172 protein-coding genes and 1 CRISPR repeat array (2 of these 173 cut by a window edge) are annotated in these 230,686 nt (G+C 35.6%); of the genes, 71 read left to right on the top strand and 101 right to left on the bottom strand.

Features of this window, described 5'->3' with window-relative positions:
* On the bottom strand, positions 1-640 hold the start of the coding sequence (locus LNP23_RS22170) for a GAF domain-containing protein (RefSeq protein WP_230002922.1). It extends 1,730 nt beyond the left edge of the window; the window shows 640 of its 2,370 coding nt (coding positions 1-640); it begins with the start codon at positions 638-640; the stop codon falls past the left edge of the window.
* Positions 641-868: 228 nt separating this feature from the next.
* Here LNP23_RS22170 and LNP23_RS22165 point away from each other — a divergent pair, with 228 nt between their 5' ends.
* Together LNP23_RS22165 and LNP23_RS22160 are read left to right on the top strand one after the other, a co-directional pair.
* Positions 869-1,621 carry an SDR family oxidoreductase gene (locus LNP23_RS22165; protein ID WP_230002921.1) on the top strand — a complete coding sequence of 251 codons (753 nt, stop codon included), beginning with the start codon at positions 869-871 and terminating at the stop codon, positions 1,619-1,621.
* A 73-nt stretch (positions 1,622-1,694) separates the two neighbouring features.
* On the top strand, positions 1,695-2,276 hold the full coding sequence (locus tag LNP23_RS22160) for a TetR/AcrR family transcriptional regulator (RefSeq protein ID WP_230002920.1): 582 nt from the start codon (positions 1,695-1,697) through the stop codon (positions 2,274-2,276).
* An 89-nt stretch (positions 2,277-2,365) separates the two neighbouring features.
* Here LNP23_RS22160 and LNP23_RS22155 read toward each other — a convergent pair whose 3' ends face one another.
* The 9 genes from LNP23_RS22155 to LNP23_RS22115 all read right to left on the bottom strand — a co-directional run bounded on the left by LNP23_RS22155 (position 2,366) and on the right by LNP23_RS22115 (position 9,722).
* Entirely contained in the window at positions 2,366-3,424 is a 1,059-nt protein-coding gene (locus tag LNP23_RS22155) for a nucleoid-associated protein (protein ID WP_047778609.1), read from the bottom strand.
* Between the two features lie 43 nt (positions 3,425-3,467).
* A complete protein-coding gene (locus tag LNP23_RS22150) occupies positions 3,468-3,827 on the bottom strand; it encodes a four helix bundle protein (RefSeq protein ID WP_047778610.1) in 360 nt (119 codons plus the stop codon).
* A gap of 75 nt (positions 3,828-3,902) precedes the next feature.
* Complete coding sequence (locus LNP23_RS22145) at positions 3,903-4,442, bottom strand: IS1096 element passenger TnpR family protein (protein ID WP_047778611.1); 540 nt, start codon at positions 4,440-4,442, stop codon at positions 3,903-3,905.
* A gap of 372 nt (positions 4,443-4,814) precedes the next feature.
* Positions 4,815-5,414, bottom strand: coding sequence for an HPP family protein (locus tag LNP23_RS22140; RefSeq protein WP_230002919.1), 600 nt, complete (start codon positions 5,412-5,414; stop codon positions 4,815-4,817).
* Positions 5,415-5,418: 4 nt separating this feature from the next.
* A complete protein-coding gene (locus tag LNP23_RS22135) occupies positions 5,419-6,699 on the bottom strand; it encodes a chloride channel protein (RefSeq protein WP_230002918.1) in 1,281 nt (426 codons plus the stop codon).
* Positions 6,700-7,287: 588 nt separating this feature from the next.
* Positions 7,288-7,677 carry an SMU1112c/YaeR family gloxylase I-like metalloprotein gene (gene gloA2, locus LNP23_RS22130; RefSeq protein WP_230002917.1) on the bottom strand — a complete coding sequence of 130 codons (390 nt, stop codon included), beginning with the start codon at positions 7,675-7,677 and terminating at the stop codon, positions 7,288-7,290.
* A complete protein-coding gene (locus tag LNP23_RS22125; RefSeq protein WP_230002916.1) occupies positions 7,677-8,252 on the bottom strand; it encodes a sugar O-acetyltransferase in 576 nt (191 codons plus the stop codon). Before LNP23_RS22125 ends, gloA2 begins: the two co-directional genes overlap by 1 nt.
* An 8-nt stretch (positions 8,253-8,260) precedes the next feature.
* On the bottom strand, positions 8,261-8,719 hold the full coding sequence (locus LNP23_RS22120; RefSeq protein ID WP_230002915.1) for a YciI family protein: 459 nt from the start codon (positions 8,717-8,719) through the stop codon (positions 8,261-8,263).
* Positions 8,720-9,263: 544 nt separating this feature from the next.
* On the bottom strand, positions 9,264-9,722 hold the full coding sequence (locus tag LNP23_RS22115) for a DinB family protein (RefSeq protein ID WP_230002914.1): 459 nt from the start codon (positions 9,720-9,722) through the stop codon (positions 9,264-9,266).
* A gap of 138 nt (positions 9,723-9,860) precedes the next feature.
* On the opposite strand from LNP23_RS22115, the gene LNP23_RS22110 reads away from it, so the two are divergent.
* The 8 genes from LNP23_RS22110 to LNP23_RS22075 all read left to right on the top strand — a co-directional run bounded on the left by LNP23_RS22110 (position 9,861) and on the right by LNP23_RS22075 (position 16,425).
* The gene (locus LNP23_RS22110; protein WP_230002913.1) at positions 9,861-12,026 is read left to right on the top strand and encodes a TonB-dependent receptor; all 2,166 of its coding nucleotides are present in this window, start codon (positions 9,861-9,863) and stop codon (positions 12,024-12,026) included.
* A gap of 250 nt (positions 12,027-12,276) precedes the next feature.
* Entirely contained in the window at positions 12,277-12,900 is a 624-nt protein-coding gene (locus LNP23_RS22105) for a hypothetical protein (RefSeq protein ID WP_047778619.1), read from the top strand.
* Positions 12,901-12,918: 18 nt separating this feature from the next.
* Entirely contained in the window at positions 12,919-14,277 is a 1,359-nt protein-coding gene (locus tag LNP23_RS22100) for a histidine kinase (protein ID WP_230002912.1), read from the top strand.
* Between the two features lie 2 nt (positions 14,278-14,279).
* Positions 14,280-14,585 (top strand): 2TM domain-containing protein, encoded by a 306-nt coding sequence (locus LNP23_RS22095; protein ID WP_230002911.1) that lies wholly within the window; start codon positions 14,280-14,282, stop codon positions 14,583-14,585.
* Positions 14,586-14,587: 2 nt separating this feature from the next.
* On the top strand, positions 14,588-14,917 hold the full coding sequence (locus LNP23_RS22090) for a 2TM domain-containing protein (RefSeq protein WP_047778622.1): 330 nt from the start codon (positions 14,588-14,590) through the stop codon (positions 14,915-14,917).
* 2 nt (positions 14,918-14,919) lie between these two features.
* Positions 14,920-15,228 (top strand): 2TM domain-containing protein, encoded by a 309-nt coding sequence (locus LNP23_RS22085; RefSeq protein WP_230002910.1) that lies wholly within the window; start codon positions 14,920-14,922, stop codon positions 15,226-15,228.
* 16 nt (positions 15,229-15,244) lie between these two features.
* On the top strand, positions 15,245-15,613 hold the full coding sequence (locus LNP23_RS22080; protein ID WP_047778624.1) for a 2TM domain-containing protein: 369 nt from the start codon (positions 15,245-15,247) through the stop codon (positions 15,611-15,613).
* A gap of 44 nt (positions 15,614-15,657) precedes the next feature.
* Positions 15,658-16,425 carry a LytR/AlgR family response regulator transcription factor gene (locus LNP23_RS22075; RefSeq protein ID WP_047778625.1) on the top strand — a complete coding sequence of 256 codons (768 nt, stop codon included), beginning with the start codon at positions 15,658-15,660 and terminating at the stop codon, positions 16,423-16,425.
* Here the strand turns inward: LNP23_RS22075 and LNP23_RS22070 are convergent.
* Positions 16,406-17,431: a COX15/CtaA family protein gene (locus LNP23_RS22070; protein WP_230002909.1), complete on the bottom strand. Its 1,026-nt coding sequence runs from the start codon at positions 17,429-17,431 to the stop codon at positions 16,406-16,408. The genes LNP23_RS22075 and LNP23_RS22070 overlap by 20 nt on opposite strands.
* Before the next feature lie 165 nt (positions 17,432-17,596).
* Positions 17,597-19,030, bottom strand: a complete 1,434-nt coding sequence (locus tag LNP23_RS22065; RefSeq protein WP_230002908.1) for a CCA tRNA nucleotidyltransferase — start codon at positions 19,028-19,030, stop codon at positions 17,597-17,599.
* Positions 19,031-19,592: 562 nt separating this feature from the next.
* Between LNP23_RS22065 and yaaA the strand changes: the two genes are divergently transcribed.
* Positions 19,593-20,351: a peroxide stress protein YaaA gene (gene yaaA / locus LNP23_RS22060; RefSeq protein WP_230002907.1), complete on the top strand. Its 759-nt coding sequence runs from the start codon at positions 19,593-19,595 to the stop codon at positions 20,349-20,351.
* 211 nt (positions 20,352-20,562) lie between these two features.
* On the opposite strand, the gene LNP23_RS22055 is transcribed toward yaaA, so the two are convergent.
* The 22 genes from LNP23_RS22055 to LNP23_RS21950 all read right to left on the bottom strand — a co-directional run bounded on the left by LNP23_RS22055 (position 20,563) and on the right by LNP23_RS21950 (position 41,377).
* Complete coding sequence (locus LNP23_RS22055) at positions 20,563-22,152, bottom strand: MDR family MFS transporter (protein ID WP_047778629.1); 1,590 nt, start codon at positions 22,150-22,152, stop codon at positions 20,563-20,565.
* 3 nt (positions 22,153-22,155) lie between these two features.
* Complete coding sequence (locus tag LNP23_RS22050; protein WP_047778630.1) at positions 22,156-23,235, bottom strand: HlyD family secretion protein; 1,080 nt, start codon at positions 23,233-23,235, stop codon at positions 22,156-22,158.
* Between the two features lie 12 nt (positions 23,236-23,247).
* A complete protein-coding gene (locus LNP23_RS22045) occupies positions 23,248-24,570 on the bottom strand; it encodes a TolC family protein (protein ID WP_230002906.1) in 1,323 nt (440 codons plus the stop codon).
* On the bottom strand, positions 24,560-25,189 hold the full coding sequence (locus tag LNP23_RS22040; protein WP_047778632.1) for a TetR/AcrR family transcriptional regulator: 630 nt from the start codon (positions 25,187-25,189) through the stop codon (positions 24,560-24,562). The genes LNP23_RS22045 and LNP23_RS22040 overlap by 11 nt, the downstream gene beginning before the upstream one ends.
* A gap of 390 nt (positions 25,190-25,579) precedes the next feature.
* Positions 25,580-26,341, bottom strand: a complete 762-nt coding sequence (gene trpA / locus LNP23_RS22035; protein ID WP_230002905.1) for a tryptophan synthase subunit alpha — start codon at positions 26,339-26,341, stop codon at positions 25,580-25,582.
* Positions 26,342-26,402: 61 nt separating this feature from the next.
* On the bottom strand, positions 26,403-27,140 hold the full coding sequence (locus LNP23_RS22030) for a carbon-nitrogen hydrolase family protein (protein WP_230002904.1): 738 nt from the start codon (positions 27,138-27,140) through the stop codon (positions 26,403-26,405).
* A gap of 98 nt (positions 27,141-27,238) precedes the next feature.
* Positions 27,239-27,556 (bottom strand): gamma-glutamylcyclotransferase family protein, encoded by a 318-nt coding sequence (locus tag LNP23_RS22025; RefSeq protein ID WP_047778635.1) that lies wholly within the window; start codon positions 27,554-27,556, stop codon positions 27,239-27,241.
* A gap of 147 nt (positions 27,557-27,703) precedes the next feature.
* Positions 27,704-28,885 carry a tryptophan synthase subunit beta gene (gene trpB / locus LNP23_RS22020; protein WP_047778636.1) on the bottom strand — a complete coding sequence of 394 codons (1,182 nt, stop codon included), beginning with the start codon at positions 28,883-28,885 and terminating at the stop codon, positions 27,704-27,706.
* Positions 28,875-29,537 carry a phosphoribosylanthranilate isomerase gene (locus LNP23_RS22015; RefSeq protein WP_230002903.1) on the bottom strand — a complete coding sequence of 221 codons (663 nt, stop codon included), beginning with the start codon at positions 29,535-29,537 and terminating at the stop codon, positions 28,875-28,877. The genes trpB and LNP23_RS22015 overlap by 11 nt, the downstream gene beginning before the upstream one ends.
* 186 nt (positions 29,538-29,723) lie before the next feature.
* A complete protein-coding gene (gene trpC / locus LNP23_RS22010) occupies positions 29,724-30,503 on the bottom strand; it encodes an indole-3-glycerol phosphate synthase TrpC (RefSeq protein WP_230002902.1) in 780 nt (259 codons plus the stop codon).
* Positions 30,504-30,611: 108 nt separating this feature from the next.
* Positions 30,612-31,604 carry an anthranilate phosphoribosyltransferase gene (gene trpD, locus LNP23_RS22005; RefSeq protein ID WP_230002901.1) on the bottom strand — a complete coding sequence of 331 codons (993 nt, stop codon included), beginning with the start codon at positions 31,602-31,604 and terminating at the stop codon, positions 30,612-30,614.
* A gap of 117 nt (positions 31,605-31,721) precedes the next feature.
* Positions 31,722-32,129 carry a GNAT family N-acetyltransferase gene (locus LNP23_RS22000; protein ID WP_230002900.1) on the bottom strand — a complete coding sequence of 136 codons (408 nt, stop codon included), beginning with the start codon at positions 32,127-32,129 and terminating at the stop codon, positions 31,722-31,724.
* Between the two features lie 109 nt (positions 32,130-32,238).
* Positions 32,239-32,805, bottom strand: a complete 567-nt coding sequence (locus LNP23_RS21995) for an anthranilate synthase component II (RefSeq protein ID WP_230002899.1) — start codon at positions 32,803-32,805, stop codon at positions 32,239-32,241.
* 236 nt (positions 32,806-33,041) lie between these two features.
* Positions 33,042-33,485 carry a hypothetical protein gene (locus LNP23_RS21990; protein WP_230002898.1) on the bottom strand — a complete coding sequence of 148 codons (444 nt, stop codon included), beginning with the start codon at positions 33,483-33,485 and terminating at the stop codon, positions 33,042-33,044.
* 107 nt (positions 33,486-33,592) lie between these two features.
* Positions 33,593-34,993: an anthranilate synthase component I family protein gene (locus LNP23_RS21985; RefSeq protein ID WP_230002897.1), complete on the bottom strand. Its 1,401-nt coding sequence runs from the start codon at positions 34,991-34,993 to the stop codon at positions 33,593-33,595.
* Positions 34,994-35,294: 301 nt separating this feature from the next.
* Positions 35,295-36,575 carry a hypothetical protein gene (locus LNP23_RS21980; protein ID WP_230002896.1) on the bottom strand — a complete coding sequence of 427 codons (1,281 nt, stop codon included), beginning with the start codon at positions 36,573-36,575 and terminating at the stop codon, positions 35,295-35,297.
* 202 nt (positions 36,576-36,777) lie between these two features.
* Complete coding sequence (locus LNP23_RS21975; RefSeq protein ID WP_047778643.1) at positions 36,778-37,344, bottom strand: YceI family protein; 567 nt, start codon at positions 37,342-37,344, stop codon at positions 36,778-36,780.
* Between the two features lie 32 nt (positions 37,345-37,376).
* Positions 37,377-38,009 (bottom strand): NAD(P)H-dependent oxidoreductase, encoded by a 633-nt coding sequence (locus LNP23_RS21970; protein ID WP_230002895.1) that lies wholly within the window; start codon positions 38,007-38,009, stop codon positions 37,377-37,379.
* Positions 38,010-38,013: 4 nt separating this feature from the next.
* Positions 38,014-38,475: a MarR family winged helix-turn-helix transcriptional regulator gene (locus LNP23_RS21965; protein WP_047778645.1), complete on the bottom strand. Its 462-nt coding sequence runs from the start codon at positions 38,473-38,475 to the stop codon at positions 38,014-38,016.
* 320 nt (positions 38,476-38,795) lie between these two features.
* Complete coding sequence (locus LNP23_RS21960) at positions 38,796-39,281, bottom strand: DUF6691 family protein (protein ID WP_230002894.1); 486 nt, start codon at positions 39,279-39,281, stop codon at positions 38,796-38,798.
* A 10-nt stretch (positions 39,282-39,291) separates the two neighbouring features.
* On the bottom strand, positions 39,292-39,855 hold the full coding sequence (locus LNP23_RS21955; RefSeq protein WP_047778647.1) for a YeeE/YedE family protein: 564 nt from the start codon (positions 39,853-39,855) through the stop codon (positions 39,292-39,294).
* Between the two features lie 109 nt (positions 39,856-39,964).
* Positions 39,965-41,377 (bottom strand): MBL fold metallo-hydrolase, encoded by a 1,413-nt coding sequence (locus LNP23_RS21950; protein ID WP_230002893.1) that lies wholly within the window; start codon positions 41,375-41,377, stop codon positions 39,965-39,967.
* A gap of 195 nt (positions 41,378-41,572) precedes the next feature.
* Here LNP23_RS21950 and LNP23_RS21945 point away from each other — a divergent pair, with 195 nt between their 5' ends.
* From LNP23_RS21945 to cydB, 3 genes are all read left to right on the top strand, one after another.
* Positions 41,573-42,166, top strand: a complete 594-nt coding sequence (locus LNP23_RS21945) for an HD domain-containing protein (RefSeq protein ID WP_047778732.1) — start codon at positions 41,573-41,575, stop codon at positions 42,164-42,166.
* A 585-nt stretch (positions 42,167-42,751) separates the two neighbouring features.
* A complete protein-coding gene (locus LNP23_RS21940) occupies positions 42,752-44,095 on the top strand; it encodes a cytochrome ubiquinol oxidase subunit I (RefSeq protein ID WP_230002892.1) in 1,344 nt (447 codons plus the stop codon).
* A 2-nt stretch (positions 44,096-44,097) separates the two neighbouring features.
* Complete coding sequence (gene cydB, locus LNP23_RS21935) at positions 44,098-45,174, top strand: cytochrome d ubiquinol oxidase subunit II (protein WP_047778650.1); 1,077 nt, start codon at positions 44,098-44,100, stop codon at positions 45,172-45,174.
* A gap of 281 nt (positions 45,175-45,455) precedes the next feature.
* On the opposite strand, the gene LNP23_RS21930 is transcribed toward cydB, so the two are convergent.
* A complete protein-coding gene (locus tag LNP23_RS21930) occupies positions 45,456-46,241 on the bottom strand; it encodes a sulfite exporter TauE/SafE family protein (RefSeq protein WP_230002891.1) in 786 nt (261 codons plus the stop codon).
* A 406-nt stretch (positions 46,242-46,647) separates the two neighbouring features.
* Positions 46,648-47,274, bottom strand: coding sequence for a Crp/Fnr family transcriptional regulator (locus LNP23_RS21925; protein WP_047778652.1), 627 nt, complete (start codon positions 47,272-47,274; stop codon positions 46,648-46,650).
* A 443-nt stretch (positions 47,275-47,717) separates the two neighbouring features.
* On the opposite strand from LNP23_RS21925, the gene LNP23_RS21920 reads away from it, so the two are divergent.
* From LNP23_RS21920 to LNP23_RS21895, 6 genes are all read left to right on the top strand, one after another.
* Entirely contained in the window at positions 47,718-48,026 is a 309-nt protein-coding gene (locus tag LNP23_RS21920; RefSeq protein WP_047778653.1) for a rhodanese-like domain-containing protein, read from the top strand.
* A 76-nt stretch (positions 48,027-48,102) separates the two neighbouring features.
* Positions 48,103-49,683 (top strand): NADP-dependent glyceraldehyde-3-phosphate dehydrogenase, encoded by a 1,581-nt coding sequence (locus tag LNP23_RS21915; protein WP_230002890.1) that lies wholly within the window; start codon positions 48,103-48,105, stop codon positions 49,681-49,683.
* A gap of 208 nt (positions 49,684-49,891) precedes the next feature.
* Entirely contained in the window at positions 49,892-51,760 is a 1,869-nt protein-coding gene (locus LNP23_RS21910; RefSeq protein ID WP_230002889.1) for a M1 family metallopeptidase, read from the top strand.
* Positions 51,761-52,200: 440 nt separating this feature from the next.
* Positions 52,201-52,815, top strand: coding sequence for a hypothetical protein (locus LNP23_RS21905; RefSeq protein WP_230002888.1), 615 nt, complete (start codon positions 52,201-52,203; stop codon positions 52,813-52,815).
* 59 nt (positions 52,816-52,874) lie between these two features.
* Positions 52,875-54,149 carry an alpha/beta hydrolase-fold protein gene (locus LNP23_RS21900; RefSeq protein WP_230002887.1) on the top strand — a complete coding sequence of 425 codons (1,275 nt, stop codon included), beginning with the start codon at positions 52,875-52,877 and terminating at the stop codon, positions 54,147-54,149.
* Between the two features lie 32 nt (positions 54,150-54,181).
* Positions 54,182-54,580, top strand: coding sequence for an ACT domain-containing protein (locus LNP23_RS21895; RefSeq protein ID WP_047778655.1), 399 nt, complete (start codon positions 54,182-54,184; stop codon positions 54,578-54,580).
* Here LNP23_RS21895 and LNP23_RS21890 read toward each other — a convergent pair.
* The gene (locus tag LNP23_RS21890) at positions 54,575-55,138 is read right to left on the bottom strand and encodes a porin family protein (protein WP_230002886.1); all 564 of its coding nucleotides are present in this window, start codon (positions 55,136-55,138) and stop codon (positions 54,575-54,577) included. The two genes, LNP23_RS21895 and LNP23_RS21890, sit on opposite strands and share 6 nt — an antisense overlap.
* Before the next feature lie 181 nt (positions 55,139-55,319).
* Here LNP23_RS21890 and LNP23_RS21885 point away from each other — a divergent pair, with 181 nt between their 5' ends.
* The 6 genes from LNP23_RS21885 (at position 55,320) to LNP23_RS21860 (ending at position 64,325) form a co-directional block, all read left to right on the top strand.
* On the top strand, positions 55,320-55,724 hold the full coding sequence (locus tag LNP23_RS21885; protein WP_230002885.1) for a GNAT family N-acetyltransferase: 405 nt from the start codon (positions 55,320-55,322) through the stop codon (positions 55,722-55,724).
* Between the two features lie 361 nt (positions 55,725-56,085).
* Positions 56,086-56,466 (top strand): hypothetical protein, encoded by a 381-nt coding sequence (locus tag LNP23_RS21880; RefSeq protein WP_230002884.1) that lies wholly within the window; start codon positions 56,086-56,088, stop codon positions 56,464-56,466.
* A 173-nt stretch (positions 56,467-56,639) separates the two neighbouring features.
* Complete coding sequence (locus LNP23_RS21875; RefSeq protein WP_230002883.1) at positions 56,640-57,722, top strand: efflux RND transporter periplasmic adaptor subunit; 1,083 nt, start codon at positions 56,640-56,642, stop codon at positions 57,720-57,722.
* A 34-nt stretch (positions 57,723-57,756) separates the two neighbouring features.
* Complete coding sequence (locus LNP23_RS21870) at positions 57,757-60,924, top strand: efflux RND transporter permease subunit (RefSeq protein WP_230002882.1); 3,168 nt, start codon at positions 57,757-57,759, stop codon at positions 60,922-60,924.
* On the top strand, positions 60,917-62,350 hold the full coding sequence (locus LNP23_RS21865; protein WP_230002881.1) for a TolC family protein: 1,434 nt from the start codon (positions 60,917-60,919) through the stop codon (positions 62,348-62,350). Before LNP23_RS21870 ends, LNP23_RS21865 begins: the two co-directional genes overlap by 8 nt.
* Before the next feature lie 421 nt (positions 62,351-62,771).
* Entirely contained in the window at positions 62,772-64,325 is a 1,554-nt protein-coding gene (locus LNP23_RS21860) for an arylsulfatase (RefSeq protein WP_230002880.1), read from the top strand.
* 74 nt (positions 64,326-64,399) lie between these two features.
* On the opposite strand, the gene LNP23_RS21855 is transcribed toward LNP23_RS21860, so the two are convergent.
* Positions 64,400-65,149, bottom strand: a complete 750-nt coding sequence (locus tag LNP23_RS21855; RefSeq protein ID WP_230002879.1) for a DeoR/GlpR family DNA-binding transcription regulator — start codon at positions 65,147-65,149, stop codon at positions 64,400-64,402.
* 92 nt (positions 65,150-65,241) lie between these two features.
* Between LNP23_RS21855 and LNP23_RS21850 the strand changes: the two genes are divergently transcribed.
* A complete protein-coding gene (locus LNP23_RS21850) occupies positions 65,242-65,775 on the top strand; it encodes a 5' nucleotidase, NT5C type (protein ID WP_230002878.1) in 534 nt (177 codons plus the stop codon).
* A 390-nt stretch (positions 65,776-66,165) separates the two neighbouring features.
* On the opposite strand, the gene LNP23_RS21845 is transcribed toward LNP23_RS21850, so the two are convergent.
* Together LNP23_RS21845 and LNP23_RS21840 are read right to left on the bottom strand one after the other, a co-directional pair.
* Positions 66,166-67,017: an AraC family transcriptional regulator gene (locus LNP23_RS21845; RefSeq protein WP_047778664.1), complete on the bottom strand. Its 852-nt coding sequence runs from the start codon at positions 67,015-67,017 to the stop codon at positions 66,166-66,168.
* Between the two features lie 418 nt (positions 67,018-67,435).
* On the bottom strand, positions 67,436-68,797 hold the full coding sequence (locus tag LNP23_RS21840) for a GH1 family beta-glucosidase (protein WP_230002877.1): 1,362 nt from the start codon (positions 68,795-68,797) through the stop codon (positions 67,436-67,438).
* 434 nt (positions 68,798-69,231) lie between these two features.
* Between LNP23_RS21840 and LNP23_RS21835 the strand changes: the two genes are divergently transcribed.
* Together LNP23_RS21835 and LNP23_RS21830 are read left to right on the top strand one after the other, a co-directional pair.
* Positions 69,232-69,594, top strand: a complete 363-nt coding sequence (locus LNP23_RS21835; protein ID WP_230002876.1) for a hypothetical protein — start codon at positions 69,232-69,234, stop codon at positions 69,592-69,594.
* A gap of 310 nt (positions 69,595-69,904) precedes the next feature.
* Positions 69,905-70,912 (top strand): isoaspartyl peptidase/L-asparaginase family protein, encoded by a 1,008-nt coding sequence (locus LNP23_RS21830; protein ID WP_230002875.1) that lies wholly within the window; start codon positions 69,905-69,907, stop codon positions 70,910-70,912.
* A gap of 579 nt (positions 70,913-71,491) precedes the next feature.
* On the opposite strand, the gene LNP23_RS21825 is transcribed toward LNP23_RS21830, so the two are convergent.
* Positions 71,492-72,331, bottom strand: coding sequence for an alpha/beta fold hydrolase (locus LNP23_RS21825; RefSeq protein WP_230002874.1), 840 nt, complete (start codon positions 72,329-72,331; stop codon positions 71,492-71,494).
* A gap of 573 nt (positions 72,332-72,904) precedes the next feature.
* Here LNP23_RS21825 and LNP23_RS21820 point away from each other — a divergent pair.
* Both LNP23_RS21820 and LNP23_RS21815 read left to right on the top strand, forming a co-directional pair.
* Complete coding sequence (locus LNP23_RS21820) at positions 72,905-73,741, top strand: helix-turn-helix domain-containing protein (RefSeq protein WP_230002873.1); 837 nt, start codon at positions 72,905-72,907, stop codon at positions 73,739-73,741.
* 88 nt (positions 73,742-73,829) lie between these two features.
* Entirely contained in the window at positions 73,830-74,378 is a 549-nt protein-coding gene (locus LNP23_RS21815) for a YbhB/YbcL family Raf kinase inhibitor-like protein (RefSeq protein ID WP_230002872.1), read from the top strand.
* A gap of 154 nt (positions 74,379-74,532) precedes the next feature.
* Here LNP23_RS21815 and LNP23_RS21810 read toward each other — a convergent pair whose 3' ends face one another.
* The gene (locus LNP23_RS21810; protein WP_230002871.1) at positions 74,533-74,730 is read right to left on the bottom strand and encodes a hypothetical protein; all 198 of its coding nucleotides are present in this window, start codon (positions 74,728-74,730) and stop codon (positions 74,533-74,535) included.
* Between the two features lie 785 nt (positions 74,731-75,515).
* Between LNP23_RS21810 and LNP23_RS21805 the strand changes: the two genes are divergently transcribed.
* From LNP23_RS21805 to LNP23_RS21775, 7 genes are all read left to right on the top strand, one after another.
* Positions 75,516-77,888: an arylsulfatase gene (locus LNP23_RS21805; RefSeq protein ID WP_230002870.1), complete on the top strand. Its 2,373-nt coding sequence runs from the start codon at positions 75,516-75,518 to the stop codon at positions 77,886-77,888.
* Between the two features lie 42 nt (positions 77,889-77,930).
* Positions 77,931-80,309, top strand: a complete 2,379-nt coding sequence (locus LNP23_RS21800; protein ID WP_230002869.1) for an arylsulfatase — start codon at positions 77,931-77,933, stop codon at positions 80,307-80,309.
* 4 nt (positions 80,310-80,313) lie between these two features.
* Entirely contained in the window at positions 80,314-81,285 is a 972-nt protein-coding gene (locus LNP23_RS21795; protein ID WP_230002868.1) for a transporter, read from the top strand.
* A 60-nt stretch (positions 81,286-81,345) separates the two neighbouring features.
* Entirely contained in the window at positions 81,346-81,771 is a 426-nt protein-coding gene (locus LNP23_RS21790) for a DUF2541 family protein (RefSeq protein ID WP_053004322.1), read from the top strand.
* Positions 81,772-81,967: 196 nt separating this feature from the next.
* The gene (locus tag LNP23_RS21785; RefSeq protein ID WP_230002867.1) at positions 81,968-96,025 is read left to right on the top strand and encodes a PKD domain-containing protein; all 14,058 of its coding nucleotides are present in this window, start codon (positions 81,968-81,970) and stop codon (positions 96,023-96,025) included.
* 43 nt (positions 96,026-96,068) lie between these two features.
* Positions 96,069-96,986 (top strand): PorP/SprF family type IX secretion system membrane protein, encoded by a 918-nt coding sequence (locus LNP23_RS21780; RefSeq protein WP_230002866.1) that lies wholly within the window; start codon positions 96,069-96,071, stop codon positions 96,984-96,986.
* A gap of 11 nt (positions 96,987-96,997) precedes the next feature.
* Positions 96,998-98,929, top strand: coding sequence for an OmpA family protein (locus LNP23_RS21775; RefSeq protein WP_230002865.1), 1,932 nt, complete (start codon positions 96,998-97,000; stop codon positions 98,927-98,929).
* Positions 98,930-99,590: 661 nt separating this feature from the next.
* On the opposite strand, the gene LNP23_RS21770 is transcribed toward LNP23_RS21775, so the two are convergent.
* Entirely contained in the window at positions 99,591-100,223 is a 633-nt protein-coding gene (locus LNP23_RS21770) for an NAD(P)H-dependent oxidoreductase (protein ID WP_047778675.1), read from the bottom strand.
* A 109-nt stretch (positions 100,224-100,332) separates the two neighbouring features.
* Here LNP23_RS21770 and LNP23_RS21765 point away from each other — a divergent pair, with 109 nt between their 5' ends.
* Complete coding sequence (locus tag LNP23_RS21765; protein WP_047778676.1) at positions 100,333-100,695, top strand: winged helix-turn-helix transcriptional regulator; 363 nt, start codon at positions 100,333-100,335, stop codon at positions 100,693-100,695.
* On the opposite strand, the gene LNP23_RS21760 is transcribed toward LNP23_RS21765, so the two are convergent.
* The 3 genes from LNP23_RS21760 to LNP23_RS21750 all read right to left on the bottom strand — a co-directional run bounded on the left by LNP23_RS21760 (position 100,692) and on the right by LNP23_RS21750 (position 103,075).
* Positions 100,692-101,165, bottom strand: coding sequence for a MarR family winged helix-turn-helix transcriptional regulator (locus LNP23_RS21760; protein ID WP_230002864.1), 474 nt, complete (start codon positions 101,163-101,165; stop codon positions 100,692-100,694). The genes LNP23_RS21765 and LNP23_RS21760 overlap by 4 nt on opposite strands.
* Complete coding sequence (locus tag LNP23_RS21755; protein WP_205625367.1) at positions 101,162-101,653, bottom strand: GNAT family N-acetyltransferase; 492 nt, start codon at positions 101,651-101,653, stop codon at positions 101,162-101,164. Before LNP23_RS21755 ends, LNP23_RS21760 begins: the two co-directional genes overlap by 4 nt.
* Before the next feature lie 156 nt (positions 101,654-101,809).
* Complete coding sequence (locus LNP23_RS21750; protein ID WP_230002863.1) at positions 101,810-103,075, bottom strand: PQQ-dependent sugar dehydrogenase; 1,266 nt, start codon at positions 103,073-103,075, stop codon at positions 101,810-101,812.
* 379 nt (positions 103,076-103,454) lie between these two features.
* Between LNP23_RS21750 and xylA the strand changes: the two genes are divergently transcribed.
* Positions 103,455-104,780 carry a xylose isomerase gene (gene xylA, locus LNP23_RS21745; RefSeq protein WP_047778744.1) on the top strand — a complete coding sequence of 442 codons (1,326 nt, stop codon included), beginning with the start codon at positions 103,455-103,457 and terminating at the stop codon, positions 104,778-104,780.
* A gap of 327 nt (positions 104,781-105,107) precedes the next feature.
* Here the strand turns inward: xylA and LNP23_RS21740 are convergent, their stop codons facing one another.
* From LNP23_RS21740 to LNP23_RS21710, 7 genes are all read right to left on the bottom strand, one after another.
* Complete coding sequence (locus LNP23_RS21740) at positions 105,108-105,695, bottom strand: hypothetical protein (RefSeq protein WP_230002862.1); 588 nt, start codon at positions 105,693-105,695, stop codon at positions 105,108-105,110.
* A gap of 481 nt (positions 105,696-106,176) precedes the next feature.
* Entirely contained in the window at positions 106,177-107,718 is a 1,542-nt protein-coding gene (locus LNP23_RS21735; RefSeq protein ID WP_230002861.1) for a hypothetical protein, read from the bottom strand.
* Between the two features lie 96 nt (positions 107,719-107,814).
* Positions 107,815-109,923: a hypothetical protein gene (locus LNP23_RS21730; protein ID WP_230002860.1), complete on the bottom strand. Its 2,109-nt coding sequence runs from the start codon at positions 109,921-109,923 to the stop codon at positions 107,815-107,817.
* Positions 109,924-110,313: 390 nt separating this feature from the next.
* Positions 110,314-111,171 carry a thiopeptide-type bacteriocin biosynthesis protein gene (locus LNP23_RS21725; protein ID WP_230002859.1) on the bottom strand — a complete coding sequence of 286 codons (858 nt, stop codon included), beginning with the start codon at positions 111,169-111,171 and terminating at the stop codon, positions 110,314-110,316.
* A 3-nt stretch (positions 111,172-111,174) separates the two neighbouring features.
* Positions 111,175-113,379, bottom strand: a complete 2,205-nt coding sequence (locus tag LNP23_RS21720) for a lantibiotic dehydratase family protein (protein WP_230002858.1) — start codon at positions 113,377-113,379, stop codon at positions 111,175-111,177.
* 287 nt (positions 113,380-113,666) lie between these two features.
* Positions 113,667-113,909, bottom strand: coding sequence for a hypothetical protein (locus LNP23_RS21715; protein ID WP_047778682.1), 243 nt, complete (start codon positions 113,907-113,909; stop codon positions 113,667-113,669).
* A 37-nt stretch (positions 113,910-113,946) separates the two neighbouring features.
* Positions 113,947-115,551: a helix-turn-helix domain-containing protein gene (locus tag LNP23_RS21710; RefSeq protein WP_230002857.1), complete on the bottom strand. Its 1,605-nt coding sequence runs from the start codon at positions 115,549-115,551 to the stop codon at positions 113,947-113,949.
* A gap of 599 nt (positions 115,552-116,150) precedes the next feature.
* Here LNP23_RS21710 and LNP23_RS22865 point away from each other — a divergent pair.
* The 5 genes from LNP23_RS22865 (at position 116,151) to LNP23_RS21690 (ending at position 122,243) form a co-directional block, all read left to right on the top strand.
* On the top strand, positions 116,151-116,276 hold the full coding sequence (locus LNP23_RS22865; RefSeq protein WP_255663417.1) for a hypothetical protein: 126 nt from the start codon (positions 116,151-116,153) through the stop codon (positions 116,274-116,276).
* A gap of 143 nt (positions 116,277-116,419) precedes the next feature.
* Positions 116,420-117,547 carry a hypothetical protein gene (locus LNP23_RS21705; protein ID WP_047778684.1) on the top strand — a complete coding sequence of 376 codons (1,128 nt, stop codon included), beginning with the start codon at positions 116,420-116,422 and terminating at the stop codon, positions 117,545-117,547.
* Positions 117,548-117,573: 26 nt separating this feature from the next.
* Entirely contained in the window at positions 117,574-118,761 is a 1,188-nt protein-coding gene (locus LNP23_RS21700; RefSeq protein ID WP_230002856.1) for a hypothetical protein, read from the top strand.
* A 1-nt stretch (position 118,762) separates the two neighbouring features.
* Complete coding sequence (locus tag LNP23_RS21695; RefSeq protein ID WP_230002855.1) at positions 118,763-120,955, top strand: peptidase domain-containing ABC transporter; 2,193 nt, start codon at positions 118,763-118,765, stop codon at positions 120,953-120,955.
* Between the two features lies 1 nt (position 120,956).
* Positions 120,957-122,243 carry an HlyD family secretion protein gene (locus LNP23_RS21690; RefSeq protein ID WP_230002854.1) on the top strand — a complete coding sequence of 429 codons (1,287 nt, stop codon included), beginning with the start codon at positions 120,957-120,959 and terminating at the stop codon, positions 122,241-122,243.
* Positions 122,244-122,657: 414 nt separating this feature from the next.
* Here LNP23_RS21690 and LNP23_RS21685 read toward each other — a convergent pair whose 3' ends face one another.
* From LNP23_RS21685 to LNP23_RS21605, 17 genes are all read right to left on the bottom strand, one after another.
* Positions 122,658-123,059 (bottom strand): hypothetical protein, encoded by a 402-nt coding sequence (locus tag LNP23_RS21685; RefSeq protein ID WP_230002853.1) that lies wholly within the window; start codon positions 123,057-123,059, stop codon positions 122,658-122,660.
* 255 nt (positions 123,060-123,314) lie between these two features.
* The gene (locus LNP23_RS21680; protein WP_047778689.1) at positions 123,315-123,785 is read right to left on the bottom strand and encodes a phage holin family protein; all 471 of its coding nucleotides are present in this window, start codon (positions 123,783-123,785) and stop codon (positions 123,315-123,317) included.
* A gap of 16 nt (positions 123,786-123,801) precedes the next feature.
* Positions 123,802-124,266 (bottom strand): hypothetical protein, encoded by a 465-nt coding sequence (locus tag LNP23_RS21675; RefSeq protein WP_230002852.1) that lies wholly within the window; start codon positions 124,264-124,266, stop codon positions 123,802-123,804.
* Between the two features lie 203 nt (positions 124,267-124,469).
* Complete coding sequence (locus LNP23_RS21670) at positions 124,470-126,344, bottom strand: fibronectin type III domain-containing protein (protein WP_230002851.1); 1,875 nt, start codon at positions 126,342-126,344, stop codon at positions 124,470-124,472.
* A 76-nt stretch (positions 126,345-126,420) separates the two neighbouring features.
* A complete protein-coding gene (locus LNP23_RS21665; RefSeq protein ID WP_047778692.1) occupies positions 126,421-127,080 on the bottom strand; it encodes a hypothetical protein in 660 nt (219 codons plus the stop codon).
* A 13-nt stretch (positions 127,081-127,093) separates the two neighbouring features.
* Positions 127,094-128,164, bottom strand: coding sequence for a hypothetical protein (locus tag LNP23_RS21660; protein ID WP_230002850.1), 1,071 nt, complete (start codon positions 128,162-128,164; stop codon positions 127,094-127,096).
* A 203-nt stretch (positions 128,165-128,367) separates the two neighbouring features.
* Positions 128,368-128,670: a hypothetical protein gene (locus LNP23_RS21655; RefSeq protein ID WP_047778694.1), complete on the bottom strand. Its 303-nt coding sequence runs from the start codon at positions 128,668-128,670 to the stop codon at positions 128,368-128,370.
* Positions 128,657-128,944, bottom strand: a complete 288-nt coding sequence (locus LNP23_RS21650) for a hypothetical protein (RefSeq protein WP_047778695.1) — start codon at positions 128,942-128,944, stop codon at positions 128,657-128,659. Before LNP23_RS21650 ends, LNP23_RS21655 begins: the two co-directional genes overlap by 14 nt.
* A gap of 256 nt (positions 128,945-129,200) precedes the next feature.
* Positions 129,201-129,533: a hypothetical protein gene (locus LNP23_RS21645; RefSeq protein ID WP_230002849.1), complete on the bottom strand. Its 333-nt coding sequence runs from the start codon at positions 129,531-129,533 to the stop codon at positions 129,201-129,203.
* A gap of 5 nt (positions 129,534-129,538) precedes the next feature.
* A complete protein-coding gene (locus LNP23_RS21640) occupies positions 129,539-130,003 on the bottom strand; it encodes a hypothetical protein (protein WP_230002848.1) in 465 nt (154 codons plus the stop codon).
* A gap of 4 nt (positions 130,004-130,007) precedes the next feature.
* Positions 130,008-130,490 (bottom strand): M15 family metallopeptidase, encoded by a 483-nt coding sequence (locus LNP23_RS21635; protein WP_230002847.1) that lies wholly within the window; start codon positions 130,488-130,490, stop codon positions 130,008-130,010.
* Between the two features lie 423 nt (positions 130,491-130,913).
* Positions 130,914-131,858 carry a hypothetical protein gene (locus LNP23_RS21630; protein WP_230002846.1) on the bottom strand — a complete coding sequence of 315 codons (945 nt, stop codon included), beginning with the start codon at positions 131,856-131,858 and terminating at the stop codon, positions 130,914-130,916.
* Between the two features lie 41 nt (positions 131,859-131,899).
* On the bottom strand, positions 131,900-132,244 hold the full coding sequence (locus tag LNP23_RS21625; protein ID WP_047778700.1) for a hypothetical protein: 345 nt from the start codon (positions 132,242-132,244) through the stop codon (positions 131,900-131,902).
* Between the two features lie 476 nt (positions 132,245-132,720).
* The gene (locus tag LNP23_RS21620) at positions 132,721-133,146 is read right to left on the bottom strand and encodes a hypothetical protein (protein WP_035684757.1); all 426 of its coding nucleotides are present in this window, start codon (positions 133,144-133,146) and stop codon (positions 132,721-132,723) included.
* Between the two features lie 141 nt (positions 133,147-133,287).
* Positions 133,288-134,607 (bottom strand): DUF2586 domain-containing protein, encoded by a 1,320-nt coding sequence (locus tag LNP23_RS21615; RefSeq protein ID WP_230002845.1) that lies wholly within the window; start codon positions 134,605-134,607, stop codon positions 133,288-133,290.
* A gap of 292 nt (positions 134,608-134,899) precedes the next feature.
* Entirely contained in the window at positions 134,900-135,079 is a 180-nt protein-coding gene (locus LNP23_RS21610) for a hypothetical protein (protein WP_131701558.1), read from the bottom strand.
* An 89-nt stretch (positions 135,080-135,168) separates the two neighbouring features.
* Complete coding sequence (locus LNP23_RS21605) at positions 135,169-135,744, bottom strand: hypothetical protein (RefSeq protein ID WP_230002844.1); 576 nt, start codon at positions 135,742-135,744, stop codon at positions 135,169-135,171.
* A 465-nt stretch (positions 135,745-136,209) separates the two neighbouring features.
* On the opposite strand from LNP23_RS21605, the gene LNP23_RS21600 reads away from it, so the two are divergent.
* Entirely contained in the window at positions 136,210-137,013 is an 804-nt protein-coding gene (locus tag LNP23_RS21600) for an XRE family transcriptional regulator (RefSeq protein ID WP_230002843.1), read from the top strand.
* 344 nt (positions 137,014-137,357) lie between these two features.
* Here LNP23_RS21600 and LNP23_RS21595 read toward each other — a convergent pair whose 3' ends face one another.
* From LNP23_RS21595 to LNP23_RS21545, 11 genes are all read right to left on the bottom strand, one after another.
* The gene (locus tag LNP23_RS21595; RefSeq protein ID WP_230002842.1) at positions 137,358-139,448 is read right to left on the bottom strand and encodes a DUF4280 domain-containing protein; all 2,091 of its coding nucleotides are present in this window, start codon (positions 139,446-139,448) and stop codon (positions 137,358-137,360) included.
* A 3-nt stretch (positions 139,449-139,451) separates the two neighbouring features.
* Positions 139,452-140,459 (bottom strand): hypothetical protein, encoded by a 1,008-nt coding sequence (locus LNP23_RS21590; RefSeq protein WP_230002841.1) that lies wholly within the window; start codon positions 140,457-140,459, stop codon positions 139,452-139,454.
* Positions 140,460-140,469: 10 nt separating this feature from the next.
* Positions 140,470-141,771, bottom strand: coding sequence for a hypothetical protein (locus LNP23_RS21585; RefSeq protein WP_230002840.1), 1,302 nt, complete (start codon positions 141,769-141,771; stop codon positions 140,470-140,472).
* Positions 141,764-142,321 carry a DUF6046 domain-containing protein gene (locus LNP23_RS21580; RefSeq protein WP_230002839.1) on the bottom strand — a complete coding sequence of 186 codons (558 nt, stop codon included), beginning with the start codon at positions 142,319-142,321 and terminating at the stop codon, positions 141,764-141,766. The genes LNP23_RS21585 and LNP23_RS21580 overlap by 8 nt, the downstream gene beginning before the upstream one ends.
* 20 nt (positions 142,322-142,341) lie before the next feature.
* Positions 142,342-142,812 carry a hypothetical protein gene (locus tag LNP23_RS21575; RefSeq protein WP_230002838.1) on the bottom strand — a complete coding sequence of 157 codons (471 nt, stop codon included), beginning with the start codon at positions 142,810-142,812 and terminating at the stop codon, positions 142,342-142,344.
* A gap of 76 nt (positions 142,813-142,888) precedes the next feature.
* A complete protein-coding gene (locus LNP23_RS21570) occupies positions 142,889-143,083 on the bottom strand; it encodes a hypothetical protein (RefSeq protein ID WP_230002837.1) in 195 nt (64 codons plus the stop codon).
* A gap of 396 nt (positions 143,084-143,479) precedes the next feature.
* Positions 143,480-145,807: a hypothetical protein gene (locus tag LNP23_RS21565; RefSeq protein WP_230002836.1), complete on the bottom strand. Its 2,328-nt coding sequence runs from the start codon at positions 145,805-145,807 to the stop codon at positions 143,480-143,482.
* Between the two features lie 364 nt (positions 145,808-146,171).
* Positions 146,172-148,172, bottom strand: coding sequence for an autotransporter outer membrane beta-barrel domain-containing protein (locus LNP23_RS21560; RefSeq protein ID WP_230002835.1), 2,001 nt, complete (start codon positions 148,170-148,172; stop codon positions 146,172-146,174).
* A gap of 365 nt (positions 148,173-148,537) precedes the next feature.
* Entirely contained in the window at positions 148,538-149,680 is a 1,143-nt protein-coding gene (locus LNP23_RS21555) for a hypothetical protein (RefSeq protein WP_230002834.1), read from the bottom strand.
* A 31-nt stretch (positions 149,681-149,711) separates the two neighbouring features.
* Complete coding sequence (locus LNP23_RS21550) at positions 149,712-150,404, bottom strand: hypothetical protein (RefSeq protein WP_230002833.1); 693 nt, start codon at positions 150,402-150,404, stop codon at positions 149,712-149,714.
* A gap of 191 nt (positions 150,405-150,595) precedes the next feature.
* Positions 150,596-150,775: a hypothetical protein gene (locus LNP23_RS21545; protein WP_047778710.1), complete on the bottom strand. Its 180-nt coding sequence runs from the start codon at positions 150,773-150,775 to the stop codon at positions 150,596-150,598.
* A gap of 434 nt (positions 150,776-151,209) precedes the next feature.
* On the opposite strand from LNP23_RS21545, the gene LNP23_RS21540 reads away from it, so the two are divergent.
* The 3 genes from LNP23_RS21540 to LNP23_RS21530 all read left to right on the top strand — a co-directional run bounded on the left by LNP23_RS21540 (position 151,210) and on the right by LNP23_RS21530 (position 158,228).
* Positions 151,210-155,457 (top strand): hypothetical protein, encoded by a 4,248-nt coding sequence (locus tag LNP23_RS21540; protein ID WP_230002832.1) that lies wholly within the window; start codon positions 151,210-151,212, stop codon positions 155,455-155,457.
* Between the two features lie 321 nt (positions 155,458-155,778).
* Positions 155,779-156,141, top strand: a complete 363-nt coding sequence (locus tag LNP23_RS21535; RefSeq protein ID WP_047778711.1) for a BlaI/MecI/CopY family transcriptional regulator — start codon at positions 155,779-155,781, stop codon at positions 156,139-156,141.
* Positions 156,138-158,228 (top strand): M56 family metallopeptidase, encoded by a 2,091-nt coding sequence (locus LNP23_RS21530; protein WP_230002831.1) that lies wholly within the window; start codon positions 156,138-156,140, stop codon positions 158,226-158,228. The genes LNP23_RS21535 and LNP23_RS21530 overlap by 4 nt, the downstream gene beginning before the upstream one ends.
* 206 nt (positions 158,229-158,434) lie before the next feature.
* Here the strand turns inward: LNP23_RS21530 and LNP23_RS21525 are convergent, their stop codons facing one another.
* From LNP23_RS21525 to LNP23_RS21465, 13 genes are all read right to left on the bottom strand, one after another.
* Entirely contained in the window at positions 158,435-158,944 is a 510-nt protein-coding gene (locus LNP23_RS21525; protein ID WP_230002830.1) for a hypothetical protein, read from the bottom strand.
* 1 nt (position 158,945) lies between these two features.
* Complete coding sequence (locus LNP23_RS21520) at positions 158,946-159,899, bottom strand: hypothetical protein (RefSeq protein WP_047778714.1); 954 nt, start codon at positions 159,897-159,899, stop codon at positions 158,946-158,948.
* The gene (locus LNP23_RS21515) at positions 159,883-160,407 is read right to left on the bottom strand and encodes a hypothetical protein (protein ID WP_230002829.1); all 525 of its coding nucleotides are present in this window, start codon (positions 160,405-160,407) and stop codon (positions 159,883-159,885) included. The genes LNP23_RS21520 and LNP23_RS21515 overlap by 17 nt, the downstream gene beginning before the upstream one ends.
* Positions 160,400-161,587: a hypothetical protein gene (locus LNP23_RS21510; RefSeq protein ID WP_230002828.1), complete on the bottom strand. Its 1,188-nt coding sequence runs from the start codon at positions 161,585-161,587 to the stop codon at positions 160,400-160,402. The genes LNP23_RS21515 and LNP23_RS21510 overlap by 8 nt, the downstream gene beginning before the upstream one ends.
* Positions 161,587-163,491 (bottom strand): type II secretion system protein GspD, encoded by a 1,905-nt coding sequence (locus tag LNP23_RS21505; protein WP_230002827.1) that lies wholly within the window; start codon positions 163,489-163,491, stop codon positions 161,587-161,589. Before LNP23_RS21505 ends, LNP23_RS21510 begins: the two co-directional genes overlap by 1 nt.
* A gap of 4 nt (positions 163,492-163,495) precedes the next feature.
* Entirely contained in the window at positions 163,496-164,902 is a 1,407-nt protein-coding gene (locus tag LNP23_RS21500) for a GspE/PulE family protein (RefSeq protein WP_230002826.1), read from the bottom strand.
* A complete protein-coding gene (locus LNP23_RS21495) occupies positions 164,902-165,384 on the bottom strand; it encodes a prepilin peptidase (RefSeq protein ID WP_047778719.1) in 483 nt (160 codons plus the stop codon). The genes LNP23_RS21500 and LNP23_RS21495 overlap by 1 nt, the downstream gene beginning before the upstream one ends.
* 1 nt (position 165,385) lies before the next feature.
* Complete coding sequence (locus LNP23_RS21490) at positions 165,386-165,820, bottom strand: type IV pilin protein (protein ID WP_047778720.1); 435 nt, start codon at positions 165,818-165,820, stop codon at positions 165,386-165,388.
* Between the two features lie 73 nt (positions 165,821-165,893).
* Positions 165,894-167,015, bottom strand: coding sequence for a type II secretion system F family protein (locus tag LNP23_RS21485; protein ID WP_230002825.1), 1,122 nt, complete (start codon positions 167,013-167,015; stop codon positions 165,894-165,896).
* Positions 167,015-167,512, bottom strand: a complete 498-nt coding sequence (locus LNP23_RS21480; protein WP_047778722.1) for a PulJ/GspJ family protein — start codon at positions 167,510-167,512, stop codon at positions 167,015-167,017. Before LNP23_RS21480 ends, LNP23_RS21485 begins: the two co-directional genes overlap by 1 nt.
* Positions 167,496-167,837: a hypothetical protein gene (locus LNP23_RS21475; RefSeq protein ID WP_047778723.1), complete on the bottom strand. Its 342-nt coding sequence runs from the start codon at positions 167,835-167,837 to the stop codon at positions 167,496-167,498. Before LNP23_RS21475 ends, LNP23_RS21480 begins: the two co-directional genes overlap by 17 nt.
* Entirely contained in the window at positions 167,812-169,023 is a 1,212-nt protein-coding gene (locus LNP23_RS21470; RefSeq protein WP_047778724.1) for a hypothetical protein, read from the bottom strand. The genes LNP23_RS21475 and LNP23_RS21470 overlap by 26 nt, the downstream gene beginning before the upstream one ends.
* A complete protein-coding gene (locus tag LNP23_RS21465) occupies positions 169,023-169,853 on the bottom strand; it encodes a toxin-antitoxin system YwqK family antitoxin (protein ID WP_047778725.1) in 831 nt (276 codons plus the stop codon). The genes LNP23_RS21470 and LNP23_RS21465 overlap by 1 nt, the downstream gene beginning before the upstream one ends.
* Positions 169,854-170,414: 561 nt before the next feature.
* Here LNP23_RS21465 and LNP23_RS21460 point away from each other — a divergent pair.
* From LNP23_RS21460 to LNP23_RS21420, 9 genes are all read left to right on the top strand, one after another.
* Entirely contained in the window at positions 170,415-170,924 is a 510-nt protein-coding gene (locus tag LNP23_RS21460) for an OmpH/Skp family outer membrane protein (RefSeq protein WP_230002824.1), read from the top strand.
* Positions 170,908-171,513 carry a hypothetical protein gene (locus tag LNP23_RS21455; protein WP_230002823.1) on the top strand — a complete coding sequence of 202 codons (606 nt, stop codon included), beginning with the start codon at positions 170,908-170,910 and terminating at the stop codon, positions 171,511-171,513. Before LNP23_RS21460 ends, LNP23_RS21455 begins: the two co-directional genes overlap by 17 nt.
* A complete protein-coding gene (locus tag LNP23_RS21450) occupies positions 171,510-177,179 on the top strand; it encodes a hypothetical protein (protein WP_230002822.1) in 5,670 nt (1,889 codons plus the stop codon). The genes LNP23_RS21455 and LNP23_RS21450 overlap by 4 nt, the downstream gene beginning before the upstream one ends.
* Before the next feature lie 314 nt (positions 177,180-177,493).
* The gene (locus tag LNP23_RS21445) at positions 177,494-183,466 is read left to right on the top strand and encodes a DUF5977 domain-containing protein (RefSeq protein WP_230002821.1); all 5,973 of its coding nucleotides are present in this window, start codon (positions 177,494-177,496) and stop codon (positions 183,464-183,466) included.
* Positions 183,467-183,498: 32 nt separating this feature from the next.
* Positions 183,499-185,607 carry a PKD domain-containing protein gene (locus tag LNP23_RS21440; RefSeq protein ID WP_230002820.1) on the top strand — a complete coding sequence of 703 codons (2,109 nt, stop codon included), beginning with the start codon at positions 183,499-183,501 and terminating at the stop codon, positions 185,605-185,607.
* A 3-nt stretch (positions 185,608-185,610) separates the two neighbouring features.
* Complete coding sequence (locus tag LNP23_RS21435) at positions 185,611-186,327, top strand: LolA3 family protein (protein ID WP_230002819.1); 717 nt, start codon at positions 185,611-185,613, stop codon at positions 186,325-186,327.
* Positions 186,328-186,337: 10 nt separating this feature from the next.
* Complete coding sequence (locus tag LNP23_RS21430; protein WP_230002818.1) at positions 186,338-197,689, top strand: DUF6443 domain-containing protein; 11,352 nt, start codon at positions 186,338-186,340, stop codon at positions 197,687-197,689.
* 1 nt (position 197,690) lies between these two features.
* The gene (locus tag LNP23_RS21425; RefSeq protein ID WP_230002817.1) at positions 197,691-198,134 is read left to right on the top strand and encodes a hypothetical protein; all 444 of its coding nucleotides are present in this window, start codon (positions 197,691-197,693) and stop codon (positions 198,132-198,134) included.
* A gap of 476 nt (positions 198,135-198,610) precedes the next feature.
* Positions 198,611-199,210: an REP-associated tyrosine transposase gene (locus LNP23_RS21420; protein WP_230002816.1), complete on the top strand. Its 600-nt coding sequence runs from the start codon at positions 198,611-198,613 to the stop codon at positions 199,208-199,210.
* 118 nt (positions 199,211-199,328) lie between these two features.
* On the opposite strand, the gene LNP23_RS21415 is transcribed toward LNP23_RS21420, so the two are convergent.
* The 4 genes from LNP23_RS21415 to LNP23_RS21400 all read right to left on the bottom strand — a co-directional run bounded on the left by LNP23_RS21415 (position 199,329) and on the right by LNP23_RS21400 (position 202,278).
* Complete coding sequence (locus tag LNP23_RS21415; protein ID WP_230002815.1) at positions 199,329-200,375, bottom strand: tyrosine-type recombinase/integrase; 1,047 nt, start codon at positions 200,373-200,375, stop codon at positions 199,329-199,331.
* A 256-nt stretch (positions 200,376-200,631) separates the two neighbouring features.
* A complete protein-coding gene (locus LNP23_RS21410) occupies positions 200,632-200,901 on the bottom strand; it encodes a hypothetical protein (RefSeq protein WP_230002814.1) in 270 nt (89 codons plus the stop codon).
* A complete protein-coding gene (locus tag LNP23_RS21405; protein WP_230002813.1) occupies positions 200,864-201,379 on the bottom strand; it encodes a hypothetical protein in 516 nt (171 codons plus the stop codon). The genes LNP23_RS21410 and LNP23_RS21405 overlap by 38 nt, the downstream gene beginning before the upstream one ends.
* An 8-nt stretch (positions 201,380-201,387) precedes the next feature.
* Positions 201,388-202,278 carry an RHS repeat domain-containing protein gene (locus tag LNP23_RS21400; protein WP_255663882.1) on the bottom strand — a complete coding sequence of 297 codons (891 nt, stop codon included), beginning with the start codon at positions 202,276-202,278 and terminating at the stop codon, positions 201,388-201,390.
* Positions 202,279-202,582: 304 nt separating this feature from the next.
* Between LNP23_RS21400 and LNP23_RS21395 the strand changes: the two genes are divergently transcribed.
* From LNP23_RS21395 to cas9, 12 genes are all read left to right on the top strand, one after another.
* On the top strand, positions 202,583-203,413 hold the full coding sequence (locus tag LNP23_RS21395; protein WP_230002811.1) for a helix-turn-helix transcriptional regulator: 831 nt from the start codon (positions 202,583-202,585) through the stop codon (positions 203,411-203,413).
* 95 nt (positions 203,414-203,508) lie between these two features.
* On the top strand, positions 203,509-204,084 hold the full coding sequence (locus LNP23_RS21390; RefSeq protein WP_230002810.1) for an ester cyclase: 576 nt from the start codon (positions 203,509-203,511) through the stop codon (positions 204,082-204,084).
* 80 nt (positions 204,085-204,164) lie between these two features.
* Entirely contained in the window at positions 204,165-205,022 is an 858-nt protein-coding gene (ygiD, locus tag LNP23_RS21385; protein ID WP_428979167.1) for a 4,5-DOPA-extradiol-dioxygenase, read from the top strand.
* A 497-nt stretch (positions 205,023-205,519) separates the two neighbouring features.
* The gene (locus LNP23_RS21380) at positions 205,520-206,347 is read left to right on the top strand and encodes a phosphatase PAP2 family protein (protein ID WP_230002808.1); all 828 of its coding nucleotides are present in this window, start codon (positions 205,520-205,522) and stop codon (positions 206,345-206,347) included.
* The gene (gene eptA / locus LNP23_RS21375; protein WP_230002807.1) at positions 206,334-207,854 is read left to right on the top strand and encodes a phosphoethanolamine--lipid A transferase EptA; all 1,521 of its coding nucleotides are present in this window, start codon (positions 206,334-206,336) and stop codon (positions 207,852-207,854) included. The genes LNP23_RS21380 and eptA overlap by 14 nt, the downstream gene beginning before the upstream one ends.
* Positions 207,855-208,829: 975 nt before the next feature.
* Positions 208,830-209,123, top strand: a complete 294-nt coding sequence (locus LNP23_RS21370; RefSeq protein WP_230002806.1) for a type II toxin-antitoxin system TacA family antitoxin — start codon at positions 208,830-208,832, stop codon at positions 209,121-209,123.
* Positions 209,107-209,640 (top strand): GNAT family N-acetyltransferase, encoded by a 534-nt coding sequence (locus tag LNP23_RS21365; RefSeq protein WP_230002805.1) that lies wholly within the window; start codon positions 209,107-209,109, stop codon positions 209,638-209,640. The genes LNP23_RS21370 and LNP23_RS21365 overlap by 17 nt, the downstream gene beginning before the upstream one ends.
* A 1,305-nt stretch (positions 209,641-210,945) precedes the next feature.
* Positions 210,946-211,398 carry a T9SS type A sorting domain-containing protein gene (locus tag LNP23_RS21360; RefSeq protein WP_230002804.1) on the top strand — a complete coding sequence of 151 codons (453 nt, stop codon included), beginning with the start codon at positions 210,946-210,948 and terminating at the stop codon, positions 211,396-211,398.
* Between the two features lie 6 nt (positions 211,399-211,404).
* Positions 211,405-218,163, top strand: a complete 6,759-nt coding sequence (locus tag LNP23_RS21355) for an FG-GAP-like repeat-containing protein (protein ID WP_230002803.1) — start codon at positions 211,405-211,407, stop codon at positions 218,161-218,163.
* A 5-nt stretch (positions 218,164-218,168) separates the two neighbouring features.
* Positions 218,169-218,756, top strand: coding sequence for a hypothetical protein (locus tag LNP23_RS21350; protein ID WP_230002802.1), 588 nt, complete (start codon positions 218,169-218,171; stop codon positions 218,754-218,756).
* A gap of 585 nt (positions 218,757-219,341) precedes the next feature.
* Positions 219,342-219,497 (top strand): hypothetical protein, encoded by a 156-nt coding sequence (locus tag LNP23_RS21345; RefSeq protein WP_230002801.1) that lies wholly within the window; start codon positions 219,342-219,344, stop codon positions 219,495-219,497.
* Positions 219,498-220,105: 608 nt separating this feature from the next.
* Positions 220,106-223,495, top strand: coding sequence for a type II CRISPR RNA-guided endonuclease Cas9 (cas9, locus tag LNP23_RS21340; RefSeq protein WP_230002800.1), 3,390 nt, complete (start codon positions 220,106-220,108; stop codon positions 223,493-223,495).
* A gap of 90 nt (positions 223,496-223,585) precedes the next feature.
* A CRISPR array of direct repeats spans positions 223,586-226,851; the repeat unit is 36 nt; unit sequence GTTGTGGTTTGATTAAAGATTAGAAAACACGATATT.
* A 168-nt stretch (positions 226,852-227,019) separates the two neighbouring features.
* On the opposite strand, the gene cas2 is transcribed toward cas9, so the two are convergent.
* Together cas2 and cas1 are read right to left on the bottom strand one after the other, a co-directional pair.
* Positions 227,020-227,349, bottom strand: coding sequence for a CRISPR-associated endonuclease Cas2 (gene cas2, locus LNP23_RS21335; protein WP_073485070.1), 330 nt, complete (start codon positions 227,347-227,349; stop codon positions 227,020-227,022).
* On the bottom strand, positions 227,325-228,239 hold the full coding sequence (gene cas1, locus LNP23_RS21330; RefSeq protein WP_230002799.1) for a type II CRISPR-associated endonuclease Cas1: 915 nt from the start codon (positions 228,237-228,239) through the stop codon (positions 227,325-227,327). Before cas1 ends, cas2 begins: the two co-directional genes overlap by 25 nt.
* 175 nt (positions 228,240-228,414) lie before the next feature.
* Between cas1 and LNP23_RS21325 the strand changes: the two genes are divergently transcribed.
* Complete coding sequence (locus LNP23_RS21325; RefSeq protein WP_230002798.1) at positions 228,415-229,905, top strand: recombinase family protein; 1,491 nt, start codon at positions 228,415-228,417, stop codon at positions 229,903-229,905.
* Positions 229,906-230,512: 607 nt separating this feature from the next.
* On the opposite strand, the gene LNP23_RS21320 is transcribed toward LNP23_RS21325, so the two are convergent.
* Positions 230,513-230,686: the 3' portion of a ribonuclease E inhibitor RraB gene (locus tag LNP23_RS21320; RefSeq protein WP_230002797.1), read on the bottom strand. Its footprint extends 171 nt past the window's final position; 174 of the gene's 345 nt are visible here — the last part of the coding sequence; the start codon falls outside the window, past its right edge; the stop codon is at positions 230,513-230,515.

Raw genomic sequence — 230,686 nt, 5'->3', positions numbered from 1 at the left:
TCAAAGTCCAACTTCCGGGTGGGAACTTAGATTTCCAAAGTGTTATGTCATTGTAATTGTCGATTAACAGATCAATATCGTCTTGTGTAAGCGGTAATGCGTTTTCTGTTGGCGTGATTTCCATAAAATCGGCATTGTACAAAATACGATAATGTTTTTCTACACCGTCTTCATCTGGGATATCATAAAAGAAGGGTTTATTAAAATCGATCTTTTGTTTGTAATAACTGCTTAGAATTAAACAACAGTTATTGATATAGAATTGATGACTGTCAAAATCACGAATTTCCATATAAAATTCATCGCCCGCATTTCGTAAAATTTTCTTGAAACGCTCGGTATAGTTGAAGGAGATATTTTGAAACGGGATTGTAATCGCTTTTATCTCGTTATTGGTTAAAGCAGTTGGGAATAAATCAGCTGATATGTTTTTGATTAAAGCTTCATTTTTTTTAATGATGCTGAAATCTTCAATTCCGGTTCTGAACTCGGGTATCGTTTCTATTTCTTTCAAAATAGCTTTGGCGTAGTTAGAGCGATAATCAACATTAGATAAGGCAATTTCCTCAAAAGATTCAATTAGCCTGTGAAAGGAGATTATGGTTTTGAAAGGACTTTCGCTGTTTAAAAGACTATCCATTTTAATTTGTTTTTAGGCTGTAAATTTAAGTATAAATTAAAGATGTTTACTCCTTTTATTATTTCTTTCGTTTATGACCCCATAGATTTTTTTACTAAGGGAGCAGCGCAATTGTTGAGGTTGTTTTTTTTAACAAAGTATTAACTAAATCAATAACGGAACGATCGTTCCGTTATTGTATCTTTGCCCTGTAATAATCAATTAATCAATACTGTAAAAAATAATAAAATGAGAAATTTAGAAAAAAAAGTTGCCATTGTAACGGGCGGAAATAGCGGAATTGGGTATGCAACAGCAGCAGAATTAGCTGAACGTGGAGCCAGTGTAATTGTTACGGGAAGAGACCAAGAGACATTAACAAAAGCCGAAGAAGAATTAAACGTAACAGGAATTGTTGCCGATCAATCGGATTTGAAATCAATTGATAATTTGGTCTCAGAAGTTTCAGCAAAATTTGGCAAAATTGATATTGTCTTTTTGAATGCCGGAATTGCTTCTTTTGCTCCATTAGAATCTGCATCTGAAGGACATTATGATTCGATTATGGATATTAACGTAAAAGGCGTTTATTTCACACTTCAAAAGTTATTACCTATTTTGAATGATGGCGGTTCGGTTATTTTTAATACTTCAATAAATGCCAGTGTCGGGATGCAAAACTCAGGAGTTTATGCCGCAAGTAAAGCAGCGCTTTTATCTTTAAACCGTGTCTTTGCGACTGAATTAGCACCAAGAAACATTAGAATAAATGCCATCTCACCAGGACCAATTGAAACACCGATTTTCGGAAAATTAGGTTTAGAAAAAGAAGAAATCGATGGATTTGGAGCAGCTTTAAGCGATAAAATTTTATTAAAACGTTTTGGTAAACCTTCAGAAATTGCAAAAACAGTTGCTTTTCTTGCTTCAGACGACGCTTCGTTTATAACAGGGACAGAAATTGTCGTAGACGGTGGGCTTATCGTAAACACTGTAGTCTAATTTTTTGCTCTAATTACGGAACAATCGTTCCGTAATTTTTTGTATCTTTGTAACGGAATTTAATTACGAAGTCATGGCCAGAACAAAAGAATTTGATGAGGATCAGGCTCTGGATAAAGCGATAGAAATCTTTTGGTGCAAAGGGTATAACGGTACTTCAGCGCAGGATTTGGTATCTCATTTGGGCTTGAGTCGTTCGAGTTTGTACGATACTTTTGGAGATAAGCAAAAACTTTTTTCAAAAGCTTTAAAAAGATATCTCAAACACGGACAGGAGGGGACTAAGGAGCTTCTAAACCAACCCGAGGACATAAAAGTCATACTGACAGAACTCTTTAAACAAGCCATTATTGAAAGTTTGGACGATCGAATGACAAAAGGCTGTTTTGTAGTGAATGCTGCCGTTGAACTGGCGATGCATGATGAAGAGATTGCTAAAATTGTTGCTGATAACAGACAAACAGTAGAAGAGATTTTCCTGGCGGCTGTCAAAAAAGGGCAGGAAGCAGGACAGATTTCAACACGACTGGAAGCAAGAACACTGGCTCGTTTTATCTTTAATAATTATACCGGAATCAGAGTGCTGGCTCGTTCGGGCGAGAAGGACAAACAAGTTTACGATGATATTCTCAAAGCACTGTTTTCTTTGTTTTGATAGTTGGAAAATATACCTATTAAAAAACGGCAATTACAAAGAGTAGTTGCCGTTTTTTGTTTAAGTAAGTAATAGAAAATGAATGACTACTAGCTTTTTTCTTCTTTATTGAAGTAAACTAAATAGTAATACATTTGTTTTTCTTCATCCCAGCCTTTTTCAACAAATTTTTCTGCACTTTCAGGGTTGATAAAATCCATTTTAATCTGAATATGAGTATCCAGGTTAATCACGTTTTTAATCGATTTTCTAGCGTCAGAAACCGCTGAGTTTGCGATAGGGAATGAGGTTACATCTTCGATGCTGTATTTTTCTCCTTTATCAACTTTATAATTTTTGAATTCAGGAATTAAGTCAGGATTATCTAATACTTCATTTAAGAAATTTTGTTCTTCAAACTGATCGTTTTTAGCGAAATAATTCACGGATCGGTTCATAAACATGACCTCTTCTTTTTTGTCTTCTGCCGGTAAAACCACATCTTTCGCGAAGTTTTGACAGAACTTTAAGTATTTTTTAGTGATGAAGTTTTCATCTTCAAAAGCATCAACAGATAAAAAGTGCTCTAACCAATAACGTGCATCATAACGGTTGCTGTCTACAGTCAGAATTTTGTATCCTTCTTCTTTTTTATAATTAAAAATCAAACATCCTTTGTCCAGTTTGCTCAGGTTGATTCCTTGTTGCAGGATCATCTCAAGGTTACTGTTTTTTTCTTCAAATTGTAAAAAGTCAGCCTGTAATTCGCTTTTAAAAATTCCAATCGCATCAACTACATTGTTATCAATGCTCAGATTGGTTAAATAGGTTACATAAACCTCTCCGTTTTTAATGTGCGGATGGTTCGACTGCTCAAATAAATGTGTCGTGATTCTTTTAGAAATCTCTTGTACATTGCCCGGATTATCAAAAATCTCCGAAGCATATTTGTACATATCATTATAATCCAAATCTACTTCGTGCGCAAACTGATAATAGTTTTCTTCTTTTTCTCTAAAAGGCTTAAAAAAGTACTCTTTTATCAGAGGCACAATTTCGTCATTTAAGTTAAATGGTTGTTCCGATAAAAAAATCGCTTCATTTCTGCTTTTGTTTCCTACGCGGTGTATCGAAAGCGACTCGATGTGGGTGTTGAATAAGTTGATCATATTTAAAGGTTCTGAGGTTCTGAGTTGCTAAGGTTCTGAGGTTTTAGTTTCTTTCTTTTAATTTCTTAATAAATGAAACTAACATTCTCTCTACTTCGCGACTGTCCTCATATAAATTATTAAATTCGTTTTCGTTTAGATAAGCAATGTTTTTTGCTATTTCTAATTGGGTTTGCATTTCAAATAATGAACCTATCGAAATACTTAAAAAGCGTAAAAACTCTTTATTGCTTTCTCTTCCAAAACCTTCCGCAATATTACTTGGTATTGAAATTGAACTGCGTCTTATTTGTGAAGTTAATCCAAATATTTCTTCTTTTGGAAAATGGTTAGTGGAAATATAGATTTTGGTAATCAAGCTCATTGACTTCTGCCAGATTAAAAGCTTTCTGAAATTGCTCATTTGTAATAATTTAAATTTTATTAAAAATAAGAAAATTCTGTAAATAAAAAAAACTTAGAACCTCAGTAACTTACGTTAGTTCCAATTCTCCTCAAATCCGAAATCTTCAAAACTATCGTCTCCTTCAAACATATCCAGATCATCTTCGTCTAAATCGTCCTCAAATTCGCCGTAGATATCATCGTGCATGTCCGCTTCAAAGTTTTTTTCTATGGCTTCGTCCGGCATTTCTCCGTGAGAGAATAAGGTTTCCGGATAAGTTGCTCCTGCAGATTGCTCTTCGATAGCAGCCAATTCAACTAAGAAAGTCCACATGTTGATAAAATCGTACACATAGATAATTTTGGTATTTTCTTTGTCTAAGATATCAGATAATGGATAATCACTCATGATTTTATGTTCACCCGGAACGTCGCCAGTATCAAAAAGTGGAATTTCATCTTCCTGATTCCAAGTTTCATCGCAGGTATAAAACGAAGCTACTTCCATTCCGTCAAAACCAAAAGCGTTGAAGATCGCATTGTGTAAATCCTCAAGCGTATCGTCTTCAAGAATTGCAATGTCTCTGAAAATGTCTTCTTCGGCGTCTAGAATTACTCTAAATTTATAAACCATAATCTTTGTATTTATTGAGAGGTCAAAGGTAAAATATAAAAAACGAAATACGAATTGTGAATTACGATTTGTTGAAAATATTTTAAAGACGAATTAATCTTACGGATCTAAGCCTTCGACTCCGCTCAGGTTGACATAAATGCGACTGAGACAGAAAACCGCAACTAAAAACCTCCAACTGTCAGGCTGAGCGAAGTCGAAGCCCCTTCTCAACGACCAAGCCTTCGACTCCGCAAAGGTTGACATAAATGCGACTGAGACTGAAAACCGAGACTAAAAACTCCAACTGTCAGGCTGAGCGAAGTCGAAGCCCCTTCTCGACGATCAAGCCTTCGACTCCGCTCAGGGTGACATCGTGTTACCAACAGCGCTTTATCTCCGAGTCAATCGTTGTCTAATTTTATGATAGTGTTTGTGATAAGTACTATGACTTGGATAACTTCTGCTCGAAGTCATATTATTAAAAATCAAAGCGGTAAGCAGCAGCACTAAAACCCCAATTAAGACAGGTGAGAATACATATTCGTACCCCAGGTTTTTGATCTGATCAGAGCCTGTAACGGCAATAAGTGCTGTTGCGCCTCCGGGAGGATGTAGCGTTTTGGTAATTTGCATGAAGATAATCGAAAACGAAACGGCCAGCGGGGCAGAAAGCCAGGCAATGTCCGGAACTAATTTCTGAATCGTTACGCCAATAAAAGCAGAGATAATATGTCCGCCAACTAAATTTCGAGGCTGTGAAAACGGGCTCTGAATGATTCCGTACACTAAAACACTCGAAGCGCCAAAAGAACCAATTAAATAAACAGCATCGCTGCCGGAGAAGTTTTTAGACTGCAGGTAAGCCAGAATTCCGATTCCGACGAAAGAACCTAAAAAGGACCAAAAGTGCTCTTTATAATCAATTAAGGTTTCTTTATAAAGGATGTAACGTGTTTTTCGGTAGCTTCTTTTTATTTTCTGAACAGGCATGTTTTTATTTTATTAGACTTGGTGAATACGTATAAACGGTATACGGATAAATCATTTTTGCCGTGTATTTAGAAATCAGACAAACTGCTAAAATGGGTAAAAATAAGGTATAGTCATTTGTTAATCCACAAACTAAAAATATCGCGGTAAAAGGAGCATGGATACTGGCGCTCAGCACTGCTGCCATTCCGATAATCATAAAATTGACCGGAATTACCTGCGTATTAAAAAACGTATTTAAGATTGAAGCTACTAATAATCCTAAAAAAGCACCGATAAAAAGACTCGGAGCAAAAACACCACCATCACCACCTGAGGCTAGTGTTACAGAAGTTACGACTGGTTTTAGGATCAAAATTCCGATGAAAGTTAAAGCTAAAGTAAGCGTCAGAGGGAGCTCGGAAGAAGTGCCAAAAATCATTTTAATAGCATGATAGCCTTCTCCATACAATTGTGGAAAGACAAATAAAGAAATACTTAAAACAATCGAGCCTAAGAGAATTTTATAGTAATGCGTTTGGATCTTGCCGAATTGAGATTTGAAAAACAATACACAACGGGTTAAATAAACCGAATTTATTCCCGCTAAAATCCCTAAAAGAATAAAATACGGAATGGCTTTTAAGTGCCAGGTTGTAACGTTGACCGTAAATAAAGGTTCTTCTTTTAGAATCGTAATCAAACCAAAAGCGATTGAAACCGCAATTCCGTTTGTGAGGATAAAGGCACGGGTCACTTTTCGGGAAATAACCTCAACTGCAAATAAAATCCCCGCAATCGGACTGCTGAATAATGCCGTGATTCCTGCGGCAACTCCTGCGCAGATTAATTCGGTTTTGTATTTTCGAAAAACATTTTCTTTTTGCTGTGCTACCGAACCAATTGTTGCTGTGGCTACTACAGTTGAAACTTCGATTCCGGTTGAACCTCCGAAAATAACGGTTAATAATCCGTTTATAAAGTGGGACGGTATTTTGTACGTTGGTAAGTTTTTAGATTTTGATTGGGTACTTTCAAAAACTTCCTTAATTCCTTTATTCTCTTTCTTTTTGAAAAGATATTGTCTTAAAAAATAAATGACTGACAATCCGAAAACCGGGAAAATAACGTAGAAGATAGGATTTACCGAAACTTCATGAAAAAAGATTTCTTCGTAATACTCTGTAATTTTTTTTAGTGAAATTCCTAAAAAAGCAGAGAGGAAACCAATTAACAGGGAAACAACAACTAATTTTTGAAAGACAATAAATTGATGATTTTTTTTGATTTGCGCCGTTTTGTTCATCAGAAGTAAATTTGAAAATCGCACTATTTTTATGCGATTCACAAAATTAAAGAATCGAAGTAGTATTCTCCTAATAAATCAGCATATTATTGTGTTAAAAGTAACTGAGTGGAGATTTTATGTGGATTTTCCTGAATTTAGGGTTCTTTTTCGGCTAAAGCCTTTCATTGGGTAATTTCTATTTTATCTCCAGCTAAAGCTGGAGGCAATTGATAAAATGATAACAGTTTTGAAATCAATTTTATAATTTGTTTTGTTGGGCGATATAACAGAATATTTTTTTTAGAATTTTAGCAATGAATTGTTTTTTTACACTAATTTCATTTTAAAGGTAAAAGAAATGTTTGAATAGCCTCCTGCTTTAGCTGGAGGATAATTCAAGGAAGAAGATAAAGGCTTTAGCCAAATTTATAGCGCTTTTTTGCTAAAGTCTGTCATTATGAGATTTCTTTTTTACCTCTAGCTAAAGGACGTTGTCATTAAGTTAAGAGCTTTTTTACGCAGATTACGCAGATTTTTTTATTCTGCTAAAATCTGCGTGAGACTTTTTTAAAGAGCAGAAAATCCAACTAAAGAAGGATAAACGATTTATCTCTCGTAAAATTCAATCGGTAATAAATCCGGATCCGCTATAAAAGTGAATCTTTTTTCTGTCGTTTCATCAATTCGGATTGGCTCTGATTGTATGTTTTTTGTGTTCAAAAAAGCAATCGTTTCTTCCAAATCGGTAACTTCAAAAGCCAGATGACGCAAGCCAACAGCTTCCGGTCGTGACGGTCGTTGTGGCGGATTCGGAAAAGAGAATAATTCAACAATATAAGTGCCGTTTAAAGCCAGATCAAGTTTATACGATTGGCGCTCGTCGCGGTAGATTTCGCGGATAACAGTAAGTCCGAGAATTTGAGTATAGAAATATTTAGATTGCTCATAATCGGAACATAAAATAGCGATATGGTGCACTTTATTTAAGGTAAGCATTATAGTTTTGATTGAGGTTCTTGATTTAATTTTCTAATCACTTTTGCCGGATTACCAACGGCTAAGGAATTGTCCGGAATGTTTTTGGTTACCACAGACCCGGCTCCAATGACACAGCCTTTACCGATTGTGACACCGGGACAGATTACAGAGTTACCACCAATCCAACAGTCGTCTCCGATAGAAATGGGTAATGCATTTTCTAATGTTTTCCTCAATTCGGCATCCAGTGGATGAGTTGCAGTATAAATTTGAACATTGGGTGCAAAAAAAACATTGGATCCAATAGTTACGGGTGCACAGTCTAAAACGACACAGTTTACATTAAAATAAACATTATCTCCACAAGAAATATTATACCCGTAGTCGCAGTGAAAAGGGGGTTCGATATAGAAACTTTTACCTGTATTGGGGATTAATTCGGCTATAATTTCTTTTGCTTTTTTTGTCAAACGATATTCGGTTACGTTTAAACGATGTAAGAGATTTTTAGCTTTTCGGCGTTCTTTTATTAAAACAGGATCGCCGGATATATAGTATTCGCCGGAAATCATTTTTTCTTTTTCAGTTTTCATATAGGGAGTTACATTTTTTTCTTAGCAATTTTATCGTGAAGTTTTAATACTTCCTGCAGGCTTGCTGATGAGTACCAAGGAGTAAGTTCAGCTTCGAGTAATTTGGCCTGAATGGCAGGGTCTGTCGCGACAAGCGCATTGGCTTCTTCGATAGTTTCCACATTAAAAATATAAATACCTCTATAATTTCGTTCGTTTTTCATAAAAGGTCCCGCGATCACTAATTTTCCTTCTTTTACCAGTTTGCCGATATTGGTCATATGTCCTTCAAACAATTTTTTGGTTTCTTCTTTAGATGCCGTTGTGTTAGTTCCGGTTTTTAAAAGACAGAAGACATATTTCTTCATGCCGTATTCGTCGGCATTTAAGGATTTTGCTAATTTTTCGTCGTATTTGGATTCGGTTGCTTGTGCGAAACCAACTAAATTCAAAAGTAAAAAGGCGAGTGTGAAAATTGATTTTTTCATAATAGTAATGATTTTTTTTTAAACACATAGAGACATAGTTTGAAAACTTGGTAAGAGGCGTTTCACTCAACATGAAAACGCATAGAAAAAATGGTGATTTTCTAGAATAATCTCAAGTATGATCTATAAAATCTATGTGTCTATGTGTTATAAAATTGAGGTATTGAAGTTTGTTTTTTTTCATAATAGTAATGATTTTTTTTAACACATAGAGACATAGTTTGAAAACTTGGTAAAAGGCGTTTCACTTAACATAAATTCGCATAGAATAGCTATGAGAAAAAATGGTGATTTTCTACAATAATCGCAAGTATGATCTATAAAATCTATGTGTCTATGTGTTATAAAATGGAGTATTGAAGTTTGTTTTTTTTCATAATAGTAATGATTTTTTTTAACACATAGAGACATAGTTTGAAAACTTGGTAAGAGGCGTTTCACTTAACATGAAAACGCATAGAAAAAATGGTGATTTTCTACAATAATCGCAAGCAAAAACTATAAAATCTATGTCTCTATGTGTTACAAAAATTTTGAAACGAATTTAAAGCAACTTCTTCAAAATAACAATCTGTCCCAAATGATAAACGTCATGTTGAATGATTCCATGAATGTGCTCGTAATAGGTGTGATTGTTAGTAGGATATATTTTTTCAAAATTGCCATCATCAAAAGTATCCAGAAAGACATTCCATAATTCTTGCGATTTGGCCAGACTTTGTAGAGATTGTTCCCAGGCGGCTTCAGAAGAATCTAATACGGGGACAAAATAATTATGATCCGGAGTGGTGACCGTTTCGCCCTGAACACGTCGTAGAATGTTTCTTCTCCATTGTATAAGATGATTGACAATTTCCCAAATCGTGTTTAGTCTGGGGTTTATTTTCCGATATGCCTGAGCTGCAGTTACATTTTTTAAGGTATTTTCTAAAGTTACTTCCAGCCACGGATCTCCATTATAGATGGATTGATACAAATTTGAAACTCTTTTACTTTCTAACATAATCAGTAGTTTAAAAACGCAGTAGCTAAGATACAAATAAGTAATTTACAACTCATCCATGAAATTCTACAATTGGGTTATTAAATGTTTTTTAACTAAAAGTGTTAAAATATATTTGTCTCATCAAAAACCAATGACATGAAAACCAAGATTATTTTTACAGTTGCATTTTTATTTACAACGGCTTTTATTTTCGCCCAAAATACCATTTCAGGAAAGGTGGTAGATCAAAAAGGAAAACCAGTTCCGGGAGCCAGTATTTATATCGATGGGACTTATGATGGTGCTACAAGTTCTGATACCGGTGAGTTCTCTTTTGAAACCACAACAAAGGGAAATCAGTTTTTAATAGTGAGTTTTTTAATTTATGAAACCTACAAGCAAGAAATAGATGTTGCGAATTTTAAAGACCAGACAGTTAAACTTCGAGAGAATGTAAATGCCCTTGATGCCGTTGTCATTACCGCAGGAACATTAGAATCGGGTGATAAAGCCAGAGTTTCGGTACTTAAACCATTAGATATTGTAACAACAGCAGGTTCTGCCGGAAATATTATTGCAGCCTTACAAACATTACCCGGAACCCAAAATGTGGGAGAAGACGGTCGTTTGTTTGTACGTGGAGGAGAAGCCAGCGAAACACAAACTTTTGTTGACGGACTTCGTGTAGCGCAACCGTATGGCGCAACCACCAATAATTTACCAACCCGCAGCCGTTTCTCTCCTTTTTTGTTTAGTGGAATCGCTTTTTCTACGGGAGGATATTCGGCAGAATACGGGGAAGCGTTATCAAGTGTTTTACTTTTAAACACACAGGATGAGCCGGACCAAAATAAAACAGATATTGCTTTGATGACGGTTGGTTTAGGAGTAGGGAATACGCAAAAATGGAAAAAAAGTTCGTTCAGTATCAATACCAATTATATTAATTTAGCTCCGTATCAGGCCGCTATTCCGCAAAATGTGGATTGGAATAACCCTTATCAATCTTTGGGTGGTGAGGCGGTTTATCGCTATCATTTTGAAAGAGGGGTTCTTAAACTGTATGCCGCTTTTGATTCGGAAAGATTTGATTTAAATTCAAAAAATGTAAACTTTGTTGATCCGATCAGAACCGATTTAAACAATAACAACTTTTATTTGAACGCTTCGTATAAAGGAAATTTCGGAACGGGATGGCAAGTGACTTCAGGTATAAGCTATGGTTACAGTAAAAATAAAGTATCGTTTGATATCAATGATGTTGACAGTAATGAGAATGCCGCACAGTTGAAATTGAAATTGAGAAAAGATTTTTCTAATTATTTTAAATTGTCTTTTGGAGCAGATTATTTCATCACCAAATTCAATGAAAATTTTGATGACAATGTAGCCCTAAAAGTCGCCAATGGGTACGATTCAGGAATTGCTGCTTTTTATACGGAAGGAGATATCTTATTCTCTAAAAAACTGGCAGCCAAAGTAGGTTTCCGACTTTCAAACAACAGTTTATTAAATGAAACAAATATTGCTCCAAGAGCTTCTATTGCTTACAAAGTTTCCAAAAACAGTCAGTTTTCTTTTGCTTACGGTGATTTCTCGCAGACTCCTGTAGTGGACTATATCAAATATTCAAAATACCATCAGTTTGAAAGTGAAAAAGCACAGCATTATATCCTGAACTATCAATTTACAAAACCGGGTCAGACTTTCAGAGCTGAAGCATATTATAAGAATTACAGTAATTTGGTAAAATATGACACTAGAGACATTCAGTTCAATTCAGTATTCAATAACAACGGTTCGGGTTATGCAAAAGGATTGGATTTATTCTGGAGAGACAGCAATCTGTATAAAAACTTAGAATATTGGATTTCGTACTCGTACATCGATTCAGAAAGAGAGTATAAAAATTTCCCAACGATGGCAACGCCTAATTTTATTGCCAATCACAGTCTGTCAATTGTAACTAAATATTTCATAACCGATTGGAAATCGCAGATCGGTTTTACCAACAGCTTTAGCTCAGGAAGACCTTATAATGATCCCAATCAAACACAATTTATGAATGGAAAAACAAAATCGTATAATAGTTTGAGTTTTAACTGGGCATATTTGCTGACCACACAAAAGATTCTTTATTTCTCGGTTTCGAACTTTTTAGGAACTCAGAATGTTTTCGGATATGATTACGCAAGATCACCGGACACAAACGGAGTTTACAACAGACAAGCCGTTATACCAACAGCAGACCGATTTTTCTTTGTTGGTTTCTTCTGGACAATTAGTGAGAATAAGAAAGAGAACCAATTGAAGAATCTTTAGGGGGGAGTTGCTAAGGTTCTAAGTCTCTAAGAAGAAAAACTCAGAACCTTAGCCACTCAGAACCTCAGAACCTTTAGAAAAAAAAAACATTTCAGTCACCAAATTCAACAACTCGGTAGGAATTAGTTTTTAAAGCGGAAGAACCGACCTACTTTTGAAGTATAAATTAATAGAGTTTCAATCAGTATCAAAAATCAGAGTCTTAGAGATTCAAAAAACTAAATAAATAACTTTTTAAAAACAAGAAATTATGACCAAAATTATTACAGCCATCACATTGTTTATCTGCGGTTTATTATCTGCACAAACACAATTCGAACAAGGAATGGGAAAAGCATTCGGACTTTGGAAAGAAGGAAAAAGTACAGAAGCATCGGCTATGTTCGAAAGAATTGCTTCTGCTGAAAAAAATAGCTGGTTGCCTAATTATTATGTGGCTTTAGTGAATACAACAGCAGCTTTTTCAGAAAAAGACGGATCTAAAGTTGATTTGTTATTGACAAAAGCGCAAGATGCACTTGATGTTGAATTCATAAAAGATCAAAACAATGCAGAACTATATGTGTTACAAGCTTTACTTTACACGGCTTGGGTAGTACAAGACCCAATGACAAATGCTCAGAAATATTCCGGTAAAATAATGGAAAATTATGCTAAAGCAAAAGCTATAGATCCAAATAATCCAAGAGCAGTTTTTGGTGAAGCGGATTATCAGTTAGGAGGAGCAAAATGGACAGGTGTTGACACAAAACCATTATGTGCTCAGGTTGACAAAGCTATAGAACTTTTTGCTACTTTTAAACCGGAGACTCCTTTTTCACCAAAATGGGGATTAGACAGAGCTTTAGAAACACAAAAAAGTTGTAAAAAATAATAATAAAAATAGTTTGTAATGAAAGACCATAAAAATCCATTTGCCAATTTGAAAAGCGGAACAATCATTTGTTTAAAGATTTCTATGGTCATTACAATACTGTTTTCCATTTTTTTGGGATCTGAATTTAATCTGAAAAATGTAGCGCTGACGTTCTTAGTGAGTTGTGCTTATTCTTTTGGACTTGGCTTTGGTAACGGGTTCCTCAATGTTCTTTTAGATAAAAAATGGGATTGGCTCGAACAAACCAATTTGAGAGTGTATTATGGAATTCTGTGTACGGTTCTCTATACTGTTCCGGCAGTTTTAGGAATCAATTATGTCATTTTTGTATATGTGCATGATATGTCTCCAGAACAATTTCTAAGCGAAAGAATGATTTGGACACACCTTTTTTACATTATTTTGTCATTAGGGATTTCAACCTTTATGCAGGCCAGAAGCTTCATGGTAAAATGGAAACAGGCTTCTAAATTTGAGGTAACCCAACAAAAGATTATTGCCGGAACTGCCAGTGCTAAATTCGAAAGTTTAAAAAATCAAATCGATCCGCATTTTTTGTTTAACAGCCTAAACGTTCTGAGTTCTTTGATTGAAGAAAATCCTGATAATGCGCAGCGTTTTACCACTTCCTTGTCTAAAATTTATCGCTATGTTCTGGAGCAAAAAGATAAAGAGTTGGTGTCGGTTGAAGATGAATTGTCATTTGCCAAAACGTATATGAATTTGTTGAAGATGCGTTTCGAGAATAGTTTGTTTTACGAAATGCCAACAACAGATATAAATCCTGATGCAAAAGTGGTTCCGTTGTCTTTACAGCTTTTGCTTGAAAATACCGTAAAACACAATGTAGTAAGTGAGCAGAAACCGCTTCATATCAGAATTTTTATTGATGGAGACTATCTCGCGATCCAAAATGATTTTCAGAAAAAAGAAGTTTTGCAAGATCGCCAGGGAGTTGGTTTGCAGAATATTGTAAATCGCTACGCAATCGTATCCAACAGAAAAGTAGTGATCGAACAAAATGAACAAAATTTTACAGTTAAAATACCAATTTTAACAAAACAAGTTACAGTTATGGAAAAAAGTTCAGATTATAATGATGAAACTAAAGCCTATTTCAGAGCTAAGAAAAGAGTGCAGGAATTAAAAGGATTCTATGGTAATGTAATTTCTTATTGTTGTGTAATTCCTTTTTTAATTTTTATAAACTTAAGATTTTCTCCCGGATTTCAATGGTTTTGGTTTTCGGCTTTAGGCTGGGGATTTGGAGTTGTAATGCATGCTTTTAAAGTGTTTGGTTACAGTTCAGATTGGGAAGAAAGAAAAATCAGAGAGATTTTGGAAAGAGAGGGTAATAAGAAAAATTGGAAGTAAGGATGGAAAGAATTTATACAGAAGAAGAAAAGCGTTATCAGCAAGCTCAAAAAAGAGTAACAGAGCTTAGAAAATTTTACAAACATCTTGGAGAATTTGTGATTGCAAATGCCATTTTAGCAGTCATAAATCTGATGACTTCACCGGGATATTTATGGTTTTTATGGTGTCTGTTTGGCTGGGGAATTGCCATAGCAATGGATGCTGCGAAGGTTTTTAATGTTTTTCCTTTTTTTACTAAGGAATGGGAAGAACAAAAGGTAAAAGAAATTTTAGAAAAAGAAGCTAAGAAGGAAACTAAGAAATAGGTATGGAAACAAATTTTAATAAGAACATTGAAGAGTATGAACTCCAAAAAATGGCAAGTAAAAAAGTAGTGAAGCTAAGATCGTTTTACAGGCATCTGATTATCTATGTTATTGGCGTACTTATTTTTGTTTCAAAAGAGTATTTCGGAGCGCCTCTAAATTTCTTTCCGATAAAGCATCTCAATTTGCTTATAATGGGAGTGTGGACGGTCTTTTTAGTAGTGACGGCAATTGATTTGTTTGCTTCTTATAAAATATTTGGAGAGGAGTGGGAAGAGCGTAAAGTAAAAAGCATCTTAGAGAAAAAGTCAAAAACGCAAAAATGGGAGTAATCATGGAACTAAATTTTAATGAAGAGGATCGATATTTTTCCGCTAAAAAGAAAGTAGAAAAAATCAAAGGGTTTTACGGTAATCTGGCATCTTTTTTAGGTGTAAATATAGTTTTACTGGTTATAAATTTATTGACATCACCGGAGTATTTATGGTTCTATTGGCCCTTAATGTGGTGGGGTTTAGGAGTTGTTTTTCATGGACTGAAGGTTTTTGATGTGCTTCCGGTTTTAGGAAAAGACTGGGAAGAAAAGAAAATTAAAGAACTCATGGAGAAAGAAAAAAATAATAATAAAGAAAAGTGGCAATAATCTAATAAAAATAAAAATGAGACACTATAAAAGAGATACACGAGAAGATTATTTTGAGCAATTTGGTGATGATGAGAATTTTGATGCAGCATACAAAAAAATGCGCAGAATCAAAGGGTTTTACTCGCATTTGAGGATTTATGTTATTGTAAATATAATCATAATAATAACCAACTTAAATCGGGATTGGTTCGGGAGAGGGGCAGATCTTTATGAGAGTGGATTGTTAGACTGGCATACCTATTCGACAGCGCTTTTTTGGGGGATTGGTTTGTTTTTTCATGCATTATCTGTTTTTGGAGAGAATTTGTTTTTTGGTCAGGAGTGGCAAGAAAAGAAAATTCAAAAATATATGGACAAGGAGCGATCTAAACTCAAAAAATAGTACTAATTTTAAGGTTATTTTTGTAAATCTTTGCATTTTATTAAATGACCACATTAATTATTGAAGACGAAAAGCCGGCAGCAAGATTGTTGCAGCGCAAGCTTGAAAAGCTAAATATTAGCGTAGAAACCATGTTGCATTCTGTTGAAGAATCAATAGACTGGTTTTCGAATAACAACCATCCCGATCTGATTTTTTTGGATATACAGTTGTCTGATGGTTTATCGTTCGAAATTTTTGAAAAAATAGACATTAAAAGCGCTATTATTTTCACTACTGCTTATGACGAATATGCTTTGAAAGCCTTTAAACTGAATAGTATCGACTACCTTCTGAAACCTATTGACGAAGATGATCTTGATGTTGCCGTTACTAAATTTAAAAGTCGTCTTCCTAAATTAGATATGGAAAATACCAATCTTCAGCTTGATTTTGAACAAATCAGGAAGATGTTGTCAAATCCCTTTGAGAAAAACTACAAAAAACGCTTTACCGTTAAAATCGGTCAACAGCTCAAAGTAATTACAATCGACGAAATTGAATGTTTTTTTAGTGAAAATAAAGGAACCTACATTCATACTTTTGAAAACCGAAACTATTTAATCGATTCGACTTTAGAGATTCTCGAACAAGAAGTTGATATGAAAGATTTCTTTCGCGTAAGCAGAAAGTTTATTGTACCATTAAAGGCAATAAAAGAAATACAAGTATACACCAACTCCCGTCTGAAAGTAATTTTACCTTCGTATAAAGAAGATGAGGTAGTGGTAAGCCGTGAAAAAGTTCAGGATTTTAAGAATTGGCTGAACTAGGTTTTTGTGCTTCCAAAATCATATAAAACTGAATTCCGAATAAGATAGAGGCCAATACTAAATGTATGGCCTGACTTCCAATTGGGAAATCAAGATAAGCCATAGCCATTCCGGTTAGAATTTCAATTCCGATAAGAGCCAATACCCAGTTCATCTTTGAAAATCCTAAGTTTAGTTTTCTGTTTTTAGTGAATAAATACACATTTACAAGTAAAACAATAACAGAGAAAGAACGGTGAATATAAAAGGTAATTGTAGGGTTTTGCAACCAAAGAATGCTTTCAGTTAACCCGTTTTTTATTTGCTGATCTACTAGCTGACGTACTTGTGTACCAATAGCCACTTGTATTAAGGTCAGTAAAAGAGAAAGTAATAGTACATTTTTGAATGTGCTATTGTACGTTACTGCTGCGAGTTTTGGTCTTGCTACTTGTATAATGTATAAAATCACGGCAACAATAACCAAAGCCATAACCATATGAACTGTAATTTTGATCGGGTTTAATACCGAATACACCACTTTCGCGCCTAACCACGCCTGAAAGCCCATCATAAAAACAACTAACCAGGAAAGAAGGGGAATTCTTTTCTTTTCTTTCCAAAATTTAAAGGAAGCAATAGCCATAAAAAAACAAGCCATTCCTGCCAAAGCACCACACAAACGATTGATATATTCGATCCAGGTATGAAGCGGATTAAAAATCGCATAATCGTGTTTGGTGTATTTTTCCCAATGCGAAACATCAAAATTAGTCTGAGTTGTAAAATTATCTTTGGCAACCAATAAGGTTTCGTCTTTAATGATTACTTGCCCTTTTTCGAAAACACGATTGGGTGCCCAGGTCAGTTCTTTTAAATCCGTTGGGGGAATGTAATATCCAAAACACTTTGGCCAGTCGGGACAACCCATTCCGGAACCTGTCATACGTACTAATGCTCCTGCAACAATTACTAAATAAACTAAAACTAATGCTGTTTTTGCGATTGTAGGGAAGTGTTTTTTCATTCTTTTTAAAAGTTGCTGAGGAACTAAATTGCTGAGGTTCTGAGTTTGTAATGGTTAACAACGTCTTTTTTTAAACAGCAAATGTTCTATTTACAATATTTTATTTTTTAATAATCAGTATTTTGCTTTCGTGGGCGCTGTAGTCTTACAGTCTAAGAAACTTAGTTACTTAGAGGCTTTTATCAACCCCATCTTCTCCGCTCTTTTTATAACAAAATCATAAGCAGCCTGATATTCGTTAGGGATTTCACCTTCTAAAATGGCCTCTTTTACCGCTTCCTTCAAAACGCCGATTTCACGCGATGGCTTCAAATCGAATAGTTCCATAATTTCTTCACCCGAAATCGGTGGTTGAAAATTACGCACATGATCGCGTTCTTCAACTTCAACAATTTTTTTGCGAACCAATTCGAAGTTTTTATGGTATTTTTTGAACTTAGACGGGTTCTTAGTTGTAATGTCAGCTTCACACAAGGTCATTAGATTTTCTACATCTTCTCCGGCATCAAAAACCAAACGACGCACAGCACTATCGGTTACAAGATCCTGTGCCAATACAATTGGACGTGAACTCATAATAACCATTTTTTGTACAAATTTCATTTTGTGATTCAAAGGCATGTGCAAGCGTTCGAATATTTTCTTAGCCATTTTTCCGCCTAAAAACTCATGTCCGTGAAAAGTCCAGCCTTGTTTTTTATTGAAACGTTTTGTTGGCGCTTTTCCAATATCGTGCAATAAAGCTGACCAACGCAACCAAACATCATCGGTATTGGGACAAATATTATCTACCACTTCCAAGGTATGGTAAAAATTGTTTTTATGGGTATGACCTTCAATTTCTTCCACCTGATTCAACGCAGTCAATTCGGGTAAAATAAGATCTAAAAGCCCGGTTTTATATAAAAGTAAAAATCCGATAGAAGGTTGGTCTGTCGAAAGAATTTTGTTTAATTCATCGACAATTCTTTCTCCTGAGATGATATTAATTCGGTCTGCATTTTTAGTAATGGCATCCAAAGAATTCTTTTCAATCTCAAAACCTAACTGAGTAGCGAAACGAATAGCGCGAAGCATTCGCAACGGATCATCAGAATAAGTAATACTTGGATCTAAGGGTGTCTTGATGATTTTATTTTCTAAATCTGCCAATCCGTCAAAAGGATCAGAAAGATCTCCGAAAGTTTTTTCGTTTAGCGATAAGGCTAAAGCATTTATCGTGAAATCACGACGGTTTTGATCGTCTTCAAGTGTTCCGTTTTCGACAAGTGGATTTCTACTGTCAAAATTATAAGATTCTTTACGGGCTCCGACAAATTCAATGTCCGTGTCTTCAAAGCGCAACATAGCAGTTCCGTAGGTTTTGAAAACTTGTACTTTTGGATTTTTAGGAAGTAATTCAGATACTTTTAAAGCCAATTCGATACCGCTACCAACGGCCACAACATCAATATCTTTTTTTGAACCACGGTTTAAAAGTAAATCCCGTACAAAGCCGCCAATGACATAACTGTCTACGTTTAGTTCCTGAGATGCCTGCGAAATGATTCCGAAGATTTTATGTTGTAAAGCTGTTTTATAATTTGTTTGTATAGCCACGAATTCACGAATTTTAAATAGTACGTCTTATTCTTGAAGAGAATGGAACGCCTGCAAATTTACAACATTGAAAATGCCTTTTATAATCTATCGCTCACTTTTTTATCGAAAGTCTTAGTTTTATGGTGTAATTATAGAATGTTAGGCGTAAACGGGTAAAAGGTTTGAGACGAATTGCACGAATTATCACGAATTTTTTGGTGTGGCTTGTGGAGTTTGATTAGTGGGAATTCGCGTAATTATAAGATGTAGCCGCAAACGAGGAAAAAGGTTTGACACGAATTGCACGAATTATCACGAATGTTTTTGGTTCTGCTTGCGCAGTTTAATTAGTGAAAATTTGTGTAATTCGTGTTTAGAAAAGAGGCTTGCCATGAATTACACGAATTATCACGAATGTTTAAGTATGGCATATGCAGTTTAATTAGTGATAATTCGTGTAATTCGTGTTTTAAAAAAAATGAAGCAACGAATAGGCCTATATCACCATCGAACAAATCAATCCTGATTAGTTATTTTTAGAAATGCAATTTGTATTTTTGGGTCACTTAAAAATGCACAAATGAAAATTGTTATATCGCCTGCGAAGTCATTAAATTTCGAAAAAGAATTACCAACTACTCAATATACAGAACCGTCTTTTTTAAAGGAAGCCCGTGTGGTTCATAAAGTTTTAAAACCTAAAAAACCGGCAGATTTGGCTGTGTTAATGTCGATTTCCGAAAAATTAGCCGATCTGAACTGGCAGAGAAATCAAGTTTGGAAAACACCTTTCACTCCCGAAAATGCACGTCCGGCAGTTTATACTTTCGATGGCGATGTATATACCGGTTTGGACGCGTATACTCTTCCGTTAGAAAAGTTAGAGGTACTGCAAGATAAACTGAGGATTTTATCAGGACTTTATGGAGTATTAAAGCCTTTGGATCTCATGCAGGCGTATCGTTTGGAAATGGGTACAAAACTACCAATAGAAGAGCATAAGAATCTACATGATTTTTGGAAAGGACCCGTTACAAAAGCGCTGAATAAAGAACTGAAAAAAGGAGAGTTGTTTGTGAATTTAGCCAGTACCGAGTATTTCTCCGCTGTTGATGTTAAAAACTTGAAAGTTCCGGTAATTACTCCTGATTTTAAAGATTATAAAGACGGCAAGCTAAAAATAATCAGTTTCTTCGCAAAAAAAGCAAGAGGAATGATGGTGCGTTACATTATCGACACCAATGCCGAAACGATAGATGATTTGAAAGGCTTTAATTATGAAGGGTACCAGTTTGATGCGAATCTTTCGAAAGGAAATCACCTGGTTTTTACGAGGTAGGTTTTTTTGTTTAAAGTTTAAAGTTTCAGGTTTCAGGTTCCAGGTTTCAGGTTTAATAGCCCCCCAGCTTCAGCTGGTGGGACCAGGTGTGTTTTTCAAAAGGCTTTAGCCAAATTATTTAATTTGAAGACCTAAAATCTTATTATAGAATTTTCCGAAGTAAAAAAGCCGAATTCAAAATTGAATTCGGCTTTTTTAGTTTTGTTAAAAATTAATGCATCGCATCAGCAGGATTAATTTTGTTTTTTCCTTTTTTGATGAAAAATATAATCGGAATACAGCATAAGAACATGATTCCTAAATACATAAAAATATCAATGTATGACATTACTGTACTTTGTTTTAAAATAGCATAATCTATTGCCTGATAGGCCTTTTTAAGGGCGACATCGGCGCTATATCCTTTGGACATAAAAGCATGTTGCATTCCTGAAATACGTTGCTGCACATCATGATTCGCAGGATCTAAATTGTTGATCAGATTAACTCGGTGCTCTTGACTGAAACGGGTGATAAAAGTGGTGATAATGGCAATACCAAATGAACCTCCTAATTGACGCATCATTCCGGTAAAAGCAGCTCCTTCACCAATATGTTTCCCTTTTAAAGTCGAAAGTGAAAGTGTTGTAATCGGTACAAAAAGTAAACCTAATCCAATACCTCTTAAAATCAACGGCCAATACATATGTTCTACTCCGGTATCAGGTGTCATACGGGTTTGCATCATAAAGGTAAAGAAGAAGAAGACTAAAAATCCAACTCCAACCATATACCCTTGCGGAACCCCTTTCTGAATCATGTTTCCAACAAATGGCATCATGATCGCTGTTGTAATCGAACCCGGAATCAATAATAGTCCCGCATCAGTTGCCGTCCATCCTAAAATGGACTGGGTGTAGATCGGGATAATCAATGTCGATCCGTATAAACCGAAACCTAGAATAAAACACATTACCGTTCCAATTCTTAGATTTCCATCTTTTAATACACTCAGATTTACAATCGGATATTTATAAGTCAGCTCTCTCCATATAAAAAGGACTAATCCAAAAACGGTAAGGACACTTAATCCTGTAATTAAGGGATCATTAAACCAGTCGTCTTGTTGTCCGTGTTCTAAAACAAATTGTAAAGAACCGATAAACGTTGCCAAAAGAATAATTCCCCACCAGTCAACCTGATTTGCTTTTAGTTTTTCTCCATATTTCGGACTTCTAACAAAAGTTAGTGCTAAAATAGTAGCAATAATTCCCAAAGGAATATTGATATAAAAGATATAAGGCCAGGAATAATTATCTACTAAATAACCTCCTAAAGGCGGACCTAAAGTTGGACCAACAATTACACCCATTCCATAAATAGCCTGTGCCATACCACGTTTTGCTACCGGATAACTTTCGGTAATAATGGTTTGAGCGGTTACCAGTAAGGCACCTCCACCCATACCTTGTACGAACCTGAAGGCTACCAGTTCCCAGATATTACTGGCATTTCCACATAAAAAGGAGCAGACTGTAAATAAGATGATAGAGGCCACAAAATAATTACGTCTTCCAAATTGCTGCGAAAGCCAGCTTGTCATCGGTATTACAATAACATTCGCAATGGCGTATGCTGTAATAACCCAGGCCACATCAGTCAAAGTAGCACCAAGGCTACCTCGCATGTCTGTTAGTGCTACGTTTACAATCGTGGTATCAACAATTTCCAGTAAGGCACAAAGTACCGCTGTAATTGTAATAATGACACGTCTGAAACCGTATTCTACTAAATCATCTTCTGCTTGTACTGCTGTTGCCATATTTTATTTCAAATGTACATCTACATCAACATTCATCCCCGGACGCAATAATTTTACTTTTTCAGGATCGTTTGATTGATCTAAACTGATTTTTACCGGTAGTCTTTGGATTGTTTTCACGAAGTTACCTGTAGCATTATCAGGAGGTAATAAAGAAAAACGAGATCCTGTTGCCGGTGAAAATGAAGTTACAACTCCTTTAAACTCATAGTTTGGATAAGCATCTACTTTTAAAGAAACTTTTTGTCCCACAACCATTTTGTTTAATTGTGTTTCTTTAAAGTTTGCTACTACCCAAGCCTCATTGTTATTAATGATATAAAATAAAGATTGTCCCGGTTGAACTAATTGTCCTGGCTGAATATCAACTTTAGAAACCTGACCGTCAATAGCGGCAGTTACAACCGTGTAAGTAAGGTTTAATTTCGCAACATCCAACATTGTTTTAGCTCTTTTAATATTGGCAGCTGCAACTTCTGTTTGTTTATCAGAAGCCTTAGATTTTGATTCAATTACCGATTTTTGAAAAGAACTTGCTCTTTGTTGTTGTTGTAAAACACGTACCTGATTTTCTGCTTCTTCTTTTGCAGTCAAAGCTTGCTCATACTGTTGTTTTGTAATGGTATGTGTTTTGTACAAATTATTGTAACGGTTGTAATCGTTTGTAAGTTGTCTCAATCTTATTTTTGCACTTTCGATAGAACCACTTGCAGATTTCATGTTGGCGTCAGAAACAGAAATGCTTGCGTAAGCACTTCCAATATCAGCTTTTGCAGCTTCGTATTGGCCTTCAGCTCCTAATACTGCAGCAGTAGCTTCGTCAATTTTTAATTGATAATCTCTTTTGTCAATAGTAAATAAAGTATCTCCTTTTTTTACAAAATCATTATCTTTTACATATACTTTGCTAACATAACCGGATACTCTCGGGATAATCGGGTTCATTTTTTTCTCAATCTGAGCATCATCCGTTTCTTCGTGAGCTAAAGAATGCATGTATTTTGTTATTCCGTAAGTTCCGCCCACTAAGACCAATACGGCTAGTATAATGATGAATTTAGTATTTGTTTTTTTCTTTTCCATGAGAGCTATCGATTATATTTTAGAAAGATTGAATGATTGTGATAATTGTCCTGATACTGAAAGTAATTCGTAATATTTTTGAATAATGGTTGCCTTAGACACAGCCGTATTGATTTTAGCGCTTAGGTGTTCAACATCAGCTTCAACTAAATCATTGGTATCAGATAAACCATTATCAAATTTGTCTTTTACAAGTCTGTAGTTTTCTTCGGCCTGTTGTAATGCTTCATCATAAACCACACTTTGATTGATTGCCAAGTCATAGTCCTCGATAGATTTCTGAACTTCAACTTTAATTCGATCCGTCATGATAGCCTCTGTATTTTTTACTTCCAAAGCCTTGCTTTCAGCCGCTTTTACAGAAGCGCTGTTTTTTAGAATTCCCGATAAGTCATAAGATAAACCTACTCCAAAATTCATAGCATATTTTACGGTAATAAAATCTTTAAGGTCAAAAGCAGTGTAACCACCTAATAAAGCTAGTGTCGGATAGTATCCTGATCTTGCAACCTTGATGTTTGCCTGACTTGCTTTTTGTTGAAAACGAATTGCTTCGAGATCTTTTCTGTTTTCAAGTGCCATTGCATCCGAAGTTGGTGCATTGTTTGTTTTTAGATTGAAGAAATCAGACTCGTTAACCTGAAGTTTTACGGTAGGATCTAATTTTAGTAAGGTCGTTAGGTAAAAATTGATGTTATTGAGGTTGTTATTTGCTTCATCAATAGATAATTGCGTTTTTGAAACCAATAATTGTGCTTTCAATAAATCATTTCGTGGGATGATGCCATTTTTCTCTAATTCTTTGAAATCAGTAACACGTTGTTTGGCTTGCTTCTGATTTTCGTTTAATAGATCTAATGTTTTCTGCGCTTTGTACAAAGCAGTGTAGTAAGTGATGACACGTAAGGCTACATCCTCTTTAGTTTTAGCCGCACTTGCAGTTTCAGCTTCGTAAAGATTATCGTAAGCGTTGATGCTGTTTTGAATTTTAAATCCGGAGAATATCGGCAGACTTAGAGTCGCCTGACCAAATAATACCTGATTAGGTGCCGGCATTGGCTCAGCACTTGCCTCGTCATTATGCATATCAATCGACGCTTTTGTTAAACGCTGGTATTGCCCCGCAATTTTAATATCGGGATATTGATTGTTTTTGACGTTTTGTAACTCGTATTTTTTTGAGTTTACCTTAGTGTTGGCAAGCGTAACTTCGTTACTTTTTTCCCAAGCCAGTTTAACGGCCTCGTCTAAGGTTAAACTTGTTTTTTCTTGAGCTTCTATTGATGAAATTCCGATAAAGAAAATCCCAAAGAGCATTAATTGACTAATTTTCATAAACAAGTAGCGCTTTTATAGTTTGTTGAATGTGATTTGTAAGACTGGTTTTAATGTAAGCATCATACTTCGCTTCGGTATCTAATTGAAGTAAATCCTGAAAGAATGTTTTATTCATATGAAAGTGGAAAAAAGTCCCCATTATAGTTGGAGTGATTAATGGAATGATAACATCTTTTCTAAAAACACCCTTTGCCTGTCCTTCCTGAATGATGCTTTCCACAAGTTTTAAATTCCCTTTTTTCAGTTCTGTAAAGGCTTGTAGATTCTCTTCTTTCTTTCTGGACGCAAATTCAAAGTGTAAAACTCTGAAAATCCCTTTGTTACAATTGATTCTGTGAATGTAAATTTCGATTAATTTATTGACTTTATCAATGGGTTCCAGATTTTCGTGTAATAAATTTTCAATTTTTAATTTCAGATCAGAAGTTTTGTAGATGATTAAAGACTCTAACAAACGGTCTTTAGAACCAAAATAATACGAAACCATGGCAATATTTATTTTTGCCGCTTTTGAGATGTCCCGTATGGATGTGCCTTCAAATCCTCGTTCAGAAAAAAGTTTTTCTGAGACTTCCAGAATCTGAATTTTTTTATCGTTTAATTCGATTTTAGACATGGTATTTTTCTAATAGAGTACAAAATTAAACAAGCGTTTAAATTAAACGCTTGTTTAATTTTATTTTAACAAAATATTAACATAACGTGAAGGGGAATTTTTATGAAAAATTATCATAAATAAAAATTGGTCTTAACGCTGAATTTCGAACTCAGTGTTAAGACCAACTGTACAAAGATTTTTTCTCTGTGGATAAAAATACACCAAAGTATTTTTAGAGTATATAATTTGTAGTATGGAGTGAGAGTGTCCTCTTTTTCCATAATGGGAAAGATGTTTTTAGCTTTATTAACTTTATTACAAATACAGTAAGAGGTATAAGTAACTAAGATTGCGATCAGAGCGTTTTAAATTTAAACGCCGTTTTTGATTTATAAACTAAAAAGAAATCTATCTGATTCCTCCAATAAATTCTTCAATTTTTCCACTTCCGCTTTCCGCTAAATGTTTGATAAAAGCACTTCCAATTATAGCCCCTTTTGCAAATTTGGTTGCTTGTGTAAAAGTTTCTTTATTCGAAATTCCAAAACCAACAATTTGTGGATTTTTTAGCTCCATGGCTGCGATTCTTTCGAAATAACTTTCCTGCGTATTTCCGAATCCTGCCTGAGAACCGGTCACACTTGCAGAACTTACCATATAAATGAATCCGTCTGAAACACTATCGATAAAACGAATGCGTTCCTCTGAAGTTTGCGGAGTAATCAACAGTACATTAATTAAACCGTATTTTTCGAGAATGGCTTTGTATTGCTCTGCATAAACATCAACCGGAAGATCCGGAATAATTAAACCATCGATACCAATTTCAGCACATTTTTTGCAGAATGCTTCAACCCCATATTGTAACATCGGATTGAAATACCCCATAATAATCAACGGAATTTTTACGCTTTCGCGAATGTTTTTCAGCTGATCGAAAAGAAGTTGTGTGGTCATTCCGTTATGCAAAGCCTGCGTAGAACTCGCCTGAATAGTTGGTCCATCAGCCAAAGGATCGCTGAAGGGTAGGCCAATTTCAATTAGATCAACACCGTTTTTTTCCAGATCCTGTATAATTTGAGCGGTGTCATTTAAGTTTGGATATCCCGCCGAAAAATAAATAGAGAGTATCTTTTTATCTTCTTGTAGTTTTTGAGTTATTCTGTTCATCTTAATGTCGTTTTATTTGATCCTAATCGATTTCAAAAACCGGTTAGCTATAGTGTTATATTTAGTCAATGATAATCTCACTTGTCCAATTATCATTCTTGTTTTCCAGAAGTAAAATACCGGAATCTGAATCGTTCATTTGGGCAACCAGTTCTCCTTTGTTGTTCCAAAAAGCACTTTTTCCGGCAGAAGGAGTTCCCCAGGATTCCCCGCTAAAATTGGCCATCAAAACATGCATCTGATGTTTCTGAGCATAACTTTGTAAATTTCGGTACGCATTTGGAATCCCGTTTGGCGTAAAGAAAATACTGGCGACATAAATCGAAGTTTCTTTTTTACTTGCGTTTTCGGGATGTTGCGGATGGTCAGTGTCGGCACAAATAGCAAATGAGATCTTTTGGTTTTCAAGGGTAACCGTCGGGTTGTAATCGAATGAAGGCTGGAAGAATTCGTCCTCGCCTTCATGCAGAAATTGTTTGGTATAAATAGAAACCGAGTGATCCGGAAAAATTATAAACTCCCCAATAAACATTCCCGTTTCAGTTTGAATCGGAGCTCCGGCAATAATTATGATATTATATTCAACCGCTAATTCCTTTAAATGATCGATTCTGGAATCGTCTTTGGTAAAGGCAAGTCCCGCAGCATTTTCTCTTTCATAACCGGTAATCGACAGTTCGGGAAATGCGATTAAATTAGCGCCTTTTTCTCCGGCGATTTTGATCAGACGATAATGATCTAGTAAATTGGAGTCGATATCTCCGCGTTTTGGTTTTGTTTGAGCTGCTGCTAAGATCATTTTGGTTGTTAATTATTCTTTATTAGTTATACTTTTTAAAATTTTATCTGTTTAAAGGCCATTCAGATTTGATCTATATCGTTACGTTTTTGCGATCATTAACTTTCAATATAAATCCACGCAATAGTTCCTGATTTCAGTGTTATTCGGACTCTTTTATACGCATTCGATTCAAATTGATCTGCTTTGGTTAGATCTTCGTTGGAAATTGTAAAAACAGTCCCTTTAATACAATCTGCAGGGTTTTCACTTGGTACCGCTACAAAATAGTCAGTCATACCAAATTCTTCTTCTATTTTCAGGTCTTTTAGTTTATAGGCCGTAAGCTGGTCTGCTTTTCCGGTCAATAATTTATTAAAAACCTGCATTTGAATTTCTTTTGAGCGTAAGGTTCCGTAAGAGAATATCTGTTCCATAATTATTATTTTTCTCGTTATTTGTTCGCGTCAAGGATCATTTCGTGAAGCAATTATTGTTGAGTTGTGTTTGTGATATTTTTTTTGAAAAAGCAAAAGATCACGCAAACAGTCCGACCCTTGAGAACATGCAAATTACGATTTTTATTATAATTTAAAGTACTCGATGTAATTGTCTAAATCTTTGTCACCACGACCTGAAAGACTGATTACCACAACATCTGTAGGTTTGAATTTTTTCTGATCTAAAACGGCAAAGGCATGTGCACTTTCAATTGCCGGAATAATCCCTTCTAATTTGGTAAGTTCTAAACCGGCATTCATCGCTTCATCATCCGTTACAGAGAAAAATTCACCACGACCCGTTTGTGCCAAATGCGCGTGCATAGGACCAACTCCCGGATAATCCAGACCTGCAGATATCGAGTAAGGTTCTGTAATTTGACCATCCGGAGTTTGCATCAAAAGGGTTTTGCAACCATGAATAATCCCTACTTTCCCTAATTTACTGGTGGCCGCACTGTGACCGCTGTCAACCCCTTTTCCGGCAGCTTCGACGGCGATAATGCCTACTTCAGGTTCGTGTAAAAAGTGATAATAAGTTCCGGCTGCGTTGCTTCCTCCACCGATACAAGCAACCACGTAATCCGGATTCTCACGACCTTCTTTTTCTTTTAACTGCCATTTGATCTCTTCGGAAATAATGCTTTGAAAACGGGTTACCATATCCGGATAAGGATGCGGGCCAATAGCAGATCCGATGATATAATGAGTGTCAACTGGATTGTTGATCCAATCGCGGATGGCTTCGTTTGTAGCGTCCTTTAAAGTTTTTGAACCCGAAAGTGCCGGACGAACTTCTGCTCCAAGCATTTTCATGCGGGCAACGTTTGGTGCCTGACGTGCGATGTCGATTTCGCCCATGTACACAATACATTCAATCCCCATTAAGGCACAAACAGTTGCTGTAGCCACACCATGCTGACCTGCACCGGTTTCTGCAATAATTCGTTTTTTACCCAAACGTTTGGCCACTAATATCTGTCCAATTGTATTGTTGACTTTGTGTGCCCCTGTATGATTTAAGTCTTCTCTTTTTAAATAAACCTTGGTATTGTATTTTTCAGATAAACGTTTGGCGTAATATAATGGACTAGGGCGTCCTACATAATCTTTTAATAATTGATCAAACTCTGACTTAAAATCAGGCTCTGCTATAATTTTTAAATATTGCTGACGTAATTCTTCTACATTAGGATACAGCATTTCGGGAATGTAAGCCCCTCCAAATTCGCCGTAATAACCTTTTTCGTTAACATTATAATTCATTGTATAGTTGTTTAGGGTTTAAAGTAGCAGGTTTTAATTTTTTCTGAAACTTCTTTAATAGACTTGTGTTTTTTAATCCCGGTTCAATCTCAAATTTGCTGTTTACGTCAATAGCGTATATCGGAATTTTGAGGTCTTTTATCATTGGAATTTCTTCAATTCCGATTCCACCACTTAAGAAAAGGGGCTTCTCAGATTTATAATTCTCCAATATCTTCCAGTTGAAAGTGGTTCCGTTTCCGCCCGGTAATTTTCCTTTTGTGTCAAATAGAAAATAGTGACAAACCTTTTCATAAGGCTCTAAAACGCTGAAATCAAAACTTTCATCAACAGAAAATACTTTAATGATTTCGGTATTAATGTCAATTCTGCCATCGATTTTAGCTTTTAACTCCTGACAAAATGCAACGGATTCTTTTCCGTGTAACTGAACCGTTTGTAAATGGTACTTGTCGATTTTCGACATAATATTTTCAACGGTTTCGTCTACAAAAACGCCCGTTTTTTTAATTGTTTTAATCAGTTCCGGAATCGTTCCGTCAAAATAACGTGCAGATTTTTCCCAGAAAATAAATCCCATATAGTCGGGTAGGAGCGCTCCTACTTCAAGTATATTATCGAGATGTTTCATGCCACAGATCTTGAGTTTCATTTTTTCTTTTTTTTAACCGCAAAGGGCGCAAGGTTTTTTATGTTGGTCTTTGTAAACGCTAAGTTCGCAAAGCTTTGTGTTTGTTTTTTTGCCACGAATTACACGAGTTTTCACGAATCGAATTGGTGTAAATTCGTGGCGAAACTTTTAGTTTCTATTTTTTTGAAGCTTCTTAAAGCTTACGGTTTACAGCTGTGCAATAAATTCCGTTGCTGCTTTTCCGGCATTGTCCGTTTTCATGAAATTTTCTCCAATTAAGAAGCCTTTGTATCCGTATGGTTTTAGTTCAGAAATGGCTTCAACGGACGAAATACCGCTTTCTGAAACTTTCACAAAATCATCCGGAATTTGCGACGCCAGTTGTTTGCTGAAATCCAGACTTACTTCGAAAGTCTTAAGGTTTCGATTGTTCACGCCAATCATGTCAAGCGTTGGCATAATCGATTTTTCTAATTCTTCCTGATTGTGAACTTCCAATAGAACTTCTAAGCCCAGTTTTTTCGCAAATTCTGAAAGCGATTTGATTTCTTCACGAGTCAAAACGGCTGCAATCAGTAAAATCAAATCGGCACCAAATGCTTTGGCTTCGAGAATTTGGTATTCGTCTACAATAAATTCTTTTCGCAAAAGCGGCAGATTTACAGAAGCTCTTGCCAAAAGCAAATCGTCAAGTGAACCACCAAAATATTTCCCATCGGTTAAAACAGAGATTCCACAAGCACCCGCATTTTCATATCCTTTCACCACTTCTTCTACCGTAAAATTGTGATTTATTACTGATTTTGAAGGGGAGCGACGTTTGTGTTCTGCGATGATTCCCGTTGCACTTTGCTGTAACTTTTGACTTAAAGAAATCGTTTGTCTTTCAAAAAAAACAGAGCTCTCCAATTGAGAAACCGGAATAATTGCCTTTTTAAGAACAACTTCTCGTTGTTTGTCGAATATTATTTTATCAAGTATATTCATTGTTGTTTGTTTCGGGGTTCAGGTTTCAGGTTTAACGTTTCAAGTTTCAGGTTTAACGTTTCAACAACATGAAACCTGAAACAAAAAAAAAACTTGAAACTATTTTTTTTACTTACTTAATTCTTGTAATTTTTTTAGTGCTTTTAATCCTTTTCCGGAGAATAAACTTTCTTTGGCTTGTTTAAAACCTTCTTTCGCAGAACATTTTGTTACGGTTGCAATGGCCATTGCGGCATTCGCACAAACAACATTATTCTGTGCTTCACTTCCTTTTCCGGAAATGATATTGGTAAACATATCTGCAGATTCTTCTATTGTTCTGCCACCTTCAATTTCTCTTTGTGATAAAAGACGAACTTTAAAATCTTCCGGTTTTAATATGCCTTCCATGTCACTAGTAATGATTTTTGTTGGGCCGGTTAAGGAGATTTCATCATAACCGTCAAGCGAATGTAAAATCGTAAAATTTACATCGGTATTTTGGTACAAATACGCATACATTCTGGCTAATTCTAAATTGAAAACGCCAACCAACTGATTTTTAGGAAACGATGGGTTTACCATTGGTCCTAACATATTGAAGAAGGTTTTTACAGCCAATTCTTTTCGTATCGGCCCGACATTTTTCATTGCAGGGTGAAACAAAGGGGCATGTAAAACACAAATTCCCGCCTGATCGATACATTTTTCTAAAAAATCGGGATCGCTGCTAAATTTAACTCCCATTTTCTCCATCACATTGCTTGATCCGGAAATAGAAGAAACACCATAATTTCCGTGTTTTGCTACTTTTATTCCGGCTCCCGCTGCAACAAAGGATGCCAAAGTTGAGATATTGAAAGTATCTTTTCCGTCACCTCCCGTACCACATAAATCGATGGCGTTGTAGGCAGATAAATCTACTTTAATACATAACTCCAATAAAGCTTCACGAAAACCCGAAAGCTCTTCAATCGTGATACTTCTCATCATAAACACGGTAAGGAATGCCGAAATCTGACTCGGATTATACGCCCCGCTTGAGATATTAATCAATACGTTTTTTGCTTCCTCTTTAGAAAGTACTTCGTGATTGATTAGTTTATTTAGTATATTTTTCATTTTTTTTTAAGTTGCTAAGGTTCTGAGATGCTGAGGTTTTGTTTCAAGTTTCAAGTTTCAGGTTTCAGGTTTCAGGTTTCAGGTTTTTCTGAGACTGAATACTGAGACTGAAAACTATCAATGTTCATTTCCTTGATAAATCCACATGGGTTCTGTTTTTCCGGCGCGTTCAAATCCGTTCTTTTTATAAAAATCAACCGATCTTCCATCTGCTGTTAGCATTTGCATGTGAAAATGACGGTATTTCTCTTGTAGTTTATCTAAAATCATCTTTCCAATTCCTTTGCCCTGATATTCGGGAAGTATCAGTAAGTGTGGGTAATAAACCGTTAAATGTCCATCAGAAATGGCATTTCCAAGTCCAACCAGTTTTTTTCCTTCCCAAGCGGTTATCAAAGTTTCGGAATTTAAAAGACCGTTGTATAATTCATTAGGTTTACTGGCCGAACTCCATTCGTTTGCTTCGTAAAGCGCCAATACATCTTCGATTCTTATTTCTTTGGTTGCTAAAATTTCTATGCTCATTTTTTTTAAAGTTGCTAAGGTTCTGAGATACTGAGGTTCTGAGGTTTTGTTTCAGGTTTCAGGTTTCACGTTCCAATAACCTGAAACTTGAAACAAAAAAAACATAACATTACCCCTTTATCCAATTCTCCAAAATCCTTTTTCCGTTTGGTGTTAACACACTTTCGGGATGAAATTGAACGCCTCTTACATCAAATGTTTTATGTCTTAGGGACATGATTTGTCCGTTTTCATCGATTGAAGTGGCTTCTAAAACTTCCGGTAGATTGGCATCTACAACCCATGAATGGTAACGCCCTACTTCAAATTCACTACCCAAACCTTCAAACAAAATTTCATCAGAAACCACTGTTTTGACATTTGTGGCAACACCGTGATATACTTTGTCAAGATTAGAAAGTGTTCCTCCAAAAACTTCTCCAATAGCTTGCTGTCCTAAACAAACTCCTAAAATGCTTTTGGTTGCTCCGTATTTTTGAATCACGGCTTTTAATAATCCAGCTTCATCTGGAATTCCAGGCCCCGGAGAAAGTAAAATTTTATCAAATGAACTGATCTCATCGATATCAAATTCGTCGTTTCTGTAAACGGTAACTTCGCAATTTAAATCTTCCAGATAGTGTACAAGGTTGTAAGTGAAACTATCGTAATTGTCTATAACTAATATTTTTTTCATGATGTCTTTTTTGTTTTTGTTTCAGGTTTCAGGTTTCACGTTCCAACAACTTGAAACTTGAAACAAGAAAAACGTGAAACTATTTTTGTTTTTGTTTCAGGTTTCTTGTTTCACGTTCCAACAACTTGAAACTTGAAACAAGAAAAACGTGAAACTATTTTTGTTTTTGTTTCAGGTTTCAAGTTTCACGTTCCAACAACATGAAACTTGAAACAAGGAAAACATGAAACTTTTTTTTATCTCTCTCTAACGTATTTCTCTACAATAACACGATCAACTCCTAATTTTTCTATTTTCTCAATTCCTTTTTGAATCAGAGTATCATTTTTAACTTTTACCACAAACTCAAATTTGTTATTTTCCCACTGACGGTTATTGAAATATTCGAGGTTTTCAGTGTAAACACTATCCTTTAAAGTATATTTTCCGCCTCCTCCAAAAAACACTGCCGCGGTTGAATCTTTTCCATTGTTTAAATCATGATTAAAAAAAGCAAAGTGCGAACCGTTTATAATTTTAATCATTTTTGTTTTTGAATTGAAAGTAGAAAAAGTAGAATCCTTTTCTGTCGTTTCGGCGGATATTAAACGCCAGGTTCCTTCAATCAAGTTTTGTTTTTTATCTGAATTACAGGCTGAAATTGTGATTAATAGTACTAAGAGAGATATTGCTTTTTTCATTTTTATATTGTGGTTTTTATGGGTTGTTTTTTTTTGTTTTAGGTTTCAGGTTTCACGTTCTGAGAACTGCGACTGTGACTGTGACTGTGACTGAGCACTAATTACTATCAAATTTTCTCTGCCATTTCTAAGGCCGTATTCAGTGCTTTTAGTTTGTTGTAGACCTCTTGCATTTCGCTTTCTTCGTCTGAGCTGGCTACAATTCCGGCTCCGGCTTGACAATGCAATTGATGGTTTTTACTGAGGAAAGTTCGAATCATGATGGCGTGATTAAAATTACCTTCAAAGTCCATGAAGCCAATGGCACCTCCGTAAAAGTTACGATTGGTTTTTTCATAATTTTCAATCAGTTGTATGGCTCTGTGCTTTGGCGCTCCACTTAAAGTTCCGGCTGGGAAAGTATCTGCGACAACCTGCATGGTGGTGGCTTTTTCATGTAAATGTCCGGTAACTTTTGAAACTAAGTGAATAACATGAGAAAAGAACTGAACCTCTCTGTATTTCTCTACGTTGACATCGTGACCATTTCGGCTTAAATCATTTCTAGCCAAATCAACCAACATTACGTGTTCGCTGTTTTCTTTTTTATCTTCAGAAAGTTCTTTGGCTAAAAGGGCATCGCGTTCATCATTTCCGGTTCTTTTGAAGGTTCCGGCGATTGGGTGAATTTCTGCTTTTCGGTTTTTTACGATGATTTGCGCCTCAGGTGAAGAACCAAATATTTTGAAATCACCATAATCAAAAAAGAACAAATACGGAGAGGGGTTTATGCTGCGTAAAGCTCTGTAAACATTAAATTCGTCTCCTTTGAAACCCTGTGTAAAACGACGGGATAAAACCAGTTGAAATACATCACCACGGAAACAATGTTTTTTGGCTAAAGCCACATTATGTTTGAATTCTTCGTCAGTTAAATTTGAATATCCTTCTCCTTCTTTGGCGAATTTATAAGAAGCTATATTTCTGGATTGCAGTAATTGTTCAATTTCAGAGATGTTATTTTTGTCGTCTACGCTGTGGCAAAATATATAAGCTTCATTTTTGAAGTGGTTAATGGCGATAATGTTCTGATAAACGGCATAGAATACATCGGGAATTGAAGTTGCATTGTCTTTTTTGGCAATAGAAACTTTTTCGAAATAACGAACGGCATCATAAGAAATGTATCCGAACAAACCATTATTGATGAATTTAAAATCGTTTTTCTCTGATTTAAACTGCTTTGAAAATTCCTGAATTATTTCCGGAATATTAGTCGAGCTATCAATTGAAATTGTTTCTGATGTTCCGTCAGGAAATGTTTTTGAAATGATTTCGTTTTCGATTTTGATGGTCGCAATCGGATTGCAGCAAACATAGGAGAAACTGTTGTCATTTCCGTGATAATCACTACTTTCCAATAACAGACTGTTAGGGAATTTATCTCTGATCTTAAAATAGATACTTACCGGCGTAATGGTATCGGCCAGAATTTGTTTGTAGTGTGTGTTGAGTATAAAAGGTTTCAATGTATTTAGTTTTTGTAGTTGATATTATTTTTTAAGTTCGATTTTTACCAAAAAAAAAAGGCTTGTCGTCATGACAAGCCTTTTATATTTATAGTTTTTAAAGTACCATAGGAAGCTTCGTTCACGACGTTTGACGTAAATTCTTCCACCACCAAGTATTGTTTAAAATTGTTCTCATTTCTTTTTTTGTTGTGACAAAGATATAAATGTAATTTGAATTAGAACACATAAAATTTCAAAAAAAACTTTTCTTAATTTAGAAATTTGTTAAATTTTAAAATATTAAATGGTTTTTAAGTATCTAATTTCCAATTGCAATTGTGTTGTTTACATTGGCTCTAAAGTCAGGATTCCCTTTGATATTGGGCGTTGTAAACAGTTCGCTGTTTTTTAGTTTGGAGTACCTGATAGCAAATTCCGGTTGGTCGTACCAATTTTGAAGTGATGCATTAGTACCACTGGATTCACTAGTAACTCCGCCATTACAATTGTTCGCTATTATATTTTTGAAGGTGATTTTGGATAAATTTACAGTACCGTTTCCGATATTTTCTTCTAATAATACAAAAGGAGAGAAGCCCGAAACAATACTATTGGTTAGGTTAAAAAAGGTATTTTCTTTTATATAAATGGATTCTCTGACTAATCCCTGATTGTTTTCTTCCAGATTTACGAGTGTAATGTTGCTGGCATTTATATGAGTCAGTTTTTTGCTCATATCTGTATTTTGGATTTTATCGTAAGAGTCTACTTCAAAACATCTTGATCCTGAAACGTCTGAAGAAAAAGGGTGGCGAATCGCGATACTGTTGCTAATGTTGATTTGGGCACCTTGCGTAAAATCAAAGTCATCATCGGTAGTTCGGTAAGAAATCAGATTGGTAAGGTTTAGATCGCCACCATAACATTCGAAAGAATCATCATTTGAATAGCTAATCTGAATGTTGTTAAGAACCGTTTTTCTTCCAACTCCGGCTAAAGAAAGACCGTTAAGTTCTTTAAGGGCGCTCAGTTTTCTTCCAGCATATTCAATTCGTATGTATTTTAAAATTCCCGAATTATCTTCTGCATCGGGACCTCCGTAATGATTTAAAAGAGGTTCTAAGTCAAAAGGCAAAGTATGTAAACCACCAAGCGTGTTGATAGGAGCTTTTCCTAAAACAATTATTCCGCCCCAATCGCCTGGACGTCTTTCTGTTTTTTCTTTGTTTGAAGTAAAAATGATCGGATCAGTTTCTAAACCTTCGGCCATAATTTTAGAGCCATTGGTGATTACAAGAGTTCCGCAGGTTTTATCGTCTCCGCGGATTACAGTTCCGGGTTCTATGGTTAAAGTCGCATTATTGGTAACGTAAACCACACCAACTAATTGATACGTATTGCGTTTTAGCAGTTTGGTGTCTTTGTTTATGGTTCCGGCAATGATGTTGGTAGCTTCATTATATTCGTTAGCGAAAGGCTTAAAATTAGTCCAATTGTTCATCCAGTTTGTAGTACCAATAATTCCTTTTTGCTGTTGTTGCGCGTGTAAAATAAAAGTGCTGATAAGGGTAATAAAGACAAGGCTTACTTTTGTTTTCATAACTATTTGATTTCTAGTTTTTGATTTTTTTAATTTGCTCAAAATTAGAAGGCCAATGTTAATCAACGCCCTGATGGATATTACCAAAGTGTTACATTACTATTACGAACGTTATTTTTTTGGAAATAGAATAAAAAAAAGTAGCCCCAATAGTACAAACTATTGAGGCCACCGGCATTTCTGAATTAGTATATCTGAAATATTAGAATTTTAAAGCTACAGTCAATTCGAAATCGTCATTGATCGTTTTGTCTCCTAAGTTTTCGAAGAAGTTACCAGAGTTGTATTTGATATCGTATTTAGTTCTGTCTACTTTGAATGCAGTAGTTGCAGTGTTTCCTGCTACAGTAATATCAAAAGTTACCGGTTTAGTGATTCCTTTTATTGTTAAATCAGCCGTTACAGTATAAACGTCAGTTGCTTTAGCCGCTACAGTTTTGAAAACTAATTTTGCAGTTGGGAATTTTGCAGTTCCAAAGAAATCGTCCGCTTTTAAGTGACCGTTTAATTTTCCTTGGTATTCTCCTGTAATATCAGTTGCAGTTAATGAATTCATATCAACAGTAAAGCTACCACCAACTAATTTTTTTCCTTTTAAAACAACAGCACCTTCTTTAAAGTTTACTGTTCCGGAGTGCTCTCCTGTTACTTTTTTACCTACCCATTTGATAGTAGACGCTTTTACGTCGATTTTCTTAGTTTGTGCGTTTACTGAAACGCTAGCTACTGCTACGAATAATGCTATTGCAATTGTCTTTAAATTTTTCATTTGTTAAAATGGATTTTGATTGTTATTAATAATTAAAGTGTGATAAATAATTCTTCGTTTGATTTTCGAACTTTTTTGTAATGCTGTGTACTGTCTTCATCATGTCTGTAACCTACAGTTGCGATTACGGATGCATTTAGACCCAATTTGTCAAATCCTAAGATTTCATTGACAGCAGTTGCATTAAAACCTTCCATTGGCGTAGCGTCAATTTTCAATTCAGCTGCAGCGTTCAATAAGTTTCCTAAAGCAAGATAAGTCTGTTTTGAAGTCCAGTTGTTTTTGGCTTCTTGTGGTAATCTGGAGATTGCTCCTTTCATCATATCACTAAATCCGGCTAATGCATCGGTAGGAACGCCTCTTGTTTCACTGATGGTGTTGATATAATTGTCTACTGATTCTGCTCCTGTATTGGTATCATTTGCAAAAATAAATAGGTGAGAAGCGTCTGTAATTTGAGTTTGCCCGAAAGCGACTCCTTTTAATTGCTCTCTTAATTCCGGATTTTCAATGATTACTACTTTATAAGGTTGTAATCCATAAGAAGAGGCACTTAGTCTAACGGCTTCTTTTAGGGTATTTAAATCTGCTTCTGCTATTTTTTTGGTTGCATCAAATTGTTTTGTTGCATATCTCCAATTTTGATTTTCTAAGAAAGTGCTCATAATATTAATTGTGTTGATTGCGGTATTTTTCTAATAATTGATTTAATAATTCTAATTCTTCCGGCTCCACATTCTGAGCAAACGTCTGCTCGTGGTTGTCTACTTTCGGATCTAGCTCTTTTAATGTATCTAATCCCTTTTGGGTAATTAAAACTTCTATTTTTCTTCGGTTGTTCGGGCAAACATTTCTTGTTACCAGTTCTTTTAGTAACAATTTGTCTACCAGACGGGTGGTGTTACTGGTTTTGGCCAGCATACGCTCCTGGATCACACACATATTAGCGGGATTTCCTTTTTGCCCTCTTAGTATGCGCAACACGTTATATTGTTCTCCTGACAGATCATATGGCTTTAATATTTCATTAAAATGATCTTGAATCACATTTTGCGTGTACATAATATTCAGAATAACCTTTCTCGCATTATCCATCTTAACTGTACTTTTAATAACCTCTTCAATCGTCATAGTCGTAAGTGTATAATTTGTATATACAAATGTATATCTTTTAATAGTTGTATATACAAGTGTTTAGTTAATTTTTAGTTAATTTTATTAAGAGCTTGGTTTAGAAGTAAGTTTCAAATTTTGAATACCGGAATAAATGTAAGTTGTTTTTATGGTTTAAAGTGTTGTACAGATGTTATTTAATTGTTTTTTTTATATAAAGTAAAACAAATACCCCGAACGCTTTTTAAAACGATCGGGGTATTTGTTTCGTAACTATTAAACAAACCTGACAGGTTTTTAAAACCTGTCAGGTTTAAATTTAAATATAAATATAAAATTTAATGAGGAAGTTTGTCTTTTAGCAACCCATAAACCCAGGTTCCTGCAATGGCACTAACCAAAGTAACCACAATTACAGTTACTCCTGTACCAATTTGTGCAAAAAGAGGACCCGGACAAGCACCGGTAATAGCCCATCCGAAACCAAATAGCAGCCCACCATAAATTTGTCCTTTACTAAATGTTTTGGGTTGAATTTCGATTTTTTCGCCTTGAAGGGTTTTGATATCGAATTTTTTAATCAACCATACAGATATAATACCAACCATAACGGCACTTCCGATTACGCCGTACATAAAGAAAGATTGTAACTGAAACATTTCCTGAATACGGTACCAGCTGATGATTTCAGCCTTTACGAATACAATTCCAAAAAAGATTCCAACTATCAGGTATTTTAGATTAGAGAATGCAGAATCTTTTAATTGACTTCCGTTGATTCCTTCTGTATCGGTATTTTTATTTTCTAGATTAGAATGTGTCATTTTAAAAATATTAAAGTGAAAGAATATAAGGAAGAATCAAATTGGCCATAGCAAAACCGCCAACCATAAAACAGATTGTGGCAACTAAAGAAGGCCATTGTAAATTTGAAATTCCCATAATGGCATGACCACTCGTGCATCCTCCCGCATAACGCGTTCCGAAACCAACTAAAAATCCACCCACTACAATCATAATGAATCCACGAAGTGTGAACAAACTTTCCCACGAAAAAAGCTGTGCAGGCAATAAACCCGAATGATCTGTAATACCATAAGTGGCTAACTGCTCTGAAAGTTCAGGAGTAATTTGAACCGCATTTGGATTTGATAAAAATGCTGTTGCAAGGATACCGCCTAAAAATATTCCGAAAACGAACAATAAATTCCAGCTTTCTTTTTTCCAATCGTATTTAAAAAAAGAAATATTGGCAGGAATACAAGCCGCGCAAATATGTCGCAACGATGAACTGATTCCGAAAGATTTATTTCCGATGATTAATAATATAGGAACCGTTAATCCTATTAAAGGGCCTGCAACGTACCAAGGCCAAGGTTGTTGTATAATTTCGAGCATGATTTTTTTTTAGTTTCTTAGTTACTAAGTTGCTGAGATTCTAAGTTAAAAATTTCTAAGTACAAAATCTTAGAAACTAAGTAACTCAGAGTCTTAGCTCCTTCAATTATTATAATACTTTACTTTGACAAATAAAATCCGATTTTGGGATTTCAGTTTTAGAAATTGCTCCAAAACCACCTTCAACTTCGGAAAAGTTTCTAAAACCACGTGCCTGCAAAATCGAAGCCGCAATCATACTGCGATAACCTCCGGCACAATGCAGGTAAAAATGCTCATTCGGATTAATGTCTTTTACCCAGTCATTAATATAAGCTAGTGGTTTGCTGTAAGCGTCTTCAATATGTTCAGCAGCATATTCTGTTTCTTTACGGATGTCGATTACTTTGTCTTCCGCAATTTTAAACTCGCTTGCAAATTGTGCAGCGGTAATTCGGTTCACAGTATCTATTTCGAAACCGGCATTTTGCCAGGCTTCAAAACTACCTTCCAGATGACCAATAATAGTATCAAAACCAACACGGCTTAAACGGGTTACGGTTTCTTCTTCTAATCCTTTTTCGGTAACCAATATTATAGGTTGTTTTACATTGGCTATTAAAGTTCCAACCCACGGAGCAAAATCACCATTGATTCCGATATTAATAGACTGTGGAATAAATCCTTTGCTGAAATCAGCAGCACTTCTGGTGTCCAGAATTAAAGCCCCGGTTTCTTCGGCAACAGCCTCAAATTCTTTTGAGTTTATTGCTTTCATTCCGTTATTCAAAACAGATTCAAAGCTTTCGTAGCCATTTTTATTCATAGCAACATTCATACTAAAATAGGCGGGTGGAGGCAATAATCCATCCGTTACCTCAGTAATGAATTCTGTTTCCGTCATATTGGCGCGCAAAGCATAATTGGTTGCTTTTTGATTTCCAATCGTAGAAACAGTTTCTTTACTCATGTTTTTACCACAAGCACTTCCGGCGCCATGTGCAGGATATACAATAACATCATCTGCCAGCGTCATGATTTTATCTCTTAGCGAATGAAACAAAATTCCAGCCAATTGATCCTGTGTCATTCCAGCCGCTTTTTGTGCTAAATCCGGTCGCCCGACATCTCCGATAAATAAAGTATCTCCCGAGAAAATAGCATGGTCTTTTCCGTTTTCATCAATTAACAAATACGTGGTGCTTTCCATCGTATGACCCGGAGTATGCAACACTTTTATAGTAGTAGTTCCGATTTTAAATTCTTGTCCGTCTTTTGCTGAAATGCAATCAAATTCACATACCGCATTTGGTCCGTAAACAATAGGAGCTTGGGTTTCTTTGCTTAAGTCAACGTGACCCGAAACAAAATCAGCATGAAAATGAGTTTCAAAAATATATTTCAGTTTTACTCCATCGCGTTCCAAACGATCTAAATAAGGCTGAATTTCTCTAAGCGGATCAATAATGGCCGCTTCGCCATTTGAAGTGATATAGTAGGCACCTTGTGCTAAACATCCGGTGTAAATTTGTTCTATTTTCATGATATGCAATCTAAAATAATGTGGCACAAAGGTAACTTTGTTTTTTTGGAAAATAAGTGACTAATGTTACAGAAATTTGTTTTTTGTGGAAATACGAAAAAAAATAAATCTGCTAAAGCTTTAAAATCAAAAGAATGTAATTTGATTAACGGTGTCGCATTTTGTAAATTTACAGCACTACGAAAAATAGATATTATGAACACAGAAGACTTGTTAAATCAGATTGCTTTTATAAAAGAGATTGATAAAGTAAAATACATTCAGCGAAAAACGAAGCTGTTTAATAGTGATCGAAATGAAAACGATGCGGAGCATAGCTGGCATTTGGCTTTGATGGCGCTAGTTCTGGCAGAACATTCCAATGAGCCAATCGATGTTTTGAAAGTGGTAAAAATGGTTTTGATACATGATATTGTAGAAATCGATGCTGGAGATATTTTTCTTTATGACACACAACTCAATCATGATAATACGGTGGCTGAACGTTTGGCAGCGAATCGCATTTTTGGTTTACTCCCCCAAAAACAGGCCGATGAATTAATTACCATCTGGGAAGAATTTGAAGCGGGAGAAACCAATGAAGCCAAGTTTGCAAAGTCAATGGACCGACTAGAACCCTTATTGCAAAATACGTCAAACAACGGAGGAACCTGGAAAGAATACGGCGTAAAATACAAAACGGTTTATGAAAAAAAGAGCGTCATAAAAGAAGGTTCCGCCACTTTATGGAACTTCGCAGAAGGATTAATAAACGAAAGTGTTGCAAAAGGAATTTTAAAGGAGGAGTAACGAGAATATTTTCACCATATAAGTGATGTAAGTAAATATTAAGTGAAAGCATAACGCTAAAATGAACTTACATCACTTATATGGTTAAAAAAACAAATGATGTAAATAAATATTAAGTGAAAGCATAACGCTAAAATGAACTTACATCACTTATATGGTTTAAAAAAAACAAATGATGTAAGTAAATATTAAGTTAAAGCATAACGTTAAAATGAACTTACATCACTTATATGGTTAAAAAAACAAATGATGTAAGTAAATATTAAGTGAAAGCATAACGCTAAAATGAACTTACATTACTTATATGGTTAAAAAAACAAATGAAGTAAGTAAATATTAAGTGAAAGCACAACGTTAAAATGAACTTACATCACTTATATGGTTTAAAAAAACAAATGATGTAAGTATATTAAGTTAAAGCATAACGTTAAAATGAACTTACATCACTCATATGGTTTAAAAAAAGTAAGCCCTCTAAAAGTACCAAAAAGTTTACTAAATATCAAACGATAAACTTTTTTTTAAGCCCCTGATTTCGGGTTTTAATAGGTAAATTTGTGGGACTTCATAATTAAATTACCACTCATGGAAGAAATGCTTTTTTATGACCGAATGCAATTCGCTTTCACAATTACCTTTCACTATCTTTTTCCGCAACTTACAATGGGTCTTTCGCTGATCATTGTTTATTTCAAATGGAAATATTTAAAAACCCAAAACGAACAATACAATCACGCCACCCATTTTTGGATGAGAATCTTCGCCTTAAATTTTGCAATGGGTGTGGTTACCGGAATCCCGATGGAGTTTCAATTTGGAACCAACTGGGCTAAATTCTCCGAATTAACAGGGGGAATTATCGGTCAGACTCTGGCTATGGAAGGAATGTTTTCCTTTTTCTTAGAATCCTCTTTTTTAGGTTTGTTTTTATTCGGAGAAAAACTCCTTGGGCATAAGTGGCATTTTGTCACCGGATTACTGATTTGCATTGGTTCGTGGGCAAGCGGATTTTTAATTATAGCCACCCATTCGTGGATGCAGAACCCAGTTGGATATGAAATTCTCGAAAACGGAAAGTTTGTATTGAATAACTTTCAGGCCTTGTTCTTAAACCCTTGGTTATGGCCTTCTTATTTGCACAATCAGGCCGCTTCATTGGTTACCAGTTCGTTTGTCGTAGCCGGAATAGGCGCATTTTATATCTTAAGTAAAAAGAATGTTGTTTTTGGAAAATTGTTTCTTAAAACAGGCGTTATTTTCGGATTGATTTCAAGTATGATTGTTGCCGTTCCTACGGGAGATTTACTGGCGAAAAACGTGGTAAAATACCAACCGGTAACCTTCGCTGCTATGGAAGGAATTTTTCATACCGAAAAAGAAGGTTCTGAAATTGTTTTAATTGGTCAGCCCGATGTTAAAGACAAAAAACTGGACAATAAAATCGCAGTTCCCAATATTCTGAGTTTCCTGACTTATGGAAGTTGGCACGAAGAAATAAAAGGTTTAGATCAGTTTGAAGAAGAGGTACATCCAACCAATATTTCAGGGTTGTATTATGCCTATCATATTATGGTTGGACTCGGAACCTTATTTATTGGTTTAATGGTTTGTGCCCTTTTTCAGCTTATTCGAGGGAAATTATTTGAGACCAAATGGATTTTATGGTCCTTGCTTTTTATGATGCCATTTCCGTATATCGCAAACACAACAGGCTGGTATACCGCCGAGTTAGGAAGACAGCCGTGGTTGGTTTATAATTTATTGCGAACTGCCGAAGGTGCCTCGCCAACGGTTTCTTCCGGAAATACGTTGTTTACGTTATTAGGTTTTATCGGACTATACCTTTTACTCGGAATGTTGTTTTTATTATTGATTGGGAAAATTATCAACAAAGGGCCTCACAATGAAGCTTTAACTGAAAATAAATAAGTATGGAATTTTTTTGGTACGTCGTTTTAATGGGAATTCTGGCCGTTTATATTGTTTTGGACGGTTACGATTTTGGAGCAGGAATTATTCATTTGTTTTTTGCTAAAACAGAAAAAGATAAAAAAGCAATTACAAGCGCCATCGGTCCGTTTTGGGATGCGAATGAAGTTTGGATTATTGCAGCCGGAGGGGTTTTGTTTTTTGCGTTCCCGACCTTATACGCTTCTTCTTTTAGCGGGTTTTACCTGCCTTTAATCATGATTTTGTGGTTGTTAATTTTCCGTGCGATTGGTTTAGAAATGCGTGGACAAGTACACCATCCGATGTGGGAGACCATTTGGGATAAAGCGTTTGGCATTGCCAGTTTACTTTTGGCTTTGTTTTTCGGAATCGCTTTAGGGAATATCGTTCGCGGTGTTAATTTAGGAATGGTAACCAATGGCGTTTCTACTCAGGAAGCCCATTATTTCTTTTTGCCTTTGTGGAATCCTACTTTTAGTCCACAAGCCAATGAGCTGGGAATTATAGATTGGTTTACCTTGTTTCTCGGAATTGTAAGTGTGGTGGCTTTAACGATTCATGGTGCCAATTGGATTATTTACAAAACGAATTCATCCTTAAATACACAACTCAAAAATGTAGTTTTTAAACTGAATATCGTCTTGCTGATTTTGGTTTTCATTTCATTGCAAATTTGGCATTTTATTGAGCCAAAACCGTTTCATAATTTTATAGAAAACCCGATTCTCTGGTTTTTTCCTCTAATGACTTTTGTTGGAATTATAGGTTTGTTTAAAGTACGTTCGTATAAAAAAGACGGACACGGTTTTATATTTTCAACCTTGTTTTTGGTAGGTGGATTCGCTTCGACAGCCGTTTCGATTTTTCCAAATGTTTTGCCTTCAACCAATAAAGTCAATCCATCATTGACGATTTATAATACCGCTGCTGGAGAATATGGTTTGTCTGTTGGAATGAGCTGGTTTTTTGTTGCTTTATTTTTGGTGATTATTTATTTTATTATTCAGTACCGTGTTTTTAGCGGGAAGATGGATGATATTGGGTATGGGGAGCATTAGAATTTATAAAATAAGAATTTCATTTTACCTGAGATTGCGTTAGGGATAGGAGCGGTATCCTTTTGCTTTTTTCTTTAAAAAGCAAAAGATACAAGTGGATAGCCCGGCCGGAGGAAACGCCCAAAATATACAAATCCGTTTATTTTGAGAAATAAACGGATTTTTTAGTTTCATCTTTGTCAAGTTTAAAACTGCGACAAAGACTACTCTATATGCGAAACTAGATTAAAAATGTTTAAATAAATCAGCTTTATCTGCCAAATCTGCGTGAAACAATAAAGTTAAAACAAAACCTCCTTAGTAATAATATATACCCCCATTACCAAAACAAACCACCCAAAAAGGGGTTTGAGTTTGGCTCCATCAATTTTTTTAGAAAGCTGACTGCCGATTACCATTCCGATAAGTGCCATAGCAGATACGCTTAACAGAAATGTGTAGTTGATTGGAGTCCCAATGTATAAATCACCTCCAAAACCGATGCAAGAATTAATTGTGATGATTAATAAAGAAGTCCCAACGGCTTGTTTCATAGGTAAATTGGCGAAGAAAAGCAAGGCAGGAATAATTAAAAATCCCCCGCCGGCTCCTAGAAATCCGGTTACAATTCCGACTAGAAAACCAATTAGACTTAGTTGTGGATAGTTGGTTTCAGCGCCTTTTATTTCGGGTTTGTTTTTTTTGATCATCGAGATGGCCGCTGTAATCATCAATGCCGAAAAGATAATCATAATCAGAAAATCTTTTGAAACAGTATACGAAGCCACCGAAAATAAGGTTTGGGCAATTTGAGGAAAAATAACTTCCCGAATTATCAAGATCGAAATCACAGACGGAATCGCAAAATACAAAGCGGACTTCAGTTTTAGATTCCCCATTTTATAATGGCTATAGCTTCCAAATAAAGCGGTTAACCCAACGATGAATAAGGAATACGAAGTAGCCTGTTCCGGATTTACCCGAAACAAATACACCAAAATCGGAATAGTAAGAATAGATCCGCCGCCGCCAATTAAGCCAAGTGAGATTCCTATGATAATCGAAGCAAAATAACCGAAATATTCCATTGATTGTATTTTTATGCAAAGGTGCTTTGTTTGGGGGGAATCTACAGTAACATTTATCACATAAGCGTTTTTTTTGCCACAGATTAAAATGATTAGAATGATTTTTTGTTAACACGAATTACACGAATTGACACAAATTTTTTAACCGCAAAAGGGAAGAAAGAAAACAATCCGTGAAAATCAATTTAATCTGTGGCAAGTATTTTTTTATTAACACGAATTACACGAATTGACACAAATTTTTTAGCCGCAAAAGGGAAGAAAAAAAATAATCCGTGAAAATCAATTTAATCTGTGGCAGATATTTTTTTGTTAACACGAATTACACGAATTGGCACAAATTTTTGAGCCGCAAAAGCAAGAAAAAACAATCCGTGAAAATTAGTGTAATCCGTGTTAAACAATTCTATTTCAAAAGCTCAATCTGATTCCGGTTTAATTTAACCAAACCACGCTGCTCCATTTTTTTGAGTAATCTTGAAACCACTTCCCTTGAGGTATTTAACTCTGTCGCAATTTCCTGATGTGATAATTTAACTTCAGTGCAGCCACAGGCATCAGAATGTCTTTTTAGATAAAATTCCAAACGCTCATCCATCGAACGGAAAGCAATATTATCTACCACTTCAAGGACCTCTTCAAAACGGCTTCTGTAAGTGTCTATGACAAATTCGTACCAGGATCGGTGTTCCATCATCCATTTGTCCATCATTTGCAGGGGGATCATCATGACGGAAACATCTTCTACCACTTTGGCCATAATCTGGCTTTTTTCGCTTTTGGCAGTACAAATCATCGAGATGGCACAGGCTTGACCGGGCTGTAGATAGTACATTAAAAATTCACCACCATCTTCACCCTCGCGGTAAATTTTGATTTTTCCTTTGGTAATCAAAACCGTATTTTTAATGTATTGTCCTGTTCGCATTAAGATTGTTCCGGCTTCGAAATCCTGCGCACTTGCATTCTCTTCAATAGTAGCGATAAGTTCATCGGAGAAATTGGGGAAGATATTTTTTAATGGATTTTGCATGTCTTATTTTTTAAACACCGGGGATATCGTTTTTATTATCCTGATGAAAGTCATTTCATTTTGTATAAAAAGATAGCGTCAAGTGTAGTGCTATAGGAACTGTTTTTGGTTCTTTTTTTATTATTTCAAACAGATGTTTTGATGTGTTTGAATTTTATTTTTATTGTCAAAAAGAACTTAAAAACGATATTTTTTTACAAAGATAGCAGATTGAAATGGGATTAGTTGTCAGAAAATTGTTTTTAAGAGCTGTTTTATGCAAATGAAAAAATCCTATTTTCTATCGATTTTATAGACTGAATTTTTAAAAATAGTGAGTATTTTTGTAAAATACTGATTATAATCCTTTCTCTAAAACGTTTTCTGAGAATAATAATCGAAATCGCATTTGGCACGTTTTTAATTAATAGAAACGTCGTAATTTTACAAAAAACACATTTATTATGAATTTATCACAAGAAGATTGGGTTGCTCAACTAGCTGCTGACGAGAATGCAGTTATACTTGACGTAAGAACTGAAGACGAATTTAATGACGGCTATATCGAGAATGCTGTAAATATTGACATTAATAAAGGACAAGGTTTTATTTACGAAATCGAAGAATTAGATAAAAATAAAAGCTACTATGTGTATTGCCGTTCCGGAGCCAGAAGTGCCAAAGCATGTCAGATCATGAATGAATTAGGGATAGAAAAAGCCTATAATTTACTTGGTGGTATCCTGGATTGGGAAGGTGATACTGTACAATAATAAAGAAAAAGAGGCCGAATAGCCTCTTTTTTCTTTTAGAATGCTATTAATAACCAAATTACAAATAACCAAGATTATGAGTTTAATACCCGAAGAATTTCAGATTAAAAACCTTATCAATCAAGATACGTATCTTGTAAATGGTGAATTAAAACATTGGACTGGGCAAACCACACCTGTTTTTTCCACAATCTCCTCTACAGAAAAATACACACCGACTTTATTAGGATCTATTCCTTTTATGGGAGAAAAAGAGGCGCACGAAGTAGTAGATGCCGCAACTGTCGCATATGATATGGGGCAGGGTTTGTGGCCTACGATGAAAGTAGCCGATCGTATTAAATGTATGGAAAATTTCGTGACCCAAATGAAGGCTACACGAGAAGAAGTAGTGAAATTTTTAATGTGGGAAATCGGAAAATCCTTAGGAGACTCCCAAAAAGAATTTGACCGAACCGTAGAATATATTTACGATACCATTGATAGTTATAAAGAACTAAACGGAAGAAGCTCCCATTTTTCTAAAGTGCAAGGCGTAAATGCCATGATTCGTCGTGGTCCGCTGGGAGTTGTTCTGTGTCTTGGACCTTATAATTATCCGTTAAACGAAACTTTCTCTTTGTTAATCCCCGCTTTGATCATGGGGAATGCCGTAATTTTCAAACCGGCTAAACATGGTGTTTTGTGTATTTCGCCATTGTTGGAAGCTTTTAGAAGCAGTTTTCCAAAGGGCGTGATCAATATTGTTTACGGAAGAGGGCGTGAAGTAGCTTCACCGATAATGAAATCCGGTAAAGTAGATGTTCTGGCACTAATCGGAAACAGTAAATCGGCTATTGCATTACAAGATCAACATCCAAATAAAAACAGATTGCGTTTGATTTTAGGTCTGGAAGCCAAAAACCCTGCGATTATCTTGCCGGATGCCGATTTAGATTTGGCTATCCAGGAATGTATAGTGGGAAGTTTGTCTTTTAATGGTCAGCGTTGTACGGCCTTGAAGGTATTGTATGTACATGAATCGATCAGTGAAGAATTTAACAGACGTTTTTCTGAAAAAGTGGATGCTTTACTATTTGGAAATCCGTGGGAAAAAGGAGTTTCATTGACCCCGCTTCCCGAAACGGATAAACCATCCTATATTCAGGGATTAATCGACGATGCAAAAAGTAAAGGGGCTGCCATATTGAATGAAAAGGGAGGGAAACATGCCGACAATTATATTTTTCCGGCCGTTTTATTTCCGGTAAACAAACAAATGCGTGTGTATCATGAAGAACAATTTGGACCTGTGGTTCCGATAATTTCTTTTAAAGACATCAGAGAACCATTAAAAGATATGGCCGAATCCAATTATGGACAACAGGTGAGTTTATTCGGAAAGGATATTAAAACTTTGGCACCGCTTATTGATGCTTTGGTCAATTTAGTGTGCAGAGTAAACTTAAACAGTTCTTGTCAAAGAGGGCCGGATGCCTTTCCTTTTACAGGACGCAAAGATTCTGCCGTGGGTACTTTAAGTATTCCGGATGCCTTGCGTTCTTTCTCCATTCGTACATTTGTAGCTTCAAAAGATATTGATTATAACAATAAAATTTTGCAGGAATTGCTAAACAGCAAAGAATCGAATTTTATCAATACCGATTATATTTTGTAGCTCAAAGGTTATATATTAATTTTAGATTGCCGTCTTTTTCTTTTTTGAAAAGGGCGGTTTTTTTTATAATTCAATAATTAAAATATTATAAGAATTAACTTAATTAAAATACAAAAAGTATAACTTTACGCTTCAATGTAACATTTACATAAAATCTTCCACTAATGTGATAGGACAATTAATCAATCAATAAAAATCAAAACCACTTATGAGAAAAAATTCGCTTCAATTATTGCTTTTAGGATTTCTGTTTCTGTCGCAATATGGCTTTTCGCAAAAGCTTTATATGCCCAGAAATATTAAAGAAGCTTATGAAAACGGTACTCGTTCTATGGATGGGAAACCGGGAAAAAAATACTGGCAAAATCATGGAAAGTATACGATAGAACTGACTGTTAACGCTGATACTAAGGTAGTCAGCGGTACCGAAACCATCATTTACGAAAACAATAGTAACGATACATTAAGAAATTTACCAATCCGATTTGTGAATAATCTTCATAAGCCATCTTCACCACGAGGCGGAGACGTAAGTGAAGATTTTTTAAGTGCGGGATTAACCATTACTTCTCTTAAAATCGAAGGAGAAGTGTATAATGAGAATGCAAGAAATTGGGGAACCGTTGGAAATGTAAAAATGAAAAAAGCGATGCTTCCTCATAGCAAAATAACAATCAATATCGATTGGAATTACCCTTTGTCTAAAGAAAGCGGAAGAGAAGGACAAATAGACAATACGACATTCTTTGTTGCTTACAGCTATCCGAGAGTCACGGTTTTTGATGATTATAATAGATGGGACAGATTGCCTCATACCGATCGTCAGGAATTTTACAATGATTTTAATGATTATACCTATTCTGTAAAAGCGCCGAAGAATTATGTAGTGTATGGAACAGGAGATTTACTAAATCCGGATGAGGTTTTACAACCTGAATTTTCGTCTCGTCTGAAAAAATCATATGTGACAGATGAGGTTCTTCATATTGCCAACGAACAAGAGATGAAAAGTGGTATCGTAACCAAACAAAATGACTGGAATACCTGGAAATTTGAAGCCAAAAATATCTCTGATGTTTGTTTCGGTTTGAGCGACCATTATTTATGGGATGCGAGTAGTGTAGTTGTAGACAAAAAAACAAACCGTCGTGCCAGTGTTCAGGCGGCCTATGATATAAAAGGTACCGATTTTGTCGTATCAGTAAAAAACAATCAATATGCATTAGATTGGTTTTCAAACAACTGGCCGGGAATTCCGTATCCTTTTTCTAAAATGACCGCTTTTCAGGGATTTGCAGACATGGAATATCCAATGATGTGTAATGATTCACAAATGAATGATCCTGTGTTTGCTCAATTGGTTCAGGACCATGAAGTCGCTCATACGTATTTCCCTTTTTACATGGGAATCAATGAAACACGTTATGCTTTTATGGACGAGGGTTGGGCTACTACTTTTGAATATTTAATCGGAATTGCAGAACATGGTAAAGAAGCTGCGGATAAATTTTATAAAGATTTCAGAGTAAAACAGTACATAAGCGATCCGTCAACAGAAGAAGATCAGCCGATTATCTCTATGTCATCACAACTTTCAGGTGCCGGATATGGTAATAATTCATATGGGAAGGCTTCACTTTCTTATATTGCGCTAAAAGATTTGCTTGGAGATGCGTTATTCAAAAAATCATTACACGCTTATATGGACAATTGGAACGGAAAGCATCCGATTCCATGGGATTATTTTAACTCAATGAATAGCGCCTCAGGGAAGAACCTGAACTGGTTTTTTAACAATTGGTTTTTTACCAATAACCATATTGATCTTGCTGTGAAAAGTGTTAATGCAGAAACTATTTTGGTAGAAAATGTAGGAGGTTTTGCGATTCCATTTGATGTGAATATTGTTTATACAGACGATACAAAAGAAACCGTACATCAAACACCGGCGATTTGGGAGAAGAACCAAAAATCAGCTACGATTGCTTTAAAAAACAAAAAACAAATCAAACAGGTAATGATTGACGGAGGTATTTTTATGGATGCCACACCGAACAATAATGCTTGGAAAAGCTAATAAAACAGAATCTTAATTTTGGGTTTGCCCCCGGGAAGTTAAAAACTTTCCGGGGGCATTTTTTTTATGCAGAAGAATGATGAAATACTATTTGTTGTTTGTACTGTTTTGATATGTAGTGACTTATGTCTATGTTTTAATATTTAATTCACATAAAGTTGTATTTAATCTTGATGAAAAATTAATTCCTTACGAAAATATTCATAATAAAGCATCAAAAAGGAGTAGGTGTTAATTAAAATATAATACTTAACTTACAGTAAATATTGTCAGTAAAATAAAAAGTATTAAAAAACTTATACTGTTATTTAAAAGTCTTTTTTGGATTAGCTAAAGTCGAGACAGTAAATACTTTTGAACTTGTAATAGAAGCAAAGTACTTCCTGTTAATTTGTGTTTCTGTGCGATTTACAAACGAAATTAATTTTACCATAATGAATATGAAAACTTATCTTGTCCTAATCGTTTTATTGGTATCATCTAGTATTTTTTCTCAGAACGCTTCAAAAGCATCCTTTCAAAAAAACAAATACGACTTGGCTATTTCATATTATAAAAAAGCCGAATTAAGTAAAGCATTAGATGAGTTTTCTATAGCCTGCAAAATATACCCGGAAAATGAGGTTGGGAAAGAAGCGATGAAAAAGATAACAGTCTTAAAAAGTATGTTAAGGAAAGATTTATTAGCTAGAATAATTGGTACTTGGCGTTTTGATGGAAATAAACCAACCTGGGCAGTTAAAACAGAAGAAGATGAAAACAGAACGGTCACGGAATTACTTGAAATAAATGAAAAAAGTATTTTGTTTAATGAACTTGATAAAAAGACAAAACTTAAAAAATATGTGAAATCCGAAGATTTAGTTTTTTATGAAAATGAAGCGGACGATTCTTTATTTTCGGCAATTATCCTGTCAGATGGTACTATTTGGATATGTTCTATAAATGAAGAGGAAACTACGTTGAAGCTTATTAATATTGCCCGGAAAGATAATAACGCAGTAGAAAAAATTAGTCTCAATAATTTAGAGCGGTATTATACTAAAGTTATATAACTATAAAAACTATACTTTATCGTACATACTTTTGTGATTTTTTTCTAAATTTAGAGCAAATGTATAAAAGTATGATAACCACGGATTTTGCAACAGTTAAAATTAAAAAAACACTATTTTTTGGTGTTTTGATACTGATAACAAGTTTTGGATTTGCTCAGAAAAACAATAAAATTGAGATTGGAACTGTCGACAGCGTTTTTTCGAAGGTTTTAAACGAAAACAGAAAAGTACTCATTCATCTTCCAAAAAGTACCCGGTTGACTGGTTTTTCCAAGCAAAAATATCCCGTATTGTATTTGTTGGACGGTGATGTTCATTTTAGTTCTGTGGTTGGAATGATGGAACAATTAAGCGAAATGAACGGCAATACACTCTGCCCCGAAATGATTATAGTGGGAATTCCAAATACCAATAGAGGAAGGGACCTCACACCAACACATTCGGATATTGATCCGCCATTTGTCACCAAAGATTTAAGTGAACAATCGGGTGGAGGAGAAAAATTTGCAGCCTTTCTGGAAAAAGAATTAATTCCGTTTATCGACTCAAAATACCCTACCGCACCTTACAGAACTTTAATAGGCCATTCTTTTGGAGGATTGACCGTAATGAATATTTTGACCAATCATACCGCTTTATTCAATTCCTATATTGCAATAGATCCTAGTATGTGGTGGGATCGTCAGAACTTTTTAAAAGAAACCGAAGCAAAATTAAGAACCAAAGATTTAGTAAATACCTCTTTATTCCTAGGGGTTGCCAATACTATGGACGAGAATATGAATCTTGTGAAAGTTAGAAATGACACCAACGTAATGACAAAACATATCAGGTCTATTCTGGACTTAAACGATTTTTTAGGCGATAAGAAAACCCATTTAAATTACCAATATAAATATTATAAAGACGACAGTCACGGTTCCGTTCCGCTAATTGCAACTTATGACGGGCTTCGGTTTATTTTTGCCTTCAACCAATTGAAACTTACGATTGGCGAACAAATGAATTTCAATAAAGCTGTTTTCTCTAAAATTGAAAAACATTACGAACTTGTTTCGAAACATTTGGGTTATAAAGTAACGTTGCCCGAAGCTATGGTCAATAGCTATGGCTACCAATCACTTGTAAGCAAAAACAATGAACTGGCGGGCTATTTATTTAAAATGAATGTGACGAACTATCCCGAGAGCCCCAATACCTATGACTCTCTTGCCGATTTTTATGAAGCGAACGGAGATAAAAAAAATGCAGTGGCCAACTATCAGAAAGTACTAACTCTGGATAAAGATTTTCCGGAGACAAAAGATAAATTAGAGCGGCTTCTAAAGTAATTTAGATTTTAAAATTGTAATAAAAATTCAATATGTCCGGAGAAAAAGATTTACAGAAGCTATTAAAAAGCATGAAACCCGAACTTAATGAAGGTGAATTTGTTTTTTGTAAAATTGAAACATTAGACACTCTAAATTTGAATGATATTGAAATGTTATTCAGGGAAAAAGAAGCCATTACATTAATTCTGAAAAAAGAAAAAGCAGATGAATTAAAGTTGGAGTATTCCGTTATTATGTCCTGGATCACACTTTCTGTCCATTCGTCATTGGAGGCGATAGGGTTAACGGCCGCATTTTCTAATGCCCTTTCTCAAAAAGGCATTAGTTGCAATGTCGTTGCGGCATTTTATCACGACCATATCTTTGTCAACAAAAAAGAAGCAGAAAAAGCGATGGAGGTTCTTAGTATGTTTTCAAACGGATTATAGAAATTTATACCCTAATGAAATATTTGAAATTCCTGTTTTTAATTCTCTGTTAGAAGCATCCAGATCTGTCAGACCGGCCAGATACCTGTAGTCCAGTGTAAATTTCCATAAATCAACTCCAACGCCACCAAGAACACTACCGTTATTGCGTTCAAAAGGAATGTAGTTTAAATTGTTGCTGGCATCTATACTGGAGTAGTTTTTCCAATTGTAACCGACAAAAAGTCTAATATTTCCCAGTTTTCCTAAAGGGACAACTTTGAATCCGGCAATCAAGGTAGCATCGGTTCCGGCTACTTCATATTGCGTTTCGCCAATTCCGGTTTGAGAAACACTAAATTTTGATTGGGTATATCCAAATTCGGCCTGACCATAAAAAAGTAATAAATTTACTCTCGCAAATCCTGCCACACCAATCCCGGTTCCGGAACTTTTTGAACTAAAATCGTCTGTAACGGCAGAAGTTATATTAGTAGAAAATTGAGGTCCAAATTGTATTAATTGTGCAAAACCATTTACACTTATACATAATAACAATGCTAAAATGAAGTTTTTCATAATTGAAGCTATTCGATTTATATTTGATAAAATTAAATATTATTAACCAGAATTGAATGATAAATTTAAATTATTTTGGGGCTATACCTGAGTGGGATAGTGCTACAAAGTGGTTTGTCATTTTGGAATGGATATTATAAAATGCGCTACATTTGAAAGCATGGAATAAAACAAGTATACTATGGAAATTAGAGAAATAAAAGCGTCACAAACCTGGAAGATTCGTCATGATGTAATGTGGCCAAACGAGCCTTTTGAATTTGTACAACTGGCAGAGGATGATTTAGGTTTGCATTTTGGAGTCTTTACGGAAGAAAAGTTAGTTTCGATTGTTTCCTGTTTTATTTCCGATGATGAAATGCAGTTTCGAAAATTAGCCACACTCGAAGAATATCAAGGAAAAGGAATCGCTTCTGAGTTGTTAAATTATATCCTGAAACTGGCCAAAGAAAAAGGACTTACAAAGGTGTGGTGCAACGCCCGAAGTCATAAAAAAGCATTCTACGAAAAATTTGGAATGAGAGATACTCTTAAAAGTTTTAGTAAAGCAGGTCAGGAGTTTGTAATAATGGAAGTTGTTTTTTAGGCTCAGAGGTACAAAGGGACAAAGGGACAAAACTAGAAAAAAAACTTTGCGACTTCGCGTCTTTGCGAGCAATAATTTCAAAATATAAAACTCCATTATACTTTTTTGCATTGACTTACAGGATTTATTTTTAAGAGAAATAACCCTTTTAGAACTAAATAAACGATGAATCTACAGGTCAGAAATAAATATGCAACAAGTTGATTATTAGTTTTGTTTAGATTCTTTTCTTCAATTTATTGCGATTTTTATTTGTGAAAAAAATAAATAATGAAATGAAAACGTTTTCGTTTGTCAACACTTGTTAAGACTTTCTTATTTTATTTTTTTTATTCCAATCTTTTATTACATTCGCACTCAAATGAGAAAGTTAGTAGTATTTTTAGTATTCATGAATTTCCTTCTGCTGGGCGGAGGGCAATATCTTAATGCTGAAACACATCTAAATTCTCACCACAATCTTGAGAAAAGACACCGCGTAAAATTCACCAATCAGGATCAGGGCAGCTCAATAATTGAAGATGCAGATGTTGATCTTGACGAAGAATGTGTCGGGAATGATACGCTTAAGAATGGACTTACAAATAAATTTTTTGCAACCAATCATAGCTTAATAGCTGATTTGTATTTGACATTTCCTCGTCAAATTGTTGTAAATTCTTATAGTCGTTTTGAAATTTTAGGCCCATCTTGTGGCCAGCCAAATCCTATTTATATTACTCAGAGAGTTTTAAGAATTTGATTCGACTTATACATCGGTTGCCATAGTGTGATCCTGCATAAGTGCGAATTGTATTTTTAAGATACTTTTTCATTCTACCGTTTCACGTTATATTCTGGCGACTGATTTTATTTTCAGACCTGGGGAATTCCTGTTCCCAGCATTCAATCGCTTAATTTCCATTTATTATACTCATGAAAAGAATTGTCGTGTTAACAGGCTTAGTTGCCTTGTTGTGCCTTACAAGTTGTACATCAAAAAAAGAAGAAAAAGAAGAAGTTGAAAAGTTTACAGTTACAAATCCTGTAAAAATTGATACTTCATTTACTAAACAGTATGTTTCGCAGATTAAATCGGTTCGAAACATCGAAATACGTGCTCAAGAAAAAGGTTTCCTGCAAAACATCTACGTAGACGAAGGTCAGTTTGTAAAAGCAGGCCAAATTTTATTCAGAATCATGCCTAAAATGTATGAAGCTGAATTACTTAAAGCGCAAGCTGAACAAAAAGCTGCCGAAATAGAATTACAGAATACCAAAACATTAGCAGATAAAAACATCGTTTCCAGAAACGAACAAGCTGTTGCCATGTCTAAACTTCAGGCAGCAAAAGCAGAAGTGGCCCTTGCAAAACTTCATTTGTCTTTTACCGAAATCAGAGCTCCGTTTGACGGAACCATTGACAGAATTCCATTAAAATTAGGAAGCCTTATTGACGAAGGTGAATTATTAACAAGCCTTTCTGACAACAGTCAGATGTTTGCTTATTTTAATGTTTCAGAACCGGAATATCTTCAATATCAAACGAATATTAAAGATCGTGCCGACGCTAAAGTTGGTTTGGTTTTGGCTAATGGGGAAACGTTTAAATACAAAGGGAACGTTGAACTGATCGAAAGTGAGTTTAATAACGAAACAGGAAATATTGCCTTTAGAGCGAGATTCCCTAATACCGGAAAATTGCTTAGAAACGGGGAGACAGGACAAGTTCAAATGCTTGTGCCTCTTAAAAATGCGATTGTGATTCCACAAAAAGCAACCTATGAAATTCAGGATAAAAAATATGTTTTTGTTGTAGATAAAAGCAATAAAGTAAGTTCAAAAGAAATCACCATTACAGGTGAAATCCCTGATTTGTATGTGGTAAGCAGCGGACTTGCTGAAAATGATAAAATTTTACTGGAAGGTGTTCAGAAAGTAAAAGAGAATGATAAAATTCAATATGAATTCCAAGCTCCCGCGAAAGTCATGAATCATTTACGCGTTAAAGCAGAATAGGTCTGATTGGTTTAATCATTAAAAAAATACAAAAATGTTTAATAAATTTATTCAAAGACCTGTACTGTCGATTGTAATATCGTTGATCATTGTCTTTTTAGGGGTATTGTCGGTACTAAATTTACCGATTACCCAATTCCCTTCGATTTCTCCTCCAATGGTAAACGTTACAGCAGATTACCCTGGATCTAACGGAGAGTTGATGATCAAATCGGTTGTTATTCCTTTAGAAAGAGCCCTAAATGGTGTACCGGGAATGAAATATATGACTTCTGATGCCGGTAACGACGGTGAGGCGAGTATACAAGTGGTTTTTAATTTAGGTACAGACCCAAATCAAGCAGCCATTAACGTTCAAAACCGTGTCGCTTCAGTTACCAATAAACTACCTCCGTTAGTAGTAAGAGAGGGAGTAAAGATTACCCGTGAAGTTCCGAGTATGTTGATGTATGTGAATCTTTACAGCACGGATAAAAATACCGACATGAAGTTTCTATACAATTATGCCGATATCAATGTATTGTCAGAATTGAAAAGGGTTAACGGTGTTGGATCAGGAGATATTTTAGGAACGCGTGAATATGCCATGCGTATCTGGTTAAAACCCGATAGAATGTTGGCGTATAAAATTTCTGCCGACGAGGTAATGGAAGCATTATCAAGTCAGAGTTTGGAAGCTTCGCCGGGTAAAACAGGAGAAAGTTCCGGTAAACGCTCTCAGGCATTTGAATATGTATTGAAATATTCAGGACGTTTTACAAACAAAGAGCAATACGAGAATATTGTAGTACGATCGAATAGCAATGGGGAACTTTTGCGTTTGAAAGATATTGCAAAAGTAGAATTTGGAAGTTCAATGTATGATATTTATTCGAATTTGAATGGAAGACCTTCTGCCGCAATTGTACTAAAACAATCTTTCGGAAGTAACGCCAATCAGGTTATTGAAGACGTAAAAGCCAAACTGGAAAAAATTAAGCAAAAGTTTCCAAAAGGAATGGAGTATGAAATCTCGTATGACGTTTCTAAATTCCTTGATGCTTCTATCGAAAAAGTAATTCACACTTTGATTGAAGCTTTTATTCTGGTAGGATTAGTGGTATTCCTTTTCTTAGGAGACTGGCGTTCTACCGTTATTCCGGCAATTGCCGTACCGGTTTCGTTGGTTGGAACTTTTGTGTTCATGCAATTTTTCGATATTTCATTGAATTTGATTACGTTATTCGCTTTGGTTTTGGCAATTGGGGTCGTCGTCGATGATGCGATTGTGGTTATTGAAGCCGTTCACGCCAAGATGGAAGAAGAACATCTTTCAGCCTTTAAAGCGACTAAAAAAGCGATGCATGAGATCGCTGGAGCTATTATCGCAATTACGTTCCTGATGGCTGCCGTATTTATTCCGGTTGCTTTTATGTCCGGTCCGGTTGGGGTATTTTACAGACAGTTTTCGATTACAATGGCTACCGCAATTATACTTTCGGGTATTGTGGCCTTGACTTTGACACCGGCACTTTGTGCAATGATGTTAAAAAATAATCATGGTAAGCCTAAAAAGAAAACACCGGTAAACAGGTTTATAGATGGTTTCAACAATAAGTTTAATCTGGCGCAGGGTAAATACCAAAATGTATTAGCCAAAATTGTAGACAGAAAAGTAGTTACTATAGTGGTACTTCTTGGTTTTTGTGCCGGAACCTGGCTGGTAAGCAGCACTGTTCCTTCCGGATTTATTCCAAATGAGGATCAGGGAATGTTTTATGCAATTATTCAGACACCACCGGGATCTTCATTAGAAAGAACCAATCATATTGCTGAGGAATTACAGAAAGAAGCCGAAAAAATAGACGGTGTAAAATCAGTTTCTTCATTGGCCGGTTATGAAATTTTGACAGAGGGTACAGGATCGAATGCAGGAACTTGTTTGATCAACCTGAAAGACTGGAACGATCGTAAAGAATCGGTTCAGGAAATTATGATAGAGCTTGAAGAAAGATCAAAAGATATCCCGGGTGCTAATATTGAATTTTTCCAGCCGCCAGCCGTACCGGGATATGGAGCAGCAGGAGGATTTGAACTTCGTTTATTGGATAAAACTGGTACCAGTGATTTCAAAAAACTGGAAGCGGTTAATAAAGAGTTTGTAGAAGAATTAAACAAACGTCCCGAGTTAACTAACGTATTTAGTTTCTTTAGTGCCAGTTTTCCTCAGTATATGATGAAAGTGGACAATGATTTGGCACAACAAAAAGGAGTTTCTATCGAAAATGCGATGAATACTTTGTCTACTCTTGTCGGAAGTAACTATGAAATCAGTTTTATTAAATACGGAATTAATTATAAAGTAATCGTTCAGGCAGCACCGGAATACCGTGCACAACCGGACGACATTTTAAAACTGTATGTGAAGAATAACCGCGACGAAATGGTGCCGTTTTCTGCCTTCATGAAATTAGAAAAAGTATACGGTCTTTCGGAAATTACGAGACACAATATGTATACGTCTACAGAAATTAGTGGTGGAGCAGCTCCGGGATATAGTTCCGGTACAGCCATTAAAGTAATTCAGGAAGTTGCCGCCAAAAAACTACCAAGAGGATATGACATTGACTGGGCAGGTATTTCTGCCGATGAGGTGGCACAAGGGAATCAGGCCATTTGGGTATTTTTGATTTGTTTAGGGTTTGTATACCTGGTTTTAGCAGCACAATACGAAAGTTTCATTCTTCCGTTATCCGTAATTTTCTCTTTACCGGCAGGTATTTTCGGAGCTTTCCTTTTATTAAAACTAACAGGATTAGAGAACAATATTTATGCGCAGGTTGCGATGGTAATGCTTATTGGTTTACTGGGTAAAAATGCCGTATTGATTGTAGAGTTTGCAATCCAAAGACATGCTGCAGGAAAATCAGTTTTTGAGTCGGCTATGGAAGGATCAAAAGCAAGGTTCCGTCCTATTTTAATGACTTCATTTGCTTTTATCGCAGGATTATTACCGCTTGCTTTTGCTACTGGTCCGGGTAAAATCGGTAACAGAACTATTGGTACTGCGGCTGCAGGAGGTATGCTTATAGGAACCATTTGTGGGGTATTTATTATTCCGGGATTGTATTACATTTTTGCCAAAATCTCAGAGAAACACAAATTGGTAAAACATGAAGAAGAGAATCCATTAACAGAAGAAATTGACAATAATCATGTATAAATTTAAGTTACAATATAGTATTGTGTTAGGTCTTTGTCTTGCAGCAGTTAGCTGCAAGGCACCACAGGCCACAGCCGAAACTTCAAATAAAAAGATTGTTCCTGAGGCGTACACTAACAGTAAGGATACAATTAATACCGCTACTATTCCGTGGCGTGATTTCTTTAAAGATCAAAATCTGGTACAGTTGATTGATACGGCGCTGAAAAACAATCAGGAATTAATGATCACTTTGCAGGAAATAGAGATTGCGAAAAACGATGTTCGTATTAAAAAAGGAGCGTATCTACCAACTGTTGGTGTGAGAGCAGGTGCAGGAGTAGAGAAAGTAGGAAGATATACAAGTCAGGGAGCCGGTGATGCCACTACAGAAATCAAACCGGGTAAAGAAACTCCGGATCCGTTAGGTGATTTTGTAGTTGCAGCTTATGCGAATTGGGAAGTAGATATCTGGAAAAAATTGCGAAATTCTAAGAAAGCAGCAGTGAGCCGATATTTGTCAACCATAGAAGGAAAAAATTTCGTAGTTACCAACCTGATTGCAGAGATCGCCAGTTCGTATTATGAATTATTGGCGCTTGACAGTCAGTTGGATATTGTAAAACAAAATATAGAATTGCAATCGAACGCGTTAGAAATTGTAAAAATTCAAAAACAAGCAGCCAGAGCAACTGAATTAGGAGTTCAGAAATTTCAGGCAGAGGTGATGGATTCTAAAAGCAAAGAGTTTGTCATTCTTCAGCAAATAAAAGAGACGGAAAACAGGATTAACTTTTTGGTGGGTCAATATCCACAGGAAATTAAGCGAGATAGAAACAACTTTTTAAGTTTGTTGCCATCAACAGTTAGTTCCGGAATTCCGTCTCAATTATTGCAGAATCGTCCTGACATTAAACAAGCAGAAATGGAGCTTACAGCTGCAAAACTGGATGTAAAAGTAGCACGTGCCGAATTTTATCCGTCTCTGGATATTTCGGCGGCGATAGGTGTAAATGCTTTCAATCCATCCTATTTACTAACGTTTCCGGAATCGTTATTGTATTCTTTAGCAGGAGATCTTGCTGCACCGTTGATCAACAGAAATGCAATCAAAGCAGAGTTCAGTAACGCCAATGCAAGACAACTTCAGGCGTTGTACAATTACGATCGTACGGTTTTGAATGCTTATATTGAAGTTTCGAATGAACTTTCAAAAATTAATAATTTAGAAAAAAGCTACGACTTAAAATCAAAACAAGTAGCGGCTTTAAATACTTCTATCGATGTTTCAAATGACTTATTTAAATCTGCCAGAGTAGATTATTTTGAAGTTCTGATGACACAAAGAGATGCTTTAGAATCTAAATTAGAATTGATAGAAACTAAAAAGGACCAATTAAATGCCGCAGTCCATGTTTACAAAGACTTAGGTGGAGGTTGGAAATAAAGAGTGTTTTTGAATTGTAGACAAAAACCTTCCAAGAGTTCGCTCGAGGAAGGTTTTTTATTTTAAAGAAATTTGTTTTTAGTAGATTGTTCCTGTTTCTTAGGACTGTTTTGATCTGTATTTTTTTTGCTGGCTTTTATTTCTAAAGTTATATTCCTGATTTTTTCAAATTTAAGGTACGATTTGATTATTGTGTATTGTATTGAAAATTAGTATATTAGCTTGTTTTTTTTCTTGAGCCAATTCCCTTTTGAGCATGCCCCTTTTCTCTATAGGCCTCATAAACCAGCTTTGCAGGTTTTTTAAATTTTCTTTTTAGCACTTGAGTTTTATTTGTAAAAACACTATTCCCTGTACCCATTGGGGTTTAGCTTGTATATTTTTTGAGTATGAACAAATTAAAAACCAAAATGATTTAATTATGAAAAAATTTATCAAATTTAAAAGCATGGTTTTTATTGCTTTTATGTGTTTTTTTCTAACAGGATTGCAAGCACAAAAGAATAAAAAAATGAACGTTTTAGTGATTATGGGTGACGACATCGGTTGGTTTAACCCAAGTTGCTATAATCGAGGCCTTATGGGTTTTAGAACACCTAATATCGATCGCATTGCGAGTGAAGGAGCCTTATTTATGACCTGGTATGCACAGCAAAGTTGTACTGCCGGTCGTGCCGCCTTTATAACAGGGCAATCACCCATCCGAACCGGACTTACAAAAGTTGGAATTCCCGGTGCAGATGTGGGTTTGAAACCCGAAGACCCTACCATCGCAGAATTGTTAAAAGGACAGGGATATGCAACCGGGCAATTTGGTAAAAACCATCTTGGAGACAAAGACGAATTCTTACCAACAATGCATGGATTTGATGAGTTTTTCGGTAATCTCTATCATCTTAATGCAGAAGAAGAGCCAGAAAGTCCCGATTATCCAAAGAATCCCGAATTCAAAAAAGCCTTCGAGCCACGTGGTGTAATGCATACTTGGGTGAATGCAGACGGAACACAGAAAATAGAAGATACAGGAGCTCTTACCATTGAAAGAATGAGAACTGTAGACACTGAATTTACCAATGCGGCAATGGATTTTATGGACAAACAAGTTAAGGCCGACAAACCATTCTTTTGTTATTTCAATTCGACCAGGATGCATATTTTTACCCATCTTAGTAAGGAATATGAGGGTAAAACAGGCCTTGGTTTGCAGGCTGATGGTATGACGGAGCATGATGATGATATTGGTAAATTACTAAAAAAACTGGATGATCTTGGCATTTCAGAAAATACAATTGTCATCTATACAACCGATAATGGTACCGAATTAATGACATGGCCAGATGGAGGAAGCACTCCTTTTCGAGGAGAAAAAGCAACCAATTGGGAAGGTGGGTATCGCGTACCGACTGTAATTCGCTGGCCTGGTGTAATCAAACCCGGCACAATTTATACTACAGACATGTTTGCACATGAAGATATATTGCCAACGGTGGTTGCTGCTGCCGGCGAACCGGATGTAGTGCAGAAGTGTCTTAAAGGATACAAAGTAGGTAAAAAGAGCTTTAAAGTACATCTTGACGGATATAATCTGATTCCGTTTTTTAAAGGAGAAGTAAAAGAATCACCGCGTAAAGAATTTATCTATTGGAGTGATGATGGTGATGTTTTTGCCATTCGTTACGGAAGATGGAAAACGGTTTTTATCGAACAAAATAATGAAGGATTGGATATCTGGAGAAAAGAGTTTGAGAAATTAAGACTGCCTAACATATTTGATATGTATATCGATCCATTTGAACGTGGAGACAAATCGTTGCTGTATGATAACTGGCTTGTACACCATGTTTATTTAAATTACGGATCTACTGCTTTAGTGGCAAATTGGCTGCAATCTTTTAAAGAATTTCCGCCAAGACAAAAACCGGCAAGTTTTAATTTAGATGAAGTCATGGCAAAAATGACTCAGGCTAAAAATTAATAAAGAAGAAATTTTTTTAATTGTAAAAACAAACCTTCCGGAGTTTAATTTCGGAAGGTTTTTTATTTTAAAGATTAAAGAATCGTGATACCGGCATTTTTGTACACTTTAAAAATCTCATCCTCCGGAGAAATATTGGTAACCAGTACATCAATGTCTTTAATCGGACAGACAAAATAAGATTCGGCGGTTTCTACTTTTTCAACAGAACTTATGCCTATTACAAAATTAGAGTTTTGAATCATATTCTGTTTAATTAGAGAATCTTCATAAAAAACTCCTGTAATACCTCGTTCATGATGGATACTGCAGATTCCCAAAATGCAAATATCTGCCCTGAAATTTCTGAAGAAATCTATCGTTTCAATACTGGCCGTTGCAAAAGAGATTTTACACATTTTTCCTCCGGCAAAGATTAATTCAATATTAGGTAAATCCTCAACCAACACTGCTACGGGAAAACTATTAGTAACGACCGTTAATTTCAAATCATAAGGAAAACTCGCCACTAAAGCCAACGAGGTAGTTCCGCCATCAATAAACACAACTTGCCCGTCTTTAAGATAGGAGATCGCTTTTTCGGCAATAATTTTTTTGTTTTCAAGATCGTGTTTTTCTCTTTTTCGATAATGCAGCGGAATTGGAGAAGGAGCAACAGCACCCCCACGAACAGCCTTTAGAAGTCCTTGATCCGAAAGTTCTTTTAAATCGCGTCTGATAGTGTCTTCTGAAACACTCAGAAACCCACTCAATTCTATTGAAGTTACACGATGTTCTTTAGACAAATAGTCTAAAATTATTTTCTGACGCTCCTCTTTTTTCATTTGTTTTGCAAATTTATATTGCAAAAATAAGTTAATTATTGCAATATGTTGCAACTTTTGCATAATTTTGTTGCAATAAAAACTTAAAAAATATGAATAAGAAAACAATTGCAATTGATATGGATGGCGTGATTGCCGATATCGAAACCCATTTAATTACCTTTTATAAGGAAAAACACGGGATAGAAATCTCGAGAGAAGGCATTCAGGGTTTAAGTGAGGAAAAGGCATTTCCAATTAAAGAAGATTTGCACAGTATTGTGAATTCTAAGGGTTTCTTTCGAACAATTCCGGTAATGCCTGATGCAGTCGAAAGTTTGCGTTTATTACAGGAAAATTTTGAAATCTTTATCGTTTCTGCTGCGATGGAATTTCCGGTGTCGCTCGGAGAAAAATTCGAATGGCTCAAAGAACATTTTCCTTTTATTGGCTGGGAAAACATCATTTTATGCGGAAGCAAAAGAATCATCAATACAGACTATATGATTGATGATCATCCAAAGAATTTAGATTCATTTACAGGCAAACCAATTATGTTTACTTCATTCCACAATACAGAGAAAGAAAACTATTTGCGGGTAAATACATGGAAAGAAGCTGTAGCTTTTTTACACCAAACATTGTAAACGCGAGAGAACTTTAGGAATCAGGAGTTTGTTCGGGATTAGATATGAAATTCCAATTTTTGAAATTCCAAATTCCAAAATCTATGGGTATTGAAGACTATTTCGATAAATTTAGGGGTATAATTGCGTTTTTTGAAGAGAAAAGCCTTTCGGAAGTGCACTCCCGAAAGGCTTTTTTTATTTTATGTAAACAAGAGTTAGGTGTGAAATTCCAATTTTTTGAAATTCCAAATTCCAAAGTTATTAAAGACTATACCGATTACTTTATTATTCTAAAGTTTATTTCTTAAAAACAGCTGTCACCCTGAGCGAAGCCGAAGGGCATTACAGTTCTGCAAAAAAACCTTTGCGCCCCTTTGCGTAATCTCTTTGTGCCCCTTGCGGTTAAACCTAAAGCCCCCCTAATCCATAAAACATTTTACGGTATTCCGACGGACTAAATCCCCTGTGTTTTTTGAACATATTGTTGAGATGGCTTTTATCGGTAAACCCAAATTCATCTGCAATTTCATTGATACGCATGTGGGTGTGTAACAAACGATTTTCAATTAAATTGAGTTTATAAGTAGTTTGATATTGCTGCAAGGTTTCATTGGTATGCTTGCGAAAAAAACGCCCCAGATAACTTTCAGAAATTCCAAATTTGGTACCGATATGCTCCCCTCTGAGTTTTTCCGGATTGTAAATATTGGCTTGAACGTATTGCAAAATCTGAATCACTTTCTGATCACTTTGATCGTTTATTTTCTCCGGAAGACTTAGCATAACATTTCGGGCCACGATAACCAACAAAGTATTGATGTATTGTGTAAGCAACTCCTTTTGATACAATCCTTTGGTTTGATGTTCTCTTATAATGGCCTCTATCAACGGATGAACAATCTTTTTATCATCGTCGCTTTTTAATACACAACCGGGTTCATGTGAAGCGTTTTTGAGAATCACTTCTATTTGTCTGAGGATTTCCTGTTGCGAAGTTCTGTTCAAATAAACCGTATTAAATCGGATAGAAAACAATTGTGTAGGTTCTTCAAACTCCAGTCTATGGGAATCCTTTGGAGTCAAAAGAAACAAATGACCTTGTTGATAAGCAAACGTATGGTCAGCAAAATGTTGTAATCCATTTCCCTTTACAATATATACAAGTTCAAAAAAACTATCGGTTTGTTCGCTTTTTTGCGATTGATCTACTAATTCTGTAAGAACCAATTCATAAGGTTCGTGTCGCACATTATTTTTCATAATAAAGAATACCTTTTAGAATACTGAAATATAATAATTTGCAATCAAATATTGCTGAATTTTGTAAGATATATTTTTGAATTAGGAGGAAATGATACGTCCTATAAAGTTAAAACAGCTAAAATTTAGAATGGTTTGGCTCTGAATCAAAAGGAGGGGAACTGTTTTTAGTATCGATTTTTGAGAAACGATTCTCTACAATCTCGTCCTTTCTTTTTTAAACTATTTGTGTGATTTGAGGTATGAGAAATCACATCCAATATTCGACAATCGTTCGTCCTTAGCTTGAGTGATTTCTCCTTCGTTGAAAGGACAAAAAAGGAGAATATTTTCTTTAAAGTAAAGTTTGTTACTATTTAATTCATTCTCGACTTTTGAGATACAAACCAAAAATGTTCTCAAGAATCTAGAAGCTTTTTTAGTTGTTTTTTGATAAAAAATCACGGAACCACATTCCCGATTGTTTGATGGTTCTTTTTTGAGTATCAAAATCAATATGGATCAAACCGAATCGGGCGTTGTATCCTTCTGCCCATTCAAAATTATCGGTAAGGCTCCATACAAAGTAACCATCGACATTATAACCGTCTTTTTTGGCTTTAAGTAATTGCTCTAAGTGATCCTGAATATAATGTGTCCGTTTGATGTCATATACTTTTCCGTTTTTAACGACATCCGGGAAAGCGGCACCATTTTCGGTAATAATGATTTTCTTGATGTTTTTGTAGGCGTTAAACCTTTTTATAATATGATATAGGGCAGGAGGGTAGACTTCCCAACCCATTTCGGTCGCGATTACATTTCTTTTTTCGGCACTTACCAGTTCAGCACCAATATAAGGAATCAATAAAGAGGCCCTTACTACTTCTCTGGTGTAACATTGTAAACCTATAAAATCAAAATCAAAAGACATATTGTTTACATCATCTTCGAGTATATAACTTTTGAGTTTTTTAAGAACGGCTAAATCTTCTTTCGGATAGCCAAGTCCTAAAATAGGTTCTATAAAAGTTCTGTTTAGTAAAGTATCTACTCGTTTTGCGGCTTCAATATCTTTTGGTTTGTCCGTTTCGGGTTCGATATGGGTACACGAAAAGGTAGTCCCTATATTAGCCTCAGGCAGTCTGTTTCGTATTATTTTAGCACCAGCAGCGGTAGATAACGTTACATGATGCATGGCTTTCAAATAATTGGTCAACCCTTTTTTTCCCGGAGCATGAATCCCAAGAAAATAACCGGCACCTGTAAAAACGGAGGGTTCGTTAATGACCATCCAGTTTTTTACTCGGTCTCCAAAATAGTGTACACAGACTTCTGTATATTCCGAAAACCAGGTAACCGATTCGCGATTGGTCCATCCGCCTTTTTCTTCTAAGGCATGAGGAAGATCCCAATGGTAAAGAGTAACCCAAGGTTCGATATTACATTCCAGTAAAAAATCAATGATTTTATTGTAGTAATCAATTCCGGATTGGTTCACAGGATGACTTCCATTAGGCATAATGCGAGGCCAACTGATCGAAAATCTAAAATTCGGAATATTCAGTTCCCGAATTAAAGCAATGTCGTTTTTATAATGGGTATAGAAATCACAAGCCGATAAGGCGTGATGGCCATTTTTTATTTTACCTTTTTGCGACGTAAAAACATCCCAAATCGAAGCCCCTTTGCCATCAGCATCATGAGCTCCTTCAATTTGAAAAGCGGCAGTAGATACACCCCACAAGAAATCCTCTCCAAATTGTTCTTTATTTAAAAGTGCGTTTTCTGTTTTACTCATTTAAATGCTGCTTTCCTTTATAGGGGAGGGTTTATTAATGTAGGAAAGAAGATTGCATTGCTTTTAAGAAAAGCCATTCTTTAAAGGAGACGAAAAATTTTAGATTAAAGAGTTTCATAACGATTAGTTTTATTCAAATTAATAAAACTAATATAAACTGATGGTAATGTGAGTGTTATGAAATGGTTAACGATGCTTTTTTGCGCTTATAATAGGAGTAGTTTCATAGCTTTTTGTAGGGTATTATAATTTATTGTAAGATAAAAGAATTTAAATGTTATTAAAGTTTAGCAAAATCTATGGCATTCATTAAAGAGTGTTTAGAGTTTAAATATTTACAGTAATTAATTTTAAATCATCAAAAAGAAAGAATATTCCTTCTTTTTAGTAATTGTTTCTAACTTTGTTTCTATTAATTTAAAAATAGATACATTATGTCAGAAGTTAAAAATGATTGCATTGTTCCAATAACATCTTTCACGCCAATTCAAGGACCAATTGGTACAGTTATTACTGCAATAGTTCCAAGTCAAGAAGTAATAGTAGACCCCGATGGTTATTCAATAGTCGGTACTTTTACCGGAGAAGGAGGTACGTCTTTCACAGCAGATGCGGACGTATTAGATTGGAAAAAATGTACGAAGTTCTCTATTACGGTACCCGAAAACCTTGAAAAAGGACATCTGTACTCTTTTAAAATTAAATTTACTGTTTTATTTGAAGATTCAAAAGGGGGAACTTATTCTGAAACTTTTGTCTTTGAAAGTGCCAGTCCTTTCCTTGTTACTCTGGTGTAAGGTTGGAGAGTGTTTATAATTAAAGAATATTGCGCTAATTTTTATGGGATAACATTTTATTTAATGAGGGATTTTATATTCCTCATTTTTTACTGTTTTAGTTACCGTAAACAATCTTATAGGTATTCTTTTTTTGTACTCCATATGTTTTTCATCTGATTCTTTGCAAAATTATTTTGACAGGAAAGAAGCAGCTAATTTTGTTTTGGAAAATATTGGTTTTTGTTTGTCCGTCAGTAAAATAAATTTACTTAACTTTTGCTTTTATTTTTAATACTGAAATTAACCACTTGAATTAAGAAGGAAACAGATGTCAAACAGAAGAGATTTTATAAAAAAAACAACTTTAGGAACGCTTGCCATAAGTTCGGTCTTGGGCTATAACGGATTTGCAAAAAACAAAGAAGAAGAAATTGATACTCCAATAAAAAAGCAGAAGAAACCGGTAATTATCTCGACATGGAATCACGGTTTACCTGCTAATGAAGAAACCTGGAAACAATTGAAAGCAGGAAAACCACCTTTGGATGCCATTGAATCAGGTATGAAAATTCCTGAAGCAGATCCGAAAGTTCGAAGTGTTGGTTATGGCGGATACCCTGATCGGGAAGGAAAAGTAACTTTAGATGCCTGTATTATGGATCACCATAGTAATTGTGGCTCTGTTTGTTTTCTGCAAGGAATTATGCATCCTATTTCAGTGGCAAAACGAGTATTGCAGAATACGCCCCATGTAATGTTGGCAGGGCAGGGAGCACTTCAGTTTGCCTTGTCTGAAGGTTTTAAAGAAGAAAATCTTTTAACTCCGGAAGCTGAAAAAGACTGGAAAAAATGGCTGGAAGATTCTAAATACAAACCGGTTATAAACATAGAAAATCACGATACCATTAGTATGTTAATGTTAGATCAGGATGGAAACCTCTCAGGCGGATGTACCACAAGCGGAGCAGCCTGGAAAATGCACGGTCGCGTGGGCGACTCCCCTATAATTGGTGCAGGTCTTTTTCTGGATAACGAGGTAGGAGCAGCCGCAGCAACTGGTCTTGGAGAAGCCGTAATCCGAACTGCCGGAAGCGCGATGGTAGTCGAACTAATGCGTCAGGGGAAATCTCCTTTGGAAGCATGTAAAGAAATCACAGAACGTATTTACAACAAACATAAAAACCATAAAGACATGGAATACCTGCAAGTCGGATTTATTGCTTTGAATAAAAATGGCGAACATGCAGGTTATAGTTTGAGATCCGGATTTAACTACGCCATTTCTGATGAGGAAAAAGGACATAGAATGGAAGATGCTAAGTTTAGGATGTCTTAGGTTTTAGTTTTGGATTTCAGGTTTCAAGTTTCAGGTTTCGACTGAAAACTGAGACTGAGACTATTTTCTCTGTCAGCGTTCAGTCTTCATTCTCGGTCATATTGATGTCACCCTGAGCGGAGTCGAAGGCTTGTTAGTTGTAAAGGGCTTCGACTTCGCTCAGCCTGACAGTTGGGATTTTTAGTCTGAGGTTTCAAGTTTCAGGTTGTGACTGAAAACTGCGACTGAGACTATTTTCTCTGTCAGCGTTCAGTTTTCATTCTCAGACGCATTTATGTCACCCTGAGCGGAGTCGAAGGCTTGTTAGTTGTAAAGCGCTTCGACTTCGCTCAGCCTGACAGTTGAGGTTTTTAGTCTGAGGTTTCAGGTTTCAAGTTTCAGGTTGTGACTGAAAACTGCGACTGAGACTATTTTTTCTGTCAGCGTTCAGTTTTCATTCTCGGGCGCATTAATGTCACCCTGAGCGGAGTCGAAGGCTTGTTCGTTATAAAGGGCTTCGACTTCGCTCAGCCTGACAGTTGGGGGTTTTAGTCTGAGGTTTCAGGTTTCAGGTTTCAAGTTTCAGGTTGCGACTGAAAACTAATAAGTATATTTAACGAAATTGATAATATATTTAGACGTCAGTTCGGGATATTGATGCTGGGGGGCGTGACCGGTTTCAGAGTAGACGATTAATTGCGAGTTGATCATTTGATTGATAAAGGGATACCAGTTTTCTACCGCAAAACTAATATCATGATCCCCGGAAATAACTAAAATCGGTGTTTTGGTTTTTTTAAGCTGTTCTCTGAGGTTTAAAATATCTTCCCGAAAACTGTCACCTCCTGAAAAATAGAGTTGAAAGACGTCCATGGTAGAAGGGATTTTTTCGATGTCGATTTTTTTATGGATTCTGTCATGTGATGCTTTTGCAGCAGCACGACTGGTTTCTGATTTTGGTTCGAAGAATAAAATGATTTCATCCTCAAAATCATTTAGCGGTTTTAGCGCCACATCTAAAAAAGCTGGTTCAAGAGGAACTTTGTTTTTACCGGGAGGATTTGTTCCAAGTAAAATAGAATGGGTGACCAAATTTGGATATAATAAAGTTGCAGCCTGCGCTACCAAACCACCGTACGACCATCCTAAAACGATAATAGTGCCCAATTTTAAAGCGTCGGCCAGATCTTTTACATCTTTGGCTACAAGTGCTATATCAGGAGCCATAGTTCCTGTTGAAGAGCCGATGCCGGAATAATCAAAAGTGATTACATTAAATTTTTTAGCCATTGCAGCTATAAATAGAGGATCCCAGGTGTCGAGTGTTCCTCTAAAACGGTTTATGAAAAGTATTGTTTTTCCTTTGCCGTAGGAGCGATACGCAATTTTTCGATCTCCTGTTTCGGCAAAACGAGTCTCTGTTTCATAAATTTTTTTCATACTTATAATTTAAAAATTGGAAAAAAAAGAAGCGTATTTATAATCGGATTTTAAAGAATGTCCTGGCGTAAAAAAAAGAGAAATCTTCAATTAAAAACGGTTCGGCTTTGTTTAATGATGGTTTAAACAGACAAATGTTAAACCAAATTTGACGTTGTTTGAAATGAGATAATTTCCGCTTTCTGCGAACTTTTTAATTTGCAACAATTGAATTTCAAGATAAAAAGAAGCATCACTTTTGATGTTCTGTTTTTGCTGTTTCCTGAAATTCAGGATTTAATAGGCTAAAAGTATAAAACTTTTTGGTGCTTTAAAGTTAACTTATTGTAAAACAGTATTTTCAAATTGTAAATAAATCAGAGAAACGACCAACTACTTTTTTAAGCTACCGGAATTTGCAATTTCCTGAAAGCAAAAGTTTAGTGCTTGTAGCTGTCGAATGTGTTTTTAGAAGGTCTTTTTTTGTAATTTGGCTATTGAAAAAATAAGCAAACAGACGCCATAAATCGTATTTATTCGAATTGCGACCAACAGCTTAAGTAACTACCTTTTATAAAACTTCATAAAAATAGAATGGACATAATTAGAATTCCTGATGAGCTTCTGGCTGAATCTTCACAATCGGTACAAGTTTTCGATTACAACAGTACGCAGGAAATTTCGAAGCAGCAGATCATTTTGGATCAGAACATATTTAGCTTTTTAGTAGAAGGTACAAAAGAGATTGTTTTGGACAATTCGTCTTTATCCATCACTAATTCAAAGTTCCTCATAATGAAATCAGGTCATTGTTTAATGACGGAAAAACTTTCTGAGACCAAGAATTATAAAAGTGTACTTCTTTTCTTTTCAAATGACATTTTGCTGAAATTTATACGAAAATTTAAACTAAACAGCATTGAACCGACTGATTATAAACCGGTTTTTTCCTTTGAATATGATGCGTTTATAAAAAGATTTGTCAATAGTTTATTGGATATTTCAAAGCTTTCAAAAAATACGCAGCGGGTATTATTAGAAGTTAAGTTTGAAGAAATTATGTTGTACCTGATAGAAACACGCGGAATAGATTTTCTGCTGTCACTAACTTTAAACAATAGTGTTCCGGCACAAAAAATTATTCGTATTGTAGAGAGCAACCAGTTGAGTAAATTAACTTTAAACGAGTTGGCTTTTTTATGTGATATGAGTATTTCTACTTTTAAAAGGGAATTTGAAAAACAGTATTCCGAATCACCTAGTAAATGGTTTCAAAACAAAAGATTAGAATATGCACATTCTTTGCTCAATCAGGAGCAAAGAAATTCGTCTGAAATATATTTTGAAGTCGGTTATGAGAACCTATCAAGCTTTATTCAGGCCTACAAATCAAAATACGGGGTCACACCAAAACACCATCAGAAAATTTGAGCTTTTAGCAACAGTTTTTGAACCGGATGCTATAATTTCTAAACGGCTATGCGATTTAAATTTGTTTAAAATTATAAATCGCAATAAAATGAAAAAAGCAAATTTGATTCTGGTACTATCGTTAGTTTTCTCCGTTACCCTTTTTGGACAAAAAACATTTACGCTAACGAGTAATGACCTTGGAGGAGAAATTACAAAAAAGCAAGAATTTAGTGGATTTGGTTGTTCCGGTGGTAACCAATCGCCACAATTATTTTGGAAAAATGCTCCGGAAGGAACCAAAAGTTTTGCCATAACGATGTACGATCCTGATGCGCCTACAGGAAGCGGGTTCTGGCATTGGATCGTATTTGATATTCCTTCAAACGTAAATGAATTGGTAGCCAATGCCGGGAATATAAAACTTAATCTGGCACCAAAAGAGGCCATTCAAAGTATAACCGATTATGGAATAAAAGGGTTTGGAGGAGCATGTCCACCCGAAGGACATGGATTTCATCAATATATACTAACCGTTTATGCTTTAAAAACAGATAAATTGGGCGTTACTGAAAATACAAATCCTGCTATAGTTGGTTTTAATCTTTGGAATCAAACACTGGCAAAGGCAAGTATTGTGGCTTATTATAAGAGATAGAATCTGAAAGTGCAATTTATTCTGTTTTAATGAAATAAAAAAATGGCAATGATGATGATGTATTATAAGTGATTATTACATCGAGACCCTGTAGAAATTATTTTTGCAGGGTTTTCTTCAAAAAAAACACTTTATAATTTTAATGTAGGCTGGTTTAGTTCTGCTTGTTTTTAATTTTTCCGATATAAAAGGTACTTCCTATAATTAGAACAATCAAAGCAAAGTAAACATAACTAATCATATAACTGGTGTTGTGAATATAAATATGCAAAAAGTATTCAGTTGGATAGATAAAACCATAAGTTAGTAATCCCAATCCGGAAATTAAAAGAGTGTAAATAAACCATTTCATAATTTTTGCACTATTTGTTAATATTTAAGGGGTTAAAAGAAATTTTCAAATGAGACAATGAATTTCATTTCTGTATGTTTTTTGAAACCACAGTTCCAGTACATAATAACAAGAATATCACATCTACAATAAACTCTAATTCTGATAGTAAAGGAATATGATAGTAATGTTATGTTTATGAGATAATAGATATACGTATAAAATTGTTTTACGGATGTAATCATCTTATGTTTTAATGTTCTTGCGACTTTTGAATTGAAGGACATCTTCTTTCAAAAAATAAAGAATTGAAAAGAGCAATCCGGTTTATTTTTTCAGGGCAGATAAGAGTTATCAAGTGAGAGGAAAGTAGACACAAAAAAAGATTAAACTCTGGAAATAGATTCTAAAAAATAATAACTGAAACGCATTTTGTAAAATTATTTTTTGGCTTAACGAATAGCCATTTTAATAAAAAAAATAAAAAAAGAGAAGCCCAAAAGCTCAATTCAATCCGAATTGAGCTTTTGGGCTTTACCTGCTAAGAAGAAAAGAGAAGGCGAAAATGTAGAACCATTATTTAGAAATGTGGAAAAATACGGGCTCTTTGTATTGTTTTCTTGTTTCATATTATAAAATGAAACCTGTTTAAAAAGAAATGAAAACTAAAAAAAAGTTAAATAACTTAATTTTAACGATAATAGTGGCGTAAAAAAAAACACAGTCATTTTTTGAAAGAAGTCAACTCCTTTTTTTAAAGTCAGTGATTTAAATTTTTTATCGGTCTAAAATCCAAATTATAGAATATGAAAATTAAATTACTATTTTCCATTGCGTTTGTTTTTGTTGGTTTGAATGTTCATTGTCAGGAAAATCAAACTCCTAAAGTAAGACCTTCTGACGGCAGTGTTCTTCCATTTCCTGAACCGCCTACAGCAAGTATAGCCGGAGAATCGTTGGCAGAAAGCAAACACGTAAGGAGAAAATACCCAAGCCATTTACCAAAAGATGCACCCAATATTGTAATTGTTTTAATGGATGATGTTGGTTTTGGATTGCCTTCTACTTTTGGAGGAGAAGTAAATACATCGACCTTATCAAAAGTATACAACAATGGCATTGCCTACAATGAATTTCATACTACCTCTATATGCTCGCCAACAAGAGCTTCTCTTTTAACAGGTCGTAATCACACCCGCGTTGGAAACGGTACAATCGCCGAACGTGCAGTAGATTGGGACGGTTATACTGGAATTATTCCAAAAGAAGCAGCAACAATAGCAGAGGTATTAAAAAATTACGGATACAGAACCTCAGCCTTTGGAAAATGGCACAATACTCCGGCGAATCAAACCTCTAAAATGGGACCTTTTGATTACTGGCCGGTTAATTATGGTTTTCAGCATTTTTATGGGTTTTTGGGTGGCGAAACCTCTCAATATGAACCCCGATTGATCAATGATTTTACGCCGATCGAACCTCCACACAAAGAAAATTATCACTTATCGGTTGATTTGGCTGATAATGCGATCGAATGGTTAGAAGACCGTAAAGCTTTTGCACAGGACGAACCTTTCTTTTTATACTTTGCTCCCGGTGCTGGTCATGGACCTCATCATATTTTTAAGGAATGGGCCGATAAATACAAAGGTAAATTCGATGATGGCTGGGATGCCTACAGAGAACGGGTTTTTAAACGTCAGAAAACGATGGGTTGGATTCCAAAAGACGCACAACTCACAGAAAGAAACGAAAAAATGGCTTCCTGGGCGAGTATTCCGGAAAGCGAAAGACCTTTTCAGGCTCGTTTGATGGAGATTTTTGCCGGTTTTGTAGAGCACTGTGATAGCCAGGTAGGTCGTATTTATGACAAGATTGATGAAATGGGTTTAAAAGAAAATACCATTTTTATTTATATATGGGGAGATAACGGTAGTAGTGCCGAAGGTCAAAATGGCTCTATCAGCGAATTATTGGCTCAGAATAATATCCCGAATACCATCGCACAACAAATTTCTACTTTAAAAGAGTTGGGCGGGCTGGATGTATTAGGCACCGCACATACCGATAATATGTATAATGCCGGATGGGCTTGGGCAGGAAATACACCTTTTAAAAATACCAAATTGGTAGCGTCCCATTTCGGAGGAACCCGAAACCCGCTGATCATCAGCTGGCCAAAAGGAATCAAACCGGATAAAACACCTCGTTCGCAATTTCACCATGTCAATGATTTAGTGCCAACATTGTATGATGTACTTGGTATTACACCTCCAAAAGTGGTAAATGGTTTTGACCAAATTCCTCTGGATGGAATCAGTATGAAATATACTTTTAATGATCCTAAAGCCAAAGCAGCTCCAAAAACACAGTTTTTTGATAACAACGGTAGCCGCGGTATTTATAAAGACGGTTGGTACGCCTGTACTTTTGGACCGCTTTATCCATGGATTCCGGCACAAAAAGGGTTAGCAGAATGGGATTCTAAAAAAGATGTTTGGGAATTGTATGATTTGACGAAAGATTATACACAGCACAACGATTTAGCAGCTAAAAATCCGAAGAAAGTGCAAGAGATGGAAAAAGTATTTTTAGATCAGGCGGGTAGTAATAAAGACTTCCCGATTGGTGCCGGAATCTGGTTGCGTTTGCATCCGGAAGATGTAATTACGTCTCCCAATACGAGTTGGACTTTTAGCCAAACCAGTACCAGAATGCCGGAGTTCTCGGCACCGGGTTTAGGTAAAAAGAGCAATAAAGTACTTGTTGATATTGATATTCAGGAAAATGCAAACGGAGTATTGTACGCTTTAGCCGGAGCCGGAGGAGGGTTGACCTGTTTTATGGAAAACGGTAAAGTGGTTTATGAGTACAATATGATGCTTATACAAAGAACAACTTTGGAATCTAAAGAAAAATTAAAAGCAGGAAAACATACTATCGAAATTACAACCGTCCTTGCAAAACCATTAGCGCCGGCAACAGTTACCATGAAAATTGACGGCACAGAAACAGCTAGTGGGACAGTACCTATGACGGTTCCGGCAGCCTTTAGCGCCAATGAAACTTTTGATGTGGGTACTGATTTGGGTTCACCGGTTTCGTTACGCTATTTTGATAAAGCTCCTTTTGCGTTTAATGGAAAAATAAATTCGGTAAAGGTGGATCTCATTAAATAATTAATAAAAAAGGATATCTATTTAAAATATAAACCGCAGACTATGAGAGTTAAAGAAGTATTTAAACCGTTTTTTTTATTTTGTCTGACAATTTTATGCTGCACTTTTGTGAATGCACAAGACGTACTTCCGTTTCCTCCTGCTCCGTCCGGATCTCAAGCTGGAGTTACCATTGAGACTTCGACCTATAAAAAAAGAGTTGAGCCCAAACATCTGCCGGCTGATGCACCAAATATTTTAATTATTTTAATGGATGATGCAGGACCGGGAGCAACATCAACCTACGGAGGGGAAGTAAATACCCCTACATTAAGCAGAGTTGCAAAAACAGGAATTTCATACAATCGTTTTCATTCTACGGCCATGTGTTCACCAACCCGTGCTTCTTTGCTCACGGGACGTAATCATACTCGTGTAGGAAACGGCCAGATTGCAGCTATTGCCAATGATTTTGATGGTTTTAGTGGTACAATTCCGAAAAGTTCGGCGACAATGGCAGAAGTTTTAAAAGACTATGGATATAATACAGCCGCTTTTGGGAAATGGCATAATACTCCGGAAGAGCAGATTACATCAAAAGGCCCTTTTGATTATTGGCCAACAGGTTATGGATTTGAATATTTTTATGGTTTTCTTGCGGGAGAAGCTTCACAATACGAGCCAACTTTGGTTAGAAATACTTCTTATGTCGAGCATCCGAAAACATCCGGAGGACATAATTATTATCATTTATCAGAAGACATTGCTGATGATGCTATTCATTGGTTGCAAGAGCAAAAAGCATATGCTCCGGAGAAACCGTTCTTTTTGTATTGGGCGCCGGGAGCAGCTCATGGACCTCATCACGTTATGAAAGAATGGGCAGACAAATACAAAGGTAAATTTGATGACGGTTGGGATGCTTACAGAGAAAGAGTGTTCAAACGTCAAAAAGAAAACGGCTGGATTCCACAAAATACGCTGCTCACTCCACGCGCAACGTCTATGGCTTCTTGGGCAAGTATACCGGAGGCAGAAAAACCATTTCAACGTCGATTGATGGAGTTATGGGCCGGATTTGCAGAACATGCAGATTATAACGCAGGCAGGGTTATTGACGAAATTGAAAAACTTGGAGAACTGGACAATACCATTATTATTTACATATGGGGGGATAACGGTTCCTCTTCAGAAGGACTTAATGGTACAATTAGTGAACAATTAGCACAAAACGGAATTCCAACCAAAATCGAACAGCATATTGCGGCCTTAAATGAACTAGGAGGCTTAGAGGTGCTTGGCGGACCAAAAACAGATAATATGTTTAATGCCGGTTGGGCCTGGGCAACCAGTTCACCCTATCAGGGAACCAAATTACAAGGAGCTTATTTTGGAGGGATTCGTCAGCCGATGGCGATTTCGTGGCCTAAAGGGATCAAACATGATAGTACGCCAAGACCACAGTTTCATCATGTAGTTGATATCGTGCCAACAATTTATGAAATTAATAAAATTCCGGCTCCACAAGTAGTGAATGGATTTCCTCAAGATGGATTAGACGGGGTAAGTATTGTTTACTCATTTACCGATCCAAAAGCACCCGGAACCCATCATACACAGTTTTTTGATATTATGGCCAGTCGTGGAATCTATCAAGATGGTTGGTTTGCAAGTGCCCGTGGACCAAGAGAACCGTGGGTAGGAGGAATTCCAAAAGGGATCAAAGAATGGTCACCACTAACAGATACCTGGCAATTGTATAATATAGACGAAGATTGGTCTCAGGCAGTTGATTTGGCGACAAAAGAGCCTAAAAAATTAGAATCTATGAAAGCTTTATTCTTAACAGAATCAGCTAAAAATAAAAATTTGCCTATTGGCGGGGGATTGTGGTCCACGGCCTTATATCACCCTGAAGATGCGCCGGCTTCGCTACTTACAGAATGGTCTTTTGAGTCTCCAATAAAAGGAATGCCGGAATCGGCTGCTCCAAAACTTGGAAAAGTTAGCAATATAGTAACCTTAGAAGTTGAAGTTCCGGAAAATGCCAATGGCGTTTTGTATGCCCTTGCGGGTTTTTCAGGTGGAGTAACTTGTTATGTAAAAGAGGGATACTTAAATTATGAGTTTAATTTATTTGAAGTACAACGCACGAAAGTGAAGTCGAAAGATAAATTGCCAACGGGTAAAGTTAAAATAGAAGTTGAATCTAAATTGGTGGATAAAATTGGAGGTGCGATGAATGTAACACTTAAAGTAAATGGTTCTGCAGTAGGGCAAGGTATTGTTCCTGCCGCAATGTCTCTTCATTTTACTTCTAATGCAACATTTGATATTGGTACGGATCTGGATTCTCCGGTTTCTTTAGATTATTTTGATCAGGCACCCTTTACATTCAACGGAAAAATCGGTAAGACCTCAATAAAATACGTAAAAAAATAAAAGAATGAAAATCGTAATAAAACAGATCAGACTTGGATTTTTAGTTTTACTGGTAACACTGTCGAACAAAAATTTTGCGCAAGGCGACGGAGCGAGAATGCTTTTATGGGGACCAACAGGAGCAACGGGTTTAATACCCAAATGGATGCATCTGAATCAGAATATAACGCCTGCAAATATTTTGGTTAATGGAGCAGACCTTACCATTAATGCTTTTCCTGTTACCCTGATTCATAATTTTAATTTGGGTGGGAATTTTGCTCAGATTATGTTAAATGCAGTACCGGGTAATGTTTCAGGAACTTTAAATGCTGCCGCATTAAGTAATCTCAATTTGCCGTCAACAATTGACGTAAGTTCCGGAGGTTTTGCGGATGGTTTTATCGGATTTAAATACGGATTAATAAATCAACCCGCACTGAATGTTAAAGAATATGTGGCGTATCAGCATAAAACTTTTTCGATGATGGGGTATTTCAGAACTTGGTATTCCGGTTCCTATGATAGAAATAAAGCGATGAATCTGGGGAGTAACCGATTTACGTTTGAATTGGGATTTCCGATGAATATTCATCTGAGTAAGGATCCCAAAAGAGTGACGTGGTTAGAGGTTTACCCATCGGTGCAAATGTATACGACCAATAGTGATCCTACTTTTATAACCCGGGCGAGAGAAACCAAACAAAAACCGCTGTTTGCTATCGAAAATCACTTGACTCATAATTTTACAGAAAAATTCTGGGCCGGCGCAGATTTGAGATACCAATACGGAGGAGCATTAGAATACGACGGTGTTAAACAAGACAATAAAATAAATGCATTGGGCGGTGGTGCGACAGTTGGTTATCAAATTATACCCCCTTTGGGAATTAATATGTCATATGCCGGCGTTTTTTCGAATCCGTCGAATGTAGATGCCAATATGTTTAAAATAACGGCAGTTTTCACCTATGTTAATTTGAAGAAATTGAAGTAGAAAAATCGAAACCACATGTTGACCTTGAGTCAAGGTGATTAATAGTAAAAAATAAATGTTATGAAAAAGATACTAGTTTTAGGTATGATTTTGTTGGCAGTTCAATTGACAACTGCTCAAAAAGTGATAAGAAAAAATAATAATGTTGTAAACAATAATAATGTCGGTTCCTGGCGTGTGATAGGCAGCAGATCGGTTACACACAATGCCGATCATGACAAACTTGATGTGACCCATCGGGATTCCTTTAGAAAATTAAAACTTAAGGTGACAGATTCGCCGCTTAACATGCAAAAAATGGTCGTAGATTATGAGAGCGGGGCACCTGAAAATATTGAATTAAGACAAAATATAGCCAAAGGAGGAGAAAGCAGAGTAATTGATCTTCGTGGAGGCAAACGCAAAATTAAAGCCATTCATTTTTGGTATGACACCAAAGGATTTTTAAATGGCAAAGCAGAAGTGACCGTTTTTGGCATGAAATAAACAGCATGAAATACTTCCCAAATTTTTAAACCTACTCTTTTTTTGATACGGATTAATTCTGATTCCCAATGAGGAATTACTAAGGTCAAAATTAAATTTATGTATGTTACCAGGTTAGACGTTTACAATTTTTGTAATTGTGAATGATCTGATTAATGTTTGAATAAAGTTTTTCCACTATAAATAAGTATACTATATGGAACAAGATTACCAAACAAGACTTTTTGGATACAGAATTATCAGAAAAGGAATAATTTTTTGGAGCCTAATTTTATTTTTCGGCAATCTTATCAGCGTAAAAGCTCAAAATTGTACGGTTAATGCAGGTGTGCTCAATGAAACTATTTGCGCCATAGATCCTATGATGTTGCAAGGAAATAGTCCGGCTCCAATTATTGGTACTGCAAAATGGACACAAATAGGCGGGCCGTCTGTTACCATAACATCTCCAAATTCACCTACAACAACAGTAACCGGATATACTGGTGGAAATACCTATGTTTTTCGTTATTCGGCGATCTGTGGTGACGGTGTTGTGGCTTTTCAGGATAAAACAGTTATTGTCGTACCAATTACGGTAGCCAATGCCGGAGCCAATATCGCTTCGTGTCCTAATTCCACAGGAAGCATTGCTATTTCAGGGAATGCCCCTCAAAACCCGGGAGAAACCGGGCATTGGGAAATAACGGGAGCAAATAATGCAGGTGTTGTTATGAATTTTCCAACATCGGCTACTACAACTTTAACACTGCCAACAACGAGTTGCGGTGTGAGTACATTGACCTGGGTAATTACAGGACCGGAATATTCTCCCGGAAAATTTTGTTCTTCTTCTTCTTCCATAACTGTTACCAATTATGGAGGGGTTACACCAGTTAGCGCAGGATCAGATATTACACTGACGAATTGTTATACGACTACGCAAAATGTGAATTTAAATGGTTCTTTCGGAGGTTGCGGATTAAATGGTCAAATGGGAACCTGGACCTTTGTCAGTGGACCCAACACACCAATAATTGGAAACCCAAATTCGAGTTCAACCAATGTTTCTAATTTACAGGAAGGAACTTATGTTTTAAGATGGACGGTTGTAGGACCTTGTGCATCGGGCAGCGACGAAGTAACTATTACAGTGCCAGCTGCTACACAAGACGTAACCGTACTTCCGGGAGGTACAGAACGTATTTATTTTTGTGATCCTACCATTAATCAGGTGACACTTTCTGCACCGGCGCCTTTGTATGCCGGTGAAACGGTTTTATGGACACAAATTGGTGGTACAACATTACCTCCGGGATCTATACAATCGCCTGCAAGTCCAACAACTTTAGTGACAAATATTTCGGATGCAGGAGATCCTTATACTTTTCGATACACTTTAACAAACTCTAATACAGGCTGTGTTTTTACAAAAGATTATGTGGTAGAATATAAAGAGTCGACGCGAACCATCTCCGTAAATGGTGGAGAAGATCTTTATGGAAATTGTGAGCAAACTCAATTTACGATACCTATTGTGGTAACAGGAACAGGCTATAATCGATATAGAATTTTAGATGGTCCGATTGGTTCTCCGCTTGGTCCATTTCCGACGGCTCCTTTACAAATTGGAGAGACCAGTGTGACTTTGCCGGATTTAACAGTACCGGGTACTTATTCACTGCAATTTGCCAGAACAGAAGATGGAAATTTACCCGTAGGTTGTGATTATGGTTTTGATAGTATAGCGGTTATCGTATCTGCACAGGCTACACCTTCAAATGCGGGATCTGATGTGAGTTTAAATTGCGGTATGACAGCAGCACCTTTGGAAGGGGTTGGTACAACGGCAGAAGGAACTAGTTATTGGACACAATTAAGTGGTCCAAACGAGGCAAATATAGTAGACCATACGGCTCAGAATACCATGGCGACCGGTTTAATTCCGGGAACGTATGAATTTCAATATATTACAAAAGGAGGAGGCTCAAGATGTCCTTTTTCTACTGATAACGTGACTGTTTATGTTTCAAGCGGTATACTTTCAACAGTGAGTGCAGGACCGGATCAAGGTGCGTGTATAAATTCACAGCTTACTATGAATGGTAGCATTCCCGCATCGGGAGAATATGGAATATGGTCTCAGGTTTCCGGCCCCGATGTTATTGTTTTTGCAGATTCAAGTAATCCTACTACTATGGCAACCGGTTTTTTAACGGCAGGAGGGACAAATGTATTGCGATGGACCATAGGTTATTTGCATCCGGGAACAAGTGGTTGTAGTACGCCAATTTCAGATGACATATCAGTATTAACTTCTGTAGATATGGCGGGTACTGTGGCTATGGCGGGTACTGATGCTTGTTATCCGACTAATACAACCACAATAAATTTAAATGCCAATACGCCCGCAGTTGGTGAGCAGGGTACATGGACTGTTAATCCAAGCGCAGGAGTAGTTTTTGCCGATAATCATGACCCTCAGACAGCTGTTACAATTCCCGGTGATGATTTTTATAAATTTATCTGGACGATTACTTTAACCGGTGGTTCTTGCGGCAATTCTTCAGATTCAGTAGAAGTAACCGTTGCTGAAAATCCGGCAACAGCAGGAGCCGGTCCTGATCAAAGTGTTTGTGGTACAACCGTAACCATGGCTGCAACTTTGTCCAGTGGGGCTGTTGGGGTATGGTCAAGAGTTTCCGGTTTTGGTGATTATACAATTAGTAATGTAACAGATCCAAATGCTGTATTTACATTTGAGAGCAGCGGGCCTTATGTTTTTCGTTGGACGGTAACTGCAGGTTCTTGTTCAACAGCATCAGACGATGTTCGAATCTTACTTGGTGTACCACCGCAAGTTGCAAATGCAGGTCCTGATCAGGAAATTTGCAATGGAACTTCAGCAACGATGGCAGGAAGTTCTTATAATGAGTTTTTTGAAGGGGGTGAATGGTCGCTTTTAGCAGGAGCACCCAACATACCCTTGATTGTTGATCCAATGGATCCTAATACGGTAATTAATAATCTGGTAGAAGGAAAATACGTTTTTAGATGGAAGGTAACAAGTACGGAAAACTTTTTATGTCCGATATCATTTGATGATGTTATTATAGAAGTTGCAGCTCCGGCTTCGGCAGGATCTGATGCCACCTATTGTGATGTATCAAGTGTACAGTTGATCGGATCAGAAAATTCCACAGGAACCTGGACCTTAACAAGTGGTAATCCGGTAGGGGTTACTATTACGCAATCACCATCAAACAGTTACGTGGCCAATGCAACAGTGGTTCCGGGAAATACCTATGTCTTTACTTATACTACCAGTACCTATAGTTTTACATCAGGAAATACTTGTCCGGGAAATTCAGATACTGTAACCGTTACCGTAAACAGCGGGGCAAGTGTTCAGCCGGATGCAGGTCCCGATCAAACGATATGTACGACCGATGTTGGGGGCATAATAACTTTAAATGGAAACACAAAACCAATAGACGTAGCTACTTCAGAATGGGAATGGGTATTACAACCCGGCACAAGTGTGGCTAATATTACCGATATTAATGATCCGGGGACACAAGTTACGGGTCTGACAGTACCCGGATTATACATCTTAAAATGGGTATTTAAAAATTCAAACGGAAGCCCGGGCGGAGGAGGAAGCTGTAGAGATTTATCCGATATCGTTCGTATTAATGTATTCCAGGCTCCAAGTCAGGCCGACGCAGGTCCTGACGATACAGTTGCTTGTCAACGAACTTATACAACCAATGCCGTTGCACCTACAGCAGGAATTGGAAGATGGTCTTTTGCAATACCGGCTGATGATCCGTCAGGAGGACAGGCGGTTATTGACAGCCCGAATAATCCACAGACAACTTTATCAAATGTTACAACTTTAGGAACTTACATATTAACTTGGACTGTGACAAACGGACCATTTACCAATCCATCAACATGTCAGCCTTCTGTAGATCAGGTTTCTGTTATTTTTAATGATGTGCCTCCATCTATTGCAAATGCAGGACCGGATAAGGAATTATGTGCGGTGACTCAGACCAATCTGGCTGCAGTTCCTCTGACGCAAGGTGTAGGAACCTGGACGCAAACTCTGGGAACTCTGGCAAATATTGCGTCACCAAATGATCCTGCAACTCTTGTTTTTGGTTTAACAACAGGGGTTTACGAGTTTACCTGGACGGCAGCGACAGCAAATAATGACGGCTGCTCTTCTTCAGATACAATGCGTATTGAGATTTATGAACAACCTATTAATGCCAATGCTGGTCCTGATCAGACTTTACCTCAGTTTGCTCCTGTAACGTTGGGAGCAACTCCGCCTACAGTTGGGCAAGGACAATGGGTTAAGGTTTCAGGAACTTCTTCGGTGGTCTTTAGCGATGTAACTTCTCCAACAACAGCGGTGTCTGGATTAGATGTAGGGACGACCGTTTTTGAGTGGCGTGTTACAAACGGCCCTTGCGCTGTTGCAACGGATCAGGTCAGTATTACTATAATTGCAAACACCGATTTGGAATTGATAAAATCAGTTACCCCAAACAACGTAAATGTGGGTAGCGAGGTAACTTTTATTATAAGTGTTTTTAATAACCCTAGTACAGGAGGAACCGTAGATGCTACAGGTGTAGGCGTAAAAGACCTTTTACCTGACGGGTATACCATAGTTCCCGGTTCTGTTAGCAATGGGGGAGTATATAATATAGGGGATTCTTCTATAAGCTGGTCTAATCTGAATGTTACACTAGGAGCACTCTTAGATCTTACTTTTAAAGCTACAGTAAATGCAACAGGAAATTATGTAAATTCGGCTGAGATTGTTGCTTGTAATCAGTTTGATATTGACAGTACACCAAATAATAATATTCCGACCGAAGACGATCAGGACGATGCTACAATTTCAATACAATCAGCAGATTTATCCTTGCAAAAATCAGTAGTGCCAACATTGGTAAGTATTGGAGATAATGTTGTTTTCACGGTAGTGGTGTCCAATTCAGGTCCAAATAATGCAACCAATGTTTCAGTTAGAGATCAATTGCCTGTTGGATACACGTATGTTAGTGATACCGGAGCAGGAGCTTACAATGATGCTACAGGAATCTGGACTGTCGGAACTTTAAATAACGGAAATTCCGCCACCTTAACCATTACAGCCACCGTAAAAGTAACGACTGTTGTAAATGGATATCAAAATACAGCACAAGTGATAACATCCGATCAAAATGATCCGGACAGTACACCGAATAATAATGTTCCAACTGAAGACGATCAGGATGATGCGACAGTTACCTTGCAAAATGCTGATTTAGAATTAGACAAAACGGTTTCCCCAATTAGTACTACAGCCGGAGGAGTGGTAACCTTTACCTTGGCTCTTACTAATAATGGACCGGGGAATGCTACAGGAGTTGAGATTAAAGATTATCTTCCAAATGGCTACACGCTGGTTTCAGGATCCGTATCAAATGGTGGTACTTACGATGCCGCCAGCAGTACTTTGCTTTGGCAAAATTTAAGCTTAGCGAATGGAGGAGCATTGAATCTTACTTTTGATGCAACGGTTAATGCAACAGGAACTTATGTAAATACAGCGGAAGTTACAAAAAGTGATCTTCCCGATCCTGATAGTACGCCAAACAATAATATTCCAACTGAGGACGATCAGGATGATGCTACGATTGTAATAGAATCAGCCGATTTATCGTTACAAAAAACGGTAGTACCAACTATTGTGAGTATTGGAGATAATGTGGTTTTCACAGTAGTAGTAACCAATTCCGGACCAAATAATGCAACGAATGTTTCGGTTAGAGATCAACTGCCTGTTGGGTATACTTATGTGAGTGATACCGGAGCAGGAGCTTATAATGATGCTACAGGAATCTGGACTGTCGGAAATTTAAATAATGGAAATTCCGCCACCTTAACCATTACAGCAACCGTAAAAACAACGACTGTTGTAAATGGTTATCAAAATATCGCACAAGTTATAACATCCGATCAAAATGATCCGGATAGTACACCGAATAATAATGTTCCAACCGAAGACGATCAGGATGATGCTACGGTTACCTTACAAGTTGCCGATTTAGAATTAGCAAAAACGGTTTCTCCAATTAGTACTACAGCCGGAGGAGTGGTAACCTTTACATTAGCTCTTACTAATAATGGGCCAGGGAATGCGACGGGAGTTGAGATTAAAGATTATCTTCCAAATGGTTACACACTGGTTGCAGGATCCGCATCAAATGGTGGTACTTACGATGCCGCCAGCAGTACTTTGCTTTGGCAAAATTTAAGCTTAACTAATGGTGGAGCATTGAATCTTACTTTTGATGCAACGGTTAATGCAACAGGAACTTATGTAAATACAGCGGAAGTTACCAAGAGTGATCTTCCCGATCCTGATAGTACACCAAACAATAATATTCCAACCGAAGACGATCAGGATGATGCTACGGTTGTAATAGAATCAGCCGATTTATCATTGCAAAAAACGGTAGTACCAACTATTGTGAGTATTGGAGATAATGTGGTTTTCACGGTAGTAGTAACCAATTCCGGACCAAATAATGCAACCAATGTTTCGGTTAGAGATCAACTGCCTGTCGGGTATACTTATGTGAGCGATACCGGAGCAGGAGCTTACAATGGTGCTACAGGAATCTGGACTGTCGGAACTTTAAACAATGGAAATTCCGCCACCTTAACCATTACAGCAACCGTAAAAACAACGACTGTTGCAAATGGCTATCAAAATACAGCGCAAGTGATAACATCCGATCAAAACGATCCTGACAGTACACCAAATAATAATGTTACTACAGAAGACGATCAGGATGATGCGACAGTTACCTTGCAAAATGCTGATTTAGAATTAGAAAAAACAGTCGCTCCAACAAGTGTGACAGTAGGTGGAGTGGTAACCTTTACCTTGGCTCTTACTAACAAAGGACCGGGAAATGCGACGGGAGTTGACATTAAAGATTACCTTCCAAATGGATATACACTGGTTTCAGGATCCGTATCAAATGGAGGTACTTATGATGCCGCCAGCAGTACTTTGCTTTGGCAAAATTTAAGCTTAGCGAATGGCGGAGCTTTGAATCTTACTTTTGATGCAACAGCAAATGCAACAGGGACTTATGTAAATACAGCTGAGGTTACGAAGAGTGATCTTCCGGATCCCGACAGTACACCAAATAATGATGATGGAGATCAAAGCGAAGATGATGAATCTGCCGCAACGATTACCATTTTGCCTAATATGGTAGATTTGTCCTTAACCAAAACAGTAGTGAATAATACTTTAACGCCACTGGTAGGCTCTCAGATTTCTTTTGAAATCAGAGTAAACAATAGCAGTCTAAATACGGCTACCGGTGTTCAGGTAAAAGACAAAATTCCAACAGGATATAGTTATGTTTTATTTAGCTCGACTTCCGGTACTTACAATGATACTACAGGAGTTTGGGATGTTGGAGTAGTTAATCCCGGAACAACAGAAATTTTACTATTGACGGTAAATGTAAATGCTACAGGCGATTATCTTAACATTGCGGAAGTAACAGCATGTGATCAGCCCGATATTGATAGTACACCAAATAATGGCGTAACAACAGAAGATGATTATGACACCGCAATTGTGGCACCAGTTTCACTTGCCGCCGACTTATCTCTAACCAAAACAATTGTCGGAGGAAATACAACACCATTAGTAGGTTCACAAATCTCATTCGAAGTAATAGTAACCAACGGAGGCCCACAAGATGCGACCGGAGTTCAGGTTACCGATAAACTTCCGACGGGTTATACGTATGCGATTTCGAACACCTCAGCAGGTACCTATGATGCCAGTAGCGGAGTTTGGGATATTGGTGGATTGCCAAAAGGAGAATCAGAAACATTAGTAATTACCGCAACCGTAAATGCTACAGGTGATTATCTTAATATTGCTGAAGTTACCGCAAGTGATTTGCCGGATCCTGATAGTACACCAAATAACGGAATTGTAACAGAAGACGATTATGGAAGTGTTACGATAACGCCAATTGCTACGGTTGCCGATCTTTCTTTAACCAAAACAATTGTCGGAGGAAATACAACACCATTAGTAGGCTCACAAATTTCATTCGAAGTAATAGTGACCAATGACGGACCTCAGGACACAACCGGAGTTCAGGTTGTTGATAAACTTCCTACCGGTTATATGTATGTCAGTTCAACTCTTTCGGCAGGTACTTATAATCCTACCAACGGATTATGGAATATTGGAGGTTTGCCAAACGGACAATCGCAAACTTTAACAATAACAGCAACTGTAAACGCAACAGGGGATTACCTTAATATCGCTGAAGTGACGGCAAGTAGTTTACCGGACCCTGACAGTACACCAAATAATGGTAACGTAACAGAAGACGATTATGGAAGTGTTACGATAACGCCAATTGCTACGGTTGCCGATCTTTCTTTAACCAAAACAATTGTAGGAGGGAACACAACACCATTAGTAGGCTCACAAATTTCATTCGAAGTAATAGTGACTAATGGAGGTCCACAAGATGTTACGGGAGTTCAGGTAACGGATAAACTTCCTACTGGTTATACTTATGCCAATGCAACCCCTTCAGCAGGGACTTATGATGCGACTACCGGATTCTGGAACATAGGAGGTCTGCCAAACGGACAATCGGAAACATTAGTAATTACCGCAACGGTAAATGCAGCAGGCGATTATCTTAATATTGCTGAAGTAACCGCAAGCAGTTTACCCGATCCAGACAGTACACCGAATAACGGAGTTGTAACAGAAGACGATTACGGAAGTGTTACTATAATTCCGGTTGCTGCAAGGGCCGATTTATCTTTAGCAAAAACAATTGTAGGAGGAAATACTTCGCCATTATTTGGTTCGCAGGTTTCTTTTGAAATAGTGGTAACCAATAGCGGGCCTCAGGATGCAACAGGAGTTCAGGTTACGGAATCGCTTCCTACAGGTTACACTTTTGCTAGCGCAACTCCTTCTGCAGGGACTTACAATGCCGGTAACGGAGTATGGAATGTTGGAGGATTGCCAAATGGACAATCGCAAACTTTAACTATAACAGCAACCGTAAATGCAACAGGTAATTATACTAATGTTGCCGAAGTTACCGCCAGCAGCTTACCAGATCCTGACAGTACACCAAATAATGGTGATATAACAGAAGATGATTATGCAAATGTTGTCGTAACACCGGTTTCAGGTGTTGCCGATTTATCGTTAACCAAAACGATTGTTGGAGGAAATACCACAGCACTAGTTGGTTCAGAAGTTACTTTTGAAGTAATAGTAACCAATAGTGGTCCGCAAGATGTAACGGGAGTTCAGGTAGGGGATAAACTTCCAACCGGATTTACTTATACGCGTTCCAGTATTTCAACAGGAACATACGATGCGACTACGGGAATTTGGAATGTTGGAGGCTTAATCAACGGTAAATCCGAAACCTTAACGGTAAGCGGAACAGTAAATGCAACAGGTGATTACCTCAACATAGCTGAAGTTACCGCAAGTAGTTTACCTGATCCAGATAGTACACCAAATAATGGTGACGCAACAGAAGACGATTACGGAAGCGTGACGGTAACGCCAACAAGTTTAGCTGCCGATTTATCGTTAACCAAAACAATTGTTGGAGGAAATACCACAGCATTGGTGGGTTCAGAAGTTACTTTTGAAGTGATAGTAACCAATAGTGGTCCACAAGATGTAACGGGAGTTCAGGTAGGGGATAAACTTCCAACTGGATTTACCTATACGCGTTCGAGTATTTCAACAGGAACCTATGATGCGACTACCGGAATCTGGAATATTGGAGGTTTAATAAACGGCAAATCCGAAACCTTAACGGTAAGCGGAACAGTAAATGCTACAGGTGATTACCTTAATATTGCTGAAGTTACCGCAAGCAGCTTACCGGATCCTGACAGTACACCAAATAATGGTGACGCAACAGAAGACGATTACGGAAGTGTAACGGTAATGCCAACTAGTTTAGCTGCCGATTTATCGTTAACCAAAACGATTGTTGGAGGAAATACCACAGCATTGGTGGGTTCAGAAGTTACTTTTGAAGTGATAGTAACCAATAGTGGTCCACAAGATGTGACCGGAGTTCAGGTAGGGGATAAACTTCCAACTGGATTTACTTATACGCGTTCGAGTATTTCTACAGGAACATACGATGCGACGACCGGAGTTTGGAATGTTGGAGGCTTAATAAACGGTAAATCCGAAACTTTAACGGTAAGTGGAACAGTAAATGCAACAGGGGATTATCTTAATATCGCCGAGGTTACCGCCAGCAGTTTACCTGATCCTGACAGTACACCAAATAATGGTGACGCAACAGAAGACGATTACGGAAGTGTAACCGTAACGCCAATAAGTTTAGCTGCCGATTTATCGTTGACCAAAACAATTGTTGGAGGAAATACAACAGCACTAGTTGGTTCAGAAGTTACTTTTGAAGTGATAGTAACCAATAGTGGCCCACAAGATGTGACGGGAGTTCAGGTAGGGGATAAACTTCCAACAGGGTTTACTTATACGCGTTCGAGTATTTCAACAGGAACATATGACGCCACTACCGGAGTTTGGAATGTTGGAGGATTAATAAACGGAAAATCAGAAACCTTAACGGTAAGCGGAACAGTAAATGCAACAGGGGATTACCTCAACATTGCCGAAGTTACTGCAAGTAGTTTACCTGATCCTGATAGTACACCAAATAATGGAATTGTAACAGAAGACGATTATGGAAGCGTAACGGTAACACCAACAAGTTTAGCTGCCGATTTATCGTTGACTAAAACCATAGTTGGAGGAAATACAACAGCACTGGTTGGTTCAGAAGTTACTTTTGAAGTGATAGTAACCAATAGTGGTCCGCAAGATGTAACGGGAGTTCAGGTAACGGATAAACTTCCAACCGGATTTACCTATACGCGTTCCAGTATTTCTACAGGAACATACGATGCGACTACAGGAATCTGGAATGTGGGAGGCTTAATAAACGGCAAATCAGAAACCTTAACAGTAAGCGGAACAGTAAATGCAACAGGGGATTACCTCAACATTGCCGAAGTTACCGCAAGTAGTTTACCGGATCCGGATAGTACACCAAATAATGGAGTTACAACAGAAGACGATTACGGAAGCGTAACGGTAACACCAACTAATTTAGCTGCCGATTTATCGTTGACCAAAACGATTGTTGGAGGAAATACAACAGCACTGGTGGGTTCAGAAGTTACTTTTGAAGTAATAGTGACTAATAGTGGTCCACAAGATGTGACGGGAGTTCAGGTAGGGGATAAACTTCCAACCGGATTTACCTATACGCGTTCGAGTATTTCAACAGGAACATACGATGCGACTACCGGAATTTGGAATGTTGGAGGATTAATAAACGGCAAATCCGAAACCTTAACGGTAAGTGGAACAGTAAATGCAACAGGTGATTATCTTAATATCGCTGAGGTTACCGCCAGCAGTTTACCTGATCCTGACAGTACACCAAATAATGGTGATGCAACAGAAGATGATTACGGAAGCGTAACCGTAACGCCAACAAGTTTAGCTGCCGATTTATCGTTGACTAAAACAATTGTTGGAGGAAATACAACAGCACTAGTTGGTTCAGAAGTTACTTTTGAAGTAATAGTAACCAATAGTGGTCCACAAGATGTGACGGGAGTTCAGGTAGGGGATAAACTTCCAGCCGGATTTACCTATACGCGTTCGAGTATTTCTACAGGAACATACGATGCGACTACCGGAGTTTGGAATGTTGGAGGCTTAATAAACGGTAAATCAGAAACCTTAACGGTAAGCGGAACAGTAAATGCAACAGGTGATTACCTCAACATTGCCGAAGTTACGGCAAGTAGTTTACCGGATCCTGATAGTACACCAAATAACGGAATTGCAACAGAAGACGATTATGGAAGTGTAACGGTAACGCCAACAAGTTTAGCTGCCGATTTAGCATTGACCAAAACATTGATAGGCGGTAATACCAGTCCGGCATATGGAACCTCAGTAACCTTTCAGATTACAGTAAACAATAAAGGACCACAAGGGGCTGGAAAAGTACAGGTGACAGACAAGCTACCGAGCGGTTATACCTATGTTGTATTTAGTTCTACTGCTGGAGTTTATAACGAAGTAACCGGAATTTGGGATGTTGGAGCAATTGCCAATGGAGCTTCAGAAACTTTATTGATAACTGCAATCGTAAATACTACAGGAGACTACCGCAATACAGCCGAAGTATTTTCTTCAGATTTGCCGGATCCTAACAGTACGCCAAACAATGGAGTGGTAACAGAAGACGATATAAGTTCTGTGATTCTGACTCCGGTTAATACTATTGCCGATTTGTCACTTGAAAAATTGGTAGTAGATGATATGCTGACTCCTTTAGTAGGCTCTCAGATTACATTCCAAATTACATTGATGAATTCAGGACCAAACATTGCTACGGGTGTTGAAGTAAAAGACCTGTTACCTGCTGGGTATACCTTTGTTTTCTACAATGCAAGTTCCGGTTCGTACAATAGAACGACAGGTATTTGGAATCCGGGGATTGTACTTCCAAACAGTAGTCAAACCTTGCTGATAAATGTTTTGGTTAATGCTCCGACAGGTACAGTTGATGAATACTTGAACATTACAGAAGTTACAGCAGCAGACGATTTTGACCCTGACAGTACACCAAATAATGGTATCACGACAGAAGACGATTACGACAGTATATCGGTAACGCCAATTATTGTGATGGCAGATTTATCTATAGAAAAAACAATTATCGGAAATCAAAAACCAAATGTGGGGGATATCGTTACATTCCAGGTTAAAGTCAAAAATGACGGACCAGGAAATGCGATAGGCGTTGAAGTAAAAGACCTGCTTCCTTCCGGATTTGCTTATATGATGCACAGTGCAACAAGCGGAACCTACACCTTCGCAGACGGAAGATGGAATGTAGGATCAATTCTCAATGGCAACGAGCAGATTTTATTAATTAATGCTACCGTTAAACCTGCGACAGGAGCTGCAAACGAATATTTAAACATCACAGAAGTTACAGCAAGCGCATTACCGGATCCTGATAGTACACCGAATAATGGTGTTACAACAGAAGACGATTATGACAGCATCCTGGTAGATGTACAATTGGCGAATCTGAGTTTAGAAAAAATGGTTAGTAATGTAAAAGCGAATGTTAATGAAGTTGTAACCTTTACAGTTCAGGTTAATAATGCAGGTCCGGTAGTGGCAACCGGCGTTGCCGTCGAAGATTTACTGCCAATAGGGTATAGTAACATTACTAATATCACCGGTGGAGGTATCTACAGCGGATTTAGAATCACCTGGTCTAATTTGCAAATTCCACTGAGTGGCTTGACCTTAACGTTTCAGGCAACAGTTGAAACACCAAACGGTCTAAAAGATTCCGATTATGTAAATACAGCGCAGGTTACAGCCAGTGATCAATTTGATCCAAACAGTACACCTGATAATGACGATGGAGATCAAAGTGAAGACGATGAAGACAATGCCTTTATCGAATCGCCAAAAACCGATATCGCGATTATAAAAACGGTCGATGCAACAGATCCTCCAATTGATGCGTTAATCAATTTTACGATTACAGCAGATAACATTGGAAGTCTAAAAGCAACAAATCTAGAAGTACAGGATATTTTACCTACAGGCTATCAATTTGTATCGTCGTCAACAAGTTCAGGAACTTTTGATGCCGGAACCGGAATCTGGAAAATACCTGCTGTTGATGTTAATTCAGTTCAGACTTTAACCTTAAAAGTAAAAGTACGTGACGTTAAAGACTATTTAAACACAGCAAAATTAGTAGCCTTAGATCAAATAGATACGAATGCTTCCAACAATCAAAGCAGTGCTACGATTGAACCGGCCTGTTTAAAAATCCACAATGAGTTTTCTCCTAATGACGATGGTGTCAACGATGTATTCTATATAGATTGTATCGCCAACTATCCTAACAATGTACTTGAAATTTACAATAGATGGGGGAATTTGATTTATACACAACAGGGATATAAAAATACCTGGGACGGAACTGCCGACGGATCTTCAAAATTACTACCGGTCGGAACCTATTTCTATATTCTGGATCTGGGAGACGGAACGCCAAAAACATCAGGCTGGTTGTATTTAAAACGATAAGTAGTAAGTAAACGGAATAGTAAATTGCTAATAACATTGAACAATGGTCAGAAGATATAACCAAATTATCGCTATACTAATGCTGTTTATTGCAAACTTTATGTATGGGCAGCAAGATCCGCAATACACACAATATATGTACAATACATTGAGTGTGAACTCTGCGTATGCAGGATCTGCGGGGCATTTGACAATTACAGGGATCTACAGAACGCAGTGGGTCGGGCTGGAAGGAGCTCCGAACACGCAATCCTTTACACTGGATTCTCCCGTCGGGAAAAATGTCGGACTGGGATTATCAATCGTAAATGATGAAATAGGTCCGTCAGAAGAACAATACGTTGATTTGAATTTCTCTTATTCAATAAAAGCATCCGATACCTACAAGCTTTCCTTTGGGGTAAAAGGGGGAGGAAGAGTAATTAATATTGACTGGTCTAAAGGTTCTTTTAAAGATAATGACGTTCAATTTCAGCAAAACATTCAGAATAAGTTTTTGCCTGTTGTTGGTGCCGGGATTTATCTGCACAGCGAAAAAAGTTATTTAGGATTATCGGTACCTAATTTTCTAACAGACGAACGCTACGATGAGGTTCAGGAAGGTTTGGCAGACGAGCGCATGCATTTGTTTTTAATAGGAGGATGGGTTTTTGACCTTAGCCCGAGTGTCAAATTCAAACCTGCTTTTTTAACCAAGTATGTGTCGGGTGCACCAGTGATTGTAGATTTATCGGCCAATTTTATGTTTAATGATAAATTTAGATTGGGAGCCTCTTATCGTACAGGAGATTCCTTTAGTGCATTGGCAGGTTTCCAGATTACACCTCAGTTTTTAATTGGATATACCTATGATTATACGACTACTGAACTGCAGAAATTTTCGTCGGGAAGTCATGAGATCATGTTGCGCTTTGAGTTAAAATCAAAAGAGAAAGGACTAAAATCGCCAAGATTTTTTTAAACTAAAGAGTTATGAAAAAAATAATTACGCTAATCGGATTATTTATAGTGATGGCCGGCTTTTCGCAGACCAAAAACAAAACTGCTGATGCTCTTTTTGATAAAATGTGGTATTTAGAAGCCGCCAAAGCTTATGAATACGCCATAAAAGGAGGCGATCGTTCTATGGAAACCCTTCAAAGGGCAGGAGATTCGTATTATTTTAATACCGATATGCAGCAGGCAAACGAAAAATACCAATTGCTGATCGCGGAATATCCGAATGAGGTTTCGGCAGAATATCTTTTTCGTTACGCCCAGACTTTAGAAGGAATTCAAAATTATGAATTGGCTAAAAAGTGGTTGAAGAATTTCAGTAAAAAAGCAGAAGCATCAGATGCCAGAAAGCAAAATTTCTCGCTGCAGGAAAATACAATCGAAAAAATTATGAATCTCGAACCCCAGTTCACCCTTCAAAATTTAGCGATTAATTCTTCTTATTCTGATTTTGGACCTATGTTTTACAAAGGTCAGCTTATTTATGCTACATCTATAGATTCCTCTTATGCGGCCACAAGAAGATATGCCTGGAACGATCAGCCGTTTTTAAGTCTTCAGTTGGGGAAAATTAGTCCGTCGCAATCTGATGTGAGCCATGTCAGAAGATTTTCAAATGCACTTTATAGTAAATATCATGAAGCCTGTGTTGCTTTTTCGCCCGACGAAAACACCATTTATTTCACCCGAAATAATTACAATGGAAAACTCGGAAGAGATGGAAAAGGCAGGAATAATCTAAAACTATATTCTGCTACAGCGGTGACCAAAGATGACAAAACGAGCTGGGAAAACATACAGGAACTTCCTTTTAACAGTGATGAATATTCAGTTGGACAGCCGAGTGTAAGCAAGGACGGAAAGCAACTTTATTTTGTGTCAGATATGCCCGGAACAATTGGTTCTACAGATATTTTTGTAGTAGATATTTTGGGAGATAATAAATTTTCGCAACCCAAAAATGTAGGCGATAAAATCAACACCAGAGGACGTGAAATGTTTCCGTTTATTACAGATAAAACCTTGTATTTTGCCAGCGATGGACATTTAGGCTTAGGCGGACTTGATGTTTTTGAAAGTCCAATAAAAGACGGTCTTTTTGAAAAGCCGGTTAATCTTGGAGCACCCTTAAACAGCAATCTGGACGATTTTGCTTATATCGTTAACGAAGAAACTAATTTGGGTTTTGTGTCTTCCAACAGAAAATCCGGTAAAGGCGATGATGATATCTATTCTTTCGAAAGAACACCTATTTGTAAGCAGCAGATTAAAGGGTTTGTTTTTAATGAAATTACAAAAGGAAAAATTGCAAATGCAACCGTGACTTTATATGCGGCCAATGGAGAAAAGTTGGAAGAAACTACTTCAGGGGAATTAGGTGAATATCAATTTAAAACTCCGGTAGCCTGCAGCACCAGTTATAAAATTGAAGCGTCCAAACAAGGATTTACGCCACTTGTACTCCCGGTTTTAACACAAGGCACTTCCGGAGAAACGGTGGTGGATTTAGGAATAAAATCACCTCTGATTGTTAAAGAAGACGGTATCTTAAAAATAAAAATCGGGATTATTTTCTTTGACTTAGACAAATCCAATATCAGAAACGATGCCGCCATCGAATTAAACAAAGTCGTTTTATTAATGAATGAATATCCGGAAATGGTCATTAAAATCGAATCCCACACCGATTCCAGAGCCAGAGACAATTATAACCTTATACTGTCAGACAAAAGAGCAAAATCCTCAAGAGATTATATCATTTCGCAAGGCATAACCGCTGAACGAATAGAAAGCGCCATTGGTTACGGTGAAACAAAACTAATCAACAATTGCAAAAATGGCGTTCCTTGTACAGAAGAACAACATCAGCAAAATAGACGTTCTGAGTTTATTATAATTAAGATGTAGTTTGCGAAATGTGAGATGTGAAATGTGATTTGTAATCTGTTAGCTGTTGAGTTTTCCTTGTCATTTCGAGGTACGAGAAATCACACAAGGTGGCTCCGTTTCCATTTTCCCCAATTTTGTCATACTGAGGAACGAAGTATCTTCACAAGTAATTCCGTAAAGTGAAGCTCAGCACTATCGATTCAGCAAACGTAGATCCTTCGTTCCTCAGGATGACAAACTGAATGTCTTTCTGTTGTGGAGTTCCTTGTGTGATTTCTCGACTTCGCTCGAAATGACAAACTGAATGTCTTTCTGTTGTGGAGGTCCTTGTGCGATTTCTCGACTTCGCTCGAAATGACATAGTTTGTGGTGAAGTACCCTCAGTTTATAGAATTTACTTCATAAAGTTTCTCCGTTTTTCCGAATTTAAATCTGACAGGTTTCAAAAACCTGTCAGATTTGGGTTTTAGTTATATAATTAAAGTCAAGGCTAACTCCGCTCAGAGTGACAAAATGTATAGAATATCGCCTGCTAAAATACCCCGTTCCGTTTATTGATCCACACTTTGGAATTTGGAATCTAAAAAATTGGAATTTTAAGAGATATCTCGTTAGTACAAATAAAAAAAGAGACTATTTCACTTGCGAAATAGTCTCTTAAATGAGGATATGATTTTCTTTATTTAATTTCCGTTATAAACTCGCTTTTAGGAGTTCTCACTTTTTTCATATTAACCAACCAGTCATTCGCTTCATCTCTGTAACCAAGCGTTAGTATTACGGCACTTTTAAGACCAAGTTCATTTAGACCTAAGAGTTTATCAACTTCTGCAGGAACAAAACCTTCCATTGGTGTTGCGTCTACTTCTTGTTCTGCAGCAGCAGCAAGTGCTATACCGAAAGAAATATAAGCTTGTCTTGCAGCGTGATTGGCATGCCATTCCTGACCAAGTGGCTCATACATTCCCCAAAGTGAATTTTTGTAATCGTCCATAGTATTGGCAGGCAATCCTCTTTCGGCAAGTGTTCTGTCAAATACAGTTGAGATTTTTTCTAGTGAATAACCGTCCCAGGCTGCGAAAACCAATACGTGAGAAGCGTCTGTAATCTGGCTTTGATCGAAAGCTACTGCTCTTAATTTTTCTTTTACTTCTTTATTAGAAATTACAAAAATCTGGTACGGTTGTATCCCGGATGAGGATGGAGCTAGTTTTGCCGCTTCCAGGATGTAATCGATTTTTTCTTGTGGGACAACTTGTCCGTTCATTTTTTTAGTAGCATAACGCCACTCGAGTGCTTTTATTAAGTCCATATTCTTGATGTTAAATTTAAATTGTATTCAAATGTAAAAACTTTAAATGTATTTTTGTCATTCGATTACCAAAAGTAACCGTAACATTGAGGTAACTAACTGACATTTCATGATAAAAGAGCCCGAACACGATCTGAAAAAATGCAATCAACATATTATGGCAGTGCACGATGCCATGTATATTCTGAACGGAAGATGGAAAATTTCGATTATTGCATCCTTATGTTTTAATACTTTACGATTCACAGATTTACTTAGAGAAGTAGAAGGAATTTCGGGTAAGATGTTAAGCAGGGAATTAAAAAATCTGGAAGAAAATCAATTAGTAACTCGCACGGTTCTTGATACGAAACCAATCACCGTCGAATATAAACTAACGGATTATGGCCACACCTTAAAAGAAGTTATTGACTCTTTGGCAAAGTGGGGACATAATCACAGAAAAAAAATAACAGGAAAAGAATACGCTTAACCCTTTAATACTGATGCTCTTTGAAAGAAACTCTGACTGGCCAGTTTTTGTTCCGCTTCCTCAATGGCTTTCAAGAGATTATTTTGGTTATCTGAAATCTCTGTCAGTACATTTCGAATAAGATTCCAGACAGGTTGCATTTTTACGACAAGCTCTTTGCCTTTGGAGGTAAGTACAATTAATCGTTTTCTTTCATCGAGTTTGTCTTTTTTAGAGCTGATAATTTTTAGCTTTTCCAATTCTTTCAATAAACTTATAGTCGACGGATGGGTGTAGCCAATTTCGTTTGCAATTTCTACTACGCTTAACATTTCTTTTATATGTAAAGTATAAATGACAGGAAACCATTTGGGTTCAAAATCAATATCAAATGATTTGTAAACCAAAGCACCATCCTTTCGCAGCTGTTCGCTCAGTCGTTGTAGTCTGGTTGATAAGGCTAAAACACCTATTTCGTCTATTATATTCATTTTATTTGATTTAGTTGCAGCTGACGGAATACATTGTCGGCTTGCATTAATGGAAAATCATGCGGCAGTGCTTCTTTTTCTATTGCAATAAAATTATTTCTTTCATAAAATCGCAAAGCGGCCTGTAAAATAGAAACAGTTCCCAAATATAAGTTACTTAATCCGTTTTCTTTGCTGTATGTGATTAGTTGTTCTAATAACTGCTGGGCAATATTGTATTCTTTACCTCTGTATTCTTTTAAAACAAACATTTTTCTGACGGCAGCATTTTCTTCATTAAATTTTACCAAGGCAATGGTGCCCACTAGTTTTTCGTCAATAAAAGCGCCAAGGAAACAACCGCCTGATTCGTAATAAAAATTCTTAATGTTTAATAAATCCGGCTGATCTTCTAAAGTAATGGCGACATTAAATTCGTTTTGTTGAATGTTTAAAATCAAATTTATGATTTCTCTTTCGTATTCGTTTTGGATAGGTTTGATCTGCATTTTTATAAGTATTAAATATAGGTACAAAACTACGTAGTTGAATACATATATCCAAATAAAAAAACTGAAAATCGTATGGATTGGATTTTCAGTTCATTGTAATAGTCAAAATTTAGTATAAAAATTTAGTTATTGGTTTACTAAATAAACAGTCCTTTATTTTCCGATTTTGTAAATCGACGCATTTGAACCATCCGTAACGGCATATAAAGCCCCGTCTTTTCCTTCTAAAACATCTCTGAATCGGCTTTTGTAGGTTGTAAGCAAACGTTCTTCACCGACCACAACATTATCTTTAAGTACTAATCTCACGACATGCTGACCACTTAAAGCGGCTACAAATAAATTATTTGCCCATTCATTAATTTGATTGCCTGAGTAAAAAGTAATTCCACTTGGCGAAATTACAGGATCCCAATAATAAACCGGCTGTTCCAAACCACTTTTGGTTGTAATTCCTTGACCAATAGGGCTACCACTATATTCAAGTCCATAACTGATTGTTGGCCAACCATAGTTTTTGCTTGCTGTGATTTTATTGATTTCATCACCTCCCAGCGGACCTAATTCAGCCTCCCACAGCTCTCCCGTAACCGGATGAATGGCTAATCCCTGAACATTTCGATGTCCGTATGAATAAATCTCCGGTAATACACCTGTTTGTCCAATAAAAGGATTTCCGGTTGCCGCCGCTCCGTTTTTGGTAATGCGAACTATTTTTCCAAGAGCCGCATCTAATTTTTGAGCCAATGGTCTCGACTGTATATCGGAGCGTTCTCCGGTACTCACAAAAAGATTGCCTTGTTTGTCCCAAGCAAGACGCGAACCATAATGAAGGGTACTGTTAAATTCCGGAATAGCTTTGTAGATTACTACTGCATTTTCAATTTTTGTTTCGTCGGCAGAAAGTTTTCCTTTTGCTACTGCAGTTGCCGTACCATTCGTTCCGGTTTGCGAAAAACTCCAATAAACCATTCTGTTAGTAGCGAAGTCAGGATCTACAGCAACGTCCAGTAAACCACCTTGTCCGCTACTGTTTACGGCTGGAATTCCGGTAATAGTTCCGCCCACTGTTCCTGCCTGAGTTACAATTCGCATAGTACCATTTTTTTGCGTGACCAAAATTCTTCCGTCAGGTAAGTTTTCCATTCCCCAAGGGTTGGTTAAACCTGTTGCAAAAACTTTAACGATGTATTCTGTTTTGGTTTTTACACCTCCAATTCTGGTTTGTCCTTTAAAGGCCGGGTTGTATTTGGAGTTTGCCGGATTCGTTTCTACAGGTGGCAAGGTTGCTGTTGCTTCTTCTTCTTTTTCGTCGGTTGTATTTGATTTGTCATTGTTGCAGGATACTTGCAAAAGCGCGATCAATACAACGGAAAAACACAAGAAAACAGGCCTGTTTTTTAGAAAATGTCTTTTCATAAATATCATTTTTTAAGGTTAGAATTGGGTCTCATTAAATGTAACAATTTTGGAATTATTTTGTCGCTGAAAGAATTACATAATTCCCATGTCTTGAAAAATAATAAGTTACGAGCTTTTAGAGCTTTTACAAGATTTAATTTACCGGACTAACCTCAGCGAATTTTTAGGATTTTCAAGTTTAATTTGGAAGTTTTAATTGTGCTCATTTTTTTCAATTCTCGGTAGTTTTTAGACATCGGATTTTAGTATCAAATAAATCTAACAAAATTAGCCTAAAAGTGAATTTTTGAAACAATTTTTCATTTCTCAGATGGTCACGTAAAGTATATCTTTGGTTGTTACACGAAGAAAAAAGAACAATTATAAAAAAGGAATTATGATAGTTTTAGGGGACAAAGAACATTACAAAGGAATTGGCCAGATTAAGTATGAAGGAAAGGATTCTGATAATCCGCTAGCTTTCAGATATTACAATCCGGAGCAAATTGTTGCGGGGAAAACGATGCGGGAACATTTTAAATTCGCGATTTCGTATTGGCATAGCTTTGGCGGAAACGGGTCGGACTTATTTGGACAAGGCACTCATCATTTTGCGTGGAATGAAGCAAGAGAGCCGATCAGAGCGGCAAAAATCAGAGCCGATGCGGCATTTGAATTTATAAGTAAAATGGGGTTTGATTATTTTTGTTTTCATGACTTTGACCTGGTTCAGGAGGGAGAAAATCTGGGACAATCTGAAGTGCGGTTGGCAACGATGACTTCGTACTTGAACGAAAAAAAAGCAGGATCGGAAATTAAGGTGCTTTGGGGGACAGCAAATTGTTTTTCGAATGCCCGTTATATGAATGGAGCCGCAACCAATCCTGATTTTAAGATAGTGGCCAGAGCTGCCGCACAGGTAAAATTAGCTATAGATGCTACTATTGCTTTAGGTGGGGAAAATTATGCTTTTTGGGGTGGAAGAGAAGGCTATATGTCTTTACTGAACACCGATATGAAACGCGAATTGGATCATATGGGACAATTTCTGATTCAAGCACGGGATTATGCAAGAGCGCAAGGTTTTAAAGGAAATTTTTTGCTGGAACCTAAGCCTATGGAGCCTTTGAAACACCAATATGATTTTGATTGTGCTACTACAATTGGTTTTTTACGTCAATATGGTTTGGAGAAAGATTTCAAAATAAATATTGAGGTCAACCATGCCACACTGGCGCAGCATACGTTTCAACATGAACTTGAAGTGGCGGCTCAATCCGGAATGTTAGGAAGTATTGATGCCAACAGAGGTGATTACCAAAACGGCTGGGATACCGCTCAATTTCCAAATAATATACAAGAGGTTACAGAAGCGATGTTGGTTTTTCTAAAAGCAGGTGGTCTTCAGGGTGGCGGAGTGAATTTTGATGCTAAAATAAGAAGGAATTCCACCGATATGGAAGATATTTTCTTAGCTCATATTGGAGGTGTGGATACTTTCGCAAGAGCTTTATTGACTGCAGATAAAATTATAACTTCATCCCCATATGATAGTTTAAGAAAGCAACGGTACAATTCTTTTGATTCGGGGAAGGGAAAAGAGTTTGAAGAAGGCAAATTAAATTTTACCGATTTATATCACATTGCGAAAGAAAATGATCCAATCGAATTGCAAAGCGGAAAACAAGAACTTTTTGAGAATATTATTAATCGCTATATATAATCTGACGTTTTGAAAAAAAGAAAGACGACTCTCAAGACGTCTTTCTTTTGCTGCTTTTTGTAAGTCATTTTATATTTAATTCAAGTTGCGGGTTAATTATTCTTTTTTAACCTGTTACTATTTGAATGGACTCCAGCTTTAGTTCAATGTGATTAAGTTAAGATATTTTTTTCACGCAGATTTTGGAGATTCAGCGGATTTTTTATATTTCAATCCGCTAAAAAATCTGCGTGAGACTTTTTTTGACAATCCTAATAACTTGTTTCATTTTGGAGATAAGAGAATTGGCAACTTGAATTATTTAGTATTGCTATTGAAAATTTCACACTATTTCATATCTGAAAAAAAGCTTACTTCTCCTTTTGCCGTTATTTGAAGCACCGAATTTTTTCCGTCTTTAGAAACCTCAACAAAGTAGTTATCAGTATCTGCAAATTTCTTATCATACCACAATAGATTAGAGTCATTACTTTCATTATCATTATAAAAAGACACTTGCTTTTTAGTATACTCTTTGTATTTATCGTTTATTATTTTTAATGCTTTTGCCGGTAAATCTGTAATGTTTTTAGCGGTCATGGTTCCTACCAGTTTTGAGTTTGCGTCGTAAAAAGCAGTACTAGCGGCTCCGTCTTTTGTGAAGCTGGCTTCATCATAATAATCGGAGCGTTTCCATTTTGCAGCGGTAGTATTTCCAAAATCGGATTTAAACTGATCTCTGGTAGTACTACTTACATCCTGTCCTTCTAATTTGCGAAGTTCTTTTCTTAGATCCTGTTTTTCTTTTTTCGCATTTGGATCGTTTTTATCTACTGCTTTTAGTTCACTCTTTATTTGTGTTTCTTCTGCTGTCTGAGCTTGTGAAACCGAAACATGTACCATTATGGCAACTAACAATACAATTATTTTTTTCATAATTTTAAAATTTAGTTTTTGTTAATGACTTAAATTCTGGAATATGTACTTATAAATAATTTGCCTGTTTATGTGTTGCAGGCGCTTGTTTTTTATTCGTTACTGGCTTTATTGAAAAAAAAATGAAAATCAGGTAATTCGTAATTTGCTGTCTGTTTTTTTTGTGCATTTAATGTTATGTATACGTGTCAAATAACATTCTTTGGTATTAGCTTAAAAGAGGTATAGTAAAATTATATCTTTAAAATGAAGATTGCATTAAAAAGAGTCAATTACTTTCTTAATTATTGAAAAAAAAATTAGATTTAACTATTTGATTATGCGTATTATATGTGTGTGTTTTTTAAAAAACCTTTTTTTAATTGTTACTTCTAAATCTGTACTTCTCCCATGTTAAAATCAATTGCATGCAACGCTTTATTGTTATTTTGTTTGGTAAAGACATTTGACAAATTTAAAACAGCTTTGAATGGCAGTCTGATTACTTTTTTTTCTTCATTTTTTTCAGGTAATCACTTTTTGCTGCAGGATATTTAGCAAAAGTCAGCGCAAAGCTAAAATCTCCAAATTTAGAGTTGTTTATAGTATCTCTTGAGTAAGGAGCAATTGTACTGAAAATATGACAGTCGAAGCACGTCTTGGTGGATTGTACGTAGGTTTCCATTGTTGAATTGGCTATTACCGTACCTGCACCACTAAGCATTGTTGATCTATTTATATTTCTTGGTACCCGAATTGGAACAGTAGGATCAGGCTGAATACTCTGCGACCATATTACATCAATTAACTCATAATATTGCCAAACCGAATTGGGATAAAATTTCTTGATTTTTCGTTGCATCAGAGCATTAATAGGGGCGGCATTATTTTTATCAATACTGTTTACGCGAACGGTTTGTATGGGTACCGGACCTGCCTGATTCAGATAATAAAGAGGAGGGGTATTAGGAATACAGGGTACAATTACGAGTGAATCTCCATTTGGAGTACGAATTTTGACCTCGCGGTCTTTACATTTGGGATTGTAAAAATTGTAGCCGTCTGGAGGAGCAGATGCGGTATTTAAATTGTCCCTGTCAGGGACATTGTCTATGTGCTCAAACGTAGCCCATACCCATGTAGGCTGATTTTGTGTTTTATGCAGTATGTGCAATCCCACGAGTGCCACAACTGTCCTTCTTAGCCTTCTTGTAATCGGATCTAATACAATGGCTTTAGATAATTTATATCTTTTCCATTTCGATAATTCCGGCTTCACTACTTCCATCCATGCTGCTTTTAATTCGATGGCACCAACGATTCCGTTGTATTCCCCTTGCGGAAAATTAATGGGTAGATTCCGTTTTATAGTGTCATGTTGTACTTTGGCATTGTAAAATCCTTTCTCTACAATAAAGTCATAGTAGTCTTTGTTTAGCATAATTTCATACCACAAATTAGTGAAGTTTTGTGCTCCCAGCCAGCTTGGCTTTCCAACAGGTGATGCCTGATCGGGGGTGAAAGTGATTGCGGCACCGTTTTCTTCAATTTTATTGACAAATGTCAACAGTTTTGTATCTGTTTTATTGAAAAGAAGTTTTTGTGTTTTGAACATGCGGCTGTATTCGTCAGATACCATAGTTCCCCATGCAGGTGGTCTTGAACCGTCGTCTTTAAACATTACTTCTCTGTGCATATAAGTTTCCCATTGCACAAAAGAATAATCATGTGGTGTACCAAAATCAGAAGACGGATTTGTAGGCCAGTTCAAAGAAATAAATTGCTGCCATGCAAAGCAATCGGCTAAGATCTGATGATTAAAAGTGAATAAATCGCCGGGTACTATATTATGAAAGGTTATAGGGAGAATATAGCTTGTTGAGTCGGTAGCATAACAATTGCAGGTATTGGTCTTGGTTGGAATAATAGCGGTATAAGAGGAGTCGGAGTTTCCAAGTTCTGCTTTTGTACTAATAGCGGCAAGTGGGATTATTACCACTCCCAGCCATAATATCTTTTTAGAAAGTATCGTTTTTATATTCATTGTTTCCAGGGTTTAAAAGAAAATAAAAGGGAAAACAGCAAGATTCGAATTGGATTCCTGCTTAATAGTTTTCCCTAATAACCGTAAATTAGTGTATTAGCCAATAGTAATTTTAACCGCTATACTGCCAATATTATCAACAAAACCGGCTCCGTAAGTGCCGTTTAGATCATCATTAATGCACAATTCCAATTCTCCCTGAAGATTATCAGGAACAGTAGTTCCCATACCAACAGGAAATAGGGTACTGCCTACTCGTCCTATTAAAGAACCATCATTTTGTCCCGGCAGGGTATAACCGTCTTGAGCGGCTCTAAAGTTTGGAGTTCCTGAAGCGTCGTACAATTGCCCGTTATTATCATCCGGATTTGATGTCCAGAGTCCGCTGTGGTACGCAATTTTTACCGGAGTTCCCGGAATCACTGTTACTCCCATATTTTGCCATTTCACATTGGCTTCTACTCTTCTGGGGGTGACTGTAAGCATTGCGAGCATTGCCTTACTTTGATTTTGACCGACATTGGTAACAAAAATACCGTGTGATCCTGACGCAGCATTTGCGCCTACGTTTACAGTAACGAATAAAGCCGTATAACTGCCGGGCATACTGTTTCCAGGCACGGCATAGTCGATGTTGACGCTGACAGAAGTAACCTCTGCTGTAATGTTAGCATCAGTAAAAGTTATTCTTGGAAAAGTGGAACGATTACCGGGTCTTGCAGTACAGGAATCACAGATCAATACCATGGGTACCCGGTTTGCCGAGTTAGAAATGGCTGGCGGAATAAACGTACTGTTACTTAATAACGGAATAGGATTATTAACAGGATTAGGAACTTTATATTCATACATAGCCAAAAAGTAGTCCTGATGAAAAAGTTGTAAGGGCTGGGCAAAAGTATTGGCCTCGTCCGGTGTACCTACGGCATTATAGCCTCTGGGAGCCACAGGACTGTCAAAAGAGCTGGCAACAATTTGTACTTGAAAAGTAGCCGCCACCTGTGATCCCCATAAAATAGGTTCCTTACCTATGGTTATATCACTAATTGTATAATTTTTTCGATCCGCCTCGGTAATTTCAAATACAGCGTGAAGTATAAAATTACCCGGTAAACGATTGCCGTATTGATCTGTTAGATCTCTGTATCCTCGCGTAATTTTCCAAAATTTAGAGGCTTCATCGTGATCGGGAGTTTCATAATTTCCAAAGTTAGGCATTTGAATGTACAATCCCGGAGGATCCGTAATGGTTGCTACTTGTGGTATGTTGTTGCTAAGTAGGCCAGTAACAACATTATTTACATTGCCGCCAATGGCAGGATCGCTGTTACGGTTTTTTTGTCCATATTGTGCGAAACATAATAAATCGTTGTAGGATCTTGGTGGCCACCTGGTGTCACCTGTAGCCGGATTATTGCGTTGTACCGTTGCGGCAGTAGCCAATCCGATTTCGGTCTGTAACGTATTTGGGGTACTGGTTAAATGCATGGCACCACCTGATGATCTGGTAGATGTAGTACCAACGTTCCATTTATTTAACGGATTGTAAACCGGGCCGCCTGTAATAGGATTTGCAGCACCTCTTAAGCTTAAGTCGGCAAGGGTAATTTCGGGTTTGCCCAGTGTTGATCGATACAGTTCCACTACTTTATTGTGGTCAATTAGCCACAGACTGTTCCAGTATTCCGGATTTTCGCAGGTAAAGTCAATTCGAATAATTTTGTTCAGTTCGTTTCTTGTAACAGCCCATTCACAATATTCATCCTGCCAGCCTCTCGGCCCATAAGGAAAATAGGGAATAGTTTCGGTTGGTATACCACAGGGATTGTTTTTGATATGTGACGGCATTATACCTGTATCTGCAATTTCATTTAATTTAAATTGTGGAACATTTGGAAAATTAAAAGCCAATCTTCCGGGGAAGGCAGACCATGCCATAGGAAATATTCTACCTCGTGGATTGTTTTCTATGGGATTGTAATAATTGGTTGTACTTGGTGCATTTGTCACATTCCAGGGATTGTTTAACATACCTTGTTGTGTAAAATCATTCAGGTTTGAACTCCATAAAGTATTCAACGCTATCTGTTTTGCACGATCACCTTGAAAATCCTGTATTGCAGCCGGTGTTCTGAATTGAAAATCAACAGCTGAATTATTGATTATAGCAATGTCATCCTGTTCGTTTGTGTCTTTTGTTTCCATAATATTAGTTTTTTGATTGGTCTTACTCGTATGGCTTTTCAGTACTCGCCCCGTTTTTTAAAGTGGGTTCAGGACTCCACATTATTCCTTCGTAATCTGGATTGTGTGGCAGATAAAATGGTATTGCGATAAAGTAAAAGAGGGGTGTAAAAAGAATGGAGCGTGTAGGATAGAGTTTGGACGAGTAAAATTAGAAACAATAGCTGTAAGAAATTAGCGTAGAAATACCTGTTTTAAGTATTTGGTAACCAGAGAATTGTTGTGATTTTTAATCTGGAATTTTTGTTAAAAAGAAAGCCCGTCTTACAATTTGTAAAACGGGCTTTAGAAAAAATTTTGAACTGTATTAGGAATCGCTAACGCATCTGATTGTTGCGTTCTGTAATAAACTCAAAGAGAAGAAATAACAAAGTTTTGATTTTTATAGTACCGGAACAAATGATCATAAATCAGCAGTTCATAGGTTCTTTGCTTAGAATTGTATTGTCGGTTAAGCATCATGTGGATATGGGCCGAGAGAAATTGATTGAGAGGAATTTCGATTTTAGCCTTAATTTCTAAGGCCAGTTTGTTGCTTTTTTTGGTTTTAGCATCCACAATTTTTCGGATTGCGCCAAAATGGTTTTTAGCTTCAAGTGACAAGATTTTATGCATTTGTTGGTATACTGACTGATAATTTCTTGACAACTCTTTTTTTTGTTCTTTGTCACTTTCGAATTCCTGTTTAAAAGATGTTTGCAAGCGATCCATCAAGGATAATTTTTCCTGATTTGATAACTGAAAAGAATTTAAAAACGAATCGATCGCATAAAAACTGAATAATAAAGGAAGTTCCTGTTGCTTAAACAAGGGTTTAATTTGGATATACTGCAGTATCATTTCACTGTCTCTGTAAAAGAGGCTTTCTGAAGTAATCATAGTTGTTTTGCCGTATCGTTCTATTTCTCTTTTATAAGTATCTGCTTGTAAGGTCCAGATCACATTTTGTTGTATCAGTTCCTTAAAAACAGAGTAGAAGGCTTGTATGACAACGGATAAATGAGTCGGATTTTCTATTAAAAAACGAATACGAAGATGCTCTTCAGGGTCTCTGTAGCGAATAAAGAACCATTTTGTAATGATTTTTTTGTGTTGCAAATGGGTGATAACAGGTTCTAGTTTTTCCAATAAAATAGCATCGGAAGTTTTTACTCCGGTATAAATCTTATAGTACAACCATTCGCTGCCTAAACAAAAATCTCTTTGCATTTTTTATACTTTTTCTTTAAAATAGGAGAGTATAATCTGGTTAGAAAAAGAATCCCCTGTATTATTTTTTACAACTGATTTTTCTGTGAATAAAAATTCTTCAAGGAAAAAATCTTCTTTTTGTTTCACAGCATTTAAAAATAAAGCAATACCTATTGGAGATTCAAAATCAAACAATAGCGTATTGTCGGAGTGAACCCAATTGGCAAAACGCGGAATATTTCTGCCCGATCTCCAATTAAAAAAAGCTTCCGTCAATAGCTTTTGATCTGTTTGATAAAAAGACACTATTTCTTCTTTTCGGACTCTCCATTTCGCTTTTGAAAGTATAATGTCATTGTAAATTACTCTTGGAAAAAAATCATAATCAGTCTCTAAAACGCCCCAGCTAAACGAGTAGGCCGGTTTTTTATGCTGCAGTCCAAGATCGCCCAAAAAATGATATAAGGGTAATGAATTCTTAGAGAAGTTATGCGCATTAGATAAATAAGGCAGTACTTCTTTGTTGTGTTTTCGGGAGCGCAAAACAATTTTTTGGGACTTCACAGCAATATACAAATCGTCTAAATCTAAGTTGTTTTCTCTTGCAACACCGGGCGTACAGAGGTAGCTAATTTCATGTTTTCGGAGTATAGGTCTTTTTAGTATATTTCCTGTTCTGGACTCGGGAATATGCACGATTTCGGCCAGTATTTTATCATGATGATATTCCTCTTCTTTTTTTACGATCTCTTTGGTGAGGTTATGAATAGCAGTATTACCGTTGCAAAAACGCCCCAATAGCTTTGCAGCACTTATATTTCCGGCTGAGGTTAAAGCAATTTTATCTTCATTAAAAAGCTCAATCATTACCGAAAAAGTAATTGGTGTATTCTTAAAATGGTCATCAAAATCCGGAAAGTCCTTTTCGGTTAGTACGATATTTTCCTCGTTGTTAAAAAGACAATTGTGGAGCTTCTTTTGTAGAATATAATCAAAAGCGGTCCAAATCTGTTTTTTTTCTTTTGATTGTTTAGGACGAAATGAGAAATTTTCCAGTATTTCGTGTGTGTCATTCATCTCCTGATTTTGCAGATAACCAATCCCGATTTCTGTATCGAGTACAGTTGCCAGAGGCATTTCTTTAGATTCATATCTTTTAAGAAAAGCTTTTTTAAAATTCTCAAGATTTTCGGATTTTTTCTGAACCTGTATACCGTTTAGAAATTGAATGGCTTTGAGCACTTTTCTCGACACATTTTTATTCAAATTATTGCTAAGAGTTGCCGTATTCAAGTCCGTTTGAAAAAGGTATTTTTCTTCATAACGGGTTTCGATAGCTTCAATAGTCTGTTTGACTTGTTCATAAGACTCTTTTTTAGGAACTAAAGTCGCGTCCAGATCAGAAAGTTTTTCTTTTAGATTTTCAAGTAATCGTATTTCTTTACCAAAAAGAGGAATGGTATCAAGAATAGAAAAGACTCTTTTCCATTCATCAGTTCCGGTTACAGCCGCATCTAATTCACTTACTAAAAACTGAAAAGAAATTAATTGCTGAATAAATGCCTGAGCCTCTTTTTTTTCGGATGCATCTGCTGCTAAAAAAAGCACCATTTCATCTACCGTACGTCCTGATTTTCTCTGAAGCAAAATTTGTTTCAACAAATCAGATTTACGTAATGCCGATATTGTATGTTCTCGTTTTGTACCAACATACTTATATTCGATGAATCGAAAAAAATCGCCTATTTCGTAAATGGAAGAGTTGGGAAAATACTTCAGATGCGGAGCTACTTTTTTTCTTTTTGCCGTATCCTGAAGCATGGCAACCCAATATTGCATATCAAATTGCGTAAACCGCGTATGTTCGGTGATCGAATTTAATGTAATATGAGTGGCCGCAGTATGTAAACTGCCCACAGAACATCCGGCGAATAATCCGAAAGGGGTACAGCGGGAAGACATTCTGGCGACATACTTTAAAAAACTAAGCTCTAATCCTGTTTTTTTTTCTTGGGATAATGTTGGCATTTCCGCTGCCCATTTGTCTAATTGTTGTCGTAATTCGGGAGAAGCCAGATTAATGGCTTCTTTTATAACAGGGTCTTTATAGAATTCTACCGCTTTTTCAGAGGAGTAGCCTTTTAGCAGTCCGAGATAAGCGGACAGTGGAAATAAGGGTGTTCTAAGTACGTATTCTGAAAAGCTGTTGATTTTAAAATCAGACATTATTTTTTCTGTTTGTTTATTTTTTCAGCAAGTTCCTGGATCTGTTATAATTTGCTTTATTTCTGTGGTAGTAAAATTCCAACCGTTTAGGTCATCTTTATAGCCGTTGTGATTATCATTTATACCATGGTTTACAATTTTCTTTGAGTAGACCCAAAGTTGTTCCTGCAAATCCTCGTGATTTATATCGGCCTGAGTATCTTTTACAGATTAACAGGGAGTAACAAAAAAGAAGGCAAAAAGAATAAAACTGATATTAGATTTCACAAACGGTTGGAATGTTTTTTTTAGAAAGTTCGTGCATCAGTGTCGACCGTGTCAGTTGGATTTGTGGGTGCTACATTACCGCCAACAATTACACGTAAATTTTTCAATTTGGCCACTTCCATTTTGTCTAAATCAAATTTTTTGTTTTCTTTCTTAATCTTTTTCATGTTTCTTTTATTTGTTGATTTGTTTGTTTGAATCGCAAATATATTTGTAGTTAAGGAATAATAATTAAAATCTGTTTTTGATTTATCGTAATTCATGAATTCCGATATTTTGAGTGGTTTAATTGATTGACTATTAAGCGGTTTTGTTTTTCAATGTCTCTTCAATTTGTTTCATAAAGTAAGTCGGTTTTATGCCGGTTTTCTTGTAAAAAGCGATAGAAAATGATTCCGCATTATTGAATCCAAATTCGAGGGCAAGTGCCTGAATGGTGTATTTTCTTAATTTTTTATCTTCCTTTAAAAACGTTACAGCATGTTCAATTCTTAAATCATTTATATACTGTATAAAACTTTTTTGTTTGTACAAGTTTACAATTTTGGATACATATCGGTTATTGGTATCAAAGGCATCGGATAGAGACTGAAGTGTGATATTGGACTCTAAAAAACGTTTTTCTCTTTCAAATTTCTCCAGTTTTTCTAAAATCTGACCTACTAATTCTTCATTTATTCCGATAGTATTTACTTTTTCTGGATTTATGTTGTCCTGATGCTCTGTTTTAGGCGCTATTGTCTCGGTGGTATCGGACTCTTTTTGCATCAGTTTTTCAAATCGGACGCGATGTTTCTTTTTTGATTGGTATTGATAGTATCCAAATCCTACAGCCAGAACCACTAAAATGGAGGATATTACTATGCCCCAATTGGATTGTGTCTTCTCTTTCTCGAGCGATTGGATTAAGGTTTCTTTTTCTAAAATTAAATTTGGCGTATCGTATTCAACGCGCAGTTTTTTGGTGAGCTCTTTATAATTCGCTTGTAAAACACTGTCAATATGCATGTATCGGGTTAAATACTTTAATTGATTAGTCTTATCTCCATTGTTTTTATAGTAGGCAATTAAATAGGGATAAGCGCTTTTAAATTCCGGTGCAATTGTTCTAGTAAGGTTATAAATGGAATCTACTTTTATAAAATTCTTAACGGCCTCTTTTTTATTGCCTAAACCATCATAAGTCTGACCCAGATAGAAGTAGGAGGCCAAAACATTGTCTGTGTTTTTGCAAAGTATAAGCTTAGGTAATGCCTTATTGATACTGTCTAAAGCGGCTTTGTAGTTTTTCTTTAGCGTCATATTGGCCCCTTCATTCAAAATAAAAAGGGCATTGTACTCCACGTATTTAGGTGATTTAGACTCATTGTACCCTATTTTGTTGTAATAAGTGGTAGAATCGGTCTGATTAAGCGCTTTATACGCATCAGCCAATGCGAATACAGCATTCTGATAGGGATAATAATTTATAGGCAGGCTAATATCCTTTTTTTTGTAATAGTTAAAACATTCTTTATAGCCTACAAGTGCTTCGTTTATTTCACCTAATTCTTCAGATCTTAGAAGAGCGATGGAAAATTTAACCTTATAGAAAAAATCGATATTGTTGCTTTTGGCAATACGCTCGGCTATTAAAAAGTTGTCTATTGCCTCTTTGTATTGAAATTTATTCTTAAACTGATAGCCTTTTTTGTAGTAGGCAAAAGCAGGAAACTTATTATCATTTAGATTTTTTGAAAGATAGATAACGCTGTCAAAGAGTTTGATGGCTTCATTTCCTTGTTTTAACAATCCGAGTAAGTACAAACCACGTGCTTTTTCGATCGCAACTCCATCCTTATTGGCCTTACTCAAATAGGCATTGGCACAGTCCAATTGCAGCTTTTTGTCTTGTTCATTATTCATATAAAGTTCTTTTAACTCTGTATAAGAAAGTTTTATAAGATTTTTTTTTGGTGTTTGTGCCAGTAAAGTGGTACAAAAGAATAATAAAAGTAAAGTTTGTCTAAATTCAGATCGGATCATGCAGTATAGTTTTTCATAAAAGTAAGGTATATGCGTAAAATTTGACCTACAAATAGAATTTTTTATGAAATATGTAATCGATTGATTTTGATGTAATTGTGTATTTTTTTTATCGGAATTCAAGAATTTCGTGTCAGGATTCCTGAATTCCGATAGCGTTCATTTGCGAACAATATTATGTTTTATCTAGTTTTGACTTCAGGAAAATGAAATTTTTAGAATAAAAAAAGCCTACAAATGCGATTGATCTTCCTAGGTGTAAATCGTACTTAATATTCCATTTCTAAAAAAGAAACTTTCCTGATGTTTATGATGGAAATAACCATTCAGATCATAAAAGGTTGAAAAAGAATTTGAATACTGGTATTCTGCAAAAGGCCAATTGAGGAAGAACGTATTTAAATAAAGCGCTTGCAAGCAAACCGATGGCACGGTTTATATGCCGAACTTTTAATGTACCCTATTTAAAACAAAAAATTATGAAATTAAGTTTAGACGCTTTAAAAAATAGAGCAGAAGCAGTAGCTTCACAAGAATTATTGGAAACTATCTCAGGCGGAGTTCAAGAAGCTTGTCACGATGTAAAAGTTGTAGCAGCTGAGTAATTAGTTCTATTAATTGATGCAACAGTAATGTGGCATCAATAGTAATGTACTTATAGATTTGTCCGTAATTAACATTTACATTTTTAGTAAAGGTTCTTTACGGACATTTTTTAAATTTTAAATATTTTTAAATCTATATTATTATGGATAATGTCACTACTGCTAAAACAGAGCTTGTCAATACCATTAAGTTACTTATTTACAAAGAAGCGCCTGCTCTATTGGAAAATATAAATTTTGATGATGATGATATTTTTTTAGAGCCCCTGTTATTTTCCTATTTCAGTTCTAAAAGAGAGTATACCTTTTCAAATGAACTTTTAGAAGAGGTAATACAAGGCTATTTTGTAGATAAAAAAGAATTAAAAATCAAACATTCTTATCATAATGATATTGCATACATTCCAAATGTCGGCTATTTCCTGAAAGATAAAGAAGAATTACATGAGCCTATATTAAAGATTGGTGATTTTGAAATATTAAAAGAAATACACCCGACACAAAAACGTTTTTTCAGGGAATATTATAAAGGACATATTTTAAATCATAATCCGGAATATAGTTCGGTTTGGAAAGAAAATTACGAAGAGTTATTTGAAGCTATTGAAATTATAAAAAAGAATCTTCCGGAATTTTACGAGCAATTGGTTTTTTCGAACAAAAAAATCTATTTGCATGACAATCCGAAAATCTTAAATTTTGCCACTGTTGAAACGCTTGGCGCGCTGTATTTTTATGTCTTGGGGAAAAACAACCTCATCTACTACATTGAAGAATTGATACATCAGGGATCGCACAATTTTTTTTATTATGTATTACAAAATAAAAAAGATTTTTTTAAAATTGATGTAAGCAATTTAAGTATGCGGGAGTATACCAATCAAGAATGGGATTACAGAGATATTTACGGAGCATTTCACGGATTATATACCGTGACAAAAAGAGTAGAGTGTTTTGATTTATTGGTGTCCCAGAATGTTTTTTCGGGAAGGGAAAAACACGAACTGTTAGGCAGGTTTACCGATCAGATCTTCAGATTTAGAACCGGTCTTGAACTTCTGGATTTTGATGTAGTTTTTACCGAAAAAGGAAAAGAGCTCTACGCGGAATATGATACGAGATGTCACACTATTTTAGAAAAGTATAAAAAACTGGCAACCTTTTTTGATTTGAGTAATCGCGATCTGGATTTCAGATATGAGGATTTTTGCAAACTAAATCCAATTGAGGCATTTTATAAAAAGGAAAAAGAAGGTTTTTTTGAATTTTAACGACAACAATACTAATAACAATTACAATGGGATTAAAAATATTTCTTCTGACTTTACTGCTATCGTTTACCATCTCTAATTTTGGTCAGACAAAATCCATAACGCTGTCGGCAAATGTCAATTTGCCTAAGGATACAATTGTATCGAATAGGTTGGTTAAATCTTTAAATGATTTTCTGGCATTAAAAGAGAATCCAAATAAAGAAAACGTCTTTGTTGAGAAAGAAGATTTGTTAGAAACCTCTTTGTTATTGGATGAAATAAAAAAAATAGAGCGAAATGCTAAAACTAAGGACGATAATTTCTATAAAGGGTATTTAACAAACATAGTACAACTGGATAAAGATAATTTTTTAGTTCAGTTTTCATATATGGGAGTAAACGAAAATATCCCGGTTTTGGCAGCCAGTTTTGAATTTATCGCAAAACAAAAAGACACTAAATTCTATTTTTCGTCTCCGCTAAAGCGAAATACAAGCTCGTGGAAAACTAAAAAAATAGGGAATTGTACTTTTCATTTTAAAAATACTTTAGATAATAAAGTCGCTTCTGAATATGTAAAAACGGTAGCGCTTTTGGATAAAAAACTCAATACAACCAATGCACAAATTGAGTGGTACGGCTGCAAAGATTTTCCGGATATCCTGCACAATATTGGAGTGGATTATAAATTAGATTACAATGGCAAAAGTTCAACGAATTTTACAGCAAACGAAAACAACACTTTATTAATCGTAAGTGGTAATGATGATGAAAGCTTTAGCAGTTTTGATCCGCATGATTTATGGCACGAAAGAGCTCGTTTTGCTTATTCAAGAACACTAATAAACAAGCCGGTCGATGAGGGGTGCGCTTATCTTTACGGCGGAAGCTGGGGAATATCATGGGGAGATATCTTAAAAACATTTAAAGAAAAAGTAGCTTCAAACCCGAAAACTGACTGGCTGACTTTAGCCTTGTACGAAACACCTCAACTTAATTTTGGAGAGAGTCAGGAAAAACACTTAATGGCAGATTATGTGGTCAATGCTTTATTAGTTAAGAAAATAGAGAAAGAAAAAGGATTTTCTGCTGTTGTTGAATTTTTATGTTGTGGAAAAAATAAAAAAGGAGGCAGTGATAATTATTTTATCGTTTTAGAAAAGTTGACGGGGATCAACAAAACTAATTTTAATGCTAAAGTTTGGGAGCTGATTACAGAAAGTAAAGTATAAAATGATTAAAAAAAACTTCCACTATTTTAAACAATTGGACTACAGAGATTGTGGTCCGACTTGTTTAAGAATGATTGCCAAGCACTACGGTAAGACGTTTTCAAGAGAATTTTTAAGAGATAAAGCCGGTATAACCAAAATTGGGGTTACTATGGCGGGTATTGTCGAGGCCGCAGAAGCGATAGAAATGCGAACACTTGGCATGCGTATTTCGTTGGAAAGTTTGATCAATGAAGCTCCTACACCCTTTATTGTACCGTGGAGACAAAAGCATTTTGTTGTGGTATATAAAACTTCTAAAACAAAAGTCTGGGTTGCCGATCCGGCCATGGGGTTATTGGTTTATTCACACGAAGATTTCAAAAAAGCCTGGACCGATACTACAGACGGAACCGGCTTTGTATTAATTCTCGAACCCAATACCAACTTTAATGATCAGGAAGAACATAAAGAAACGTTGCAGGGCTTTTCGTTTCTGTATCCTTATTTCAGGCCGTATAAAAAATTAATTTATCAGATATTTATTGGCTTACTGGTTGCAACCGTCATTCAGTTTATTTTGCCTTTTCTGATGCAGTCTATAGTCGATGTCGGGGTTAATAATCAGGATATTCCTTTTATTTATTTAATTCTGATTTCGCAGTTTGTGCTGATTTTGTCGCAAACTTTGGTTACGGTTTTCAGAGAATGGATTCTGATCCATATCACCAGCCGATTTAATATAAAAATGATTTCAGATTTTTTATATAAAATGCTGAAGTTACCGGTAAATTATTTTGAAACCCGAAATGCGGGAGAACATTTACAAAGAATTACAGACCATACCCGTATTCAGAACTTTATATCTTCGTCGAGTTTGAATATGGTTTTTTCGATGGTAACCTTTGTAATATTCAATATCATTCTGGCGTACTACGATTGGACTATCTTTTTTGTATTTATAATCGGTGCAGTGCTTTATGTAGGATGGACCTTTTTCTTTTTGAAAAAAAGAGCAGAGCTGGATTTTAAAAGATTTGATCAGTTATCACAAAATCAAACGTCATTAATTCAAATTATTAATGGGGTTAAGGAAATCAAAATAAATAATTCACAACGGAAAAATCGCTGGAGATGGGAGTTTAATCAGATTAGTTTGTTTAAGACTTCTTTGAGCACTTTAAAATTAGCCCAATACCAAACTATTGGCGCTAATTTTATCAATGAATTTAAAAATCTTATCATTACATTTCTTTCTGCCAAAGCGGTTGTAGATGGCAATCTAACCCTCGGTATGATGACCTCCATACAGTTTATAGTGGGGCAACTTAACTTGCCTTTAAGTAATTTTGTGCTTTTTATTCAATCCTGGCAAGATGCAAAAATTAGTTTGGAACGTTTGTCACAAGTGCATCTTAAAGAGGACGAAGACCTTGTTTCTGCGCATAAAGCAAAAGAATTACCAAACGATAAGTCTATTAATTTAAAAGAACTGTCTTTTCGTTACGGTGGAAAAGCGTCTCCTTTAATTTTAAAAAATATTACCTGTACAATCCCAGAAGGCAAAACTACTGCGATAGTGGGTGCCAGCGGAAGTGGTAAAACGACTTTAATGAAATTGTTATTGAAGTTTTACAATCCTACAAAAGGAAGTATCAATATCGGGGCTATCAATTTGAATGATATTCACAATGATTTTTGGCGCTTAAACTGCGGAGCCGTTATGCAGGATACTTTTATGTTTAACGATACGATCGCCGGCAATATTTCTGAATCGGAACAGAATGAATTTATTGACAGAGATAAATTAAATAATGCGGCATTTGTAGCCAATATTGAAGATTTTATCGAAAGATTGCCCAATAAATACAATACCGAACTGGGAACCTCAGGAATCCGTTTGAGCGGTGGACAGGAACAACGTATTATGATCGCGAGAGCCGTTTACAAAGATCCTTTTTATTTGTTTTTTGATGAAGCTACAAGTGCTCTTGATGCTAATAATGAAAAGGTAATTATGGAAAATCTGGAAAATTTTATTCATGGAAAAACTGCCATAATTGTGGCGCATCGATTAAGCACGGTAAAAAATGCGGATAATATAATTGTTCTTGAAAATGGTGAAATTGTTGAGCAAGGCAATCATGAGGACCTGACTAAATTAAAAGGTAAATATTACGCTCTGGTTAAAAATCAATTAGAATTAGGAAATTAAGATGGAAGAACTAAATGATGACCTGAAAATATACAGTGAGGAAGTAAGAGATATTTTATCTGACCCTCCCAAAACCATTCAGAAGTGGGGCAATACAATATTATTGGTATTTATAGTGATCCTGTTTTTAATCTCCTGGTTTGTAAAATACCCGGATATTATAGTTTCGCAAATCGTGATTACAACCAATACGCCACCGCAGAAATTAGTTGTTAAAACATCAGGTAGGATTGAGGCTATTTTAGTAAAAGACAAAACACTAGTCAAGCAAAATATGCCACTGGCGATACTCGAAAATTCGGCTAAATACCAAGACGTATTTGTTCTGAAAAATATTTTGGATACAATAAATATAAACAAGAGTGCATTTCCATTTGAGAAATTAAACACTGCACAACTGGGAGAGGTAGAAAGTGCTTTTGCCAACTTCAGAAAAGAAAGTGTGGCCGATCAGTTAAATGCAAAACTGCAACCGTATCGCGTAGAAGGAACGGCTCAAAACTACGAAGCAATTCAGCTTCAGGAACGATTAAATCTTTTAGAGTCGCAAAAAGAAATCAATCAGAGTGAATTAGTGCTCCAGAAAAATGAATTGAACCGATTTGAAACCTTATTTCAAAAAGGAATTTATTCTTCGCAGGAAGTAGAAAGACAACGATTGCTTTTTTTACAGGCACAGAAAAGTTACAAAGGTTTGCTGAGTACGATTTCGCAATTAAAATCGGCATTGAATGAATTAAATCGCAGCAGTAAAACAACTCATATAAACGAAAGCAAAGAACTAATTAATCTGGAGAACAATAAAATTCAGGCCTTTTACCAATTAAAAAAGGCTGTAAAAGACTGGGAATTAAATTATGTTTTAAGATCTTCAATCGATGGTAAAATCAGTTTTTTACAAATTTGGGCAGAAAATCAACCCGTTGAAGCGGGAGTGACGATTTTTGCCATTATTCCAAGTCGCGAAAGTGGTTATATTGGAAAAGTGAAAGCTCCGACATTAAATTCGGGAAAAATAAAAGTAGGTCAGAAGGTCAACATCAAACTTACCAATTTTCCGTACAGAGAATTCGGAATATTAAAAGGCAAAACCCAGGCAATTTCTTTAACGCCGGATAAAGAAGGCAATTTATTAGTTGACGTTTTATTGCCAAACGGTTTGGAAACGTCTTATAAAAAAGGAATTCCTTTTCAGCAGGAAATGCAGGGAAATGCAGATATAGTAACGGAAGACCTGCGATTAATTGAAAGATTACTGTACCAATTTAGGGATATTTTTGAAAGATAAAGGTAAGGGGGGAAATTCCAATTTTTTGAAATTCCAAAACTCGAAACTCGAAATTCCAAAACTCAAATTCCAAATTCCAAAACTTGAAACTTAAAACTTGAAACTTAAAACTTGAAACTTAAAACTTGAAACTTAAAACTTGAAACTTGAAACTCAAATCTCAAATTCCAAATTTTGCATTTTATATTTCACATTTGACCTGCTGAGTTTAAAACTTTAAGGAACTTTTAGACTTTATTGCTGTACCGCAATCCTTTTAATTTCGACGAAGGAGAAATCACGATCAATATTCCGATATTTTGATTTCTCAATCGTCGAGGGTATATATCTTGCTTTTTTTCTTTGAAGATGCTCACAATTACTTTGTGATTTCTACAAAATAAATTTGTTAAAAAAGAGTATCTGAGAGTGTTTTTACTTTCTAAAAAGCAGTAAACCGTTGTTTACCTCATCAGACGCTATAAAATAGCTGTTTTCCTGATCGAATTGAATGGAGAAATCCGATCGGAACTCCAGAATTTCAAATTGCGATCCATCTCCGGAAAGAAGTATTCCTAAATAATCTTCTAAAAAAGCAATTTCATGTTCACAAATTAATTCGTTGAAAGGCAGGAAAAGATCGTAGGTCTTTGCTTCTCCATTTTGTTCTGTACGGAATGTTATTTTGTAAATTTCGGCTTCAAATGATACCGGAGAAATTTCTTTGTTTGAAACGTAGAAAGAATTACTTAAGTCGATGCTGTTTCCTGTTCTTTTAATTTTAAATACCCGCTCTAATAAATTGGATGCATTTTTGGTTACTGATTTTAACGTCATTGGTCATGTTGTTCTTTGGAATTTTAAAAAAATGAAACAATTAGATTTGGGGTAATTTGTTGTTAATAGTACTCGTAAAGTTACTTTTTCTTTTTGTTGTGAAGAACGAAATTAACAGCGATTTAGGAGAACAAATCCTTCTTTTTTTAGTTTCTATTTCCTTTGTTTAAAGGTGGTTAAGAGCAAAATAGACCGGTCTTTTTTTGTTTTCTTATTTTATGGTTTGGTGTCTGTAAAAGAGACTTTTTGAAGGTGTTATTTTTCGGTATGAAATTTAGGATCAATAGTGATTAGAAGTTTTTTAAACAGCCGTATCAAACTATTTCTAATCGATTTGAGAATTAGTGTCATGGCATCGAAATTTTCTACTTCTTTTTTTGTCTTTATGGCAATAATATTACTGATTATCGAGATGCCGTCACTTACGATAAGCAGATCCATGACAATGGTTACAAACCATTTAAAGTTATAGTTAAGCCCTTTACTCATTAAGGCCAAAGCGGTAGGGATTAACAGCACGGCTAATTTGGATACAAATCCTAAAGCCAGTTTTTTAAAGCTAAAAGCATTTCCTAATACTATAGTTTTGATAATGCCTAAAATAGTATCTAATACCATTAAGTAAAACAATACTTTCACAATTTCGACATCCATTTCTAAGTAAACAAAAATGCCATAAAGCAATAATTTGATTTCGTTTGAATATTCTGAAATTTTATGGATCATCTTTTTTGTGGTTTTATTAGTCGGTTGGGATAGGTTTTTTGAAAGTATTAAAATCAATTAGATTCGGTAAGTTGGTTACTCTTTTTCCGAATATCGACAGCGTAGGATGATTGTTGTTTTTTCTTAAATCATTATTTGCAACTTCCTGTACAGTATCAAATTGATGGACAGGAGCAGGGCTGACAAGAGTGTCATTTGTTACAGTTCGGATGATCCTGTTTCCCATAATGTTAAGGTGTAAACGAAGGTTTTTTGAAAATCTTAAAAAATCGTTCCAGTCTAATAGCGTATACAGGGTGTAAATAGGGTAAAAGCCTAAAGAACAGAGTAAGGCAGTGGAAAAAAAGATCCATTCGGTATAGTGATTTTTTGAAAAAAAAAAGGTTGGCAGTAGCAAAACAACAATGGGTAATACGGTCAGGATGGTGACCAGCAGCCACAGTAATGCCGCAGTGGTAAAAATAAATTTTACTACTTTCATAGGTGATTTTTTTAAGGTGAATGATTTTAAGTAAGTACTCTTTTGGGGCAAAGTGCCCCAGAAGAGTATTACATATTGTTACTTATACAGATTTGCAGGTTTATGAATCTTGTTAGAGAATAAAGTCCTAGCAGATTGTCTGAGGGTAATTTATTCTTTAAACCAATACGAATGTTATTAACAAATCTACAGAGAAACTGGAGTTACGGTATAGGAATGATGAGTTCGTTAGAAGGAAGTGATCTATTGTTATCACTATCTATAGCGTATACCTGAAAATGATATGTTGTGTTAGTTGCAGCAAAAAAATTGCGAGTGACTAGAGAGTCAGTCGAATGTAATTTATATTCTTCTCCAGATTTTTTAGACCATAGTTCATAACGAATTCCACTGTTATTGTCTATTGAAGCTTCCCATTCAAATACGATCAGACTTGGTGGTTCAAAGGAGTAGGTTAATTTTACTGGAGTTGATGGTATTATTGTAGGATCTGAGCCTCCCGTATATTCAATAAATTGAACTACTCTGTAAGGACTTTGTAGTGGAAAAGAATTACCATTTCCTCTTGATCCGGTTGTGTTAGTGTCAGACCATCCCTCATCGTTATTTCGTGTACCTTCCATTACTACTGTATTCATGTCCGACGTTCCGGCGGAATCAGTAGCTAAAGGATGGTTGTGTGGAGGCATTTCATCAACATTCAAAGATTTTGCTACATATCCTCCAGCTTTTCCTAAGGTATCAAATGGCCATATTCTGGTCCCATTCTCAAAATAAAAAGTTAAATTTTGATAATAACTTCTTTGGACAAATTGTTTACCTCGTTCTTGAAAGTCAGGATTATAAAGTCCAACTGGCATTCTTCCTTGTAATGGTTCATATTCTTTCCATCCTGTTGGAATTTGATTAGCAGGCCTGCCCCAAATGGCAACGATACCGACAGGTATTCCAGTTGCTGCGGGTCTTGCTTCTAAAGCAATGAGACGGTCCATTAGGGCTTTGATAGAGATATCAGTTTTAGCAATCTTATTTCCTCCTTTTAGTACTAACAAAGGCGTTTCGGATTTTGTTGCTTCTACCTGATCCGTTGTATTTACAGTTATGTTTCCTCCTACAGTCAAATTTCCTGTCATGGCTTTTGAGCCGTCAAGAGGTAGGTAGGTATCTTTAATTACATTAATTTGGTTAGTGTTTTCGTTGATCCCCGGCTTAACGACATTAGCAATATCTCCTTCGATTGCACTAATTCTTGGTTTAACGACATTAGCAATATCACCTTCGATTGCAGTAATTTTTGGCTTAACGACATTAGCAATATCACCTTCGATTGCAGTAATTCTTGGCTTAACGACATTAGCAATATCGCCTTCGATTGCACTAATTTTTGGTTTAACGACATTGGCGATATCGCTTTCTATTGCATTAATTTTTGGCTTAACAACATTGGCGATGTCACTTTCTATTGCATTAATTTTTGGTTTAACGACGTTGGCAATATCGCTTTCTATGGCACTAATTTTTGGTTTAACAACAGTAGCGATATCATTTTCTATCGCATCAATTTCATTCTGCAATCTTTGCAGAATGGCTTCAATAGCAGCAATATCCTTAACTATTTGGAAATCGTCCAATTCATAATAATATACCGTTAAGGCATCAGTATTAGTTGTACCGCTTCTATCGGCATTGTTATAGTCGGTTTGACTGATGTATTGGGCTTCGTAATCAAAATAGGCGGTTTGAAATGTTCCCGTACCATATACTAAACTGGTCCCTGTTCGGGTCGTTTTTAAGCAGCTGTCTTGGGCTCCTTTTGCAATTGGATACAAAATGCCCTCTATTTTTTCTTCTCCCTGAGCGTTTTTTTCGATTTGGTGTATCACTGCCAAGCCTTGTTTCTCGCTTGTTGCGGGAGCTATAATATAATTTATGGCTTCTCCAATAGTGGCAGGAGTCTTAATACTTAAATGTCTTTTTAATGCTTCGTATAATTCAGACCTGTAGGCGGACTGAAGTCTTTCTAAAGTTTCTTGTTCGAGTGGAAATCCTCCTGAATGACTAAAATTTATTCTTTTCATTTTTTATTAATTTAAATGGCTGTTGTTTTTTTAAGTTTGTTCATACTTCTCTATTCTAGCTTCTATGATCTCTAGTTTATTTTTCCGGCTCATAAGAATAGCTTTCATAACTTTTACCGGCTAATCTGTAAAAATTAAGAAGATTGTGATAGGCCATAGTGGCCACTTTTATAGGTTCCGTTTTGTGAGGAGAGGCGTCTCTGTTTGCTTCGCAGACTATGGTTCCGTTTTTTAGTAAACTTTCCGGTATAAAAACTCTGAAATTGGCGTAGCTTATTTTGGTGTAATCGCTTCGATGAGCCAGATAAACCGGTTTATTGTTTCTTTTTTTATACCCATTGCGGTCAAAAATCTTTAACAGCGGAATCGATAGTTTAAAGATTTTTAAGGTTGGAGTTGATAAAACTTTATCCGGTTCGTAATACTCTTTGTTCAGGTAGACATACTGTATGGTAGGTTTGACCGATTCGTCTATATAAATAAACTCCTCCCGTCTTTTTTGCTCCATACTTAAATTAGGATTATAATTTTTGGTCACATTAAAAGTCTCGTTGAGTACTTTCTCCAGATAGATAATCTGACCGGTATGCTGCATTTTATAGAGAGTCTCTTCATAAATCTTAGCGATAGGCGAGAGTAAAACATTAAGCCAATGATAATGTGTCTGTTTTCTAAGAACTGGGGGGATCAGCCATAACAATAACTTTTCCCATTTTACTGTGGTGTATTTATTCATTGTCTATATTAGGTTATTGTTTATCTCGGTAGAAATTATAAGGAATGTAGTTTACCTCAACCGTTAGGGTATCCAAATCAAAATAACCGGCTTTAGGAATGAAATACTCCAGGTTACTAACATCGTAAAGTTCAGGAGCCAATTCATCATTTGGATTTTGGGCGACACTGGTTTGGAGCTTAGTTAATATTGGAATTTTAACGCCTGCGGCTTTCTGTAGCGCATCAACGAGATACGTTTTGACAAAGGCACCGTTAAATTCAATATTTCTTAAATGTTCTTTGGCAGCTTCCAGTATTGGATAAGTCTCGTTATCTGTTATCAATGAGCCGTTTTTGGAGTCCGGTTCGTAACCCTCCAACTCATATTTCTTCAATTTGTCTTTCTGCTCTGGTGTCAGGATACCCGTTAAACTCTTTAATTGATTGTATTCAATATCGTTCGGGTTAATATAAATTTGCAAAGGATCGATATAAACATTTAAATTTATTTTCAGAATATCACCTTGATCTGAAGTGATATGCACCTGATTTCCTGCATCTTTAATTTTGGCGATATATTCTTTAAAAGCATAAAGTTCGTTGGGAACATCTATTTTGGCGATCTGATCTCCTTTTACCGTAGCGACTTTTATAAAAACAACCCCGATTTTGTTGTGGAAGAAGTCCGAAAAAATTTGTTCAGGTTTTTTTTCGGTATCAAGGATGGTTCCTAAGTCAACCTCACTTACGGCGCAATATTTTATTATTTTAGACGATTCAATTTGTTCAGGACTAAGATCTGTGGTGTCAAATTGATACGAGCCCTCTTTCCAAACGAGTGACATTCCGTTGCTGGAATCAGGGTCTAAAGGGGTGCCGTAATGAAAGTTTAATGCCTGTTCGCGATACCAGTTTAAGGTATGAGGCCTTGATATTAAGGCATTTTTTTCTACGATTTTTTCGTGTAACCAAACAGCCGTAGCCACAATATTGACCCAAAGATTCCAGACACTTGTCTTTGATTGTGTTAAGTTGTTCAGGGAAGTATATTTCCCTTTCTCTAACAGAATTTCATTCTGTATTTCAGCAATTGTACGTGCCATATTTTAATTTTTTAATATAGTTTAGCCTGTAAGACATGTGTAATATGCTTATAGATACTTGTTTATGTTTGTTTTGTAAATACTACGGAGAAGTAGTTTTCTTTTTAGAAATTTCTAAAAAAGGACGTTAAAGAGGTAGTAGTAGCTGCCAATTGAGTTGTTTTCTAAGCACTATTTCAGGTAATTACAGCTAAGGTTGTTTCTTAATAAATGATAAAATCGTCTTCAATAATCATATAATCAATTCCCGAGAATTTATCCAATAAATACTCTTCTTCTTCGGTAAGAGCGGTTGCGGGCTTTAAATTTCTGGAACTGTAATACTCGACTATGTCTTTCTTAAAAGCTTCTCTGCCCGTTTTTAAATCTTTGTAAACAGAAATATCTTCTGTAAGATCAAATTGATCATTGTCTTCTAAAAGGTCGAAGACTTTTTCGATACTACCGTACTCTTGTAAGGAGATGTCGAAAATGTTTTGGTTTTGTTGTGGTTTAATAGTTCCCATCGATTCTAATGTTTTGTAAATCGTTAACATCCAGTGTTGTCACATGAAAGTTGTCATACGTTAATTGTTTATCTATTTCGTTTTCTAATCTTAGCCTGGAAGTGGCATCAGGACTATTGATGTATTTTTTAATACCTACTCCAAGTATCGGAAACTCTTTATAGCCTCCTTTTTGACTTAGTAGCAGATGTTGCAGGTTTTGCTGATCTGCCACTTCAAGGACAAAATCTTCGCCTGCAATCAGCAAGTCTTCTTCTATGATAAAATCTTTCATATTTCGGTTCTATTTGTTGTTTTTTTTGGATTAATTCTGCTCATGAAATCGTCTTAGAATCTGCGCGCTACATCCTAAAGATGATTTTTATTTGATACTGTAAAAATAAGCTATGCTTTGCCCTTTGCCAAGGTTTTTAGTGAGACTAATCTGTAGTTTCAGTAAGTTTGATTTTGTTTTAGAACGGCTTTTATTCGTAGTAACAGCAACTTTTTTTAGCCGCTTTTTTGCTTTTTTTGATTCGAAAATAGGAGGGTCAAATTCGGGGAAGTACGAATTCAAGAATGACTTTAAGAATCATTTTTATAATGTTGTTTTTAATGGCATTCAATCTTATTTTAGAGATCCCGGTGTTTTGCAACGCTTGTAAAACCAGTAGATCGAGTTGACTTTTTAAAAGCCATTCAAATTCTTCTTCGGTCAGGGCTGCAGAAGTATACAAAGTGACCCAACGTTCGAGTTTGTCTTTAGAGGTTTCCAAAAAAAGATTCAGGTCTTTTTCTAATTCGGATTTACTGTCTTTGTAACTTTTTGTTATAAGAATCCTTACTTGTTTTTTGAGGTCTTCTATTAATTTTTCGTTATCCATAAGTTTTAAGTGTTGCCGTTAATTAAATCTAAAAGCGCATCCTTCGATTCTTTGTCTTTTTTAATCTCATATTGAATAAGTAAATCCAAAGCATCACTAAGCTGTTTTTTGGATTCTTCGATAAAACCCTGTGACAAAACGCCTTTTGTTTCCCAATGTTTGAAAAAACCGGTCAACAGATTTTTTTCCTTATCGGTGAGCAACTTCCACATCGCAAAAGTGATTTCATTATGAGGTTTGTTTTTTTCGTATTCTGTCAATTTTTCAATGTCAAGCAATACTGTTTCAACTTCGCCTTGATGCATGGAGTAGGGAGTATTGGCCTTACTCATTAGGGCAGTAATTGCTATTTTCAATGCGGTCGTTTTTTGATGTGAATACGAATCGTATAACGCTGTTTTTGTCGAAACACAGGAAGTCATTACAAAAGCAATTAGAAAAGATATAAGTTGTAATTTCAAATGTTTCATCTGTTTACTTGTATAAGATTACATAGTTTTTTTTGTCTCTTTTTAACTTGCTGAGTTGTTTCCAGTCACCACATCCTTTTTTGTCAAAGTGTGGTAGATCTTTAAAAGTTTTCCAGTCGCCGCCCCAGTTCCAGTTGTATTTGGCGAAAATTTTCACACATTCCTGCCAATCCGAAATCTGGTCGTTGTCCCAGTCTTTTGCGGTATCCCATGAAGCAACTTTGCCGTCTATAATAAGACAGATGTCAACCGCAAAACCAAAATTGTGAATCGATTGACCACCTTTGGCATTGGTTACTTTTTTTCCGGGTTTGGTTCGTCCAAAAGCATAAAGATCGTCCTGTTCCGAAAAAGTTCTGAGCCCTTGTGTAATGCGTACTTTTGCTCTTCCGGTCAGGGCAAGATCGCATTCCGCGATAATTTTGGTAACTTCTTCTCTCACGGTAGGATGAAGCAAATCGATGTGTTTTTTTGTTGTTTGATCCATATTTGTATTTAGTAATGATTTCAGGTTTTAAGCGCAAGAAACCATCCCGATTGTTCGAAAACAATCCTGATGTTGATTTGGCGATAAGGTTATTTGTGTTTGAAATTTATTTTCGACTAAAATCAGGCAACAAATAAATTTCTCAAAAGCTCTTTTTTTAGGGTCGCATTCGATCTGGAGCAAATGGTTGTAAAGAACAGTGTAAAAATACGCTGAAATAGGGGGTTCTGAAAATTATTTGGCTTTGTAAATCAGTAGTTTCAGTAAGTGATAGTGCGGTTTTTTGATTTTATTTTCAGAGCTTTTAAATCAGAAGAAAAGATAAAAAAATACCCGTTTTTCTGTAGTGGAAAAACGGGTATTTAGTTGAAAAAATTAGCAATAGACAATTAATTGATGGCTCTTAAAAGGATAATTTCTAAATTATTTTTTAGAATAGTATTTATTCCAAAATGGAACTGCTACTGTCATTCCATGGTTGAATCTGTTTTTCCAATCCATTATATCCTTATGCTCATCGAATCTGAGTTCAGGACTTACACCGATACCAAAAAGACCTTGTCCTTTTGCCATTTTCGAGAGAACTTGAATAATCTTTGGGTTTAGCCGTTGATATTTAAAATAAGTTGGACCAACAATATCTCTTTGTTCAACGGTTAACGTTACCGTATCCCAATTTTTTGCGGTTTGGCCTTTTAAAACGGGGCCATTGTATAAGTCTCTTAGTTTTTTAAAAACATTATTAAAAATATCCTTATTGCCAGATTCTGCAAACGCTTTTATATCGGATTCCACATCATTATCAATAAGAGAACTGTTGATACTGTGAATATTGGACATCTGGGCAGCAACAACAAATGCTGCGCCTGCCCATTTCGTTTCGTAACCTCTTAATTCGGTCGTTTTCTGAAACCATTTGTAAAAACCTGCTCGTTCCTCTATGGTCTTATAGGCATATTCACCGTTTTTTTGTTGAAGATTAAAATGATTCGCATTTTGCCAAACTAAATTGTTAGTAATCCTGTCATCTTCTTTCCAATCCCCTTTTCCAAGCACGCCGTTGTAAGAATTTGGGCGTTCAATCGCTGGTGCCATGTCATCAAGGTCGTCAGAAACAATAGTATTATTTTGAGACGATGTTACTTGGGGAATAGTACTGTTATGAGATGAAATTTCGTTCTCTTTTGTAATTGCAGTAAGATTCGCAGGATTGTTTATTTGAGAATTTTTAACATTTTGAAGCAGTTCGACAGCATTTTTCTCGTCTTCCACCTGTTGACGCCAAATGCCAAGAATAATTTGTCTCAGTCTTGCCATTTCTGCCGGACTAGTGTCTTTTAAATTTATTTTATGGTTTCGAATAATCATTAGGATGGAGTTTTATAGAAAGACAGAAAGCGATTTTGCGATTACAACACCTCTACTTTTACAGGTTTAGGTTGAATATGATCAGAGAAAGCGGTGGTAATGTTGAGACGTAAATCGTCTTCTTGCTCGATTTTGCCATCACCGCCCAGGTAACAGTTTTTGAATAAAACTTCCAATGCCTTAAATTCATCCATTTTAGAAGCCTGCAATACCGCCGAACGAATACTGATGTCCGGTACTTTGAAATAAGCAAACAGGATAGTCCCGTCATCATCTGTGATCGTAAGTTTGATTACTTTTTTATGTTTGTATTTCCATTGGTTTAACTGTGCCTGCGTAATATTTCCGTCAAGAACATCGGCTGTTTTGGGTTGAGTTATTTCCATTTTGAAAAGTTTTTAGTTGTTTTTATGATAGGGTAAGTACTGTCTGATTTATGGGTGTCTGTTTTTAATTGCAGTTGCACAAGCAAATACAAAAGCATAAGAATACTTCCCGACACGTGGACTATGATTCTTTAAATAATTAAGGTATTGGTATTGCTTTCTCATTAGCATTTTCATCAAACCTAAAACCTAAAACCTAAAACCTAAAACATGAAACATGAAACGTGAAACCTGAAAAAAAAAGAGGCCGCCAGAGTTATTTTTTTGGAGTTAAATAAGCTCAAAGCGGCCTCCTGAAGTAGATTCCCAATCTAAAACGGACCAATCAAGAGCAGGTAGAATAGTTTGCTTGCAAAAATCATGTTCCTTGAACTTCTTTTTTGCGTAACGCAGTTGAATATTGGGTTTCTCTTTGAAGTCGGTTTTAGAGGAAGGGAAGGGGGGGGAATTATAATTTTAGGAATTTATCAGAAGGATTAATTCCATTCAACGTGAGAACAGATCAAATCAAAAGAAACGGCAATTTTGGTATCTCCTTGGCTAATTCCTCTGCTGTTTGAGTTGAACTCACAGTTTCTTACGGTGTGTGTAATCACCTCGTTACTGTCATCTAAATAACTTACGATGATGCTGAAAGGATTGATATCCTGTAATCTTTGTCCCTTTGGCAAAGCGGCCAAAATAGCTTCTACTTCATAGTTGTATAACGTAATCGAAGCTTTTGCCTCATATTTACCTCTACCTCTGTGTACTGGCATATCTCCGGCACCATAATGGTTTTCTTTAGATACTGAATCACTATAGTTTACAGCCGTAATACCGGTAACGATGTTCCCTGCAATACTTACTTCAATTGATGACCAGCTGTGTTGTTGTCCGTTAATTAATGGTAATTTATTCATAATGTAGCTTTTGTTTATTTTTTAATGATCCTGATAACGATCGGGGAGTACCGCCATTCTTCAGTTGTTTGTTACAATTGAAGACTGACGTTATCCGTTGTGAATTTTTATTGTTTTTGAGGTATAGTTTTGGGAAACTAATTAGGCTTTGTCAATTCCAAAAGGATTTTTGAATCCTAAATCAACTTTAATTTTACGAGCCGTTCCAACCGGTGTAATCTCAGCAACTACTTTTAATTCTGAAGTAGCCAGGATGTTTTGTTTTGGATCTACATAAACATCAAATGCAGATACTTCCTGATTGGCTACCATTCCTTCTAAGGCGCTTCTGCATAAACCTTCGAAGCTTTTTGAAACAGATTGTGGTAATTTACCATCGATATCAACTAAAACCGGAGAAGCTAATTTTGGTAATAAGGCAGTACGTAACAAACGAGTTGCTTTGTTGATCGTACGGTTGTTTTCTACATAAGCATAATCTGAAGTACCTGCAATACAAGTATGACTATCATTAAAATAAAGACCCGGTAAACCAGTATGGGTTCTCGCGAAAATGTATCTTTTTTCGTTTAACGTTTCTAAAGTTCCCAACGTTTTAATTTCTTGCCCACCAATAAAACCTGCTTTTGCAAAACCTTCACCTGTAAGATTGAATTTTTCGATCCAGGCAATATTCTCAGACACTTTTGCTCTGGAGATAGCTCCCAATGCCAATCCTACCGCTGCGGTATTTTTGTATGAATCGGTGTAAATGAATTCAATAGCGACTCCATTTACTTTTTTAGGTTCGTTTTGATCATCAAATACGAAATAAATACCCTCATCATCTCCTTTAGCCACTGTTTCATTTGGAGCTAGTGTATAAAGTTTTAAAGTGTCTTTTTGAACTAACTTTTTTTCAAATGCTTTTTCGGCATCCATGGCTACGACAACAGATACATTTTCTGCACCCAATGTATCCAAAGAAGTAGCTTCTGCTGCAATAAAACCTTTCCCTTCTAAAATAACTTCAAAAGGCATATAGTCTTTATAACCAAGTGCTGCTTGTGTTTGTGCTGTTCTGGCTGCAGCTGCCACATCTTTAGCTGATGCACTGCCGCTAAAAATTATTGCCATTTGGCGAATGTTTCCGTTTGCCAGTTCTTGCATTTCCATTGCTTTTGCAGCGATAGCCGGGTACGAGTCGGCAGTAGTTGCCAAAATATACAAGTCTCCTGAAGGATTCATTCTGAAGAATTGTTGAATTTGGTAGTATGCCGATTGTCCATTTACATCATAATCAGCCGTAATTCCTAACGCTTTCGCATCCTCTAATGAAGCTAAACGCTCTATTTTGTCTAATGCTAATGTTGCAGTCGCAACCCCGTCAAAAAGTAATCCTGAAACCATGTCCTGTTCCGGAGTTCTTCTTCCTAATCCGCCTGATAGTTTGCTAATCACTACATCGTTTAATGTACTCATAATATAAATAGTTTAATTGTTTAAAAAATATTTTTGTTTTTTGCTTGAAATGAAGCATAAGAATGGCCGTAACAAGTTGTTAAACTGGTTATTGTCAGTGAATTATTGTTTTAAAATTGAATTGTAATCTAAAAAAGATTGGTGCTTTTAAACCCTTTGTAACAACGGATTCTTTAGTTGGATTTTACTCTTGGCCAAGAGATAAACTTGCTTTTGATATCGAGTACAAATTTAAGGCTTAAGATCGCTTTTTCCAATTTTTTTGATGTGCAAAGCCAGTAGTTTCAGTGGTTTAAGCTCTGGCTTCAGAAGAAAGACCTTCGTTTATAATGGTATAAATCGTGCGCTCTGTCAAGAACAAAGTATCGGAAAGTTCAGAGACTACAACCTTCATTTGTTTGGCCTGATTACTATTTAAGTAGTTAATCACATAATCTCTTCTTTTGTCTAATAGTGTTCTGCTTCTTTTCATATTTGTGGTATTTATTGGTAGTGGGTTAGTTTTTTTTGCTTTAGCCGGTAAGCTTTATTCTGTAAACTGAATGTGGTAGTTAGTTCAGATTAAATATTGTTTGTTACTTCTACAGTGCCACCCACTTTATTTGGGTTTATTTCGATTATTCCGTTGGTGAGGTCGTAACCAAGATCTTCGAGTGCTTCATTACTTAGTCCGTTATTGAAAAGGATGTATTTCTTTTTTAATATGTTTTCAACTAAAGTGGTTTTATAGGTTATTTGCCAGATGAAATGGTCGTTTTTATTCCAATACACCTGATCATTGTTGCATTGTTTTTCGTTTATTTTAAATGTTGAATTGGTATCGATGAAACTGGTACTGGTACTGGCAGTCAAGATGGCCTTGTCGATACGCTCTGCAATTTCGAATGCCGCTTCATAACTTGTTGAAGAAATAATACCAACGGGCATCACAACATAGAGAGAAAAAGAAACATCAGCTTTGTAATTTTTCTCAGAAGAGGTCTCCCAGGTTACATTGTTGTATTTAAACAGTACTAAAGGTTTTTCGATAGTAGTTTTAAAAATAGCATCACTATACAAATGAACTACTGGCGCATCAGAAATAAACTGTGTTTCGATGGCGCTCTTTTTCTCTTTATAAAAATCTTTTAAAATCATATGTTGGATTATTTTTAAGCAAATATAAAACATATGTTTAGATATTGCAAACATATTACATAAAAAATGCAATAGTTTCAGTAATATGATAAGCCTGCTAATTGCTGTTTTTTGACCTGAAAAAAGGCTGTTTAGTACAGTACTTTACTACAATAAAGAGGTCTTTATCTCTTTAAATAGTAGGGTTTAAGAAAAGTTGTACCTATTTCGTTTCAGAAAAAAATAAAAATTGAATTTGGGTATTATTGCAGGTAAGTGTCCTGTATCAGTGAGTTAGCACGAGTTTAGTCAGCTTTGCATTACGGAAATCAGGTAAGAAAAAGAGTAATGGAGTATTGATAATTAAGTGTTTAATGAAAAAAAAGAGAAAGAAAGACAATTGTTAAGCATATATTATTTATTTTTGCAACATATAGTGGAATGTTTTACAGGAAATAAAAACATATTACATAAAGCAATGATAAGATGGAAATACACGCTAAAATAAAACGTATTATAGACGAGATGAATCTGAATAATAATTCCTTTGCTAAGTTAATAGGAGTAACCAGTACTACAATAGACAGTATTACTGGTGGCAGATTACAATCTGATGGAAACAGGAAAAGAACTAAACCGGGCTTCGATCTGATCAATAGTATAATTAAACACTGTAATGTAAATCCGGAATATTTTTTTGGTGACAGCGAAGAGATTTTTGTGACTGCAACAAATAGTAATGACGTCAATTTAAAATTACCTAAGATTATAACGGTAAATGAAAAAGGAGACGAGAATATTAATTTTATAGGGGTGAAGGCACGCGCCGGTTATTTAGACGGTTATTCTGATCCGGAATATATGGAGAGTCTTCCTTCCTTTAGCATGCCAATGTTAAAAAACGGAACCTACAGATGTTTTGAAATTAAAGGAAATTCGATGTCAACCACCATACACGACGGCGATTATCTTTTTGGAAAATACGTTGATAATTTTGATGATATACTCGACGGAAGGATTTATGTTATTATCAGTAAGAATGACGGAGTTGTTGTAAAAAGAGTGCTAAACCGAATCAGAGAGAGTGGAAAATTAATCCTTAAATCAGACAACAGAGACGGGAATTATCCGATGTATTCGATTTATGCAGAGGATATTTTGGAAGTTTGGTACGCCAGTATGTACGCTTCTAAGCAAATGCCGGATCCGATTAATATTTATGAAAAACTACATACACTTGAAAGTAAATTCTACGAATTGGAAGAGACTTTAAAGAAAAAACTTAATTAATACAAAAGCAAAAACGAGGCTATCTAAAAATTACTTTTTGATAGCCTCGTTTATTTTAGATGTTTTTAAGTGAATAAAATGTAAACTTTTTTAAATATTGGTAATGTATTTAAGGTAAGGTCTGCAAAGGTTTTTTTTGAGAAATAGGACAAATATTAGCGGTTAAGAAAGGTTTTACAAGGTATTAATCGATTTTTTTTATACGATTGTCACCCTGAGCGGAGTCGAAGGCTTGTTAAATAATAAGGGCTTCGACTCCGCTCAGCCTGACAAATGGACAAAAGTTTGCACGAAAAGTTTTCTTAGTTTTAATGAAAGGGATCTATATTGTTTTTGTAATTAATTCAATAGTACTCATAATCGTCTCTCATTATTTTTATCTGATGAAATTGAATTCGCTCTTGGTTGGAGGAATAATCCATCATATTTTTTGTTGAACCTTTTTTATAAAGTAAATAATTTTTTGTGAGGAAAAAAGAGTAATATTTTAAATAATCTTTTTTTATTGACAAATAATTCTCTTTCAGAATAAAAAAGGTAGAGTTATCAATCTTAGTATAATCGATATAAATAGTATCCTTTTTTAACGAGAATTCTTTAATAGCTTGAGTGTTTGACTTTTCTTGATTTTCTTTTTCAGTAATAGCTGCTAGTGATTTTTCTAAAAACACTTTTTTACTAACAGGTTTTTTATCCCATATGAAATTTCCCGTAGAGTTCTTTGTTTTATTATATTCAATCTTTCTTTTTCTAATATCATTTCGAAAAACAGCATTGGTTTTATTTAATGCATCTAAAATTAGTGATCGTTTAGTTGTTATTTCCGAGTTTCCAAATATTGGGGATGCATTATTTTGGATTTTGAGAATATCATTTTTAGAGTTTTCCAACTCATTCCATTTTTCTTTAAAACCTTCATCTCCTAAATAAAAAGTGTGATTAAGTCCTAACATATGCCCAATTTCGTGAGAATAGGTTTGTTTGGACCCAATATTAGTAGCGTATACAAATAAAGCATAATGGTTAAAAGGATTGAATCTGCTAAAAGCTCCTGTTGTGCCCATAGATCTACTGTCAGTTAGAATAATTAGACCGCCCGAATAAAGTTTATTTTTTCTTTTTAGCTTTTTGATATACTCCTCAATTGTTACAAAATCTATATGCTTAGTTACTGTAATTGGGTTTCCTTCTGGATCTTTTTTACCAGTATCAACTTTAATATTTTTGAAGAGCATTCCTGCATTATAATAGTTTTTATTTGTCCAATCTTCCTTGTCAAAAGCATATAAGTAATCGTCAAGATTAAGAGAAGGATTTTCTAAATTGTCAAACATTTCCTCATTTTCAATTTCAATTTTATAACCAGCCTGATTCAACGAGTTTTCGTCGAGGTGTTTTGTAATGCCATTGTCCCTGAATTTTTCGAAAAGTGCTTTTGCTTTTGTATTAGGATTTCCTTCGTTTGAGACCAAAGCAATAACTCTAAACTTTAGCTTCAAGACTTTGTTTTCGATCAGACTAAGACCTCCAACTTCACGGGGTCCATTTATGCCACTGTGTAAAAAATAGTAGGTTTTGTCTAACGATTCTTTCAAACATTTTATTGTAAGGAGGAGCTTTTCATTAGCTACTATTTTTTTCTTTGTCGTTTTGTCATTTTTATCTTTTCTTTCTTCTTCTCCTACAATTTTAAAATCATAAAATTCATCACCTGTAATAGATATATAATCATCCTGGCTTTCTCCTTCAAAAAAGACTTCAAGATCCAATGTTATTTCTTGAATTGGTTTTAATAAAACGAAAGGGATGTCAACATGATTACAAAAATTGATTAGTCCGTAATTTTCTTGAACAGCTTGAATTGCGCCTGCCTCATCAGTACTTTTAGCTATGATATTCCCTAATTCTTGTGGTGATTTTCCTTTTTTATAAAAGTATTCAACATTTTCAAAGGGAATGCCTTGTATTTTTTCGATATCCATTGTTTCCGGATGTACATCTATCCAATCAAAACCAAATTCCCCCTTATAAGATTCTAAAGTTCTGACTTTGGCATACACCTTTGATATTTCTTTTGGCTCAGATGAGTAATCTCCAAGTTTGACATTTTTTGTTTGAGATTGTTTAGAATCTAAAATATTAATTTTCCCAAGATTAGCACACATCACAGTAGAAGCTTCTAATAACCCTTTGTGTTTATTCTGAAGAACATTGCTTTTTGGGCTACTCCAAGGGGTAAGGATATTGGGTACGCATGGGATAGAAGGGCTTTTACTGTTGCATTCGCCAAAATTTTCTAAAAACGTTTTTTCGTTTTCAGTAGCCATTAATTTATTCTGGATAAAAATTTTGCTTTGAGATTCAACCTTTAATGCGCCGTCTTTAGTTCCCGAAGAACATTTACACGTAGCACCGTTACATATATATTTGGCCATAATTTAATTAATTAGTACGTTATCTCCTTTTATGGTCGTATCCTTAGCGGCTTCTACTATTATTTCGCTATTTGCTTTAATACTTATATTGGTGCTGGCATCGATATTTATATTTGCTCCTTTTAAATTAATATTACCGGAAGTCAGTATATTAACACCATTTTGACCTAAAAGTTCAATTAAATTGTTGGGATCTTTTTTTAATTGAATTTTATCTTTCTCTAATAGAATGGTATCATTTGAATCTGTAAGTTTTATTTCTGCCTTTTCGTTACCACTCAGTTCAAATGTTAGCTTTTCCTTTTCATCTTCATTAAATAAACGAGCCGAGATATTACTTGGTTTTAGTAGTAAACTAGTCCGTTTTTTACCTTTATCATCATTTATTTTTAGGTCTGTTGTATTTTTTGTGATTTTTAAGACGGAACCCTCCGTTACAACATTATCTTTAACTGAGTTAAAAGTAGCGGTGAGACTGTCTGGCGAAAAATGGGTAACGGCCAATGGTTTTTCGTCAGCATCAAAGTAGCTGATTTTAAAATTTTGGTCTTTATCAAACTCTATTTTAGCGACATCTGTAATTTTGGCCTCATTACTTTCGCCTTCGGTATCTGTTTTCATGTAACGAATATGCAGTTTGGTACCATCGGCGCTATAATCAAAAAACAATTTGGGATCACTTGTGGCTTGTATGCGCCCCATTACTCTGTCGACTTCAGCATATTGCGAAATAAAGGCACGGGTTTCAACTCCGTCTATTATAGTAGCCAAAACCCAGCTGTCTTTTTTAGGAATTGTGATAATTCCGTGCTCTAAATCCTGAATGGAGGCTTTTAGTCGTACATTTTTAAGTATGGCGCCATCGCCTCGCATAATGTTTACGGTATAAGCATCTTCGGGATTATGAAGTGATGCTTGCTCTTTGTTTATTTCAATGACTCTTGCCGCAAAAGTTTCAATACGTTGATTTTTAGCAGCAACATTTTTTACTAGATCTGTTATATTTTCCATTTGTGTATTTTTATATTGCTTCGACTCTTCTACCTATATAAATCCTTTGTCTGTAACCGTTCTCGCCATAACTTCGTTCTACTTTCTCGACCTGAAAAGTTCCGTTTTTTTCAATATCCATTGCATTTTCAAGAATCACTTTATCTGTAGGACGCACAAACGGCTCGCCAAAAGTGAGAAAAGAACCTTCAAAACCACTTGGTTTAGATCCCATTGCTCTGAAAGCGGCATGTTGGAACAATTCTGCAGCAGTTTCTGCAGCAGCTTTTTTAAAAGCCGTTGGATCTGTAGGTAATTCATCTGTATCACTATGCAATACATGGGTTTTGATTAACTGTCCGTTGGGGTCGCCTAATTCAATATAAATGGGAGTGTTTGAGTTTTTAAAGTATTTTTCTACTCGTGTACGGGTATTCTTCGTGGACTCGTTCACTACTACCAATTTGTCTTCTATAATATTGTAATGAAACCTGAAAAGTGCTTTTCCTAAAAAACCTCCGGGAATGACTTGCATTACTTTGTTTAATTGGGAACTTAACAAGTCAAGACCTTTATTGATTAGTTTTTTTGTAATCGCTCCTACTAATGGACTTTTAATAAAATTTCGATCGATAAAACCTCCTAATTCAGTGGCCGTATATTGCTGTGGATTATTGGTAATGGTAAGTACCGGCCCTGTTTTTTCGATTTTAAAATAGGTGAAAATCCCGCGATCTTTGAGCATTTCAAATATCTGTGCCAGACTATGGTTTCTGTTGATCATGATGTTACCTAATTCCTCGTTAAGCGCATTTACTTTAAAAGGTAATTTTAGCTCTCTGATTCTTTTTTCGAAGAACGTTTTAGGATTAAAATTTTCAACATTTATAGTAGGGTTTGCGGCAACAACATTAAGGACATCATTCGGATTCTGAACATCATCATTTTTTACTGCTTTTATCTTTTTTAAAGCATACATCATGTCTTCACAAGATATAGTCGCATTGATGTCTGATTGGACTCCGGTTATATACCCTCGAAAAGCCGATTTGTAATCGCCGTCATAGCCTAAAAATATTTCAATAAAATTTTCCAGTTTAAAAAAATCATGAATTGATTTTTCTTTACCACTTGCATTCGAAAACAGATTCTGATCAAAATCTTTGGTATCGGTATATACTTTTTTTGGCATTACAAGAGTAGCCGTATCGGTAAGCGATTTATACGAACTGCTGATGTCTACATTTTTTACATAGGTAAATTCGTAGAACTTCGGAGTTGGGATAAGTTTTACCGTTTCGTAGACTCTAATTTTAGCATTTAGTTTAAACATTGTCTCTAATTATTAGTTCTACGGTTTCATCTGAGGTCGCACTGGCAGTAAATTTTTGAATGTTTTTTGTTCCCGAAATAGATGGGATAGAGTAGGAATCGATTACTAACTCGTAAATTCCAAATCGATTCAAAATGGCATGCGTAATTCTTAAGGAATAGGGAGCATTTAGAAATTGTTTCAATAAAAAAAGTTTTTCTTTTGGGTATTCATCCCCTTTTTCATTCGCAATCAATCCGTCAATAGAAATACTAAAATCGCCATTGGTAATATGTTCTTTGATCGTTGAATCTCTTCCTTCGATGCTCTCTTTTTTTATGGTTTTTGAACGATTTAGATTAACGGTAACAGCATCGATTCGCAAGCTGGGAAGGGTAAGATCTTTTTTTACCAGAGGTTCGAAAACCAAAGGAGCAAAAACTCTCAGATTAAATTCACCGCCCGTTTTGTCTATAATAAAATCTTTCGATTCCGATTTGTTATAGTTAATACCGGTATATTCGTTGTCTTTGGAGTCTAAAATTTCGTTTACATTAAAATTGAATTTCATACGTATTTCTTTTTTTATTTTTAGTTTGAAAATGTTTTAGCAAAGGCTGTGATAAAGGTATTTTCCAGTCTTATCTCGTTGTGTTTTTGCAGCCACAGGGCTTCTTCGAGTAATTTGTAAAACTCGTCCATCGATAATTGATACGGATCTACCTGAAAAGCCTGTCTGATAAGAGCAGCCGACTTTTTAAATTCATCTCTTTGGGGTGTGGCATCGATTGTAAATTCGCTATCTGCTTTTATCGTGGCTACAAGCGAATTTCCTGCAGAAAGCATGAATTCGTCTTCATAATTTTCTTTTTCAAGCACGCATTCTTTAAATAAATACAAGATGGCTTCATGCGGATTGTCCTTGTATATCTTTTGGTATTTTAGAAATGTAGTAAAGGATGGTTTTTTGCAGTAAGCAGTGGTCGATTGATCGTCGGAAGTAAGTTTTAATACCGTTCCGTATTTTTCTTTTAGTTTTTGAAGGGCAGTTTCGTCTGGCATTTTTTGTGATTTTATAAATTAGGTCGTTTTAAGGGGAACCGGAAGTAGCTCTAAAAGTTTTTTGCAGCATTTGACTCTAAATAGCGCTGTCTCTGCTTTCTTTCTTTATGGCTTCAGACAAGCTTTCCTTTTTTTCAGTTGGGCTTAAAGGACTAATCGTAAAACTGTCTATAAAAATGTTTCCTTGCGATGGTTGTGCCAGGGGATTTTTAAAAGCACTCATGTCCGGTGGTCTAGGTGTTTCTCCCAGGTCTTTTGGTGTATAATCCATAATTAGTTTATTGTTATTTGATTATTAAAATTGATCTACAATTGTTGAGGTTTTGCTTTAAAATAAGCTGAAAATGAAAGGGAATAATTGCTCTTGTCAGGCGTACTGACAGTAGCATTAGCGTATGTAAAAGTAGTTCACAAGAAGAGAAAAAAAGAAAAATTGGACTCTTGGATTCTGTAGTTTCAGTAGAAAATAGTAACTGTTTATTGTTGGTTAACAGCACGTTATGTTGTGGTGGTTGTTGGTTTTAGAATTGCGTTAGTTTGGCAATATTTACCATTTGTTTTTTACAAACAAAGTACATCAAAGTCTACAAGAAAGCTTAAAAGCTCGAATAGACTTTGATGCACTATTTTTTATTATTTAGAAGCTATTTGTTTTTGGATTTGATGTCTAGCTTAATTTTGTCCACGTTGTCCAGATTCCATTTTTACAATTTCGAACATAAGTATTAGGTACTGCACCCATTGATACATAGGTTTGGATTCCGTAATCTTCAGTGTCATCTGTTTTACAACTGGTTAGTATTCCCCATGTTGCGGAGGTGCCTGTCTCAGGACAAAAAGCACTTTCGGTATGTACCTGACAGGTGTTGACCGAGCTTCGTCTGTAACCCGTAAATAAAGTGTTTAGATTCGTGATACTTTTGTATGGAACGTCAGGTACGCTTATTTTATCTCTTACTCCGGCATGAGTTTCCCATAATATTCCACTAGAGTCACGCTCTATCGCTCCATTTTGCGGGGTCGTGGTTAACTGTCCGTTTGGAATTATGAATGCCGGATTTACGGTGTTACCGGGAGATGTTACTATAAAATCATCTTTCAAGGCTAATGTTCCGGATTTGTTCGGTACTAGAAAGGTTCTTGAGGCGGTTAAATTATCGGTATTAAGTTCTGCCTGAACCGATGATCTGCCAAATTTTATTCCATGGGAGCTTATTTCAGTTTTAAAATTACCGTTAGAATTGGGGCTAAGCAGCATTCCATCCTCTATTGCAGTTAACATATTGTAGGCAGAATTGTCTGGTCGTTTTAGAAAAAGCGTACCGTAATCTAGCATTACAAAGTTGTTAAAAGTTTTATGACCACTTATAGTTTGACTTCCGGTTTTCTTCACATTGTCACTATCTATAATGGTAACATAACCAAGTGTTGCTATTTGACTGGAATCGGATCCCGGCGCTGGGGTTATTGCTGTTGGTGCCCCCAAAAGTCTAGGGGAATAAATTGGTGCGTAATAGGAGGCAGGTTGTCCGGCAAGATTTGTTGCGTTATTGGCTGTGCCAGTTGTATCTTGGTTTAAGATTGGAAAATCGCTCGCTACTGCAATGGTATGGGCTCCGCTGGAAGTGGTGTTTTTCAGAATACCGGTTTCCAGAGCTGTTGTAGGTTCAGCATAATCTGTTCGAACTTGGGCAATAACAGGAACTCCGGTAGACGTTGTATTCTTTAAAATACCAGTTGCCAATCCTGAAAGTAAAGTTCCATTAATTCCTTTTACCGTTAAAACATTTTCGCCGGTCGCATCACCTGTATGGATGGCGTTGGATTTTTTTGCGTCTAATTGTGTCTGAATACTGGAAGTAGCATCATTAAACGCTTGTTGCGTTGCCGATTGAAATTTTCTTTCTGCCGTTTCCGTAATCTGATTAGCCGTATAATCTCCGTTTTGGGAGGTAACAGCGCCATTACGGCCAAAGACCGTTGTAACATCACTGGTAGGAGTAAGTAATTCCTGCCAATCTGATTGTACGGCTGGATTTGTTCCTTTTAGAATGAAAGATTTGTTTAAATCGGTTCTAACTGCAATATCTCCGGTTTCAACTGTTAAAGCCAACATTTCTGCTTGGGAAGCAATTACAAAAGTGTTGTTTATAGTTAGGGCAGGAAGTTGTGAAGAAAGTAATTTTCCGTCTGCACCAAGCCCTGCATAACCATTAACGGTATTTTTATTTGCAGCGTTTTCAGGAATAAATCCTAATGCAGGTTGTTTTGTATTCCAAGTCGTTTTCTCGTCATCTGTTACAAATCTATTATTGGGATTCTGAGTAATAATATCAGGGGAATGATTAACAGGATGAGTGTAATTTGCAAGTGTACCAAGTCTGGTGATTTCAGTATCAGCAAGTAAACTTTTACCAGGAGATTTGTCTACTTTTTTATTTTCTAATAGCTTTCCCATCTCGGCAGTTAATGCTTTTGCAGTTCCACCGCTCGTGAGATCGTTTACCAAAATAGTACTTAAAGTAGCCTGGATAGTTTCAATGGCATCTACAATTTTTTGAACTGTGTCCAGATTACTATTGTCTGAAGTCAGCAAAATAGTAATAGTATTAATTTGCTCCTGCAAAATCATACCCTGTTCAGCACTTAAAAGCGAAGCAGAACCACCGGAAATCAAATCATTTACAATGTCTAAATATTGACTCGCTAATTTTGTAAAATGGTTTAATGGAGCGTATCCGCCAGCAATACCTTTTTGGTTTTTGTCTTCTTTAGCTTCAAACAAAAAAGCGTGTGCGGTTTTATCGATTTTGTGGGCTTCAAACTGTACTTTCTCTGTTTTAGCATTTAGTGCGTCCGTTAGATCGGTTATCTTGGCTTGGGGAATTTGTTCGTCTTTATGCCAAAAACTTTGCCAGGTGTCCCAAAATTGCTTTTGGGTTGGCTTTTTTCCGGTTTTAAACCAGCCTAAAATGGTATTGATGTTTGTTATCATATTACATTGAAATTAATGGTTAATTGAATTGTTTTTTTGTACGATTAGTGCGCTTTTTTATGGGTCTCAGAATGGCTGTTATTTGCAGAAACATCCCGAAATTTTGTAAACCGGAATGCAGCATACAATGCTGATATTTGATATTTGGGGATGTAAAGGTAGTTTAGAAGAAGAGAAAAAAAGAAAAATGGAACCCTTGGTTTCGATAGTTTCAGTAGAAAATAAACAGTATTTAGTTTGTGATTTTTAGGCTGTTGTGAGTTTTTCAGGAAGCAGTTTATTCACTATAGCAAAGTCACCATAAGAAGATTTTTAGACCTTCAATGGTGACTTTGTATTAAATTAAATTGCCCTTAGAAAGTATTTATTTGAAGACTTTTACTTTGAATAAGCCCGATACCGGCTGATCTAAATTTTTAACTCTTACTGTCACGGTATTTAAGGAACTTACCCAAGCATAATATTCTGTATATTTAGTAACACAAGCATGATCAATACCTAAAGAAACGACGTCACTCAATTCCGCACCTTCTACCTGAAGCGTTGCATCAGATGATGCGCTTGAAAGATTTAAGATTGCCGATCCGCTTAGTATAACCGAACTAGTTCCGTCAGCTCGTAAATATTGGTTCGAAGTTCCACCCGTTTTTATAAAAGAATTGGCAGTTGCATTTCCTGTCTTGTCGAGCGTAAAAGTTGGATTTCCACTATTCCTGCCTTCTAACAAAACTCCGGTATTGGTACTGTTTAAAACTACAGCCGGTATGTCATTGGCTGTTGAAAAAGAAGGACTTATATTGGCGATTCCTGATATTTCAGATTTGAAAACAGTTGAGTTTCGTGCTACCGATGATAAATACAAAGCACCTGAACTATTAGAAATCGTTTTTTCACCACCAATAGTTTGAGCACCGGTAAGTTTTAGATAATTACTATCTGCGCTTGTAGTGATATAAGTATTAGAGTCTATGGAGCCATCAGCTTTCAGAAATTGCGTTTTGGTTCCACCGGTTTTGACAAACGATAAGCCAGTGATATCTCCCACATCAGAAATAGAAGCCACTGTCGCTGCATTTTTTATAACGGTTAAAGGAACGCCATTATTTTTTGAAGCAGTATTATTAAGAACTAATAACCTGCTGGTAGGATTTGTATTAACATCTATGTTGGATACTTCTAAACCTGTCGTGCCTTGCTGTCCAATTGCAATTTTTTGAGCAGTGGTATCATTTGCAGAAGTAGCGCTTACGCGAAGTGCTGGTTGAGTTGTAGATGCCGTAGTTGCAATAATTCCCGGATTTGCTGCATCTGATTGTGTTAAAACCCTGAAAATAGATAAGTTTGAACCCGTATTGACCATTAATTTATTACCCGAGACGGACTGATTTCCGGTTAGTTTAACATTTTCGGTATCAGTTGCTGAACTCATAGCCTGAGCTACAAAAGCAGTAGTTGCAATTTGAGATGTATTAGTTCCTATTGCGGCTGTAGGAGCATTTGGAATATCTGTAAAAGTTGGAGAGGACAAATCTGCTTTTAGACTGTTTAATGTGTTGAGTGCAGCTGTTGCGGTTGTTCCCTGAACTGTGCTAAGATTTGAAATGGTACTCGTTGTATCAATAGGTAAAGTTATATTACCACTGGCATCTGCAGCGTTTCCATTTACGGCAACCGCAAGAGTGGCATTGGCATTTGGCAATTGTAAATTTTTCTCTGTACCTGTAGCATTTTCTCCCTTTATATTTAGTTTAGTTCCGGAATGTGAAATTATAAATCGGGTAGGGTCTAAGCTTGTAGCATCCCCCTTTTGTTCATCCTTTACGGATATAGATCCTGCATTTAAAATTGTTGAATGCATTGGTATTCCTTCTTGTGAATAATTTAAAATCATTCCGTTGTAATTCACTTGATTATTCAGTAAATCTGCTCCGGCATCATATTCTAAATTAACAGTCCCTTTTGAAACAGTGGTTGTAAAATAACTTTCCTGTAAAGTAATGTCTTTAGCAGAAATATTACCGACTGCAAGTACGGAGTCTAAAACAGGAGCAGGAACAGTAGGTAAATAAGTAGTTGATATCTTTTGATTTTCATCTAACGGAGCATAACCGTTTGCTTGACCTTTTTCGGATTTATCTTCTTTTAAATTCAATAAAGGGCCATGTGCATTTTTATCTGTTTGATGTGAGTCAAATATAGATTTCCCGACCTTAGCATCAAGAGTATCCGTTAGATTGGCTACGCTGTTTTGGGGAATTTGTTCGTCTTTATGCCAAAAACTTAGCCAGGAATCCCAAAATTGTTTTTCAGTTGGTTTTTTACCGGTCTTAAACCAGCCTAAAATGATATTAATGTTCGTTGGCATGCTGTTTTGGAATTAAGAATTAATTGAATTGTTTTTTTATAAGAGTATTGTAGTATTTGCAAGAGTAAAAAGGATAATTTACAGAGACTGTTATTTGCAGAAAATTGATCTCCTGTTTTGATTTGAAAAGGATGGAATTAAACCTCTCCGGGAGTTCAAAACGTAAAACAAAGCCAGCATTAGAAGGTTTTAATTCTCCAAGTCTGGCTTTGAGTTTAGTTAAATTATTTAAAAATAATGATTTAGCTGATTTTTTAGATTGCTGTTTCTGAGAATGATGCCCTTATTGATCGCTCTAATGCAGTAAAATGTGGAAGTAGTTTTTACAAGAATAGGACACAACCAAGTCTAAATTTTGTACTATTTTACCAGGTTGTTAAAGAAGAACGAACCCATGTATTTGTTGCTGTACAAACATAGATGTAAGTTGTTGTTATTCTAATTTCCCCAAGTGTGCCCGGAGCAGTTGCAGAGACTGGGGCGGTATCAAAGGCACTTTTATTGATTTGCCCGTTAAACGTCCAGTTTGTGCCATTGTTTTGAGCTTTTATCTGGCCTATACCGTTAGCAATTACAATATTATTCTCTAAAGCCGCCGGCAATCCTTCTGCTTTTCCAAGGACAATGTTTCCGGAACCAGTAGTTATACCATTAAAAATACCGCCGTTTGGGGCTATTACTAAGTTATTGCTACCCGTGCTAACGGTCAATTTATAATCAGCAGTAGGTGTTAAGGTACCAATTATTACATTCCCCGATCCTGAAGATATGCCGACTCCCGAGCCATATCCGAGCGCTACGTTTCTGACACCTGTAGTATTTCTCCATAAGGAATAGGTTCCTATTCCAGTATTTTGGTCCGCGTAATTTCGAACTAAACTTTGAAATCCTACAGAAGTATTACCACTTCCAACAGTATTAAAATTTAAAGTTTGATGGCCTAAGGCTGTGTTCTCATATCCGGTAGTATTATAATAAGATGCCCCAACTCCAAGCCCGGTGTTTGATTTTCCTGTTGTATTATATTCTAAGACAAGAAAACCAATTGCGGTATTATATTCTCCGGTAGTATTAGATCTTAGCGTGTTTACGCCTATTGCAGTGTTGTTAGAAACGTTGGAATTACCTTTTCCAATTCTGATCCCATTGATTAATTTATCAACTCCACCCAATTCTTGTAATACTTTGTTGTCAACAATTCCCGGTAGTGATGCACTTACGGGAGTAGAAGAAGATCCACCGGAAGTATTAATAATATAAGGGTTGTAGTTCGTTCCGGTTCCTGTAATAGTCATATTAGTTCCGGCTTGTATCTTGGTTTCACTGCCATTGGCAGCAGCAGGGATATCGACTTTTTTTACAATTTTATCTGTTCCAATGACAAGAATTTTTTCAGTGTTATTCCCAGGGGGCACATTATCAAGTTGTAATTTTTTAGTTATAATCTGGTTTTGAGCATTTACGATCGTTCCGATGGCTAAAATGCATAGTGTAATTGTTTTTTTCATAGGTATTATTTTTTTAAGGTTTTGCTCTGGTTTACTCCGGTTGTCCAATTATAAATTCTTCCGAATCCTCCAAACCACCAATCGTATCTATTAATTTAATAACTGTACCCGCAGTAAAATCAAACCAGGTTACCCATGTTTTCGGATAAGTGCCATTAAACCATGCGTTTGAGAATTCTTGTTCTCCCGGTTTTTTGTACATAAGATAAACTCCGCTATATGCACCACAGCTCAAAGATCTAAGCAGGACTTCATTATTAAGTTCATAAATGATAAAGTCATCATTACTTGAATCATTGGAAGTGAATGATACAATTCTGCCTACTTTATTGTTTAGTTTGGTAAAACTGGTCATCAAGCTGGTATCTCCACCGTAGTACGTTGCTTCACAAAGGAAATTGTCTTGACAATAACCAATCACACTGTCGCCTATTTCTAAATAATCAGCTGTATTTGGTTCAACTTTAAAAACGATAAATTCTCCGGGTTTGACAATTTTAGTTTTTGCAAATAATTGGGCATGTGCTGTTTCATCTGTTTGGTGACTATTAAATAGATCGGTCTCTACTTTATTATTCAGGGTATCCACCAGATTGGTTATGTTTTTTTGTGAAATCTGTTCATCCTTATGCCAGAAACTTAGCCAGGAATCCCAAAATTGTTTTTCAGTTGGCTTTTTGCCGGTTTTAAACCAGCTTAAAATTGTCTTGATATCTGTCGTCATAGTGTATTGGTATTAATTTTAATAGTGTAATTAAATGGTAGATTTTTAGAAAGTCAAACTTTCCTGAGATTGATTTTGGAAGGAATACGATATCGGTTTCCGCGTAGTATTCCCTTTTTTAGGTAACTGATTTGATGTTTTTTTACTGATGGAGGACTATTTTTTACTTCCCGTCCTCCTGAGAAATGCGTTTACTTTGTTACACCGGTCTGATCACCATCTTTGCTTACAATTAAGCCAAGAGCAATGCAAAGACCTGTTATTTGTGTGCCAACTTCTGTTGTGATATAACCCAAAGCAACTGCCGCTGCTACTCCTCCAACAATAATTCCTGTTACTGTTGTTTTCCAGTTTTTAATCATGTTTTTCATTTTTTATAGTTTAAATAATTAAGAGATTCAATACGTAATGGCAGGTGCGCTTGCACCTTATACAGTAAATATTTTAGAATGTTAAAACCTTTGCTGAGGTTGTTGTGTTGTTTTCATAGACAGGAGCGAACGAGAAATAATTAATGCTTAAAAATTTTCGTTTTCCCCATTTAGTATCTAATGAGACTTGGACTGTTTTATAAGATTGGTTTGGTAAATTTTGAAATTTCGGCTACCTATAAGACAAGCATATTAGCAGTTATTTGAGGGTGTAAAAGTAAGGTAGAGAAATGTAAAACGACCTAAAAAAAGACCACTGTATTCAGTAGTTTCAGTAAGTTCTATTTCTGCTGAAACTACTGAATACAAGTGGATTGAAATTTTAAAATCACGAACTCTGATACTACTTTTACACTCAGAAAAATATTCTAGCCATGCGTAAAAATGCCATTCATAATTTCAATATTTCAATAGAAGACAGTACTGCTATAGGTAGCTCCGAACAACTAACTAAAGACATTCTAAAAGAGTTGGCCAAAGTTTCAAAAGAGATGAGTCAACAAAAAGATATCGTTCAAGAATGGGAGGAGCAAAAATCCCGTGAGGCAGCTGCTATTTTTAACAATTCCAATGCCTCAACCGAAGGAGGCGCTACCGATACGACTGTCGGAACGAACCAAAATTCGTTTACATCGATTAGCACTACTCCTTTGGTTTCTGAGGAGGCAAAGTCAGATTTTACTGCATCAACTATTGGAGGTACTACCAATAATAGTATTTCTTCAACTTCTTCGGAAACAATATCAAATGATACTGTGTCAACTGTAGGAAGGGGTACTGCTAATAGTATTTCTTCAGGAACTTCATCAAATGCCACTATAACAACTTTGGGAAGTGATAATAAGCAAACTATTTCTTCAGAAACCAGCGTACATCCAACTGTAACGGCAGAAAGAGCTACCATTTCACCAAATTTATTGAGCACTACTTCTTCGACTACGAAGACAGCACAACAAACTTTAACCACTCCAACCGGAGGAGGCGCTGTTGATACTACAGGCGGAACGAATAAGAGTTCTTCCACATCAACAGGCAATACTTCTCCGGGATCAGGAGCTGCAAGTAGCATTCCAAATTTAAGTGGTGGTCTGGCGACTCAAACTTATGCTAGTGTGGCAGCACAACAAATCGTGGCGGTACCGCAAAAAATGCAAATAAACACGGGCGAACCAACATTAGAAGTTATAAAAGCAGCAATTAAAAAGAAATTAGCGATCGCGACTGTAACAGAGGATACCGTTGCGATAACGTACTGGACGGGTATTGCTAAAGCTTTTGAGGAAAGAGACGTTGCAGCAGATTTTGATGGTAAACCGGAGCATACATTATTTACAGAAATGTATGCCTTATTGAAACAATCCAATCAAAAGGTTATAGAAACTCAAAACTTTAATTGGGACATTGTCCGCAAAAAAATGATTAAAGCAATTGACTCTAATATATTGCATGGGAGAATTTCTAAAGGAAGTAAAGAGCGTTGGACGACGATTAAAAAACAATTAGGCGATGATAGTATTAACGTTGCTAACCTTTTTGAGCAATATGATGAACTTTTCTTATTGCTAAAAGAAGTCGAAGGGCTCGATGCCTTACCGAATACCATCACAATAACTTCCAAAACCAAAATATACCCGAATTTAAGTGCCGACAAACTATATGCATCAATTGGAAGAGAAGAGGTCTACGTATTCCTGAGAAAAATAGAAGACATTCAAGGAAGTGGCGTAAACAAAGGAGGTGTGAAAATTAAAAATGTAGAAGCAATTTCTTTTATTACAGGAGAAAGTCTCGAATTTTTCGTTGATGAAACCTTTATATATGAAAGTCTGCATGAGAAAGAAAACATAAACTGGATTGTTTTTAACAGTAAAAACAAAAAGGACAAAGGAATTGTTTTTGCAGACAAAGGAACTTCGTTTCACTATAATTTTGACAAAGCAGGAACTTATAAAATAGAAGCATACGGATTTAGACCCGGAGCAAACAATACTAAAACGATAAAAGGATCTGCTTTTGTAGAAGTAGAAATAATTGCTCAGGAAATTGTAATTACCCCTCCTGCTGTTATTAAAAACAAACTTACAAGACCTTCTGCAGAAGCACAGTTATTTAAAGTCGCTTTAAAAGACACGAAAGTAAAAACATTAAATCCGTTAAAACTTTATTATCAGGTCGTGTATACAAATGTCAATAAAGTAAGTACAATTTCAGAAGAACAAGAATTGGATTCAACAGGTACTATTAAACTTGTTATGGCTGATTTGGGTGAATTTACTATTAAAGTATGGAGTAAAGACCAGTATGCCTTGAGCAAAAATTATAATATTAAAACGATTAAGAATTTTGTTGATACTATAACAAAAGAAGGGGGCGAGAATACTATTTATTTATTAAAACCAGTGAGTCAGGAAGCCAAATTTAAAGTTAAAACATTTAAAATTCCGGCTACTCTCGAGGAAAAACAAAATGTAAAATGGCTGGTTTATGATAAAAATAACAAAGTATACATTCCGAATGGCATGACATTGCAAGTAGAAAATAATCAAGCCAAAAAGCAATATTTAACTAAAGGAGAATCTTTTGCTTTTACTATTCCAAAAGTAGAAGGAGAGTTTACTATTGAAGCTTACAGTAACAGTAGTACAAAAGAGGGAGGTAAATCGAATTCAACTTGTAAAATAGAGGTGAAATATCCGCAAGCAACAGAGGCAAGTTGGGCGTACAGTAATGGTAGTAAAAAGGGAACATCTGGTTTTGCGGGAGAAAGCAATTGGATAAAGGCAACTATTCCTAATTACAATAATCAGATTGTTAGGATCTATTTCTATTTGAATACGATTAAAACGAATCATTATTGTGATGTAAAAACAAACGAAAATGGCGAGATTTTTAAAGAAATAAAATTTGATTCTAATTTTAAGAGACAAATCGGATTCCAAAACAGAAAAACGGCCAATATCGGGTTTAAACTGGAAGGAATGCAACAAGGAAAATTATATCCATTTAAAAAACCTGCTTATAAAGAAACAGATGTAGCATTGCGTGTTAGCGTTGAGAAAAAAATCATTGACGCTTATTTCAGATACGATGGCAATAGGGTAACAGCAGAAGATGAGATTTCTTTTAATGCGAAAGGCACCATTTTGACTATAGTCGCTAAAACCCAAAATATGATTGGTGATGAGGTTGTGCTAACCGCTCATAAAGTGGGAGAAAAAGCAGTTTTTTCGAATAAAGCAAAAGTAAATGCAGCAGGTGTGGCGGCTACAAGTTTTTCTATAAAACGTCCTGAAGGATCGAAAAATGGAGAAAAAATGAGTTATTATGTGGGAGTTGAAGGTTATTCTACGAAACATTTAACTTATAAAGGAGTGAATATGGTTGTGGGGACTACAAGTTCTATGAAGAATGACTCGAAAGGAGGTAGCAAAAATGCTATTGATATCGCCTATTTTCTGGAAAAATACAAAGGAGAAAATGAAGCGAATCTTAAAGTGTTGTTGACTGACATGAATGAATATTTTATGTTAGAAAAAATAGTGCCACTAAAAGAACAGGTAGCTTATATGCTTGCTACGGTTTACACGGAAACATTTAAAACATTTAAACCCGTAAGAGAAAGTTTTTGGATAAAGGATAAAACTTCAAGAGAAAGAACCTATCACAGGTACGATCCGATTTTGGCAAATACTGAAAAAAGAAGAAAAACGGCAATTGAAAGAGGGAATACAAAAGAAGGAGATGGAGTAAAATATTCCGGTAGAGGTTATGTGCAATTAACATGGAAAAATAACTATGTAAAGATGAAAGACCAGTTTGGTGTAGATTTAGTCAACTATCCTGATAAGGCAATGGAGCCAAAAATTGCTGCCAAAATTATGATTTGGGGAATGAACAATGGTATTTTCACGGGTGTTAGTATCAGCAAGTATGTAAATGAGTCAAAAACGGATTATGTTAGTGCCAGAAAAGTTATTAATGGAAAGGATCAAGCCAGGTCAATAGCAAATGATGCTGAAGATTTTGAGCAAATGATAAAAATAAACAAGAGTACAAAAGTAGCTGAGGCAAAAAGGAAACATAGTAATATTGTTACGTTTGATCGTGGTTTGTCACAAGAGCGAATTAACCAAATTAGTAATAAGACGATAACAGTTTTAGAAAATGCGGCCAATGATTCCCTAAATAAATCGATAATCATAACCAGTACAATTAGAAATCCTATGCAACAAGCCAAAGCGATGTATGATAATGAGTCATCTGGCAATCATATTAGATATGCAGAACCGGGTAGAAAAGTAGTTAAGCTATATAATGATTGTGTAAAAAAAGGAAAATCTGAAAATGAAACCCTGAAATTGATGGCTGAAAAAATAACAGCACTTTATAAATTGGGTGAATTAGTTTCAAAGCATTGCGTACCAGAAGAGGTTTTTAAAAATAACAATATTGTTGATGTTTCTTTTAGTCGTGGGTTAATTAATAAATTAGATTTTATACAAAGTTTACTTAGGATAGATGCTGTGACTAAAATTATACATCCTTTTCCAGGACTTAAAGCGCATAAAAAGCTGGTACATGATTCGAAAGAAGGTGCAATACATGTTGAGGTAAAACAATAAAAAAAAGGATCATAATGTGGATTAAAATTTTAGATATCAATAAAATTACACTAAAAGATTTTTTTAAAGATTTATAAATAATAAAAACATTTACTAACAAAGGGACTGTGTCGTAGTTTTAACGAGACAGTCCCTTTATTAATTCATGGCTATAAAATAACCGAAAAGCTATAACTAAACCTTCCGCCCCTTGCGTAACCCATTGCGATCCTTGCGGTTAAATCCCCGTAACTAATAAATAACTAACAAATTAGTTTAAATATTAATAAATTAGTTTTGCTACTAACTAATTAGTAGTTATATTTGTGAAAAGATTTAACCATGATAAAATTAGCCAAAAGAGAAGAACAGATCATGCAGGTCTATTGGGATTTGAACAAAGCCTTTATTAGAGACGTAATTCCATTGTTGCCCGATCCCAAACCACATTACAACAGTGTCGCCACAATAGTCAAGATTCTGGAAGAAAAAGGATTCCTGAATCATGAAACTACAGGAAACATGCATTGTTTTTTTCCGGTAGTCAGTAGAGAAGAGTATCAGAAATTTGCCTTAAAAGATATCGTTAGTCAATATTTTGATAATTCGTATCCCCGAATGCTTGCTTTTTTTGCCAAGGAGCAAAAGCTCAGCGAGAATGAATTGGATGAAATAGTTGGCATCATTAAAAAAGGAAAAGTATGATACCTTATATCTTATACACCGCCCTGATTCTCTCTGCCTGTTTTGTATTCTATAAAGTACTGCTGCAGAAAGAAACGTTCTTTGATCTCAATAGATTTGTTTTATTGGGCTGTATGCTTGTGGCTTTTATTTTGCCGTTGCTTCCCGTACCACATCAATTTTCATTTAGAAAAGATACTGTACTGACAACTATTCTGGCGGCTAAGGTTGCTGTTGACAAAACAACAACTGTAGCACAACAAACACCACCCGTTCAGGAAGTTTTGGTTGAAAAAACTCAGCAACACTTTAATGTTGAGGTAATGTTACAATGGCTGGTTTATTTGTATTGGTTTGGCGTACTAATCTTTGGGCTTAATTTTTTGATGCAGGCCGTTGTACTGTTATATCGATCCTATTCCTTATCGGTCATTCAGGATGGCAAATTCAGGATTGTCGAGATAAAAGACGACAAAGCCCCTTGTTCGTTTGCGAATACCATTTTTATCAATCCCGAAAAATACGAGTGGGATACGTACAATCAGATTTTGTTGCATGAGAAAATACATGTGCAGCAAAAACACACTATTGATCTTTTACTGGCTGAGGTAGTTCTTATTTTTCAATGGTTTAATCCATTTGCCTGGCAGTGGCGAAAAGTACTGGAGAGCAATCTCGAATTTTTGACAGACAACAAAATGTTAGAACAGAACACAGTCGAAAAAGAAAGTTATCAGTTTAGCCTGCTCAAAGTAGCAGCGCCACAGTTTCCATTGAGTCTTACAACCAACTATAATCAATCATTACTCAAAAAACGAATCATTATGATGAATTCAAAAAAATCAAACGTACACACCACCTGGAAATATTTTTTCCTGGTGCCTTTATTGGTATTGTTTGCCTGCCTTTTTAATCAACCGGCAGCGCAAAGTCAGACTTTAAATTCCGATCTAAAAGAGAAAGAATCTAAAGCACAGTCAAACATTCAAAACGGAATGGAAACAGAAGGAAACTGGTTTGCCACTATCAAAGGCAATACGGTAAATATCCAATTCAAAAACGACGGCGATAATAGTTCGTCAACGACTTTTCAATTGAGCGAATTGAAAGGATTGGAAATGGATAAAAAAAGCGAGTTCACCATAACACGTGAAGCAGGAACCATGAATTTTATAGGAAAATTTGAAGGACAAACCGGAATGGGAACCTATAAATTTGTTGCCAATAAAAATTTCAGTAAAGAAATGGCTCAAGAAGGAGTTGAAGTTGCAGATGATGAAGATCTGATGGTGTTTTTTATCGTAAATTTAAAAAGTTCTTATGTGAAAATGCTGAAGAAAAACGGTTACAAAAATGTCGATAAAGACCAGTTGATTCCGTTGGCAGCTTTAGATGTAAACGAAGACTATGTTACTTCTATCAAAGAATCGGGGCTTGTAAATTTTGATTTGGAAGATTTAATTCCTTTTAGGTCAATGGGAATTGATAAAGCTTTTATCGACGAAATCCGCAAAGCAGGCTATAAAGATATTAGTGCCGATAAACTCATTGCCTTAAAATCTCAGGGTATTGACGGGAAATATATTGCCGATTTTCAGGATGCCAATAAAGGAAATTCAGGTAAGATAACCGAGGATGATATTATAGGATTTAAATCAATGGATATCGATAAAGAATTTGTTGATTCCTTTAAACAATTAGGATACAATGATCTTTCCAATGATGAACTGATGTCCTTAAAATCCTTAAATATTACTCCGGAATACGTAAAAGAGTTTGAAAAAATGGGGTACAAAAACATCAAAGTCGACGATTTGTTTGCTTTAAAATCCATGAATATTACGGCGAAATATATAAATGATATCGAAAAAACAGGTTATAAAAACATCAAACCGGATGATTTATTTGCTTTGAAGTCACAGAATATCACAGCTGATTTAATCAAACAATACAAAGACTTGGGATTTAGTGATTTAAATTTGGATGATGTTATTGCTGCAAAAGCGATGGGAGCTTCGCCTCAGTTTGTCAAATCGATGAAAGAAAAAGGGCATAATTTTAAAAACCTTGAAAAGTATGTAGAACTGAAAGCTATTGTTGGCAGATAAATCAGACCACAAATTTCGTTACTTACTTTAGGTCTGTAAGTTTAGACCAAATACAAAAAACAGTTGAGGTGTAAGACTACAACTCAAATGCAATAAAGCCCAAACCGAAATAGGATTGGGCTTTTGTTTTGAATCAAAAAATCAGAAGACTTTTAAGAAATCCATGTTATAATAGTACTCCTTGTGGTTAAACCCCAAGCAAAGATTTATTGTTTTTTAATAATTCTACTTTGTGAATTGAAATAAACTTCAATAGAATCCTTGTAATTTTTTTTAACCAATACCCCATTTGAAGGAACATTAAGTCTTAACCGACATAATTTCGAATTAATTTTAAGCAAGACCAAATCTTCATTTCTTTCTTTAGATACAATGTATCCGTGATAAGACAACACGGGCCATTTGAGACTGTTATCTATTTTTGGAAGTACAGCTGCAGTTGTTTTTTTTACAGGAATGTAATTCGAAATTACCTTTCTGGTGACAACAGTTGGAGTAGTTTGAAATTGTTTATTTAAGAACGGATCTCGATTTATTTTTTCTAATTCAAAAGTATCTTTGTTAATTTGATTGAGGGTTATATTCTTGAGTTGATTCTCGTTCTCCAAAGAAACCTCATTACTGGAAAACTGACGATTAATCGTCCTATAACCAACCGTTCCCCAAAGTGCAAGAACGGCTATAATTAGAATTATATTTATTTTCTTTTTTACCATTTTATTTAACAGTAAACTTAAATTTGGTGCTATTTGGACCAACATTTCCGGCGCCATCAATTGCTCTTATTCTCCAATAATAAACCCCTGCAGTAGAGAAGGATTGTTGAAGTGTTGTCGAATCGCTGTTTTGAGTTAGCATAATTATATTAAAATCGACATCATTGGAAAATTCCACTATATATGAAATTGGCGATTTTGCACTTCCCACATCATTTGGAATACTCCAGGTATAGTTCATACTCGAATTGATTGTTTGGGTTGAATTATCAGCAGGCAAAATATTTTTTGGCTGATTTGGATTAGTGGTATCGATATTGAATTTTCGTGCCGCGTATTGTTTTGTTTCCGAATCAATGTTTTTAGCCTTTAATCGCCATTCGTAATTTCCATCTTCCAGTGTTAGTAAATTGAGTGTAATAGAGGTATCCGTTATGTTAGGATTGGAATATACTTCTCGCCCTGTTACTGTATTGACAACTTTTACATTATAACTGCTGGCATAATTAAGAGCATCCCAATGTAAAGTCACATTAATAAAATTAACAAATTTATCATTTTCAGGACTTTTCAAGATCACTTGCTGATTGCTTAAATCTTTAGAAATTGTGGTCGAAAAATTAGAGGGAAAAGAATAAATAGACTCATAGGCATAATTCTCTCCTCTTACCCTCCAGACATAATCTCCAGCTTCTAAAGGTAAAGTTATGGCCGTTTTTGTAGTTAAAGAATCAAGTATCAATATTTGATCTGATCCATATACCTGAATACGATATTTATCGCTACCCTTCAGACTATTCCATTTAAAGCTGACCACGTTACTCTCAATTTCAGAATTATTTGTTGGTGAAAGAATTTGAACCGTATCGTCGCTAATATCTTCTTCAAGAATATCTTCGCAGGAATAGGTTAGGAATGACAAAAGAACTAGTATAATTTTATTTGTTGTTTTCATAGTTTTGAAAAATCATTTTTAAATGTAAAACTTCGGATTTATTATTATTTTTGGTTGTATAGAAACTCGTGCTGACTATTCTGGAAAGATTGAATTTTTTTTCAAAATCATAAGCTAGTTTTAAGAGCTGATTACTGTTGCCGGTTACGTCTAATTGATTGGTAATAATATGATAATCATCTTCAGGAAAATTATGTATGGGTTTCAGATCACTTATAGAGATTCCTGGGGAGTTTTCGGAAGCAAAACTTATAATACCTTGTTGTACCATTTCTTTTGATACGCCTTCTTTTCCAATTATTTTATCTAAATAGGCAAGATCTCTTGTGAGACCATTTGTGTTTTTTGCTTTTTTATTAATGTTGTCTGCTTTTTCTGATAGTATTCGATATTCTGTAATCACATCAAATAAAGTATGAAAAGATCTTTTATATGCGGTAAAAGACAGCATAAAAAAGAGCACTATCAAAGCGTGAAATTTTTGTTTATAGGAATAATTCTCAAACATTTTTCAGTGTTATTTTTATTTCGAATATTGATTTGTTTTTTTTGTCTTTTTTTAGGCTGATGATTTCAAAGCGCTGTAGCCAATCCATTTTTTTTATGTCTTCAAGCCAGTTGTTAAAAGAGGATTCTTGAAAAGTTTCACCTTTAATCAGGATAGTTTTGTTCTCAAAAAAAACTTTTTTATTTTCTTTATATTCTCCGCTTAGCGGTATAATGTTTAGCTCATTTAAAGAAATATCATACGGAACAGATTTTATAAGCTGATAACCGTAATAAGAAAGAAACTTGGAAGATAAAACACCCGATTCTTTTAAGATATTCAGTTTTTTTTCTTTTTGAGCTTCCAGATCCAAGATCAGTTGATACGATTGGTTCGAATATACGGTCTGGAGATTTAATTCTGCATTTTTGGTACCATAATATTGTATTAGAAAGTAGCTTACTAATAATGAAAAAAGGAAACCAACAAGCATAATGACACCTAAGTAATGAAACGCTTTTTTATAAATAAGTTCTTCACTGTTCAATGTTTCATTGGTCGTTTTTGAAACACCGTCAGGCTGAACAAAAAAATGAATTATGGTGCCATAAAGCGGTAAAAAAGTAGAAGAAACACTATCTTCTCCAATTTTGTAGGCTACCGTTTTTACCGTTTCGTTTTGCTTGGTGAAACGCAATAATTTATCGTTCTCAAATTCTAAAGATAAATCAGTTGAAAACAGTATTTCTTTTTTTAAGGTATTGTTTAATAAAGCTGCCAAAAAAGAACCAATATAAACATCTATAACCTGGAACCCTTTTTTCTGAAATTTGGAAAGAGTTTCTTCTACAATGTTTTTTCTGCAAAAACTGATAAAATTAGAATTTGCTCCTTTGATGTCTGTGTAATAAATGGTATTATAATCAATGTTTTTCTGCCAATTTACATCAGCTTCATTTTCAAAATTAATTTCTTTATTTAAAACACCTTTTCCTTCTATTACAATTATAAGAGGTATTTTTTTATCTGTTGTTTTGGCTAATATTTCAAAGTTTTCAAAAGTTTGTTTGGAAACAATAGTAATCTTATTCGCTTTCTTTTTAATAGAAAGCAGATTGTAAACTTCGCAGTCTTCTTTTTTAATTACACCAACGACATTTATGTCATTTAGCTTTATAAATTTAGATAAAGTCGCTAACATTAGTAAATAACTGTTGGTTTAATAAAAATGTGAAGCTTAGAATCATTTTTAGCTTTTTTCCTGCTGCTGAAGAACCATTTTATAACGGGAACCCTTGACAGTAGTGGAGTTCCTGTTCCTGAATTTTCTTTTTTCAATTCATCCAGACCACCGAGTAAAATCATTTCTCCGTTTTTTACGCGTACTAAAGATTCAAATTTTTGTGTAGCCTTTCCTGGAGGAGCATCTTCACCAACTCTGGCCAAAAAAGAACTCTTTTCTACCGCAATGGTCAATGTTACATTTTCGTCTGTAGAGACATGAGGTTTAATAGAAACACTCAAATTAGCATCAGTAGATTTCCATGTTCCCGAGTTTAGGATATCGTTTCCGATATTACTATTTATCAATCGGTTATTTTGCTCAAAATAATAACTGGTCTCACCAATTGATAATTTGGCTTCATGTCCGCTAATTGTAGCAATTTTAGGAGTAGATTCTATTTTTAAAACGGAGTTGTTTTCGAGGAGTTTTAGGTTTAGGTAAAACGATGAGGTTACTTTTCCTAATTTAAAAAGACCAAATCCGTTAAAAGCATCTATTAAACTATTTACCGAAGACCCGTTTAGCGTGACATCGGAGTTTGGAAATAAAACACCGCTCGTTTTAGGCGTATTAATTTTGTCTAAACCTGCTTTTAATCCTGTTTGTATGTCGTATGATTTGTTGTACTGAACAATAATGACTTCTATTTGTACCATTGGTACAACTTTGTCAATTTGTTTCATGTAGATTTTCAGTTCATTAAGGATCGATCTGGATCCTGAGACAATCAGCCCGTTTAGCTCTATAAATTCTTTTATTTCTAATTTTTCAGAAAAGAGTTTAGGTAGGGTATTAATAACAGATTCGATCGATCTGTTTTCTAATTGAATCAGTTCTGTAATTCTCAAACCCTCTGTTGCTTCTTCACCAATGATATAAAAATGATCCTGTTTTTTATAGGTATATTTTTTTCCCTTAAAAATATGTTCCAAGAGTTGATCGAAAGTTATATTATCTGCTGAAAGCGTTGTTTTTTCGTTTTCAGGTTTGTTGTATAAAAAGTAATTAATATGCAGTTTTTCTGCTGCTTCAGTCAACAAATCTGCTGCATCTGCAACAAAGGCATTTACTTGTAGAAATCCGTTTTTGTTGAGGTTTACGTCATAAAAACCAGGAACTCCAAGGTTTGCTTTAGGCTGTTTTGCTTTAGGGCTGTTGCTTTGTAAGCTGGCAGTAGCGGCTGTGTTTTTTTGTATAAAATAAACATCATTATTATCCTTAATCGCAGATAAATCATTTGATTTTGACATCATTTCGATAACCTGATCAAAAGGACGATTTAAAATATAAGAAGAGATTCGGATATTTTTTATATCCTGTGCCAGAATTAGATTTTTCCCCGATTTGTCAGTAATTGCTTTTGCAACCGCAGATAAAGTATCGTTTTCTATTTTTATGGATAAAAAATCATTTTCCGGATTGTAACTTACATCAATAAATTTGGGACGTTTTTTCTCAACGACGGCAATAATTTTCCTTTTTTTGAAAATGATAATGTTATTGGTGAAGCTAACTTCCAAATCATATTTCTGCACAAGATGTATCAACACATCTTTTACTGTTACATCAAAAAAGTTATTGGCTACCGGTTGATTTAGTTCTGTATCGACATCAATATTTAATTGATGTTCTTCGGCAATTGAAGCAATAAAATCATGTAAAGCGAGTCCTGAAACATCAATTTTAATGGTTTCATTCAGTCCTTTTTTTTGTATCGATAATTCGTCAAATTTTTTACTTAGTTCAACAATATCCTGCTGCGCTGAAATAATAGTGGTAAAAAATAACGCAGCTAGTACGTATGCAACCTGTTTAAGCATTTATTTATATGTTTATTAAAATTGAATATATTTCTTCCAGAGAAGTTTCCCCTGTGGCTAAGAGGTCAAAAGCTTTCTCAGGAAGAGATTTGTAATCTTTATTGTTGTGGTATAATTTTGTGATTGTGTTATTTTTAATCGCTTCTGTAATTACCGGATCGATAGTTAGAATTTCATAAATTGCCGTCCTGCCTTTATATCCGGTATGAAAACACGTATTACAACCCACAGGCTTATAATACGTAGTAATGTCATAAGGAAATTTAAAGTTTAAGGGAAAGTCTTTACTATTGCAGTTTGTTTCTTTTTTGCAATGATCGCAAAGTTTTCGAACCAATCTCTGAGCCACTGAAAGGTTTAAAGTTTCGGCAATTAAATAAGACGGAACCCCCATATCTATTAATCTGGAGATTGTTCCTATTGCAGAGTTGGTGTGTATCGTTGATAAAACCAAGTGACCGGTCAATGAAGCCCGAATTGCCATTAGTGCCGTTTCCGAATCTCGAATTTCTCCCAGCATAATAACATCAGGATCCTGACGTAAAAACGATTTTAAAGCGGCAGAAAAGGTCAGGCCAATATCTTCTTTTAATTGTACCTGATTAATTCCTTTCAAAGTATATTCAATCGGATCTTCTACTGTAACAATATTTCTTCGGCTATCGTTTAATAATCTTAAGGTAGCATAAAGGGTCGTGGTTTTTCCCGATCCTGTTGGGCCGCTTATTAAGATGATTCCGTTTGGTTTTTTTACAGCTTCGAGGTAATTTTCTAATTCTTCTTTTTGTAAACCCAAAGTACTCAAATCTATATTTGAGGCATCCTGACCTAAAAGACGCATCACTATTTTTTCTCCAAATAAAGTGGGTAAAATAGAGACCCTGATATCAAAGGATTCATTGGTAATTCTTCCGTCCTGGGGCAGTCTTTTTTCGGTAATATTTAATTTGGCTTTTATTTTAACCTTATTGACTAATTCGAGGTAATTATCACGTTCTATTTTGTAACGTTCAATTAGTTGTCCGTCGATCCTAAAACGAATACGGGAGGAATCTTCATAAACTTCAAAATGAATATCACTGCATTTTAAAGATTTAGCTTCAAGTAATAGATTTTCGAGAAAATCGCCTTTGTCAACATTTAAAGATTTATTAGAGTTTAATGCTCGCTCTTTTCTGTAATAAATTGACAATGCCTTTTCTATTTCTTCTGCTTGTATAGGATGAAAAACGATATTTTTTCCTAAAAAAAGCTCCAGCTCATCTTGTGCCTCTTCATTATTGTTCGAGTTATCAACATACAATTCTAAAGTATTTTCAAAGTAAGACTTTGGCAATATTCGATATTGATTGGCAAGGTCATTAGTGACCATATGTTGCACGTCAGATTGAATTACGATATCTTGTGTCATTATAAAAAAGTGATTTTTTGGAGAAACATAAAGTGGTCTTTCAGCAGTACAATCAGTAAAAACAGGGCTGAAAATCCAGCTAACGGAACCGTTTCTTCTTTCATAAATCTTTTTAATGCAGTTTGCAGGAAAATGGCAAATAAAAGAGACAATATGAAAAACAATATGTAATTTTTAAGTAAGAACAGAGGACTTATGGCCACGTAAAATAATAAATCACCCAATCCAAAATAATGTTGGAAGGGATTTAAAAACTTTTTAGCCTTAAAACTCATATAGGCCGTCAAAATGCTTAACGTAATTAAAAAGAAACTGATATTAGAAATAAGTATCGTACTTAAGATTTTAATTTTAGATAAAATCAGAAAGCAGGATAAAATGAAAATTACGATTGGCAGCGCAATGTGTATTCTTCTGTATTTTAAATCCTGAATAAAAATTACAATCAAACAAAGCAATAAAATGGCATAAGCTATTTTCAATTTATTCTTTTGTTACTTCAGTTAATATTTTTTTACTGTCAATTTCCCAAGTATTAAAACTACCGTCACCATCTAAGTCAGAAGTCGCAGTTGCTCTGGCAGAGAAGGATTCGTTTGTAGCATCCAGTATTTCGATTCGGTAAACCGCCTGTCCGCCTTCTTCTACCGTTTTCTCCTGTTCAAAACCAATTTCTTCTAAACTGCCGGAGTATTTTGAATGCTTATAAAAGTAACTTTTTTCAAGTCCATAAACCTGATTAAGCATCGCTTGTGCCTCAATGGCTTTTGCCTGTCCAATTACTGAGGTTTGATTGGGTAGCACCATCAGTAGTAATATACCAATGATACACAACACAATTAAAATTTCTGTTAGCGAGTAGGCTTTTACGCTAAATTTTTTGTTTAGCGTGTGGTATTTTTTAATCTTATTCAACATATATCTATTTTTTATTTTTATTAAACATTGTTAAGCAATTACAGTAAAACATAAATGAGTTTTACTTAAATAACTATTTATTTATAATCTTACTTAAATCAAACATTGGAGCATACATAGAAACCATAATTACACCTACAATGGCACCAATTACAATAATAATCATAGGCTCCAGAATAACGCCGATCATCTTGGTCTGATGACTTATTTCTTCGTTGTATTGCTCGGTTAAGCGCTCAAACATGCTCTCAAGCTGATTTACCTGTTCTGCGACTTCAACCATCGACACCATTTTGTTTTCAAATACAGGGTGTTTCTTTAAACTTTCATTTAGCGAAGCCCCTCTGGTGATATCTTCTTTTATTTGCTGAATGGCAATTTCAATCGGGTAAAAACCGATCATTTTTGCCGTTAATGTCAATGAATTTATAAGAGTTGTTTTAGAAGTAATCAGTAAATTCATGGCCTGGCAAAAACGTGAAATATATATTTTTCGAATCAGATTTCCGAAATACGGAATTTTAAGAATTATTTTTGTGGTAAACGATCTGTAGCTATCTTTCTCTTTTAACAGGACATGAATCGTTATTAATCCAATAATAATTCCAATGACAATAGAAAAAATCATTCCGGAATGATTGGATATTTTCAAGATAATTTGAGTGCTTTTTGGCAATTCGCTTCCAAATTGTTTAAAGACAGAGCTGAACATCGGAACTACTTTATTCAACATAAAATATAAAACCAGAACTGTTACCAGCATAACAATTGTAGGATAGGTCATAACCGAAATGATCTGTCTTTTCATCTGAATTTTTCGATTGAAATACTTTTGTAATTCCCCTAAAACTTCCTCCAGTTTTCTGGTTTCTTCTCCAATTTGAATGCTATAATACTCGTAAGCAGAAAATTGATTGCTCTCCCGCATTGATTCGTAAATGCTTCTTCCTTCGACGACTTTTTCTTTGATTCGAAGAATTAATTCCTTTTCAAATGTATTGCTCGATTGATTGCTTAAAATTTCGAGTGCTTTTTTAAAATCTACTCCCGAACGTAAAAGCATGCCTAGCTCTCTATAGAAAATTTCCTTTTTTTTGTCGGAAAGTTTTTTAGAAAACTGAAAAGAACCAGTTTGAATCTTGAGATCTTTTGTCTTGGCTTTTGGTGTTTTATAGGTCGTTAAATCGAAACTCATTATTTTTTAATCGTTTGTAATAGTTCGTTTGGATATACTCTTTTGTAAAAACTTAAATCCATTTCCTTTTCATTTGCTTTGATATTTAATTTCACTTTTTGGAAAACAAATTGCTCTGATTTACTTCTTACAGTGTCCAGTAGTATGCGATTAAATTTGACTCTGAAAGTATCAATGAAAGTTTCACTGTTTCTTAGAATATAATCTTCCGAGAATTGATAGGAAACACGTTCTCCTGTATATCCGTTTAAGTAAATTTCATTTTCGACAACGATCATTTTCTCTTTCTCAAAAATATCTTTGTTTAAGCTATAGGTTAATCGGTTTAAGTCGTTTATTAATTGATTTTGATTTTTAAAATCCAGCATTCTTCCCGTAATAATCGAAAAAATAACAAACAATATTCCCATGATAATAGCCGTAATAGCCATACCAACGACTGCTTCAATAATTGAAAAAGCAGGTAAGGATTGCAGGTTTTTACGGTTTTTGGACATAGAATTTTTTTTCAAATTTAGATTGGGTACTGTCTTTATATATTATTGAAATTTTTTTAAGATCATTGGTAATAGTTTCTTCTTCTATAAGCAGATTTTGGTTTTCGTTGTTGTTTAAAACAGAATCACTTTTTAATTCAGACAAATAGAAAAGTTCATTAACTTTATTCTGGGTGTTATAAAATTTAGCAGTTGTTTTTGGCGTATAGACAGAGGCAAAAATCAGGATTGCAAAATAGAGGCAGATTGAAATTATTGTCAGCGCAATAACCGATTCCAGTATAGAATTGGCGGGTACTTTACAACACTTTTTTGATAACACCATAGGTCGTTTTTTGAGTATTGAACAAAGGGATAGAAATAAAATAATCAGGTCGTTTTGTGGTATTAATTTCGATATTACTGATGAGGTTTTCATAGCTGGACGATCCGGTTTTCATAAAAAAGCGATTGGTATAAACCGAACCGTAAACATTGCTTTCCAACATTAGTTTTCCGGTGCAGTACAAATCGCCAAACAATAAGCCATCTTTCTCTATTTCGATGCTGTTTTTATCAATCTCTTCGGGCGTAGTACCAAACAGGACAATTGCTCCCGTTATTTTACATTCTTTTTTTATTTTTATTTTAGCTTCCTCTTTATTCACATTGTAAACACAAACGACCGATGGATAGTTTAAAGTTACTTTTTTTTCGAGTTCAATTCCATGAGTCGCAAAAGCTTGAACAGTTCCTTTAAAACCCTCTTCAAATGTTATTTTTGGAGCCATCAAAATAACATCTTCCAACACTGCGTTTTTCTTTACCCGTATAGAATCTTCAGATCGTAAAATAAAGTTGCCTTTGAAAATAACATTAGCCAAAATTGATTTTACTTGAATTTCTTGAGTAACCTTATTAAATGAATTATAATATAAAGAGTCCTTGATTTTCTCTAGATCGGAAAGTTGTACTTGTTCGGATTTTATATTTGAAAACAACGTTTTAAAATTCGGATTTAGTTCCGGTAATTTTATATCTGAGAGTGTATTTTCCCCTTGTACAGTGAGTTGATTTAAACTGTTGTCGATATAAGAAGTTTCAATAAAAGTACGAGGCAATTGATTGTTTCCGATGAGGTTTACTTTTCCGGAATAAGAGAGAGATTTGGATAAATTGGTTAAGTAAATCGCAGTTTTATCGGTATGTCGTGCCCCAACAAAATGTACTGACGATACAGTATCGTTAGCAAGATATGAATTGGCTATAACCAAAGAGAGTAATCCGTATTGTTTAGTTTCATAGCTGCCTTCAATCTCTGAGTCCTCGTCTTTTTCGATTATTGTAACGACAGTTTTATTCCCTAAGGCAAAGTTTAAAACAGATTGATTTTGAATGTAAAGTTCTTCCTGTAAGTTGTAATAAAGATTGAGTTGATTGTACAAATTTGAAAAATACAGTAGTGCACCACATATAATTGATACAATCAAGCAGACATAAATGGCATACAACAAACTGTGAGCTCTAATCATTATTCTGGAGCTTTATCCTTCTTTTTAAAAAGATTTTTAAAGAAATTCTTTAATTTTGACTCTTTTTTTGGTTCATTTTTAGCTTTTAGCTTGGCGTCTTTTTGATTTTTTTTCGCCGTTTTTTTTGAAGCAGCTTTTGATTCGGCTTCTTTTCTAGCCTCTTCTTTTTTCTTTGCCTTTTCTTCTTTATTTTTAGCTTTATAACCGTCAAGTTTAGCAGCATCAGAAGTTTCTTCTGCTTCTTTTTGTTTCTTTTTGGCTTCTTCTAATCGGACATTGTCCTGCTGAATACGATATTTTTCTGATCTTGTAAAAGTTTCTTTTTCTTTTACCACCAAACCTTTTCGGTACGTTACTGTCTCTTTACTTTCGATGTTACTCCATTTTCCTGTTTTGAGATTCGAGCTGTATTTACCATTTTCAACTAGATTGCCGCTTTCATCGTATCTGAAATATTTCCCGGATCTGAATCCATTGCTGTAGGTTAGGGTAGTAGCTAAAATACCATTCTGATGCCAGGTTTTCCATAAACCGATACGAAGTCCGTTTTTAAATTGACCTTGTTCCGCCAATTGATTGTTATGATACATTTTAACAAATTTATCATCTAATAAATCGCCAGCAATACCACCTTGGGCTTCATGTATTAATCCGCCTTTAAACCAATAGTAAGTTTTGTTTTCTTTGGGAGTTATCTTTTTGTCTGAAGTGTAAAATTCGTATCTGTATTCTTTATCAGTGATCCTTTTTATCAGGTAAGGATCAGCAAAAGATAGCAGTGTAAAAGCAAAAAGTAGTAGAATATAATGCGGTATTTTGTGTGTTTTCAAGGGGTTATTATGATTTTAAAAGGTGCGCAAGTTACTTTTTTTTCTTTTCATTATCAATGAAACGTCAGTTTGTTAGGACTAATTTTTTTGTAAATAATGTTTTAAAGTCTTACTTGTTGATTAGGTGTGTTTTAGGTTTTTGTAAAACGTATTTTTGATAAAGGGTATTATTAATTTCATTATGATACTTGTTAACTTAGAAATAATAGTGGAAATTTTGCAATTTTTAAAGAGTACAAAGACCATTGGTTAAAACCAACAATGAGTCAAATTCGGATTAATTAGTGAGGATTTTTTCATTTTAAAGAAATCTTACTGCATTAAAAAAAGAACAGTAATTAGAAGAGTTACGGGTTAAATTTTTATTTTTTTTCGTGTTAAAAATTTTGGATACTTTACTGTTTAAATATTTGATTTTTAGTGTGGTATATTTTGCTGATAATTTATAATTTAACTTTTTTTTATGTTATTTTCTGTTGTTTTAAATAAATTTCAGCCTTTTTTGGTGGTAAATTCTTAAAAAACAATACTTTTGCCGCTCCTAAGAAAATGGGATTATTTATGTTTAAATACGAATTTACGGCTAAATTTATTGCTAAAGTGTTGGCAGTAAGTTTGCTAATTGTTTTATTGCTTTCGTTTTATTTTATTAAATCGAATAAAGAGATTGTTTATGTTGACTCTGTTAAACTATTTGATGGTTTTGTGATGACCAAAGAAATGAAGAAGGTAGGAGAGAAAGAGTTTAATTCAAGAAAAGCAGTTTTAGATAATTTATACGCCACTTTGCAAAACCCTGAAACTTCTGAAGCTGTAAAAGCGCAATTAATGCAGGAGTTTGTAAGAGGCAAAGAAGAATTTCACCAATTTGAGCAAGCTTTTATTTCAGAAGAATCTTCAAAAATTTGGAAAAGAATCAAAAGTTATTCCTCAGAATTCTCCAAAGACAAAGATTACAAGCTGATTATTGGTTCCAACAGTCAGTCTAATGTTTTGTTTGCAGATGACGAGATTGATGTAACAGATGATTTACTTATCTACTTAAATAAAAAATATGAAGGACTTAACTAAAATTGTTTTTGTCCTCGCGTTTATTATTTTGTCTTCTTGCAAAAAAGATAAAGAAACAACAACCTCAGATAATTCAGAGATTAGAGACCGCTATTTCAACCTCGAGAAAATAGGTTGGAAATCTCGCGTTTATACACAAAAGGTAGAAGATGTTGGTTTTATCGCCACAGAAGTTCCTGTTCAATATTACTTATTAAAAGATTTGGGGAATGAAGACCTAAAGACCGTAGATTCTATTTATGAAGAAAATAAGCGGGAAAGAGTTGTAGAATTTACTTTCCAACAAGAAGAAGAGAAAGATCTGCTCGATAAAAAATTTACAGGTATGGATTACACCGCTGCCGTAAAATATATGTCATTTGGACTTGAGAAGGACTTTTATGTTATCACCTCCAAAAAGGACACGATTGCTTGCTCAGGAGTTACCTACGAACGAAGTTACAAAATTGCACCTTATCAAAAAGTGCTGCTATTCTTCTCCGGAATAGATCCGAATGAAAAAATACAATTAGTATATACTGATTTTCTTTTTAGAAAAGGAACTCTCAAATTTCAATTTAAAGATACCTACACCCAAATAGCCTTATGATTACGCAAAAAAAAATAAGTAAATTTAAAAAAACGGTGGCTATTTACTTAGCAATGATGATATTGTTGGAAACTTTCCAGCCTATGCAGCTTTATGCATTGACAGGAGGGCCTTCTCAGCCTGAATTTGAATCGTTTACGCCGATAGGAACATCGGACATGGTGGATTTATCCAGCGGTGATTTTAACTATAATATTCCGATAATGGATGTGGGTGGTTATCCGTTAAATTTAGCATATAATTCGGGGGTTTCTATGGATCAGGAAGCTTCATGGGTGGGACTTGGCTGGAATCTTGATGTAGGGCAGATCACAAGGCAGTTACGAGGTTTACCGGATGATTTTGACGGAGATGAGATGATTTATGAAAATAATATGAAACCTAATGTCACTATTGGTTCAAATGCCAATGTTTTTTTGACTGCTTTTGGTATGAAGGAAGATAAGAAAAGTATCGGAGCAAAAATAAAAGGCGGCATGGCAGTAAAGTACAATAATTATGATGGAATTACAGTAACTTCAAGCTCCGGTATAAGTTTTCAGGTTGCTAACAATCTTTCAGTTGGTATGGATATCTCTTCTTCCGCTTCAGAAGGTGTTTCCGTATCGCCCAGTCTTTCCTTTAATAAAAAATTTAAAGGGAAAGATGATGCTAACAATAATATGGGAGCCAGTTTAGGAATAAGCTACAATAACAGAAAAGGATTGGAAAACATGACATTGGGAGTTTCGGCCGGAAGAGCTTTTTCTAAAACAATGACTGATGCAAAGAATAATGACATAGACATAAATTCTGATGAATCAAGATCCAACTCTGGTTCTGTTTCTTTTATAGATGCCACATTTACTCCGACCAAAAGAGTAGGAATGTCATCTACTAATCATATGTTTAGCGTAAATTTAGAAGGAGAATTTTGGGGGATTGAAGGAGGGATGAAATTCTCCGGCTACAGAACCAGCCAGGGAATTAAAGAGTCCGAGAAATATAATATTGAAAGAGCATTCGGTTTTGAAAACACCTATAATGCGGGTAAATCTGATGTTTTGGATTTTAACAGAGAGAAAGACCGGACGTTTAATAAAAATACACGCTCATTACCTGTTACAAACAACACCTATGATTTGTATAGTATTCAAGGGCAAGGAATTTCGGGTATGTACCGACCATACAAATCTCAGGTGGGTTATGTGTACGATAATGAAATTACAGATAACAGTTCTGGAGGATCAATAGGTGCTGAGTTTGGTATTGGTGGTGGTACACACTATGGATTCGATGCCACTGTAACTTTAGGAGACAGTCGTTCGGCGGTATGGGAAAACTCTAATCCGGCTTTAAATCGATTTAAAGAAAAAAGGAACAATAACAGACTGGACTATGAGAAAGTGTTTTTTAAAAATATAGGAGGGAATCATGTCGATCAGGAATTGAATATTTTAACAGAAAAATTAGGAGGATATAGCCCTATAACGTTAAATATCGAAGGAGGTAAATTTTCGAAAAGAACCAGTCAGAATTATTATGGCAAAGAGCATGCAGACGGCAATAAAAATCCGATTGAAGGAACGGGTTCATTGTTGCGTAAGAAACGTTTATCCAGGAATCAGGCAATACAAAAGTTAAATCGTACGGAAGCCAGAAGTTATGGTTCTGATCTGCTGAGCCCTTATTCACTTAAAGGGAAACAGGATCACCATACTTCAGAAATAAAAATAACAAAAGACGGCGGAGAGCGATATGTTTATGGCAGAGCTGTTTATAATGTGGTTAAAAAAGAGGTCACATTTGATGTTGGAAAAGATAGTGTCGATTACAAAAACGGATTAGTAAAATATAGAGAAGGAGATAATTCTGTTGGGAATAGACGTGAAGGGGATCAATATTTTAATCGTGTTACTACACCATCTTATGCACATTCGTATTTGTTAACTTCTGTTTTATCATCAGATTACCAGGATATTAAAGATGATGGGCTTACGGATGATGATTTAGGAACTTATACCAAGTTTGAATATGAGAATAAAAATGCTGACAGAGCACATACCTATAAATGGAGAATTCCGTTTAAAAAAAATATGGCCAACCATGATGAAGGTCTCAGATCCAGTAGAAAAGACAATAAAGGGAATTATATATATGGAGAAAAAGAATTATTATATGTAAAAAAGATTACAACAAAAACACATATAGCCCTTTTTCATCTTTCTGAAAGAAATGACGGATATGGAGTAGTGGACGAAAATGGATCGCTGGGTAAAGATTCGAAAATGTATAAACTGGACAAAATCTCTTTGTATTCTAAACCGGAGTACGATAGTAAAATTGCTAAAGGAGAAAAGCCAACTCCCATAAAAGAGGCTCATTTTGAGTACAATTACACTTTATGTCAAGGGGTTGATAATAATAAAGATAAGGATGAAAAGAATCCTTTACTAACGGGACAGAAAGGAAAATTAACTCTTACAAAAGTATATTTTACGTACAAAAATTCGAAGATGGGAAAGTTTACCCCTTATGTTTTTAAATATGCTCCGAAAGCCTTGACAGAGAACAAAGATGGTAGTGTAAACACAGACTATAAGATTGAAAAAGATTCAATTAACAATCCTTCTTATGACATGAAGGGCTATGATGTTTGGGGAAATTACAGACCATCAAGCCCAGATCTGAATGGTAGCACAGTTGGTGATTTATCAAACGCAGAGTATCCTTATATTGATCAAGGAGATCGTGCAAAAGCAGATCAGTATGCAGCTGCTTGGTTATTAAAGTCAATACGCCTGCCATCTGGTGGCCAGATTGAAGTTAATTTTGAATCAGATGATTATGCTTGTGTACAGGACAAACAAGCGATGGAAATGTTTAAAGTGGTAGGTAGCGGCACACAAATTCCTGTCAACTTGAATGACCTTGATAATACTATAAAAGAAAGATTTTTAGGCGAATATATCTATGTTGAAATTGATAAAGACATGGACAATAGGACTTTTAGAGATACTTATCTCAAGTCTATTGGTACAAAAGAGAATCCGCTTTATTTCAGGTTTTTACTCAACATGGTTAATCCGGATCCTATACTGGGAGGAAATACAGATAAGTACGATTACGTAACGGGATATTTAAGGACAAATACGGACATGGATTGCGGTTTTTTTACAACAAACGGAAAAAAGTACGCTTCAATTCCAATGTTGTTTGTCGGACAAGGTGATGGATTTAGTAAAGAAAGTGACAGGGATACAAATCCGATACAAAAAGCCGGATGGAATTTTGGAAGGCAAAATTTAAATAGACTTGTTTACAATATTAATAATGAAGAAGACACTAATGATCTGAAAGGAATAGTGATGGAGCTAATTTTTAGTATGTCAGGATTTTTAGATATATTTTCAGGTCCAAATGAGAAATTGAAAGACACAAAAATTGCCAGCAAATTTATAGCAGGAAAATCATGGATTCGTTTAATGAATACTAATTCACATAAAATTGGAGGAGGTAGCAGAGTTAAGAATATAGAACTTCATGACCAGTGGAATGTAATGACGGGGAATAGTAATGATCCGCTTTATCACCAGTCTTATGGACAGGTCTATACTTATACTGATAAAAACGGAAATTCTTCCGGTGTTGCCACTTATGAGCCTCTGGGATCTAAAGAGAATCCATTTGTCAAACCATTATACGATAGAAATAAAAGAGATCTTTTATTAGGACCGGAAAGTGATAATTATGTTGAAGAGCCTTTGGGTGAGTCCTTTTTTCCAAGTCCAAAAGTGACCTATAGTCGTGTAACGGTTGCAAATTTACCACGAGAGAAAATGATAAATAATCAGATGATGGTGGTTAAAAAACATGCGACGGGATCAGTAGTAACAGAGTTCTACACCTCCAAAGAGTTTCCAACTATTGTAGACAGAACTACTTTATCATCTAATTTTGATTCATCGACAGCTTTGGCTGGTATTTTAAATTTGAAAGTTAGAAATCATATTGGTTTGGCGCAGGGATTTTCTATACATACAAATGATATGGATGGAAAAATGAAAAAGCAGCAAGTATTTGGAGAAGGACAAGAAACAGTTATTTCTGAAGTGGAGTACAAGTACAATTTGGAAGCGAATCCGGCAAATGTAGAAAATGGAAGATTAAACAACATCGTAGAGACAATTGATTCTGAAGGAACCATTGCAAAGAAATTGGTAGGGGTAGATTATGATGTTATAAATGATTTTAGAGAAAGTACCACCAGATCTACAACTGGTGGGATCAATTTTAACGTGGCTCAGCTTCCCTTTACGATCGTTTTAATTATTGTTCCTACTTTAGTTTTTAGCTATTCTGAACACGAAGATCAGATTAGAATGGCAACAACGACAAAAGTGATCCATAGTTCGGGTATACTTGTTGAAAAAGTTGCAAGTGATCTGGGGTCGAAAGTTACAACAAAAAACCTGGCATGGGATGCAGATACTGGAGAAGTATTATTGACACAGACTACTAATGAGTATACTGATAATTATTTCAGTTTCAATTTTCCGGCCTATTGGAGTTACAAAGGAATGAGTCAGGCAGCTAAAAATGTCGATTTTACCTCAAAAATAGAAAAATTTAATAGTGGGTATAAATTAGAAGGTACTGCGAGAGCCAGTGATTACTTAATCAATGGAGATGAAGTATTTATTACCGGGTTTGATGCCGATGATAACAGAATAAGGACAAAGGCGTGGATTGTTAAAGTTAATGATGAAAATTTTAAGATTCTTGATATAGATGGAAAATTAATTCAAAACGTAGACAAATCAGGAAAAATTAAGGTGATCCGCTCCGGTTATCGCAACATGCAAATGGCAACAATGGCAGGGATCACTTCCATGAGAAATCCGCTGTATAATTATGACAGCAATAATAAAATTGTTTCTATAAAACCAAAGATTGAAGAGAATCCATTTCAATCAGACGATGCAAGCTATAGAATTGTAAATGCATCTGCAGTATCTTATAATGATATTTGGCCGTCACAATGCGAATGTAATTTGCCTAAAATGGTATTTGATAAAAAAGGTGATTTAGAGTTTGCGTATGAAAAAACAATTGTCTCTGATGATGATGCAGATTCTGCTAATTTTTATAATCCATATGTGTTTAATGTTCTTGGAAACTGGAGGGCTAATAAATCGTATGCTTTCCTAACGGGAAGAAATTATACCAAAGATCCAACACCTCGTAAAACTGGTTTTTTTGCAGATTTTTATCCGTTATATGTTATGAATCAAGGCAAATGGGGGATTTCGAGTCATAATTTAGAAAAATGGACCTATGCTTCAGAAGTCACACAGTATAATCCCTACGGGCAGGAAGTAGAGAATAAAGACGCACTAAGTCGTTATTCCTCTGCGCTGTACGGTTACAATAACAGGCTTCCGGTTGCTGTAGCTTCTAATACGGCATACAGCGAATTAGCTTCTGATGGTTTCGAAGACTACGACAGTAGTCCTGAATGTGCACGAGCTTCTCATTTTGACTATAAAGCACAACTAAAACAAAATGATATAAGCGTTACTACTGCCCAGTCGCACACGGGAAGAAAAAGTCTGAGAGTAGCCCCAAGCCGTAAAGCATTAGTAAAGAAACAAGTTATACCATGTCTGCCGTCGGGAACAAGGTAAAGTAATAGGCAAAGTAAGATTCAAATTAAATTGGACAAGGTTGTTTTTGCAGTTATCGTACCCGCTCTTATAAGATAGCAATTAAAAACACTGTTTTTAATTTGAAAAAACAAAGCCTCTTAAAAAAGAAATAAGGTGGTAAACAGAAAATCGAAACACCGGCGTTAAAAATTAATGAGATTAATCCGATATTGACTTCTGCGAAAAGCATGTTTTCCTTAGTGAGAATGGACTTGGGAAGAGGCATATTAGAAATGTATTAATGTCAGTAAAAAATCGATCGATTAAAAAAATACGAGACAATAAAATTGAAAATGGAAAATAATTTTAGAATAAAGAGGCATAGTATTGTCACTCTTATAATGATGCTTTATTCCTTAGTTTTATCAGCACAGGATTGCCCATCAATTATAGGAGATGTAAAAATACAGCCTCCAATATTGCCTGAAACCTGTATAGCAGATGTTTTTGCGAATCCTTCTCTGCAAACAATTTCTTCTGGAAAAGCAATAGCAATTGTGTTGGCATCAAGTAAAGCAGAAACAACATTTAGCTGGACAGTAACACAGACCGGTGTAGAAGGAGCAACTTCGGGCAGTGGAAATGTAATAGCGCAAGTATTAACAAACACGGGAGATGAGATGGGGATTGTAACTTATATGGTTACGCCAAGATCTGATAAGTGTTTTGGAACTCCTGTTAGTATAGTTATTAATGTTGAATCTTTGTTTAAAAACACTGCGGTAAGCGGAACATTCACCAAGAACAATTGTGGAGTAGGAGGTACAGGATCAGCGGTTAATTATAGGGTGCCGGCAGGAACTTACACAACAGTTACGCAGGCTGCGGCAGATGCTTTGGCTCAGGACGATATTAACCGAAATGGACAGGCATACGCCAATACAACAGGAACCTGTAGTTTTAAGAATATAGAAAAAAGTGGTTCTTTTACCAAAACCAATTGTGGATTTGGAGGTACAGGATCAGTGTTTATTTATACAGTACCGACAGGAACTTACACAGCAGTTACACAGGCTGCGGCAGATACTTTGGCACAGGACGATGTTAACCGAAATGGCCAGGCCTATGCCAATGCCAATGGGACTTGTACATTTAGCAGTACCAAAAGTGGTTCGTTCACAAAAAACAACTGTGGTGTTGGAGGAACAGGATCAGTGGTAGTATATTCAAAAACGATTACGTCTATTATTTCTCAGGCGGATGCGGATACTTTAGCACAAAATGATGTAAATGCTAATGGACAGGTGTATGCCAATGCCGGTACCAACGGCAGCTGTAGTTTCAAGAACGTTGCTAAAAGTGGCTTTGTGAGAAACAATTGCGCTGTAGGCGGAACGGGATCAGCAGTAGTGTATACAGTAGCAGCAGGAAAATATACAGCAGCTACTCAGGCCGCCGCCGACTTGTTAGCACAAAATGACGGCCAGGCCTATGCCAATGCCAATGGTACCTGTACATTTAGCAGTACCAAAAGTGGTTCGTTCACAAAAAACAACTGTGGTGTTGGAGGAACAGGATCAGTGGTAGTATATTCAAAAACGATTACGTCTATTATTTCTCAGGCGGATGCGGATACTTTAGCACAAAATGATGTAAATGATAATGGACAGGTGTATGCCAATGCCGGTACCAACGGCAGCTGTAGTTTCAAGAACGTTGCTAAAAGTGGCTTTGTGAGAAACAATTGCGCTGCAGGAGGAACAGGATCAGCAGTAGTGTATACAGTAGCAGCAGGAAAATATACAGCAGCTACTCAGGCCGCCGCCGACTTGTTAGCACAAAATGATGGCCAGGCCTATGCCAATGCCAATGGGACTTGTACATTTAGCAGTACCAAAAGCGGTTCTTTCACAAAGAACAACTGTGGTGCAGGCGGAACGGGATCAGTGGTTGTATATTCAAAAACGATTACGTCTATTATTTCTCAGGCGGATGCGGATACTTTAGCACAAAATGATGTAAATGCTAATGGACAGGTGTATGCCAATGCCGGTACCAACGGCAGCTGTAGTTTCAAGAACGTTGCTAAAAGTGGCTTTGTGAGAAACAATTGCGCTGTAGGCGGAACGGGATCAGCAGTAGTGTATACAGTAGCAGCAGGAAAATATACAGCAGCTACTCAGGCCGCCGCCGACTTGTTAGCACAAAATGACGGCCAGGCCTATGCCAATGCCAATGGTACCTGTACATTTAGCAGTACCAAAAGTGGTTCGTTCACAAAAAACAACTGTGGTGTTGGAGGAACAGGATCAGTGGTAGTATATTCAAAAACGATTACGTCTATTATTTCTCAGGCGGATGCGGATACTTTAGCACAAAATGATGTAAATGCTAATGGACAGGTGTATGCCAATGCCGGTACCAACGGCAGCTGTAGTTTCAAGAACGTTGCTAAAAGTGGCTTTGTGAGAAACAATTGCGCTGTAGGCGGAACGGGATCAGCAGTAGTGTATACAGTAGCAGCAGGAAAATATACAGCAGCTACTCAGGCCGCCGCCGACTTGTTAGCACAAAATGACGGCCAGGCCTATGCCAATGCCAATGGTACCTGTACATTTAGCAGTACCAAAAGTGGTTCGTTCACAAAAAACAACTGTGGTGTTGGAGGAACAGGATCAGTGGTAGTATATTCAAAAACGATTACGTCTATTATTTCTCAGGCGGATGCGGATACTTTAGCACAAAATGATGTAAATGATAATGGACAGGTGTATGCCAATGCCGGTACCAACGGCAGCTGTAGTTTCAAGAACGTTGCTAAAAGTGGCTTTGTGAGAAACAATTGCGCTGCAGGAGGAACAGGATCAGCAGTAGTGTATACAGTAGCAGCAGGAAAATATACAGCAGCTACTCAGGCCGCCGCCGACTTGTTAGCACAAAATGATGGCCAGGCCTATGCCAATGCCAATGGGACTTGTACATTTAGCAGTACCAAAAGCGGTTCTTTCACAAAGAACAACTGTGGTGCAGGCGGAACGGGATCAGTGGTTGTATATTCAAAAACGATTACGTCTATTATTTCTCAGGCGGATGCGGATACTTTAGCACAAAATGATGTAAATGCTAATGGACAGGTGTATGCCAATGCCGGTACCAACGGCAGCTGTAGTTTCAAGAACGTTGCTAAAAGTGGCTTTGTGAGAAACAATTGCGCTGCAGGAGGAACAGGATCAGCAGTAGTGTATACAGTAGCAGCAGGAAAATATACAGCAGCTACTCAGGCCGCCGCCGACTTGTTAGCACAAAATGATGGCCAGGCCTATGCCAATGCCAATGGGACTTGTACATTTAGCAGTACCAAAAGCGGTTCTTTCACAAAGAACAACTGTGGTGCAGGCGGAACGGGATCAGTGGTTGTATATTCAAAAACGATTACGTCTATTATTTCTCAGGCGGATGCGGATACTTTAGCACAAAATGATGTAAATGATAATGGACAGGTGTATGCCAATGCCGGTACCAACGGCAGCTGTAGTTTCAAGAACGTTGCTAAAAGTGGCTTTGTGAGAAACAATTGCGCTGTAGGCGGAACGGGATCAGCAGTAGTGTATACAGTAGCAGCAGGAAAATATACAGCAGCTACTCAGGCCGCCGCCGACTTGTTAGCACAAAATGACGGCCAGGCCTATGCCAATGCCAATGGTACCTGTACATTTAGCAGTACCAAAAGTGGTTCGTTCACAAAAAACAACTGTGGTGTTGGAGGAACAGGATCAGTGGTAGTATATTCAAAAACGATTACGTCTATTATTTCTCAGGCGGATGCGGATACTTTAGCACAAAATGATGTAAATGCTAATGGACAGGTGTATGCCAATGCCGGTACCAACGGCAGCTGTAGTTTCAAGAACGTTGCTAAAAGTGGCTTTGTGAGAAACAATTGCGCTGCAGGAGGAACAGGATCAGCAGTAGTGTATACAGTAGCAGCAGGAAAATATACAGCAGCTACTCAGGCCGCCGCCGACTTGTTAGCACAAAATGACGGCCAGGCCTATGCCAATGCCAATGGTACCTGTACATTTAGCAGTACCAAGAGCGGTTCTTTCACAAAGAACAACTGTGGTGTAGGCGGAACGGGATCAGTGGTTGTATATTCAAAAACGATTACGTCTATTATTTCTCAGGCGAATGCGGATACTTTAGCACAAAATGATGTAAATGATAATGGACAGGCGTATGCCAATGCCGGTACCAACGGCAGCTGTAGTTTCAAGAACGTAGCCAAAAGCGGTTCTTTTACCAAAAACAATTGTGGAGTGGGAGGCACAGGCTCGGTGGTTATCTATACGGTAGCTGCAGGAACATATACAGCCGCTACACAGGCAGCAGCAGATGCTTTGGCTCAGGACGATGTCAACAAAAACGGGCTAGCGTATGCCAATGCGGGTACCAATGGCAGCTGTAGTTTTAAGAACGTTGCTAAAAGTGGCTTTGTGAGAAACAATTGTGCTGCAGGCGGAACGGGATCAGTAGTAGTGTATACAGTAGCAGCAGGAAAATATACAGCAGAAACTCAGGAGGCAGCTGATTTGTTAGCACAAAACGATGGACAGGCTTATGCCAATACCAATGGTAAATGTAGTTTTAGTAATGTTGTAAAAAGCGGATTTGTTAAAAACAATTGTGGAGTTGGTGGAACCGGTTTAGCAGTAGTTTATACAGTAGCGGCAGGAAAATATACAGCAGAAACTCAGGCAGCAGCTGATTTGTTAGCGCAAAACGATGGACAGGCTTATGCCAATACCAATGGTAAATGTAGTTTTAGTAATGTTGTAAAAAGCGGATTTGTTAAAAACAATTGTGGAGTTGGTGGAACCGGTTTAGCAGTAGTTTATACAGTAGCGGCAGGAAAATATACAGCAGAAACTCAGGCAGCAGCTGATTTGTTAGCGCAAAACGATGGACAGGCTTACGCTAATACTAATGGTAAATGTAGTTTTAGCAATGTTGCAAAAAGTGGATTTATCAAAAATAATTGTGGAGTTGGTGGAACCGGTTTAGCAGTAGTTTATACGGTAGCGGCAGGAAAATATACAGCAGAAACTCAGGCAGCAGCTGATTTGTTAGCGCAAAACGATGGACAGGCTTACGCTAATACTAATGGTAAATGTAGTTTTAGCAATGTTGCAAAAAGCGGATTTATCAAAAATAATTGTGGAGTTGGTGGAACTGGCTTAGCAGTAGTTTATACGGTAGCGGCAGGAAAATATACAGCAGAAACTCAGGCGGCAGCTGATTTGTTAGCACAAAATGATGGACAAGCTTATGCCAATACGAATGGTAAATGTAGTTTTAGCAATGTTGCAAAAAGCGGATTTGTTAAAAACAATTGTGGAGTTGGTGGAACCGGCTTAGCAGTGGTTTATACGGTAGCGGCAGGAAAATATGCGGCAGAGACTCAGGCGTTAGCTGATCAATTAGCAATGAATGATGGACAGACTTATGCCAATGCCAATGGCAAATGTAGTTTTGGCAATGTTGTAAGAAGTGGATTTATCAAAAATAATTGTCCTACAGGTGGAACTGGACTAGCAGTAGTTTATACAGTGGCTGCAGGAAAATATACAGCAGAGACTCAGGCGTTAGCAGATCAATTAGCACAAAATGACGGACAGGCTTATGCCAATGCTAATGGCAGTTGTAGTTTTAAGAACGTAGCCAAAAGCGGTTCTTTTACGAAAAACAATTGTGGAGTGGGAGGCACAGGCTCGGTGGTTATCTATACGGTAGCTGCAGGAAAATATACAGCCGCTACACAGGTAGCAGCAGATGCTTTGGCTCAGGACGATGTCAACAAAAACGGGCAGGCGTATGCCAATGCGGGTACCAATGGCAGTTGTACTTATAAGAGTACAAAAAGTAGTTATTTTGCAAGAAACAATTGTGATACCGCTGGAGGAATTGGATCAAATGTAGAGTATTCGGCAACAGCAACCTCTAATATTTCGCAGGCAGATGCAGATGCAAAAGCATGGGCAGATGTAAATAACAACGGGCAAAATTTTGCAAATATTCATGGTAAATGTGAGCTTGTGACACAGGTGTTCCATTATAGAGGACATGGTCCGGGAAGTTATATCGTTTATATTGATCGTTATGGGGACGAGGTAACGCATGAATTAATCAACTGGGGAACGGGGCCTTGTGGTGCTATAGTAGCTGTAGCTATTAGAAAGCTTTTTAATGGTTCAGCATGCTCCGGAGGAGGTGAAGAAGTTGGACCCGGCGGAGGTGAAGAAGGCCCTCCTGAAAGAGGGGGGTGGTAAGCGTTGATGCACGACAGTAATATATAATAAACATGATGAATTATTTAAAAATAGAAAAATACTGGTTTTTGATTTTGAGTGTAGTATTTTGTTCTTTTTCTTCTTTGGCTAAAGAATATAAAGAGCCTGTGATAAACTCAATTTTTGGAACCGCTTTCTCTGGTTTTTCCTCCGGAATTGACGTTGATGGAATTTCTGAGACCCATTGCCTTAACGAGAAAGTTACTTTCACATTTGAGACGAAAGGAGTCAATTTAAACTATGTTTGGTCTACCGAAACGGCGTCAGGACAAGTTTTGAATCTTTCTCCTGCAGATACAAGTGGAATGTATTCTTACACTTTTACAAGTGCAGGGAATTACATCGTAAAATTAACTGTAACAGATACTGATAATTGCAGTAAGACCTTCAAAAAAGAGATTATCGCAATAGATTGTGCTGCAGAAAATTCCTGTACAAAGGACAATCTGAACACGCCGGTTATAAAAGCTATTTTTGCCACTTTGGTCAACAAGCTGATCAGTCTTCCCGAAGCAACAATAGTAAAGGGATATACCTGCGACGAACTAAATGCGCTAGCCTTTTACATTAAAGACCAGAATCCGGGAATATACAATTTTGTGCATAACAAACAAAAAGGATTTGTTGCCTTCTCTTTTACAGATCGTCCTAATTACGACATTAAAATTGCAACAAACGGGAATCAGATTGTCGACTTTACTTTAGACAAGTATAAATCCAGTGAAATACTGACCCATTTAACCACCACGGTGGCTTCGGGTGTTACGAGTTTTGTAAACAGAATTAATTTTTGCTCTGATTTGTATTGTGTCAATCACATTGCTTTTGTTTTAGACGAATCGGGATCTATAAGTCCTGCGCAGGCAGCCAAAGTTAGAAAACAATTAAAGAAATACGTTCAGCAACAGGCTGATGACAATGACAAACTGCAATCGAATATTTATGTTTCGATCACGGGAATGTCAGATAGTGACAGCTACACCAGAACAGATAATTTAGCGGCAGCAAGGTTATCTAACAATGACCCGGCTACGTTGCAAAGATTCAACAGGTGGATTGACAAGTACCGACAACGCAGTGGCGAAGGTATAAGTGCCTCTTCAGATTATTGGAAAACAGCTCTGGATGTGACCTTAAATGCTACCATGAAACCAAAGATAGTGGTAATGATCACCGACGGTTGCCAAACCAATAATGTGGAAGCGCTGAGAGACCAGACGATGGCCCGATTCAGTAATTCCAAAAGTACTTTGTTTACCAATACAGACAAACCTCATTTGTATGTAGCAGGTATTGCAAACGGATATTATGTTGACGGTGGTCTGACTAATACGGCATTACCCAGAAATGAGGATCCGAACTATGTTCCGGAAGTAACAGCGGGATCAACTGAATCCAGAGTGGCTCCTGTTCTGAGAACATCTTTAAAATATTTGCTGAGCTTTGGTGAAACCGAGTACCCAAGAGATAAGATAGATGATTTTCGTTACGACTTTTACGGGCATGAAAATTTTGACCTCTTAGGAACTTTCGAGAATGAAGCATTTTTCTCAGATTATTTAAAACTGAGTGAATTTTCATGTGGACTTCCAACAGACAAAAACTATTGTACAGATTGTTTGTCGTTTCAGCCTGTTCCTGAAAAGGAGTATTTATTGAGTGCTTGGGTTAAAGAGGAAATGGCAATTCAGGTAAAAAGCTATGAAAATGCAGTAATAAATGTAGTCTTCTTTAATAACGTGAACACTAACGATGTCAGGTATAAAATTGGTTCGCAAAGTTTTGTAGCCAAAGGAGATATAATAGACGGATGGCAGCGAGTGACAAGCAAGTTTTTAATTCCTGCAGGAACAAAAACAATTGGAATTGAACTTGAAAACAAAAGCAGTGGGGTTCCGGTCTATTTTGATGACATCAGGATACATCCTCTTGACGGCAGTGTAAAAACATTTGTTTATGATGCGGAGACTTTCAAGCTAATGTCTGAGCTGGATGAGAATAATTATGCTTCTTTTTATGAATATGATAATGAAGGAGGCTTGGTGCGCATAAAGAAGGAAACTGCCAAAGGAGTAAAAACCATTCAGGAAACCCGTTCGGGTACTATTATTAACAACTAGTTTATGTTTCAGAGAATATTACTTACTACCAGTCTCTTATTAATTGGCACTATAGGACACTGCCAGACTGTAAATGAAGTTTTACAGCAAATGGGAAAGCAGTATAGTGCTGCCCGGCCATTTCAATACCATTCAGAGTATACCTTGTATAAAAATGCCGAATCTAAAAAGATTGAACAATCGTATAAAGGCATTTTCATGAAGAATGCCGCAAATGAAATTTATCTGAAAATTGATCAGACTGAGATCTTGAATTCTAAAACGGTAAATATTAAAATTAGCCATCCCGAAAAAGCAATTTTGTTATCGGATCCTATTAGAAATTATTTTGGAAGTTTAGACATCAAACCGCTGTTGGAATTTTGTGAAATTGAATCTTTTAAGGATTGTAAAACCTATTGGGAAATAACCTTAACCGCGAAAAATTATTCCAGTCTTCCTTATTCGAGGATTATTATTCAGGTTTCCAGAAAGTTCTTTTTACAAAAGTCAATTTTTTATTATAGTTCTACTGTCAATTTCTCTAAAGATTATCGTATGCCCAAGCCTTCTTATCCAAGATTAGAAGTTACCAATACCAATTTTAGCAGAAAAGCAGTCAATGCAACACTTTTTACAAGTCCGTATTATTTTACCTCATGCGGTAAGAATATATGTGTGCTTGCATCGCGATTAAAACAGTACCAGGTTATTGACCAAAGAAACATTTCCAATAAATAATATGAGATATATGCCGATCAATAAATATGTAATAACACTTGCATGGACTCTTTTTTCATTGTTGACATTCGCACAGCAGGAAACCCATACAGAGCTTAGATTAGTTGGAAATCAGTTACAAAATCAGCCAACCTTAGAAATCACAGATCCCAAATACGCAGACATAAAGAAACAAAATGTTTTTAGCTCTGTTCATCCGGCTGTATCGGTTCTTTTTGGTTTTAACGATGAAAAAAGTGATGTAGCTGCTTATCAGAAAGTATACTCATGCGAAGTAGTATTGAGGATCACTCCTTACGATAATGACGGAAACAAACTAAGCTCTTATAAAAATGCTGCCGGTTTAATGGTTCCTTATGAGGTAGTAAGTTTAAAAATAACACATGATAACGTATCAAAAGGACTAAAATTTGATGATTATGCCGTTTATAACCTGCCTGGTATTCACAAAGCGAACGTAAAAGTAGAATCGATTACGTATTACAACCAGGAGGGAGTAGTTACCGCTATTCATAATTCACCGGTTTATCTGCAATTAAAGTTCAGCACAGATCGCTATTACAATTTACAGCTAAGTAGTACAGAAATCAGTTCGGTACTTCCTTTGCAGCATAAATTTATAAAGTATAATGCAACACAGGAAGTAATCGTAAACAGTGTAAGCGAAGGTGGGGAGGAACTCCTTATTTCCTGGCAAAAAGATGCCGTGGCACCGGCAGTAGAATATGAACTGGAATGGACGTGGATTGATAATTTTGCAGCAAATGGTGGTTCATTGGCCCCAGCGGAAATTGGCTTAAGTGACCAGGATTTTAAATTAAATAGTACCAGAATACAGACAGTAGATCTGAATTACAGGATTCCTATAGTATACTCTAAAGGGTACATTGTCTACCGTGTAAGACCTGTAGGAAGATTTTTGGACGATATCACCAAAAATTATTATGGAAACTGGACCTCAGGATATGCCGAATCGCACAAACTCCTGAGCGACTGGTCTCATTATGTAACAATTGATCAGAATCACGAAGAGGGAAAGAAAAATTGGCAATTTCAATCTTCTTTTGCTGAAAATGGAAAGAAGAAAGAAGTGGTAAGCTATTTTGACGGTTCGTTGAGAAACCGTCAAACGGTAACTAAAATAAACTCAAATAATAAAGCTGTTGTTGGTGAAGTTATTTACGACAACCAGGGTCGTGCTGCAGTAGAAATATTGCCGGTTCCGGTAGAATCGTCCGGAGTACATTTTTATCCCGGTTTAAATAAAAACAGTACGGGGACTGCTATATACAGCCACAATGATTTTGACTGGGATGACCCAACGAAGAAAGATTGCGAATCTGTGGCTATTGAAGGAATGTCTAATGGGAGTGGTGCCAGTAAATATTATTCGGCAAACAATGCAGTACAGAATAATTTTCAGGACCTGGTTCCCGATGCCCAATTGCGTCCTTTTTCTCAAATAGTATATACACCAGACAATACCGGACGTATTAAAAGTAAAGGCGGAGTAGGAAAGGACCATCAGATCGGAACAGGGCATGAAATGAAGTATTTCTATGTAACCCCATCGCAAGAACAACTGAACAGATTATTTGGTTATAAGGTAGGAAACGCTGTTCATTATAAGAAAAATAGCGTTATGGATCCAAACGGGCAGCTGAGTGTCAGTTATCTTGATCCACAGGGCAGAACTATTGCCACAGCGCTCGCAGGTGACAAGAAAGGAAATTTAATTGCTCTTGACGACGAATCCAATGCAGCTTTGCATCTGAGAACAAGCACAGATTTGATTGATAAAAATGACAAACATATTTCAGGAAATAATGGTATATCCGAAGATGAAATACTGTTAAAAACGGCTATTGAAGTAGTAAAAAAAGACAGTATTACATTTAAGTACAATTTTAGTAAGCCTATTGGAAGTTATAACGACAGTTGTCTAAGCAATAAATATTATCCTTTTGTATACAATTGGTCTATGAGTATGACAGATGACTGTGCAAATGAGTTGTTGTTTGGACAAAATGGGGCGACACGATCCTCTAAAATTGGCGTCTTTGACCTCCAATCGTACGCGCCTCGTACATTAGAGGTGGGGAAAACATTTGAAGGATTGACCACAAAAATAGATGGAACCACTGATTTCTTAAGTGAAGGAAGTTACAACCTAACCAAAGAACTTCAGGTCGATGCAACTGTATTAGAGCAATATACAACTGATTATATCAATCAGTTAACCATTGGAAACACCTGCAAACCGGTGACGACTCAGTTTGATACCATCATTCAGGAAACGGATTGTAACGTTAGTTGCAGAAGCTGTGAAGAGGCTTTGGTAACAGCAAATTTGGTAAATGAAGCCGACAAAACGGCTTATAAAGCAAAGTTTCCCGCTGATGAAAGCAGTCTTGGAGATACAGCAGGAAGAGAGCCGTACCTAACGTTGGCCGAAGCACGATATATTGCCTATAACTTTCCTGCTGATGAGCTTACGCCTGAGGAAATAGTGAGTTATACCAGACACTTTAAAACAGAATTCAGAGTTTTAATTGAAAATTGCAGAGCGTTATGCAAAGAACCGATAGGGCTTTGCAGCATGAACGAACAATTGCTATTGAAAGATGTCAGTCCGGGCGGACAATATGGCGCTGTTTCAGGTCTTGAGAGAGAAACTCCGGAAGGTGAAGCGGAAGCGCAGCCGGAAACCGATGGTGCTATTTTAAGTGTTTTTAACGAAAACAACCAGCTGTTGTTTGGAGGTTACAAGAATACCACGGAAGAAGATCCTAATAATCCTAATGCCGATATAGTAAAAAAAGTTTCAAAATACAATTGGAGATACCCTGTTGGAGGTTCCTATAAAGATGAAGACGGGCAGATTTCTAAAATAACCGTTGTGAAAAAGGAAGACGGTACCTATTCACCAACTTTACGTCATTTTGATGAAAATGAGCCTGATCCTACCGTAGATGATCCCGCAAATGATGATGAATCTATTCGTTTGACAGAGCCTCAGTATTTGGGCAGTGTAGCCGATTTTCTGAAGGCATGGCAATCAGGATGGGCAAAAGCGCTGTTGCCTTATCATCCGGAATATCAATATTATCTGTACAATACAGCCATTTGCGAGCTAAAATTTGACGGTGAAAGCTCTGATGGGTTTGATGACAAATTAAAAGACCTGGAATACTTTGACACTGAGACCGGTGTTAAGGACAACACTATTTTTTCGCAGACCGGAATTATTGCAAAACTGATTAATAGCATAGAAACAACGGACCCTTTTTATAAAGAAGAGTTGAGCAGCGAAACGGAAACCGAATATGGTTTGAGAAGAACTATTATGAAAGAAGGTTTAGGGAACTTCTCGACAATAAGCGGCAATTTTGACGGAATGTCTTTTAAAAATTCTCAAGGTACAGAGGTCAAAATGAATATGCTGCAAACGGCTTATTTCTTTGCGGCTTTTTCTAACGGAATTGCACCTGTATCAGCCTATCAGGATGATTTAAACAGAAGCAACAGCTATTTGCTGACTGTGATAAATGGATTGGCTGATCCTTATTTAAAACAAAGAATATGGGCCAACTTTAAATCCTATTACAGCGCGCTTAAAGAAAAAACCCGTACTGTATTTGCGCATCACTATGCCAATAAAACACAAAGGAACAGCAGTTGTATCGGAGAGACAAAAAATACCGATTCATATGTTACATTACTAAAAAAATACAATGTTTCTTATAATGCTGTTACAATACCGGCTTTGCTTGAAACTACGTTAGCTGTCGCAGCAACAATTCCTTCGGGTTCAGACGGTATAGAGCCGATTTGTTCAGATGAAACAGCTGGGTATTATGCCGACAGACAAAAACGCTTTGTTCCGGCAGACCTGAGTTATGATTCGGGGTTAACCGATGCCGAAACACTGGCCGCTGCCGAGGTAAAAGCCAAAGCCAATTTGTTTCTGGAAACCGGAAAATGCCCTTTGGCGCTGGACATGGAAAACTTTTTAAATGGTTTAACAGATCCGACTATTCAGCCCGACGGTGTATTACTCAACAGATTTGCCTACAGTATGCCGTATTTAACTGCCGGTATATTTAAGGCTCAGATCCATCCGGACTTTAATTTAAGTACTGCCGCCGATTCCCCAAAAATCTATGGCTCTCTTACAGGGACAAATAATGCCGATTTAAATATCGATTTTACAGTACAAGGACAAAGTATTGCCACCCCAATTTTGTTAAAATTTGCGGGGGTTGAGCCAAACTATAAAAATCCTTGTGGTCAAACAGCGACTCCTCCGACGTGGGCAGAGGTAGCAGGTTTCAAAAATTTTCACTATGTATCATATGATCGCGGAAGTAAAACTTTTAAATTCAGAATTTTAGCTACTATCGTACGCAAAGGAACCACGACGGGCTGCAGCACTCCCGAAGAGGTGATTGTAGAAGGTTATACCAAAGCGGCTGTGGGCGAATGCCATTTTTCGGGCGGATCGGGTGTTGGAGAAGTCATTGCTTTTGGCGACAACCAGTGCAACAAAAAAGACCTGTTTGGTGCAGGCCTGAAAGAAGTTGTGCTGCAGTTGCAAAAAAGCAATCTCTTAACAGCAACGCAAACGATTCTGAATCACACCGATTTAAATCCTTATTTAAAGTCGTATTTTGGCATAAATTCCGCAGATATCGTAAAATGGAATTATGAGGAAACGGCCGGTCAAAGGATTTTTACGATAAGTGTAAATGATGTGGTTCGCATGAAACTCTACGGAGGAAGTACTGACAGGCCGATGCAAACGGTTAAAGACTTATCGATAGGCAGCCTGTCTGCAGACACCAAGAGCAATACGGTCAGAGTAGTTACCGGAAGAGCCAACGGTCTTTTGGGCAGAGCAAGAGCAGAATACTGGTCGGTGAGTGCGGGTAAAAACAATGCTTTGTATTTTGCCTGTTGTGCACCTTGCGGTGAAAATGATTTTGATGGTGATGGCTATGGAGATATTTGTGGAGATCCGAACAGACCTGGAAATACGAATACGGCTTGTGAGCTTGCGGAAGGTGTTGAATCGGATTATGAGCAAAATTTAAAAAATGTACTTAATGAAGCACTGGCAAAAAATACGAGTGGCAGTGCGTATACCTCTACTACATCGGCTAGTAGCTTAATGCGTCATTTTGTAACCGAATCCAACTTGGTAAATCATTTTCAGGCGTATTTAGAGTACAACTATCAACATCAACCTTATCCTAAGTCCCCTACAGTTCCAAGGATAAGTTTGTCTAAATTTTATTTTGTCAATAATGGTGATCTCAGCAATCCTCAGCTTTCCTTTTCTTTCCAGGACAGCGCAAACGAAAAAGAAGCAGAGATTGTTTTAAGTTTTCCGGCCATTTCGGCAGGCATGAAGAGCATCCAGTCAATTGATCTCATCGATGGTCAATATGCAAGGGTAACCTATACCAATGTGCAGAATGAAGTGTTTGTTGCCGAAAATGTCAAGATAGGGAATACGGCTTACCCGACCTTTTTTCATGGTTATAAGGCCAGCTTCTGCCAGTTTATGAATTATGATTACCCAAAAACTGTTGCGTGCCAGAATTTCACCAGTGATGAAATCCTAATGGAAGAAGGTTTAAAGAATATTTTGAATGATTTTTTAAAACCCGGAAATCATAGGATTAGTATGGGGTGGATGGGACCGTTTAAATCAACTATTGGAAGAGATCCTCGAGATCCTCGAGGGACTTACAGGTATGTATCTGACAATCCTTCGGTGTCTAATTTTGTAGGTAATTCTCAAATAAAGCAACGTTGGAAGAACATCTTATCATATTATAATACAAATTTTGAGGCACCGGTAGTATTCGACGAGTATTCTATTGGATTAGATGACAATTCTATAGGTTTGAAGTTTAATAATTTTCCTTATTCTGGATTAGGAGATGATCACTATAGCGGTGATTTTAGTATTACACATTCTTCTTTAAAGGATATCAAAGAAATTAACTCCATTGATTTAAAAGATGATCCCTTTAGTTATAATAGTATAATTGAAATTCAGTATATTGATACGAACGGAAATAGTGCTGTTTCGACAGGCTATTTTAGTATTACAGTTTGGCATAAAAAAAAGCCAAATGAGGGATGGTTGGGAACGCCTTTTGAGATATGTAGATTTTTTGAAGATTCAAATTCAAGCATAGCAAAAAGAGCAAGATCAATGAAATTTCAAAGTAAAGAACTCCCGGAACTCACTATGGATGCCAATGGCGTTGTTACAGGAAGAACGGAGTTGTTAACAACCGAAGCAGGATTTGCTTCGGCGCCAACTGCATCCTCAGGTTTGTCTTCTTGCAGCAGTTTATGCATTCCTCCGACAGTAGCTCCGGTAGTATGCGCAGACCAATGGAACGAATATAAAACACGTTTACAAGCACAAATGCCAACCTATGAAATTCCGAAAAAATTAAAAGAGAACGGGACTTTTTTCTGTGAGGCCAATTTTGGGTATATCAGCAAAGAGTATATAGATTATTTGATTCAATTTAATATTAAGACCGCACAGGATCCGTTGTTTCTAACCATTGCGGAATTTGGAAGCACCAAATTAAAATATGGCAATCCCGAAACCCCAAATGTTATAAAGGCGTACGATACGTATATAAAATCGCAGGCAACCCATCCGCAGGGCGAAACGCAAAACTGGAATGATTTTGCCAACTTGTATGTATCCACGCATAAAATTTGTGCGCCGGCCACTATGGTACCTTCGTTTAGTATCGATTTACCCGGGGGAGATGACAACAAAACACCTTGTGAAATTTATAAAAAGGCCATTAATCAGATTAATATCCAACAAGTTTCAGATGCTTTTTATGCCCAAAAAAGAGAAGCTTTTAAAAGAAACTATCTAAAAGCGGCCTTAGAAGGAATAAAAGAACAGTTGGTACAAAACACCGCCGATAAAGAATACCAATACACCCTGTATTATTACGATCAGGCAGGTAATCTGGTGCAGACTGTGCCACCCGAAGGAGTACACCGATTAACCCCTGCCTCCGAGGCAGCGATTGATACCATCAGAAAACAAGATACGGAAAGAACAGATATTGAAAAAGTAAATGGCATTGCGGTGTCTCCGGCACACAGCCTTCAGACACAATACCGTTACAATTCCTTAAACCAATTAGTCTGGCAGCAGACGCCCGATGGCGGAGAAACCCTTTTTGCTTACGACAAACTGGGTCGAATCGTCGCGAGTCAAAATGAAAAACAAAAAAAACAGGCACAGTTTAGTTATACCCGATACGACGCTCAAGGCCGCATCACAGAAGTCGGACAGTTGCATACAAAAGGAGGGCTGACCTTAAAAATTAACGAAAACGGAAGATTAGAAGATGCCGATAAAATACCGGTTGCCGTTGACGCGGTAAACAAAACGGTCAATTATCCGTACAACATTGCCAATGACACCGAGCAGGTAACCAAAACTCTTTATGACAATCCCTTGCCGGATTCCCAAAGTTGGTTTACCGCTTACGGAGTAGACAATAGTCACAAACGGGTGACGGCGGTATTGTATTTTGATACATTGACTCCTTCATCACCTGTTACAGGATATACCAATGGTATATTTTATGATTATGACGTTCACGGAAACGTCAAAGAGCTGGTGCATCATCGCAACAACAGCGATTTAGCTCAGCTGCATAAGAGTACCAAAAAAATAGTATACGATTACGATCTGATCAGCGGCAATGTCAATAAAGTTACCTATCAGCCTAATAGTGCCAAAGAGCAATTCATACACCGTTATGAATACGATGCCGACAACAGGATTCAGCAGGTGTATACCAGTAAAGATGATATGATTTGGGAAAAAGAAGCCAATTATTTGTATTACGATCACGGTCCTTTGGCACGTGTTGAAATCGGAGACAAACAGGTGCAGGGGCTCGATTATATCTATACTTTGCAAGGCTGGTTAAAAGGCGTTAACTCTGAAAAGATCGGGACAGCATACGATGCCGGAAAAGACGGATTAAATGTCGCCCGTGATGCCTTTGGTTTTGCTTTAAACTATTATACAGGAGATTACAAATCCCGCTCGGGCAACAGAGATGCAGCGATATTCAGTTACAGCAACGATCCCGCTCTGGCTAAAGCCAACAGCAGTTTGTACAATGGGAATATAAAAGAAATGGTTACTTCGTTAACCGACCATATGGAAACGGCTATACCCACACAGTACAATTATTACCAATACGATCAGCTGAACAGAATCAAAGGCATGACTTCTAAAGCGATTACGGGTACAGTAGAGACAGACAGTTACAGCGCTGCTTACAGCTATGATCGAAACGGTAACCTGAAATCGCTTTTTAACACCGCTCCGCTTGCCGGTCGTACGGCGCCGGTGGCTATGGACCAATTGACGTACCATTACAAACCCGGAACCAATCAGTTAAAAAGGGTAAACGATGCTGTGGCCAATGGAGTATTCTCCAATGACCCGTCAAATCCTAATGATACCTCATTAGACATTGACAACCAATACGACAAGCTTAACCCTTCTAATCCGGATTATGAAAATTATGAATACGATGCGATCGGCCAGCTTACCAAAGACAAACAAGAGGGAATTGATATTGATTGGCGTGTTGATGGCAAAGTAAAATCGGTTAGAAAAAACAATGGTACCGTAATTGCTTTTGAATACGACGGTTTGGGTAACAGAATTGCAAAAATAGTGACCACTCCGGGCAAAACCACCACCACTTTCTACGAGCGCGATGCTCAGGGCAATGTGTTGAGTACCTATGAAATGAATAAAACGGCGAATCAGATTACTTACGATCTGATCGAACAGGACATTTACGGCAGCAGCCGACTTGGAGTCGAGAAAGGCAGAAAATCAATTAGTGTCACAGCCCTTACAGCCGCTCTTCGCAGAAGTGCCGCAAGCAGTAAATTGCTTGCCGATGCAGCACGGGTGGCAGAAGCAACAACGGTTACAGCTGATCCTCCGGCACAATACGGTTTGCTTTTTGATGCCGCAACCGACGGAACGTTCTGGACAGAAAAACCGGAGAATTCCATTAATTTATTCAATAGTGAGATCCCCCGAACCAAAGCGATCACACTGGTAACACATTTAAAAATGGATGCGACCAATGCCGTTAATTCTGTCAATGTGGTGGCGGCCTTACACGGGGCCTCCAAAAGTGGTGACAATTGGCCCGGTGATCGCTCCATGTCGTACTTAAATACGGTTTTACTAACGGTTAAAAAAACAGAAAATGGGTATCTGCCCGCAGTTTCCCTGGTAGACTACAGGAGAGCGCATCACAGACACGATAAAAACAAATTTAGTTTCAGAAATTACAGATACAGGGTTAATTATGAAATTAAATCGACACCGATTCCCGAAGATGAATGGGATTTAAAAGCCATCATTTCTAGAAACAAAGAGGATCAGTATATCGTAGAGATAACGGTAAATGGAAACGTATATGCCACAACTGTTTCTAATGTCATTACCGAAGCAGATGGAAGTGATCAAGTAAAAGGAAAACGACTAAGCGCTCCGGAGCTTCTGATCGCTTTGCCGTCTAACGCTTTAGGTGGTTCGACAGTGGTGTACTACCAGCCTCAAAGAAGGGGATCGGGCACGCAACACAAGAGTGTTTACAATGCCCATCTGGCGGAGATCTGCGATTTTAGTTATAAGATTGACAACAACCAAATGCCCGAAGACTTGCAAACCAACGAATACAGTTTTGACGAAGGAACCGGACTGGCCTTATCGCCAACAGGAGCTTCGATGACGCTAAGAAACGGTACCACACGCAGCACAGGATTTTGTAGTACTAAAGACGCAGACCAGGATGGCGACGGCAAAGTCGACAAAAAAGACAACTGTCCCTTGGTTTTCAACCCTGCTCAGGAAGACGGAGATCAGGACGGTGTAGGGAACCCTTGCGACAACTGTCTGACCACAATCAATACCGATCAGCTCGATGCCGATCAGGATAACGTGGGAGACGTTTGTGATAATTGCAAAAATAAAACTAACTTTGACCAGATCGACACCGATCTTGACGGAATCGGTGATGTATGTGACAATTGCAGACTAACCGCCAATACCGATCAGGCCGATGTGAACCATAACGGTATTGGAGATGTATGCGAAGGTTTAGCACAAGGTGAAGGTAAAAACACCGAGGCCGGAGCACCCATTACGGCTTACCGTTTTGTAGGCGACAAACAGTACGAATTAGCGAACCATCTGGGGAATGTGCTTTCAGTGGTTTCAGATCGTAGTCTTTTTGATCACGATCAGTATAAAGCAGACGTTCTTAGTTATTCAGATTACTATCCTTTTGGAATGCAAGTCCCAACAAGACATGGCTCTACCAACGAATATCGATACGGATACCAAGGGAGTGAAAAAGATAATGAGGTGAAAGGAGAAGGTAATAGTTATACTACCCACTTTAGATTATTAGACCCAAGAATTGGAAGATGGTTGACTGTAGACCCAAAGAGAAATCCAAATGAATCAGTATATTCTAGTATGAGTAATAATCCAATATACCATAATGATAAGTTAGGAGATTCAATAAAAACTAGATTTACTGATATTGACAAGAAATTATTAAATTCAGTACCTAATGTAGTTCAAAAGATGTTTAATACAGAATATGGTGTAAAAGTTGGGTATAATTCTAAAACTGAAATGTTATATTACGATGGTGAAATAAACACATCTGAACAAGTATCACCAACAGCAAAAAGAACACTTGTTGATGCATTAAAGGAATCTAATCCAAAAGCAATAAAAGGTTTTGGGCAATTACATTTTGGCTATAATATTGATACTCCCAATGGTTCTCCTGGAGGGATTTGGCTAGGTGGGTCTGTCAGGGGTTCGGGTAATGCTTGGATAGATTTGGCAGATTTTAGCAAGGATGGTGGTATAAAAGGAATGAAATATCAGAATGTTCCTTTAAGAGCCTATAATATAGGACGAGTATTTGAACATGAATGGATGGGACATATTTTAGAAGGTTTAGGTGATAATTCAATGTTTGATAGAGATGAAATTAACCCAGGGGCTGTTGAAAGCCAACTTATGAATAATTTAAGAAGAGAAATGGGATTACCTGTGATAAGAATCAATTATTCTAACGATTACTCTTTGAGAGGGGCAATCTTTTTTGGAGATAGTAACTTAAATGATAAACAAGCTAAAGAAACCGCAAAAAGTTACTTTAAAAGAATGGAAGATTTTATTTATAGAGGCAAGGGGAAAGTTGATGACATCCCAATGATAATTTTACCAAAAAATAATTAACATGAACATACTATTTAAACTTTTTATTTGCTTTTTCTCTATTTCATTATATTCGCAAGAGATGTATTTGGGACAATATAAAAGCAAAAACAATTTATTTGTTAGTGCTAATCAAACAAATAAAAGTATGACTTTTTTACAGTTAATTCTTTACCAAGATGGGAACTACTTACTTCATACAGAATCAAGATTGGGAGGAAAAAGAGTAGAAGATTATTATGTATTAGATTGTTCCGAACATATTGGAAAATGGTTAGTAAATGGTAGAGAATTGATATTAATCAGTTACTTTGAAGATGAGAAGCAAGAGATGAGATTTATTAAAGTACGTGGGGATAATGAATTAGTTTTTTTAGAAAAGAACAGAAAAAATAGAAAAATAAGATTAAATAAAACTTCGTTGGATAAGAAAATTTCATGTGCAGATAATGTCGTTACCGAATGAAGCCCTGCTCTTCGATGAGTTCTTATTAAAGAATAAATTTGTGTCTGCTGTTGAGAATGTCTCCTGACTTCTCACCCACAATCTTAAACAAACAAAAAAGCCACTTCATTATGTAGTGGCTTTTGGTTTTTATTACTCTACTAATGACCTAATGAACAATATCCTTAGATTCAATCATAATCACTATTATCTACCTTAACGCTGGTTTTCACACCATGCTCCAGAATAATGCGGTTCATGGTCTGAGCTACGAGTTCTCTGTCTTTTTCTTCACACATAAGCGCATCATATACGTAGAGAACGTGAACCCCAGCTCTCCAAAGAGTTCTACTGAAAAGCTGCGCAAATGTCTCCGACTTTGCGCAATTTTTTTTGTTAAGAACATAAATCTCTTAAGAGTCTCCAGGCTTTTTTTATTTATTTCATAGAAACACATTAAACATAAGTTAAATCTTATATTTTTGTTTGGAAAAATAATGAAAGAAGGATACATAATAAGAGATCAAACACTTCCACATTTTATAACGCCAACAGTTGTAGACTGGATAGATGTTTTTACGTGCCAAAGTTATAGAGATATTGTAATTGAATCTTTAGATTATTGCATTGCAAATAAAGGAATGATTTTATACGGTTACGTTATTATGAGTAATCACATTCACATGATCGTACAATCTGAAGAGGGTAAATTATCTGATTTAATAAGAGATTTTAAAAAATATACAGCAAAAAAAATTCTTGAAAGTATTCAAGACAATCCGGAAAGCAGAAGAGAATGGATTTTGGAACGATTTAAACTGGCTGCAAAAAAACATACCAGAAATAAAATGTATCAGTTTTGGCAATACGGAAATCACGCAGAAGAAATTTATACTAATAAATTTATGTGGTCAAAATTAGATTATATCCATTTAAATCCCGTGAGGGCAGGTTATGTTAACAAAGCATCAGATTATGTTTACTCCAGTGCCAGTAATTATACAAATGATTCCGGATTGTTAACTATTGAGAAAGCGGATAATCCAGTAATTGATGTTTTGAACTTAAAATCAGTCTTTAGAAATAGTCATTATTAAATTCAACGATATTAAGAAAACTTTTGATTATAAAAATATTCACAAAAGCGCAAAGTCAGAGACATTTGCGTAGCTTTTCATTAGAACTCTTCGGGAAACTGGAAAGTAGTTGTATTGTTTAATAACTCTCTAATTTACTATGTACTTTCTCAATTTCTTTATCCATATAAGCTTGTGCATAATGCACATAACGATTAAATGAGGTACTCGCATGACTGTGCCCACTAATTTTGCGAACCAAATGTTCCGGCATTCCTAAAATAAGGAGCGTTGTTATAGCAGTACGTCGCATCATATGTGAACTCATTTTATCGCAAAACCGATTTTTAGAAGTATCCGTTTTTTTAGTGATACGTTGTGTTTTGCCTTGTTTTTCCCGCGAGACTTCTATTGGAGATGTAAAGCCGGCAAGTTCTCCGATATGTTTTAAACTTTTATTAAAATTGAATAAACTGGTATTTCCAAAAAGTGGCGTTTTATTATTTGTAGTACTGTAATGTTGAAAAATAGTTACCGCATAAGCAGAAAGTTTGATAAAACTAAACGTTTTCGTTTTCTTTGATTTGAGTTTTAAGTACCAGTCGCCTTCCATTTTTTCAAAGTTTTTATTGTTCAATAAAAAGATATCCGAATAACGTAAACCTGTTGTACAACCAAAAACAAAAATATCTTTTATCCGTCTATAACTTGGAATAAGTGTCTGTTCAAATTCTTTGTCATGTATTAAAAACTTAAGTTGTTCCGGTGAAAGTACAAAGATTTCAATCTCTTCTTTTCGTACATAAAACAAACGCTGGAAATCTCCTGTATTCAAATCCTTGTCATTTTTTAAGTAATTAAAAAAAACTCTGATTACCTTAATGTTGGCACCAACATAATTATCATGACAGCCTTTTTTGTATAGGAAATCTGTGAATTTTTGATAGAATTTTTTCCAGTAGTTTTTCTCTGATTGCAACTCCCGTTTATCCAGTTTTGTGGCATCACAAATGCGGAGCTCCATTTGTGTATCACTCGAAAATTGAACTAAATTCTGTAATACATATTTATAATTTTCTATGGAGCTTGCCTTAATTTTCTCTCCGTTTTTTTTGAGTCGTTTACCTGTTTCGGTCTCCCTTATAAATTGCTTAAATAATGGAATAACTAGACTCGTTTTTTTCATGTTTTAATTTTTGCCAAAAGTACAAACTATCAGAAGTAAAATCCGTTATTGACAAATAAAAAAGTTGGCAGATCTAAACTTAAAATGACTCCATTTGTTATTTGCAAAATGTCTTTGTTTGATTACGTAGAAAAAATTTCCGTGTCATCTTATTTATAAACAAATCATCGAATTAGAGCAATTTGTTTGTTTTTATTAAATCTATGTTCATAACAAAGAAATTGCGCAAAGTCGGAGACATTTGCGCAGCTTTTCATTAGAACTCTTCGGAGAGCTGGGGAGCTGGGGTGGCTTTATAACCGTATGCCATTTGCCCTTTTTTCATAAATTGAGACAAATAGGATCGACCTGTATTAGTCTGCATTATATCTCGCATAGAATTATAAAAACCTAAACTAGCAATACCATATTGTAAAATCCCCGCATTATTCTTTTTAAATAGATAATTTATCAAATAATGACGGATATCTCGACCATCTGGGATCAGGCTATCTTTCACTTTTAAAAATAAATTTTTTATCTCCATAATAACTTTCTATTTTTAAAATCTTATAACTCTTATCAAAGAATATATTCTCTTCGTAATTGGAAATCCCAATTATCTTATTTGTACTTTTAAATACTGTGTCATTTATCTTTTTTATTTCATGACTATTAACATTTCCTGCACTTCTAAAAGAATATGTAGTGTCTTTACTGATAGATAATATCAAATTATAATCTTTACTGTTACTTAATCCCTTTGAATATGTATTTTTTGAGTAATAACCATCGTTTTTTTTAATTAGAGTTTCACAACTAACCTCATTTTTATTATTAAATGAACTAATAAGACAAAATTTTATCTTATCATGATCATAGAATATCTCATATTTTAATGAATACTCTTTTGAATTACCTATTAAGGTTTTTAAAACATCCTTTTTTTTATTTGCTTTTTTACAATTCATAAATAATAAAATAACAACTAAAATAAAGCAATGAAATTTCATTCTTTTTTCCATATTTTTTTTCAATATTGATATCCATATAATTTCTTCTCTCCTTCAAATGTTTTTTTATAAGTTGGATCCAATTTTATAAGTTCATTTTCTACTTGATGATATATTTTAACTCCTCCATGGGTCATATCATTCTTTTTTATTGCAGCATGATCACGACTACCACCTGAATTATTTGCTCTTAATTTTTCTACAGCATCCATCCCAGCTTCATTATATACTTTTATTATTTCATCAACTTTAAAACCATGTAAACCAGCTTCATGAGCAATCGTTTCTCCATTTCCTGCTTTGTCTCCTGCTTCATTTATATACATAGTAAAGCTCAAAACACCTTTTGATTTTTCAATAACATCAAAACTACCTTCTGCTGTCATATATGCTCCTTTATCTTTCGCATTTTCAATATTGACATTTACTATATTTAAATCATGTTTAGAATATTTTCCATCATTTTTAGCAGTATATCCATATGCATTTTGATTTTTTTTCATGAACTGAGATATGAAATTCCCACCATAACTAGTTTTCATGAAATCTTTCATCGCATTGATTAAATGACGTGTTGACAACTGGTATTCAAATTTACCAGTACCATTTGGTAATACTGACCTAACGTACCATGGTAAAACATCTCTACCATCAGGGTCAATAAAAATAATGGGATTATTGAGCACATAAGCATAAGAACTAACTCCTGCATATTTCTCCGCCAATGGATCAACCGAAAAGAATCTACCAACCCTTGGATCGTGAACTCTAAAACCATAGTCGTAGTGATTCCCCTCGCCACCTTTTATTTCGTCGTCCTTTTCTTTTCCATTAAACCCATAACGATAATCATCAATGCTTTTATGTCTATTTGGCACTAGCATTCCAAAAGGATAGTAATCTAAACATATCTTAAATCAATAAATACAGGAACTTAGCTACCGATAAAATACACCTAAAATCACATTAAAAGGCATTTTTTCGCCTTTCAAAGATAAAAAATAAATTGAAGTATTGACGTAATATAGCAGTGGGTTGTAGTACTAAAATTCAAACGTAATAAAGCCCAAGCCGAAAGTAATGGCTTTTGGTTTTTTAACATTTCCATCAATTCCAAGTTTCTTCTTGATGGATTTTTATATATTTATACTAGTAAAAAGACCGTTTACTATTCGTAAATTTAGACATCCATCCCGATAAGTAACGCACAATAAAATGACAGAAATTTTCAAAATATACAAATTTGGAGTCGAAGATGTCGAAAAAAATGAAGTATTGCTTAATGAGCCGCACAGTCACAATTACGAAGAGTTAATTATTGGTATTGAGGGGCAGATTGATCATTTTATAGATTTTAATTCTACTGTTTTTAATGCGCCTTTTATTTCTTTTGTGACCAAAGGTAAAGTACACAGAGCCAAACCGGGTTTAAAAGACGGAAAATGCGATTTATGGGTCATTCGGTTTAGTAGTGAGTTTATACCCGAAACTGTTTTTCAACTTTATTCGTATTATCACAATGAGGCCAATATTTCTCTTCAAAGAGATATGTGTTTTTCCAGATTGTTGTCACTCTGCGAAATGATGCACATGGAAAGTATTCAGGAAGAACCTGATTTGGGAATTATACGGCAATTGCTTGGCGCTTTATTTACGATGATAGAATCGGAAAGAAGGAAATCAAAATTGGAAAATGAAAGTATTGAAAAAACAAAAAGCCTGACTTTTAAGAACTTTTTGATATTATTGGAGCAACATTATACGAAACCCGAAGGAGCCAGTTTTTATGCAGACAAATTGTCGATGAGCAGCAGAAATCTTAATCTGATCAGTCAGCGGATATTACAGCAAAGTGTCTCTGAAATAATTGAAACCAGAAAACTGATACAAGCCAAAAATCTGCTAACGACTACAGATATGACCATTTCCGAAATTGGTTTTGCATTAGGATTTAGCGAAAACACTTATTTCACCCATGTTTTTAAGAAAAAGTCGGGACTTACTCCAAGCGAGTTTAGAAGCGAAATGAAAAAACTCATTTCCTAAAAACACCATACTTCTTCCTAATAGTGTTATATCCGGCCTTTGTATAATTTACAACTTTGTACTATCATTTTTTAATAACCAAAATTATAGATACAATGAAAACAATTTCAAGAAAAATTATTCCGGCAGCAGTATTAATTATGGCCATCACAATGGTTAGTTGTGAACAGAAAAAAGAGCTTCCAACTGAAGAAAGCGCTACAGCATTAAAACAACTAAAAGAATTAACTGCCGCAAACGAGGTCATTACTGCGAATCTCGCAAAATTTGACACCTTAGATTATACGGTATTCAGTAATCAACAATGGGAACGACTACACGAAAGCCATGCAAAAGACATTCTTGTTCATTTTCCTGACGGACATACCGAAAAAGGGTTGGAGCAGCACATCAAAACACTAAGTGCCATGTTTGTGTATGCGCCTGACACCCGAATCAAAGAGCACCCGATCCGAATTGGCTCTGGTAATACAACGGCTGTTATTGGTACTATGGAAGGAACTTTTACTGTACCAATGCCAATAGGTGGAGGCAAGTTTATACCTCCAACAGGTAAGAAATTTAAATTGCCAATGGCGACCATAGGGATCTGGAAAGACGGAATCATGACCGAAGAATATCTTTTCTGGGATAATAAATCGTATATGGACCAAATTGGACTAGGGAAATAATTACAACAATAGGATATATAATTCTATTTATTTTAAATAATCTGACCGGAGTAATGGACAGGAAAAAATTTTTAAAAACAATGGCAATAGTACCACTTACAGGAGTAGCTCTCAAACTAAATGTATTAAGTAAATTGTCGGATCAATTGGAGAGCACCGAAAAAATGCCCCTATTATTTTTGGGGCATGGTAATCCGATGAACGCTATCGAGGATAATGTATTTGTTGAAGGATTTAAAAATGTCGCAAAAACATTAGCCAATCCCAAAGCGATTCTTTGTATATCGGCGCATTGGGAAACAAAAGGCACATTTGTAACCGCTATGGAGATGCCACGTACCATTCATGATTTTGGCGGTTTTCCACAGGCCTTATTTGATGTACAATATCCGGCCAAAGGGAGTTTTGAATTAGCGAAGGAAACCCAACAGCTAATTACTAAAACTCAAATTGAACTGGATTACGAATGGGGACTTGATCATGGTTCCTGGAGTGTTGTCAAACATTTGTATCCAAATGCGGATATTCCCATTATTCAAATGAGTATCGATTATTCACAACCTGCGTCCTATCACTATGAACTGGCAAAAGAACTGGCCGCGCTAAGAAGAAAAGGGATTTTAATTATCGGTAGTGGTAATATGGTTCACAATCTCCGAATGGCCGCATGGGATCAAATGAAAGCACCCGGATACGCCTATGAGTGGGCAACCGAAGCGAATGAGAAAATGAAAAAACTAATCTTAGATGGCGATCATCAGCCTCTGATTGATTACCGTTCGCAAGGTAAAGCATTCGATTTAGCGATACCCACTCCGGAACATTATCTGCCGTTGCTTTATACACTTGCTTTACAAGAGAAAAATGAAGAAGTAAGTCTTTTTAACGATTATCTCATTGCAGGATCACTTAATATGATGTCTTTAAAAATTGGGTAGCGGTTTAGCATAATCAGCCCGAGTCGCCGGGAATCGAACCCGGGGACAAACAAAGAATGAAAGGAGTTTTCTATAGGCTAACTCTCCCTCACTTTGAAGGGGGGAATAAAAAAAATGCGCAACTGTCTCTGACTTTGCGCATTTTTTTATGCCTTATTAAATTAGATGTCTTTTAAATTTTTAAAGTCATGATCATCGAGATCATTGATATTTTGAATTTAAGCATTCAAATATTAATTAGATTAAACCAATTGTAAACTGATTAATAAAACTCCTATACATCTGGCTTCTTTTGTCAAATATTTTGAATAGGAGAATAGGTGTTTTTAGGAGCTAGTGATAGGTTTTTTTTAAAGTGTAAATATGAATGGAAGTATTTAATATTAAACTCTTCTTGATTACTTACATCGTATTACAATTAAAGCAAGAGAAACGTTTTTACTTTTTGTTTAAAATAGAGTGATACAAGTTGAATTAATCTATTGATGCAAAAAATGATGAATAGTAGCATTATTTACAATTATACAAAAGTCAAAGGGACTTTTTTTTATTTACCATTATTTCTGTTAATTAGTATTGTGCTCTATCTTTACACGCAAGATAGTCTCGATGCCTACTCTTATGTTCAAATCCAAAAGAATGTTTTCTTTTATCTTAATAGCAAGTTATCTCAGTATCCGGATCTTCAAAGTAACCTTAGCGAAACAGGGGATACGTTGGTTGCTTTTTCATTTTTAAGTTTCTTTGTTCTATACGCCCCAAAAGTATGGGAAGATTTATTGTCAGCGTCGCTTGTTGGGCTATTATTTTCGATAGTATTAAAAAAGATATTTGCTGTGCCAAGGCCCGCAGCTGTATTTAATACAGATAATTTCGTAATCATTGGAAAAACATTGTGTGGCTGTAATAGTTTACCTTCGGGACATTCCATAACAGTTTTTACAACACTGACGGTTTTGTTACTTACGTTTATGCCGAAAAAAATAATTCATAAAATTGTATTGTGCAGTTTTGTACTTGTGTTGGGATTAATTCTCGTCCTTGCAAGAGTAGCGGTTGGGGCACATTATCCGTTTGATATTATTGTGGGAAGTATTATTGGTTATATCTCGGGACTTCTGGGAATTTTTATTAACCAAAAATATAATATTTGGACCTGGATTAACAATAAAAAATACTATCCTGTTTTTATTTTAATGTTTATAACTATGTGTTTTTTAATAATATATAAAGAGATGCATGAAAATTTAATGATTTTTAGTCTATCTTTAGTTTGCTTAATTATTTCAATTTGTAAAATTACTATTGTCTATGCTAAAAAGTAATTTAAGACTGTCTCATTTTGCCATGTTAATGAGTTTTATCAACTTTTTATTCTTTCATTTTTCATTTTTTTCCTTTGTTGTTGATAATCTTGATTCTAAAAGTTTTAACGGTAGTATAATTATTATTAGTTTAATAGTATCCGTTTTACTTGTAAACTTCATGGTTTTTTATATATTGCTTTTTTTGTCACATTTTGTTGGAAAGCTCCTTTTGGTGTTGTTTTTCTTTATCAATGCAATTGCCATTTATTTTGTTAATACGTATAGTGTAATAATTGACGAAAGTATGATTGGCAATGTGTTGAATACCAATCTTGAAGAATCCGGTAGTTTTTTTTCAATAAAATTAGTAGTCTATGTAATTGTGCTTGGAGTTATTCCCGGTGTTTACATTGTAAAAGCAAAAATTATAAACGAAACGTTTAATAAATTTTTAATCACTTCTTCGCTTAGTTTATTGTTGGTATTAATTTTAGTATTTGTCAACGCAGGCAACTGGTTGTGGATTGATAAAAATTCAAAAAAATTAGGAGGACTGGTAATGCCTTGGTCGTATTCAGTAAATGTTTCGCTTTTTTATATTCATAAACATAAAAAGAACGAAAAAGAAATTTTATTGCCCAATGCGACGATAAAAGACACTAAAAAGGCAATTGTGGTTTTAGTAATTGGAGAATCGGCAAGAAGCCAGAATTTTTCTTTATACGGATATGCGAAAAACACCAATCCTTTGCTTTCTAAGACACCGAATTTACATCATTTTAACGCTACTTCTTTAGCCACTTATACCACTGCAGGTGTAAAATCTATTCTGGAACATAAAAGAACGGACGATCTCTATGAAGTTCTGCCCAATTATTTGTATCGAAATAATGTAGAAGTAATTTGGAGAACCACAAACTGGGGAGAACCGCCAATTCATATTAAAAATTATCAAAACAGAGAATCTTTAAAGTTAAATTGTAAAGGCGAAGGCTGTAATTACGATGAAATTCTTTTAACCGGACTAAAAGAACAAATAGTATCAAGTAACAAAAATAAAATATTGATAGTATTGCATACCAGTACGAGTCATGGACCAACATATAGCAAGAAATACCCAATTGAATTTGAGAAATTTAAACCGGTTTGCAAGAGTGTTGAGTTAGGAAATTGCTCTCAGAACGAATTGATTAATGCCTACGACAATACCATTGTTTATACTGATTACATCTTATCTAAAGTAATTGAAGACTTAAAACAATTAAAAGAGTACAATAGCACCATGATTTATGTTTCAGATCACGGAGAATCATTAGGAGAAAAAAATCTGTATATGCACGGACTGCCGATAAGCATTGCACCTAAAGAACAATACGAAATCCCTTTTATTGTTTGGTTATCTGATAGTAAAAAGCAACTCAAACCTAATAAAATAGTATCTCAAAATTATGTATTTCATAGCGTTTTAAATTTTCTAAACGTCCAGAGTCCAATTTATGATGAGAAAATGAATATTTTTAGATAGTAAATTACTTTGCTGCTTTTTGAAGGATTTCTGACAAAAAATTGAGAAAGTGTGTCCGTATTTGTGTAGCGTCTGCCGGATATTTAGAAGAGTTAGGGCTTTTGAGATATTTATGTTCTTAGCAAAAAAATGCCCAAAGTCAGATGTATTCGCGAGTTTTTCAGTAGAATTCCTCGGAGAGCTATGTATGAGCAAGAAAAAAGCCTGTAAACTATTTTATGTTTACAGGCTTTTTGTGGAGTCGCCGGGATCACGATTGAACACCTAATTCCTATATTAATGTTTATTGATAAGCTCGAAAAAAAACGTGAATCCCTAGGTTTAAAGGCTTTTTTAGAAATTGACGTTGTTTTGGAATTTGTACTCATTTTTCTATTTTGAATATTTTTTTAAGAAAACTAACCTTTTTTTTAAAAGTTTCCGTCTAAGAATATTCAAGGTGCTCCACAGTTGAACACCTTTGTAATTGTTGTTGCTACTTAAGATAAAGCTTGCTCATCGATATTTTTTAGCTGAAGTTAAGAGTTAAATTAAACTTATTGTACTTTTTTATAGCATTAAAAATTACACAATGAACATAATAACAACAAACAATAGAATAGATGCAAAAAGCATGAAAAGTAATAGATGAAGAATAAATAATAATTGCAGCACTTGCATTGTACGTATAAAAAGCGTACATTTGTAGAACTGATACGAACTCTAACTCTTTAAAAGACTAAAGAGGTTCGGAAACAAGTCTAATGAATGTCAATAATATCAACTCAGGAAATAACAAAGAAGTAGTATAAAAAGAAATTACTATAAATTCATAAGAGAAATAAAGACAGCATCATTAGACAAATTTAAAACTTATCATTAAAAGAATAATTAACTTTAAAAAGAATAATAAAGAAACAGATACTATTAAATATCCAAATCAAATTAAACCAAGAAAATAGCAAAATTGTAGAACCATATTTAACATGAATGATTATGTCGGTAACCATTAACGACCGAATCGATGTTCGTATCAGTAAAGAACATAAGGAGTTGATTAAGCACGCATCAGTCCTGAGAGGATTTAAAAATCTATCAGAATTTGTAATCTATTGTGTAAACACAGAAGCAAACAGGATCATTAAAGAAAATGAAACCGTTTTAAAGACCATAGAGGACAAAAAGATATTTATAGATGCGATTATAAATCCACCGAAGGCTAATGATAAACTTAAGAGGGCTCAAGCGAACCATACTAAATTTATCAGTAACAATGAATTTAAAGATTGAAATCCTTTCAAAGGAGCACAAGAGGAAAGAGTTTAAATGTGGCAAAGAATTATTAGATGATTATTTTCACAAACAAGCGGGGCAGGATGCCCAAAAATTATTATCCGTCTGTCATGTATTAACAGACAAAGATGCAGATGCAACTAAGGTACTTGGATATTATACGCTGTCAAGCAGTTCAATTCTATTAGATGATTTTCCAGCTGAGTTAACTAAAAGAGTGCCTAAAACATATAGCATACCAATAGCCTTACTAGGCAGGATAGCTATGGATAAGAGGGAACAGGGAAAAGGATTAGGAGAAATTCTTTTATTTGATGCATTAAAAAAATGTGTGGTACATTCAAAGACCTTGGCAATTCGAGCAGTAGTAGTTGACCCATTAGACCAAGATGCAATTGATTTCTATAATGGCTATGGTTTTATATTGATACCAAGTACTGGAAAAATGTTTCTGCCAATTGAAACAATCAAAAGTTTAATTCCTGATGAAGAATCAGAAGATACTGAAAAGTAAGTTTAGTTTAAAAGGCAACCTATGTGGTTGCCTTTTAAATTTATCTAAATTAAAATTCCGTTAAAATTGCAATCCGGATGAAAAGCCAGTAATAATTTTTCACGAAAAAAAGTTAACAGTATATAATAAACGGCAATAAAAAAAATAAAAAAAACCTGTAAATTAATTGGTTACAGGTTTTTTTTTGTGGACTTCATGGGATTACAATCGAACATCTTATTCCTATTTTGATGTTTATTGATAAGGTTGGGAAAACGTCTTAAGCCCTTACGTTTAAAGGTTTTTTTGTTGCTTCTTAATTTGTTGACTCATTTTTAAAATCAATAATCTGTTTCTTTTTTTTTTTCATTTTTTAGCTGAATAGATCATTTTAAAATGAAAAATAAAAGTTCTTAAGTTACTCAAGGTGTTCGATAGTTGAACACCTTGTTTTAAATTGTGTTTCTTATTTGATTTATGTTAAATTTAATAGCAGGAACGGGACTCGAAGCATTCTTATCAGTAGATTTCTATAACTTTTAAGCATTTATAAATAGTGCATAATAAATCAAGTCACTGTCGAATTGTATTTCTTTTGGTTTGTATCTTCTTTGTACCCCAAATCTATTTTATTTTGTTTATGGCTAGAAATTTAATTTCTGGAGTTGAAATTGGCAACTAACCTTATTAACATGATAACTTTTGATACAAAAGGGCCTCATCGGTGTTGTAGCTGGAAGAGGGCTCGAACTATTTTAAATATGAAATTGTTATATAAATTTTAAGTATTAAAAGCAAAATACTTAAAAGTCATTTTATAATTGTACACCTTTGAGTTGTATCTAAATTGTGCCTCAAATCCATTTTACTTTTTATAGCTGGAACCTTAGCTTCTGGAGATATTCTTTTACATTTTCTTCGGATTTTAGACTAGATTGTCGTTGTCAAATAAACCAACAGTCTTTAGTCTTTACCATTTCTTTTTTCTTTAGTGATCTACTACATATTAAAATCTTTCTTTTAACCCAACTTGTGCCACCACGGATATTGAAACTTAGATCCTAAGAGCTATAGACTTGTACTAGGTACTGATTAGGATCGACTCATTGAAAACACTGATAGGATTTGAAATGATTTACAAAGAGACTTTTTCGGTATTTGTAAGATAGATCATTAATGTTAAAAATTTTATTTTTAAATAGAACAAATAAAAATAATTTTTTTTCTTTTTTTTTTTGTAAATGTATTCTTATTTTTGTTAAACTTAAAAACTTATTTGTCTTAAGTATTGGTTTAAAAAAAAAATGATAATCAATAAATTAATTTATGAGAATAAAACTACTAATAATTTTTTTTAGCACTTCTTTATTTGCAAGCGCTCAGAAACTACTTTTTACTTATGATTTATCGGGTAACCAAACAATCAGAGAATTGTGTTTAAATTGTTCTAATTCGGGTAAAAAGGTTAATGAAGATTTAAAAGACATTGCGGCTTTAAATGCTCAGGATCTTTTGAAATTTTCACAAGAAGATGTTATATCCTATTATCCGAATCCAGTTAAGGAGGAGCTGTATCTTACATGGCAACTAACGGATGAAATTTATGTTTCAGCAATTCAAATTTTTAATTTGAATGGACAAAATCTTTCTTCAAGTACAGAGAGCAAAACCACGAATAATCAAAATTTATCTTTCCGTCAATACCCAGCTGGTGTTTATTTTGTGACATTACAATATAGTGACGGCAGTCAGAAAAATATAAAAATTATTAAGAATTAATTCATTATGAAGAAACTTTACTTTTTCCTTGTATTTTTTGCATGGAGTACAATAATGCATGCTCAGGATTCACAAGGCATTCCTGTGAAAGGAATTGTTCCAATTTATAGATTGGAAAATGAACAGCCTGCACACTTTACTAGTAGAAGCAGCACGGTCGAAGCCCAAGCTGCCTCGGTGGTTTTGGTCCCAACTGGATCGTCAACTGAGGTTGGTCTAACTGCCGGCGAATTATCTGTCTCACTCAGCGGCGCAGCAAATTATCAGCTTCCTATAATTGTACCCCCTGGAATTAATGGGGTAAAACCAGAGATAAGTTTAACGTACAATAGCCTTGGTGGGTTAGGAATGGCAGCAAACGGCTGGGAAATATCAGGTATTTCTAAAATTATAAGAATTCCAAAAACAAAATTTCACGATGGTGCAAATGAAGAAGTTAAACTAACTGCCCAAGATAGATTTGCATTAGATGGACAGCGTCTTATCCTTAAATCGGGAGTTTATGGGGCAAATAATTCTATTTACGAAACTGAGAATTTCTCCAATATAAAAGTCACTATGATCTATAGTTACATGCCGCCTTATGAAGATCCTGTGTATTATTTTAAAGTTGATTATCCTGACGGCTCAAAGGCTATGTATGGAAACAGCTATGATTCACTAGCAGCAAGTGAATGGGGACTGACATTGTGGGAAAATGCTCAAGGAATAAAGATAAATTATAGCTATAATAATCCTGCTGGCGGATATCTTACAATAGCATCGATTAAATATGGTAGTACAGCTCTTGCTACACCAATAAACGAAGTGAATTTCACCTATAGCCCAGGAGAAAGAGTTCATGAGAATTACGCTGGTGGATTTAAAAGTATAAAAAATACTGTCTTAAATAGAATCGAAGTAAAAAGTAATGCAGTAGGTTTCAGGAATTATATATTGGATTATAAAGTAGGAGATCGTATTTATAAAATAACGGAAAAAAGCGGAGACAATTCAAAAAGTTATAATCCAGTTGTTTTTACATATAATAACACGATAGATAACGTTAGTTTTCAGCCAGTTAGTGCTAAATTGAGCGTCGGAAATATAACAGCGTCGAATGCAGCAGTTGTTACGGGTGATTTTGATGATGACGGAAGAATGGACTGCATTCTGTATCCTACAAATGGACCTGATAGCAAGGCAAAATATTGGCTATTCTACGATATAACTTCCGGATCAAATCTAAATTTAGGTTTTGAGCATCCAGTAGGAGCTTTTGAGAATATTTTACCGACAACGTGGCTGAGTTGGAATAACAAAATGATGCCTCAGGGCTGGACAGTAGTAAAAAAGACAGATACTAGTTACGATTTTAAGGTTTACAGTATTGGCTTGTCAAGTATATATGAACAATATACAAGAACAGTTAATTTTCCAACTGTTGCGGTCACAAATAGCTGTAGTGGCACTTGTAAACCAGTAACTGTAAATAAAATGTTTCCAAAAAAAATTCTTTCTGGAGATTTTAATGGCGATGGCTTAACAGATATTCTAGCTTTAGATACAGGTATGGGATCAACAGATTGCATTTATAATCCGGCAAGAAATATATGTATGGCACAAGCATCAATTTTAAGCTCAAAAAAGGTTTATTTTGTTGATTTAAAGCGTGACAATACGGATAATTTTTTAAAATACGCAGGAGATTTATTAGATAGCGCATCAGGTGCTGATATTAAAGTCGTAGATTTCAATGGTGATGGAAAGTCCGATATATTAGTATTTAAAGCTGGTACTTTAAAAGTATACAGTCTTAATGAATTAGATAATATAGTATTGCTATATCAAACTTCAGCAATTGACAATACGTTAAATGGTGCAGTTTTACTTGGCGATTTCAATGGCGATGGTAAATCAGATTTTCTTGTCGCTCCACAGACCTATAGTTCACCTCTCTGGTATAAGTATACATCTACAGGCATTTCATTTTTAAAAGAGACAAAAACATTTACAGGTGTTCAATATCCAGTACCCAATGCACTTTTAAGTTCAGAATTTATTGCAACAGATTATAACAATGATGGAAAAACTGATTTGGTCTTAATAAATAGTTCTAATAATTCAGCAAATACACTTGGACAGGTCAATGTTACATGTTTTGCAAACAATAACGGTGAATTTAAGACAGGAGCGGGTTTCTCAGTTACAGGAGCTAGCGGGGACCAGACTACTCTTAGCAAGGGAGCATTGCCAATTTTTGTTTCTCCAGTTCAGACTTCTTCAAGGGATAATAATTTTTCTACTTCGACTTTTGAAATCGCTTTTGTTAATAAAGACAAAATACACTTTTTTGCATCTCAGAAAGATTTATTAAAAGAAAATCTAATAACTTCGGTTGCAACAGGTGATGGTGTTAAAGAAAGTATTTCATATGTACCACTAAATTCAAGATATAAAAATACCTATAACTCCATTTATAACCCAAGTGCAGGAACAGCTAATTATCCTTACCTTGATATTACTATCAATTCGAACTTATACGTCGTTTCAAAGCTGGAGCTTCAAAGCAAAGATGTATATAGAAAAAGACTATTTGCTTATTCTGGGGCAGTTGTGAATCTTGAAGGGCTCGGCTTTTTGGGATTCCGCTCAGTAAGCCAATCCGACTGGCATGATGATACATCTGCTATTTTTTCCACTATATTTATTAATGATATTAATTTAAGGGGAGCTAATATCGAAACGTTTCAACTGCCATATATGTACTATCCTTATCCAGGAGCTACATCTCCCGCTGATTTTACATCTAAATCTATCATCACTTATAATACAGCGGCAGATGCCTTTTCCAGTAATAAAGTTTTCAAGCTGAAAGTCTTAAATTCTAAGCAATTTAATTCAATCTATAACACTAATACTGAGTTAAAAAATATAAGTTATGATGGAAATAACAATTTGTTATCTTCGACCTTAATAGTAAGCGAAGGAGCTAATGCTGTTCAAACCACTACAACAACAATAACCTACAAAGACGGTAGTGCTCCGTATATTGTAGGAAGGCCAGGCACAAAAAGTGAAACCGTGAGCCATAATGGTACTACTATAGTTAGTAATGAAGCTTATACTTATAACTCAAACCAGCTACTGTCTAATATTGACAGAACTGCAAGCGGAACCCCGACAGTGTCAGAACTTTATGATTATGATTTATTTGGGAATATTATAAAAAAAACAATCAAACCTTCACTTCCTCTACTGCCAAGAAGTATCAGTTTTCAATATGATACATCAGGGAGGTTTATAACTCAAAGCAAAGATAATGACGATTTAATTTCTACGTATGAGTACGATTCTAATACGGGAATGTTAAAAAAAGCAACTACTCCATATAGTTCCACTTCTTATACTTATGATTCATGGTTTAAAAGGCTTATGGTAAAAGATGAAATATTAAATAAAGCAATTACTTATGGATATATTAAAAATGCTGAGAAAACGATCATAACAACCACTACCGATGTTTTAGACGGAAGTGCCACAGAAGTAACTTTTGATGAATTGGGAAGAAAAATCAAATCAGGAATCAAAGATATAAATGGATCATTTAAATTTATATCTTATGGTTATGATATTTTTGATCGTAATAATAAAGTAAGCGAACCTTACTTCGGATCAGCTCCAGCTTTGTGGAATGATATCAAATTTGATATATTCAGCAGACCGACGGAGCTTAAACTATTTAATCAAAGAGTAATTACATCTAATTATACGAACCTGGCTTCAACTATAACTGATGGAGCAAAATCAAAAACTGTAACAAAAAATGCGATAGGAAATATTGTTTCATCATATGAGAATATGAGTGGGACAATTAATTACTCCCATTTTGCCAATGGTAATATGAAACAGATTACCTATAACGGTATAGGTATTCAAATACAGGAAGATGATGCATGGGGGAAAACAACCAGACTTATTGATCCATCTACTGGAACATTTGCTTACAAGAACAATGATTTTGGAGAACTTGAAGAAGAAACTTCACAAAATGGCGCAGTATTAACTACAATCACTCGTGACAGCAGCGGAAGACCAATTAAAAAGAAGGTATCCGGAGGTGGCAGTAATACCGAAACAAGTTATGTCTACACAGCGAATAAGCTTCCTTTGACTACAACTTACGTCGATAATAATGAAACAATTGGTAAAACAATTGTTAACACGTATAGCTATGACAATACGTACAAAAGACTTTTATCAGTTATAGAAGAAAAAATAGGGGTGTCAAAATTCACCAGATCTTTTACATATGATGCTTTAGGAAGAGTGCAAACCGAAACAAAGCTGGCGGAAATTGGAACGAGAAGCAGTTCTGTTTTTACTAAAAACAATTATAAAAATGGAGACTTATATCAGATTTTAGATGTAAATAATAAGGTACTGTGGCAGACCAATACATTAAGTGCTAAAGATCAGATATTAGAAAGTATAACAGGCAATGGTATAAAAATAAGCAATACGTATGATACTGACGGCTATCTTTCAAAGATACAATATGATAAAACAACTTCTCCTACAAGTAATATATTAACACTTACTACCGAATTTGATAAAAATACAGATAATGTAAAGAAGAGAAGTAATAATGTCTTTAGCAATTATACAGAAACATTTGATTATGATGCGGTAGACAGGTTAACAACTTTTACGAACAGATTAGGGGTACAGGAAAGCCAGAGCTATGATGCTTCAGGAAAAATAACTGTTAACAATTTAGGAACATACTCTTATGATCCTGCTAAAAAATACCAGAATACATCCATTGCAATTAATCCTGAAACAACAGGCTACTATGCCAATAGGCAGGGGATCTTTAATGATAGTATGGAAAATAGAACGGGATGGGGAATTGAGAAATATCCAAACACGGCATTTTTTAGTTATGACAACATAACAGCTGGACATTCTGCCGGCAAAAATACATTAAAATTAGCTAATACAACAACCACCGAACAATATGTTTTCTCTGATAAATGGATTGATATTAACAATAGTCTCCCAACTCAATATACTTATTCCGCTTGGGTTTATAGCGACAATCCTCAGTCAGAGATTTTTCTTTATATGAAAGATGCTGCCAATACTGTAACTCAGGTAAATACAGTGAATAACAATAAAGCGACATGGACGCAGGTTATTGGTACATTCTCTGTACCAGCAAACATAAAGAAATTACGTCTGCGTTTAGATAATAATGGTTTAGGAAATGTGTGGTTTGATGACATTGAAATAAGAAAAACAAATGATCCTACATCACAGGAGAGAAAACTAAATATTACTTATAATGTATTTAAAAATCCTATACATATAGAAGAAACAAATATAGACAAAGTAAGTTTTACCTACAATGATGACAACCAGAGAGCTACAATGTACTATGGAGGATTTCAAACAGATAAACTGCAGCGTTCCATATATAAACATTATTCTTCAGATGGGAGTATGGAAATAAAAGAAAATAGAACAACAAATACTTTCGAATTTGTAACGTATATTGGAGGAGATGGGTATTCGGCACCAATTGCTTTCAAAAATGATTTAGTAACTCAAAAGTATCTCTATTTACTTAGAGATTATCAAGGCACTATTTTAGCAATCACTGATTCAAATGGGTCCGTGCTAGAGAAACGTTCATTTGATGCCTGGGGTAGTATTATAAAAGTGCAGGATGGATCCGGTAACATCCTTGCTGGGTTAAATATTTTAGATCGAGGTTACACAGGACATGAACATTTACAGAGTGTAGGTATAATAAATATGAATGCGAGACTTTATGATCCGACACTTCATAGATTTTTACAGGCGGATAACTATATTCAGGATCCAACCAATACACAAAATTTTAACCAGTATGGATACGTATATAATAATCCTGCTACTTTTACAGACCGAACAGGTAATTATACAGATCCCCCGACCAAAGGTGTATATCAAAATGGTCAAGAATGGAACGATAGGTTTGGATCGTGGATTTTTAATGACCAGCTTCAGACATGGATAGGGCAAAAGGGTGCAAGAAACATACCAGTTGACCCTTTTGCATTAAATCCAGTTGTTATACCAGGCGTACCAAGATCAGCTGGTAATTGGAATGGTAAAATTACCGAAACGGGAAATTATGTTAAATTCCCTGCTTCTTTTAGAACTATACATTCACCTCAGAGTAATAGGGGGGTAAGTGGTGTTGTAACATTGCCATCTGCAGGGGCTGTGAGCTTTGAAGTTGGTGCTATTTCCACAGCGTTTTCATTTGCTGTGGCTTTTACAGCTGCGTTATCAATGACAGCAGATACTCCGGATATATCTGTACCATATTATAGAGCGATGTCTGCTTCAGAATGGAACAGTACTCATGGATATCTTGTCGACAGGAATACTTCAGGTGAAGGCCCACATGTCAGGCCAAGCACAACATATTTGTTAAACGCTGATTTTATAAAGAATAGAAACAAATACAATTATATTGTTAAATACGATGTTTATGTAGATAAAGCGATGGCTTTTGAAGCTTCTCCTTTTATCTTTGTAGCAGGTTCTAAAAAAGATGGAATGGCACTTAAAGGAAAGCCAATATTTAATGCTGCAAGAAATGCAGGATTAAACTATATCAAAGTTGAAGGAAATATGGATCCTGATTTTTCTCTAGGATTTCCTGGCAGGTCCGCACTTCTATTTAATGCTTCTTTTCGAACACCACCGATAATTTATTCAAGATTAAAATAAAAATTATGATAATAGATAATATGATTAAACTTCAACAAAGGCTTAATGAACCTTTTAAGGGAATGCAAGATATTAAGATGTTGAAGAATTTAAAAGCAGCAGTGAAAAATGAACTGTTTACTATATATAATAAGCAGCCAAATAAGGAAGAGTGGTTGTCAAGAGAGATTATTTCTTTCAATAAAAAGATAAATATTTTAGTAGGTGAAAATAAAGAGTTAAATGAAATTTATTACAAAGCAGATAGTAGATTTGATTTTGTTAATAATTACTTGCAAGAAAGTGAATATCAATTTGATTTAACTGTCTTAATGATGGAAGAATTTAATAAAATTAAGCCTGATAATTATAATAAAATTGTCTTTTTTAGCTTTGCTTCGTATTTTATCTCTAATCTTAGAAAGGATGATAAAATTATTTTGCTTGTCGAAGATCTTATAATGTTTTATTATTCCAATCCAAATCCAGATCTGATCGACAGAACAATAGTTTTTGAATTACAAGGATTTATCCATGCAAGATTTGCAGACATGGAACTTCATGAAATTAAAAAGAGAAACAATTTAATAGAAAAATTTATACTTGAAGATTAAATGAACTTAAAACAAAATTTTTTAATCAAAAAATATAATGACTAGCTTTCAAACTCTTTTTTTACAAAGGATATTGCGAGATGAATGTGAGCCTGAAAAATAAATATGACCTCGAACTTTTTGTTCGAGGTTTTTTATGCCCAAAAGCATTTAATTCCAAATAATGACCGTATTATGAACTGTGTTTTTCGTGTCTTGACTTTTCGAATAGAAAAAATATATAATATAATAGAGAAAAGCTAAAAAAGAAGTAACCAAAGAAAAAATGTAAATTTAGCTCTCCCAACAATTCAAAACAAAGAATGAAAGCGGCAATTGAAGATAACTTGGTCGGAAAAAATCTTTCGACTTTTTTTTGCTTTTTCTGAAAGTTAGTGTTGCATTTGTATCTTGCTTGTACCTCAAATGCATTTTAAATAACTTAAAAATGAATATTTAACTTCTGGAAGTGAAAATAACTTAGATATTTCATATTTAAAAAGCTGGTTTCAGCGTATTAGTATTAATCTAATTTTGATTTTTCTTTAACTATCAATTTAAATTGAATTTTAAACTTTGATTAAATAATGATTTGATCAAACTATCATGAAATCAAAATCTAGAAAATTTTCAAAAAAGATTGAAGAAAAAATTAAGAAAGAGAAGCAGCATGCCGCTATAATTGATTGGTTTGTCAGAATTATTGTTGCTACAACTTTGAAAGAGTTCTATGAAAAAAATGAAGCTAAAGATCAGATATAATGTTAAGTGAATTAAGTGATGTGTGAAGAAAAAACTACTCAATCGAACGTTTTTCTAACTTGTTGTCTTGTAGTCGATTAAGGTGTTCGATTCCCGCAGACTTCATTTTTTGTTTTTAATATTTTCGATAATTTAAAAAACAATATTTGTTAAAATAATAAAAATTGTAGCGGTTGAGGGATGCAAAAATGAATGTTTTTTGAGAATTAAATAAAAAAGGAAGGTGTTCGATACCTTCCTTTTTGTGGAGTCGATGGGGTTACAATCGAACACCTTATTCCTGTTTTAACTTTTCTTGATAGCTTGAAATTATAATTTAATATGTTAGGATGTGCAAACGGAAACTGGAGCCTAAGTTAGAACAAGCTAATTTACTTTTACTCTATTTTTTGTTTGTATATCCACTTTTATATAAATAAAAAAGTCCCACCGAAGCAGGACTAAAGATTTTCATCTACGGCATATAGCCTTATTGTGATAAGATTAAAGATTAGAAATTTTAATCAGTTACAAATATATAGAAAAAATAAATTGGTTTGAATAAGGAAAACCGTAATTACTTTAATTTTTTAAATGCTAAATTTCATGCTGATTAAATTTTAATAACTATGGCAAAAATTTTAGGATTAGATTTAGGGACGAACTCGATAGGTTGGGCATTAATTGACGATAAGCTTAATAAGATTTTAGGAATAGGAAGTAGAATATTTCCAATGGGAGTTGAAAATCTAGGTGATGGTGATAACGAAATTTCTAAAAATGCAAGTAGAACTGGAGCAAGAGGAGTTCGACGTCAATTTTTTAGGAGAAGACTAAGAAAGAAAATTTTACTTCAAAAACTTTCTGAAAATAATATGTGTCCAATGGATGCTCGAGATTTTGAAGATTGGAAAAAGACAAAATTATTTCCAACAGATAAGTTAGCAAAATGGTTTGCATTAAATCCATATGAACTTCGACAAAAAGCCTTAAACGAAAAATTATCATTAGAAGAAATTGGTAGAATTTTTTATCATTTGATTCAGAGACGTGGATTTTTGAGTAATAGCAGAAAAGGTGGTGGTAATGATGATGGGGCTATTTTTAAAGGAAATGCAAAAGAAGGAAAAATAGGAATTGATGATACATTAGAAAGTATAGAAGATAAAACATTGGGTGAATATCTATTTGAAATTTATCCAAAAGAAAATCAGCCTTTTCAAGATGGTTTGGAAAGAATTAGAAATAGATATACAACACGCAAAATGTATGTAGATGAATTTGAATTGATATGGAATAAACAAGAACAATTCTATTCAAATTTAAATGAAGAATTGAAAACTTTATTTGGTGGAAGGAAATTAGATGGTTACAAAGAAGACGGAATTTTATTTCATCAGCGACCTTTGCGCTCTCAAAAACATTTGGTTGGTAATTGTTCTTTTGAACCAACTAAAACTAAATGTCCAATTAGTGCAATTCCTTTTGAAATGTTCAGAATTTATCAATGGGTAAATACAGTTGAATATAATGGAAAGAAAATATCTCAAGAAGAAAAAGGAAAATTAATTGAACAACTATTATCATTTGATAAAATTGAATTTAAAAAATTGCGAAAAGCAATTAGTAAAGAAAGTGCTGAATTTAAATTTAATTATAAAGATGATGATAAAATTGTTGGGACATACACAATTTCTAATTTATCAAGTAAAAAGTTCTTTGGTAAAAAGTGGTTTGAATTTTCAGATAAACAGCAAGAAGATATTTGGCATATTTTGTATTTTTTTGACAGCAAATCGAATCTTAAAGAATATGCGGCTAAAAATTGGAATTTTGCAGAGGACCAAGCCGTTACAATATCAAAGTTTAATGTAAAAGATGGTTATGCAAGTTTAAGCAGAAAAGCTATTGGTAATATTTTGCCGTTTATGCAACAAGGATATTCCTATGATGTTGCAGTTGTAATGGGGGGAGTTAAAAATGCTTTTGGAGATAAATGGCAAAACGATACTATTGAAAATAATCAAAAGCAATTAGATTTAATTGATAATGTTGAAGCAATTATCAGATCAAAAATTTCTGGAGGTTTTATAGATGTAGTAAAAGATTTACTTCGTAAAGAATTTGAATTTGATGAAAAACAATTAAAAAAACTTTACCATCATTCTGCGGCAATTGATGTAACATCATTGTTCGAAAAATTACCAATTGGAAAAAAAGCGGACAAGGAAATTCAAGCTATCAGAAATCCTATTGTTATTACTGCGTTGTTTGAATTGCGAAAGCTCGTTAATGAATTAATTGATGAGCACGGACAACTTGACGAAATAAAAGTCGAAATGGCTCGCGATTTAAAAATATCTAAATCACAACGAAATAAAATTCGTAGGGATCAAAAACGGTTAGAAAGAGAAAATGATAGAGTTAAAACGGAAGTTGAAAAATATTCAAGAGTTTCTCATGATAACATTTTAAAATTTAAGCTTTGGGAGGAGTGCAAACAAACTTGTGCTTATACTGGCGTTCCAATTCCTATTGCTAAATTATTTACAGGTGAAATTCAAATAGAGCATATTCATCCTTGGAGTCGTTCATTAAATGATAGTTTCAATAATAAAACATTATGTTATGCTAATGAAAACAGACTTAAAGGAGATAGAACACCTTTTGAGTTTTATGGAAATGATGAATCTAATTGGTCAAGTATTAAAGAAAGGGCATTGAAATTATTTTCTGATACAAAAGAATATCCAAATGCATATCAAAAATTTAAAAGATTTGTACAGCAAAAATTTGATGATGATTTTTCATCTCGCCAGTTAAATGATACTCGCTATATAAGTAAGGAAGCTAAAGATTATTTGTCACTAGTTTGTAGAAAAGTAAATGTATCACCAGGGCAAATGACCTCTAATCTACGTCAAAAGTGGGGATTAAACCATATATTAAATACAGATAACGATACTAAATCTCGTGAAGACCACCGTCATCATGCTATTGATGCATTAGTTATGGCATGTGGAAAGACAAGTTACTTGCAAGAATTGTCGAGATGGAATCGATATGACAGGAAACCAGAATTAAAAAACTTTCCATTGCCTTGGGTAGGATTTAATTTTGATGCCGAAAAGGCTGTTGACAAAATATTGATTTCACATAAAAGGTTAAATAATATTGTGACTATTAGGACACACAAAGTAGAAAAGAACGGAGTTATTTATAAAAATATTGGAGTAGCAGCTAGAGGTCAATTGCATAAAGAAACTGTTTTTGGAAAACGATTTTTTAATGGAGAGGAAGCATTTCATGTCAGAAAAGCAATTGATAATTTAACAACCGAAAAGCAAGTAGAAAAAGTAGTTGACGAAACGATTAAAAAATTAATATATAAAAGAATTCAAGGATTAGGTGGATTCGTAAAAGGATCAATTCCTTTAAACACATTTTTTACCGTTGATGAAAATGGAATAAAACATCCACAAATATTTTTACCTAACAAAAATGGAGATCCAGTTCCTATTTTAAAAATAAGAATGAAAGAAAATATTGGTGGAGCTGAGCAGTTAAAAGATGATCTAAATCAATGGGTGAATCCGAGAAATAATCATCATGTATTAATTTATAAAGATGAAAAAGGAAATTTAAAAGAAGAGGTAGTTACATTTTGGACGGTTGTAGAAAGAAAAAGAAAAGGATTTCCAACTTATCAATTACCTGCGGATGGTATTGAAATAATTACAACTTTGCATATTAATGATATGTTTTTACTCAGCTTAAATGAAGAGGAAATTAATTGGGAAAATCTAGATTATGAAAATTTGAAAGAGAATTTATTTAGGGTACAGAAGTTATCTTCTAAATTTTATGAATTTAGATTGAGCTCTGAGTCATCTATACAGAATAATTTTCAACCTTTTTATGTAAGAATTCAAAGTTTTGGTGATGGAAAAACGGGGTGGGAAACTTTTAAACCAATTAAAGTAAAGATTTCAGTTTCTGGCAAGATTCAAAAAGTATAATCCAACAAAAGTTTTTTTTATGCGATTTTCTGCCTTAAGCATCCAAGCCACAACGAAAATCGGCATTCGATTTTGGTTCTAACGATTTTCGTTGTGGTTTGATTAAGTATGAGAAAATACGATATTACTACAAAAATAAACCTTATGAATGACTTGTTATGGTTTGATTAAAGATTAGAAAACACGATATTAAATCCGGTACCTGGTCAACCAATGAGATTGTTGTGGTTTGATTAAAGATTAGAAAATACGATATTTTCCACTAATTTGCTGTTGCTGTGTAAGGGTTGTGGTTTGATTAAAGATTAGAAAACACGATATTCTGCTGGGTTGCTTTCTGCGGAAAATAGTAGTTGTGGTTTGATTAAAGATTAGAAAACACGATATTTCTAGGTACATCACACCTAAATACACATCCGTTGTGGTTTGATTAAAGATTAGAAAACACGATATTTTACCTGTCACCATATATAAGTATGTTACTGTTGTGGTTTGATTAAAGATTAGAAAACACGATATTTAATGAAAGATTCTCTTTTGTGGAAGATGTGTTGTGGTTTGATTAAAGATTAGAAAACACGATATTGCTTTCTGACATCACATGAAGCGAATAACTGTTGTGGTTTGATTAAAGATTAGAAAACACGATATTGCTTCAAAAGTATGTTTTCACTCTCTTCTGGTTGTGGTTTGATTAAAGATTAGAAAACACGATATTAGCAACCTAAAACATATTAAAAGTTCAAGTGTTGTGGTTTGATTAAAGATTAGAAAACACGATATTTCTCGTAGCCAATCAAAAAGCAACTAATGAGTTGTGGTTTGATTAAAGATTAGAAAACACGATATTTATAAATAGTTTTAGCTCGCAAGGCCCTTTGTTGTGGTTTGATTAAAGATTAGAAAACACGATATTTAAAAATAAACGGTCCTATTGAATCATTATGTTGTGGTTTGATTAAAGATTAGAAAACACGATATTTTATATTAGTTGGCCTGTTAGAAAAATCCTGTTGTGGTTTGATTAAAGATTAGAAAACACGATATTAGCAGCGAGAAGAAATTTATAGTCAGTACGTTGTGGTTTGATTAAAGATTAGAAAACACGATATTCTCAACTTTCGCTTGCTCTCGGATCGTGTCGTTGTGGTTTGATTAAAGATTAGAAAACACGATATTGAGCGGTGAAGCTTGCATTTTCACTCACGTGTTGTGGTTTGATTAAAGATTAGAAAACACGATATTGAGCGGTGAAGCTTGCATTTTCACTCACGTGTTGTGGTTTGATTAAAGATTAGAAAACACGATATTTGAATAATTTTGAAGTAAAAACAAGTTATTGTTGTGGTTTGATTAAAGATTAGAAAACACGATATTACAAGTGATTTACTCAGTTGCAATGCGTCCGTTGTGGTTTGATTAAAGATTAGAAAACACGATATTAAAGATATAAAAGGTTTAAATATCTCTCCTGTTGTGGTTTGATTAAAGATTAGAAAACACGATATTGTCCTTGGCGAACTCCACGTATCTAGGTGCGTTGTGGTTTGATTAAAGATTAGAAAACACGATATTTAACCCGGGAGGTGTAACAGCCTCCCTACTGTTGTGGTTTGATTAAAGATTAGAAAACACGATATTATTACCTCTCTCATGCTATTGTTGTATTAAGTTGTGGTTTGATTAAAGATTAGAAAACACGATATTGGATCCTCAGGAGGTACAAGCAACTGCATTGTTGTGGTTTGATTAAAGATTAGAAAACACGATATTCAATGCTCGGGAAGAATGCACCCTATACGAGTTGTGGTTTGATTAAAGATTAGAAAACACGATATTAAATTTTGCTAATTTAAATCAGGGAGAAAGGTTGTGGTTTGATTAAAGATTAGAAAACACGATATTAATCAAAGATACATTACTCTTTACGGAGGAGTTGTGGTTTGATTAAAGATTAGAAAACACGATATTTGCGAAATCATTCCGTTTGGACCGGTTCCAGTTGTGGTTTGATTAAAGATTAGAAAACACGATATTTATTTCAATATTTGAAGCGAACCCGCTTGTGTTGTGGTTTGATTAAAGATTAGAAAACACGATATTAATGGGAAATAGCACTAGATGCAACAGATAGTTGTGGTTTGATTAAAGATTAGAAAACACGATATTACATAAACAAAATAGACCAAGATCATAAAGTTGTGGTTTGATTAAAGATTAGAAAACACGATATTTATGTAAACAAAATGGACTTCATACACAAAGTTGTGGTTTGATTAAAGATTAGAAAACACGATATTTATGTAAACAAAATGGACTTCATACACAAAGTTGTGGTTTGATTAAAGATTAGAAAACACGATATTATAAAGAACCAATAACAGATGGAGCACCACGTTGTGGTTTGATTAAAGATTAGAAAACACGATATTGAATGGACATGAAAAACGTACACCTACCTAGTTGTGGTTTGATTAAAGATTAGAAAACACGATATTTATGTAAACAAAATGGACTTCATACACAAAGTTGTGGTTTGATTAAAGATTAGAAAACACGATATTAATGGAGTAGTACAATGTCAAGCGGAACGTGTTGTGGTTTGATTAAAGATTAGAAAACACGATATTATAAAGAACCAATAACAGATGGAGCACCACGTTGTGGTTTGATTAAAGATTAGAAAACACGATATTCGTATTTTTGCATGTATATGCATGTACATAGTTGTGGTTTGATTAAAGATTAGAAAACACGATATTTATAATGGAATTGAAGGAGATAACCTTGTCGTTGTGGTTTGATTAAAGATTAGAAAACACGATATTTGTTGGTTTAAATTCAAAGAAGCCTCTTTAGTTGTGGTTTGATTAAAGATTAGAAAACACGATATTTAATTTTACCCTCTCCATCAAGAAAAACTTGTTGTGGTTTGATTAAAGATTAGAAAACACGATATTTTTTTATTTTGTAAAAAACAGGAAGAGCAGGTTGTGGTTTGATTAAAGATTAGAAAACACGATATTCGACATGCTTTATATATAATTGAACCATTAGTTGTGGTTTGATTAAAGATTAGAAAACACGATATTCTGTAATTGTTTTCATCTTTCTAACGAATTGTTGTGGTTTGATTAAAGATTAGAAAACACGATATTGAAACTCCGCGATACAGAAAGTAACAGTAGGTTGTGGTTTGATTAAAGATTAGAAAACACGATATTTCATAGCAATAAACTTCGAAATCATCCATCGTTGTGGTTTGATTAAAGATTAGAAAACACGATATTGCACCAGTAATTGCAACGTTTAATGATTGGGTTGTGGTTTGATTAAAGATTAGAAAACACGATATTAGTTGGTTTGTTTCCTTCTGATATACAATGTTTTATGTGTGAATATCGTTCAAAAAAATGCTTCTTTTATGGTTTGATAACCCATAATTGTGGCATTTTTTCTATTGTAGGGTTAGTAAATAAGGTTTTATACATTGAAATGTTACTGAGAATTTAATTAAAATAGTATTAAAATAATTCTAGCTGTGTAGGTTGAGGTGCTGAAGGTAATGCTGCTTTTCCCCAAAAATTTAAAATATTCCCAAATTGTTTATCGGTTATTCGAAGTACACTTACTTTGCCTAAAGGTGGTAGTAGTTTGTGAATTCTCTTTTCATGAACATCGGCACTTTCGCTACTTGCGCAGTGGCGTACATAAACAGAATATTGCATCATCGAAAATCCATCTTTCAATAAATTGTTTCTAAATCCAGATGCATTTCTTCTGTCTTTTTTTGTTTCTGTGGGGAGATCAAAAAAAACAAATAGCCACATTATTCGATATCCGTTAAGCTCCATAATGCAGGATATTTAATTTTTTTTCGATTTCCTGTGAAGCATTGTTGAAGAGAACTGGCAGTCTTTTGCAAAGCTATCATTAAAGGACTTTTCTCATCTTTAAAATAAACCGTTCTAGTTAATATTTGTAATAATTCGGACTTAATAGTAGTATTTAGTTCTTGTTCATCAAAACGCTGCATAATTTCAAAGACTTTTTCATCCACAATGGGACGAAACGGTTCCATGATATCATCAGCAAGTGCAAAAGCATTGTATTTACTTTTATGGTGAATTCCTAATGTATTGAGTAGGCCGCTTCCGGAAAGAGCTCTTGCAGTTGCGGCTCTTAAAATCGCATATCCATAATTCAAGAAATTATTAGGATAGTCGCCATATCTTTCTCTTTTTATTCCATCAAATTCTAGATTTGGCTGAGGAAAATATTTCCAATATTGTTGCGCTGCAACTCCTTCCATATTAGATGAATCTCCACTTAATACTTTACTGGCTAGAAATACAAAACTATTTTTTGAATCAGTTATTTTTTCGAGTAATTGTCCTTGGTTTTTAATTTTTTCAATTATCGTTTGCTGCCATAATTGCTTTTTTAATGGTATGGAAGCTTCAATTTGATTTTTGAATATTTCCTGCTGAATATGATGGCTGTTAAGGTTTAACAGCATTCCGTTGGGAAGATGATTTTTTCCACAGATAACAATAGAGGTATTGTTATCAACAAGTAAATTCATAGCAGGAATACTAAGGTAGATTTCATTATGATCGAGAACAAGAAAACCAATATCTTCAATTGGGATACAACTCTCCTTTATTTCTGATTTTAGTACTAGCTGATTGTTTTTTGTCGTTATGGAAATTTTGTTTTCAATTAAAATAGTTCGTTTTAGCATAAATTTAATTTGAAATTATAAATAACAGTTTGTTCTATTTAAATTTGCACCTTTAATTATTTATCTAAAGTTCGACTTAAAAGAAGTGTTGTTTTTACGGTTTTCCATAATTTGGAGATTTTAGTTAAGAACTAAATCTTAACTTTAGAGTAAATCAATAAAATACATTAATTATATGAAGTCAGCCTATTTATACGTTCGTGTAAGTACGGACGAACAAAAGAGAAAAGGTTACTCCTTACCAGAGCAGGAGGATAGACTATTGAAGTATTGTAAATATTACGATATCGAAGTTAAAGGAATTTATCGTGAAGACTTCTCTGCGAAGAATTTCAATAGGCCAGAATGGAACCGATTATTCTCAGAAATTAAAAAGAAGTCATCAGGAGAAGATAAAAATATTCTATTTATCAAGTGGGATAGATTCAGTCGTAATATTGAATACGCTTACGAAATGATTGGAAAGCTTCGGAAATATAAAACAACTGCAAAAGCTATTGATCAGCCAATAGATTTCTCTGTGCCGGAAAGCACGGTTATGCTAGCAGTATATTTAGCTGTTCCGGAAGCAGAAAATACCCGCAGAGCTCAAAACACTGCAAATGGCATTCGTCGAGCAAAGTTGATGGGCAGATATCCTAGTAAGGCACCACTAGGATTTATCAATTTGAGATCAATGGATGGTAAAAAAGGAATTACTCCCAAAGAACCTGAAGCCGAAATTATAAAATGGGTTTTTTATCAAGTTGCCAAGAACGATCATAAAATATCCCAAATCATGAAAATAGCTAATGACAAAGGATTGCTGTGCTCAAGATCACACTTTTTCAGGATTTTGCATAATCCTGTTTATTGTGGGCTTATACCAGTCAAACTTGAATCTGGTGAAGAGCAAATGGTAAAAGGATTACATGAACCATTAATATCTGAGTCTTTGTTTAATCAGGTTCAGTCTGTTATTAACACAAAAAGAAAAACTACTGCTAAAAAAGATGATTTACAATCAACATTTTTTTTAAGAGGTTTTTTAATCTGTCCTGTTTGTGATCGAAAACTTGGCGGAAGTTATTCAAAAGGAAGAGCAAAAAGATATCCGTATTATCATTGTCGTGGTGGCTGCAGAGTAAGGATAGGTGCGATAATTCTAAATGACTGTTATCAAAATAAGCTGCAACAATTGATACTCTCAAATAATACTATTGAATTGTTTAAGAACATTTTGGTAGATCAGAATATAAAGACACAGAAAGCAAGTTATCTATATGCTCAAAAAGTATTAGAGAGAAAAATTAAAGAGGAAGTACTAACCCTTTCTCAAGGCAGGAAATTATTTATAGCTGGAATATTAAAAATTGATGACTACAATGAATTAAAAAAAGATAATAAAGTCAGCATCAAAAATCTTAAAAAGGAAGCTCGAGATATTGTTTTTAAACTAAAAGGGATTGATAAAAAAAATCAAATAGAAAATAAAGCATTAGTAGAGATCTTTCAAAGATTTTCTGAATTTGATGTCTCAGATAAAAGGCATCTTGTAAGTCTTATTCCACCAATCGACATTGATTTTAAAACTAGAACTCTTTCTTTAGGTTTGAATCAAGCATTTTTAAAAATATTATCAAAAAAAAGTAACCGAAAAACCAATAGAAAAAATGAATTTCATTGAGAAGAATGTTTCAGTAGAAAAGGCCGTTATTATTCTTTCTAAGAACGGCATTCAGGTAGATGAGAAGGAAGCTAAAATTATTTTGGAATTACTATATTTAGTATCAAAAAATTGCGATAAACCAAGAGAGAAAAAAATGCTATATCCTTAACGGGATTTCGAATCATTGTTCAGCCCCGATTAAATCTCTAATAAAGCCACTTTTAGACTGTTTATTTCAAACAGACTAAGGATTCCTTGTGAAAAATCGAACCATATAATTTTAGTCCGTAAAAGCTTGAAAAACCTGCATTTTTGTGCATAAAAAAAGAGACAACTATTAACTAGTTGTCTCCTTAAGTGGGTCGATGGGATTTCAATCGAACACTTAATTCCAATATTGATGTTTTTTGATAGTTTGAAATAACTGGTTAATTAATTGATTTATTAAGGTTTTTAAACATCTGTTTTTAAGCTTGTTTTTTTAATTGTAAATTTAAACAACTCGCAAATGTTTAATTTTGATAAGAATAATTATTTTATAAAGAGAAAGAATGTAATAATTAATTTTGAGGCAGGAAAGACGCTGGGATTGCAATGTAATACATTATTATGGTTTTAATTTTCCCTAAGTAATATTACCAACGTCAAAGCCATCATAATAATCAATATGGTTAACTTCAGCTAAATTATAAAACATAATATTTAAGGCATGTAAAGAATCAATAGTATGATGCTGAATATTGGTAACTTGAAGGTAATATTCTGTATCATCTGTATCATTAATTTTTTTAGCTTCAAA

This window comes from Flavobacterium cupriresistens, assembly GCF_020911925.1.
In the GTDB taxonomy this organism is placed as follows: domain Bacteria; phylum Bacteroidota; class Bacteroidia; order Flavobacteriales; family Flavobacteriaceae; genus Flavobacterium; species Flavobacterium cupriresistens.
This window is presented reverse-complemented; position numbering and strand designations above follow the sequence as displayed.

Bases quoted from the DNA above. Each gene is read 5' to 3' on its own strand.
- LNP23_RS22165 (WP_230002921.1), top strand. From the start codon at position 869: ATGAGAAATTTAGAAAAAAAAGTTGCCATTGTAACGGGCGGAAATAGC.
- LNP23_RS22160 (WP_230002920.1), top strand. From the start codon at position 1,695: ATGGCCAGAACAAAAGAATTTGATGAGGATCAGGCTCTGGATAAAGCG.
- LNP23_RS22155 (WP_047778609.1), bottom strand. From the start codon at position 3,424: ATGATCAACTTATTCAACACCCACATCGAGTCGCTTTCGATACACCGC.
- LNP23_RS22150 (WP_047778610.1), bottom strand. From the start codon at position 3,827: ATGAGCAATTTCAGAAAGCTTTTAATCTGGCAGAAGTCAATGAGCTTG.
- LNP23_RS22145 (WP_047778611.1), bottom strand. From the start codon at position 4,442: ATGGTTTATAAATTTAGAGTAATTCTAGACGCCGAAGAAGACATTTTC.
- LNP23_RS22140 (WP_230002919.1), bottom strand. From the start codon at position 5,414: ATGCCTGTTCAGAAAATAAAAAGAAGCTACCGAAAAACACGTTACATC.
- LNP23_RS22135 (WP_230002918.1), bottom strand. From the start codon at position 6,699: ATGAACAAAACGGCGCAAATCAAAAAAAATCATCAATTTATTGTCTTT.
- gloA2 (WP_230002917.1), bottom strand. From the start codon at position 7,677: ATGCTTACCTTAAATAAAGTGCACCATATCGCTATTTTATGTTCCGAT.
- LNP23_RS22125 (WP_230002916.1), bottom strand. From the start codon at position 8,252: ATGAAAACTGAAAAAGAAAAAATGATTTCCGGCGAATACTATATATCC.
- LNP23_RS22120 (WP_230002915.1), bottom strand. From the start codon at position 8,719: ATGAAAAAATCAATTTTCACACTCGCCTTTTTACTTTTGAATTTAGTT.
- LNP23_RS22115 (WP_230002914.1), bottom strand. From the start codon at position 9,722: ATGTTAGAAAGTAAAAGAGTTTCAAATTTGTATCAATCCATCTATAAT.
- LNP23_RS22110 (WP_230002913.1), top strand. From the start codon at position 9,861: ATGAAAACCAAGATTATTTTTACAGTTGCATTTTTATTTACAACGGCT.
- LNP23_RS22105 (WP_047778619.1), top strand. From the start codon at position 12,277: ATGACCAAAATTATTACAGCCATCACATTGTTTATCTGCGGTTTATTA.
- LNP23_RS22100 (WP_230002912.1), top strand. From the start codon at position 12,919: ATGAAAGACCATAAAAATCCATTTGCCAATTTGAAAAGCGGAACAATC.
- LNP23_RS22095 (WP_230002911.1), top strand. From the start codon at position 14,280: ATGGAAAGAATTTATACAGAAGAAGAAAAGCGTTATCAGCAAGCTCAA.
- LNP23_RS22090 (WP_047778622.1), top strand. From the start codon at position 14,588: ATGGAAACAAATTTTAATAAGAACATTGAAGAGTATGAACTCCAAAAA.
- LNP23_RS22085 (WP_230002910.1), top strand. From the start codon at position 14,920: ATGGAACTAAATTTTAATGAAGAGGATCGATATTTTTCCGCTAAAAAG.
- LNP23_RS22080 (WP_047778624.1), top strand. From the start codon at position 15,245: ATGAGACACTATAAAAGAGATACACGAGAAGATTATTTTGAGCAATTT.
- LNP23_RS22075 (WP_047778625.1), top strand. From the start codon at position 15,658: ATGACCACATTAATTATTGAAGACGAAAAGCCGGCAGCAAGATTGTTG.
- LNP23_RS22070 (WP_230002909.1), bottom strand. From the start codon at position 17,431: ATGAAAAAACACTTCCCTACAATCGCAAAAACAGCATTAGTTTTAGTT.
- yaaA (WP_230002907.1), top strand. From the start codon at position 19,593: ATGAAAATTGTTATATCGCCTGCGAAGTCATTAAATTTCGAAAAAGAA.
- LNP23_RS22055 (WP_047778629.1), bottom strand. From the start codon at position 22,152: ATGGCAACAGCAGTACAAGCAGAAGATGATTTAGTAGAATACGGTTTC.
- LNP23_RS22050 (WP_047778630.1), bottom strand. From the start codon at position 23,235: ATGGAAAAGAAAAAAACAAATACTAAATTCATCATTATACTAGCCGTA.
- LNP23_RS22045 (WP_230002906.1), bottom strand. From the start codon at position 24,570: ATGAAAATTAGTCAATTAATGCTCTTTGGGATTTTCTTTATCGGAATT.
- LNP23_RS22040 (WP_047778632.1), bottom strand. From the start codon at position 25,189: ATGTCTAAAATCGAATTAAACGATAAAAAAATTCAGATTCTGGAAGTC.
- trpA (WP_230002905.1), bottom strand. From the start codon at position 26,341: ATGAACAGAATAACTCAAAAACTACAAGAAGATAAAAAGATACTCTCT.
- LNP23_RS22030 (WP_230002904.1), bottom strand. From the start codon at position 27,140: ATGATCTTAGCAGCAGCTCAAACAAAACCAAAACGCGGAGATATCGAC.
- LNP23_RS22025 (WP_047778635.1), bottom strand. From the start codon at position 27,556: ATGGAACAGATATTCTCTTACGGAACCTTACGCTCAAAAGAAATTCAA.
- trpB (WP_047778636.1), bottom strand. From the start codon at position 28,885: ATGAATTATAATGTTAACGAAAAAGGTTATTACGGCGAATTTGGAGGG.
- LNP23_RS22015 (WP_230002903.1), bottom strand. From the start codon at position 29,537: ATGAAACTCAAGATCTGTGGCATGAAACATCTCGATAATATACTTGAA.
- trpC (WP_230002902.1), bottom strand. From the start codon at position 30,503: ATGAATATACTTGATAAAATAATATTCGACAAACAACGAGAAGTTGTT.
- trpD (WP_230002901.1), bottom strand. From the start codon at position 31,604: ATGAAAAATATACTAAATAAACTAATCAATCACGAAGTACTTTCTAAA.
- LNP23_RS22000 (WP_230002900.1), bottom strand. From the start codon at position 32,129: ATGAGCATAGAAATTTTAGCAACCAAAGAAATAAGAATCGAAGATGTA.
- LNP23_RS21995 (WP_230002899.1), bottom strand. From the start codon at position 32,805: ATGAAAAAAATATTAGTTATAGACAATTACGATAGTTTCACTTACAAC.
- LNP23_RS21990 (WP_230002898.1), bottom strand. From the start codon at position 33,485: ATGAAAAAAGCAATATCTCTCTTAGTACTATTAATCACAATTTCAGCC.
- LNP23_RS21980 (WP_230002896.1), bottom strand. From the start codon at position 36,575: ATGAAAACAAAAGTAAGCCTTGTCTTTATTACCCTTATCAGCACTTTT.
- LNP23_RS21975 (WP_047778643.1), bottom strand. From the start codon at position 37,344: ATGAAAAATTTAAAGACAATTGCAATAGCATTATTCGTAGCAGTAGCT.
- LNP23_RS21970 (WP_230002895.1), bottom strand. From the start codon at position 38,009: ATGAGCACTTTCTTAGAAAATCAAAATTGGAGATATGCAACAAAACAA.
- LNP23_RS21965 (WP_047778645.1), bottom strand. From the start codon at position 38,475: ATGACGATTGAAGAGGTTATTAAAAGTACAGTTAAGATGGATAATGCG.
- LNP23_RS21960 (WP_230002894.1), bottom strand. From the start codon at position 39,281: ATGACACATTCTAATCTAGAAAATAAAAATACCGATACAGAAGGAATC.
- LNP23_RS21955 (WP_047778647.1), bottom strand. From the start codon at position 39,855: ATGCTCGAAATTATACAACAACCTTGGCCTTGGTACGTTGCAGGCCCT.
- LNP23_RS21950 (WP_230002893.1), bottom strand. From the start codon at position 41,377: ATGAAAATAGAACAAATTTACACCGGATGTTTAGCACAAGGTGCCTAC.
- LNP23_RS21945 (WP_047778732.1), top strand. From the start codon at position 41,573: ATGAACACAGAAGACTTGTTAAATCAGATTGCTTTTATAAAAGAGATT.
- LNP23_RS21940 (WP_230002892.1), top strand. From the start codon at position 42,752: ATGGAAGAAATGCTTTTTTATGACCGAATGCAATTCGCTTTCACAATT.
- cydB (WP_047778650.1), top strand. From the start codon at position 44,098: ATGGAATTTTTTTGGTACGTCGTTTTAATGGGAATTCTGGCCGTTTAT.
- LNP23_RS21930 (WP_230002891.1), bottom strand. From the start codon at position 46,241: ATGGAATATTTCGGTTATTTTGCTTCGATTATCATAGGAATCTCACTT.
- LNP23_RS21925 (WP_047778652.1), bottom strand. From the start codon at position 47,274: ATGCAAAATCCATTAAAAAATATCTTCCCCAATTTCTCCGATGAACTT.
- LNP23_RS21920 (WP_047778653.1), top strand. From the start codon at position 47,718: ATGAATTTATCACAAGAAGATTGGGTTGCTCAACTAGCTGCTGACGAG.
- LNP23_RS21915 (WP_230002890.1), top strand. From the start codon at position 48,103: ATGAGTTTAATACCCGAAGAATTTCAGATTAAAAACCTTATCAATCAA.
- LNP23_RS21910 (WP_230002889.1), top strand. From the start codon at position 49,892: ATGAGAAAAAATTCGCTTCAATTATTGCTTTTAGGATTTCTGTTTCTG.
- LNP23_RS21905 (WP_230002888.1), top strand. From the start codon at position 52,201: ATGAAAACTTATCTTGTCCTAATCGTTTTATTGGTATCATCTAGTATT.
- LNP23_RS21900 (WP_230002887.1), top strand. From the start codon at position 52,875: ATGTATAAAAGTATGATAACCACGGATTTTGCAACAGTTAAAATTAAA.
- LNP23_RS21895 (WP_047778655.1), top strand. From the start codon at position 54,182: ATGTCCGGAGAAAAAGATTTACAGAAGCTATTAAAAAGCATGAAACCC.
- LNP23_RS21890 (WP_230002886.1), bottom strand. From the start codon at position 55,138: ATGAAAAACTTCATTTTAGCATTGTTATTATGTATAAGTGTAAATGGT.
- LNP23_RS21885 (WP_230002885.1), top strand. From the start codon at position 55,320: ATGGAAATTAGAGAAATAAAAGCGTCACAAACCTGGAAGATTCGTCAT.
- LNP23_RS21880 (WP_230002884.1), top strand. From the start codon at position 56,086: ATGAGAAAGTTAGTAGTATTTTTAGTATTCATGAATTTCCTTCTGCTG.
- LNP23_RS21875 (WP_230002883.1), top strand. From the start codon at position 56,640: ATGAAAAGAATTGTCGTGTTAACAGGCTTAGTTGCCTTGTTGTGCCTT.
- LNP23_RS21870 (WP_230002882.1), top strand. From the start codon at position 57,757: ATGTTTAATAAATTTATTCAAAGACCTGTACTGTCGATTGTAATATCG.
- LNP23_RS21865 (WP_230002881.1), top strand. From the start codon at position 60,917: ATGTATAAATTTAAGTTACAATATAGTATTGTGTTAGGTCTTTGTCTT.
- LNP23_RS21860 (WP_230002880.1), top strand. From the start codon at position 62,772: ATGAAAAAATTTATCAAATTTAAAAGCATGGTTTTTATTGCTTTTATG.
- LNP23_RS21855 (WP_230002879.1), bottom strand. From the start codon at position 65,149: ATGAAAAAAGAGGAGCGTCAGAAAATAATTTTAGACTATTTGTCTAAA.
- LNP23_RS21850 (WP_230002878.1), top strand. From the start codon at position 65,242: ATGAATAAGAAAACAATTGCAATTGATATGGATGGCGTGATTGCCGAT.
- LNP23_RS21845 (WP_047778664.1), bottom strand. From the start codon at position 67,017: ATGAAAAATAATGTGCGACACGAACCTTATGAATTGGTTCTTACAGAA.
- LNP23_RS21840 (WP_230002877.1), bottom strand. From the start codon at position 68,797: ATGAGTAAAACAGAAAACGCACTTTTAAATAAAGAACAATTTGGAGAG.
- LNP23_RS21835 (WP_230002876.1), top strand. From the start codon at position 69,232: ATGTCAGAAGTTAAAAATGATTGCATTGTTCCAATAACATCTTTCACG.
- LNP23_RS21830 (WP_230002875.1), top strand. From the start codon at position 69,905: ATGTCAAACAGAAGAGATTTTATAAAAAAAACAACTTTAGGAACGCTT.
- LNP23_RS21825 (WP_230002874.1), bottom strand. From the start codon at position 72,331: ATGAAAAAAATTTATGAAACAGAGACTCGTTTTGCCGAAACAGGAGAT.
- LNP23_RS21820 (WP_230002873.1), top strand. From the start codon at position 72,905: ATGGACATAATTAGAATTCCTGATGAGCTTCTGGCTGAATCTTCACAA.
- LNP23_RS21815 (WP_230002872.1), top strand. From the start codon at position 73,830: ATGAAAAAAGCAAATTTGATTCTGGTACTATCGTTAGTTTTCTCCGTT.
- LNP23_RS21810 (WP_230002871.1), bottom strand. From the start codon at position 74,730: ATGAAATGGTTTATTTACACTCTTTTAATTTCCGGATTGGGATTACTA.
- LNP23_RS21805 (WP_230002870.1), top strand. From the start codon at position 75,516: ATGAAAATTAAATTACTATTTTCCATTGCGTTTGTTTTTGTTGGTTTG.
- LNP23_RS21800 (WP_230002869.1), top strand. From the start codon at position 77,931: ATGAGAGTTAAAGAAGTATTTAAACCGTTTTTTTTATTTTGTCTGACA.
- LNP23_RS21795 (WP_230002868.1), top strand. From the start codon at position 80,314: ATGAAAATCGTAATAAAACAGATCAGACTTGGATTTTTAGTTTTACTG.
- LNP23_RS21790 (WP_053004322.1), top strand. From the start codon at position 81,346: ATGAAAAAGATACTAGTTTTAGGTATGATTTTGTTGGCAGTTCAATTG.
- LNP23_RS21785 (WP_230002867.1), top strand. From the start codon at position 81,968: ATGGAACAAGATTACCAAACAAGACTTTTTGGATACAGAATTATCAGA.
- LNP23_RS21780 (WP_230002866.1), top strand. From the start codon at position 96,069: ATGGTCAGAAGATATAACCAAATTATCGCTATACTAATGCTGTTTATT.
- LNP23_RS21775 (WP_230002865.1), top strand. From the start codon at position 96,998: ATGAAAAAAATAATTACGCTAATCGGATTATTTATAGTGATGGCCGGC.
- LNP23_RS21770 (WP_047778675.1), bottom strand. From the start codon at position 100,223: ATGGACTTAATAAAAGCACTCGAGTGGCGTTATGCTACTAAAAAAATG.
- LNP23_RS21765 (WP_047778676.1), top strand. From the start codon at position 100,333: ATGATAAAAGAGCCCGAACACGATCTGAAAAAATGCAATCAACATATT.
- LNP23_RS21760 (WP_230002864.1), bottom strand. From the start codon at position 101,165: ATGAATATAATAGACGAAATAGGTGTTTTAGCCTTATCAACCAGACTA.
- LNP23_RS21755 (WP_205625367.1), bottom strand. From the start codon at position 101,653: ATGCAGATCAAACCTATCCAAAACGAATACGAAAGAGAAATCATAAAT.
- LNP23_RS21750 (WP_230002863.1), bottom strand. From the start codon at position 103,075: ATGAAAAGACATTTTCTAAAAAACAGGCCTGTTTTCTTGTGTTTTTCC.
- xylA (WP_047778744.1), top strand. From the start codon at position 103,455: ATGATAGTTTTAGGGGACAAAGAACATTACAAAGGAATTGGCCAGATT.
- LNP23_RS21740 (WP_230002862.1), bottom strand. From the start codon at position 105,695: ATGAAAAAAATAATTGTATTGTTAGTTGCCATAATGGTACATGTTTCG.
- LNP23_RS21735 (WP_230002861.1), bottom strand. From the start codon at position 107,718: ATGAATATAAAAACGATACTTTCTAAAAAGATATTATGGCTGGGAGTG.
- LNP23_RS21730 (WP_230002860.1), bottom strand. From the start codon at position 109,923: ATGGAAACAAAAGACACAAACGAACAGGATGACATTGCTATAATCAAT.
- LNP23_RS21725 (WP_230002859.1), bottom strand. From the start codon at position 111,171: ATGCAAAGAGATTTTTGTTTAGGCAGCGAATGGTTGTACTATAAGATT.
- LNP23_RS21720 (WP_230002858.1), bottom strand. From the start codon at position 113,379: ATGTCTGATTTTAAAATCAACAGCTTTTCAGAATACGTACTTAGAACA.
- LNP23_RS21715 (WP_047778682.1), bottom strand. From the start codon at position 113,909: ATGAATTACGATAAATCAAAAACAGATTTTAATTATTATTCCTTAACT.
- LNP23_RS21710 (WP_230002857.1), bottom strand. From the start codon at position 115,551: ATGAATAATGAACAAGACAAAAAGCTGCAATTGGACTGTGCCAATGCC.
- LNP23_RS22865 (WP_255663417.1), top strand. From the start codon at position 116,151: ATGAAATTAAGTTTAGACGCTTTAAAAAATAGAGCAGAAGCAGTAGCT.
- LNP23_RS21705 (WP_047778684.1), top strand. From the start codon at position 116,420: ATGGATAATGTCACTACTGCTAAAACAGAGCTTGTCAATACCATTAAG.
- LNP23_RS21700 (WP_230002856.1), top strand. From the start codon at position 117,574: ATGGGATTAAAAATATTTCTTCTGACTTTACTGCTATCGTTTACCATC.
- LNP23_RS21695 (WP_230002855.1), top strand. From the start codon at position 118,763: ATGATTAAAAAAAACTTCCACTATTTTAAACAATTGGACTACAGAGAT.
- LNP23_RS21690 (WP_230002854.1), top strand. From the start codon at position 120,957: ATGGAAGAACTAAATGATGACCTGAAAATATACAGTGAGGAAGTAAGA.
- LNP23_RS21685 (WP_230002853.1), bottom strand. From the start codon at position 123,059: ATGACGTTAAAATCAGTAACCAAAAATGCATCCAATTTATTAGAGCGG.
- LNP23_RS21680 (WP_047778689.1), bottom strand. From the start codon at position 123,785: ATGATCCATAAAATTTCAGAATATTCAAACGAAATCAAATTATTGCTT.
- LNP23_RS21675 (WP_230002852.1), bottom strand. From the start codon at position 124,266: ATGAAAGTAGTAAAATTTATTTTTACCACTGCGGCATTACTGTGGCTG.
- LNP23_RS21670 (WP_230002851.1), bottom strand. From the start codon at position 126,344: ATGAAAAGAATAAATTTTAGTCATTCAGGAGGATTTCCACTCGAACAA.
- LNP23_RS21665 (WP_047778692.1), bottom strand. From the start codon at position 127,080: ATGAATAAATACACCACAGTAAAATGGGAAAAGTTATTGTTATGGCTG.
- LNP23_RS21660 (WP_230002850.1), bottom strand. From the start codon at position 128,164: ATGGCACGTACAATTGCTGAAATACAGAATGAAATTCTGTTAGAGAAA.
- LNP23_RS21655 (WP_047778694.1), bottom strand. From the start codon at position 128,670: ATGGGAACTATTAAACCACAACAAAACCAAAACATTTTCGACATCTCC.
- LNP23_RS21650 (WP_047778695.1), bottom strand. From the start codon at position 128,944: ATGAAAGATTTTATCATAGAAGAAGACTTGCTGATTGCAGGCGAAGAT.
- LNP23_RS21645 (WP_230002849.1), bottom strand. From the start codon at position 129,533: ATGGATAACGAAAAATTAATAGAAGACCTCAAAAAACAAGTAAGGATT.
- LNP23_RS21640 (WP_230002848.1), bottom strand. From the start codon at position 130,003: ATGAAACATTTGAAATTACAACTTATATCTTTTCTAATTGCTTTTGTA.
- LNP23_RS21635 (WP_230002847.1), bottom strand. From the start codon at position 130,490: ATGGATCAAACAACAAAAAAACACATCGATTTGCTTCATCCTACCGTG.
- LNP23_RS21630 (WP_230002846.1), bottom strand. From the start codon at position 131,858: ATGATTATTCGAAACCATAAAATAAATTTAAAAGACACTAGTCCGGCA.
- LNP23_RS21625 (WP_047778700.1), bottom strand. From the start codon at position 132,244: ATGGAAATAACTCAACCCAAAACAGCCGATGTTCTTGACGGAAATATT.
- LNP23_RS21620 (WP_035684757.1), bottom strand. From the start codon at position 133,146: ATGAATAAATTACCATTAATTAACGGACAACAACACAGCTGGTCATCA.
- LNP23_RS21615 (WP_230002845.1), bottom strand. From the start codon at position 134,607: ATGAGTACATTAAACGATGTAGTGATTAGCAAACTATCAGGCGGATTA.
- LNP23_RS21610 (WP_131701558.1), bottom strand. From the start codon at position 135,079: ATGAAAAGAAGCAGAACACTATTAGACAAAAGAAGAGATTATGTGATT.
- LNP23_RS21605 (WP_230002844.1), bottom strand. From the start codon at position 135,744: ATGATTTTAAAAGATTTTTATAAAGAGAAAAAGAGCGCCATCGAAACA.
- LNP23_RS21600 (WP_230002843.1), top strand. From the start codon at position 136,210: ATGGAAATACACGCTAAAATAAAACGTATTATAGACGAGATGAATCTG.
- LNP23_RS21595 (WP_230002842.1), bottom strand. From the start codon at position 139,448: ATGGCCAAATATATATGTAACGGTGCTACGTGTAAATGTTCTTCGGGA.
- LNP23_RS21590 (WP_230002841.1), bottom strand. From the start codon at position 140,459: ATGGAAAATATAACAGATCTAGTAAAAAATGTTGCTGCTAAAAATCAA.
- LNP23_RS21585 (WP_230002840.1), bottom strand. From the start codon at position 141,771: ATGTTTAAACTAAATGCTAAAATTAGAGTCTACGAAACGGTAAAACTT.
- LNP23_RS21580 (WP_230002839.1), bottom strand. From the start codon at position 142,321: ATGAAATTCAATTTTAATGTAAACGAAATTTTAGACTCCAAAGACAAC.
- LNP23_RS21575 (WP_230002838.1), bottom strand. From the start codon at position 142,812: ATGCCAGACGAAACTGCCCTTCAAAAACTAAAAGAAAAATACGGAACG.
- LNP23_RS21570 (WP_230002837.1), bottom strand. From the start codon at position 143,083: ATGGATTATACACCAAAAGACCTGGGAGAAACACCTAGACCACCGGAC.
- LNP23_RS21565 (WP_230002836.1), bottom strand. From the start codon at position 145,807: ATGATAACAAACATCAATACCATTTTAGGCTGGTTTAAAACCGGAAAA.
- LNP23_RS21560 (WP_230002835.1), bottom strand. From the start codon at position 148,172: ATGCCAACGAACATTAATATCATTTTAGGCTGGTTTAAGACCGGTAAA.
- LNP23_RS21555 (WP_230002834.1), bottom strand. From the start codon at position 149,680: ATGAAAAAAACAATTACACTATGCATTTTAGCCATCGGAACGATCGTA.
- LNP23_RS21550 (WP_230002833.1), bottom strand. From the start codon at position 150,404: ATGACGACAGATATCAAGACAATTTTAAGCTGGTTTAAAACCGGCAAA.
- LNP23_RS21545 (WP_047778710.1), bottom strand. From the start codon at position 150,775: ATGAAAAACATGATTAAAAACTGGAAAACAACAGTAACAGGAATTATT.
- LNP23_RS21540 (WP_230002832.1), top strand. From the start codon at position 151,210: ATGCGTAAAAATGCCATTCATAATTTCAATATTTCAATAGAAGACAGT.
- LNP23_RS21535 (WP_047778711.1), top strand. From the start codon at position 155,779: ATGATAAAATTAGCCAAAAGAGAAGAACAGATCATGCAGGTCTATTGG.
- LNP23_RS21530 (WP_230002831.1), top strand. From the start codon at position 156,138: ATGATACCTTATATCTTATACACCGCCCTGATTCTCTCTGCCTGTTTT.
- LNP23_RS21525 (WP_230002830.1), bottom strand. From the start codon at position 158,944: ATGGTAAAAAAGAAAATAAATATAATTCTAATTATAGCCGTTCTTGCA.
- LNP23_RS21520 (WP_047778714.1), bottom strand. From the start codon at position 159,899: ATGAAAACAACAAATAAAATTATACTAGTTCTTTTGTCATTCCTAACC.
- LNP23_RS21515 (WP_230002829.1), bottom strand. From the start codon at position 160,407: ATGTTTGAGAATTATTCCTATAAACAAAAATTTCACGCTTTGATAGTG.
- LNP23_RS21510 (WP_230002828.1), bottom strand. From the start codon at position 161,587: ATGTTAGCGACTTTATCTAAATTTATAAAGCTAAATGACATAAATGTC.
- LNP23_RS21505 (WP_230002827.1), bottom strand. From the start codon at position 163,491: ATGCTTAAACAGGTTGCATACGTACTAGCTGCGTTATTTTTTACCACT.
- LNP23_RS21500 (WP_230002826.1), bottom strand. From the start codon at position 164,902: ATGACACAAGATATCGTAATTCAATCTGACGTGCAACATATGGTCACT.
- LNP23_RS21490 (WP_047778720.1), bottom strand. From the start codon at position 165,820: ATGTTGAATAAGATTAAAAAATACCACACGCTAAACAAAAAATTTAGC.
- LNP23_RS21485 (WP_230002825.1), bottom strand. From the start codon at position 167,015: ATGAGTTTCGATTTAACGACCTATAAAACACCAAAAGCCAAGACAAAA.
- LNP23_RS21480 (WP_047778722.1), bottom strand. From the start codon at position 167,512: ATGTCCAAAAACCGTAAAAACCTGCAATCCTTACCTGCTTTTTCAATT.
- LNP23_RS21475 (WP_047778723.1), bottom strand. From the start codon at position 167,837: ATGGTGTTATCAAAAAAGTGTTGTAAAGTACCCGCCAATTCTATACTG.
- LNP23_RS21470 (WP_047778724.1), bottom strand. From the start codon at position 169,023: ATGATTAGAGCTCACAGTTTGTTGTATGCCATTTATGTCTGCTTGATT.
- LNP23_RS21460 (WP_230002824.1), top strand. From the start codon at position 170,415: ATGTTTAAATACGAATTTACGGCTAAATTTATTGCTAAAGTGTTGGCA.
- LNP23_RS21455 (WP_230002823.1), top strand. From the start codon at position 170,908: ATGAAGGACTTAACTAAAATTGTTTTTGTCCTCGCGTTTATTATTTTG.
- LNP23_RS21450 (WP_230002822.1), top strand. From the start codon at position 171,510: ATGATTACGCAAAAAAAAATAAGTAAATTTAAAAAAACGGTGGCTATT.
- LNP23_RS21445 (WP_230002821.1), top strand. From the start codon at position 177,494: ATGGAAAATAATTTTAGAATAAAGAGGCATAGTATTGTCACTCTTATA.
- LNP23_RS21440 (WP_230002820.1), top strand. From the start codon at position 183,499: ATGATGAATTATTTAAAAATAGAAAAATACTGGTTTTTGATTTTGAGT.
- LNP23_RS21435 (WP_230002819.1), top strand. From the start codon at position 185,611: ATGTTTCAGAGAATATTACTTACTACCAGTCTCTTATTAATTGGCACT.
- LNP23_RS21430 (WP_230002818.1), top strand. From the start codon at position 186,338: ATGCCGATCAATAAATATGTAATAACACTTGCATGGACTCTTTTTTCA.
- LNP23_RS21425 (WP_230002817.1), top strand. From the start codon at position 197,691: ATGAACATACTATTTAAACTTTTTATTTGCTTTTTCTCTATTTCATTA.
- LNP23_RS21420 (WP_230002816.1), top strand. From the start codon at position 198,611: ATGAAAGAAGGATACATAATAAGAGATCAAACACTTCCACATTTTATA.
- LNP23_RS21415 (WP_230002815.1), bottom strand. From the start codon at position 200,375: ATGAAAAAAACGAGTCTAGTTATTCCATTATTTAAGCAATTTATAAGG.
- LNP23_RS21410 (WP_230002814.1), bottom strand. From the start codon at position 200,901: ATGGAGATAAAAAATTTATTTTTAAAAGTGAAAGATAGCCTGATCCCA.
- LNP23_RS21405 (WP_230002813.1), bottom strand. From the start codon at position 201,379: ATGGAAAAAAGAATGAAATTTCATTGCTTTATTTTAGTTGTTATTTTA.
- LNP23_RS21395 (WP_230002811.1), top strand. From the start codon at position 202,583: ATGACAGAAATTTTCAAAATATACAAATTTGGAGTCGAAGATGTCGAA.
- LNP23_RS21390 (WP_230002810.1), top strand. From the start codon at position 203,509: ATGAAAACAATTTCAAGAAAAATTATTCCGGCAGCAGTATTAATTATG.
- ygiD (WP_428979167.1), top strand. From the start codon at position 204,165: ATGGCAATAGTACCACTTACAGGAGTAGCTCTCAAACTAAATGTATTA.
- LNP23_RS21380 (WP_230002808.1), top strand. From the start codon at position 205,520: ATGAATAGTAGCATTATTTACAATTATACAAAAGTCAAAGGGACTTTT.
- eptA (WP_230002807.1), top strand. From the start codon at position 206,334: ATGCTAAAAAGTAATTTAAGACTGTCTCATTTTGCCATGTTAATGAGT.
- LNP23_RS21370 (WP_230002806.1), top strand. From the start codon at position 208,830: ATGTCGGTAACCATTAACGACCGAATCGATGTTCGTATCAGTAAAGAA.
- LNP23_RS21365 (WP_230002805.1), top strand. From the start codon at position 209,107: ATGAATTTAAAGATTGAAATCCTTTCAAAGGAGCACAAGAGGAAAGAG.
- LNP23_RS21360 (WP_230002804.1), top strand. From the start codon at position 210,946: ATGAGAATAAAACTACTAATAATTTTTTTTAGCACTTCTTTATTTGCA.
- LNP23_RS21355 (WP_230002803.1), top strand. From the start codon at position 211,405: ATGAAGAAACTTTACTTTTTCCTTGTATTTTTTGCATGGAGTACAATA.
- LNP23_RS21350 (WP_230002802.1), top strand. From the start codon at position 218,169: ATGATAATAGATAATATGATTAAACTTCAACAAAGGCTTAATGAACCT.
- LNP23_RS21345 (WP_230002801.1), top strand. From the start codon at position 219,342: ATGAAATCAAAATCTAGAAAATTTTCAAAAAAGATTGAAGAAAAAATT.
- cas9 (WP_230002800.1), top strand. From the start codon at position 220,106: ATGGCAAAAATTTTAGGATTAGATTTAGGGACGAACTCGATAGGTTGG.
- cas2 (WP_073485070.1), bottom strand. From the start codon at position 227,349: ATGGAGCTTAACGGATATCGAATAATGTGGCTATTTGTTTTTTTTGAT.
- cas1 (WP_230002799.1), bottom strand. From the start codon at position 228,239: ATGCTAAAACGAACTATTTTAATTGAAAACAAAATTTCCATAACGACA.
- LNP23_RS21325 (WP_230002798.1), top strand. From the start codon at position 228,415: ATGAAGTCAGCCTATTTATACGTTCGTGTAAGTACGGACGAACAAAAG.